Here is a 225419-nt window from a genome sequence, read left to right on the forward strand (position 1 = left end):
CTGCGGGCCAGCCGGTCGAAGGCGGCCTTCACCTCTGGGATGCGGGGATCGATGCCGTAGCCGAGGAGATGGAAGGTGACGCCGTTCCACCGGGTGGAGATCTCCACGCCGGGGACCACGGCGACCCCCAGGGCTCGGCCGGCATCGACCAGCTCGGCGTTGCCGTCCACCGAGTCGTGGTCCGTGAGCCCCACGGCCCGAAGGCCGACCCGGACGGCCTCCTCCACGATGCGGCCGGGGGGCCAGGTGCCGTCCGAGGCGGTGCTGTGGGTGTGCAGATCCACCATGGGGGTCTCTCCTGATGAGGGGGACCGGCTCATATACGCGGCCCGGGTTTCCGGGTCAAGGTTCCGAGGGGATTTCGGTAGACTTTTGAACACCTTGACTTTCAAGGGACGGGCATCTAGCATCGGCGTGCTTTCGGACACGCCCCCGTAGCTCAGTCGGATAGAGCACAGGATTCCTAATCCTGGAGTCGCAGGTTCGAGCCCTGCCGGGGGCACCACGTTCGTGCAGGGGCCCGGGGCGGCCCGAGGAATCCGCGGGTATCCCCGGGTCCGGCCCGGGGGAGACGAGGGGCCGGTTGGTGAAGGAGAGGGCGTTGGTGCGGGGACCTCGCCGGGAGGCGTTCGAGCGATGAACAAATCCGACCTGATCAAGGCACTGTCCGACCGGGGCGACATGCCCCTGAAGGAGGCCCGGGCGGCCGTGGAGGCCTTCTTCACGGCCATGGAGGAGGCGATCCTCCGGGAGGACCGGATCGAGATCCGGGGGTTCGGCAGCTTCTGCGTGAAGAAGTACGGGGCGTACGTGGGGCGCAACCCCAAGACGGGGGAACGGATCCAGGTGCCGCCGAAGCGGCTTCCCTACTTCAAGGTCGGCAAGGAGCTCAAGGAGAGGATCGATTCGTGAAGGCCTTCCGGTTCGGGGGGCGGGCATGTGCGTAGCGGTGCCGGGTGAGATCGTGCGATTGGCGGGTGACGGAACCGCCGAGGTGGACTTCGGCGGGGTCCGTAGGGTCGTCTCCACGGCCCTGCTGCCCGAGGTGGAGCTCGGCGATTTCGTGATCGTCCACGCCGGCTTCGCCCTGCACCGGGTCGACCCGGACGAGGCCCGGCAGACCCGGGAGTTGTTTCGGCAGGTACTGGATGAATCTCCTTCGTGACACGGGCCCGTCAGGGCCCGAACTTGTCTCTGGGTTCGTGGAACGGCTGCGGGCCTACCGCGGTCCCTCCGTGGCCATCATGGAGGTGTGCGGCACCCACACGGTGGCGGCGGCCCGGATGGGGCTCCGGGGCCTGCTGCCGGAGGGGGTGCGGCTGCTGTCGGGCCCGGGGTGCCCGGTGTGCGTGACCCCGGTGGACCTGTTCGACCAGGCCCTCCACCTGGTCCGGGAGGCCGGGGTGATCCTGGCCACCTACGGCGACGCCGTGCGGGTGCCAGGCACCCGCGGCTCCCTGGATCGGGCCCGGTCCCAGGGGGCGGACGTGCGGGTGGTGTACTCGGCGCTGGACGCGCTGGCCCTGGCCGAGCGGAACCCGGACCGGGAGGTGGTTCTCCTGGGCCTGGGGTTCGAGACCACGGCTCCCACCGTGGCCGCCGCCCTGCTGCGGGCCCGGCAGGAGGGGGTTCGGAACTTCTCGGTGCTCTCGGCCCACAAGGCGATCCTCCCGGCCATGGAGGCCCTGCTCCAGGATCCCGAGGTGCGGATCGGGGCCTTCCTGTGCCCGGGACACGCCAGCATGGTGCTGGGGGCTAAAGCCTACGAACCGCTTGCCGAAAGGTACGGTGTTCCTTGCTGCGTAGCGGGGTTCGAGCCCGAGGACGTGCTGGCCGGGGTGCTATGCCTGCTCGGCCAGGTGCAGCGGGGGGAGGCCCGGGTCGAGAACGCCTACCCCCGGGCGGTGTCGGCCGAGGGAAACCGCGCGGCCCAAGAGGCGTTGGAGCGGGTGTTCCAGAGGGCTCCCGCCCGGTGGCGGGGGCTGGGGGAGATCGACGGGAGCGGGTACGACCTGCGGCCCGCCTTCGCGCCCTGGGACGCCCGGAGGAGGTTCCTGCAGGGGGTGCGGTTCGAGGGCCGGGAACCCGCGGGGTGCCGGTGCGCGGAGGTGCTGCGGGGCCGGATCGAGCCGGCGGAGTGTCCCCTGTTCGCCCGGGCCTGCACGCCCCAGCAGCCGGTGGGGGCGTGCATGGTGAGCTCCGAGGGCGCCTGCGGCGCCCACTATCGCTACCGAGGGCGGGCTGATGGCTGAGCCGGTGGTGACCCGGGCCCACGGCGGCGGGGGCCGGGAGATGCGCGAGCTGATCCGGGACGTGTTCCTGGCCGGCCTGGGCGATGCGGGGGGTGGGGGCTCGGACGACGCCGCGCGGGTCGAGGTGCCGGCCGGCCGGCTGGCGGTGACCACGGACTCGTTCGTGGTGCAGCCCTGGCGGTTTCCGGGCGGGAACCTGGGAGACCTGGCGGTGTGCGGTACCGTGAACGACCTGGCCATGGTGGGCGCCCGTCCCCTGTACCTGACCGCGGGGTTCGTGCTGCCCGAGGGGTTTCCCCTGCGGGATCTCGAGGAGATCGTGGCCCGGATGGCCAGCCGGGCCCGGCAGGCCGGCGTGCGGATCGTGGCCGGCGACACCAAGGTGGTGCCGTTCGGGGACCCGGTGGTCAACACGGCCGGCATCGGGGCCCTGCCCGAGGCGCCGGTCCTCAGCGGGTCGGCGGCCCGGCCGGGCGATGCGGTCGTGCTGACCGGCGACGTCGGACGCCACGGGATCGCGGTATTGTCCCGCCGGGAGGGGATCGGGTTCGAGGCGGAGATCGAGAGCGACGTGGCCCCGTTGAACGGGCTGGTGTCGGCGCTGCTTGCCAGCGGCGTGGAGGTGCACGTGCTCAGGGATCCCACCCGGGGCGGGGTGGCCGGTGCGCTCAACGAGATCGCGTCGGCCTCGTGCGTGGAGATCGTGATCGACGAGGCGCGCGTGCCCGTGGCTCCGGCGGTCCGGACCGCCTGCGATCTGCTGGGGTACGATCCGCTGGAGGTGGCCAACGAGGGATGCGCGCTGGCGTTCGTGGCCGGCACGGACGCCCAGCGGGCCCTGGAGGCCCTCCGGGCCCACCCCCTCGGCCGCCGGGCGGCCGTGGTGGGGGAGGTGAGGGAAGGACCGGCCAGGGTGTTGGCCCGAACCGTGCTGGGGGGAACCCGGCTGGTGGACGAGCCGGCGGGGGAGCTGCTGCCGCGTATCTGCTGAACCGGGCCCGGGAGGGGGAACCCCCCTTGACGAGCCGGGCGCGGCGGCTAGGATCTCGCACTCGGAGCAGAGTATCCCGCGTGCACCGCGAAGGGCCTTTTCTCCGTGGGGGACGTCCGCCCCTGGACAGGGGCGAGGGGAGTCGGCGATGGACGATCGTCACACGGTTCTGGTGGTGGACGACGATCCGGGAATCTTGGCGTATCTGGACAGCCTGCTGTCCCTGCAGGGGTATCGGGTCGTCACCGCGGAAACCGGCGAGGCGGCCCTGGCCCGGCTGAACAACGGCCTGCGGCCCGACGTGGTCGTGCTCGACGTGATGATGCCCGGAATGGACGGCCTGGCGACCCTGCGTCACCTGAGGGACCGGGACCCCGAGCTGCCGGTGATCATGCTCTCGGGGGTGGGCCGCACCGCCACGGTGGTGGAGGCCATGCGCTCCGGCGCGTACGACTACATCGACAAGTCGTTCGAGGCCGACGAGCTGAACCTGGCCCTGGAGAAGGCGCTGGAGCGGCGGCGGCTGGTCCAGGAGATCCGGGAGCTGCGCAACCAGCTGGCCGAGCAGGAGCAGCTGGACCCGATCGTGGGGGTGAGCCAGTCCCTGCAGGGCATGAAGGACCTGCTCGACTCCATCGCCGACACCGACGTGACGGTGCTGATCGAGGGGGAGAGCGGGGTGGGCAAGGAGCTGGCCGCGCGCCGGCTCCACACCAAGTCCTCCCGCCGGCGGGGCCGCTGGGTGAAGGTGAACTGCGCGGCCCTGCCGCCGGATCTCCTGGAGAGCGAGCTGTTCGGGTACGAGAAGGGGGCGTTCACCGGGGCCCAGAAGCGCAAGGTGGGGCGGTTCGAGTACGCGGACGGCGGCACCATCTTCCTGGACGAGATCGGGGAGATGAGCCTCCCGCTCCAGGCGAAGCTGCTGCAGGTCCTTCAGGACCGGGAGTTCTGCCGGGTGGGGGGGAACGAGCCGGTGCGGGTCGACGTGCGGATCGTGTGCGCGACGAACCGGGATCTGCGCCAAGCCGTGGAGAACAAGGAGTTCCGGGAGGACCTGTACTACCGTCTCAACGTGGTCAACGTGCGGATCCCCCCCCTGCGGGAGCGCAGGGAGGACATCCCCCTGCTGACCCGGTACTTCCTGCACAAGTACGTGGAGAAGTACGGCCGGGGGCCGTCCGAGATCTCCGATCCCCTGATGGCGTACTTCCTGTCCTACGACTGGCCCGGCAACGTGCGGGAGCTGGAGAACCTGGTCAAGCGGCTGGTGATCCTCAACGACGAGCGGTTCCTGTTCAGCGACTTCCGTTCCAAGAACGTCACCCCGGCCACCCCTTCGCCCGAGCCGCTGGTACCGGAGGACCCGCTGGACCGGATCGACCTCGACGGGACCGACGAGGTGATCTCCCTCAAGGAGATCGCGCGCAAGGCCGCGATGCAGGCCGAGCGGCGCATGATCGCGGCGGTGCTGCGCCAGACCAACTGGAACCGCCGGAAGGCGGCCCAGCTGCTCGACATCAGCTACAAGACCCTTCTGTACAAGATCCGGGAGTGCGGCCTGGAGCCGGGGCAGTGAGGGGGAGGGCGGGCTTCTCGGCCTCGTACAGGGTCGCGATGCCGAACGTGAGGTCCCGATACCGGGGCCGTTCGAACCCGGCCCGGGCCATCATGGCGGCGAACCGGTGGCGGGGGGGGAACCCCTCCACGCTGCGCGGCAGGTAACGGTAGGCCTCGAAGTTGCCGGAGATCACCCCGCCCACGAACGGCAGCACCCGGTGGAAGTACACCCGGTACAGGGCCGCGAGGCCCGAGGACCGGGGAATCGAGAAGTCCAGGATCAGCAGGCGGCCGCCGGGGCGCAGCACCCGGTGGAGCTCGGCCAGGGCCCGCTCCCGGCGGACCACGTTGCGGATGCCGAACGCCATGGTGGCCGCGTCAAAGGTGTCGTCCCGGTAGGGAAGGTCCTCGGCCGAGGCGTTCTGCAGGAGGATCCGCCCGGCGCCGCGGCGCCGCAGCTTGGGGGTACCGGCCCGCAGCATCGGCAGGGCGAAGTCGGCCCCGAACACCCGGGCGGCCGGCCTCTGCCGGGCGATCTCCAGGGCCACGTCGCCGGTTCCACAGGCCAGGTCCAGCACCCGCCGGCATCCGGGGGGCAGGCGCCGGACCATCTGGCGGCGCCAGCCCACGTCCACCCCGAGGCTCAGGATCCGGTTCAGAAGATCGTAGGTGGGGGCGATGGCGGAGAACATCGCCCGGACCGCCCGGGCCCGGGACTCGGCCGTGGAACTCATCCGCCCCCCACGAACCGGACCACCTCCAGCCGGTCTCCTTCGGCCAACACGGTCCGGTCGAAGGCGTCTCGGGGCACCACCTCCCCGTTGCGCTCCACCACCACCGTGGCGGGCCGCACCCCCAGAGAGACCAAGAGGGCGCCCAGCGTGGTCCCGGCGTCTACCGGCCGGGGCTCCCCGTTGACCACCACCGTCACGGCAACACTCCTTCCATGTAACTTCCGCTAGGACGCTAGGAGGCTGGGACGCTGGGAGGCTTGAAAACCTCCCGGATTCCCACACGTTCTAGGCATTACCATGCCTCTTCGCCTCCACCTCATGGTCCGGGGGGCATGGGGTCTGCTGGAGAGCCGCGCGCGGCTCCTTGGCTCGCCGCGCAGCGCCTCCGGCGCTCGCACCGTGAAACCGTTCGGTCCCCGGCCGGACTGCCATGAAACCACCGTTGGTGCCCCGTGCCTGCGCGGCGAATCTCGATGCCCGGCTTCGCGCGCGGCCGGAAGCAGGCCCCATGCCCCCCGGCGCAAAGGCCTCGGACCGACGACAGCTTTCCTTCCCCGTTGCCCGGCCCGGCGAGGCCTGGGGGGCTCGGGTCGTCACGGGGCGGTGTCGTGCAGGGCCGCGTCCCAGTCCTTCCATACCGGCTCCACGCCGAGCTCCAGGAGCCGGGCGGCCACCTCGGCAGGGGGGCGCTGATCCTCCACCTGGAACTGCACGTCCGCTTCGCCGGGCCGCGTATACCCTCCCGGCTCGGTCCGGGATCCCGCGCTGGTGTGGGTCACGCAGATCCGGGACAGGCCGTCCCGCAGCTCCGGGCTCTCGCGGGTCGACAACACGAGCCCCACGTCCGGCAGAAGAAGCCGCAGGGCGCACATGAGCTGCACCAGTTCCCGGTCGGACACGGGGTGGGGCGGGGTGTACCCCCCCGGCGCGGGCCGGAGCCGGGGGAACGAGATGGTGACCTGCGTCTGCCAGAACCGTCGCTCGAGCCACAGGGCGTGCAGGGCCAACCCCACCGCTTCGAGCCGCCATGGCCCCAGCCCCAGGAGGGCGCCGAGCCCCACCCGGCGCATCCCGGCCCGGGCCGCACGCTCCGGAGTGGCGAGCCGCCAGGAGTAATCGGCCTTTCGGCCGGCCGGATGGACCTGCCGATACCGGTCCGGGTCGTAGGTCTCCTGGAACACGGTGACCCCGTCCACCCCTGCCCGGGCCAGCCGCCGGTATCCGTCTTCGTCCAACGGGTAGATCTCGACCGAGAGGCTCGGGAACCGGGCCCCCAGGCGCCGGGCCAGGGCCTCGAAGTAGGACACCGGCACCGCAGCCGGGTTCTCGGACGACACGATCAGCAGGTTGCGGAACCCCTGCTCCCACAGCACCCGGGCCTCGGCCTCGGCGTCGTCCAGGCTCAGGGTGGTGCGCCGGATGGGGTTGTGGCGGTTGAACCCGCAGTAGACGCAGGCGTTGACGCAGTCGTTGGAGACGTACAGCGGAGCATAGAGCTGGACGACCCGGCCGAACCGCTCTCGGGTGAGGGACTGGGCCTGACGGGCCATGGGCTCCAGGAAGGCGGCGGCCGCCGGGGAGATCAGCGCCAGAAACCCCTCCAGGTCCACGACCCGCCGGCCCAGGGCCGCCTCCACCTGCTCCGGAGTGGCCCGGTTCGCCTGGGCCACCAGACCTGCCACCTCGCTGCGGCGCCAGAACTCCTCGAAGGTCATGGCTCGTCCCGCAGGAAGCCGGTCAGAGGGCTCGACGGCCGGGCCTGCCGCGACACCGGAGCCCTGCCGGCCAGGAACGCCTCCCGGCCTGCTTCCACCCCTTTTCGGAAGGCCGCGGCCATGGCCACCGGATCCCGGGCCACGGCCACGGCCGTGTTCACGAGCACGGCGTCGGCGCCCAGCTCCATGGCCTCGGCAGCGTGGGACGGAACCCCCAGCCCGGCGTCCACCACCACCGGCACGGTGGCCTGCTCGATGATGATCCCCACGGACTCCCGGGTCAGGAGCCCGCGGCCGGATCCGATGGGGGAGCCCAAGGGCATCACCGTGGCGGTGCCCAGTTCCTCCAGGCGTTTCGCCAGGACCGGGTCCGCGCCGATGTACGGCAGCACCGTGAACCCCTCTCCGACCAGCACCTCGGCCGCCCGCAGGGTCTCCACCGGGTCGGGCAACAGGTAGCGGGGATCGGGGGTCACCTCGAGCTTCACCCAGTCCGACAGACCCGCGGCCCGGGCCAGCCGGGCCAGGCGCACGGCCTCGTCGGCGTTTCGGGCGCCCGAGGTGTTCGGCAGCAGCAGGTACCGGTCCCGGTCGATGTGGGCCAGGATGTCCTCCTGGGGTCGGCTCAGGTCCACCCGCCGGAGGGCCACGGTCACGATCTCTGCGCCCGAGGCGGCCAGGGCCTGGGCCATGGTCCGGGGGTTCGGGAACTTGCCGGTGCCCATCAGGAGTCGGGACCGAAAGGTGCGACCGGCGATGACCAGACGGTCATCGCCGGCGGTGCGGACGTCGCTCATTCGTCTGCCTTGGGATCGCTGGATTTGTAAGCGCTGGCGGCTGTCGAGTAGTATCGCAGAGCGATTTCCAGGATGCAACCGAGGGGGCGAACCGAGGCCGCAGGGAGGTATGGGCGCGATGCGACGGGTTTCCTGGGGGGTTCTGGCCCTGTTGTTCCTGATGCCGATGGCGGCGTGGGCCTTCAAACGCACGCGGGAGGGGCAGGAGGTCAAGGACTTCCGGCTGACCACCCCGGCCGGGGAGACCGTGCACCTCAGGGAGGCGCTGGGCTCCAAGGCGACGGTGGTGGTGTTCTGGGCCATGTGGAGCCCACGCAGCGAGGAGGCCCTGCGGGACTTCCAGAACCTGTACGAGCGCTACGCCGATCGGGGGCTGCAGGTGATCGCCGTGAACGTGGAGCACCAGGAGCGGGATCCCGGCGAGATGGAGGCGATCGCCCGGTGGGCCGCCGAACGGGGGCTGACCTTTTCCGTGGTGGTGGACACGGACCTGTCCGTGTTCAACCGCTACGGAGTGATCGCCGTGCCGTCCCTGCTGCTGTGCGATGCCGAGGGCACGATCCGGGCCCTGCTGGAGGGATACTCCGACATGACCCGGGACGGGTTCAAGGATCGGGTGCTGGAGCTCCTGGGCGTGCTGACCAAGCCGGAGGCGGCGCCGGCCGAGGCCCAGCCGGTCTACCGGCCCAAGGGGATGGCCGAGCGGTACACCCGCATGGGGGAGATCCTCCTCAAGCGCCGCATGGCCGCCCGGGCCGTGAAGGTGTTCCGGCAGGCCCTGGAGGAGGATCCCGACTACCCCAGGGCCCGGCAGGGGCTCGCCCGGGCCCTGGAGGTGCTGGGGAAGGAGCAGGGCCGAAGCGCTCCCGAGAAGGTCGAGGCCCGGTGGCCGACACCCGTTCGGCAGCCGGAGAAACAGGAGGGACCCGCGCCGGTCGCAACCCCGGAGAAGAGGGAGCCAGAGAAGACCGAGAGGTCCGAGGCGGTCGAGAAGCCAGAGAAGTCCGAGAATCCAGAGGAGCCGGAGGCGGCCAAAAGGACCGAGGAGCCCGCGGCAGGGTCGAACCCCCGGGCCCTGCGGTACGTGCGCATGGGCAAACTGCTGCTCGCCCGGAAGTTCTACCCCAACGCCGAGGCCGTGTTCCGGCGGGCCGTGGAGGCCGACCCCGCGTGCCGGGAGGCGTACCTGGGGCTGGCCGAGGCCCTGGAGGCCCAGGGGAAGACCGAGGAGGCGCAACAGGTCCGGGAACGGGCCGGGTCCGCCCCCGCTGCGCAACCATCTCCGGCCGACGCAGGGGCGGCGCCGAACCCGAGAGGAGGAACCGATGAAGGTGGGAAACCTGGAGGAGATCGAGGCGACCCCGGTCCGGATGGAGGGGGCCCAAGGGGTGCGGATGCGGATCGTGATCGGTGAGGGCCAGGGCGCACCCAACTTCGTGATGCGGGTGTTCGACGTGGACCCCGGCGGCCACACCCCCTACCACACCCACGACTTCGAGCACGAGGTGTTCGTGCTGGAGGGGCACGGGACCCTGCTGGAGGAGGGGCGCTCCACGCCCCTGGGGCCGGGCGACGTGGTGTACGTGCCGCCCGGCGCGCTCCACCGGTTCCTGGCCTCGGACGAGCAGGGGCTGCGGTTCATCTGCGTCGTGCCCCGGAGCTGACCGCCGCCTCCCCACCCTGATCGCTATACCCGGCGACAAAGTAGGCGCGTTGTCTCGGAGGGAGAGGGGGTGTTCCTCCTGGACGCGCGCACGCCCGGGGAGTTCCGCAGGGGCCACATGCCGGGGGCCGTGCTGATCCCCATGAACGAGGTGCCCCGCCGCCTCGCCGAGATCCCGGGCGACCGGAAGATCGTGGTCGTGTGCGCCAGCGGGGCCCGGAGCGCGGCGGTGGCGAGGTTCTTGGATTCGCGCGGGTACGCCTGGGTGGGCAACTACACCGAGGGGGTGTCCGGGTGGGTCCGGGTCGGGCTGCCCCTAGTTCGTTAGGGAGCCGGCCACCCGGTCCCACTCCTCCCGGGCCTCCTCGTCTTCCGGCAGCCGGGCGGCCGCATGGTCGAGGATCTCCCGAGCCTCGGCGGCCCAGCCCCGGGCCGCATAGGCCTCGGCGACCCGGAGCAGGTACCACCAGCCCCGGCCGGGGTCGATCCGGACACAGTGTTTGAACACCTCTGCGGCCCGCTCCGCATGGACTCCGCCCCGAGCGAGCAGGATCCGGCCGAGCGGGACGAGGGCCTCCACCAGGTCGGGCCGCCGGGCCAGCACGCCCTGGAGCTCGGTCACGGCGTCGTCGGTGCGGCCGAGGGCCTCCAGGGTGCGGGCCCGAAGCAGCCCCACCTCGGGGGGCGGCTCGGAGAAGGACTGTGCGGCCGGGTCCAGGGCCGCGAGGGCCGCCTCCGGGTCTCCGCCGTCGAGCCGCAGCGCCGCCAGCCGAACCCACGAGGGGCCGTCTTCGGGGTGGTCCTCCACCCACCGTTCGAGGAGGCGCACGGCCCGTTCGGTCTGGCCGGCCTCCCGCAGGGTGTCGGCCCAGTGATGGACGGCCGCGGCCAGGTCGGGGGCCGCGGCCAGGGCCTCCTTGAACCGGGCCTCGGCCTCTGCCCACTCGCCCCGAAGGCTGTGGAGCACGCCTAGGGCGTAGGCCGGACCCGCGGCGCCGGGGTGCTCGGCTGCCGCCTCGCCGAGCCGGCGGCCGGCTTCGTCCAGATCCCCCTGTTGCAAGGCCACGAACCCCGCCCGGAACGCCTCGCCCAGACCGGTGAGCACCGCCCGCTCGGCCGGGTCCACGGCCTCCAGGTAGAACTCGAACAGGTCGGTGTCGGCCGGGGCTGCCTCCTCCTCGGTGGGGGGCTCGGGCTCGCACGGGGCGTCGCAGCCGCACGAGGGGGCGAACACGGGCCGGGCCGGGCCCCTCGGCTGCGGCTCGGGCGGGCTCAGCTCGGCCTCGCACGCCTCGATCCGGGCCGCCAGGCCGGGGTCTCCTGCGGCGTACTTCCGGGCCAGGGCCAGGTGCTCCCGGGCCCGGCCGGGGTCCGAGGCCGCGAGGCACTCCCGGGCCTCCTCCAGGTTGATCTCGGCCAGGCGGGCGCGGCAGGCCCGGATCTCATCCCCGAGCTCCGGTGGCGCGTCGGGCCGGCCGGCCGCGTCCTCCAGATAGGCCAGGGCCTCGCCCCAGCGGCCCTGACGGGCCAGCTTCCGGCCCTTCTCCACGAGCTGTTCCAGCGAGCTGCGTCTCTTCCCGAACCATCCGAACGCCATGGAAACCTCCGGCCGTCGAACTGGGCAGCGGGGGGGCCGAGCTGTTACACTTCGTCGCGGCCGCCAAGCGTAGGGGCTGGGGGCTCACCCTGTCAAACCACCCGGAGGGACGCGTGGCCGACGAGCAGCGAATCCAGATCTATACCGACGGGGCCTGCCTGGGGAACCCGGGTCCGGGGGGATGGGCCGCGGTGCTCGTGGAGCCTGGCGGGCGGGTATGGGAGATCGGCGGGCGGGACCCGGCCACCACCAACAACCGGATGGAGCTCACCGCGGTGATCGAGGGGTTGCGCCGTACGGCCTCCGGGGCGCGGGTCCACGTGGTCACGGACTCCCGGTACGTGTACGACGGGATCTCCAGCTGGATCCACGGCTGGAAACGCCGGGGCTGGCGCAAGGCCGACGGTCAGCCCGTGCTGAACCGGGACCTGTGGGAGGAGCTGGACCGGCTGGCCTGGGGCTCGGGCCGCCGGGTCACCTGGGAGCACGTGCGGGGACACCGGGGCCATGCGTTCAACGAGCGCTGCGACGAGCTGGCCACGGCCTTCGCTCGGGGCGAGACCCCGGATCTGCGGGACGGCTCGGGGGAGTGGATCGGGGCGGCGGAGTCGGGACGCTCGTTCCCGTGCTACGTGAGCCGGGTGGACGGGGAGGTCGCGTTCCACGGCTCCTGGCCGGAGTGCGAGGCCCGGGTGCGGGGAGTGAGCGGGGCGCGGCACCGCAAGGTGAGGAGCCCGACCGAGCTGGAGCGGGTGCTGCGGGAGTGGGAGGGGGCCTGACCGATGGGACCGGCCGGCGTGGCCCAGGCGTTCCTGCTGGCCGCGGGCCTGGGCACCCGCCTGAGGCCCCTGAGCCGGGTCGTGCCCAAGCCGGTCTGGCCGCTGTTCGACGTGCCCCTGGCCGCTCGGGTGCTGGACCTCCTGGCGTCGGCAGGGGTGGGCCGGGCCGTGGTGAACCTTCACCATCTGCCCGAGATGCTGCAGGGCCGCCTGGAGCCCTGGGTGCCGCAGGGCCTGGAGCTCGCGTGGAGCCGGGAGGCGCGGATCCTGGGCACTGGCGGGGCGCTGGTGCCGTGGAAGGACGCCCTGGCCGGGGGGCCCTTCTTCTTGGCCAACGCCGACACCTACCAAGAGATCGACCTGCGGGCCCTGGCACGGTTCCACCGCCAGCGCGGGGCCCTGGCCACCCTGTCGGTGGCCCCGGTGGCCCCGGGGCGTTCGGCCCCCCTTGAGCTGGCCCCCGACGGCCGCATCGTGCGGTTCCTCGGCGCCCGTGCGCCGGGTGAGAGGGCCGGCCGGCCCTGCGAGTTCACGGGACTCCACCTGCTGGAGCCGGAGATCCTGGCCGAGGTGCCGGACGGTCCCTGCTGCATCAACGCCGACGTCCATCAACGACTCGTGGGGTGTGGGGCGCCGGTGTACGGGTTCGAGCTGGAGCAGGGGGCGTTCTGGAGCGATCTGGGCACCCCGGGCCGGTACCTGACGGCCCACCGGAGGCTGCTGGATCTGGGACGGCTGCCGGCCGCGCCGGGTGAGGTGGTCGACGGGCCGGCGGGCCCGTGGTACCGGGGCCGGGAAGCCCGGATCGCCGAGGGGGTGCGGATCGGTCCGGGGACGGTGGTGGGCGCCGGGGCCCGGATCGAGGCGGGGGCCCGGCTCCGGAGCTGCGTGGTGTGGCCGGGCGCAAGGTGCGCCGGCGCCGAGGACGCGGTGGTGCCCGACCAGGGGCCGGTGCTCGCCGCCGGGCTAGAGACTAGAAACTAGCGAGGCTCCGCCTCAGACCGTCGAGGCATGGGGAGCCGGAGCAAGGGAACTGCGCCTCCACGAAAAAACTTGACGCATTTGCAGCGAGTTTTGCCCCTCAAGGTTTCTAGAATCTTGAGGCCGCGCCCGGCTCTCCGGCAGACCCCATGCCCCCGGGGCTTTGACCGCCGGGTCGGAAGCCAGTTGGAAGAAGCCGGAGAAAGGGCAAAGACGTTGCCCCCAACGCGACGTGTTGGGGTCACGACCCGTCCACTGGACTCGGTTCTCCGGCCCTTGATCCTGGAGATCCCATGCTCCCCGGCTCCGGTGTCGGGGCGAGCTTTCGACCGTAGACCGGCGACCGACGGCCGGTGTCGCTTCGCCGGCGAGGAGAGGGGATGGAGCACGACGAGGGCGGCGCGATCCTGGTCGGCGACCAGGCCGGATACCGGGTGCGGCTCGAGGGGTTCGAGGGCCCCCTGGATCTCCTGCTGCACCTGATCCGCAAGCACCGCTACGACATCTACGACATCCCCATCGCCCGGATCCTGGAAGAGTACCTGGCGGTGCTGGACACCATGCGGGTGCTCGACCTGGACGTGGCCAGCGAGTTCCTGGTGATGGCCGCCACCCTGGCCGAGATCAAGTCCCGGATGCTCCTGCCCAAGCCCCAGGAGGACGAGGAAGAGGGGGAGGACCCCCGGGCCGAGCTGGTGCGTCGGCTGCTGGAGTACGAGCGGATGCGGGCGGCGGCCGAGCGGCTGGCGGACCGCCCCGTGCTGGGCCGGGAGGTGTTCGCCCGCTCGTTCCGGGCGCCCGACCTGGACGAGGTGGAGCACCCCGACGCGCCCATCGAGGCGGACCTGTTCCGGCTGCTCCTGGCCTTCCGGGACGTGCTGGAGGAGGCGCCCGAGACGTTCGTGGAGGACGTGGCCCGGGAGCGGATCTCGATCCAGGAGGCCATGCAGGAGATCCTGGAGCTGTTCGAGGCGGCGCCGGCCGGGGCCGGCCTTGCGTTCCAGGACCTGTTCCCGCCGCGGACCAGCCGCACCCGCCTGGTGACCACGTTCCTGGCGGTTCTGGAGCTGGTACGGCTGCGGGCCCTGCGGGTGATGCAGGTGACCCCGTTCGGGGAGATCCGGCTGTTCGCGGTGCCGATGGAGGAGTCGTGAGGATGGACCCGGAGACCCTTGCCCGGGCGGTGGAGGCGGTTCTGTTCGCCTCGCCGGAGCCGGTGCCCCTGGTCCGGCTGGTGGAGCTGTTCGGCCCGGAGGGCGCGGACCGGGAGGCCGTGCTGGGGGCCCTGGCGAGCCTGGAGCGGGCCCTGGCCGGCCGGGCCGTGGAGGTGCGGGAGGTGGCCGGCGGGTACCAGCTTCGCACCCGGCCGGAGTTCGCCCCGTTCCTGGCCCGGCTCGAGGTGCCCAGGCCGGTGCGGTTCAGCCGGGCGGCCCTGGAGACGTTGGCCATCGTGGCGTACCGCCAGCCGGTGACCCGGGCCGAGGTGGAGGAGGTGCGGGGGGTGGACTGCGGCGGGGTGCTCAAGTCGCTGGCGGAAAAAGGGCTCGTGCGGATCGTGGGCAAGAAGGACGTGCCCGGCCGGCCCCTCCTGTACGGCACCACCCGGAAGTTCCTGGAGGTGTTCGGCCTGGCCTCCCTGGCCGACCTGCCCAGTCTTCAGGAGATCGAGGAGCTCCTGGCGCAGGAGGAGGAGCCCGGCGATCCCCCGGGAGCGGCCTGAGATGCCCGGGGAGCGGCTCCAGAAGGTGTTGGCCGCCCGCGGCGTGGCGAGCCGGCGCCAGGCCGAACGGTGGATCGAGCAGGGCCGGGTGCGGGTGGACGGCCGGGTGGTGACCCGGCTCGGAACCCGGGTGGACCCCGAGGCCCAGGTGATCGAGGTGGACGGCCGACCCCTGCCGCCCCCCCCGCCCAGGGTGGTGGTGGTCCTCCGGAAACCCCCGGGCTACGTGACCACGGTGCAGGACCCCCACGCCGGGGCCACGGTCATGGACCTGTTGGCCGGCCTGTCGGAACGGGTGATGCCCGTGGGGCGGCTCGATCGGGACACCCGGGGGGTCCTCCTGTTCACCAACGACGGCGGGCTGGCCCACCGCCTTCTCCACCCCAGCCGGGGCGTGGAGAAGGTGTATCGGGTGAGCGCCCGGGGGAGGTTCGATCCCCGACGGCTGGTCTCCGGGGTTCGGCTGGACGACGGGCCTGCGGCCGCGGTGCGGGTGTGGGAGGTGGACCGGTCCGGTGGGATGGTGCGGTTCTCCCTGGCGCTCCACGGCGGACGCAAGCGCCAGGTGCGACGCATGGTCCAGGCCCTGGGGGGGCGGGTGGTGGACCTGGAGCGGGTGGCGTTCGGCCCGATCCGGGCGGGGGACCTTCCGGAGGGCCGCTGGCGCCACCTCACCCCCGACGAGATCCAGGCCCTGGAACAGGCGGCCGGCAGGGGCGGAGGCCGGCCCGAAGACCCGAGGCAGGACGCGCCATGGACGACGTGAAGCAACGGTTGGCGGAGCTGCGGGCCGCCATCGACGACCTGGACCGCCGAATCCTCGAGCTCCTGAACGAAAGGGCAGGGCTGGCCCGCCGGGTGGGCGAGATCAAACGGGAGGCCGGCGCCCGGTTCTACGCCCCCGGCCGGGAGGAGGACCTGCTGCGCCGGCTCGAGCAGGCCAACCCCGGCCCGTTCCCCAACGCGGCGGTCCGGGCCGTGTGGCGGGAGATCATCTCGGCCTCCCTGGCCCTCGAGGCGCCCATGAGCGTGGCGTACCTGGGGCCGCCGGCCACCTTCACCCACCAGGCCGCCCTGCGGAGGTTCGGGGAGTCGGCGCGGCTGGAGCCCGCCCGCACCATCGGCGAGGTGTTCGAGCGGGTGGAGAAGGGCAAGGTGGCCTACGGGGTGATCCCGGTGGAGAACACCACCGAGGGGGTGGTGAGCCACACCCTGGACATGTTCCTCCGGTCCGAGCTGAAGATCGTGGCCGAGGTGTACCTGCGGGTGACCCACCACCTGCTCAACCGCAGCGGCCGGCTGGGCGACGTGGAGCGGATCTACTCCCACCCCCATGCCGTGGCCCAGTGCCGGGGATGGCTGGAGACCCACCTGGCCGAGGTGCCGGTGTTCGACGCGGCGAGCACCGCCCAGGCGGCCAAGATCGCGTCCGAGGACCCGGGGGCGGCCGCGATCGCGGCCGAGGTGGCGGCCCAGGCCTACGGCCTGCGGGTGGTGGAGTCGCGCATCGAGGACAACCCCAACAACTTCACCCGGTTCCTGGTGATCGGCCCCGAGATTCCCGATCCCAGCGGCCGCGACAAGACCTCGGTGGTGTTCGCGGTCCGGGACGAGGTGGGGGCCCTGTACCGGATGCTCCAGCCGTTCTTCGAGCACGGCGTGAACCTGACCAAGATCGAGTCCCGTCCCATGCCCGACGAGGCCTGGCAGTACGTGTTCTTCACCGACTGCGAGGGTCACCTCACCGAGCCCGGCGTCCGGGCCGCCCTGGAGGAGCTGCGCTCCCGCTGCCGGTTCCTGCGGGTGCTGGGCTCCTACCCCCAGGGGAGCCTGCCCCGGGCCCAGTAGGCGGTTCCCGGCGTCCGGCGCGGCCAGCTTTTCGATCCCGTGCGTTCGAAATCCCGGTACCAACCCGCGGTCGGCTCTGGACGGGCGGCCGCGGGTTCGGCTATACAGGAGCCTCCCGCCGGCCCGGGCCGGCTTCCGCGATGTCCGAGGGACCTCCACACCCGTGCCACCATGACCGACCGCTTCCGCCAGCTGGTAAGTCCGTTCGTCCACGACCTATCCCCGTACGTGCCCGGCAAGCCCCTCGAGGACCTGGCCCGGGAGAAGGGGCTCGCCCACATCGTCAAGCTGGCGAGCAACGAGAACCCCCTGGGCCCCTCGCCCCGGGCCGTGGAAGCGGCCCGATCCGCGCTGGAGGCGGCCCACCGGTACCCGGACGGGTACGGCCGTGCCCTCAAGGAGGCGCTGGCCCGGCGCTGGGGCGTGGGCCCCGAGAACCTCGTGCTGGGCAACGGCAGCTCCGAGGTGATCGAGATGGTGGTGCGGCTCGTGGTGCGGCCGGGCCGGTCGGTGGTGCTGGCGAGCCCCTCGTTCAGCATCTACGAGCTGACGGTGCGGGCCCAGGGGGGGGAAGTGGTGTGGGTGCCGTTGCAGGACCACCGGGTCGACCTGGGCGCCGTGGCCGCGGCCGTCCGTCCGGACACCTCGCTGGTGATCCTGGGCAACCCGAACAACCCCACGGGCACGGCGTTCGGTGCGGGCGAGTGGGAGCGGTTCCTGGAGCGGGTGCCTTCGTCCGTGGCCGTGATTCTGGACGAGGCCTACGCCGAGTACGCGGACGCCCCTGACTTTCCGCAGGGCCCCAGGTACGTGGACCCGAGCCGCCCCCTGGTGGTGGTGCGCACGTTCTCCAAGGCCTACGGGCTGGCCCTGCTGCGGATCGGCTACGCCGTGGGCCCGCCGGGGCTGGTGGACTACCTGAACCGCCTGCGGCTGCCGTTCAACGCCAACGGGGTGGCCCAGGCCGCGGCCCTGGCCGCCCTGGCGGACGGGGAGCACCTGAGACGCAGCCGGCAGGTGAACCGGCGGGGCCGGGAGCGCCTGCACCGGCTGTTCGGCCGAATGGGCCTCGAGCACGTGCCCAGCCAGGCGAACTTCGTGGCGGTGAAGGTGGGCGACGGCGACGGCGTGTACCGCCGCCTGCTCGATCACGGGGTCATCGTGCGCTCGATCCGGGGCTTCGGCATGCCCGAATGGCTGCGGGTCACCGTGGGGCTGCCCGAGGAGTTGGACCGGTTCGAAGCCGCTTTCCAGGCCGTGATGGCCGAGGGGATCGCAAGACCATGATCATCGTTCTCAAACCCGACCACAAGGAAGAGGACCGGCGGCAGCTGGTCGAGACCCTCCGGGCCCTGGGGTTGGCCGTGCACGAGTCCCGGGGCGTGCAGCGCACCCTGGTGGGGGCCATCGGTGACGAGGCGGTGCTGCGGGACCTGCCCCTGGAGTCCATGCCGGGCGTGGAGAGGGTGATCCCGATCCTGAAACCCTACAAGCTGGTGAGCCGCGAGTTCCACCCGGCCGACTCCGAGGTGGAGGTGGGCGGGATCGCCTTCGGCCCCGGGCCCGTGCAGATCATCGCCGGGCCGTGCTCCATCGAGGACCGGCAGCTGCTGCTGGAGACCGCCCACGCCATCCAGGAGGCCGGCGCCACCTGCCTGCGGGGCGGGGCCTACAAGCCCCGCACCAGCCCCTACGCGTTCCAGGGGCTGGGCGAGAAGGGGCTGGAGATGCTGGCCGAGGCCCGGGAGGCCACGGGGTTGCCGGTGGTGACCGAGCTCATGGACCCCCGGGACACGGTGCTCGTGGCCCGGTACGCCGACGTGGTGCAGATCGGGGCGCGCAACATGCAGAACTTCCGGCTCCTCAAGGAGGTGGGAAACCTCACCAAGCCCATCCTCATCAAACGGGGCATGTCGGCCACGATCACCGAGTGGCTGATGAGCGCGGAGTACGTGGCCGCCCAGGGCAACCAGCGGATCCTGCTGTGCGAACGGGGCATCCGGACCTTCGAGACCGCCACCCGCAGCACCCTGGACCTGTCCGCCGTGCCGGTGCTGAAGAGCCAGACCCACCTCCCCGTGTTGGTGGACCCCAGCCACGCCGCCGGCAGTTGGGAGCTGGTGGAGCCGCTGAGCCGGGCGGCCGTGGCGGCCGGGGCCGACGGGCTGATGATCGAGGTCCACGCCCGGCCCGATGCGGCCCTGTGCGACGGCAACCAGAGCCTGAAGCCCGAGCGGTTCGCCCGGCTGGTGGAGGCCGTGGCCAACGTGTGCCGGGCCGTGGGCCGGGAGCTCGGGGGAGGGGAGCGATGACCGGTCCCACGGTGGGGATCGTGGGCCTCGGGCAGATCGGAGGAAGCCTGGCCGCGGCGATCAAGGCCCACGGCGTGCCCTACCGGGTGCGGGCGTGGGATCGGCGCACGGCGGCCCTGGGCATGGGCCGGGAGCGCGGGTGGGTGGACGAGGCGGTGGGCTCGGCGGCCGAGGCCGTGGCCGGGGCCGACCTGGTGGTGCTGGCGGCCCCGGTGACCGCGGTGCGCCGCCTGCTGGCCGAGATCGCCCCGGCCGTGTCCCCGGGCCAGGTCGTCACCGACGTGGGCAGCACCAAGGCCTCCATCGTGGCCGAGGCGGCCCGGGTGCTGCCGGCCGGGGTGGAGTTCGTGGGGGCACATCCGGTGGCCGGCACGGAGCGCTCGGGGGTCGAGGCGGCCGACCCGAGGCTGTTCGACGCTCGGCCGTGCGTGTTGACCCCCCTGCCCCCCACCCCGGCCGAGGCCGTGGAGCGGGTGGAGTCGCTGTGGAGAGCGCTAGGGGCCCGGGTGGTCCGGATGTCGCCGGAGGCCCACGACCGGGTGTTCGCGTGGGTGAGCCACCTGCCCCACCTGCTCGCGTACACCCTGACCTGGGCGGTGCTCGAGAAGCTCGGGGACCAGGAGCTGAACCTGGCGGGGCCGTCGCTGCGGGACTGGACCCGGGTGGTGGGGAGCCCCCCGGCCCTGTGGCGGGACATCTGCATGGAGAACCGCGAGGCCCTGGGCCGGGTCCTGGGGGAGTTCGAGGAGGAGCTGGCCGCGGTGCGAAAGCGGCTCGAGACCGGGGACGCCGAGGCCCTGGAGGCCCTGTTCCACGGGGCGAAGGAAGGGAGGAGCCGGCTTTGGACCGTGTGAGGGTGGCGGGCTCCGGCCCGTTCCGGCGGGAGCTTCGGGTGCCGGGGGACAAATCCGTCTCCCATCGGGCATTGATGTTCGCGGCCCTGGCCGAGGGAACGTCCCGGATCCGGGGCCTGCAGGCCGGGGCCGACGTGGCGTCCACCCGGGCCGCGCTGGAGCGCCTGGGCGTGGCGATGTGGGACGAGGGGGACACGGTCGTGGTGGAGGGCCGGGGTCTGGGGGGGCTCCGGGAGCCCGACGACGTGCTGGACTGCGGGAACTCCGGAACCACCATGCGGCTGCTCGCGGGCGTGCTGGCCGGCCACGGGTTCCTGTCGGTGCTCACCGGCGACGCCAGCCTGCGCCAGCGGCCCATGGCCCGGGTCCTGGACCCCCTGCGGGAGATGGGGGCCCTGGCCCTGGGCCGCCGGGAGGACCGCCTGGCGCCCCTGGTGATCCGGGGCGGGAGCCTGCGGGCCCTGACCTGGAGGCTGCCCGTGGCCAGCGCCCAGGTGAAGAGCGCCGTGCTCCTGGCCGGGCTCCACTGCCGGGGAACCACCTGGGTGGAGGAGCCGGCCCCGTCCCGGGACCACACCGAGCGGATGCTCGAGGCCATGGGCGCCGGGATCGTCCGGGAGGACGGCAGAGTGGGGGTGAGGGGACGCGTGCCGCTGGCGCCGCTCGACATGGAGGTGCCGGGCGACCCGTCGGCCGCGGCGTTTTGGGCTGCCGCGGCCTGTCTGGTGCCCGGCTCGCGGGTCACGGTGCGGGGGGTGTGCCTGAACCCGACCCGCACCGGGTTCTTCCGGATCCTCCGGAGGATGGGGGCGGCCGTGGAGCTGCGGCCCACCGGCACCTCCGGGGGCGAGCCCGTGGGGGACGTGACCGTGGAGCACCGGGCCCTGCGAGGGACCCGGGTGGACCCCGCCGAGGTGCCGGCCGCCATCGACGAGTTCCCGGTGCTGGCCGCGGTGGCGGCCGCGGCCGGGGGGGTGACCGAGGTGACCGGCGCGGGGGAGCTGCGGCACAAGGAGTCCGACCGGATCGGAACCCTGGCGGGGGAGCTTCGCAAGGCCGGGGTGGAGGTGGAGGCGTTCGAGGACGGGTTCCGGATCCGGGGGCCGGCCGCCTTGCGGCCGGCCGTGTTCGACAGCCACGGCGACCACCGGCTCGCCATGGCCCTGGGGGTGCTGTCTCTGGCCATCCCGGGCGGGGCCGAGGTGACCCGGGCCGATGCCGTGGCGGTGTCTTACTCGCGGTTCTGGGAGGATCTCGGTGGGAACCCCGACAGGCCGTGAGACGGCCTACCGGTGCCGCGTCTCAGAAATTTCGTGGTGTTCCAAGGGGTGGGGCTGGGGGCCCCTCCTTCGCTGAACGGCCTCGCAGGGGCCACCTCGGCGCGGTCCGCTGCGGCGCGTGAGAGCACGCGCCGCGGCCGCTCCCCTGGCGCCGGGCGGCCCGAGCTGCTCGGCCGTCGCGCTTCGTCGGAGCCCCCAGCCCCACCGCTGCAATCCGCATACGTTTTTGCGAAACGGTACACTAGAAATTCGAGGCCGGACCATGCCCCTGGAGACCGGGGGGTGACGCCAAAGGGGCGGCGTTATGTCTGGAACGCTTGGAGATCAAGGGGGTTTTCCAGCTTTCCAGCTTTCTAGCTTTTTAGCCTTCTAGCCGACCACGAGGGAGGAGCTGTGAGCGAGGAAATCCCGAAGAAGCGGGGGCTGTTCGGCCGGTTGTTCCGGCGGGGAGGGGGCGAGGCGGTCGAGCCCCCGGAGCCGCCGTCGGAGCCGGACGAGGAGCCGACATCCGGAGAGGAGGCCGACGCCCCCGCACCCGAGCCGCCCGCGGACCAGGAGCCGTCGCCTGAAGAGGAGCCGTTGCCCGAGCCCGAGGAGGTCGGGGAGGCGCCCCCCCCGGAGCCTGCCGACGCCCCGCCCGAGCCCGTGCCGGAAGAGGAGAGGGAGGGGGAGGCTGAGGAGGGGTCTGGTGAGGACTCCCCGGCCCGGGCCGGGTTCCTAGCCCGGCTCCGCCAGGGGCTGGCCAAGACCCGCCAGGGCCTGGCCAAGAAGGTGGACCGGGTGCTGTTCGGCAAGAAGGAGATCGACGCCGAGACCCTGGACGAGCTGGAGGAGGCCCTGGTCACCGCGGATCTGGGCGTGGCCACGGTCATGCACCTGGTGGACGAGATCCGGGAGAAGGTGAGCCGCAAGGAGTTGGTGCGGCCCGAGGCCCTGCGCGAGCACCTGAAGGCGGCCATCCGGGAGATCCTGGTGGCGGAGGAGGCCCGACCGGCGCCGGAGGGGGTGCGGCCCTGGGTGATCATGGTGGTGGGCGTGAACGGCGTGGGCAAGACCACCACCATCGGCAAGATCGGGGCCCGGTTTCGCCGGGAGGGCAAGCGGGTGATCCTGGCCGCCGGCGACACGTTTCGGGCGGCGGCCATCGAACAGCTCGAGATCTGGGGGAACCGGATCGGGGCCCAGGTGGTGCGGCACCAGCAGGGGTCCGACCCGGCCGCGGTGGCGTTCGACGCGGTGGAGGCCGGCAAGGCCCGGGATGCGGACGTGGTCATCGTGGACACGGCGGGCCGGCTCCACACCAAGCGCAACCTGATGGAGGAGCTCAAGAAGGTCCGGCGGGTGATCGGCAAGGCCCTGCCCGGCGCGCCCCACGAGGTGCTGCTGGTCCTGGACGCCACCACCGGCCAGAACGCCGTGAGCCAGGCGCGGCTGTTCCACGAGGCCGTGGGGGTGGACGCCATCGCCCTGACCAAGCTGGACGGCACGGCCCGGGGCGGCGTGATCGTGGCCATCTGCGACGACCTCAAGATCCCCATCCGGTACATCGGCATCGGCGAAGGGGTCGAGGACCTGCGCCCCTTCGACGCCCAGGCGTTCGTGGACGCGCTGTTCTGACACCAAGTTGCCATCCAACGGATACGCATCCGGGGGCGGGGCCAGGGACCCGCGGTTTCCGACGGGTCCCCGGCCCCGCCGAGCAGGGGGCGATAACGCCTGTTCCTCCGCCTGGTTGCATGCAACTTGGTATGGCCCGCGGCCCCGCAGGGCCTTCGTTCGGATCCGAAAAGGCTCAAGTTTGAGCGGCCGGGGCCGAACCGTTCCACGGCCGGCATCCCGCTTTTTCCGGGAGGAGCGAGAAATGGACAAACGCCCTCTGGGCCGCCTTCTGGCGGCGATCGCCCTGGGAACCCTGTTCGCCACCACGGCGTGGGCCTCCGGCGGAGGGGAGGGAGGGGCCGGGCTCGGGAGCGAGCTCGCCCTGTACTGGGGAATTCCGTTCGTGGGCATCCTGCTCTCCATCGCCCTGTTTCCCCTGTTGGCGCCCCGGTTCTGGCACCACCACTTCGGCAAGGTCTCGGCCTTCTGGGCCTTGGCCCTGGCGGTGCCGTTCCTGGTCGCGTACCGGGGCGAGGCGCTGCACCAGATCATCGAGATCTACCTGGCCGACTACGTGCCGTTCATCATCCTGCTGTGGTCCCTGTACACGGTGGCCGGCGGCATCCTGGTCACCGGCAGCCTCGCGGGCACCCCCCTGGTCAACCTGCTGCTGCTGGTGGTCGGAACGGCCATCGCCTCGTGGGTGGGCACCACGGGCGCGGCCATGCTCCTGATCCGGCCGTTCCTGCGGGCCAACACCTGGCGCAAGCGCCGCACCTACCAGGTGGTGTTCTTCATCTTCCTGGTGTGCAACGTGGGCGGCGCCCTGACCCCTCTGGGGGATCCACCCCTGTTCCTGGGGTTCCTCCACGGGGTGCCGTTCTTCTGGACCTTCAAGATCCTGCCGCCGATGCTGCTGGTGTCCGCGGTGCTGCTGACCGTATTCTTCCTCATGGACTGGTACTACTACCGCAAGGAGGAGGGCCGGCCCCCGGCCCCGGACGGGTCGAAGCTCCGGATCGAGGGAGGGCACAACCTGCTGTTCCTCGCCGGCGTGGTGGCGGGGGTGCTGCTGAGCGGGGTGCTCCACACCCGCCTGGGAACGGTCAATCTGTTGGGGGTGACCCTGTCCGTGGCGGGTGTGGGCCGGGACGTGCTGCTGGTGGCGATGGGGATCCTTTCCCTGCGGACCACCAGGCGGGCGATCCGGGAGCGCAACGAGTTCACCTGGTTCCCCATCGTGGAGGTGGCCTACCTGTTCGCCGGCATCTTCGTGACCATGATCCCGGTGCTCGAGATCCTGAAGGCCGGCACCCAGGGCCACATGGCCTTCCTGATCGAGGCGGTCAAGGAGCCGCTCCACTACTTCTGGGTCACCGGCGGGCTGTCCAGCTTCCTGGACAATGCGCCCACCTACCTGGTGTTCCTGAACACGGCCCTGGGCAACTTCTTCCCGGGGGTGCCGGAGCGTCAGGCCATCCTGAACCTGATCCAGCACCAGCAGGTCTACCTCGAGGCCGTGGCGGCGGGCGCCGTGTTCATGGGAGCGAACACGTACATCGGAAACGCGCCCAACTTCATGGTGCGGTCCATCGCCGAGGAGGCCGGCGTGGAGATGCCCAGTTTCTTCGGGTATATTCTCAAGTACTCCCTGGTCTTCCTGGTGCCCACCTTCGTTCTCGTGACCCTCGTCTTCTTCCGGTGAGGGGAGGTAGCCATGGACGCGATTCGCAAGGTGCTGTTCCCCACCAAGTTCGAGGATCTGTCGTTCCGGTGCCTGGAGCGGCTGCTTCCCCTCAAGGCCGCCGGCCTGGAGGAGGTGATCCTCCTGTTCGTGATCGATCGGGACGAGGTGGCCTACAACCTGTTCCGGGGCTTCGACAAGAAGCTCGCGGACCAGCTCCGGGAGGAGGCCCGGATCCGGTTCGAGGACTGGGAGAAACGCCTGGCCGAGGAGGGGATCCGGGCCCGGCACCGGATCGAGGTGGGCTCGCCCGAGGGCAAGATCCTGGAGCTGGGCTGCGAGGAGGAGGTGGACCTGGTGGTGGCCGGCCGGCAGCATGCCCATGTGGCCGACACCGTGTACCTAGGTGGCACCACCATGGCGGTCCTGCGGCGATCGGCCATGCCGGTGCTCGTGTGCAAGCACACGGGCGAGGGGGCCTGCGACCTGCCCGGTGCCAACGTGTTCGAGCGGGTGCTTCTGGCCACGGACTTCTCCGCCGACAGCGAGCGGGCCCTGGGGTTCGTGCGGGCCCTGGCCCCGGCGGCCAAGGCCGTGGACGTGGTGCACGTGATCACCGAACGGGACTTCCGGCGGAGCCCCCCCGAGGCGATCGCCGAGGCCGAGGCCGAGGCCAAGGAGCGCATGGAGGCGATCTGCCAGGACCTGCGTGGGCTGGGCCTGGAGGCCGATCCCCACCTGCTGGCCGGACATACGGCCGAGGCCGTGCTCCAGGCGGCCCAGGACTACCACAGCACCCTGATCGTGATGGGCACGAAGGGGCGCCACGGCATCCGGGAGATGTGGGTCGGGAGCGCGTCCCACCGGGTGGCCGAGCTCGCCCCCACTCCGGTGGTGCTGGTGCCCCTGGCCCGGGACGAGTGCTACGTGTGACCCGAGCGGTCACCCCAGGGGGGGCGGCCGGGTCAGCGCGGCGGCCAGGTCATCCGGGTCGGTGAGGGGGGCCTCACACGCGAAGTTCTGGCACACGTAGGCGGCCGCCCGGCCGCCTACGGTCTTCATGGAGCTGGTGAACGGCGCGATTCCAGCCAGAGAGCCGTCGGGCGCGGCGAGCAGAACCGCGGTCTCGGGGGTGTACTCGGACCGCACGGCCTCCACCAGCGCCCGGGTGTCGTCGCGGCCGGGCGGGCCCACGATCACCACCTCGCGGGTGGGCTCCAGCAGGTGGGCGGCCCCGGTCAGGTAGGCCGTGAACGCGGCAGGGTACCGGTGCACGCGGCCCGCCAGGGCCTCGGCCAGGTCCCTGGCCCGCCGGGTCCAGGCCGGATCCGCGATCAGGAGCCCCAGCCGGGCGAACGCCTCGAGCGCCGCGCTGTTGGCCGAAGGGACGGCGCCGTCGTACACCTCCTTGGGACGCCACGGCAGGGCGTCCCCGTCCGGGGGGACGTCGAACAGCCCCCCGGCGTCGGCGTCCCAGAACCGTTCCACGAGGCGCTCGGCCAGGTCCAGGGCCGCCGCGATCCACGCCGGATCGAACGTGGCCGCATAGAGGTCCAGCAGACCCCGGCACAGGAACGCGTAGTCCTCGGCCACGGCGTCCACCCCGGCCTGGCCCTGCCGGTAGCGCCGCAGCAGGCGGCCGTCCGCCCGGAGCCGGCCCATGACGAACCGGGCCGTGTCCACCGCCGCCCGGGCGTACCCCCCGTCCCCCAGCACCCAGGCCGCCCGGGCTAGGGCCGAGATCATGAGCCCGTTCCACCCGGTGAGCACCTTGTCGTCCTTGGCGGGGCGGGGCCGGAGGCTCCGGCGGGCCAGCAAGAGCTTGCGGTCCTCCCCCAGACCGGCCTCTAGCTCCGAGGCCTCCACGCCCCACTCCCGGACCCACTCCTCCACGGGCCGGCCGAGGTACAGCACGTTGGCACCGGTGCGCTCGCCCGTGGCCTCGTCCCGGAAGTTCCCCTCGGCCGTCACGCCGTACACCCGGCAGAACCGCTCCCCCCGGTCCTCGCCCAGCACCTCCATGATCTCGGCCCGGGTCCACACGTAGAACGCACCCTCCTTCCCCTGGGAGTCGGCGTCCTCGGCCGAGTGGAACCCGCCCTCAGGCCCGCGCAGGTCCCGCAGGCAGTAGGTGAGAATCTCCCGGGCCGTGCGGGCGAACCCGTGATTCCCCGTCGCCTGCCAGCCCTCCAGATAGGCCGAGACGAGCCCGGCCTGGTCGTAGAGCATCTTCTCGAAGTGGGGCAGCCTCCAGTCGGCGTCGGTGGCGTAGCGATGGAACCCGAACCCCAGGTGGTCGTAGATGCCGCCCCGCCGCATGGCCTCGAGGGTGATCTCGGCCATGCGGCGGGCGTGCTCGTCGCCGGTTCGACGGAACCTGCGCAGCAGGAACACCAGGCTGTGGGGGGTGGGGAACTTGGGGGCCGCCCCGAACCCGCCCCGGGCCGGGTCAAACTCCTGGGCGAAGATCTCGGTGGCCGCCTCCAGGAGCCGGCCGGAGAACGGGCCTGGCGGGGCCTCCCCGATCTCTCGAAGCCGCGCCACGATCTGGCGGGCCGAGGACCGCACCCGGTCCGGGTCCTGCCGCCACAGGGCCGCGGCGCGGCGCACCAGCTCGACCACCCCCACCCGGCCGTGGCGGCTCTCCTTGGGCAGGTAGGTGCCCGCGAAGAACGGCTCCCGCTCCGGGGTCAGCAGCAGGGTCAGGGGCCAGCCCCCGGTGCCGGTGAGGGCCTGGCACGCCGCCATGTACACCTGGTCCACGTCGGGACGCTCCTCCCGGTCCACCTTGACCGGCACGGTGAGGGTGTTCAGGACCGCGGCCACCCCCGGGTCCTCGAAGCTCTCCCGCTCCATCACGTGGCACCAGTGGCAGGTGGCGTACCCGATCGACAGGAACACGATGCGGTTCTCCGCCCGGGCCCGGGCGAACGCCTCCTCGCCCCAGGGGTACCAGTCCACGGGGTTGTAGGCGTGCTGCAGGAGGTAGGGGCTCTTCTCGCGAATGAGCCGGTTGGGCCGCTGGGTCATCGGCGCCTCTGGGGAAAGGGTGAGGGGGAGAGGGTACCGCAACGGGCGGTTCGCGCCAGCCCGGCCGCCGAACCGAACCGCGGCCGCCCCCCTCGAAGGGAAGCGGCCGCGGGATTCCGGTTGCAAAAAGCCCCCCTGGGCCCCGCTGGGGCGTTGTAGCAAGCCGATCAGTTCACCACCTCGGCCTCGTACACCTCGGGCTCGTCGGGTGGGCTCTCTTCGGCACCGGAGGGGTTCTCCCACCGGAGCCGGAGCTCGCCGTCCTCGGCGTCCACCGTGACGGTGGCGCCGTCGCGCACCTCGCCCGCGATGAGGGAGCGGGCGATGCGGGTCTCGAGCTGCCGCTGGAGGTAGCGCTTGAGGGGGCGCGCGCCGTAGACCGGGTCGTACCCGGCCCGGGCGATGAGCTTGCGGGCCTCCTCGGTCAGCACGAACCGGATCCTCCGGTCCTGGAGCCGCCGCACCAGGTCCTGGGTCAGCAGGTCCACGATCCGCTCGATCTCCTCCAGGGTCAGGGGCTTGAACAGCACGATCTCGTCCACCCGGTTCAGGAACTCCGGCCGGAAGTGGGCCCGGAGCTCCCGCATCACGGCCTCCCGGGCCGACTCCCGGATCTCGCCCCGGTCGGTGACCCCCTCGAGCAGGTGGTGGGAGCCGATGTTAGAGGTCATGATGATCACCGTGTTGCGGAAGTCCACCGTGCGGCCGTGGGAGTCGGTGAGCCGGCCGTCGTCCAGGATCTGGAGCAGCACGTTGAACACGTCGTGATGGGCCTTCTCGATCTCGTCGAACAGGATCACCGAGTAGGGCTTGCGTCGCACCGCCTCGGTGAGCTGTCCGCCCTCCTCGAACCCCACGTACCCCGGCGGGGCTCCGATCAGGCGGCTCACCGCGTGCTTCTCCATGTACTCGCTCATGTCGATCCGGATCAGGTTCTCCTCGGTGTCGAACAGGGCCTCGGCCAGGGTCTTGGCCAGCTCGGTCTTGCCCACGCCGGTGGGGCCGAGGAAGATGAACGACCCGATCGGCCTCCGGGGGTCCTTGATCCCGGAGCGGGCCCGGAGCACCGCGTCGGCCACGAGCTGCACGGCCTCGTCCTGGCCCACCACCCGACGGTGGAGCACCTCATCGAGCCGGAGCAGCTTCTCCCGCTCGCCCTCCATCAGCCGGGACACCGGGATCCCGGTCCAGCGGGACACGATCTCGGCGATCTCCTCCTCGGTCACCTCCTCCCGCAGGAGCCGCGTGCCGCCCAGCCGGTTGAGCTCGGCCTCCTTCTCCCGGAGCCGGCGCTCCAGCTCGGGCAGCCGACCGTGCTTGAGCTCGGCCGCCTTCTCTAGGTCGTAGTTGCGCTCGGCCACCGAGATCTCCTGGCGCACCCCCTCGATCTCCTCGCGCAGGCCCTGCACGGCCTTGATGGCCTCCTTCTCGTTGTCCCACTGGGCCCGCATGGCGTCCGCCCGGGCCCGCAGGTCGGCCAGCTCCTTCCGGAGCTGCTCTAGCCGCTCCCGGCTCGCCGCGTCCTTCTCCTTCTTCAGCGCCGCCTCCTCGATCTCCAGCTGCATGATCCGCCGGGTCACCTCGTCCAGCTCGGCCGGCATGGAGTCGATCTCCGTGCGGATCATGGCGCAGGCCTCGTCCACCAGGTCGATGGCCTTGTCGGGCAGGAACCGGTCCGTGATGTAGCGGTGGCTCAGCACGGCGGCGGCCACCAGGGCGTTGTCCTGGATGCGCACGCCGTGGTGGACCTCGTAGCGCTCCTTGAGCCCCCGGAGGATCGAGATCGAGTCCTCCACCGTGGGCTCCTCCACCAGCACCGGCTGGAACCGGCGCTCGAGCGCCGGGTCCTTCTCGATGTACTGGCGGTACTCGTCCAGGGTGGTCGCGCCGATGCAGCGCAGCTCCCCCCGGGCGAGCATGGGCTTGAGCATGTTGCCGGCGTCGATGGCGCCCTCGGCCTTGCCCGCGCCCACGATGGTGTGGAGCTCGTCGATGAACAGGATGATGCGGCCCTCGCTCTCCTTGATCTCCTGGAGCACCGCCTTCAGCCGCTCCTCGAACTCGCCCCGGTACTTGGCCCCGGCCACCAGGGCCCCCATGTCCAGGGCGTACACGGTCTTGTCCTTGAGCCCCTCGGGCACGTCGCCCCGGACGATCCGCTGGGCCAGGCCCTCCACGATGGCGGTCTTGCCCACGCCGGGCTCACCGATCAGCACCGGGTTGTTCTTGGTCTTGCGCGAGAGGATCCGGATCACCCGCCGGATCTCGGCGTCCCGGCCGATCACGGGGTCGAGCCGGCCCATCTGCGCCTCCTTGACCAGGTCCCGGCCGTAGCGCTCCAGCGCCTCGTAGGTGGCCTCGGGCGTGGGGCTGGTGACCCGCTGGTGGCCCCGCACGGCCACCAGGGCCTCCATGAACCGCTCGGCCGTGACGCCGTACTCCGCAAAGATCCGGCCGGCCTCGGTCTCGGTACCCTCGCGGATCATGGCGAGCACCAGGTGCTCCACCGACACGTACTCGTCCTTGAGCCGCTTCGCCTCCTCCTCGGCCCGAACCAGGAGCCGGTTCAGACGCTGGGTCACGTAGATCTTTCCGCCTTCGACCCCCGGGCCGGACACCTGGGGCCGCGTGTCCAGGGCCCGGATCACCTTGGCGCGGAAGTCGGCCACCACCACGTCGAGCCGCTCCAGCAGTCGGGGAATCAGGCCGTCGGCCTGGTCCACCAGGGCGAGGAGCAGGTGCTCCCCGTCCACCTCCACGTGGCCGCGCTTCATGGCGATCTTCTGGGCCTCGGCAAGGGCCTCCTGGGACTTCTGGGTCAGTCGGTTCAGGTCCATGGTCTCCTTCTCCTTCTCGGCCCCGATCGGGCCGGTTGGTCTTCTGCGAGTTCGTACGCGGCCACAAAGGTAAGGCCGAAAGGGGGGAACGCAAGTCGCCCTCGCCGGGTTTGGTGCCGAGCTGCGCCGAAACCGAGAGCCCTTGAGGGCGGGGCAAGGGGCCCTGCCGGAGAGCCGGGTGCGAAGCCGGGCCTTGGGACCCGCCGCGCAGACGGGGGAGGGGGGCCGGAAAAAACGGCGCATCCTCGGTGGATGCGCCGGGGCCTGCCGGGGGCGGGGAGGGGCTCAGCCGCGGATCCGGGCCGCGGCGTCGGACCACTCCTGCTGGCGCAGCACGTTCTTGCGGATCTTACCGGTGCTGGTCTTGGGCAGCTCGCAGAACTCGAAGTGCTTGGGGCACTTGAAGTGGGCCAGCCGCTCCCGACAGAAGGCCCGCAGCTCCTCGGCCGTGGCGGTGGCTCCGGGTTTCAGGGTTACGAACGCCTTGGGCACCTCGCCCCACTTCTCGTCGGGAACACCCACCACCGCGCACTCGGCCACGGCCGGGTGCTTGTACAGGGTGTTCTCCACCTCGATGGTGGAGATGTTCTCCCCGCCCGAAATGATGATGTCCTTCTTGCGGTCCTTGAGCTCGATGTAACCGTCGGGGTGCACCACGGCCAGGTCCCCGCTGTGGAACCACCCGCCCCGGAACGCCTGGGCCGTGGCCTCGGGCTGGCGGTAGTACCCGAGCATCACGTTGTTGCCGCGCATGACCACCTCCCCCAGGGTCTGGCCGTCCGCGGGCACGTCTTGCATGTTCTCGTCCACCACCCGCAGGAAGGCGGCGTGGGTGTAGGCCACCCCCTGCCGGGCCTTGAGCCGGGCCCGCTCCTCCAGGGGCAGGGCGTCCCATTCCGGGTGCCAGGCGCACACCGTGTGGGGGCCGTACACCTCGGTCAGGCCGTACACGTGGGTGAGCCGGGCGCCCATGTCCTCCACCTGGGCGATCAGGGTGGGGCTCGGCGGCGCGGCCGCCGTGACGATGTGCACGGGCCGGGCGAACCGATAGTCCGGGGCAGGCCGGGCGGCCAGGAACATGCGCAGCACGGTGGGGGCCCCGCACAGGTGGGTCACCCCCCAGCGCTCGATCAACCGGTACGCCTCGGCCGGGTCGAACCGGCGCAGGCACACGTGGGTCGCGCCCACGGCCGTGACCGCCCAGGGGAAGCACCACCCGTTGCAGTGGAACATGGGAAGGGTCCACAGGTACACGCTGGCCGTGGAAAGCCCGGTCTCGATGATCTCGCCCATCGCGTTCAGGGCCGCGCCGCGGTGGGAGTACACGACGCCCTTGGGGTTGCCCGTGGTGCCCGAGGTGTAGTTGATCGAGATGGGGGTGGCCTCGTCCTCGACCCGAAAGGTCACCTCGGTGCCGGACCCTCCGGCCAGAAACTCCTCGTAGCCGGGGCCCGGGGGCACCCAGCCGTCCTCGGCGGCGGGGTCGGAGACGTGCACGACCAGGCCGGGGAACGACTCCACGGCCTTTCTCACGCCGGCCGCCAGCTCCGTGTCCACCACGAGCACCTTGGCGCCGGAGTGCTCGAGGATGTACGAGACCTCGCCCGGGGAGAGGCGGGTGTTGATGGCCACGAGCAGGGCGCCGGTCATGGGCACCCCGAAGTGGGCCTCGAGCATGGCCGGCACGTTGGGCAGCAGCGCGGCCACCCGGTCCCCCGGTTCCACGCCGGCGCGGCACAGGGCGCCGGCCAGGGCCCGGCAGCGTTTGGCGAACTCCCCGTAGGTCCAGGTGTCCTCCCCGTACACCACGGCCGGCCGGTTGCGGAACACCACGCGGCTGCGGTTGAGGAAGTCCATGGGGGTCAGGGGGGCGAAGTTGGCGCTCTGAAACGGCATGGATGACCTCCTGATGTCCTGATGGGATGCCCGGGAGGAAACGTGGTCGCCGCCCGGGTCACGCCTCCGTGCCCACCCCGTTCGGCCGCCGCCACCGGCTGCGAAACCCCACCAGGCCCCACAGCCGCCGGCTCTGGTGATGGCGGAAGATCTCCTCCAGCGACAGGTGGGGATCCCGATCCGGGGTCTGGAGGTAGGCACGGATCGCGTCGATCCGGCGGACCAGCTCGTCCTCGGCCGCGGCCCTCAACTCGGCCTTGGCCTCCAGGATCTGCTGCTTCATGTCGGCCGGGGGTCGTTCGCCCCGGTACTTGCGGAGCTTGTACGCTACCCGCATGCGGATCAGGCGTTCCAGGGTCTCGTGGTAGTCGTCCCCCAGCCACAGGACCTCGGGTACCAGGTCTCCGAAGTGGGTGACCCCCAGGATGTCCTTGCCCTGCTCCCAGTAGGCCATCAGGTAGTCGATGTCGAGGTCCCTGTAGTTCTGGAGGGGCATATACATGCGTCTTAAATATTGAAGCACCTTCTCAGCTTTTTTCTTGTGGCCTCCGATGATCACGGAGCTTCCCACCTCGCCCCGCTTGACCCCCTTGGTCCAGGGCGCGCCCGTGATCCCGAAATCGTTGGCCACCGGCAGGTGCAGCAGGGCCGAGAGGGTGTTCAGGGCCAGGGCGTAGCCGGCCGAGGGCCCGCCCACCGTGTAGGAGGCGGACAGGAGCTGGTGGTGGATCGTGTAGCGGTCGAGGAACTCCCCCAGCACCCGGGGCACGTTGATCTTGGGGGTGAGGCTCTGGAGGTAGTTCTCCACCAGGGTGAACGCCTCCTTGGCCGACTGCTGGGTCATCTGCACGGCCATGTCCAGCTCGGCCGCGTTGGGGGCCGAGCTGGACACGGCCCCCGTCACCAGCACCTTCTCGGGCGCGAAGTTGTACATGAGGCTCGTGGCGATGGGCAGGAGCATGCCGGTCACGTCGTTCGCGCCCACGCCGATGATGAACCCCACCTGGGGTTCCTGGCTCAGCTCCGCCCCGAGGAACTCGTCGAGCTGAACCTTGCCCTTCTTCGTGGGGCTGCGGCCGAGCTCCTGGCGGGCGGCCTGGAGGTGGGCCCGGGTCAGGGGGTAGTCCTCCGGTCGGTCCACCGGGTCCACCAGCCGGAGGAGCTCATAGTAATGGTGGAGGAACTCCAGGGGCCGGGCCTTGATGTCGGAGCGCAGGGTCTGAGGCGCGTCCAGCGCCTCGAGGATGCCGGCCAGGGTCTTCAGGTTGAACTTGACGAAGTTCTCCTTGGCCTCGTCAGGCGCCTCCACCAGGGCCCGGAGCCGGAGGATCACCTCGTACTCGGTCTTGCGCAGGCCGGCGGCCTTTTCCACGAACGCCGCGAAGTCGGCCGGGGTCTGGGAGACCTGGGAGGCGGCCTCGAAGATCGCGGTCGTGTCGATGCCCGGCGCCAGGGGCACGCCGTCGAGCCTGCGCTCGAGGATGCCGACGATGTCGGCCTTGCGCAGGTGGCCGCTGATCTCCAGGGCCTTGAGGCGTTTGGACCGGACCAGGGCCGGGTCCAGGATGTCGAGCCGGTTCGTGGTGAGCACGGTGAACACGCGGTTCAGGGGCACCTCGCCGTCGATGATGTTTAGAAACTTGTTGGTGACCTTGTCCTGGGGGCTGCCGCCCGAGGGGCTGCGGCGGGGGGCCACGGCGTCGGCCTCGTCGAAGAACACCACGGTGGGGGCGATCATCTTGGCGATGTCGTACACCCGCTCGAGGTTCTGTACGGTGCCGTCGATGGGGTTGGACGGGTCCATCAGGTCGGTGGGGCGTACCGAGATGTCGTGCACGTCGCGGTTCTCGCTGAGCCACGCCCGCACCAGGAAGGTCTTGCCGCTGCCCGGGGGGCCGCTGAGCACCACCCCCTTCTCCTCGGCCGCCCCGTAGTAGAGGCAGTTGTTGGCCATCTCGGAGAACAGGTTCTTGATCTCGCCCACGTACTCGTCCCAGCCGACCCGGCGGTCCATGCGGTCCACGACCCGTTTGTACAGGTCCCCGTACGCGTTGCGGGCCACGGCCTCGAACGCGGTGCGCATCAGCATGGCGTCGTCCAGGTACTCGGGCCGGAAGTCCCCCTTGATCTCGATCACCGAGTGGACCAGCTTGCGCACGTACGCCGGGGTGAGCTTCAGCGCCCGTTCCGCGAACAGGGGGCCCAGCCGGTCGACCGCGGCGGCCAGGTCCGAGGGGGTGAGCTCCCGGCCGCCGGCCGCGCCCGGGGCAGGCTCCACCGGGATGTCGTTTCTCCGGAGCTCCAGTCGGATCACCTCCCGGAGGTTCTCCGGGTCCTTCCAGAACTCGGACACGTCCACGATCCGGCCCTTCTCCACGAACCGCCGGTAGATGGCCGCGTCGATTCTCTCGGGCTGGTCCGTGGTGGCCACCAGCAGGCAGTCCCGCCGGCCCTGGATGATCTCGTCCAACACGATGTTGGCCGTGTCCACCAGGGTCTGCTGCTGACTCTCCACGGCCGAGCCGCGGCCGTCGGCCCGGCCAAAGGCCGCGTGGGCCTCCTCCACGTGGCGGATCGAGGTGCGCCGGGGGTCGCCCATGGCCTTGCGGAAGAAGTTGCCGGGCTCCCCGGCCAGGGCGGTCTGGTAGTCGTTGGGCGTGACCACGCTGTAGTCCACCCAGACCCCCTGCTCTTCCAGCTCGGCCAGGTGCCGGCCGATGCGCTTCTGGAACACCCGCCGAACCACCGGCGTCCGGGCCAGGGTGCGGTAGAACCGAAGCTTGCGCCGCCGGGCGATCTCGAGGGCCAGGGTGGGGTCCACCGCCTCCAGGGTCCTCCAGAACGGCTCGTCCCGGAGCCGCTCCTCCTTCTTGAGCTTCAGGTCCACCTCGGGCCGCACCTCGTTGCGGAAGATCACCTCTTCGATGGCCTGGGTCACGGTGGCGGACTTGCCGCTGCCGCTGGGGCCCACCACCAGCACGATCGGGGCCTTGGGCACCGCGGGGTCGTTCATGTACTCCTTGCGGATGAACGCCCGGTAGAGCTTCTCGAACAGACGGCGCACCGGCTCCGGCACGAACACGTCCGACAGCTCCCGGTCCAGCAGCCACAGCAGGTACTCGTAGTCGTTGGCGCTCACCTCCTTCTCGAGGATCCGGTTCCAGGCCTGACGCGGGTTGGTCTCCCCGGACAGCTCGAACCGGCGCTGCCAGTCGGTGAGGATGGCGGGGTCCTTGAGGGTGCGGAACGTGCGGGGGGGCTGCGGAAAGAACAGGGAGAGCAGCCCTTCGATGGTCCCGTTCACCAGACCGGTGGGGGGCTTGTACTGGTGGAGCCGGGCCCGCATGAACGCTTTGGTCTCCTGGGGCCACGAGGCGACCAGGTCCTCGATCTCCCGGATCCGGGCCTCGGGGAGCCGGACCGTGCGGACCTGGCGGGTCAGGCGGCGGGCCATCTCACGGCTCCTGGGCCTGGGGCAGGGTCAGGGCGGGGGGCACCTCGGTGTTCTGGATGACCACGGTGCTGCGGCCCCCGGGGTTCTTCTCGTACGCCGTGGCCCACTTCTGCTGGGCCAGAAAGTTCAGCAAGGCCACGTCAGTGGAGCCGTCGGGCCGCCCCACGGTGCGCTGGAGCTCCCGGATGCTCTCGGTGTAGGCCCGGTAGAGCTTGCGGATCCGGCTGGCCTCCTGGTCGGCCGCGTAGTTCTCGGCCTCGGCGATCAGCTCGCGGCGCTTCTTCTCCTCGGTGGCGGCCACCAGCTTGTCGCCGAACCGGGTCTCCTTGAGCACGAAGCTCACCACCTCGATCCCGTACTTCTGCTCCAGGGTCGGGCCCCCCTCGTTCACCGGCCGGCTCTTCAGGGCCCGGTAGATCTCCTCCTTGATCCGTTCCCGGCCGCTCACCAGGCGGTCGACCTCCTGGGCCTGGAGGATGTCCTTCACGATCCCGTCGTAGTCGGCCTGGAGCAGCCGGTGGGCGTCCAGGTTCTCGATGGCCCACTGGTGGAGATCGCGGATCCGGTAGGTCATGACCCCCGAGGTCCACAGGGCCACGTTCTCCTTCGAGATGATCCGCATCGGCTCCGCCTGCCCGCCGAGGTGCATCTGCTGGTTCATCAGCGGCACCTCCTGCTCGATGCGGGTGAAGTACGGCAGCCGGAAGTGCCACCCCACCTCGGTGATCGCCTGGCGTTGCCCCCCCAGCTTCTCGAGGACCACGGCATAGTTGAGCTTGACCTTGTAGATGGTGCGGCTCGCGTACACCAACGCCACCAGGCCGTAGACGAGACCGATGAGCAGGCCGATCCCGATCGTCCGGCGAAGCGCGGTCCGGACGAACGCCCGGCGGACGAACTTTGCGCTGGGTTCCGTGGTCATCCGGGAGGCTCCTGGGTGAAAAGGGGTTTGATCCGGAAACGGGGTGACGCCACGGGCGGAAGCAGAAGAAGGATACTGGATCTTCCCCGAATTGCAAAACGAGAACCTGCTCTCCGCCGGGCCCCAAGGCCCATGCCGGCGGCAGGGTACGGGCCCCGTTCCGGCCGCAGGGGGCTCTCCAGCAGACCCGATGCCCCCCGGACCATGAGGTGGAGGCAAAGAGGCGTGCTGATGCCTGGAACGCACGGAAATCCGGGAAGTTTTCAAGCTTCCGGGTGCCCTTGCGGAAGTTCCTGGGAAAAGGGGAACCGAGGAGTGGAAAAAGATTGCCCACATCGCCCCGCAAAGGCGTCCGAAGTTCCCTTTTTCGGCCTTTTTAAGCTGGCACGAAGGATGCAGGAGTCAGGTGTGGGAAACGGGTTACCCATGCCGGAGAGGGAGGCGAGACGGAGGGTTCCAATGACACGGATGCTCATGGGAGTGGGGGCGCTCGGCGGGGTGGCGATGGTGCTGGCGGAGCAGCCGCTGGCGTTGAGCGCCAGCCAGGCCATGCTGCTCCTGGGGGCGGCCCTGGTGGTCGGCGCAGCCGCCGTTCGGAATTGGGCCGCGGATCCCGGTGGAACCGGAAGGGACGGGGAATGAGTCGGCTCCTCCTGTGCCGCCGGTGCTATGCCCTGTGGGGCTGCGACAACGGCAGGGTGCGCCGGTGCCGGGCGTGCACGAGCCACGACTGCCCCCTGTTGCCGGCACCGAGCGCGGCCCGGGGGGAATGCGACACATGCCGGGAGTGCCGAGAGGCTCACCCCCCCGCCCCCTCGCCGGAGGCGTTCCCCGCGGCCCGGCCGGGCCGGGCCTGAGGGGAGGGCGGAGAGGCCGAACGAAACGCGGGGCCCTGCAAGGGCCCCGCGTTTCGTTCGGGGATCACTCGACCTTTTGGTTGTATCTCTCCTGATAGTACTTGCGGATCGCCTCGACCCGCTTGGGGTCGAACCCCTTCACGTACCACTCGTGGCGGGGGTCGTTCTCGATGTACTTGGACAGGATCCGCTGGTACAGCTCCGGCTTCCCGGCCTTCTCACACGCCCGCTTCGCCTCGGGGAGGAACTCCGTGTAGAAGATCTTGGCCACGTCGTAGATCCCGTTCCAGAAGGCGTAGTCCGGGCCGGACATGGCTGCGCCGTGGCGCCCCCTGCGGCCCGCGTGGTGCCAGAGGGTCCAGTACATCCAGTCGATCTGGTCGTCGAAGTTGGCCTTGGTGATCACGCCCTCCTGGATCAGCAGCGAGCGGATCTCCTTGGCCGGGATCGCGAACTTGGTGTTGTACAGGTCCACGAAGTCGTCGAACTGCTTGTAGAACCCGTCCACGAACTGGGCGCCGTGGCAGGCGGTGCACACGTCCTTCATGTTGGCGAGCTTCTTTTCCCAGTCCTTGGTGCGCGTGGAGACCGGGGCCCGCAGGTTCCAGCTCAGCCGCGCCCCCACGTCGTGGGTCACCGGCTGGTTGGGGGTGGCGCTCATGTGGCAGGTGGCGCAGGTGGGGGCGTCGAAGTAGTCCTCGCCCGCCACCCACTTGGGGTTGTCCATGTTCAGCTCGTCCTCAAAGGCGCGGAACAGGATGCCGTGCTTGGACTCCTCGTAGACCTCCTTCTGTGGGTGGTCGGGGCCCAGGTGGCACTTGCCGCACACGTCCGGCTTCCGGGCCTGGGCCTTGCTGAACCGGTGGCGGGTGTGGCAGGCGCTGCAGGTGCCCTTGGAGCCGTCGGGGTTGACCCGGCCGATGCCCGTGTTGGGCCAGGTGGACTGGCTCAGGGTGCCGTCGGGGTTGGTCTGGACGATGGAGCCGTGGCACTGCCGGCATCCCACGGCCACGGCGGGCTCCCCCGCGACGGTCTGGCCCAGCAGGGCGTCCTTGGAGTTGAGGATGTTGCCGGCCTCGGCGTGGTGGCTGGCCTCCTGCTCGGCCGCCTCCTTGGAGTGGCACCGACCGCAGTCCTTGGGCGACACGATGATGGCCACGGTCCACCCGTTGTGGTCCATGGCGTCCGGTTCACCCGGCTCGGCCCGGTGACACTCGTAGCACCCCACCCCTGAGTTCCAGTGGGAGCTCGTCTCCCACTGGGTCACGAGGCCGGGCATCTGCTCCTTGTGGCACTCCACGCACTCCTTGGTCTCGGCGCTGAGCTGAGCCGCCCACGCCGTCCCCGCAAGCGCCAGGGAAACGCCAACGAGCCCCAGTAGGTACTTCCGGACCTTTCTTCCCATGGTTCCTCCTCCCGTGGGATGGGTTCGCCTCGCTGTGTGCGAGGATTCACAAGTATCGCCTACTGTACGGGTGGGAAACGTCGTGTTCCTTGACCTGGGTCAAAGAACCGCTCGGCCGGAAAGGGTGCCACGCCGGGCCGGAAGGTCAAGTGCCCGCAGACCGGACCCCCGTGGAGCCCCGGGGCCCCGCGGTGCCCCCCAGGGTCCGTTCCGTTCCCCCCGGGGGAGGGGGGCAACCACGTAACCTGCCGGTATTTGAAGTGTTTCGGAGCTGGCACCGGCCTTGCTTTCCAGGCCGGCCGAAGGAGGAGCCCGATGATCCGAGCCCTGTACACAGCGACCAGCGGCATGCTCGTGGAGAGCCGGCGCCTCGACCTGGCCGCGCGCAACCTCTACTACGGCCAGGTTCCCGGCTACAAAGGCGCCGGAGAGCTCCGGGCCGCACTGCCGGCCACAGGGGGGGACCTGCCCCTGGACGTCCAGACCGACTACGCGGGCGAGTTCGTGAACCCGGCCCCGGGCCCGGTGCGGCCCACGAACCGGCCCCTGGACCTGGCCCTGTCCGGGGAGGGGTTGTTCGTGCTCCAGGGTCCAAACGGTCTCGTGTACACCCGGGACGGTCGGTTCTACCGGGGACCCGACGGAACGGTGCGAAACGGCTCCGGCTACCCCCTTCTCGGGGAGAACGGGCCCGTGGTGATCCCCCCCGACGCGGACGTCGAGGTGGACGAAATGGGCCGAGTTTGGGCCGGCGGCAAGCAGGTGGACCGGCTGCGCCTCGAGGCGTTCCCGGGCTACCGGGGGCTCCTGCGGCTCGGGGGAAACCTGTTCGTCTCCACCGGCGCGGTGAAGGCGGTCGCTGCGGAGGCCCAGGTGATCCAGGGAGCCCTGGAGGAGTCGAACGTGCAGCAGGTCGAGCAGATGACCCGCATGATCGAGTCGGTCCGGGCGTTCGAGGCGTACCAGAAGGTGGTGCAGACCGTGATGGAAGACGTCACCGGTGAGGCGGTGCGCCGCATCGGACGGGTGGCGTAGATCCCGACAGGAGGTTGAGGCATGATCCGAGCCCTGTGGACCGCGGCAGCCGGAATGAACTGCCAGCAGATGAACGTGGACGTGATCGCCAACAACCTGGCCAACGTGAACACCACCGGCTTCAAGCGGAGCCGGGTGGACTTCCAGGACCTCTTGTACCAGACCCTCCTCACCCCGGGCTCGGTTTCGAGCGCGGGGGCCCAGTACCCGGTGGGTATGGAGGTGGGCCTGGGGGCCCGGGTGGTGACCACGGAGAAGCTGTTCTCCCAGGGCGACTTCCGGGAGACCGGCAACCCCCTGGATCTACTGATCGAGGGGGACGGGTTCTTCCAGGTGACCCTGCCCAACGGGGGCACGGCCTACACCCGCTCCGGCTCGTTCAAGCTCGACTCCCAGGGCCGGCTGTGCACCAGCGAGGGGTGGATCGTGTACCCCGAGATCACGATCCCGCCCAACGCCGTGGAGATCACGGTGGGCAGCGACGGGTCGGTGTCGATCCTCAACGGCGACACCGGCCAGGTGGAGGACCTGGGCGTGACCCTGGAGTTGGCCCGGTTCTCCAACCCCGGGGGGCTCAAATCCATGGGGCACTCGATGTACGTGGCCACCCCCGCCTCCGGGGACCCCATCACCGGCACCCCCGGCACCCTGGGCCTGGGAAGCCTCAACCAGGGGTTTCTGGAGATGAGCAACGTGAGCGTGGTGGAGGAGATGGTGAACCTGATCGCCGGCCAGCGGGCCTACGAGGTGAGCTCCAAGGCGATCCAGGCCGCCGATGAGATGCTGCAGATGTCGAACAACGTGAAGAGGTAGTGCGATGCGCGCCCTGACCCTCGGCCTCACGCTTCTTCTGCTCGCCGCGGCCCCGTCCGGAGCCGCCGTGCGGGTGCCGCCGCGGGTGGAGGTCGACACGGACACGGTCACCCTGGCGGACCTGGTGCCGGGGGCGCCCGCGGGCTGGGCCGCGGTCCGGTTGGGGCCGGCCCCGAGGCCCGGACGCACCCGGACCCTCGAGGCGGCGTGGATCCGCCAGCGGGCCCGGGCCGTGGGGGCCGCGGACCGGTTGGCTCTTCCGGACCGGGTGGTGGTGGAGCGGCCCGGAGCCCGGGTGGGGCGCGAGGCCCTGGTGGAGGCGGTGAGGGCGGCCGTGCGCTCCCGGGTGGGCCCGGACGAGGAGGTGCGGGTGCTGTCGGTGGGGCTCCCCGGGCCGGTGGCCCGGGGCGACCGGGAGCTGCGGCCGCGGCTCCCGGAAGGGGGCCTGCCCTCGACCTTCACGGTACCGGTGGACGTGTGGGTGAAGGGGACCAGGGCCGCCACCGGCTGGGTGCGGGTCGAGGTGTTCCGGGGCCGGCCGGCCGTGGTGCTCGTGCGGGACGCCCGCCGGGGCGAGGTGCTCGGCCTGGACGACGTGGAGGTACGCACCGCCCGATCCGGGGCGTCGACCCTGTCCGACCCCCAACAGGTCGTGGGGAAGCGCCTGCGGCGGAGCCTGCGGGCCGGCACGGCCCTGCGGCGGCAGGACCTGGAGGCCGTGCCGGTGGTGAGCCGGGGAGACGTGGTCCGGCTGGTGGCCCGGGTGGGAGGCGTGACCGCGAGCACCCTGGGGAAGGCCCTGGGCAGCGCCGGCATCGGCGAGGTGGTGCAGGTGGAGAACCTGGGAAGCGGCCGGACCGTGGCCGGCATCGTCCGGGGCGGGGGGCTCGTGGAAGTGGCCACGGCGCTGGGGAGGTGAGGGATGAGAGGCTTCACGCTCGTGTTGGGAGCGGTGCTGGTTGCCGCGGCCGGGTGTTCCCGCCCGTACCTGGAGGAGCCGCCGTGGCCGCCCCCCACCCCTTTGAACCGCTCGGCCTCGTCGGCGAGGCACCCCGGCCAGCCGACCAGCCTGTGGAGCGACCAGGCTCCGCTGACCCGGGTGTACCGGGACCACCGGGCGTTCGCGGTGGGGGATCTGGTCACCGTGATCGTGGTGGAAACGGCCGAGGCCAAGCGGGAGTCCTCCACCGACCTGAGCCGGAAGACCGACGTGTCGGCCGGGGTCACGAACTTTCTGGGCATGCCGCCCCACTACGGGCTGCCCGACCTGTACCGCTCCGGGGGGTTTCGGCCCAGCGTGGGGGCCACCACCGAGAACAGCTTCCAGGGCACCGGCTCCACGAAGCAGAAGGACGTGCTCCGGATGAGGGTCACCGCCCGGGTGGTGGACGTGCTCGAGGACGGCAACCTCGTGATCGAGGGGCGGCGGCAGGTGCAGGTGAACCGGGACACCCAGTATCTGTACGTGCGGGGCATCGTGCGTCCCAAGGACATCTCGGCCGAGAACACCGTGAGCTCGATCGCCCTGGCCGACGCCCAGATCCTGTACGGCGGCAAGGGCCTGCTGGCGAGCCAGCAGCGGCCGGGGTGGATGTACCGGGTCCTCGACGCCGTGTGGCCGTTCTGATGGGCCGGCCGGGAGGTTGGACGATGAGACGTGTGCTGGCGGCGATCGTGGTGGGGCTGATGGGGTTGGCCCCGGCCGGCTCGGGCGCGGCGGTGCGGGTCAAGGACATCGCCAAGGTGGACGGGGTCCGGAGGAACCAGCTGATCGGGTACGGCCTGGTGGTGGGATTGAACGGCACGGGCGACAAGACCGGCGTGGCGTTCACCACCCAGTCCACGGCGAACCTGCTGGAGCGGCTCGGCCTGTCCGTGTCCCCCGACGACATCAAGTTGAAGAACGTGGCCGCCGTGATCGTGACGGCCGACCTGCCCCCCTTCGCCCGGGCCGGGCAGCGGCTGGACGTGACGGTGTCGTCGGTGGGGGACGCCAAGAGCCTGCAGGGCGGCACGCTGCTGCTCACCCCGCTTCGGGCGCCCAACGGCGACGTGTACGCCGTGGCCCAGGGGCCCTTGTCCATCGGGGGGTTCGGGGCCAGCGCCGCGGGCGGAGGGGTCCAGCAGAACCACCCCACGGTGGGCCGGATCCCCAGCGGAGCGGTCCTGGAGCGGGACGCGCCCCTGCCCGATCTCAACCGAGGCTACGTGGACCTGGTGCTGCGCCAACCGGACTTCACCACCGCGGCCCGCCTGGCGGGGGCGGTGAACGAGGCGTTCGGGGCCGGCTCGGCCCGGGCACTGGACGCGGGGCGGATCCGCGTGGCGGTGCCGGACTCCCAGGCGGACGATCCCGTGGGGTTCCTGGCCCGGTTGGAGGCGGTGGCGGTGGAGCCCGACGCCGTGGCCCGGGTGGTGGTGGACGAGCGCACGGGCACGGTGGTGATGGGCCAGGACGTCCGGATCCGGCCGGTCGCGCTGAGCCACGGAAACCTCACGGTGCAGATCACGCCGTACCTGGAGGTCAGTCAGCCCGAAGCGCTCTCGGCGGGGCAGACCGTGGCCCGCACCGGCGCCGAGGTGACCGTGACCGAGGAGGAGGCCCGGGTGATGCTGCTCGAGCCGGGGGAGACCCTGGCCGGCCTGGTCCAGGCCCTGAACGCCCTCGGGGTGAGCCCCCGGGATCTGGTGGCCATCTTCCAGGCCCTGAAGGCGGCCGGGGCCCTGGAAGCCGAGCTGGAGATCCTGTGATGGTGGGTGCCGTGACGGGGCCGATGGGGCTGGGCACGGCCGTGGCCGCAGTGGGCAACGAGCCCCTGCCCAAGGACCTGGAGGGGGCGTGCCGGGCGCTGGAGAAGGAGTTCGCGCTGCTGGTCTTCCGGTCCATGAGGAAGGCCATGGTGCCGGAGTCGTCCGACGGGGCAACGGGTTTCGCCAAGGAGACCGCCTACGCCCTGCTCGACGAGCAGTGGGCCGAGCTGGCCACCCAGGGCGAGGGGTTGGGGCTCTGGCGGGCCATGATGCGTCAGTTGGAAGGCGTAAAGAAAAGCCGGGACGGGGTCGATCAGGAGAGCAGGGGCGCGTCCGCCCACGTGGACGCGGTGCGCGCCCGGAGTCCCAGGGCCGGCGCAGCCGGCCGGTCCGTCGAGGGGATGTGGCGCGGGCAGCGGCTCGACCGCTCGGCCTGAGCCCCGTCGGGGCCGACGCGGTCGGTCGCCGGGCGCCGCGGACCAAGGCATCCCGCAAGGAGAACCATGAAGATCCGTGGCCGTTACACCCGTGGCATCGGCGGGCTGGGGGCGCCGGCGGTGCCGGTTCGCAAACGGCAGGCCGAGGACGCGACGCCGAGCTCGGTGGACCCCTCGGACCAGGTCAGCATCTCGGACCGGGGGCGCGAGATCCAGCGGGCCCGGGGCCTGGCGCTGGCGGCCCCCGAGATCCGGCAGGAGCTGGTGGACGAGATCGTGGGCCAGATGGAGCGCGGGGAGTACCGGGTGGCCGGGTCGGACGTGGTCCCCCGGATGATCCGCGAGCACTGGATGCTGACCGCAGGGGCGGTGCGGTGAGCCAGGCTCAGGTGCGGGCGCGCGCGGACCTGGTGAGCGCGTTGGAGCGCGAGGCCGACGCGGCCCGTGCGCTGGCCGGGGTCGTGGACGAGGCCCTGGCCGCGGTGCACGACCCCCGGCGGTTGGAAGAGGCGATCCGGCGCGGGGCCGATGCCGCCCGCCGCCTGGAACGCGCGGCCCGGCTGCGCCAGGCTGCGGCGGCCCGTTGGGCGCGGTCGGCCCGCCAGACGGCGACCCCCCGGCCCGGTGGGCCCGAGGCCCACCCGGATTCCGGGGTGGCGGACGCGGCTCGGCGGGTGGCCGCCGCGATCGACGGGGTCCGCTCCGGGCTCGCGGCCCTGGGGCTCGCGGCCCGGTTCGGGCTGACCGTGACCGAGCATCTGGTGCGCACGGCCACCGGCGCCGGGTACGGGCCCGGCGGCCCGTCCGTGCCCTGCCGGACCGTGTGCCAGGCGTAACGGGGAAGGCAGCCCATGGCCAACATCTTCTACGGTCTGAACATCGGGCGCTCGGCCATGCTGGCCCACCAGACCGCCCTGGACGTCACGGGCCACAACCTGGCCAACGTGAACACCGAGGGGTACTCGCGCCAACGGGTCCAGATGGCGCCGGGAATGCCCACGATCACCTCCCAGGGGAGCATCGGCTCCGGGGTCGACGCGAGGGACGTCCAGCGGGTGCAGGTCTCGTACCTGGAGCGGCAGATCGCCCGGGCCACGGTGGGGCGCGGGCACGACCGGGTGCTGGCCCAAGGCCTCGACGAGGTCCAGTCCGTGCTGGACGAGCCTTCCGAGTCGGGGCTCAACGCGGCGCTGACGGAGCTGTGGAGCAGCTTCGACGCCCTGGCGGCCCGTCCCCAGGACCTGGCCCTGCGGGCCCAGGTGCTCGACCGGGCCCAGAACCTGGCCACCGTGTACAACCAGAAGGTGTCCGGGCTGGCGGAGCTCGGGGACCGGTTCGACGAGGCCGTGGACGAGGCGTTGGCCGACGTGAACACCGCCATCCAGGAGCTGCGGGACCTGAACGCGGCCGTGGCCAAGGCCGAGGCCTCCGGCCACCAGGCCAACGACCTCAGGGATCAGCGCGACGGGGTGATCCGGGAGATCAGCGGCAAGCTGGGGGTGGAGGTGGAGACCGACGGCTCCTACCTGAACCTTCGGGTGGCCGGAGGGGGGCCGTACCTGGTGTACGAGACCGAGGGCTTCGAGATCCAGGCTCAACGGGACGACAGCGGGCGGCTGGCGTCGTTTCACGTGGGCTCGGCGCCGATCGCGCCCGCCGGAGGCGAGATCGGCGCCTACCTGGAGCTTCGTGACCAGGTGATCCCGGGCCTCCAGGAGGAGCTGTCCCGGTGGATGGCCACGGTGACGGACCGCGTCAACGCCCTGCACCGGGGGGGAACCGACCGCGACGGCAACCCGGGCCGCAACCTGTTCGTGTGGGACGGCGGCACGACCCGGGTGGAGGCCGCGCCCAGCACGGGGGTGTCGAAGGTGACGGCGGGCACCGGCCTGGAGCCCGGCACCCACCGGATGGACGTGAGCGTGCCCACGGACCCGGCGAGCCTGTTCTCGACCGCCGACCGGGGCACCGGCACGGCGGACTCCGGGATCGCCCTTCGGCCCACCGGCGGGACCTACCAGGGCGAGGCCGTCATCGGCCTGGACTACCACGTTCGGGTCACCGCCGCGACCGACTCCACCGTGTCGGTCGCGCTGTACCGCGGCGACGAGCGGATCGGCGAGGTGGTGGAGGTGAGCACCTCGGGCGGGACGGCGTCGTGGACCGCGGACGGGGTGGACTTCGAGGCGACGGTGGAGGCCGGTATCTACTCGGTGGGGGAGCGCAGCGACGGGCTGCTGACCACGGGCAGCGTCAGCCTCGACGGAGGGCCAGCCCAGGACGTGGATCTGGCGCGGGACGCGGGCGTGACCCTGGTCGGCGGGGTGGACCTGGGGTTCCTGCCCGGGGGCACGGCCGAGGTGTTCTTCGGGGGTGCCCCGTTCTCCGGGGGCACCTTCACGGTGTATGCACCGGACGCCCGGTTGGGGCTCGACCCCAAGGTGGCGGCCGACACCGACCGGATCGCGGCGGGGTTGGGAAGCGCGGCGGGGGACGGCGAGACCGCACGCCGCATCGCGGACCTGGCCGCCCAGAACCTGTTCGAGGACGTGGGCGAGACCCCGGCGGGGTATCTGGGCCGGATCGTCCAGGACCTGGGGGCCACGGCGCGGGACGCCCGGGTGTTCGATCGGGCGAGCCAGGCCGTGCTGACCCAGCTGGAGTCCCAGCGCGAGGCGGTGTCGGGGGTGAACGTGGACGAGGAGATGGTCCAGCTCCTCCAGTACCAGCGCGGCTTCGAGGCGGCGGCGCGGTTCGTGAACGTGATGGACAGCCTGATCGACACCTTGATCAACCGTGTCGGGTTGGCCGGCCGGTAGGAGCACTGAGCCATGCGCGTAACCCACAAGAGCCTCCAGCAGACCTGGGTGCAGGACCTCCAGAGGCGTCTGGGAAACCTCGACCGGCTCAACCGCCAGATCGGGTCGGGAAAGCGCATGACCCGGCCGGCCGACGACCCGGCCGGGGCCAGCCGGCTGGTGCGGCTCCAGGAGGTGGTGGCCCGGAACCGGCAGTACGTCCGGAACATCGACGAGGCCCAGGCCGTGCACCGGTCCACCGAGTCGGCCCTGGAGCAGGCCTACAACCACCTGGTACGGGCCAAGTCCATCGCCGTGGAGGGGGCGAACATCGCGAGCGCCCCCCTTTCGGGCAGCTACGCCGCCCTGGCCGACGAGGTGGCCGGGATCCGCGAGGGGTTGCTGCAGATCGCCCAGGGCCGCCACGAGGACAAGTACCTGTTCAACGGAACGGCCGGCGAGAAGGCCCCGTTCCAGAGCGAAGGGGGAGCGGTCCGGTACCAGGGGAACTCCGAGCGGCTGCGGGTGAACATGGGCAACGGCCAGAGCGTGGCCGTGAACCTGCCGGGGGACATCGCGTTCCGGGAGACCGAGGCCCGGAGCCGGGACGACGTGTCGTACCCCCTGGACTTCGGAGGCGCACCGCTGACCTTCACGGTCTCGGACGGCACGTATGACGTGGAGGTGACCCTGGACGGGACCTACGCGAGCGCGACCGACCTGGCCGCCGCGGTGGATTCGGCCATCCGGGACTACGAGGACGCCAACGGCGTCACGGTGAACCTGGAGGCCCGGGCCAACGACGACGGCACCTGGTCGATCCGGATCGCGGACTCGGAGAAGGGCGGTGAGATCACGGTCTCCGGTGCCGAGGCCCTGGGCCTGTCGGACGGAACCCGAAACGTGTTCGGGCTCCTCAGCGACCTGGAGGCCGCGCTTCGCTCCGAAGACCCCGAGCAGGTGGCCGGGCTCCTCGACCGCATGGATCGGGGCCTGCACGACCTGGTGACCCAGCGGGGCCTGGTGGGCGCCCGGAGCCGGAACCTGGAGCTGGCCAAGAACCGCCTGGAGGCGTTCAACGCGGCGGCCGAGGAGGTTCAGGCCGCGGTGGAGGGGGTCGACGTGCCCGAGACCGTGATGCGCCTCACCAGCGAGGAGCAGGCCTACCAGACGGCGCTGGCCGCCGGCGCCCGACTGTTCAACATCTCGATTCTCGACTATCTGACCTGAGCGCGGTACAGCGCGCGAGGAGGTGACCGCCGTGGAGATCCGTACCCCCGCCTTTGGCCCCGTGGAGATCGACGAAGCCCAGATCGTGACGTTCACGCAACCCATGCTCGGGTTCCCGGACGACCTGCGGTTCGTGGTGCTGGACCCGGATCCCGAGGTTCCGTTCCAGTGGCTGCAGTCGGTGGACCATCCGGAGGTGTGCTTCCTGATCACGGACCCGCGGCCGTTTTTCCCGGACTACCGGATCGAGGCCAAGGAGGCCGAGCTTCGGGACCTCCGGATCACCGACCCGGACCAGGCCGCCGTGGCTGTGGTGGTGAACCTGTCCGAGGGCATCGAGGGGGCCACGGCCAACCTGCTGGCGCCGATCGTGTTCAACACGGAGCGCAAGTTGGCCCGCCAAGTAGTTCTCGAAGGCTCGGGCTACCCCCTGCGGGCGCCGCTGTTTCCGCCGGAGGAGCGGGCCTGCGAAGCCGGCGGATGAGCCGGCAGACCCCTGCCCCTGGGCTCCACGCCCGCCGGGTCCCGCCCCGGCGGGCGTTTTTGGTGGTGGGGCGCGTGGGCTGGACCGCGGGGGGAGGCTGCTGCTATACGGAGCGCAGGAGGGAAGATTCCTGCCGGAGGCCGCACGGTGATCCTTGTGGATGGGCACAACCTGATCGGTCGGGGGCTTCGCATGCCCCTGAGCCGCGAGGAGGAAGGGCGCCGACGCGTGATCGAGCGGCTCGCGGCGTGGGCCTCCTCCCGGCGGGAGCCCGTGACCGTGGTCTTCGACGGCGACCGGGCCGGCGGCGCGCACTCGGGCCGGGTGGGGGCGCTCGGCGTGGTCTACGCCCCGTGCGCCCGAACGGCCGACGACGAAATCCTGCGGTTGCTGCGGAAGTCCAACCCCCGCTCGGTCCTGGTGGTCACCTCGGACCGAGGACTGGCCGTGTGCGTGCGCGGCCTGGGGGGTCGGGTGGAGGCCGCGGAGGCGTTCTGGGCGCGGATCCGGCCCCCGAGGCCGGGGGGTGCCGAGCCGGAGAAGCCGGAGCCGGCGGAGGAGGAGGTGGAGGAGTGGCTCCGGATCTTCCGGGAAGGCAAGAACCCGCGGGGGAAATGAGGAAGCCGTTTGGGCCGCAGACGGGCGGACAAACGGTCTGGGAGGCCCCCGATCTGTGCCAATCTGTGTGCATCTGTGGCTCCAACCCCCGATCGCCGTCAGTGGTTCAGGGGAAACAGCCGGTTCGCCACGCACCGCTTGCCGTGGGCCAAGGTGGGATAGTCCCGGCACATCCGGGGTTTGGTGGCGTGGATGCGGCACCGGGCCCGGCCCGGTGCGATCCGCACCAGATAGGGGCACCGGGACAGGCGCGCTCCCGTGGCCGGATCGATCCACAGGCGACCCAGGGGACTGACCCGGGCCAGCAGCTCGGAGCGGCCCTCCCGGGCCCATCGGGCCACGTCCTCCGGGGTGGCCGTGAGGTTGGCCCCGAACAGCTCGCAACACCTCCCGCACGACCGGCACCCGGCTCGTTTGGAGACCCGGCGGGCCCACTGCCCGAACCGGCGGGACATCCGGACGACCGCGGAACCCTCCCACCGTTCCCACACCTCGTTGGTCGATAGGGCAGGCCGAAACAGGGCGGCCACGGCTCACCTCCCTTCCCCCGGGGCAAGGGGTCGTGGAGCCCAACCTACCAGAGGCCCGGGCAAAGACAACCCCCGGCGGCTTGACGTCTCGGCCACGGCCCCGTACCCTGCGCCGCCATGATCACCCCAAGGGATCGCCTCGTTTGGTTTTGCCGGCCCGGGTTCGAAAACGACCTGGCCGCGGAGATCGTGCGGTGGGCCGGCGCGTCCGTGCGGCCGCACGCGCCCGACGGCGCCGGCTGGGTGCTGCTCGACGTTCCCGCACCAGAAGCGGTGCGGGACCTGGCCGCTTCGATCCGTCCCTTCACCTTCGTGTTCGCCCGCCAGTGGTTCCGGGTCCTGGGGGAGGGGGCGGGCCCTCCGGAGCCCGGCGAGGTGATCGCGGCCCTCGAGGAGACGGCGCGCAGGGCCGGGGGAAGGCCCCGGGCCCGCGACCTGGTGGTGGAGGCGCCGGACTCCGAGGCCGGCCGGCGGCTGTGGCCCCGGTGCGAGACTCTGGCCCGGCGCCTTCGGCCGGAGCTGGAGGCCAGGGGATGGCTGTCGGCCCGGCACCGCCATGCCCCGCGGCTCCACGTGGCCCTCGCGCCGGAGGGGCGCTTCTGGGTCGGGGTGTCCGACCCGAGGAACTCGTCGTCGTGGCCGGGGGGCATCGCCCGTCTCATGGTGCCGCCCGGCGCGCCGAGCCGGTCGGCCCGGAAGGTGGAGGAGGCCCTTCACGTGCTCCTGACGGAGCACGAGCGGCAGAAGGCCCTGAAGCCCGGCCGCCGGGTGGTGGACCTGGGCGCGGCGCCGGGGGGGTGGTCCTGGCAGTTCGCGCGCCGGGGCCTGTTGGTCACGGCGGTGGACAACGCCCGGCTGGCCCCGCAGGTCCTGGAGACCGGGCTCGTGGACCACGTGCAGGCCGACGGGTTCCGGTTCCGACCCGACAAACCCGTGGACTGGATGGTGTGCGACATGGTCAAACCGGGCGAGCGGGTGGCCCGGCTGGTGGGGCTGTGGGCCGCCCAGGGCCGGGCCCGGTGGCTCCTGTTCAACTGGAAGCTGCCGGGCGGCCGGCGGTTCGAGGCGGTGCAGCGGTGCCGGGCCATCGTGGACCGGGAGATGGGGCGGGCGGGCAAGGGGTACACGTTGCGCCTGCGCCACCTGTACCACGACCGGGACGAGGTGACGGGCTACCTGGCCGTGGCGGAGCGAAGGAGCGCCCCGACCCGGAAATCGCGCCGGCCGGGCCGGCGGAGGTAGGGAAAGGGGGGCCTTAGCCCTCCTTGTTCAAGATGCCGTCGGCGAGGTCCGGGTAGAGCTTGTGCAGACACTCGTCGCACAGGCCGTGGCTGAACGCCACGCTCTGGCGCTCCTCGAAGTACTGCTCCACGCTGACCCACTCCTGGGGCCTGCCCTCCTCCTCCACCCGGATCTTCTTGCAACTGGCGCAGATCGGCAGAAACTGCTCCAGCGCGTGCACGGTGTGCTCGAGCTCCTGGGCCCGCCGGTGGAGGCGCCACAGCACCACCATGGCCGCTGCGAGCAGCACCGCCGTGGAGAACCCCGTCAAGAGGAACGCGCGCACGTACCCGGCGGCCACCGGCACGAAGTCCTGGTAGGCCTCGAACACGTAGTGGCGGTCCTGGTCGTCCCGTTCCTCCAGGGGGATGTAGGACTCGATGTACTCCGTGGGGGCGGGCAGGCCGTAGCGCGAACGGAACCGGGCCTGCGAGATCACCTCGGACACGGTGTGGCCCTGGCTTGCGCGGGCGACCTCCTCGTGATCAGCGATCCGGCGGCCCACCAACCGGGCGTCCGTGGCGTAGAGCACCGTGCCGTCCGGCGAGTAGATCCGGGCCCGCAGCAGGCCCAGCAGGGCCAGCTTGTCCCGGATCAGGTGGTCGAAGTATTCGTAGAGTTCCGGGTCGCCCAGGCCTTCGAGGATGGTGGGGAGGGGGAAGGTGTTCTCGAGCTCCCGCCGCAGGAACTCCGTCATGGTCTGGGCGGTCTCCTCCGCATGGCGCACCGCCTCGCGCCGGAAGAACAGCCACTCCACGGCCAACAGACCGCAGAAGAGAACGAGGAACACGGCCGCGGTCACAGCCGGAAATCGTCGTTTCAGCAGGGAGTCGGTCTGGGCCATGGGGCTCCACGGAAGCGTCAGAGGGACCCGGCTCGGGCCAAGACTCTCGTATCGTCCCCCAGGGCGCGGAGCATGAGGGCCCGCTCGGAGGCCGTGAACACCCGGCGGAGCACGGTTTCCTGGGCCGAGATCATCGTCGGGGCCTCGGTAGACTGGCCCGGGAAGCACCGGAGCATGTCCCGGTCGAACCGGCACCACCCCAGCCGGAAGAAATCCAGGTTTTTCACCGTGGTCACGACCCGGATGCCTCGGACGACCACCAGGTCCAGGGGGAACAGGGCGCAGGCGAACGGTTTCGTGTCGTGGATCCGGCATCCCTTCCCGTCGAAGTGCCGGCACCGCCGCTCCACCTTGCAGCACAGGTTCGGGCCCAGCCGGGGCCGGCACCGGGCCGGATCGCAGGACCAGGGCTCGCTCAGCATGGGATCCACGTACAGGTCGGGCCGCACCCGGACGAGCTGGTCCAGGAACGCCTGCACGTCCGGGTCCCACGGGACCTCGGTGAAGATCGGTTCAGGGTCGGACATCCGCAAGCTCCGATAGGCCACGGGGTGGCCTGTTTGCGGGGTACGGACTTTGCGCAAGTCTCGGTCCGAGCGTTGCGTGCGGGGCATGGAGTCTGCCTCCGGCCGGGCGCGAAGCCAAGCGTTGAGATTCGCCGCGCAGGCACGAAACACCGGAACTGGTTTCATCACAGCTGCATGCAATGGGTACCATTTCGCGGTCCGGACGCCGGAGGCACTGCGCGGCGAGCATAGGAGCCGCACCCGGCTCTCCGGCAGACCCCATGCCCCCCGGGGTGTGAGGTGCTGGCGCAGACACTTTAGCCTCCCAGCATCCTAGCGTCCCAGCCTCCCAGCGGGCCGGAGGCCCGAACTTACGAAGATCGGTCGTTGGTCTCTTGCCCCACAACCCACTCGACGAGGAGGTGCACCATGGAGCGGCAGATCGGGAACACGAGGCTCGTGCTCGTCCGGGGCGACATCACCCGGCAGGCGGTGGACGCCGTGGTCAACGCGGCGAACCCGTCCCTCATGGGCGGGGGCGGGGTGGACGGCGCCATCCACCGGGCCGGCGGGCCGGCCATTCTCGACGAGTGCAAGAAGATCGTCAAGAAGATCGGCCGGCTGGAGCCCGGGGGGGCGGTGGTCACCACGGCCGGGAACCTTCCGGCCCGCCACGTGATCCACACCGTCGGCCCGGTCTGGAAGGGCGGAGCCCGGGGGGAGCCGGAGGTGCTCAGCAGCGCCTACGTAGAGAGTCTGAAGAGGGCGGAGGAGCTTGGCTGCCGGAGCGTGGCGTTTCCCTCCATTTCGACGGGAGCCTACGGATACCCCCTCGAAGAGGCGGCCCGGGTGGCCCTGGAAGCGGTGATCGCCCACCTGGAGGAGGGAAGCCCGCTGGAAGAGGTGCGGTTCGTGCTGTTCAGCGACCCCGTGCTGGCGGCCTACGAAACGGCGCTGGAAAGACTCAAACCCTGACAGGGGCTCAAGCCTCACGCCTTGCGTTCCGTTGAAGAAGGAGGGCCCTCCTTGGGCCCACGGGCCACCCGGCGGGAGCCGGGCTCGGGGGTCACGAAGGGGGTACGAACGGGGCAAGGATTGGTGAGGTCCGCATGGGAAACCGCAGGCGCCGGAGGCGCCAGTTGCTCGCCGGTCTGGGGGTGGGGCTGTTGTTGTCGGGGGCCGGGGTCGGGATGTGGGGGCTCGGCGCCTTCGTTCGAGCCGAGGGGTGGACCCTGGACCTGAGAATGAGGTGGACCCGGAAGGACGCCCGCCTGCCGGAGGAGGTGGCGGTAGTCCTGGTGGACGAGGCCTCCCTCGGGTTCATGGACAGCCGGGTGGGACGTTGGCCTTGGCCTCGCCGGGTATGGGCCGACGTGACGGAGTTCCTGTTCCTGGGGGGCGCACGCAGGGTCGTCTGGGACATCCTGTTCACCGAGGCCCAGGGAGCCGCTCCGGAGGACCGGGCGGACGACCGGGCGTTGGCCGAAGCGACCGCTGCGGGGCCCGTGGTGCATGCGGCCCAGTTCGTGACCGAGACCCCTGACGAGGGAACGGGACCGGTCGAAGTCCGGGAGCCGCCTCCTGGCTTCCGGGAGCGCTTCTCCCTGGGGCCGGTGCCGGCCGGCGCACCCAAGCCGGGGGCGACCACGGCCTACCTCCCCCTGCCGCCCCTGTGGGGGGGCGCCGCCGGGGTGGGGGCGGTGGACCTCGAACCGGATGCGGACGGCGTGTACCGCCGCGTCCCCGTCTACCGGGTGTGGGGAGGATGGGCCTACCCAGGGCTGGGCACGGCCGCCGTGGGGACGGTCGAGATGATCCGGGGCGTGCCCGTGGTCGGGGATGCACCGATCCCGGTCGACATGGCGGGGCAGTGCCTGCTGCGGCCCTACGGCGTGGTGAACGCCTATTCTGTTGGGGGTATCCTGGCGTCGGTGGAGCAGCTTCGGAGGGGCGAAGAACGGCTCTTGGTGGATCCGGCCGAGTTCCAAGGCCGGATCGTCTTTATCGGGGCGAGCGCCGCAGGGTTGGAGGACCTGAAGGCCTCGCCCCTCTCTCGTCTGACCCCTGGGGTGTTCCTTCACGCCTCCCTCGCCGGCAACCTCGTGGAGGGCGAGTTCCTGCGCGAGGCTCCGTCCTGGGTCGCTCCCCTTCTCCTCGTGCTGGGGACGCTCGGCGTGTGCTCGTGGGCCCTGTGGGCCCCCAGCCCCTTCTGGGCCGCGGTGGCGCCGGGTCTGGGGGGGCTGGCCTACGGTGCGGTGGGGGCGTGGGCGTTCGGTCAGGGCCTGGTGCTGCCGGTGGCCGCTCCGCTGGGGGGAGTGTTTCTCGGTGCTCTGGGAGGGCTGGCGCACCGGGCGGTCACCGAGGACCGGCGCAGGCGGCGGGTCCGCCGGATGTTCGCCCAGTACGTCTCGCCGGCCGTCCTCGATGCGGTGGTGGACGAGTTCTCCGAACGGGCATCCCCGGGAGCCGGCCGCAAAGAAGAGCTTACCATCCTCTTCTCCGACATCCGGGGGTTCACCAGCCTGTCGGAGAGCCTGGACCCCCAGAGCGTGGTGCGACTGCTCAACCTCTATCTCGGGGCCATGGCGGACGTGATCTTCGAGCACAGGGGCACCATCGACAAGTTCATCGGGGATGCCATCATGTGCTTCTGGGGGGCTCCTCTTCGGTGTGAGGACCACGCCGAGTCGGCGGTGACGTGTGGCCTCGAGATGTTGGCGCGGCTCGAGGACCTGAACCCTAGGCTCACGGCACAGGGGCTTCCGCCGGTCCGGATCGGCGTGGGCATCCATACGGGTACGGCCGTGCTCGGGAACGTGGGTTCGGAGCGACGCCTGGACTACACGGCCATCGGGGACGCCGTGAACCTGGCGTCCCGGCTCGAGGGGCTGACCAAAGTGTACGGGTGTCCCCTTCTGTTCACCGAGGACACCCGCGCCAGGCTGGGGCTGGATCGGGTGTGTGCTGTCGTCGACCGGGTTCGGGTGAAGGGAAAACACCAGCCGGTGTTGCTCTATCGACCCCTGGTCTCGGAAGAAGCGGAGGACGCGGCCGACACCGCCCGAGTTTTCGAGGCGGCGTTCGAAGCATACTCGAACCAAGAGTGGGACAAGGCCGAGGCGCACTACCGGGCGCTCGCCGGGGACCCGGTGGCCGATCTGTTCCTGGAGCGGTGCCGCGCGTACCGGCGGTCCCCACCCGGTCCGGGCTGGGACGGCGTGTACACCCTGCTCGAAAAATAACCTTGGGCACTTGAGCAATTCCGGCCGCCGGCCGATCCGGAACCCGATACCGTGAGCTTTGGAGGTGAGGCGATGTTCAGGAAGCTGGGCTCGGTGGCGTTGGGGGTGATGGGGGTCGTGCTGGTGGCGTGGGCCGCCGGCCCGCGGTACGTGCAGAGCCGGAAGGTGAACCTCTGGGCGGCACCCCGTTTCGGATCCGAGGTGGTGGGACGGCTGGAACGGGGAGCGGCCGTGGAGGTGCTGGAAGAGGGCGGCCGCTGGGTCCGGGTGCGAGCGTCAGAGGTCAAGGGTTGGGTCCCCAGGATGGTGTTGGGTCCGCAGCCGCCCTCGGGGCGGCCGGTGGAGCCGGTCGAGGGCGGTGGGAAGTGGGTGCCCGGGGCGAGGCGGCGGGCCTCGGCCGTGGTGGGCGCGGGTGCCACGCGCGGAGTGCGGGGGGCGGGGGCCAGGGAACGGCTGGACAGCGCGGGAGCCCCGGACTACCGGGCCGTGGAGGAGTGGGAGCGCCAGATGGCAGCGCCCGAGGAGGTGGAAGCGTTCCAGCGAGAGCTCATGGAGGGTGGCGCCGAATGAGGAGCGGGCTGCTCGCCCTGGTGATCCTCCTGGCCACGGTGTGGAGCGGCGGGGCCGCCGCGGGGCCCGCCGACTGCCGGCAGAGGGCCTGCGCCCAGATCGTGGACGCCCCGACCGCAGAGGACGTGGCCGTGGAGGTTCGGGTCGGGCGTGAGGTGGTGGGCCGGATCCTGAGACGATATCCCCTCGTGGAGGACCCCGGGCTCCAACGGTACGTGGACTTGGTGGGTCAGAGCCTGGCGCTGGCAGCCCCCCGGGGGGACCTGGTGTTTCGGTTCGCGGTGATCGACGCGCGGGGGGTGAACGCCTACTCGACCCCGGGGGGGTACGTCATGGTGACCCGGGAGGCCCTCTGGGTGATGCGCGACGAAGCAGAGCTCGCGGGGGTCCTTGCACACGAGATCGGGCACGTGGTGGCCGGGCACGTCGTAAAGGACCTGAGGCTCGCCGGAAGGTCCCAGGGCCTGTGGACGAGCCTCCTGCGGCTGGTGGGAGGCGGGGCGAGCGCAGGAGAGGTGGGGCTGCGTGAGGCCACCGACACCGTGATGGAACGGCTCTTCAACCGGGGATACCGGGTAGAGGAGGAGTTGGAGGCCGATCGTTTCGCGGTGACCTTGGCGTTGGCCGCGGGGTACGAGGCGGAGGGGCTGGGGCGTTTCCTGGAACGGGTGGCGGAAACCCGGGGAGCCAAGTCCCCGACCCATCCCCCCACCGCCGAACGCCTCGCGTGGCTGAGGGGCCTGATTGAGGAGAGTGGGTGTGGTGGACACGGTCACCGCGGCAGCGGCAGGTTTGCGAGAAATGTACACGCTTCTCCGTAGGGTGCTCGGGTGCCTCGCGGCGCTCTTGGTCACAGCGCCCCTGGCCTGGGCCGATGCGAATCACTACGTGAATGTGTTGGTCGGAGAGCGGGCCGCGGGCATGGCCGGGGCATACACCGCGGTGTCGGACGACGCGTCCGGCATGTTCTATAACCCTGCCGGGATCTCTTTCGCCCGGGAAACGTCGCTGTCCGCCAGCATGAACGCCTATCGCCTGGTCCGGGACGAGTACGACGGCCGGGTGCTGGGGGGGCAGGGGTGGGAGCGGACCTCCTCCTCCCTGTTACCGAACTACTTCGGGCTGACCCACCCCCTGGGCCACGGGGTGCTGGGATTCTCCTACGCGGTTCCGGACTCGGTGAGCACGGACCAGGACCAGGTGTTCGAGAACCTGCCGTCCTCGATTCCCGGAGTGACGGTGGATCGGCACCGGATCAACTTCAACGAGCAGGATACCCTGTACCTATTCGGCCCCTCGTACGGCCTGGCGCTGGGCCCACAGGTATCGGTGGGCCTCACGCTCTATGCCCACCGACGAACCACGGAGTTCATCCTAAGCCAGATGGTGGAGCTGAGCGATGGGCGGTTCCAGCTGAGCAGCCGGTACCTGGACGTGGACGAGTGGGGGGTGAGGCCCCTGGTGGGGATCATGGTGTCGCCCACGGACCGGGTGGCGCTGGGCTTCACCGTGGCGCGCACCTGGGTCCTTCACTCCGACGCCAGGTCGCAGGTGACCCTGAAGCCCCACGACACGAATGAGGTGTTCGAGGAGGTGCTGGACGCGGGCGACCACCGACGCTACCCGTACGAGGTACGGTTCGGCGTGGCGGTGTTCCCCAACCAAAACTGGCTGGTCTCGGCGGACGCCGTGTACGACTCGGCGACCCGGGATCCGGCGTTCGGAGATCGGCGGGTGACCTGGAACGGGGCGGTCGGCGTTGAGTACTACTGGAGTCCGGCCTGGGCGGTTCGGGCCGGAGTGTTCTCGGACCGGGCCAATACCCCGGACGTACGGGACGGCGGAACGGACCAGATGGAGCACGTGGACCGGTACGGTGCGTCCCTGAGCCTGACCCGATTCCGCCGGGGAGCGTCTCTCACGTTCGGGGTGATCTATGCCAGGGGAAAAGGGGAGGCGCAGTTGGTGGGCGGCTCCACGGACATCCAAGACGTGACCGAGACGTCGATCACCGCCTTTCTGGCGGCATCGTACCGGAACTAGGGCGATGGTGGCGGACGAACACGCCCGGTTGCGGCGCCTGATCGAGGTGACGACGGCCCTGTCGGTCGAACGGGACCTGGAGGTGCTGCTCGATCGGATTCTGGCGTGCGCCCGGGAGCTGACGGGGGCCGACGCAGGCACGGTGTACACCCGGGAAGGGGATCGGCTTCATCCCCGGGTGATCCACAACGATACGCTGGGGCTGCGGCTGCGGGCCGCCCAGGCGGAGGATCGACTGGGGACGGTGGCGGTCGAGCCGGGGAACGTCTCCGGGTACGCGGCGCTCCACGGAAAGACGGTCCACGTGGCCGACGTGTACCGCTCGGACGAGTTCGACTTCCAAGGGCCGCGCCGGTACGACGCCCAGACCGGCTACCGCTCCCGGTCCATGCTGGTGGTGCCGTTGACCGAGCCGGGGGGAAGGGTCATCGGGGTGCTGCAGCTTCTCAACGCCCGACAAGCGGAAACCGGTCAGCCGGGGCCGTTCCGTGACGAGGACGTGGAGCTAGTGGAGGCCTTCGCGTCGGGTGCGGCGGCAGCCCTCCGCAACGCCCGGCTGGTGGAGGACCTGCGAGCAACCCTGGAGGGCCTGGTGCGGGCCCTTGGGGTGGCGATCGACGCCAAATCCCGGTACACGGGGAACCACGTACAGCGGGTGGCCGAGCTCAACGTGGGGCTGGCCCAGGCGATCCACCGGTGTGAGAAGGGACCCTTGGCAGGCGTTCGGTTCGGGGAGGAGGAGCTGGAGGAGATCCGTCTGGCGGGGTGGCTCCACGACATCGGAAAGGTCACCACCCCGGTGTACGTGATGGACAAGGCCAACCGTCTACAGGGGTTCTTCGACCGGATCGAGGTGATCCGCGAGAGGTTCCGGCGGGTGGAGGCCGTGTTGCTCGAACGGATCCGTTCGGGCGACGATCCAGCGGAGAACGCCCGTCGGCTGGACGCGATGCGGGAAGATTGGGCGTTCGTCGAGGCGGCGAATCGCCCCGGTCCCCCCATGGGGCCGGAGCAAGAGCGTAGACTGAAACGGATCGCCTCGGAGGCCTACGGGGTGCTGGGGCCGGAGGAACGAGTCCTCGCCCCCGAGGAGTTGGAGACCTTGGCGCGCAGCCGGGGAAGCCTGACCCCGGAAGAGATGGAGCAGATGCGCGAGCACGTGGTCTGGACCGCCCGGATGCTCGGGCAGATTCCTTTTCCGCCCCACCTCTCCCGGGTGCCGGAGATCGCCTCGGCCCACCACGAGCGATTGGACGGAACCGGATACCCGGAGGGGCGAACGGCGGAAGACCTGCCCATGGCCGCCCGGATCCTGGCGGCGGTGGACGTGTTCGAGGCGCTGACCGCGGCCGACCGGCCGTACAAACCCCCCCTTCCCCCGGAGCGAGTCGTCCGCATCCTCCGGCAGGACGCAGCTCAAAGGAAGCTCGACCCCGACGTGGTCGAGGTGCTGCTGGAGTGGCAGGGGCTGGCGGAGGAGGGTTAGCGCTCTACCAGGAGCTGGGTGGTGTCGGCCAGGCGACGTGCCAGCTCCCGGGCCATCCGCAGGGCCAGTTGGGGGGTGGTGCCGAAGAAATCCTCCAGCCTTTCCGGGGGAACCACCAGGACCCGGACCTCGGAAAGGGCTGTGACCGTGGCGCTCCTCGGTTCGCCCAAAAGCGAGGACATCTCCCCGAAGTACGCGCCCGGCTCCGAGATCTCGGCCACTTCCCAGCCGGCACGGGTCACGCGGACAGCACCGGAGAGCAGCACGTAGAGATCGCGGGAGGCGTCTCCTTCCTCGAACAGAACGGTTCCCGGCTCGAACGCCCGTTCATGGACCTTAGCCTCTTGTTCCATTCTCCACCTCCTGAAAAAGGAGGGACATGTCCGCCGCCGGCGCGGAGTGGGTGAGGGCGCCGGCCGAGATCAGGTCCACCCCGGTCTGGGCGATGGCCCGGAGCCGGTCCCGGGTCACCCCGCCCGAGGCCTCCAGCACGGCCCTTCCAGCTGCCCGCTCCACGGCCCGGCTCAGGGTGTCCAGGTCCATGTTGTCCAGGAGCACGGCGTCGGCTCCGGCGCCCAACGCCTGGTCCAGCTCGGCCAGGGTGGTGACCTCCACCTCCACCTTCAGGGTGTGGGGGGCGTTGCGCCGGGCCGCGGCCACGGCCGCGGCGACCCCGCCGGCCGCTCGGATGTGGTTGTCCTTGATCAGGATTCCGTCGAACAGCCCGAAGCGGTGATTGGCCGCGCCGCCCACCCGCACGGCGTACTTCTCCAGGGCCCGCAGACCCGGCGTGGTCTTTCGGGTGTCCACGAGCCGGGCCCCGGTGCCTTCGAGCTCCCGCACCCACTCGGAGGCCTGGGTGGCGATGCCGGAGAGCCTTTGCAGCAGGTTCAGGGCCGTGCGCTCGGCCGTGAGCAGCACGCGGGCGTCGCCGTGGGCCACGGCCACCACCGTGCCGGGGCCCACGCGGTCGCCGTCGGCCGCCCGCAGGGTCCAGGTCACCCCTCGGCCCACCAGCTCGAACGCTCGGACGAACCCGGGCAGCCCGGCCAGCACCAGCTCCTGCTTGGCCAGGAGCCGGGCCTCCACCCGGGTTCCGGGGGGCACCACCGCCCGGGTGGTCACATCGCCGGGGCCGATGTCCTCCTCGAGGGCGGCCCGAAGGACCCGATCGGCGGCCGCCGCCGGGAACCCGGTCATGCGGCGCTCCGCACCGTGGCCAGGTTCGCCCGGAGCTTGGAGAGCTTCTCGGACAGCTCGGCCGCCTTGGCCCGTTCCTTCTCCACCACCTCGGCCGGGGCCTTGCCGGTGAAGTTGGGGTTGGCGAGCTTCTTCTCCACGCGGGTCAGGTCCGCCTCCACCCGGCCGATCTCCTTCTCCAACCGCTTCGCCTCGGCCGCCAGGTCCACCACCCCGGCCAGGGGCACGTAGATCTCCAGCCCGGCCACCACGGCGGCCGCGGACTGGGCGGGCCTGGGGGCGTCGTCCGGGAGCGCGGCGAGCCTCTCGAGCCCGGCCAGGGCGGCCACGGTACGGCTCTCGGCCAGCACCACCTCTCGGGCCGCGGCCTCGCCCCGGATCCACGCCTCGACCTTGCGGGAAGGCGGGACGTTCATCTCACCCCGGATGTTGCGGATGGCCGACACCACGGCCTTGACCCGTTCCATCCGCTCTCGGGCCGCCGCGTCCTCCGGCAGGTCGTCGGGCCGGGGGAACGGCGCCACCACCACGCTGCGGGGCCGCTCGCCCAGGAACGCCGGCCACGGCAGCCGCTGCCACAGCTCCTCGGTGAGGAACGGCATGAACGGATGCAGGAGCCGCAGCACCGCGTCAAAGGCCCGGACCAGGGTCTGCTGGGTGGCGAGCCGGGCCCTGGGGGCGTCGTCGGCGTACAGGGGGCCCTTGGCCATCTCGATATACCAGTCGCACAGCTCGTGCCACAGGAACTGGTACACGCTGCCGGCGGCCTTGTCGAACTCGTAGGCGTCCAGGTGCCCGCGCACCTCGGCCACGGCCTCCCGCAGGCGGGTCAGGATCCACCGGTCCTGGGGGGGGCGATCGGCGAACGGCACCTCGGGGGCGGCCGGATCGAAGTCCCCCAGGTTCATCAGGGTGAACCGCACCGCGTTCCACACCTTGTTGGCGAACCGCTGGTACCCCTCGATCCGGTCCACGGACAGCCGGATGTCCCGACCCTGGGCCGCGAACGCCACCAGCGTGAACCGGAACGGGTCGGCCCCGAACCGGTCGATCACCTCGAGGGGATCGATCACGTTGCCCCGGGACTTGGACATCTTCTGGCCCTTCTCGTCCCGGACCAGGGCGTGGATGTACACGTCCCGGAACGGCACCTCGTCCCGGAACCACAGCCCCATCATCATCATCCGGGCCACCCAGAAAAAGAGGATGTCGAACCCGGTCACGAGCACGCTGGTGGGGTAGAACTTCTTGAGCTCCGGGGTCTCCTCGGGCCAGCCCAGGGTGGAGAACGGCCACAGGGCCGAGGAGAACCAGGTGTCCAGCACGTCCTCCTCCTGGACCAGGTCGGCGGACCCGCAGGCGGGGCACCGGTCCGGGTCGGTGCGCGCCACCGTGAGCTCGCCGCAGCCCCGGCAGGTGAACGCGGGGATACGGTGGCCCCACCAGATCTGTCGCGAGATGCACCAGTCCCGGATGTTCTCCATCCAGTGGAAGTAGGTCTTCTCCCACTGGGGCGGCACGATGCGGGTGCGGCCCTGGCGCACCGCGTCGATGGCCTTCTGGGCCAGGGGCTGGATCTTCACGAACCACTGGCGCGAGACCAGGGGCTCGATCACGGTGCGGCACCGGTAGCAGTGGCCCACGGCGTGGCGGTGCTCGTCCACCTTGACCAGGAACCCCTGGGCCTCCAGATCCTGCACCAGGCGCTTGCGGCACTCGTACCGGTCCAGGCCGGCGTAGCCCCCCGCCTGGGCGGTCATGGTGCCGTCCTCGCCGATCACCTGCACCCGGTCGAGCCCGTGGCGCTCGCCCATGGCGAAGTCGTTGGGGTCGTGGGCCGGGGTCACCTTCACGGCGCCCGTGCCGAACTCGGGGTCCACCGCCGGGTCCGCGATGACCGGGATCTCCCGCCCCACCAGGGGCAGGATCAGGGTCTCCCCGACCAGGTCGCGGTACCGGGGGTCGTCGGGGTGCACGGCCACGGCGGTGTCGCCCAGCATGGTCTCGGGCCGGGTCGTGGCCACCACCACCCCGGACGAGCCGTCCCGGGCCGGGTACCGGATGTGCCACAGACGGCCGGCCTCGTCCTCGTGCTCCACCTCCAGGTCGGACAGGGCGGTGTGGCACCGAGGGCACCAGTTGATGATGTAGTCCCCCCGGTAGATCAGGCCCTGCTCGTACAGCCGGCAGAACACCTCCCGGACGGCCCGGGAGAGGCCTTCGTCCATGGTGAACCGTTCCCGGTCCCAGTCGCACGACGCCCCCAGGCGCTTCAGCTGCCGGAGGATCGTGCCGCCCGACTCCTCCCGCCACCTCCACACCCTCTGGACGAACGCCTCGCGGCCCAGGTCCTGGCGGGTCTTGCCCTCGGCCGCCAACATCCGCTCGACCACGTTCTGGGTGGCGATGCCCGCGTGGTCGGTGCCGGGCACCCACAGGGCCTCGTACCCGTCCATCCGCTTGTACCGCACGAGCACGTCCTGCAGGGTGTTGTTGAGGGCGTGACCCATGTGGAGGCTGCCGGTCACGTTGGGCGGGGGGATCACGATGGAGAAGTGGGGCCTGGACGAGAAGGGGTCGGCGTGGAACAGTTTCTCCTGCTCCCACCACCGGTACCACTTCTCCTCGAACGAGTGGGGATCGTAGGTGCCGAGCTCGGCGCGCGGATCGGTCATGGCGTACACCCTCGAAAAAGCCCGAAAAGGGGGAAGCACGGGGGATCGCAAGAAAAACGGAAGGCCCCACAGTGTACGGGTCTCCGGCGGCCCGAGGCAAGGGCAAGGGCCGACCCCGGTTTGGGAAAAGCAAACCCCACCCTCATGGGCCGGGCCGGCCGGGCCGATAGGAGAGCCGGCTACGTGTACTCGATCCCATCAACCCAGAACGAAAGGAGAAGGTCCATGGTCGTGCGCAAATGGATGAGCCCGAGTCCCGTCACCGTGGGGAAGGACGATCCGGTGTCCGAGGCGATTCACCTGATGAAGGAGCACAAGATCCGACACCTGCCGGTGATGGACGGCGACCGGTTGGTCGGCATCGTGAGCGACCGGGACCTCAAGGAGTACATGCCCAGCCGGGCCACCACCCTGGACGTGTACGAGCTGCACTACGCCCTGAGCCGGGCCAAGGTATCCGAGGCCATGCGGCGCGACCCGCTCCGGGTGGGCCCCGACGACACCATCGAGAAGGCCGCGCTGCTGCTGCACGACAACAAGATCGGCTGCCTGCCCGTGGTGGACGACGGCGGAGCCCTGGTGGGCATTCTGGCCCACGAGGACGTGTTCGAGGCCCTGATCCAGGTCACCGGGGCCCGCACGGACACGGTGCGGCTCCAGATGACCATCCCCGACGAGCCCGGGTCGATCCGGGTGGTGGCGGACAAGGTGCGGGCCCACGGCCTGAAGATCCGTTCCATCCTGACCACCTACCAGGACGTGCCCGAGGGGCGGCGGGAGCTGATCCTGCGGGTGGAGGGGGACACCCTCCCCCTGGAGAGCGAGCTGAAGGAGGAGCACCCGGACCTGGTCGTGCACCGGGGCGTGTGAGCGACCCCCTCGCAAGAAAGGACCGTGCACCGCCCCACGCCTCGCCGTACCGGCGGGGCGTGGGGTCTGCATTTCAGGAATCAGGAGTCGGTGGACAGAAGACGGGGGAAAACCTCTTCGGCGGTTCTCCTGTCCACTGTCTTCTGAATTCTGGTCCCTGATACGGCCGCACGCGGCTCTCTAACAGATCTCATGCCCCCGGCGGGCCTGGTGGTGGCTCGGGAGCCGCCTGGCCGCCTGGCCGCCTAGCTGCCTAGCGGGCCGAAGGCCCCAGACCGGCGACCAACGACCGAAGTTGCTGGGAAGCTCTTTACTTTCGCGAAACATTCGGTATGGTGTTTGGCCGTTGACGGGAATCGTTCTTTCGGAAGGAGGACACCATGAGCGACCGGATCGTGCGGGTGAACATGCGGACCCTGGAGATCAAGGAGGAGCCGGTACCGGAGAAGTGGAAGCTGTTCGGGGGGCGGGCCATGACCTCGGCGATCGTGGCCGAGGAGGTGCCGCCCACCTGCACGGCCCTGGGGCCGGCGAACAAACTGGTGTTTGCGCCGGGGCTCCTGGGCGGGTCGGCCGCGCCGATCTCGGGCCGGCTGTCGGTGGGGGCGAAGAGCCCGCTGACCGGCACCATCAAGGAGTCGAACGCGGGGGGCCAGGCCGGGCAGATCCTGGCTCGCCTGGGCATCCGGGCGCTGGTCATCGAGGACCAGCCGGCGGACCCGGACAAGCGCTACACCCTGGAGGTGCGCAAGGACTCGGTGAGGCTGGTGGAGAGCCCGGAGCTCAAGGGGCTGGGCAACTACGACACCGTGACCAGGCTGGTGGAGAGGTACGGGGAGAAGAAGGTGGGGTTCATCACCATCGGCACGGCCGGGGAGATGGGGCTGACGGCGGCGTCGGTGGCGTGCACGGACCGGGAGCTGCGGCCGACCCGCCACGCGGGCCGGGGCGGCCTGGGCGCAGTGATGGGGTCAAAGGGGCTCAAGGCGGTGTTCCTGGACGACTCCGAGACCCAGATGCGCCAGCCCGGGGACAAGGAGGCGTTTCGGGAGGCGTCGAAGAAGTTCGCCAAAGCCCTGAAGGAGCACCCGGTCACGGGTGAGGGGCTTCCCACGTACGGGACGAACGTGCTGCAGAACATCATCAACGAGGCCGGGGGGCTTCCGACCCGCAACTTCCGGGAGGGGCGGTTCGAGGGGGCATCGAAGATCTCGGGGGAGGCCCAGCACGACGTGATCCTGGAGCGGGGTGGGAAGATCGCGCACGGGTGCCACTCGGGGTGCGTGATCCAGTGCTCTCGGATCTACATGGACAAGGACGGCAACTACAAGACCAAGGGGCCGGAGTACGAGACGATCTGGAGCTTCGGGACGGACTGCTGCATCGACGACCTGGACGCGATCGCGGAGATGGACCGTTTGTCGGACGACATCGGTCTGGACACGATCGAGATGGGGGCGACCCTGGCCGTGGCGATGGAGGCGGGGCTGGCGAAGTTCGGGGACGCGAACGCGGCGATCGAGCTGATGAAGGAGGTGGGTCGGGGCACGCCCTTGGGGCGGATCCTGGGGTGTGGGGCCAAGGTGACGGGCCAGTGCTTTGGGGTGGCGCACGTGCCGGTGGTGAAGGGTCAGGCCATGCCGGCGTACGAGCCGCGGGCGATCCAGGGGATCGGGGTGACCTACGCGACCTCCACGATGGGGGCGGACCACACGGCGGGCTACGCGATCGCGACGAACATCCTGAAGGTGGGCGGGTATGTGGACCCGCTGAAGCCGGAGGGGCAGGTGGAGCTGAGCCGGAACCTGCAGATCGCCACGGCAGCGATCGACTCCACGGGGCTGTGCCTGTTCGTGGCGTTTGCGGTGATGGACAAGCCGGAGGCGTTCGAGGCGGTCTACGAGATGATCAACGCGTTCTACGGCACGAGCCTGGGTCCGGACGACGTGACCGAGCTGGGCAAGACGGTGCTCACGATCGAGCGCAAGTGGAACCAGGCGGCGGGGTTCACCAACGCGGACGACCGGCTGCCGGACTGGATGTACCGGGAGCCGCTGCCGCCCCACAACACGGTGTTCTCGGTGCCGGACGAGGAGCTCGATCAGGTGTTCAACTTCGTCGAGTAGGCCGTCCCCAGGGACAAACCGCAAAGGGCGGAGCCTCCGGGCTCCGCCCTTTGCGGTTTTCCGAACCGGAACGGATCAGCCTTCCTTCTCCACCCAGCCGCGCAGGCCCTTGAGGGTGTTCGAGAGGAAGTAGCGCTCGCGGTTGCGCACGTCGGCCGGCAGGTCGGGGAACCGTCCGAACCGGGGGTCCTCGGCCCGCAGATCCGCCAGCACCGCATCTTCGAACTCGTCGCCGCTCGTGCGGCGGTGGCGCCGGACCGCCGCGACCCACAGGTCGAGCTGCTCCGAGGCCTGGGCCAACACCCCCTCGGCGTCGTCCACGGCGCCGTAGTGCCCCAGGCAACACAGGCCGCCCGCCCGGCCCTTCACGGCCTCCAGCGACTCCCGGAACACGTCGTGCCGAAACGGCGGGGGCGTGGCGGGCCGCCAGTAGTCCCCGGCGGGCAGGGGGTACCGCACCCCGCCGAGCTCGCCCGCGAAGAACCACGCCCCGGCCCGGAACGCCAGGTGGTGGGGGGCGTGCCCCGGCGTGGGAAAGGCCGCGACTTCGCAGCCGGCCGCCTGGAGGGTCGGGCAGAACCCCACCCGCTCCGGCGGCACCGGCGCGATCGGGCCGTAGGCCTCGGCCAGGGCCCCCAGGACCTTGCGGGACCCCTCCCACAGGGCCGAGGGGTCCACCAGATGGGCAACGGCCCGGGGATGGCACACCACCCTCGCGCAGGGGTGGCGCTCGAGGAGCAGGCCGGTGCCGCCGGCGTGGTCGATGTGGACGTGGGTGAGGAGCACGGCCTCGACCCGGGTGACCCCCAGCTCGTCGAGGCCGGCCAGGAGCGCGGACAGGGTCGCTGCCGGGCCGGGGTCCACCACCACGGCGGCCGGGCCGTCCCGGATCACCCAGGCACTCAGGAACCGCCGAAACCCCTCGGGTTCCGTCAGGTCCAGGTCCACCAGGAACAGTCCGTCGGCGATGCGATGGGTTGCCATCGGCTCCTCCGGTCCCCAGTCACGAAGACCCCGCCGGGGGCATCCCGACGGGGTCTTCGCAAACCGTTCAAACCGCCAGGGACGGCGGGGGACTTTCTGGCTCCCCGGGACGGACTCGAACCGCCAACCTAGTGGTTAACAGCCACCCGCTCTGCCGATTGAGCTACCGGGGAACGAAGGCGCCTTTTATACGGACCTCGCTCCCCGGTGTCAAGGGAAACCTTTTCAACCTCGGTCGCCGGTGGTCGGTCGTCGGTCGAAAACCGTGAGCCCGGGCTCGGTTCGAGAGTTGCCCAGCCTCCTGGCGTCCCAGCGGGCCGAAAGCCCGAGAAGGTACGGAGAAAGGAGCCCCCGGCAAGGGCTCCTCGCCCCAACACGCCCCGGCCGGTTCAAGCCAGGTCGTGGAACCCGGCGCCGTCGGCCTCGATGGCTTGCCGGAGCTTCGCCAGGGCCTCCACCTGGATCTGGCGGATCCGCTCCCGGGTGACCCCGAAGATCCTGCCGATCCGCTCCAGGGTCATGGGCTCACCTCCGTCCAGGCCGAACCGAAGCACCAGGATCTTCTTCTCCCGCTCGGTGAGCACCGAGATCTTCGACCGAACCAGCCGGGTCACCTTCTCGCGCAGCAGGTTGTCCGTGGGGTTCGGGGCGTGGGGGTCCTCCAGCTTGTCCTGGAGGGTGAAGTCGCCGTCCACGTCCAACGCCTGGTCCATGCTGAGCACCCGCCGCTGGATCTTGAGCAAACGGTCCACGTACTCGGGCTTGAACCCGGTCTCCGCGGCCAGCTCCTCCTCGGTGGGGGGCCGCCGTAGGCTTCGGGTGAGGTGCTCGGTCACCCGTCTCAAACGGTCCAGGTCGTCGGACACGTGGACCGGCAGCCGAATCGTGCGCACCTGGTTCGTCAGGGCCCGCTCGATGGACTGGCGGATCCACCAGGTGGCGTAGGTGGAGAACCGGCACCCCTTCGAGGCCTTGAACCGTTCCACCGCCTTGATCAGGCCCACGTTCCCCTCCTCGATCAGGTCCAGGAATGGCAGGCCCCGGTTGACGTAACGCTTGGCGATCTTGACGACCAGCCTCAGGTTCGACTCGATCATGCGCCGCCGGGCGGCCTCGTCCCCCTTCTCGATGCGAAGCGCCAGCTCGATCTCCTCCTGGGGGGTGAGGAGCCGGGTCTTGCGGATGTCCCGGAGGTACAGAGCCATGGGGCTCGCCGAGACCGCGGGGTCCTTCCGTGGAGACGTGGTGGCGTGCGAAACGGGCTGGGCTTGCGGACTCATCGACGCGCTCCTTTCCAGGAAAAAGCGATACGAGCGAGTCCGCAATATAGCCGCGGGCCGCGAAACGGCCCAGGGGGGAAGACGTCGTTTTACCCGGTTGGGTCCGAAAGATACCCGTTCGGTCCACAATCGGGCACCCGTTCGGGGTGGGCGGGCCCGAAGGCCTCCTCCAGGGCCCGGACCAGAAGGGCCACGGCCCGGTGGGCCGGGCAGGGCAGCCCCAGCCGCTCGCCCTCGGCCACCAGCGCCTCGTTGAGGGTTCCGATCTCGGTGGGCCTTCGGGCCTCCACGTCCTGGAGCATCGAGATCCGGTTGTCGCCGACGCCCTCCAGGGCCCAGCGGCTGAACCCGCCGGGGTCGTCCAGTTCGGAGAACCTCAGGCCCCGCGCCCGGGCCACGGCGGCGGCCTCCTCGGCCAGCAGGTCGATCAGCCGGCACAGGGATGGGCTGGCGAGCATCTGCCGGCCGGTGCGGCCCGTGAGGGCGGCCACGGGGTTGGTGGCCACGTTGGCGATGAACTTCTTCCACCGCACGGGCTCCACGTCGTCCACCGGCTCCACGTGGTATCCGCAGCCTCCCAGTGCGGCCTTCAGGGTCTGGGTGACGGTGAGCACGCAAGGCCGGGGCGGGCCAAACGGGCCCACGGCGAGCAGGGGCCCCCGGCCTCCGCGGTAGCGTACGGTTCCGTCGGGCAGCGTCTCGGCGCTGTGGGCCGTGATGCCTCCCAGCACCCGGTCGGCCCCCCACCGGGCGGCCAGGGCCTCGAGGTTGCCCAGGCCGTTCTGCACCGACAGGACCACCGAGTCCTCCCCGACCAGGGGCGCCAGGTCCTCGGCCGCCCGGGCCGTGTCGTACCCCTTGACCGAGACGTGGATCAGGTCGAACGCGCCGGGCTCTCCCAGGGGGTATCCCGTGACCTCGGGGTACGGGCGCAGGGTGCCGTCGGGAAACCGCACACCCAAGCTCGGGTCCCGGAGCCGGCGAAGCCGCTCGGGGTCCCGCTCCACCCCCACCACCCGAAACCCGGCCTCCTCGTACACCGCGGCGAACACGGACCCCAGCGCGCCCATGCCCACCACGGCCACGCGCAAGGGGGTTCCGGTCGTCACGGCCCCACCCCCATCCTCGGACACAGCGACTCCACGGGACATGCCTCGCACCTCGGTTTGCGGGCCTTGCAGATCTCGCGGCCCAGGTGGGTCAGGAGGTTCGAGAACGCCACCCGCCGCTCCGGGGGGACGAGCCGCTCCAGGTCGGCCTCGATCCGGTCGGGATCGGTGTGGCGGGTGAGACCCAGGCGGGCCGACACCCTTTTCACGTGGGTGTCCACGAACACCCCAGGAATCCCCAGGCTGTTACCCAGCACCAGGTTCGCGGTCTTCCGGCCCACGCCCGGCAGGGTGACCATCTGCTCCACGCTTTCGGGCACCCGGCCCCCGAACCGTTCCACCAGCTCCCGGCAGCAGGTCTGCAGGGTGCGGGCCTTCTGACGGTAGTACCCGGTCGGCCGGACCGCCTGCTCGATCTCCGCCAGGTCTGCCCGGGCGAACGCCTCGGGGGTGGGGAACCGGTCGAACAGGGTCTCGGTGACCCGGTTCACCCGCTCGTCGGTGCACTGGGCCGCCAGGATCGCCGCCACCAGCAGGGTGAACGGGTCGCGAAACCGCAACGCCGTGGTCTCCGGGTACCGGGCCCGGAGGATCCGATCGATCTCGGCCGCCCGCTCGCGGTCATCCATGCTTGCCTCCGGTGCCGGCGGCCGGCTCCTCGGGGGGAGGACGAGGGCCGCCGGAGTCCGACGACGGCTCGGGCCGGGCCAGGGAGACCCGGTGCCACCCGTGCTGTGGGCTCCACTTCCACTTGTGCATCCGGTTCGCCTTGCGGTGCCGAATCTTCAGGCGGTAGGCGATCACCGCCTCGTACGTGAGCCACCAGCCGAGCGCGGCCGCGGGCACCCCGAGCACCAGGCCTCCGAGCCACAGGGGCGCGAAGATGTGATGGGTCAGGTCGCTGAGGTGGGTGAAGGCCCGCCAGAACCCCTCGGGCGGCCGCAGGGGCATCCCCAGGAGCCAGGCCCCCAGGGCGTAGGTCATGGAGTAGATGGGCGGGGCCGTCAGGGGGTTCGTGATCCACGCCCCCAGGGCGGCGGCCAGCTTGTTCTGGCCGAGCACGGCGGCCAAGGCCACCGCGATGATCATCTGCACCCCCATGGTGGGGGTGAACCCCACGAACAGCCCGATGGCCATGCCCAGGGCCACCTCCCTGGGGCGGCCGTGGATCCTCACGCACCGGTAGTAGAAGTACCGGGCGGTCTTCTCCCACCCGGGGCGAACGCGCTTCCCTCGCTGCGGACGCCCCATGCCCCCGCTACCTCCCGGCCTTGCCGCCGGCCGGGTGGGACCAGGGCCGGAACCCGTTGGTGATGGGAAACCGGCGGTCCTTCCCGAAGGCCCGGGGCGTGATCTTCACGCCGGGCGGAGCCTGGCGGCGCTTGTACTCGTTGCGGTCCACCATGGCCACCACCTGCCGCACCACCTCGGGCCCGAACTCGGCCTCCAGCCCCTCCACGGGCCGGTCGTCCTCCACGTACCCCTGCAGGATCGGGTCGAGGAGGTCGTAGGGGGGCAGGGTGTCCGTGTCCTTCTGGCCGGGCCGGAGCTCGGCGCTGGGCTCCTTGACCAGGATCTCCTCGGGGATCCAGGGGCGCCGGGCCTCGGCGTTTCTCCACCGGGCCAGCCGGTACACCCAGGTCTTGGTCACGTCCTTCAGCACCGCGAACCCGCCGGCCATGTCCCCGTACAAGGTGCAGTACCCCACCGAGGTCTCGCTCTTGTTGCCGGTGCTCAGCACCAGCCACCCGAACTTGTTCGACAGCGCCATGAGCAGGGTGCCCCGGATGCGGGCCTGGATGTTCTCTTCGGCCACGTCGGGGTCCCGGCCCGCGAACGGCTCCGCCAGGGTCTCGAGGAACCCCTCGTACACCCGGCCGATCGGGATCTCGAGGAACGCGATCCCCAGGTTCTCGGCCAGGGCTCGGCTGTCCTCCACGCTGCCCCGGCTCGAGTGGGGCGAGGGCATGGTCACGCCGGTGACCCGGTCGGCGCCGAGAGCGTCCACCGCGATCGAGGCGGTCAGGGCCGAGTCGATGCCCCCGCTCAGCCCCAGCACCACCCTGGAGAACCCGTTCTTCTCCACGTAGTCCCGGCACCCCAGCACCAGGGCCCGGTACACCTCCTCCTCGGGGCCGGGGGGCTCCACGGTGCGTCGGGGCAGGGGAGGGCCGTCCCGGTGGGCCACGGGCGGCAGGTCCAGGACGCCGGCCAGGGGTACGGCCGGCGTCTCCCTGCGCACGGCCACCCGGCGGCGGGGGTCCCGGAGCCGCTGGTGGAGCACCTCGGCCGGGTCCAGGTCCACCACCAGGTAGTCCTCCTCGAAGGGGAGCCCCCGGGCGATGGGCTGGCCCCGGGGGGAGAAGACCAGGGAGTTGCCGTCGAACACCAGCTCGTCCTGGCCCCCCACCAGGTTGCAGAAGGCCAGCACGGCCGCGTTGTCCGAGGCCCGGGTCGAGAGCATGGTCTCCCGGTACTCCACCTTGCCCGCGTGGTAGGGGGAGGCCGAGATGTTCACCAGGAGCTGGGCGCCCCCGGCCAGGGCCTGGGTGCGGGCCGGGCCGGCGGGGTACCAGATGTCCTCGCAGATGGTCACCCCGAACACGCATCCGTCCAGCCGGAACACCACCGTGTGGTCGCCCCGCTGGAAGTACCGGTGCTCGTCGAACACCCCGTAGTTGGGCAGGATGCACTTCTTCACCACGGCCCGGACCTCGCCGTTGTGCAGGACGGCCGCGGCGTTGTACAGGTCGTCGTCCCGGTGGACGAACCCCACCACCGCGGTGATGCCCCGGGTGGCCTCGGCCAGGTCCTCGAGGGCCTGGAGGTTCTGGGCGACGAACGAGGGTTTGAACAGGAGGTCTTCTGCCGGGTAGCCCACCAGGGCCCCCTCGGGGAACACGGCCAGGTCGGCCCCCAGTCGCTTGGCGTGCTCGATGCCGTCGCGCACCTTCCGGGCGTTGCCGTCGATGTCCCCGACGGTGGCGTTCATCTGGCAAAGGAACAACCGCATCGGACCGACCCTTTCCGCCCCGCGTGGGGGGTGGCTCGAGGAGAACGGCTAACAGTACGAAAAACCGCCGGTCGGATGCAACAACCCCCCAGCCGAAGCCGGCCGGGTCGTCTTTTCGCGGGGCGGAGGAGTGGGGTAGGGTAGGGGGCCGTCGGAGCGAACGGCCGCGACACGAGGAACAAAGGAGCATGGCGGTGGCGACAACGGGCTGGTTCTTCCTGCGGACCCTTTCTGCCGAAGACGGATCGGATGGCTGCCCCGGTCCCCCCCGGGCCCTCCGGGGGGCCTCGGCCCTCGGAAGGGGGCGGCCCGCCCGGATCGGGGTGGTGGCGATCCTGGCCGCCGTCCTGACCCTGCTGGCCGGCGGGAACGCCGCGGCCGGCAACCCCCGCGAGACGCCGGTGGTGCGGGCGGTGCGCAAGGCCAGCCCGGCGGTGGTGAACATCTCCACCGAGATCGTGAGCCGCGAGAGCCCGTTCGTGGGCCTGAACCCCTTCTTCGAGGAGTTCTTCCGCGACTTCTTCGGCGAGCTGCCCGAGACCGCCCGCCGGGCCCGCAGCCTCGGCTCGGGGGTGATCATCCGGCCGGACGGCACCATCCTGACCAACGAGCACGTGATCGCCAACGCCACCCGCATCACCGTGACCCGGGTCAACGGCGAGACGTACGAGGCCGAGCTGGTGGGGGCCGACGGCCAGACGGACCTGGCGGTGCTGCGGGTGAAGGCCGAGGGGAAGCTGCCTTACCTGGAGATGGGCACCTCGGGCGACCTGATGATCGGCGAGACCGTGATCGCCATCGGCAACCCCTTCGGCCTGTCCCACACCGTGACCACCGGGGTGGTCAGCGCCGTGAACCGCACGATCCGGGGCGACAACGACCGGGTGTACACCGACTTCATCCAGACCGACGCCTCGATCAACCCGGGCAACTCCGGCGGCCCGCTGCTCAACATCCTGGGCGAGCTGGTGGGCATCAACACGGCCATCTACCAGAAGGCCCAGGGGATCGGGTTCGCGATCCCCATCGACAAGGCCCGGCGCATCGTGGAGAGCCTGCTGACCTACGGCACGGTGCACCGGGCGTGGCTGGGCATCCACGTCCAGGACCTGAACCCGGACCTGGCCCGGTACTTCGGCGTGAAAAAGGGCGTGGTGATCACCCGGGTGTTCGAGGACAGCCCGGCGGCCCAGGCCGGCCTGGAGCGGGGCGACGTGATCGTGGCCATGGGCGGCCGGCCGGTGGAGGACCGGGAGACGTTCTTCCAGCGCTTGGCGGGGTACACGGCGGGCAACCGGATCCGGCTCCGGGTGCTCCGGCGGGGCAAGGAAGAGGAGCACACCGTCGCCACTCGCGAGATCCCGGACGAATACGTGGAGTACCTGGCCAAGGAGTGGCTGGGCCTGGAGGTGACCCCCAACTCCCGCGCCCTGGCCAGGAAGTACGGCCTGTTCACCGATCGGGGAATGGTGATCGTGCGGGTGACGCCCCGCTCGGCTGCGGCGCGGGCCGGCATCGAGCCGGGCGATGTGCTGCGCCAGGTCAACGACCAGCGGGTGGACAGCGCGTCCTCGTTCCGGGAGGCCGTGCTGGCGGCCAGCCAGAGGGAGACCGTGGTGCTGGTCGTCCAGCGGGGCCGGGTCGCCTACTACGTGACCCTGACTCCGTGAACCGGCAAAGCCGCGGCCGGGGCAGGTGTGCGTCGCCCCGGCCGCGGGAAGTCGGGATCAGCCGACCCGGACGTCCTTGGCGCTCTCCCACAACCCGTGGATGTTGCAGTAGCTGGTGGCGATCAGCCTGCCCGAGGTTTTGAGCTTCAGGAACGCGCTCGCCTGGTGGTGGGTGTAGGCCGGGCCGGCGTTTGCGCCCTCGGCCGACTCCCCGTGGGCCGTGAACTCCAGGTTCGCCACCTCGAACGGGGCCTTCCCCCCCTCGGGCAGGAAGTAGAGCCGGATCCACCGGATATGGTGCTCGGTGGTGTTCGGGTGGGCGATCTCCTTGCCCACGCACACCTTGACCTCGAAGGCCTCGTCGGCCGCCACCGTGTCGGGGCACTCGATCACGGGCACGTGCTTCTCGGCCTTCCAGTCGGCTTGCTTGTACAGGTCTCCGATCGCGCTCATGGTCTTTCCTCCTGATCGAATGGGTGGGTGGAACAACGGGCCCCCCAAGGGGCGGCGCGGCCATAAGATATCACCCGGACCGCCGGTGTCCAGAAAAAAAGATGTAACCGGTCAGAATTGCCGTACGGGGTTTCCTCCCTTGACGGCAGTGGGGCCGGTGCTAGGGTGGCCGCCGGAGGCGGGCAGGGGAGGCCGATCACCAGGAGGAGACGAAATGTCGAGTCGCGCCCTGAGAGCGGCGGTGCTCGGCGTCGCGATTTCGCTCGCCACGGTTCCGGTGGCAGCGACCGCGGCCCAGGAGGCGGGCACCCAGCAGGCGGCGACGGAGCGCATCGATCTGAACACGGCGACCGTAGAGCAGTTCATGGGACTCAAGGGAGTGGGCGAGGTCACGGCCCGGGCCATCGTGGACTACCGGGAGCAGAACGGCCCCTTCCGATCGGTGGACGACCTGATCCGGGTCAGAGGCATCGGCGAGAAGAAGCTCGAAGCGCTGCGCCCGTTTGTCAAAGTCGAGTAGCCCCCCGAAACCACCCTCCCCGCCCCTCCCGGGCCCGGGCGATCCCCGGGCCCGTTCTCCGTCGTGGGGCCCTGAGCCCACCGGAGAGCCCGGTGCCCCACCGGAAGCCCGGCCCAGCCGAACATCCCCCTTGAAACCGGCAGAAGAACCGTGCTTCTCTTGTCACCCCGCCGCCCAAGCGTCCCAACGTCCCAACGTGCCCCTGCCATGCCCCGGTTCGTCGTCCACGAGCACCACGCCCGCCGCCTCCACTGGGACCTGCGCCTGGAGCACGAGGGGGTGCTGGTGAGCTTCGCCGTGCCCAAGGGCGTGCCCCTGCGGCCGGGCGAGCGGAGGCTCGCGGTGCGCACCCCGGATCACGCCCTCGGGTACATCGACTTCGAGGGCGAGATCCCCGAGGGGCACTACGGGGCCGGAACCGTGGCCATCTGGGACCGGGGAGCCTACGAAACGGTCGAGGGCGGGCCGGGCGGGCACTGGGCCGTTCGGCTCGGGGGGCAGCGACTCCGGGGGCGCTGGGCCCTCATCCCGTTCCCCAAGGCAGGGGAGGGCGCCCACCTCCTGGTGCGCGCCAGGGAGCCCGAAGCATGAAGCCGAAGCTTGACCCCGACGCCCCCGGGGCCCATACTGAACGCGCTTCCACCGGTTCCCGCCCCGTCGGGAACCCCCTGATCGCAACGAATCCTGGGGGCGATCTGGGTTCGACGGGGACACTGAAGCCGGATGCTGCGTGCCGAGGTCGCCGGTTGGCCTCGTAAAACAACCGGCAAACACACAACTGCCGACAACTACGAGTTGGCCCTCGCGGCCTAAGTAGGCCGCGACGCCCGCCCCGCCCCGCCTGCTGGACGGAAGCGGGTGTCAGCGAAGCAGGCTAGTTCCGGCGCTTTGCCCCTTGGCGCCGGGGCGAAACCTTAACAGGGGCTCGCGGTCCCGGAATCCTGTCCGTGGGAGCCCGTGGCCGCTAAACCCAGAACACGGACTACGCACGTAGAGGCTCCGAGCGGATGGTCTTCGGACGCGGGTTCGATTCCCGCCGCCTCCACCAGTTCCAGAAGAGGGCCCGCCCCGGCAACGACCCGGGGCGGGCCTTCGTGTTTCTCGGACCTAACGTCCCGACCCCGGACAGGATCTGACCGCTTTCCGTGGTACCCTCAGCGGGCTTCGGAGGCTCCGGCGTTGCCTCGCCAGCCCCGGGTGGGCTACCATCCCGAACCGTTGTTTCCACGGAGGGGGATCGTATGAACACGGTCGGCACCGTGACACTCGAAACGGCCACCTAGGGCGAAGAGACCGAACTTCGCCGGGGTGGCCGTTTTTGATGGGATTGGAGCAGGGAAAATGTGCGAGAGGTTCTTGATTGGCTCGCGAGGACTTCGAGGAGGGGGGCACGAGGCACGAGGAACTCCGCCACGACGCCGTTTTCAGGGGCATTTCCCGGATGTTGACGATGTTCGGTCAGGATCAAACTCGAGCCCAACGCTGACCAAAGAGCGATTCTGTTCTCCTCGTCCGGGGTCTTACGGATGCAGCACCAACTGACGATCACGCCTCACCAAGCCGCATACTTCGCTCACGATCTTACCCGTCGTGCGGCGGGTGGGCTGGACCGGCTGACCATGTCGCTTTTCGATGCCGCTGTGGATCTGAATCCCCACCAGATCGAGGCGGCTCTCTTCGCGTTGGAGTCGCCGCTGTCCAAGGGGGTGGTGCTTGCCGACGAGGTAGGGCTCGGTAAGACGATCGAGGCCGGAATCGTCCTCTGCCAACTCTGGGCCGAGCGCAAGCGGCGGTTGTTGGTGTTATGCCCGGCCTCGCTCCGCAAACAGTGGGCGCTGGAACTCGAAGAGAAACTCCACCTCCCAACGTTCGTTCTCGATGCGCGGTCGCACCGCGAAGCACTCAGGCAAGGGCGCTCGCCACTGGCGGAAAAGGCTGTCCTCATCCTCTCCTTTCACTACGCCTATCGACTGCGCGAGGAGCTGAAGTCGATCGCCTGGGATCTCGTCGTCATTGACGAGGCCCACAAGTTGCGCAACGCCTACCGGCCCAGCAACAAAGTGGGCCAAGGGATCCGCTGGGCGACGGAGAGGTGCCGAAAGCTTCTGCTCACGGCCACACCGCTGCAGAACTCGCTCCTCGAACTCTACGGACTGGCGTCGCTCATCGACGAGCATCTGTTTGGGGATGTGAGCTCGTTTCGTGCCCAGTACGCGAGCGCCGGTGCCAACCTGAACGAGCTGCGCGAGCGTCTGCGGAACTTCTGCAAACGCACCCTGCGCAATCATGTGACGGAGTACATCCGCTACACAGAGCGGAGAGCCATCACCCGCCCGTTCCGCCCCACGGACGAGGAGCACGCTCTCTACGAGGCCGTTTCTGCCTTTCTGCGGCGCCCAGAGAGCTACGCGCTGCCTGCGCGCCAGCGCCATCTGACGGCGCTCATCCTGCGAAAACTCCTGGCCTCTTCGCCGCTGGCCATAGCGGCAACGCTGGAGACGCTGGCCGCACGGCTGGAGACGCTGCGTGACGAGCGCGTGCGCGACGACCCCGAGCTGGCGCAGTCTCTGATCGAGGGCGAGGAAATAGAGGACGAGCTGCTCGACGAGATCCTCGCCGAGAACGGGAACACCACAGAGGACGCCGGGCACGGACCGGTAGGGATCGACCGGCGCCAGCTCCAGGCCGAGATCGACGAGCTCAAACGTCTCGCCGCCTGGGCGCGCAGCGTCGGCACGGATACCAAGGCCAGGGCCCTGCTCAAGGCGTTGGAGATCGGCTTCGAACAGATGAGCGCTATCGGCGCCCGGCGCAAGGCCCTGGTGTTCACCGAGTCGCGCCGCACCCAGGAATACCTCAGGACCTTTCTGGAGGAGAACGGCTACCGGGGCCAGGTAGTGCTGTTCAACGGCACCAACAGGGGGCCGGAGGCCACGGCCATCTACGAGCGCTGGCGCGAGCGCAACGCCGGCACGGGCCGCGTCACCGGATCGCGCCCGGTGGACATCCGCACGGCGCTCATCGAACACTTCCGCGACGAGGCGACGATCATGATCGCCACCGAGGCCGGCGCCGAGGGGGTAAACCTCCAGTTCTGCTCCCTGGTGGTCAACTACGACCTGCCTTGGAACCCTCAACGCATCGAGCAGCGCATCGGCCGCTGCCACCGGTACGGGCAGAAGCACGACGTGGTGGTGATCAATTTCCTGAATGAGCGTAACGAAGCCGACCGGCGGGTGCTCGAGCTCCTGGAGCAGAAGTTCCAGCTCTTCAGCGGTATTTTCGGAGCCTCGGACGAGGTGCTCGGCACCATCGAGTCGGGGGTTGACTTCGAAAAGCGCATTCTCGCCATCTACCAGGAGTGCCGCACACCCGAAGAGATCGACGTGGCCTTCGAGCAGCTACAGGCCGAGCTCGACGAGCAGATCCGCACGCGGCTCGACGAGGCGCGCCGGACCCTGTTCGAACACTTCGACGAGGACGTGCACGAGCGCCTGCGCCTCCGGCTGGCCGACGCCCAGGCCCAGCTCGACCGTGTGGGCAAGCGTTTCTGGGCGCTCACGCGGTACATGCTCGCCGACCGCGCGCGGTTCGAGGACGCGGCGCTCACCTTCGAACTCCACCGCCCGCCCCGCGAGGACATTCGCCCCGGCCGCTACCATCTGATCTCCAAGACCGCGCAGCGCGACGAGGGCGATGTGGGCGACGGGCACGATGCCTTCCTCTACAGGCTCTCGCACCCACTCGGCGAGTACGTCCTCGATGCCGCCAAGGCCCTGCCGACCCCTCCGGCGACCGTCGTCTTCGACATCACCGGCCATCCGACGCGGGTGCTGGCCGTGGAAGCGCTGCGCGGCCGAAGCGGCTACCTCACCCTCGCCCGACTTGTGATTGAATCCTACGAGCGCGAGGAGTATCTGCTGTTCTCTGGGTTCGACGACGACGGCCGGGCGCTCGACCAGGAGACCATGGAGAAGCTCTTCGGGTTGTCTGGCCGCATTGATGGCAATACCCAGATCCCTGCGGCGGTGGAACAACGGCTGGCTGCGGAGATCGAGCGCCACGCCGCCGCCACCCTCAGCCGATCGCTCGAAGAGAACAACCGCCACTTCCACGAGGCCCGTGAGAAGCTCGAACGCTGGGCCGATGATATGATCCTCGCCGCCGAAAAGGCGCTCAGGGACACGAAGGAACAGATCAAGGCGCTCCGCCGCGAGGCCCGGCAGGCGACCACGCTCGAAGAGCAGCACGCCATCCAGGAGCGGATGCGCCGGCTTGAGCGGCAACAGCGCCGCCAGCGCCAGGAGATCTTTCGGGTCGAGGACGAGATCATGGAAAAGCGCGACCGTCTCATCGACCAACTGGAGAAGCGACTGGCGCAGAAGCAGGAACTCGAACGCCTGTTCACGATCCGGTGGCGGGTTGAGTAGGAACCAAGAAGTATCCATTGACCGGGAGGAAGAGACCGGGATGAGCCAACGATTCGACAAGCTGGTGGCGCTTCTGAAGGAGCTGTTCCAGCTCGATCAGCCAGACCTCGACTTCGGCATCTACCGCATCATGCACGCCAAGAGCGCCGAGGTCTCGCGGTTCCTCGAGCGGGATCTGCTGCCGCAGGTGAAGGCGGAATTTGCCACCTACCGGCCGGCGGACAAGGCGGCGATCGAGAAGGAGCTGGCTCAGGCGATCGAGCAAGCGAAGAATCTGGGCGTCGATCCAGAAAGCACCCAGAAGGTGAAAGAGCTTCGTGCTCGTCTCGAAGAGCAGGCCGTGGACATCGATGCCCTCGAAGCCGAGGTTTACGACCACCTCTACCGCTTCTTCCGCCGCTACTACCACGAGGGCGACTTCATCTCGCGTCGCGTGTATAAGGAAGGCGTTTACGCCATCCCCTATGAGGGCGAAGAGGTCAAGCTCTACTGGGCCAACCACGACCAGTACTACATCAAGACCAGCGAGTACCTCCGTGACTACGCCTTCCGCCTACAGCCCGACGATGAGAAGAACCCCATGCGCGTCCACTTCCGGCTGGTGGACGCCGCCGAGGGCGAACACGGCAACGTCAAAGAGGCCAACAAGCGGGTCTTCGTGCTGACTGCCGAGGACTTCATGGCCGAGGAGGACGGGACGGAAGGCAAGGAACTGGTGATCCGGTTCGAGTACCGGCCCGCCACGCTCACCGACTGGCCAGAGGGGGAGCGAGAGGGCAAGAAGAAGCCCCCGGCCCAGAAGGACCTGCTCGCCTTTGCCGAGCAGCGGATCCTCGCCGTGCAGGATGCGGCGTTCGCCCCATGGATCGAGGCCCTGCGCCAGCCACACGTCAAGAGCGACGGCAGCCGGGCCGACTATTCCCGCCTGCGCGCTCACCTGAACCGCTACACCGCCCGCAACACCTTTGACTACTTCATCCACAAGGATCTGGGCGGGTTCCTGCGGCGCGAGCTCGACTTCTACATCAAGAACGAGGTCATGCACCTCGACGACATCGAGAACGAGACTGCGCCAAGGGTCGAACAGTACCTCTCCAAGATCAGGGTCATCCGCAAAATCGCCCGTAAGATCATCGACTTCCTCACCCAGATCGAGGATTTCCAGAAGAAGCTGTGGCTCAAGAAGAAGTTCGTTACCGAGACTTTCTGGTGCGTGAGTATCGGCACGATCCTCAAGATCGACGACGAGGCCGCGCGGGAAGCTCTGCTAGCAGAGATTGCCGGGAACGACGCCCAGCGCGACGAGTGGGTGCGGCTGCACGCCATCGACGAGATCGAGGGTGACCTTGTCACACCTGGGTACAGCACCCCTCTCACCACGGCGTTCTTACAAGCCTACCCGACCCTGATGGTGGACACGCGGCACTTCGACGCCGACTTCACCGCGCGGCTGCTGGAGGCCATCGGCGATGTGGATGAGCAGACCGATGGGGTGCTTTTTCATAGCGAGAATTTCCAGGCGCTGACGTTGATGCAGAAGCGGTATCGGGAAGAGGTGAAATGTGTTTATATTGATCCACCATACAACACAGGGAAGGACGGGTTTCCCTATCGGGATAATTACCAACATTCCTGTTGGCTTGAGATGCTGAGTGATCGCTTGACGGTGGCACGCAACTGCATGACTTTAGACGCAGTGCTTTTATCAAGCATCGATGATACGGAACAACCGCGCCTTAGATTGCTGATGGATGAGCAGTTTGGTTCTGCAAACCATATTGCCAACGTCGTTTGGAAGGGGGCTACAGACAACAATCCTACTCGGATCGCTACGGAACACGAATATGTCGTGTGGTATGCCAAGGAGATTGGGGCAACACCACCAGTTTGGCGCAGCTCTGTTGTCGACGCAAAACAATTGATGCTTGATGAGTGGAAGCGCCTCCGAGATACATGCAAGACGCTGAAAGAAGTTCAAATGCGTTTTAGAGAGTTCGTGAGAAACAACCGTGACGTGCTAGCTCCATTGACACATTACGATCGAGTTGACGAGGAAGGACCGTACACCGGAGGAAGAAAGGTTCACAACCCAGGCAAAGAGGGGTACCGATATGACGTCATCCATCCTAAGACTGGCAAACCATGTGTACAACCTGCTAGGGGCTACCGCTTTCCCAAGGAAACTATGGAGCGTCTACTCGCTAGCGGCAAAATTATTTTCGGCGAAGACGAAACACAAATCGTTCAAATCAAGGAATACCTTCGAGACTATACTGGTGGTCTAAAGGCTGTGGTAGAACTTGATAGTAGGGTCGCAGCAAATTCGATTGAAGCCCTTTTTGGCTCGAGAGAAATTTTCAGGAACCCGAAGCCTGTCGAGCTGCTCTCGAATTTTTTTAGCTTTATCACTGCAACTGGATCAGTAGTCCTCGACTTCTTCGCAGGCTCCGGCACCACCGGCCACGCGGTCATCAACCTGAACCGCGAGGACGGCGGGCGGCGCAAGTTCATCCTCGTCGAAATGGGGGATTACTTCGACACGGTACTGCTGCCGCGCCTGAAGAAGGTCACCTTCACCCCGGAATGGAAGAACGGCAAGCCCAAGCGGTTGGCCACTGCCGAGGAGGCCGATCGCAGCCCGCGCATCTTCAAGGTGCTGCGCCTCGAGTCCTACGAGGACACGCTCAACAACCTGGAGATCCGCCGCTCGAAGGTCCAGGAGGAGCTGTTCAGCCGGCCCGAGGTCCAGGGTGCGGACGGGTTTTACGAGCAGTACCTGCTGCGCTACATGCTCGACGTGGAGACGCGCGGCAGCGCCTCGCTCCTCAATATCCGCGCTTTCACCGACCCGACCCGGTACAAGCTCAAGGTCAAACGCCCCGGCTCGGACGAGTCGCGGGAGGTCTGCGTGGACCTCATCGAGACCTTCAACTGGCTGATCGGTCTCACCGTTCGTCACATCAGTGCGCCCCGAAGGTTTAGTGCCGCGTTCAAGCGCGACCCCGACCCCGATCTGCCCGAGGGCGCTCCGCGCCGCCTGCTGCTGGATGGGCGACTCCGGGAGGATCCGGAGGGCCCCTGGTGGTTCCGCACCGTGGAAGGGGAGACCCGCGACGGCCGCAAGACGCTCGTCATCTGGCGCAACCGGCCCGGGGGCGAGGACCCCGAGGGCGTGGAGCAGGACAACCTGGTCCTTGACGCGTGGTTCCAGAAGCAGGGCTACTCCAGCAAGGACAGCGAGTTCGACCTGATCTACGTCAACGGCACCAACAACCTGGAGAACCTCAAGGCGCCCGACGACACCTGGAAGGTCCGCCTGATCGAAGAGGACTTCCACCGTCGGATGTTCGAGATGGAGGGGGCGTGATGGCGGCGGTTCGTTACCACGAGGGCCGCTTCCCGCCCAAGAGTCTGGACTGGCCCCGGCTGATCCCGCTTCTCGGGCCGGCCGCGGCGGCGGTGGCCCGGTACGACGGCATGCTGGCAGCGATTCCCAACCCGGACGTCCTGCTTTCGCCCCTCACCACCGAGGAAGCGGTGCTTTCCTCGCGCATCGAGGGGACCCAGGCCACCATGGGCGAGGTGCTGGAGTACGAAGCCGGAAAGGAGCCGGTCTCTCCGGAGCGCCGGGAAGATATCCGCGAGATCCTCAACTATCGCGCTGCCATGCGGGAGGCCGAACGCCTTCTTCAAACACTGCCCCTTTCCCAGCGGGTGATCCGCGAGGCACATCGGGTGCTTTTGTCGGGGGTGCGGGGACAGGAGCGGTCCCCTGGCGAATACCGCCGGGTGCCCAACTGGATCGGGCCGCCGGGCTGCACCGTGGAGGAGGCCCGATTCGTCCCCATAGACGCGGCCAAGCTGCCGGAGGCCATGGGCGCCTGGGAGCGCTATGCCCACGAGGACGCGCCGGACCGGCTGGTGCAGCTCGCGATCCTTCACGCAGAGTTCGAGGCGTTGCACCCGTTCCTCGACGGAAACGGCCGGATCGGCCGCATGCTGATTCCCCTTTTCCTGTGGCAGCGGGGGCTGATCCGGAAGCCGAGGTTCTACATCAGCGCGTACTTCGAGGCGCGGCGGGATGCCTACTATGACGCCTTGCTCGCGGTCTCCCGGGACGATGACTGGACCGGATGGTGCCGCTTCTTCCTCGAAGCGGCACGGGTTCAGGCCGAGGACAACCTGGCCAAGGCCGAGGCGATCCTGCGGCTCTACGAGGAGATGAAGCGCCGGATTCCTAGGCTGACCCGGTCTCAGTATGCGATCCATGCCCTCGACTGGATCTTCGAGCGACCGATTTTCCGGAGTACGGATTTCGTGGTGGCGGCGAGGATTCCGGAGCCCACAGCCAGACGTTTTCTGGGAGTGTTGCGAAAAGAGGGTGTGATCGAAGAGATCGCCCAAGGCCGGGGCCGGCGGCCTGCGATCCTGGCCTTTCCTGCCCTGATCAACATCGCCGAGGGGAGGAGCGTGCTTTGATGATCACCGGTGATTGTCAATCTTGCTTGCCGATCACTTCGGACCTAGAAGTGATCGACAAACGGTTCGGGTGCGCGGCCGTGACCGAGAAGGCCGGGAGGCCGGCGGCATGAGCCGACCACGCCGACGCCGGAACCGCAGGCCCCAACTCCCCTTCAATCGGAAGCTGTTGCTGAACCGGTGGCTGCTCGGGCTTTTCGGCGTGGAGCGGTTCGATCAGCTCGCCGAGCACCTGCGCGATGAGAGCCTGGAGGGGCTGGACGAGAACAACATCCACCGCTTCCACCGCGCCCTCTGCCTGCACCTGCCGCAGGAGAAGCGCCCCGAGTTGTCCGACGAGGTGCTGCTCCGCTACGACCAGGCGATCGTCTCGGTGACCCAGAAGCTCAACGAGCGGCGCACTACCCGCGGCGAGCCGCCGATCGTGTGGAAGTATTTCCAGTACCTGGCCCTGCTGTTCACCGAGATCTATCTCGATAGCTATTTTCAGGATCCGGGGGAGCTGCTCGCGGCCTTGAATGCACACCTTGAGGCGTTCAACAAGGACGTGGACGAGCCGGATCGGATCGCGCCGTTCGACCCCGGCGGCGACGCCCGAGGCCAGCTCAATAAGCTCGCCTTCTGGATGGCCACCGGCAGCGGCAAAACCCTGCTCATGCACGCCCACATCCTCCAGTACCGCCGGTACCTGGAGACGCACGGCCGGGCTCGGGAGCTCAACCGCATCATCCTGCTGACGCCCAACGAGGGGCTTTCGCAACAGCATCTGCGGGAGTTCGAGAAGTCCGGCATTCAGGCCGAGATCTTCAACAAAAACGGCCGCGGACTCTTCGCCGGCCACGCAGTCGAGATCCTCGAAGTCACCAAGCTCAAGGAGGAGATGGGCGAGAAAACGGTGGCTATCGAGGCGTTCGAGGGCAACAACCTGGTGCTGGTGGATGAGGGACATCGGGGGGCCTCTTCCGGACGGGAAGGGGCGTGGATGAAGGCCCGGAACGCGCTGTGCGAGAGGGGCTTTTCCTTCGAATACTCGGCCACCTTCGGACAGGCGGTGAAGGGCAACCAGGAACTGGGGCACCTCTACGCCAAAAGTGTTCTGTTCGACTACTCCTACCGCTGGTTCTACGGCGACGGCTTCGGCAAGGACTACCAGATCCTCAACCTGGAGGACGACAGTGACAGCGAATGGATGCAGACGTATTTGACCGCCTGCCTCCTCGCCTTCTACCAGCAGCAACGGCTTTACCGGGACCAAGAGACGGCGCTTCGGCCCTTCAACATCGAGAAGCCGCTCTGGATTTTCGTGGGCGGCAGTGTCACGGCCACGCTTGCGACTCGCGACGCGTCGGACATCGTGGAGATCCTGCGGTTTCTGGATGGCTACGTTCGGGATCGAGCCGGCAGCATCCGCCGCATCGAGAAGGTGCTGAGCCAGGGGCTGGTCACGGCCTCCAGCCGTAACCTCTTCTCGGGCCACTTCACTTACCTCAACACCAGCGGACTCACGCCGCAGCAGGTGTTCGACGAGACGCTGGCCTTGCTTTTCAACGCGCCGGGCGGCGGCGCGCTGCACGTGGAAAACCTGAAAGGAGCCACCGGCGAGATCGCCCTGCGCCTCGGCGACAACGACCCGTTCGGTGTGATCAACGTCGGGGACGACAACAAGCTGATCAAGATCTGCGAGCAGAAGGGGATCAGCACCACCGAACGTGAGTTCGCCGGCTCACTCTTCCACGAGCTCGATCGGCCAGATTCGACGATCAACGTCCTGATCGGCTCGAAGAAGTTCACCGAAGGTTGGTCGAGCTGGCGTGTCTCGACCATGGGCCTCATGAACGTCGGCCGCGGCGAGGGCGCCCAGATTATCCAGCTTTTTGGCCGCGGGGTGCGCCTCAAAGGCGTTGGGATGAGCCTCAAGCGCAGTAGCCGCGCCACTCTGCCCGAAGGGCTCGAGCGCCCCAGGCACATCGAGACCCTGGAGACGCTCTCCATCTTCGGCATCCGTGCTGACTACATGGCCCAGTTCCGTGACTTCCTCAAGGAGGAAGGGGTTTCTGCCAACCAGGAGCGAATCAAAATACTGCTCCCAATCATCAAGAACCTGGGCAAGCGGCCGCTCAAGACCATTCGCCTCAAAAAAAAGATTCATGGCGTCAGCACCGAGTTTGGGGACGCCTTCCGAAAACTGGGGCCGATCCCATCGGTACGGCCGCCCGACCCTGCAGTCGATCCGGGCACCGAGTGGCTCCGCACGAATCCCGTGGTGGTCAATTGGCACCCCAAGATCCGGGCGATGAAGTCAGAGGGCGTCTCAGGCGGTGATGCCGAGGGCACGCTGCAGGAAGCGCAGCTCTCACCGCGCCACGTCGCCCTCCTGGACATTGAGCGCCTGTACTTCGAGCTGGAGCGTTTCAAAGCCGAGCGCGGCTGGTACAACCTGAACCTGACCCTGGACGGCATCCGGGCACTCTTACTGGATACGAGCTGGTACCGCCTCCTCATCCCCGAGGCCGAGCTTGCCTTCGATTCGGTGGAAACCTTCGATTTGGTGGAAAAGCTCCACCGCTGGCACGAGATCGCACTCGCCCTGCTGCGAAAATACACCGAGCGCTACTACACCTTCCGCAAGCGGGAATGGGAGTTGCCGCATCTCGAGTACCGGGATCTCACCGAAGACGACCCGAACTTCTTCGTCGTCAAGGAAGATGCGCCGGCGTACGGCTACCACATCCTGATCGAGGAATCCCAGGCAGAAATCGTGGCCAAATTGGAGGAGCTCAAGGCCGCGATTGAGGCCGGTGACCTCAGGCCATGGGAGTTCCGGGGCCTCAAGGCCATTTTCTTCGATCGGCACCTGTACCAGCCTCTCCTCTATGCCGAGGGAGGGGCCGTGGAGATCTCACCGGTGCCGCTCAATAAAGGAGAACGGCGCTTCGTCGAGGACCTGAAGGCGTTCTGCGACGGCAAACCGCCGATTTTAGAAGGCAGGGAGCTCTATCTGCTTCGTAACCTGAGCAAAGGGTGCGGCGTTGGCTTTTTTGAAGCGGGGAATTTCTACCCCGACTTCATCCTTTGGATCTTGGCTGGCTCCCGCCAGCATGTGGTCTTTGTGGACCCGAAGGGCATCCGCAATGTGCCCAAAAACGACCCAAAGATCGAATTTTACAAAACTATCAAGGAGATCGAAAGGAGAATGGGGGATCCTAGCGTAGTGTTGGAGTCCTTCATCATCTCGAACACACGGTCGCATGAGATGGAAAGGCAATGGGGTGTCGATAAACGAGCCATGACAGAGCGGCATATCCTGTTTCAGATCGACGACAGAGACGCCTACATTGAATCAATGCTTCAACAAATCATTGAGTCCTCGGGACCGGCGGACGAGAACATCCCGGGGGGGGTGACAGGTGATGCGATCGTGAGGGATCTGGAGCGGCCGGCCCCGCGGCGAGCCAGCCCCAATGCCCTGCTCGAGGCCGCGCTGGACTACCTGCGCGCCCACCCCGGCCCGCGCTCCCGCGCCGAGATCACGAACGCCTTAGGTATCACCTCCTCTCAGTGGCTACCCCTCGCCCGCCAACTGGCGGAACACGATGAAGTGGAAAGGACTGGGGAAAAAAGGGGAACACGCTACCGATGGCGCGGCGGCAATAATATGAGCGAGAGATGATAAATCGCCACGGCCAGGGGAGTGGACAACTCTCTGTAGAATTCCACCGGAGTTGAAGACGTCCGTCTAAAGCGGAGCTTTCCTGCGACCATGGACGGCGCGAGGGGATGGGAAGGGAAGCGGTGCTCCGGTGATGCGGGCACCGGCACCCATCAACAAAGCTAAGCTCATGCATCGCAGCCGGTGGTCGTGGCTGGCGCGCGGTGCGGTGGGCGACGCGAATGGTGGAAGCTGCCGCGCACTGTCTGGAGGTGATGTGATGCGAGAAGGGAATTCTCGTTCGGCAGCAGTGGGGGTGACCAAAATCGAAGCGCTCCGCTACCGGAGCCTTCGGTACATCCGCCAGGCCGTGCGGCCGTTCCAGCTTCTGGTCGGGCCCAACGCGAGCGGGAAGTCCACCTTTCTCGACGTGATCGGGTTGCTGGGGGATCTGGTCCGCACCGACCTCGACACGGCGATCCGGGGCGACAGCCGGCTCGAGATCATGATGCGCGCGCCGGATCCGCGCCATCTCACGTGGCTGCGCAGTGGCGATGCCTTCGAGTTGGCCGTCGAACTGGCGATTCCGCCCGACCTGCAGACGGCAAAGGGCGGTGCATACGGTCGGGTGCGTTACGAAATGCGCATCGAGGTGGCCGGCGAGCCCCGGATCGGCGCGGAGAACCTATGGTTGATCGCTGAAACCGGGCAGGAGGGGGCTGCGACGAACAGGGCCCCGCCCCAACCGATCCTGTTCCCCGGGTTGCGGGAGGCGCCGGAACACATCGTGCGCCTGCCCAGGAAAAGGTCGCCGAAAGGCTGGAAAAAGGTCGTGACGCGGGGCGACGCGGGCCAGGCGTACTTCATCTCCGAGACCACGGGATGGAACGCGCCGTTCGCGCTCTCCACCCAGAAGACGGCCTTGGCCAGCCTGCCCGAGGACCGAGAGCGTTTCCCGGTGGCGCTGTGGCTCCGCGACGTTCTACAGACCGGTGTTCAACGGCTGGCCCTGGCGGCCGAGGCCATGCGCCGTCCCTCGCCGCCCACGCGCCAGGCCGGGTACCTCTCCGATGGGTCCAACCTTCCGTACGTGGTAGCACGTCTGGAAAAGCGGCACCCGGACCGGTTGAAGCGGTGGGTGGCGCACCTGCGGGAAGCGCTGCCCGACATCGAATCGGTCTCCACGGCCGAGAGGGAGGAGGATCGGCACCGTTACCTCGTGGTCCGTTACCGAAACGGGCTCGATGCACCGTCATGGATCGTTTCGGACGGCACCCTGCGCACCCTCGCCCTGACGCTACTCGCATACACGCCCGACGTGGAGGGCGGCATCCTGCTGATCGAGGAGCCCGAGAACGGCATCCACCCGAGGGCGGTCGAGACGGTGTTCCAGGCGCTTTCCTCGGTCTATGGCGCCCAGGTGTTTTTGGCCACCCACTCCCCGGTCGTCCTGGGGATGGCGCGGCTCGACGATCTGCTGTGCTTCGGCCGCACGCAGGAGGGGGCCACCGACATCGTCGCGGGGCGCGACCACCCCAGGCTCACGCAGTGGAAGGGTGCGCTCGATCTCTCGAGCCTGTTCGCCGCGGGGGTGCTGGGATGAACCCGGACCTCGTTTGCGTGGTGGCCGACAAGAACATCGAGGCCGTGATCTCGACGTTGGTGGGCGAACGCAGGCGGTCCATCGGTCTCAGGGAGTTTTCGGTCGAGGTCCACGTTCACCCCTTGCGAGACCCCGGCTGCTACCGGGACGGGCCGGAGTTCTTGCGCGGACTCCTGGGGGACACTCCCTCGCGGGGCCTCTTGGTGTTCGATCAGGCGTGGGAAGGGAACCCCCACCCCAGCGCCGCGGATACCGAACGGGCCGTGCGCGAGCAGTTCGCCGCCCTGGGCATTGCCGACCGCGCCGAGGTGGTGGTGGTCGAGCCCGAGATCGAAGCGTGGGTGTGGAGCCGGTCGCCCCACGTGGAGCGGGTGTTGGGCTGGGCAGGGGCCCGGCCGCCGCTGCGTGAGTGGCTGAAGACCCGGGGTCTATGGCCTGAGGACCGCGCAAAGCCGGAGGACCCGAAGGCGACCGTGGAAGACGCATTGCGGGAAAAGCGCATCCCCCGGTCTTCGGCTCTCTACCGGGAGCTGGCCGAAAAGGTCACCCTGCGGGGCTGCCAGGACGCCGCTTTCGGGCGGCTGTGCGATGTGCTCCGGCGCTGGTTCCCGGCCTGACTGTCAAGGTGGGGGTGCCCATTCAAAACGAGGCGTCCCTGCGAGCCATGACAGACTCATGACAGGAATCGGTGTGGCCTTCTTCGTGGCCGCCTACTCGGTGCTGCGCAAAGCCTCGGCCCAGCCGGGGCTCCTGGTCCTCGGGGGCCTGAGCATCCAGGGCAACATCAAACCCGTGCGCTCGCTGATGGAGCCCCTGCAGGTGGCCATGGATAACGGCGCCAAGTGCGCCCTCATCCCCATCGAGAATAAGCGGAACTTCTTGAGCGGGGGAGGGGACGCTGACAGGTTTTAAAGTTGTTCTCACCCCTTCGCCATCAATTCGATCCTCGGGGTCTCCGGGACGTCGTGCCCGCTCAAGTGCAGGCGACGAAAACCCTGTCAGCGTTAGCCCTTACCATCCCTTACCACGTGGCGCCTATTCGCAGCGGCCGGGGTTTCACCGGACGCACTCGATCCGGATCGGCAGTTCGAGTTTTGTCCATGCCCGGTCGGCGGTGAGCACGGGTCGGCCCAGCACGAGCCCGGTGGCGAGGCACGCCCGGTCGCCCAGGGAGAGCCCGAGGCCCCGGGTTTTCAGTTTCAGGTCGGCCGCCCGCCAGGCGGTCTCGTCGCCGAAGGGAACGGTCTCAAGCCCGAGGGCCCCGACCACGTGGGAAATCTCGACCTCTGGCATGCCCACGTCGAGGAGCTTCCCGACGACCTCCGAGAGATTTACGGTGGAGATGGCGGCGCGGGGGAGCACGTCGAGCACGCGGTTGGCTCCCGGTTCCTCCTGAAGGAGGGCCAGCACGGTCGAGGCGTCGAGCACCCACGACGTTCCCGCCGCGCGAACGCTATTCACGCTCGGCCTCCCCGCGGCGCTCCCGAAGGAGTTCGTCCACCAGATTCCGGCCGCCCGCGTAGCGGCTCGCCACGTTTCGCGCGCGCTCGACCGCCGCGCGGAGCGGCTCGATCTCGATGCGGCCCTCCCGCACCCGGAGCAAGGCGTCGCCGCCGTTCGCGAGACCGATCGCCCTACGGAGCGCCGCGGGAAGGACGAGCCGTCCGTTCTTCGCGATGGTCACCCGTGCTTCTTGTCCCATGACCTACCTCCTTGGCCAGGCTCGCAGCTATGCCATTTCTGGATAATATGGCATACGAGAGGGCGTGGGCAATGGGCGCTTCCGAGGCGGGGTTCGGGGGGAGATGCACGATGACGGGGAGCCGGGTTTGGAGCGACGTTTCCGTTTCGGGCAGGCTCGGCCGGGGGAGAGACAGTCGGAGGCGTGGTATGATCGGCGCGATCGCGGGGGACATCATCGGGGCGTCGTACGAGCGGCACAACATCACGGCGGAGACTGACTGGCCCCTGTTCGACGCGGGCGCTCGCTCGCGGTTCACCGACGACACGGTGCTCACGGTGGCCACGGCCGACGCGATCCTGACGGGGGCCGACTATGGCGCGAAGTACCGGGAGTGGTACCGCCGGTATCCGGACCGGGGGTTCGGGCCCGGGTTTCGGCGGTGGGCAGGGTCGAACCGGGACGAGCCCTACGGGAGCCTGGGAAACGGGTCGGCCATGCGGGTGTCGCCGGTGGCCTGGGCATCCGACACGTTGGAGACGGTCCTGCGGGAGGCCCGCCGCAGCGCCGAGGTGACCCACAACCACCCGGAGGGGATCAAGGGGGCCCAGGCCGTGGCCGCGGCGTTCTACGGCGGGGTTCCGCCCCAAATCAGGGACGAGGCGCTCGGTCGGCTGGACGGGCCCCTGCTCCGGGTGGTTCGGGCCTTTTGCAGGGCAGTCGGGTTGCCGTTGGGGGAGGGCGGCGGCTGAGGGGAGGTCGAACCGTTCACGAACGGGGGGCGAACGCGGGAGGGACGATGCAACCGTTGTACTGGCTTGTCGCCGACCAGATCGCCGCGGGGCCGTACCCGGGTTCGCCGGAGCCGGGTACGGCCCTGGAGAAGGTGCGCTGGCTCGCGGGGAAGGGGATCGGGGCGTTCGTGGACCCGACCGAGCTCGGGGAGATCACCCGGTTCGGGTCCCTCGTGCCGTACGACGAGGCGATCGCGGCCGAGGCGCCGGAGCGGGCGCTCCGGGCGATCGTGGAGCGCCGGAGGGCCTTCGGCATGCCCTTTGCCGGCGACTCCCCCCAGAGCGAGGCCCAGTTCCGGATGGTGTGGTCGTGGGAGATCGGGCGGTGATCTCCACTGCCTCTTCGGACTGCGTTTTGCCCCAGGCGAGTTCTCGCGGGACTATTAAAGCTTAGCGCGATAAATGTTAATATCCGATCCGCCTATTCAACGTTCTTCAGCAAAGGCTGCGACCCTACGATGAAACGAGGACCCACCGGCCGCTACACGGTCACGACCGTTGGGGGCGAGCCCGTTCGGGCGTTCGTGCCGCACCCGCTGCCGCCGGACCCGCCGTTGGACTTCAGGGGGCCCCTCCAGGCGGCCCTGGAGCGGGCGAGCCTGGCCCTGGGGCGGCTCGACGGCGTTTCGACCCTGCTGCCGGATACGTCGCTGTTCCTCTACGCGTATGTCCGCAAGGAAGCCGTGCTCTCCTCGCAGATCGAGGGGACGCAGTCCTCCCTGTCGGACCTGCTCCTCTTCGAGTTGGAGGAGGCCCCCGGCGTCGCCATCGACGACGTGGTGGAGGTGTCGAACTACGTGGCCGCGCTCGACCATGGTTTGACGCGGCTGCGCGGGGGCTTTCCGCTCTCGAACCGGTTGATCCGCGAGATCCACGGGGTGCTGCTGTCGCGCGGGCGGGGGAGCACCAAGGCCCCCGGCGAGTTTCGGCGTTCCCAGAACTGGATCGGCGGCACCCGGCCGGGCAACGCCGTCTTCGTTCCGCCGCCTCCCACGGCCGTGCCCGACTGCATGGGGGCGCTCGAGCGGTTCCTCCACGCCGAGGACGACGGGCTTCCGGTGCTGGTACGGGCGGGGCTGGCGCACGTGCAGTTCGAGACCATCCACCCGTTCCTCGACGGCAACGGGCGGCTGGGGCGGTTGATCATCACCTTTCTTCTCTGCTCCAGGGGGTTGTTGCGGGAGCCCCTGCTGTACTTGAGCCTCTATCTCAAGGAGCATCGAGCCGAGTACTACGAGCTGCTGGAGCGTGCACGGCGCGACGGGGACTGGGAGGCGTGGCTCGCGTTCTTTCTGGAAGGCGTGCGCGTCACGGCGGAGGGGGCGGTGGAGACCGCCCGACGCCTGGAGGCGCTCTTCGGGGACGATCGCGCACGGATCGAAACGACCGGACGCCGGGCGGGTTCGGCGCTGCGGGTGCACGAGGCGCTCAAGGCCCGCCCCATCCTGTCGCTGCCGGCCGCCTGCGAACGGACCGGCCTGTCGTTCCCGGCCGTCTCGTCGGCCATGGATCTGCTGATGGATCTGGGCGTGGCTCGCGAGCTGACGGGCCGGCGCCGCAACCGGCTGTTCGCCTACGACCGCTATCTCGCCATCCTGAACGAGGGGACGGTGCGGGAAGGGGCATAAGTCCCCGCCCCACCCGTTCGAGACAAGGCCTGCCCCGGCAATGACCCGGGGCGGGCCTTCGCGTTTTCCGGGCACGTCGCCCCGACCCCGGACAGGATCTGACCGCCTTCGGAGGTATGATCTCCCTCTCGCGAGCCGATGTTGGCTCGTTGGCCGATTTCCGGGACCGAGACAGGGATTCTTGGGTGCGGCCTTTGGGCCGGGCTCGAAAGGAGGGAGACCATGGACGCAATCGCCAGCGCGTTGGGAGCGGTGTCTCTGGGAGGGCCGGCGGGCCACGAGAACCTCTGGGTCTTTCCCCTGATGGGCGGCAACGGGGGGCCGCCCGACTATTTGACGCTCGACGAGGCCCTTGAAGGCGGCCACGCACGGGTCACCGAGGTGTCGGAGGACGGCAGCGTGCCCGAGCTCAGGTTCGTCAACGAGAGCGAGCACCGGATCCTGCTCCTGGACGGGGAGGAGCTGGTGGGCGCGAAGCAGAACCGCACCCTGAACGTCTCCATCATGGTGGGGGCGAAACAGACCGTGGTGGTGCCCGTCACGTGCGTGGAACAGGGCAGGTGGAGCTACCGCTCGCCGGAGTTCCAAACGGCACGGCACGCGCATTTTGCCCGGGCCCGAGCCGCGAAGGCGGCCCAGGTCTCCGAGTCCCTGAGGAGCAGGGGCAGCCGCGAGGCGGACCAGGATCAGGTGTGGGAGGAGATCTCCTCCAGGGCCCGGAGAATGGGGGCGGTTTCCCCCACCCTGGCGATGGACGAGATCTACGAGAAGCACCGACGCAGGGTGGAGTCGTACCAGCGGGCGCTGCCCGCTGCAGAGGGCCAGGCGGGCGCGGTGTTCGCCATCGGCGGGCAGGTGGCGGGCCTGGACCTGTTCGACTCGGCCGTTACCCTGCGGAAGCTGTGGCCGAAGATCGTCTCGAGCTATGCGGTCGACGCGATCGACCGGTTCGAGGAGGAAGACGAGCGCACGGAAGCCCCTGCCGAAGCCGTGGGCGCGTTCCTGCAAACGGTGGCGAGGGCCCCGGTGGAGCGGTTCCCGGCGATCGGTTTGGGGGAAGACCTCCGGGTGGCGGCCCCGAGCCTGGCCGGGGGAGCGCTCCATGTGGACGGCCGGGTCGTTCACATGGCCGTCTTCAGCCGGGAGCCGGCAGGGGAAGAGGAGACCCGTGGTCCCGGAAGGGCCCGTATGGCGCGGGCGTCCCGCCGACGCAGCGGATGACGGAGACGACGGATCGGTACCCGGAGGTTGGGGGCGGCTCGAGAGCCACCCGGCCGCCTAGCGGCCTAGCAGCCCAGCCGCCCAGCGGGCCGAAGGCCCCAGACCGACGACCAACGACTGACGACCAACGACCGAAGTTACATGGAAGGTGGAGGGTGGAATGGAGACCTGTAAACGATGCGGGACCCCGATCTTCGAGGACGCCGGGCCTGAGTCTCCCCTGGATTTCCTGGAGGCGGTGGTCTCCTGCGGCGAAAGGGAGCCGGAAGGCCCGCTGTGCGAGCGTTGCGGGGAGGAGCGGAGGATGACCGGGGCCGCCCTCCTGGACGACCTGCTCTCCGGGTGACCGTGCTTCCGTTCTACTGGCTCGTGCCCGGCCAGGTGGCGGCCGGCCTGTACCCCGGGTCGCCGGACCCCGGACAGGCGCGGGAGAAGCTCCGGTGGCTGGTGGGGCAGGGGATCCGGGCGTTTGTAGATCTGACCGAGCCGGGGGAGATCACCCGGAGTTTCGGTCCGCTGGTGCCGTACGAGGGGGTGCTCCGGGAGGTGGCCGGGGAGGCCGGCGAGACCGTGGAGCGGCTGTCGTTCCCGATCCCGGACGGGGAAGCGCCGTCCCCGGAGACCATGGTGCGGATCCTGGACGCGATGGACGAACGGATGGCGGCCGGAAGCCCTTTGTACGTCCACTGCCTCGGCGGCCGGGGCCGCACCGGGGTGGTGGTGGGGTGCTTTCTGGTGCGGCACGCCCCGCGCCTTCTGGGTACCGACGACCCTGTGGAGGCGCCCAGGCGGGCCCTGGCGCAAATCGTCCAGGAGCGGGTGGCCCAGGGGATGCCGTTCGCCGGCGATTCGCCCCAGACCTGCCCCCAGTTCGAGCGGGTCGGCTCCTGGAGGATCGGGCGGTGACGCCCTCCCGTGAGGACCGGTTCGCCGGGTGTTTGCTGGGCCTGGCCGTGGGCGACGCGGTGGGCACGGCGGTGGAGTTTCGCCCGCCCGGCACGTTCCCGCCGGTGACGGACATGACCGGGGGCGGGCCGTTCGGTCTAGAGCCCGGGCAGTGGACCGACGACACCAGCATGGCCCTGTGCCTGGCCGAGAGCCTGTTGGAGACCGGCGAGTTCGAACCGGCGGACCAGATGCGCCGCTACGTGCGGTGGTGGCGGGAGGGGCACCTCTCCAGCACGGGCCGGTGCTTCGACATCGGCAACACCGTACGTGCGGCCCTGGCGCGGTTCAAAGAGACCCGGGAGCCGTTTTCGGGCTCGACCGATCCCCGGTCCGCCGGGAACGGGTCGCTCATGCGGCTGGCGCCGGTGGCGATGCGGTTCGCGGACGACCCGGCCCGGGCGGTCCGGCTGTGCGGGGAGAGCTCGCGCACCACCCACGGGGCGCGCACCTGCGTGGACGCGTGCCGTTACTTCGGCGGGCTCCTGGTGGGCGCGCTCGGCGGGGTGGGCAAGGAGACGTTGCTCTCCCCCCGGTACGCGCCGGTGGAGGGGCTTTGGGAGGCCGATCCCCTGTGCCCGGAGATCGACGCGATCGCCGCCGGATCGTTCAAGGTCAAAGACCCTCCGGAGATCCGGGGCACCGGGTACGTGGTGGCATCGTTGGAGGCGGCTTTATGGGCGTTCCACCGGTCCGGGAACTTCCGGGAGGGGTGCCTGTTGGCGGTGAACCTCGGGAACGACGCGGACACCACCGCGGCCGTGTACGGTCAGATCGCCGGGGCCTATTACGGGGCATCGGGCATCCCCGATGAATGGCTCGAGCGGCTGGCGATGGCCGATCTCATCCGGGAGACGGCGTTGCGGCTGATGCCGTGAGATCCGGGGGAATTGCCGGCCCGCAAAGGCTTCGAAGAAAAGGCCCGCCCCGGGAACCGTCCGGGGCGGGCCTTCGTGCTTCGGAGTGCCAGGAACGGGATCAGAACCAGAAGCTCACGTTCGCCGCGAACAGGTGGGCCTCGCTCTTGTACTCGCCGTCCTGGTGGTCGTTGGACACGCTGCGGTCCTTGAACAGCACGGCCATGTACGCCAGGTCGAGCGCCCCGTGCTCGTTGTGCCATCCCAGACCGAGGGTGACGTTGTGGCGGTCCGAGTCGGGGAGGTCGGGCCCCAGGGTGTCGTCCGGCACCGGGGTGTTGTCGTAGGCGTAGCCGGCCCGCAGGTCCAGGTTGTCGTTCACCGCGTACTGGGCCCCGAACCGGAAGGTCCAGGTGTTCTCCCAGTCCTTGGGCAGGGTCTCGTCGTGGAGGACGGTCTCGTCCTCGAAGTCCAGGGCCAGCTCGTCGTACGAGCTCCACCCGAACCGGTCCACGTCGAACTCGAAGGTGAGCTTCTTCGTCGGCCGCCAGGCCACCGCAAAGCTCCAGGTGTCCGGGAGGGTGATGTCCGTGGACCCGTCGGTGTTCACGTGGCTCGGGAGCCCCAGCACGTCCTGGGCCTTCTGGCTCACCATGAGGTCGGCGTCGCCGTCGTCCACCTCGATCTTGATGCGGCTGCGGTACGAAACCCCGAAGGACCAGGTCTCCGACGGCTTCCACAGCAGACCGAAGTTGAAGCCCCAGCCGTCACCCGTGCCCTCGACCTCCAGGTCGCCCACGTTCAGGTTGACGGGGTTGCCGGCGCCGTCGAACACCGTGGTGTACGGCGCGTTCTCCAGCCACAGCGTGGCGTAGGTATAGTCCACCCCGAACGCGATGCCGAGGTTCTTCCACTGGAACGCCACCGTGGGGTTCACGTTGATGGGCTTGATCGCCACCTCCTTGACGTCGTCCCGGAAGGGGCTGGTGGTGTCCCAACGTTTCGCCAAGGGGTACAAGGAGTTGATACCGATCCCGAAGGCCACCGGCGCCGACTTGAGCCGGGTGGTGGCGTAGATGTTCGGGGGGAAGAAGATGTCGGGCCGGGCGCTCTGCTTGCCCGAGAACTCCGACCCGCTCACGTTCTTTTCACCCAGCCAGGTCTTTCCCTCGAACTCGGTCTCGGGCACCTGGATGATGGTCACACCCAGGCTCATCTGGCTGCCTGTTTGGAAGGCAAGGCCGGCCGGGTTGTAGAAGATGGCCGAGGGGTCGTCGGCCTGGGCCACGAAGGCGTTGGCCATACCCATGGCTTTGGCGCCCTGCTCGCGGATGTGGAACCCCGCCGGGAAGGCGGGGGACGAAAGCCCCAGCACCGCGAGCCCGGCAACCCAAGTCGTCCAGTTGCGTCTCATCGTCTCTACCTCCTGAAAGGGATAAGGATCAGGCTTCGGTGCCTCAGTCGCCGGACGGCGCCAGGAAGAACGCCCCCTGGGCTTGGGCGCCGGAGGTGGCGTTCATCTGCAGGGCGTCGTCGTAGAGGGTGTCCGGATAGTAGGGGATCCGCTCGCCTGTTTCGGTGTCCACGGTGGCCGGGCTCAGCAGGAAGCTGTGGACGATGGGTTTGCCGGAAACGCCGTACTGGTAGGCACCGGCGACCGGCGCTGGCATGGTGGCGAAGTCCCCGCCGGCGATCGCCTCCGCGTCGATCGACGCCGGATCCACCTCGGTGATTTCGTCGATCCCGATGCCGCCGAGGAACGCGCGGCTGGCCACGTCGGTGACCACCGGGTCGTCGTAGGCGAACACGGCCAGCAGCTTGTCGGTGCCGTTGCTCTGTCCGATGCCCATGTAGGCCCCGTCCACCGGGTCCATGAGCCACTGGACGATGTTCAGGAACACGTAGTACTCGGTGGTGCCCTTGGTGAACCCAAGGCTCCCGACCAGGGCCTGGAGGTCCGGCAGGGAGCTGGAGTCCAGCACGTTGGCCAGGCCGGCTGACGGGCTGGAAAGGAGGATCTTCTCGGGGCGGTCGTCGGCGTTCAGGAACACCGAGCCGATGATCGAGCCCAGGGAGTGGGCCACGAACCGGGGCGAGGTGAGGTCGGCGTCACCGTCGCCGTCGAGGTCCACACCGTCTGGAGATTGGATCACGTCCATGGCCTCCCACAGGTCGATGGCGGCCTGGTACACGTTGGCCCGGTCGGCCAGGAGGTTTGCGCTGAAGAACTCCACCGCCTCTCCCGTGTCCTCGTCCACTACCTCACGGTCACCGTGGAACGGCGCGTCGATCGCAAAGGTGGCGAGACACGCCTTCGCCAGGGAGTTGGCCAGGGCGAAGGCGTCTTCTTTGCTCCGGCCCAGGCCGTGCTGGAACAGCACCGTGGTGTAGGGGCCGGAGCCGCAGGAAGCAGCCGAGGGAGTGAGAAGAACGAAGGGGACGTCGGTCCCGGTCGGTGTTTCCGCGGTCAGCGTGCTCAGGACCGGCGAGCTGAACTTCCCGAAGTACACGGATCCCAGCGCATCGTTGGGAACCAGCCCCGTGAGGCCTGCGCCCTCCCATACGACAGACGGCGGCAGGGCGACCGGCGTGGATCCGTAGGTCACCTCCTCCCCGGGCTGTTTCCACTGGAGGTCGTTGGCGAGGTCCGGCCAGAGGGTGCTCGCACCTTTGAACGTGGCCACGGTATCCCCGAACTGGTCGTAGGGGAGTTTCAGCGCGTCGGGTTGGCCGGCGCTCAAAGCCGCAGTGATCGAGGCCTCGTCCGCCAGTGTCAGGGTGGAGTCCGCGGTGTGGAAGGTCCAGAGCAGGAGCACGTCCCCCCGGCTCCATCTGAAGTTGCCCTCCAGGGCCGGGAACAGTTGGGCGTCGAACCCGGCCCGCAGGTCCTCGAGCCGTTCGAACGCGGTTCCAACCAGGGACTCCTGGCTCTTCAGGGCGTTCATCACCGGGCTGGGCTCCACCGGGAACCCGTTCTCGTCGAGGAGCCCGGTCTTGATCGCCACCGCGTAGTACCCGCCCGCGGAGAACGGGGTTTTCGGCACCAGCTTGAGAACGCCGTCCTCCTCCACCGCCGTGAAGTCCGCCTGGGTGCGGGGGGCTTCCTGGGCATCCAAGCGGAACACGTACAGCTGCAGGGTGGACTCGTCCACGGCCCCCGACACCGGAATGGTGAGGAACATGTTGGGCGAGAGCCCCTGGATCCCGAGGGCCTCGATCACCTGGGCCAGCTGAACCAGGGCCGGGTCGGCGTCGGCGTCGAGGCTGAGCTCCACCTCCGGGTCCCCATCGGCCAGCCAGACCAGGTCGTTCGGGAGGGGCATGATCTCTTGGGTCGGGTCGTACAGGGCGGTGACCTTCGGGGTGCCCGCCGAGGTGGTCGGAGTGGGCGCGGGCTTTGGCGCGACGTTGTCGTCGGGCGGGGAGCCGCAGGCCGCGAGCGCCAGGGCCGCGGCAACGGGCAGGGCGAGCAACCGGACCGTTCGTCTCATGGAACCCTCCTTTGTGTAAGAGTGGTGAACGGGCCTTTGTGTCTTGTAAACGATGTTTGAGGCCAGAATCCAGCAAAAAAAGGGGAGGAGCCGGATTGGGTCCGGCCCCTCCGTCGTGAGGGTTTACCAGATCACGCGCTCCATCTCCACCAGTTTGGTGGCGATGGTCTCCCGGGCGGCCACCAGGTTGGCGGGGGTGCGGCGCACCAGCCGGCGAAGGGCCGCCAGCATGGTCATCAGGGTGTCGCCTTCCTCGATGCCGGCCAGGGCCTCCCGGGCCGTGGCCTCGGCCGTGGTCACGGCCTCCTCGCACACGATCCGGGCCGCGGCGATCGGCAGGGCCAGCTTGTCCTCGCCGCGCGTGGCCGCATCCTTGAGCACCCGCAGCACGGTGGACTCGGCCGCGTAGGCCTGGATCGCCAGGTCGGCGATCCGCAGCAGCACGTTCTGCTGCTCGGCCAGCCCCTTGCCGAACTTCTGGGCCGCCACGCCGGCCACGAACAGGCAGATCTTCTTGAGGTTGGCCACGAGCCGCTTCTCGGCGTCCAGCAGGCCCAGGTCCGCGTCCATGTCCAGGCTGGGGATGCCCATCAGCTCTTCCTGCAGGGCCTGGGCCGCCTGGAACAGGGGCACCTCGCCCTTCATGGCCTTCCGCAGCAGCATGCCCGGAACCAGGAGCCGGTTGATCTCGTTGGTGCCCTCGAAGATCCGGTTGATCCGGCTGTCCCGGTAGAACCGCTCGGCCGGGTACTCGGCACAGTAGCCGTAGCCGCCGTAGGTCTGCACGGTCTGGTCCACCACGTAGTCCAGCACCTCGGAGCCGAACACCTTCACGATGGCACACTCGACGCTGTACTCCTCGATGGCCTGGAGGGCGGCCTCGTCGTGGCCCCCGCCGCTCAGGGACAGGAGCTGGTCGATCAGGCCCACGGTCCGGTACACCGTGGACTCGGCCGCGTAGGTGCGGGCGTACATCTCGGCCAGCTTCTCCCGGATGGCCCCGAACTCGGCCAGACGCCGGCCGAACTGCTTGCGCTCCAGGGCGTAGGCCAGGGCGTGCTCCAGGGACCGCTTGGAGCTGCCCACGGCGCCGGCGCCCAGCTTGAACCGCCCGATGTTCAGGATGTTGAAGGCGATCTTGTGGCCCTTGCCGATCTCGCCGATCACGTTCTCCACCGGCACCTTGGCGTCCTCGAAGATCACCGTGGTGGTGGAGGAGCCGTGGATTCCCATCTTGTGCTCTTCGGGCCCGATCTTGAGGCCCGGGGTGTCCTTGTCGAGCACGAACCCGGTGAACTGCTCGCCGTCGATCTTGGCGAACACGGTGAACACGTCGGCGAACCCGCCGTTGGTGATGAACTGCTTGGTGCCGTTCAGGATGTAGTGCTTGCCGTCCTCACTGAGCACCGCCTTGGTCCGGATGGACAGGGCGTCGGACCCGGCCGTGGGCTCGGTGAGGCAGTAGCACCCCACCAGGGACCCGTCCGCCAGGCCGGGCAGGTACTTCTTCTTGAGCTCCTCGGTTCCGTAGTACACCAGGGGCAGGGTGCCGATGCCCACATGGGCCCCGAACGCCACGGAGAACGAGCCCTGGCCCGACATGTTCTCGGTCACGAGCGCGCTGGAGGCCTTGTCGAGGCCCAGCCCGCCGTACTCCTCGGGCACGTCGGCCATCAGCAGGCCCAGCTCGCCCGCCTTGCGCAGGAGCTCGGGCACCACCCCGGGCTTCTTCTCCTCGATCTCGTCGTTGCGGGGGATCACCTCGTTGTCGATGAAATCCCGCGCCGTCTTGGCGAACTGGAGCTGCTCCGAGGTGAAGTCCTCGGGGGTGAACACCTCCTCCGGGGTGGTCTCGCGGACCAGGAAGCTGCCGCCCTTGACGTAGTTCTCGCTCATGGTCGAATCCTCCCTCTCGATCGGCTGGCTAACGCTGGAGATTCTCGAAGATGCCGGCGGCGCCCATGCCGCCTCCGATGCACATGCTCACGATGCCGTACCGGGCCTTGCGCCGCTTCATCTCGTGGAGCAGGGTGGCCGTGAGCTTCGCCCCGGTGCACCCCAGGGGGTGGCCCAGGGCGATGGCCCCGCCGTTCACGTTGACGATCTCCGGGTCGATCCCGAGCTCCCGCACCACGTACAGGCTCTGGCTGGCGAAGGCCTCGTTGAGCTCCACCAGGTCGATGTCCTTGAGCCCGAGGCCGGCCACCTTCAGGGCCTTGGGAATGGCCACCACCGGCCCGATGCCCATGACCGCCGGGTCCACGCCGCCCACGCCGAACGACACGAACCGGGCCAGGGGCTCCAGGCCCAGGGCCTGGGCCTTGTCGGCGCTCATCACCACCGAGATGGCCGCGCCGTCCGACATCTGGCTCGAGTTGCCGGCCGTGACCGACCCGCCCTGGCGGAACACCGGCTTCAGCTTGGCCAGCCCCTCCAGGGAGGTGTTGCGGCGGGGGCCCTCGTCCTTGGCGTGGACGAACGAGGTCTCCTCGGGCTTTCCGTTCCTGCCGGGCCGGTACCGGGTCACCGGCACGGGCACCAGTTCCTCGTCGAACCGACCGGCATCCTGGGCCGCCAGGGCCTTCTGGTGGCTGGCCAGGGCGAAGGCGTCCTGGTCCTCGCGGCTGATGCCGTAGCGCTCGGCCACGTTCTCGGCCGTGAGCCCCATGTTCAGGTACGAGTCGGGCACGCTCTGCACCAGGTCGGGGTTCACCATGATCTTGTTGCCGGTCATGGGGACCCGGGTCATGCTCTCCACCCCGCCGGCCAGGACCACCTCGGCCATGCCGGTCATCACGGCCTGGGCCGCCATGGCGATGGTCTGGAGGCCGGAGGAGCAGAACCGGTTCACGGTCTGCCCCGGCACGGTGTCGGGAAGCCCCGCCAACAGCAGGGCCAAGCGGGCCACGTTGAGCCCCTGCTCGGCCTCGGGGAACGCGCACCCCAGGATCACGTCGTCGATCTCGGCCGGGTCCAGGGCGGGCACCCGCTCCAGGGCCCCCTTGATGGCCACGGCCGCCAGGTCGTCGGGCCGCACGGTGGACAGGGCCCCCTTGAAGGCCTTGCCCACCGGCGTGCGCACGCTCGAAACGATCACTGCCTCACGCATGGATGATCTCCTTCTAGAAACTAGAGGCTAGAGACTAGAAACTAGATCTCTGGTTCAAACAGTCCGGAGCCTTCCAGCTTTCTAGCCTTCCAGCCTTGTTCAGTTCCGCAGGGGCTTTCCGGTCTTCAGGATGTGCTGGATCCGCTCCAGGGTCTTGCGCTGGGCGCACAGCTCCACGAAGCCGCGCCGCTCCAGCTCGAGCAGGTAGTCCTCGGTGACCTCGGTGCCGGCGTCCACCTCGCCGCCGCACAGCACCCAGCCCACCTTCTCGCCCACCACGGCGTCGTACTCGGTGATGAACCGGCCGCTCTTCATGTTGTGGAGCATGGACCGGATGTTCGCCAGGCCGTCCCGGCCGAGCACCTTCACGGTCTCGGGCCGGGTCAGGGGCTGCCACCCGGTCTCCAGCAGGTCCAGGGCGGCCCGCTTGGCGTCGTGGATCAGGTGCTCCCGGTTCAGGGTGATCCGGTCGCCCTGGCGCAGGAACCCCAGGTCAAACGCCTCCCGGGCGCTCAGGCTGACCTTAGCCATGCCGATGGCCTCGAACGCCTTGCGCACGAACGGCATGGGGTCGGCGCCGGTGCCCTCGGGGTACCGGCTCATCCAGCGCAGGAGCAGCTCCTTGGTGCCACCGCCCGCGGGCAGCAGGCCCACGCCCACCTCCACGAGCCCCATGTAGGTCTCGAGGCTGGCCTGGACCCGGTGGCTGTGGAGCACCACCTCGGCCCCGCCGCCCAGCACGCGGCCGAACGGGGCGGCCACCACGGGCACCGGCGCGTATTTGAGGGCCATGGTGGCGTTCTGGAAGGCGCGCACCATGGCGTCGATCTCGGGCAGGTTGCCCTCCAGGGCCTCGAACAGGAGCATCATCAGGTTGGCGCCCACCGAGAAGTTCTCGCCCTGGTTGCCCACCACCAGCGCGTCGAACCGGGTGCCGGCCTCGGCCATGGCCTTGTGGATCGCCTGCATGATGCCGCCGCCGATGGCGTTCATCTTGGAGTGGAACTCCAGGCAGGCCACGCCGTCGCCCAGGTCGATCAGGCTGGCCTCGGGGTTGCGATACCACTCCCGCTCGATGCGCTTGAGGTCGGCCAGAATCACCACCCGCGGCCGGGCCTCCAGGGGCACGTGGGCCTTGCGCACGGGGTCCCAGACCTTCACGTCCAGGCCCTCGCGCACGTAGAAGCTCGGGGTGTCGGACCGGGCCAGGGCCACGATGCCCTCGGGCACGTCACGGCCCTCGGCCTGCATCCGCTCCACGGTCTTCTTCACGCCCAGGGCGTCCCAGATCTCGAACGGGCCGATCTCCCAGCCGAACCCCCAGCGCATGGCCCGGTCCACGCTCGCGACGTCGTCGGCCACGTCGGGGATCCGCCGGGCCGCGTACAGGAGCGTCTCGGCCGTGACGTCCCAGGCGAACGTGCCGGCCGGGCCCTTGTCGAACACCAGCCGGGCCACCCGGGCCCCGGGCTCCTCGATGTTCTTGACCTCGGCGAGCACCGGGAAGTTCGCCTTTTCCTTGGGCCGGTACTCCAGGGTGGCGGGGTCGATGACCAGGATGGTCTTTTTGCCGTCCTCCTTGACCCGCTTGTAGAAGCCGGCCTTGGCCTTCATGCCCAGCAGGCCCTTCTCGATCATGCTGCCGAGCCAGGCCGGGATCTCGAACACCTCGCGGCGCTCGTCGTCGGGCGCGCCCTCGTACTGGGTGCGGGCCACGTGGGCGAGCACGTCGAGCCCCACCAGGTCGGCCGTGCGGAACGTGGCCGACTTGGGCCGGGCCAGGGCCGTGCCGGTCAGGGCGTCCACCTGCTCCACGGTGAGGCCGTGCTTCTCCATGGCCCGCAGGGTGTAGAGCATCGAGAAGATCCCGATGCGGTTGGCGATGAAGTTGGGGGTGTCCTTGGCGAACACCACCCCCTTGCCGAGGCGCTTCTCGGCGAAGGCCGCGAACTCCCGCAAGAGCCCCGCGTCCGTGGTCTGGGCGGGAATCAGCTCGAGCAGGTGCATGTACCGGGGGGGGTTGAAGAAATGGGTCCCGAAGAACCGCGGCCGCAGGGCCTCGGGGAGCGCCTCGGCCATGGCGTTCACCGAGAGCCCCGAGGTGTTGGTGGTGAGCAGGGCCCCCTCTTTGAGGTGGGGGGCCACCCGCTCGAACAGGGAGACCTTGATGTCGAGCCGTTCGACCACGGCCTCCACCACCCAGTCCACGTCCGCGAGCTTGTCGAGGTCGTCCTCGAAGTTGCCCGGGGTCACGAGCCGGCCGAGGGACCTGTGGGCGAACGCGGCCGGCTTGGCCTTGAGGGCGTTCTCCAGGCCCTTGCGCGCGAACCGGTTTCGCACCTCGGGGGAGTCCAGGGTCAGGCCCTTCTTCTTCTCGTCGTCGGTGAGCTCCTTGGGCACGATGTCCAGGAGCAGGGTGGGGATGCCGGCGTTGGCCAGGTGGGCCGCGATGGCGCTTCCCATCACGCCGGCACCGAGCACGGCAGCCTTACGGATTGGGGGCATGGCAACTACCTCCTTTCGACGGGGTCGTCGGAAAACAAGCCCCTCGCCCGGATGGAACGGTTCATTCGGAGCGAGAGGGTGCGCGGATGCCGTTCAGGATCAGGTCGATGATCGGATCGGCCTTGGGCTTGAGGGGCCCCCGCCGGGGGTTGAGGACCCAGGCCGACACCGTCTCGTCGATGGTGCCGAACAGGGCCCGGCGCATCACCCGGGTGGGGATGTCGGTGCGCACCAGGCCCGCCGACTTGGCCTCGTCCAGGACCTCTTCGATCTTCCGGGCGTAGGCCCGCAGGGGGCCGGCGATGGCCTGGCGGATCGACGCATCGGGCTGGCGCAGTTGGAGCTGGAGGAACGCGGCCAGCTCCGGGTCCCGCTCCATCACCTCCAGGTGACGTTCCACCAGGCAGCGGATCTTTTCGAGGGGGTCGCCGAGGGAGGCCAGGTCCTGGTCCAGCTCCTCGAGGATGCCCTGCAGGACGTGCCGGAACGCGCAGACCAGCAGGTCCTCCTTGCCCTTGAAGTACAGGTAGATCGTGCCGTCGGCCACGCCGGCCTCCCGGGCCACCTGGGCCACGGTGCACTGGTGGTACCCGTGCCGACTGAAGGCCCGGACCGCGGCCTCCAGGATCTGGCGCTCCCGTTCGGCCTTGCGCTGGTTCGCAGCGGCCACCCCCTAACCCTCCTCGTACAGGGCTTCGAGTTCCTTCTTGTAGTGTTCGGTGATGATCTTCCGGCGCATCTTCAGGGTGGGGGTCACCTCGCCCTGGTTGGCGGCGAACTCGTGGTCCAGCAGCACGAACTTCTTCACCGACTCGTACGAGGCCAGCTGGGCCTTGTGCTGGGTCTCCTGGATCAGGCGCCGGTAGAAGTCCTGGACCTGCGGATGGGCGACCAGGTCCCTGAGGGAGGAGTACGAGATACCCTTCAGCTCGGCGTAGCGCTTGAGCCACTCGAAATCGGGCACCACCAGGGCCGAGATGAACTTTTTCTTGTCTCCGTAGAGCATCACCTCCGAGATGTACTTGCTCATCTTCAGGATGTTCTCGACCTTCTGGGGCGCCACGTTCTTGCCGCCGGCCGTGACGATCAGGTCCTTCTTGCGGTCGGTGATCCGCAGGAACCCCTCTCGGTCCAGCTCGCCGATGTCGCCGGTCATGAAGAACCCGTCGGCGGTGAACACCTCGCGGGTCTTCTCCTCGTCCTGGAAGTACCCCGGGAACACGCTGGGCCCCTTCACAAGGATCTCGCCGTCGTCCGCGATCCGGACCTCCAGGTTCGAGAGCACGGGCCCCACGGTGCCGATCTTCCAACGCTTCGGGGTGTTCACGGCGATCACCGGGGAGGTCTCGGTGAGCCCGTACCCCTCGTAGATCCGGATGCCCATGGCCAGGAACGCCTTGGCCAACTCGGGGGAGAGCGGGGCGCCGCCCGAGATGAAAAACCGCATCCGCCCCCCCAGCCGGTGGCGGATCTTCCAGAACACGATCCGGTCGGCGACCACGTATTTGAGCTTGAGCCCCAGGGGAAGGGGCTGCTTCCGGGCCATGACCTCCCCGGCCTCGCGGGCCACCTTGAGGGCCCAGAAGGTGAGCAGCCGCACCGGGCCCGGGGCCTCGGCCGCCTTGGTCTGCACGCCCGCGTACACCTTCTCGAAGATGCGCGGCACGCTCACCGCCACCGTGGGCCGGACCTCGCCGAAGTTGTCGGCCACGGTCTGGATGCTCTCGGCGTAGCCGATGGTGGCGCCGGTGTAGAGCATGAGGTAGTACCCGGCCATGCGTTCCAGGATGTGGGCCAGGGGAAGGTGGGCCAGGTGCACGTCGTTGGGGCCGATGTCGAACTCGGCGAGCGAGGCCTCGACGTTGGCCGTGATGTTCCGGTGGGTGAGCATCACCCCCTTGGGCTCGCCCGTGGTGCCCGAGGTGAAGATGACGGTGGCCACGTCGTCCGGCTTCAGGGCGGCCAGGCGCTCGTCCACCACCGAGGCGTCCACGTCGTCGCCCCGGGCGGCCAGGGCCTCCAGGGACACCACGTCGGACCGGTCGATCCCCTGGATCGCTTCGGGCTCGAACACCACCAGGAGCTCCAGCCCTTCCACCTGGTCGAGGAGGGGGAGGCACTTCTCCACCTGCTCGGCGTCCGACACGAACAGCACGCGGGTGCCGCTTCGCTCGAGCAGCTTCTTGACCTCGGGCCGGGTGAGGGAGGGGTACAGGGGCACGCATACCGCCCCGGCCGTCAAGATGCCGGTGTCGGCCACGGCCCACTCGTACCGGCTGTGGCTCAGGATGGCCACCCGGTCACCGGTCTGGATGCCCCGGCCGGCCAGGGCCCGGGCGACGCGGGTGGCGAAGGTGTAGTATTCGCCCCACGTGACCTCTTGGTATGCGCCCCCCCGCTTCACCAGGAAGCAGCGGTTGTGGGTCCACCGGTCGTGGCGTTCGCGGATCATCTGGGGTAGGGTCATGGGCCTTCTCCTGAATGAACATTCATTCGGGGGCGGGATGCTAGATGAATGAGCCCTCAATGTCAACCCAAGTAAACTGGGTTTTGGGCAAAAGTCCAGGGTCGAATTTCAACTCTACGAAAACTATTTGGAATTCTTGCAGAAACCACAGAAGATATAGGGAAGGGCACCCTTCCGGCGCGGTTCGCGGCGGTGCCGGGAGGGGATACCGAGACGCCGTTCCCGCAGAGGTGGTGCGCATGGGGTCCGCAGTTCGGGTCGCGTTGATCGAGCCGTTTTTCGGGGGGAGCCATCGGGCCGTGGCCGAGGGCTGGATTCGTCACACCCGACACGAGATCCGGGCGTTCACCCTGCCGCCGCGGTTCTGGAAATGGCGGATGCGCGGGGCGGCCTTCGAGGTGGCTCGCCGCCTGTCGGCAGGGGCGGGGGAGTGGGACGTGGTGTGGGCCACGTCGCTCATGGACGTGGCCCACCTGCGGGCCCTGCTGCCCCGCAGGATCCCCACGGCCGTGTACTTCCACGAGAACCAGGTGGCGTATCCCGCCCGGCCCGGGGAGGATCCGCCGGAACGGGACCTCCAGTACGCCTTCACGAACCTGGCCAGCGCCCTGGCCGCGGATCGGGTGCTGTTCAACTCGGCGTTTCAGCGGGACGCCTTCCTGACGGGGCTGTCGGCGCTCGTGCGACGCATGCCGGACGCGGAGCCCCGGTGGGCCGTGGACGCGATCGCGCAGAAGTCCGAGGTGCTGTGGCCCGGCGTGGATCTGGCGGACGTGCCGGCTCCCTTCCCGCGGCCGCCCGGCCCGCTCACCATCCTGTGGAACCATCGGTGGGAGCACGACAAGGCCCCCGAGGTGTTCTTCGGGGTCCTGACGTCCTTAGCGGACGAGGGGGTTCCGTTCCGGGTGGCGGTGGCGGGAGAGCGGTTCGGGCGGGTCCCGGCCGTGTTCGCGCGGGCCAGGGAGCGCCTGGCCGACCGGATCGTGCACTGGGGGTACGTGGAGGACCGGCGGGAGTACACCGGGTTGTTGGCCCGGTGCCAGGTGGTGGTGAGCACCGCGCGGCAGGAGAACTTCGGCCTCAGCGTGGTCGAGGCGGCCTACGCCGGCGCCCACCCCCTGGTGCCCGCCCGCCTGGCCTATCCCGAGGTGGTGCCGGAGCCGTTGCGGGAGCGGTGTCTGTGGCAGGACCAGGCCGACCTGCACCACCGGCTGCGGGCCCTGTGTCTGGGGACGGAAAACCCATTGGATCCCCGGGTGTTACGGGAAGGGTTCTCGCGATACGCCTGGAAGGTGCGCGTAACGGCGTTTGACGAAACCGTGCTGCGCCTTTCCGGTTTGACCCGAGATGTGGTATAAATAGAAACCTTTCCGGGGAGAAGCCGTGCGACCCACCTTCTGGCTCGTAGCCCTCGTCCTGGCGCTCGCGCTCGCCATGCTCCTGACCCTGTGGGCCGGTCACACGGGCCGGATCCGGACGCTGCACGGCGCCGAGGGTACGGCTCCGGCCCCGGTCAGGAATCGAGCCTCGTGAGACGGTACCCCCGGGTCCCCAGGCCGATCCGCTCGGCGTGGGCGAGTTGGACGGACCAGTCGATCTGGGGGTACACCCCCCGGAACTTGTCCCCCCCGGGCTCGCGGTTGGACCGGAGGGCCGAGTCCTCCCGGCCGGGGCAGGCATTGACGAGATCGACCGAGGCCTGGTCGATGGCCACCGGGTCGCGGCCGGCGGTGAGCCCGACGTCGGGCACGATGGCGGCGTCGTTGTGGCCGTGGCAGTCACACGCCGGGCTGACCTGGGTCAGGAAGTTCAGGAACACGGCTCGGTCCTGTTTCCCGTGGAGCGCGGCCAATGCGTACTCGGCCATCTTCTCCTGCATGGTGAGCGGGCCCTCGGTCCACCGGATCTGGATCGCGCCCGTGGGGCAGGTGAGGATGCATTCCCCGCAGCCGACGCATCGGTCGGGATGGATCCGGGCCTTCTCGTCGACGGTGATGGCGGCGTGAGCGCACCACTTGACGCACTCTCCACAGGCGACGCACCGTTTCGCCTTGACCTTAGGCGAGACGTCCGAGTGCTGGGCCAGCTTGCCCTCGCGGGTGGCGCACCCCATGCCGAGATTCTTGATGGCCCCGCCGAACCCCGCGACGTCGTGCCCCTTGAAGTGGGTCAACACCACCAACGCGTCGGCGTGCACGATCTCGGCGGCCACCGAGGCTTCGCGGAAGTGCTTGCCCGAAACGGGGATCTTCAGGCCGGTGTTCCCCCGGAGCCCCCCCGCGATGACGACCGGGGCCACGACCGTGGCGTAGGAGAACCCGTGAAGCACGGCGGTCTCCAGGTGGCTCACCGCGTCGGTGCGGCTTCCCCGGTACAGGGTGTTGGTGTCGGTCAGGAACGGTTTGGCCCCCAGCTCCTTGAGCAGGTCCACCACGCGCCGGACGAACACCGGCCGCAGGAACGAGGCGTTGCCCCGCTCACCGAAATGGAGCTTGACGGCCACCAGGTCCCCGGTGCGCACGCACCGTTCGATGCCGGCCCGCCGCAGCAGATCCTCGATCTTGTCGAACAGGGTGCGGCGGTGGCGGGTCCGAAGGTCGGCGAAGAAGATCTCGGAGTCCATGTCCGTGTCTCCCGCGGATAGGGTTCGAGGGGGGAACCGGCTGTGAAGCGTAATATACCGGCCCCTCCGGCGTCCATCGGCACCGGAGGAGACCGGGGAGAGATACTTCCCAGGGTGCTGCGGCCTCGCGGGTCGCGGAAGGAGGCAGGGTGATGTTCCGGATCGGCGACAAGGTGGTGTACCCGGGGCACGGCGTGGGCGAGGTGGTGGCCATCGAGTCCCGAGAGATGATGGGCAACCGGATGGATGTGTACGTCCTGAGGATCCTCGACAAGGGGATGACCATCATCGTGCCGGTGGCCAAGAGCGAGGAGGTGGGGCTGCGGGAGGTCATGGGAGGGGAGGAGATCGACCGGGTGTTCCACGTGCTCCGGGAGCGCAACCGGGTGAGCGACGGCCAGACCTGGAACCGCCGGTTCCGCGCCTACAGCGAGAAGATCCGCACCGGCTCCGCGCTGGAGATCGCCAAGGTCCTGCGCGACCTGTACCTGCTGCGGGCCGGCAAGAGCCTTTCGTACGGAGAGAAGCGCATGCTCAACACGGCCATGGAGCTGCTGGCCCAGGAGATCGCCGTGGCCAGCGGCGAGCCGCCCCAGCGGGCCGAGGCCCGGATCCTCTCCGCCTTCTCGGACGTGTCGGCGAAGCCGGAGGGGTAGGGGTGGCTGGGATCTGGGTGCGGGCGATCCTGCTCGGGATCTGCCTGGCGGCCGGGGCCCTCGCGGGCCCCGCTTTCCTTCCGGGGCAGGCCGGGCGGTGGGCCGGCTTGGGAGGGGGGCTGGGGGTGTTCCTGGCCGCCTGGGGGGCCGAGCGGTGGGTGCGCCGGGCGCCGCCCGCGGTGGTGTTCGGGGGCGGCGCCGGGGTGTTCTTGGGGCTGGTGGCCCTGGCGGCCCTGCGGGCGGGCCTCGGGGTGGACGATCCGGTTTTGCTCGTGCCGCTGGGCGCGTGCCTGGCCTACCTGGGAGGGGCCGCCGGGGCCCGGGGCGTGCGGGCGTTTCGCGCGGCCCCCGGCAAGCCGGGGGTGGCGGCGAGCATCGCCCCCAAAATCCTCGACACCTCGGCCATCATCGACGGCCGGGTGGCCGACATGGTGGATCTGGGGTTCATCGGGGGGCCCCTGGTGGTGCCCCAGTTCATCCTGAACGAGGTGCAGGGGATCGCGGACTCCACAGACCCCCTGAAGCGGGCCCGGGGCCGGAGGGGTTTGAGCATCCTGGAGCGGCTGCAGGCCATGGAGGGGGTGGAGGTCCGGATCACGGACCAGGACTTCCCCAAGGTCAAGGCGGTCGACTCCAAGCTCGTGTCCCTGGCCAAGGCGAGCGGGGCCACCCTCATCACGAACGACTTCAACCTCTCGAAAGTTGCGGAGCTTCAGGGGGTTCGGGTCCTAAACATCAACGAGCTCGCGAACGCTCTGCGGCCGGTGGTCCTGCCCGGCGAGGCGGTGCAGGTCACCCTCCAGAAGGAGGGCAAGGAGCCGGGGCAGGGGGTGGGGTACCTCGAGGACGGCACCATGGTGGTGGTGGAGCAGGGGAGCGGGCTGATCGGCCAGCCGGTCAAGGCCGTGGTGACCTCGGTGCTCCAGACCTCGGCCGGCCGGATGATCTTCGCGCGGCCCGAGGGGGTGGAGCCCGAGGCCGAGGGCGGGAAGCGCCGCAGGGTGTGGAGGCGCAGGGCGTGAGCGCGTGGGGGGTGGTGGCGGCCGGGGGCAGCGGCCGCCGCATGGGTTCGGGCGTTCCCAAACAGTTCCTGGCGCTGGCCGGGGCGCCGGTGTTGGTGCACACTCTGCGTGCGCTGGGCCGGTGGCCCGGGTTCGCGGGGCTGTGCGTGGCAGCCCCGGCCGACAGCCTGGACCGGGCCCGGGATCTGGTGGACGAGGCCCACCTGTCCGTGCCGGTTCGGGTCGTGGCGGGGGGCGCCGAGCGGGCCGAGAGCGTGCTCGCGGGGGTGCGCGGGCTCGAGGCCATGGGGGCCCGGCCCGGGGACGTGGTGCTCGTGCACGACGCGGCCCGGCCGTTTCCGCCGGTGGAGCGATTCGACGAGCTGGCCTCTGCCGCCTCGCCGGACGGGGCCCTGTTGGCCGTGCCCATGGGGGACACCGTGAAGCGTGCCGACGGGAGCGGCCGGGTCGCCGCAACCGTGGACCGCGACGGGCTGTGGCGGGCCCAGACCCCCCAGGCGTTTCCCCTGGGGCTCCTGGTGGAGGCGCTGGCCCGGGCCGTGGAACGGGGCCTTCCCCCCACCGACGAGGCGGGCGCGGTCGAGGCCCTGGGCCGGAGGCCGCGGATCGTGGTGGGAGACCGCCGAAACCTGAAGATCACGGTGCCGGAGGATCTGGAGATGGCGCAGGCCCTGGCGACGAAGGGTGCGGCTCCCCTGGGGATCGGCCACGGATACGACGTGCACCGCCTGGTGGAGGGGCGGCCGCTCGTGCTGGGGGGCGTGACGATCCCGTTCGACAAGGGGCTCCTGGGCCATTCCGACGCGGACGTGCTGGCCCACGCCGTGGGGGACGCGGTGCTCGGGGCCTGCGGCCTGGGGGACCTGGGGCGGCACTTTCCCGACACCGATCCCCGGTGGAAAGGGGCGTCGAGCCTCGAGCTGCTCTCGCGCATCGCCCAGATGGCCTCGGCCCGGGGGTATGTGGTCCAGCGGGTGGACGCCACCCTGGTGGCCCAGCGACCCAAGGTGGCCGGGTACGTGGCCGAGATGGAGGCGACCCTGTCCCGGGCCCTGGGCCTTGCCGAGGGCGGGGTCACGGTGAAGGCCACCACCACCGAGGGCCTCGGGTTCGAGGGCCGCGGGGAGGGGATCTCGGCCCACGCCGTGGCGCTAGTGGGGAAAAGGCCGGAAGGCTGAGAGGTCCTAGGTCCGTTCGTCGGGGGGCGGGTCAAGGGACCTGCCTCCTGCCGGGCGCGAAGCGTCCCAACGTCCTAACGTCCCAACGTTCAAACGTCCCATCGGATCCCGTTTCCCAAGGAGGCACGAACCATGAGCGATCTCACCGTTGCCCGTACCCCCTCGGCCTACGACTACCCGTTGCTGATCAAGCACCTCTGGCACGCCCCCCTCGTGAACACCCCGGACCAGGAGATCGTGTACCGGGACGTGCGGCGGATGACCTACCGAGAGCTCCGGGAACGGGTGGGCCGGCTGGCCTCGGCGCTGGCCGGCCTGGGGGTGAAGCCGGGGGACACCGTGGCCGTGATGGACTGGGACAGCCACCGGTACCTGGAGTGCTTTTACGCGGTGCCCATGATGGGCGCGGTGCTCCACACCGTGAACGTGCGGCTGTCGCCCGAGCAGGTCCTCTACACGATCAACCACGCCGAAGACGATGTCATCCTGGTGCACACGGACTTCGTGCCGGTGATCGAGGCCGTCCGGGACCGGATCGAGCGGCCCGTGAAGCTTGTGCTGCTGACCGACGACGGATCCCGGCCCGAGAGCCCGGTGGAGTTCGCGGCCGAGTACGAGGAGATGGTGGCCGGCGCCGACCCCGGCTACGAGTTCCCGGACCTGGACGAGAACACCCGGGCCACCACGTTCTACACCACCGGCACCACGGGCCTGCCCAAGGGGGTGTACTTCAGCCACCGCCAACTGGTGCTGCACACCCTGGCGGTCACGGCGGCGCTCGCGAGCCCCCCGGTGCAGGGGCGGTTCCACCGGGACGACGTGTACATGCCCATCACCCCCATGTTCCACGTCCACGCCTGGGGCATCCCCTACGTGGCGCTGGTGCTGGGGGTCAAGCAGGTGTATCCGGGCCGGTACGCCCCGGACGTGCTGATCGGGCTCATCCAGACCGAGGGCGTGACGTTCAGCCACTGCGTGCCCACCATCCTCCACATGCTCCTTTCGAGCCCTGCGGCCGAGAAGGTGGACCTGTCGGGGTGGAAGGTGATCATCGGCGGATCCGCCCTGCCCCAGGGGCTGTGCCGGGCGGCCTTGGCCCGGGGAATCGACCTTTACACCGGCTACGGCATGAGCGAGACCTGCCCGGTGCTCACCCTGGCCCAGTTGGACCGGGACGCCCTGGAGCTGCCCCCCGAGGAGCAGGCCGCGATCCGGTGCAAGACCGGCCGGCCGATCCCGCTCGTGGACCTGAAGATCGTGGACGAGGAGATGAACGAGCTGCCCCGGGACGGGGCGAGCGCCGGCGAGATCGTGGTACGGGCCCCGTGGCTGACCCAGGGCTACCTGAAGGACCCGGCGAACTCGGAGAACCTGTGGCGGGGCGGTTATCTCCACACCGGCGACGTGGCCGTGCAGGGCCCCGACGGCTACGTGAAGATCACCGATCGCATCAAGGACGTGATCAAGTCGGGCGGGGAGTGGATCTCGTCCCTGGACATCGAGGACCTGATCTCCAAGGTCGACGGGGTGAGCGAGTGCGCCGTGATCGGGGTGCCCGACCCCAAATGGGGCGAGCGGCCCCTGGCCCTGGTGGTGCCGAAGCCCGGGTACGAGGAAAAGCTCGGGGCGGCCGAGATCCAGGAGTTCCTGAAGGGGTACGCCGACAAGGGCGTGATCTCCCGCTACGCCGTGCCCGAACGGGTCGTGTTCGTGGACGCCATCGCCAAGACCAGCGTGGGCAAGATCGACAAGAAGACCCTGCGGGCCCAGTACGGCCAGACGGGTTGAGGGCGTCGCCCCCCTTGGCACGGCGTGGGACGACGCCACGCCAAGGGGGGCTCGACAGATGCTCGTCAGCCCGCTCGGTAAAGATGCACGTCCCGCTGGGGGAACGGGATGGAGATGCCTTCGCGGTCCAGGGTCTCCTTGATCTTACGGGTGAGGTCGAAGTACGCGTCCCAGTACTCGCTCGTTTTCACCCAGGGCCGCACCACCAGGTTCACGGACGAGTCCGCCAACTCCCCGACCGCCACCATGGGGGCTGGATCCTCGAGCACCATGGGGTGCTCAGTCAGCATGGCCTCCAGTACCTCCTTGGCTTTCGCCATGTCGTCTGCGTACCCGATCGAGGCCACCAAATCCACCCTGCGCACATCGTTCGCCGTGTAGTTGACGATCGTGCCACCCATTACCTGACTGTTGGGCACAATGATTCGTTTGTTGTCCGGAGTGGTCAAGGTGGTCGTCAGAATGCCGATATGCTGGACCACCCCCGTTACCCCGCCGGTCTCCACCAGATCACCGAGGGTGAACGGACGAAACAAGAGTATCAGAACGCCGGCCGCGAAGTTCGACAGGCTTCCCTGAAGCGCCAGCCCTACGGCCAGCCCAGCGGCACCGAGCACGGTAATGAACGAGGTGGTTTGGATGCCGAATTTGGCCAGGGCCGCGATCACCGCGAACGTGAGCACTCCGTAGCGCACCAGGTTGCCAACGAATCCCACGAGCGCGGGATCCACCTTGGCCCGCCGCAACGCCCTTTGGGTGAGGTTGTCCGTGGCGCCGGCGACCACCTTCCCCACGAGGAGTATGAACACGGCCCCGATGACTTGGATCCCGTAAGTGGTGGCCAGGGGGATGAGGGACCTGAGGGCTTCCTGCAGGGCGTCCACGCTCATGATGGAATCTCTCGGCGGGTGGGGGATGAGGAATCGAAGCGAGGGTAGCAGCCCGTGGGGATGTGTCAAAAAAGCGGCCCGGGCCAAATGGTGGCCCGGGCCGCTTCGTCAAGGGAGGGGAAGGGAGGTCAGGGTCTCTACCGTGCGAAGGAGCGGGCGAACAGATCCTCGATGGCCTTGCGGCCGGCGTCGTTCAGGTTGCGAGTGCCCGTGCCGCACACGGTCTTGTGGGCGATCACCGGCTCGTCCTCGATCCAGGTGTCGTTACGCCAGGTGAACCAGTGGCCCCGCTCCTGGTCGAACACGTGGAGCGGGCGGTTCCACATCTTGGCGAGCTCGGCGGCCCACCCGGTGCCGCCCTTGACCGTGCCGTCGTTCTGGATGGTTCCGACGACGAACACCTGGTAGCCGTTGTTCACCTGGTGCCAGATGCTCTGGAGGATCTGGCGCATCCAAGGACGGGTCGAGTAGTCGCGGCCCAGGCGCTTGGCCACCTCGACCATGCTCACGTCGCCCTTGGCCAGTTCGTTCGCCGAGAGGCTCCGGGTGCTCTCGGTGCGCTGGATGTGGTGGCCTTCGAAGGTGAAGTTCACCTCGGCCACGCCGTGCTTGGCGGCGGTCTCGCCGAAGGCTGCCTCGGCGCCGCGGGCTCCGCCGCTGTACAGGGTCACGTCTTCCGGCTTCATCTTGAATCCTTCCACCCCCACTGCGTGCGGCGGGAGTGCCGAGTTCGTGGAAAAGGCCGCCGTTTATACAGACCCCGGGCGCCGGGGTCAAGGGAAAAAACACGCTCCGGAAAAATCTCACGGCCCGGAGGTCGGTCGTTTCGGCCCCAGCCACTTGCGAATCTCCGCCTCCAGCACCTCCCCCTCCACGAACCCCTCCCGGCGGCTGACCACCCGGCCGCTGCGGTCGATCACGACGGTGGTGGGCAGGGCCACGACCCGGTAGCGGCTCTTCACCTCCGCGGTTCCGCGAACCACGGGGTAAGGCACGGGGTTCTTGCGGAGAAACCGCTCCAGGGGCTCGGGCCGGGCGTCCAGGCTGACGCCGAGCACCTGGAACCCCAGGGGGCCCAGCTCCTTCTGGAGCCGGGAGAGTTCGGGGATCTCCCACCGGCACGGGGGACACCAGCTGGCCCAAAAGTCCACGAGCACGACCTTGCCCCGCAGCTCGGCCAACCGCGCCTCCAGGCACGCCAGGCCGCAGGTTTCCACGGCCGGGGCCGCGGTGCCCGCCAGCAGGCAGACCAGGCCTGTGGCCAGAAGGAACCGGCGGAAACGGCGCGGCCACTCGGACATGCTGTCTCCCAGTAACTTCCGCTAGGACGCTAGGAGGCTGGGAGGCTAGGAGGCTTGAAAACCTCTCGGATTCCCACACCTTCTAGGAATCACCATGCCTCTTCGCCTCGACTGCACGGTCCGGGGGGCATGGGGCCTGCTGGAGCGCCGGGCGCGGCTCCTTGGCTCGCCGCGCCCCCCGAACATCTGTAGTTTTGTCGAACTCCAGGGCCATCCGCTGTCTCCGCCCGGGCAGACTGCTCAGACAACGGCATGCGAAGGCGCGGCGATCGGATGCTGCACTCGCGCCCGGCCGGAAGCAGGCTCCATGCCCCGCCGCCGGCAATGGCCCCGGACCAACGAGGGTTACCCTTCCCCGTTGTCGGGCCCCGCAGGGGCCTGAGAGGCTCTCCCAAGGGCACGAGGGGCGATCCGGACGGCCGGGGCACCGGCGGGGGCTGCCCAGGGGAGCCTATCGCGGCGCAGGGGGTTGTCCAGCCTCGGGGGGCAGATCCAGCATCTCCCGAACCACGGCCGTCAGTTGATCGAGCCGGAACGGCTTTCCGAGGAATCGATCGGCCCCCGCCTGCACGGCGTGCTCCGGGACGTCCGGGTGGACCTCCACGGAGATCACCAGGATGGGAACGGTGCGGGTCTCGTGCCGGCGCCGCAGCTCCCGGATCAGGGAGAAGCCGTGCTCTTCCGGCATCACGAGGTCGGTCACCACCAGATCGAACGGGCCGGGCTGCCGCAGGGCCTCGGCGGAGTTGGAGGCCTCGACGATCTCTAGGCCGAAGGACCGGTTCAGGACCGTGCCCACGATGTCGCGGATCGTGGACGAGTCGTCGACCACCAGCGCTCTCAAGGTCGTTCCCCCTTGCGGATGTGCGTGGTGTCCGTGTCGGGCGGCTTCATCTCCCCCTCCGGATCGACCCGGGGCCGGAATTCCTTGAGCCCCGCCGTCTTTTCGGCGCCGGCGCCGGAGAGGAGATCAAGGAAACCCTCCCAGGCCTCCCAGTAAGCATCTCCCCCCACGAAGGCGGGGTCGTCGTGGCCGGCCCCGACTACCGTGCGAAAGGTCTTGGGGCCTGCGTAACGATCGTACACCCGCCACGCCATGCCGATGGGCACCACGCGGTCCTTGTCCCCGTGCAGGAACAGGGCGGGCACCGTTTGGCGGGCGGCCGCGGCCAGATTGTCCCACATGCCGGCCAGCCGGCGGCGAAACGGCCAGGACAGAACCGGGTAGTGGAGCCGGGCCAGCTCCTCGACCCGGGTGAAGGTCCCCTCCAGCACCAGCCCGTCCGGCGGATACCGCAGGGCGGCGTGGAGGGCCACGGCGGCTCCGAGGCTGCGGCCGAAGAAGACCACGGGTCCCCGCACCCGGCTGCGGGCCTCCCGGAGCGCACAGCCGGCGTCCTCCACCAGCCCGGGCTGGGAGGGGCGCCCCGAGCTGGTGCCGTACCCCCGGTACTCCAGGGAGAGCATCGGCAGCCCCAGCCGCTCGGCGAACCGCTGGATCAGGTCCACCCGGTCGGACAGGCTTCCGGCGTTTCCGTGCAGGAAGACGATGGCCGGCCCGTCGCGCTTGCCGGGGATCCACCAGGCGTGCAGACGCACGCCGTCCGCCGCCTCCAGGGTCAGGTCCTCGTAGTCCACCCCCCGGGACGCGGGCGTGGCCGCCGAGGCGGAGCGGGGCTGGTACACCCAGCTGTCCACCCATCGTCCGCACCCGTTCAGGAGCAGCGCCAGGCTCAGCACCCCCAACGAAAGGGCAAGCAGCGATCCCTGGATCATGGGCCTCCACGGGAGCCGAAGGGGAAACGCGGCGTCGGCCGCCGAGATCGCGCGGTGCGTGCGTTGTGTCGCGCCCCCGCGTCTTCTAGCATAGAGGGTTCCGCCTTTCGAGCAAACCGGTCGGCCGCGGCCGTGCAGGCGCCGAACTCGAGGGAAACGAATGGGGCACCCTGAACGATGACCGAACGTTGGATCGATCCGTCCCGGATCCTCGGGACCCTCAAGCGCAGAGCCGGGTCCGCCCGCGGCGTGGGGGGGCGGGTGGAAGGGTTCCGGGAGCACTGGGGGCCGGACGAGGCCCAGGCCAAGGGGCTGGTGACCGTGGCTGGCGACGCGCCGGTGGAGGTCGTCCTCCGGGTCACACCGACCCGGGTGGAAGGGGACTGCCCCTGCGGCTCGGGGGCGTGGCCGTGCGTGCACCTGCTCCTGCTCGCCCAGAGTTGGGCCGCCCGGCCCCGAGAGCCGGGAGCCCCCCCGGGGACCTGGCGTGACTGGATCGAGGATCTGCTCGGAACGAAACGCTCCGACGCCGTGGACCGGGCCCTGGTGCACTGGATCGAGCCGGTGCCGGGCCAGGGGGGCACCGGCCTGGCCGTGCACTGGCGTCTCCATCGGGTGAGGTTCGGGGATCTGGGACCGGGCCGGGTGGTGCGGTGGGAGCGGCTCGGCGAGGCTGCCGCAGAGGCGGGCGGCCCGGGGGACCGGGAGGTGCTGCGTCGCGTGCAGGGGTTGCTGGCGGCCGGGGCCGAGCGGGCCGGGCCGGGCGTGCGGGTGGGCGCTGCGGACGTGGACCCGCTGCTTCGCAGCCTGGCCCGGGCCGGTCGGGTGTACGACCAGAGGTCCCGGTCACCCCTGCGGATCGACGACCGGCCGGTGCGGGTTCGGCTACGAACCGAGGGGGCGGGCGCCGGCATTCGTCTGCGGGCCGGGCTGGAGGGGTGGGAGGAGGGTTCCGTGCTCGTGCTGGGGGACGGCCCGCCGTGGGTGCTGGGGGAGGGGCTACTGCGGCCCGTGGCCGGGGTGCAGGGGGGAGCCGCCCTGACCCGGTTGCTGGACGACGGGGTCGCGTTGGGTGAGGACGACATTCCGTCCCTGGTAGGTGCCGTCGCCACGGATCTGGAGGACCGGGGCATCCCCGTGGACCTCGACGGGTTGCGGTCCCGCCGCCTGGTGCTGGACGAACGGCCCAGGCCCCGGCTGTATCTCGAGGAGACGGACGGCCGCCTCTGGGGCCGGCTCGGGTTCCGGTACGGCGACGTGGAGATCGCAGCCTCGAACCCGGATCCGATGCCCCGGGTCGCCGTGGGAGCTCAGCGGGTGTTCGTCCGCAGGGACATGGACGCGGAGTTCTCCTTCACCCGCGATCTGGACCAGGCCGGCCTGCGGCCGGTGGAGCCGGGCCTGTTCAGCGCGGAGGGGGAGGCGGCCCTCGCCTTCATGACCGATGGGGTGCTCCGGCTGGGAGAGGGCTGGGAGGTGCTGGGGGCGGAGAGCCTGGTGCGTTGGCGGGTTCGGGCCAAGCCGGTGGTGCTCCGGGTGAGGGTCCGGTCCGGCGTGGACTGGCTCGAGGTGGAGGCGGACGCCGGGACCGAGGGGCACGGCGTGTCCCTGGAGCGGCTGGTGGAGGCGCTGCGAAGCGGGGCCCGGTTCGTGCGGCTGGACGACGGTTCCTACGGACGCATCGCGGAGGCCCTCCGGGAGAGGGGGCTGCGGGGCCTGGAGGACCTGCGCCTGCGAGGCGGTCGGGGCCGGCTTCCCATCCACATGGGGCCGGTGCTGGACGAGGTGGCCGAGGCGGCCGCTGACGTGGAGTGGGAGGGTCGGGGCGGTTGGGCCCGGGTGCTCCAGGCGTTGGACGCGGCGTCCAAGGCGCCACCGCCCGAGGTGCCGGGGCTCCGGGTCCGGTTGCGACCGTACCAGGCCCAGGGGGTGCGCTGGCTGGTCACCCTGGGTGAGATGGGCTGCGGTGCGGCCCTGGCGGATGACATGGGTTTGGGGAAGACCGTCCAAGCCCTGGCGGCCGTGGCAGTGGACGTGGGTCGCGGCCGCCCCGGTCCGAACCTGGTGGTGGCGCCGACCTCGGTGGTCCCCAACTGGGAGGCCGAGGCGCGCCGCTTCCTCCCGGGCTTGCGGGTGCTGCGCCACCACGGCGCCGACCGGGCCCAGACCCCGCAAGACCTGCTCGACGCGGACCTCGTGATCACGAGTTACGCGCTGCTGCGGCGGGACCGGGCCATGCTGGAGCAGGTGGAGTGGAACTGGGTGATCCTGGACGAGGCCCAGGCCGTGAAGAACCCGGACACCCAGACGGCCCGGGCTGCCCGGGCCCTGCGGGCGAAGAAGCGGGCCGCCCTCACGGGCACCCCGCTGGAGAACCATCTGGGCGAGATCTGGAGCCTGTTCCAGTTTCTGAACCCCGGCCTTCTGGGAAGCCAGCGGGCCTTTGTCCGGCGGTTCGTCCAGCCGGTGGTGGAGGGAGACCCCCGGGCCTCGGAGACGCTCCGACGCCGCATCGCGCCGTTCGTGCTCCGCCGGCTCAAAGAGCAGGTGGAACCCGAGCTGCCACCGAAGGTGGAGTCGGTGGTGTGGTGCGACATGGATCCGGTGCAGGAGGCGTTCTACCGCAGCCTGCTCGACGCGAGCCGGCGGCGCGTCCTCGACGACATCCGCCGCAGGGGGCTCGAGCAGGCCCGGTTCTCGGTGCTCGAGGCCCTCCTGCGGCTCCGCCAGGCCTGTTGCCTGCCCGAGCTCCTGCCCGGCGGGGTCGGAGAGGGGATCCCTTCCGCAAAGTTTGATCGATTCCAGGATGTTGTGACCGAAATCCTCGAGGAGGGGCACAGGGTCTTGGTGTTCAGCCAGTTCACCCAGGTCCTGTCGCGGCTGCGCGGCTGGTTTCGGGAGGCTGGGGTGGAGCACCTGTACCTCGACGGCCGGACCCGCCGGCGCGAGGAGAAGGTGCGGCGGTTCCAGGAAGACGAGTCCGTGCGGGCGTTCCTGATCAGCCTGAAGGCCGGAGGGGCCGGTTTGAACCTCACCGGCGCCGACTACGTGATCCTGTTCGACCCGTGGTGGAATCCGGCGGTGGAGGAGCAGGCCACCGATCGGGTCCACCGCATCGGCCAGACGCGCAAGGTGTTCGCCTATCGGCTGGTGGTCCGCGGAACCGTGGAGGAGAAGATCCTCGAGCTCCAGGCCCGGAAGAAGGAGCTGGTGGACGACCTGCTCCGGCCCGACAGACCGGTCGCCCTGACCGAGGACACGGTTTGGGAGCTGTTCGGAGGGGGCCCCGGGGGGGAGGGCTCCTGGATTCGGCCAGGCGGCTAGGCGCCCTGGCGGCTCCCGAGCCGCGACTCCAAGACCTCGGGGGGCATGGGTTTCAGGGGCCAGAATTCAGAAGTCGGTGGAGAGGGAGAAGGCTCTTCGGTGCCCCGAGAGGGTCCCCCCGGGAACCCAAACTGCTTTTTTTGGGGATTTCCTGTCTCCTGTCCGCTAAATTCCGGTTCCTGAACCCCATGCCCGCCGACGGCAATGGCCCCGGACCAACGCACGTTACCCTTCTCCGTTGTCGGGTCGCGCAGCGGCCGAAGGGGGCTTCCCCGTTGCTCGGCCGCGCGGGGGCCTGATGGAGCCTCCAAGAACCGGGCGCGGGGGTTTCGCCGAGTGCTCTACGGCCTGGTACACTGGGCCCATGGACCGTTCGCCCGGATCTTCCCGGTCGGGCCGCTGGCCCGTTTCGTTCCTGACCCTGGCATGGACCGGGCTGTTGCTCGTCACCATCCCGTTGGGCGTGGGCCTGGTGGGGGCGGGGTGGTGGGCGGACCACCTGGCGCGGGTGGCCGCGCGAAGCCTGGAGCAGAGCTCCGTGCAAGGCGTTTGGAGCCGGCAGCTGGCGGACAAGCTCCTGACCTTGGAGCGAAAGGCCCGCCAGCTGGTGGTGTTGGGCGACCGGGAGCTCCTGGAGGACTACCGCTCCCGACGGGAGGAGCTGGCGGACATCCTCGGCCGGCTCGAGCGAGAGCTGGGCCGCGCCGAGGATCGCCCACGGGTGGAGCGGATCCGGCGGATCGAGTCGGTGGTGTTCTCCCGCCTGGTGGCCGGTCCCCTGCTGCCGGGCGAGCTCGGAGGGGCGCTGGCGCGGTTCGGGGAGGCCCATGCCCTTGCGCGGCGGCTCGGAGAGACCCTGCACCGGATGGTCCAGGAGCGGGCGCGCCGGATGCGTCGGGAGGCGGGCCGGCTGCGGGGCCGTCTGGCGTGGCTGGCGGCGGCGGGCGTGCCGCTGACGCTGGGGATCGCCGCCTTGTTCGCCCACGTGTTGGCGCGGCCGGTCCGCTCCCTGGAGCAGGAGATCGTGCGGCTGGGCCAGGGACGGTTCGAGAACCGGGTGGAGATCCGGGGCCCCCGCGACCTCGTGGCCCTGGGGGAACGCCTGGACTGGATGCGGTGTCGCCTCCAGGAGCTGGAGTCCGAGAAGACCCGGTTCCTCGCCCACCTGTCCCACGACCTGAAGACGCCCCTGACCGCGATCCGGGAGGGCGCGGACCTTCTGTTGGGCGGGGTGGCGGGGGATTTGGCTCCCGAACAGGAGGAGGTGGCCCGGATCGTCCGGGAGAACAGCCTGCAGCTGCAGCGCCAGATCGAGAACCTGCTCGCGTTCAGCATGGGCGAGCCCCGGGACGCCCGGGAGCCCGGCGAGGCCTTGGACCTGGCGTCCCTGGTCCGCGACGTGCTCGACGACATCCAGCCGGCGAGCCTGTCCCGCGGGCTGACGGTGGACCTCAGGGGCGAGACGGTGCGGGTGCGCGGCCCCCGCCGCCGGCTGCGGTCCCTGGTGGAGAACCTGGTTTCCAATGCGGTCAAGTTCACCCCGGACGGGGGGCGGGTTCGGGTTCGGGTGCGCAGGGAGGGGGACCACGCCGTGCTGGAGGTGATGGACTCGGGTCCCGGCGTGGACCCGGGGGAGCGCGAGCGGGTGTTCGAGGCGTTTTACCAAGGACGGGCGAAGGGCAGGGGGCCGGTGAAGGGCAGCGGTCTCGGGCTGGCGATCGTGCGGGAGTACGCACAGGCCCACGGCGGCCGGGTGGAGCTGTGCGACTCGGACCTGGGGGGCGCCGGCTTTCGGGTGGTGCTGCCCGCGGACGAGGACCGGCCCACATGATCCCGGCACATCCCCGGCGAACCGGCGGGCCGGCCCGGCCCCGGGCCGGCGCCCGCATCCTGGCGTGCCTGGCCCTACTGGGGGTTTCCGCCTGCTCCTGGGCGCCGGTTCGGGGGCCGGAGAGCCGGCGGGTGCGGGTGATGAACGAACGGCCCGAGCCGTCCCGGCGGCCCGATCCCCTGTCCGCGGTGGCGGAGGTGCTGGCCCTCTCCCGCGGCGACGCGGAGAGGGCCTGGGGCGCGTCGGTGGAGGAGGCCTGGGTGACGGGCAGCCCGGAGGCGAGGATCCGGGTGCTGGCCCTGGCCGCGGTGTTGCCCCCTTCGCCGAAGCGGGCCGCGGATCTCGACCGGCTGTTCCCCCCGAGTGCCGAGCCCAGGGGGCGGCCCCCCCTGGAGGAACTCCTGCTCCGGGTGGTACGCGACAGGCCCCCGCCCCGCCCGGCTTCTCCCCCGGCGGGGCCGGACCCCGCGTGCCGCAGACGCCTGAGCCGGGCCGAGAAGGAGGCGGAGCGCGCCCGCAAGGACCTCGCTCGCACCCGGGAACGGCTGGAGCGCCAACAGGAGGAGAACCGGGCCCTGCAGCGACAGATCGAGGAGCTCAAGGTGATCGAACGCATCATGGAGTTTCGAAACCCGAGGACGCCGTGAGCCGGCCGGTTTCCGAACAGATCCTCGTGGTGGACGACGACAAGGACCTGCTGCGGCTCCTGTCCCTGCGGCTTCGATCGGCCGGGTTCCGCGTGGTGACGGCCGAGAGCGGAGAGCAGGCCCTGGCGGTCCTGGCCACCGCCCAGCCGGACCTGGTGATCACCGATCTGCGCATGGAGGGGATGGACGGGATGGGGCTGTACGAGGCCATCCGGGAGCGCCGGCCCTCCCTGCCGGTGATCATCCTGACCGCCCACGGGTCGATCCCCGAGGCGGTGGAGGCCACCCGCCGCGGCGTGTTCGGGTTCATGACCAAACCGTTCGACGGGAAGGAGCTCCTGGCGGAGGTGCGGCGGGCCCTCGCGCTGGCTCCGGGGGAGGGAACCACCAGGGACCTGCGGTGGAGGGCGGGCATCGTGACCCGAAGCCCGGCCATGGAGGAGGTTCTGCGACGGGCCCATCTGGCGGCCCAAGGGGACGCCGCGGTCTTGATCTGGGGCGAGAGCGGCACCGGCAAGGAGCTGCTCGCCCGGGCGATCCACCGGGCCAGCCCCCGGAGCAAGGGGCCGTTCGTGGCGATCAACTGCGGGGCCATCCCCGAGCCCCTCCTGGAGTCGGAGCTGTTCGGGCACATCCGGGGGGCGTTCACCGGAGCCACCGAGGAGCGCCCGGGGCTGTTTCGGTCGGCCCAAGGGGGGACGCTGCTGCTCGACGAGATCGGGGACATGCCCCTCAGCCTGCAGGTGAAGCTGCTGCGGGTGCTCCAGGACCGCGAGATCCGCCCGGTGGGAGCCTCCCGCACGGTTCCCGTGGACGTGCGGGTGATCGCGGCCACCCACCGCAACCTCGAAGAGGCGGTTCGGGAGGGGAGGTTCCGGGAGGACCTGTACTACCGGATTCACGTGGTGCGCCTGGAGATCCCCCCGCTGTCCGAGCGACGGGAGGACATCCCCCTGCTGGCCGAGCACTTCCTGGCCCGCCTGGCCGAGCGCTCCGGCCGGCGGGTGGGGGGGTTCGCTCCCGATGCCATGGAGCTGCTGCTACAGGCACCCTGGCCGGGAAACGTTCGCCAGCTCGCCAACGTGGTGGAGCACGCCTTCACCCTGACCCCGGGCTCCCTCATCCCGGCCGATCTGGTGCGCGAGGCGCTTCGGGAGCCCGGGGAGGCCGTCCCCACCCTGGCGGAGGCCCGGAGACGCTTCGAGCTGGAGTACCTGGTGCGGGTGCTCCAGATGACCGGAGGGAACGTCACCCGGGCGGCGCGGATCGCGGGCCGAAATCGGACGGAGTTCTACCGGCTGCTGCGCCGGTACCACCTGGATCCCAGCCTGTTCAAGAGCCCCCCGGCTTCCATGTAACTTCGGTCGTCGGTCTACGGTCAACGGTCGCCGGTCTGGGGCCTTCGGCCCGCTAGGCGGCCAGGCGGCTCTCGAACCACGCCAAAGCTCGGGGGCATGGATTTCAGGGGGCAGAATGAAACCCATGCCCCGCCGCAGCTACCCGGTTCAGGGAAACTTACTCTCCCCGTTGTGCCCCCCCCAGGGCCGAAGGGGGTTTCCCGGAACCCGTCGTCCTGAACCGGTCGGCACGAAACACCGGCTGCCCGTCTTGGGGGAGGGGGCCTTTTCTTCAGGCCGCGGCCGGGCCGGACTCCGCTCCCCTCAGCCGCTCGAGGATCGCGCTGAGGGTCTGCTTCTCGGCCTTGAGCCCCTCGCGAAAGTCCTTCCGGTCCGTGTCGGCGATCTCCATGCGCAGCTCGGAGAGCGCGTAGTCCAGCACCTGGACGAGGGTGCGCACCTCCTCCTCCGAGAGTTCCAGTCGGGCCATGGTTCTTCCCTCCTTGTGTGGTCTCCCATCGACCCCCGCGGCTCATACCGCGTTGCGTTCAAACCGAGAATTCTCGTGGGGCGGGGCAAGGGGCCGGTCGCTTTGAAAACAACTCGGTATCACACCCGGTTCCGGACCGCATCCGACGGGTCCGAGCCCTCGGTGGGAGGGGCCTGCGAAAGGGCCAGGGGGCAGCCCGGCGCGTGCTCGTCGTAGCGAGCCTCGTATCCGCACTCGCCACACTGGGACGCCACGTGGGCTCCGCACTCTTGGCAGCGGATGATCTCGAGCCCGTACGCGTGGTTACACATCTCGCTCCCTCCGCCTGTGGTGGATGTGGGGTTGAGGTGTTCTTTAGCCACGCGCCGTCCACCTCGGCAAGGTGGCGGGAAGGGGAAATACCGGATCGGTTCGTTCGTATATCCGGTCGTTACCGGAAATGAGCACAAAAACGGTTGTGCACCACGGCCTCCGTACGGATAAAGCAAAGACCCGATGGGATACTTCGCACCGAGGTCGGTTGAAATCCCGCTTCCCCGAACCTATAGTCCTTCTCGTTCGCAATACCTCCGGCACCGGCCGAGACCACCAAGGGAGGATGTGTGCCATGAACGCAACCTGTTTCGCCTGTGGCGCAGTCGCAAGCGGTATCGCCGCACCCCTGTCGGACCATGCGGCCGAGATCGAGGCCCGGGGACGGATGTACTTCGGGTTGCCCCGGGATGCCGTGCTGTGTTCGACCTGCACCGAGGACGTGGTGCTCGTGGGAAGGGCGATGTGGGAGGACGACAGGGCCTCCCTGTGCCCCGCCTGCCGGAAGGAGAGCCCGGTCGGGGAGGAGTGGGCGGCGATGCCGGCCACGGGGCCAGGTTACCCCGCGAGCCGGGGAGCGCGGGCCTGATGCGTCCCTCGGTTCATCTCCTCTCCTGCGGGCCGCGCGGCCCGTTTTTTTATGGCCAGGACTCGTGCCGACTTGGGCTCAGACCGAGACTCTTCCGGGGCGGGGCAAGGGGCCTGCCGCCGGCCGGGCGCGAAGCCGAGCATTGAGATTCGCCGCGCAGGCACGGGGCAGGGGATCTGGCTCCTTGGCAACCCGGTGGAGTCCGTACCATTTCGCAGTCCAGACGCCGGAGGCGCTGCACGGCGAGCCAAGGGGCCGCGCCCGGCTCTCCGCCAGGTCCCCCTCTGGGCAGGGGGTCAACCGCTTTGAACGCGACTTGGTATCAGTCCGAGGACCAGAACACGAACCCCGAGCGGTCGAGCACCGCCAGGTCGAACGGGCCGGCCACGGCGTCGTCCCGCTCGCGGATCCGGCGCATCCCCTGGATCACCGCCTCCACGAGGCGGTCCCGGGCCGGCTCCTGGAGCTCCCGGTGCAGGCGGGTCTCGAGCCCGATCCGGCGGGGCGCGGTGACAACCCCTCCGACCCGCACCCCCTGGTGGGGGCTCCCGTGGTCTTCGGACGCGTAGAACGCCAGCCGGCACAGCCCCGCCGAGTCCCGTCCTGCCAGCAGCAGGTAGGAGCGGCGGTGGGCCTCGGGGTGGTCTTGGAACCATTGCCGCCCCTGGCGCACGAACGCCTCGTACTCCCTGCGGAACACCTGTACGACGTAGGGCTCGATCTCCTCGAACTCGGCCGCGCTCCGACGTTGGAGCACCCGGGACAGGGTCCGGCTCAGGGCGATGCCCACGGCCGCGCCGGCCGTGGCGATCGCCGCCTGGGCGCCCAAGGGGTAGAGCTTTCGGAGGGAGTGGATCCGCGGCCCCTCCTCGCGCTCCATCACCACCCGTCGGTCGGCCGCCAGCACCACCCCGTCCGGCCATGCACATCCCACCAACTGAGACATCCTGTCCGCGTCTCCCGCCCCCTCTCCCCCGAGGCCGCAAGCGCCCGGCCGGTGGCACGGGCCGGTAGTCCGTGCGTCGATCCACGGGCGCGAAACCGAGCTTGCCCCCCTCGCTGGAGCCTACCCCCTGGGGGCGATGCCGGCAACGTCGCCCGGGCCCCGGTGTGACCTGGATCAATGGCGGCGGGGTGTCGATCGGGTATGATGGAGCGCGTCAGCCGGACGCAGACGCAGGAGGAAACCGTGAGCATACCCGGAAACTGCCTCACCACCGCCATGGGCATCCTGCCCCACACCGACGTGGACCGGGCCCTGGAGCTGGCCCTGAGCCTCGACATCCCGTTCTGGCCCCAGTTGCCGCGTCTGTCGTACTACGAGGACATGTACGTACAGGTCTCGGAGAACTTTCCGGGGGTGCGGATCGACGAGAAGAACCAACGGATCGACTTCTCCACCGAGCGGTTCTACGAGGAGCTGCCGGCGTTCCTGGAGCGCATGGAGGATCCGGACCTGTACCGCCTGTCCGAGAGGTACTCGGCGGTGTACCACCGCTTTCTGTCCCTGGACCTCTCGGATCGGCCGGCCATCCGGGGGCAGATGGAGGGCCCGATCTCCTTCGGTTTCAGCGTCAAGGACGAGAACGACCGGCCCCTGATCTACGACGACGAGGTCCGGGGGCTTCTGATCGACTTCCTCGCGCGGAAGGTGAACACCATGGGCGACGAGCTCCGCGCCAGGAACCCCAACGCGTTCATGTTCGTGGACGAGCCGGGGCTGGAGTTCCTGTTCTCGGCCCTGGCGGGGTACACCGACACCGCGGCACGCCAGGACCTGGACACTTTTTTCTCCTCGATCCAGGGAAAGAGGGGGGTGCATCTGTGCGGAAACCCGGACTGGGACTTCCTGCTGAACACCTCCATGGACGTCCTGAGCTTCAACGCCTTCGGCAGCGGGGATCGGTTCGTGAACTACGCCCCGAGCCTCCGGAGGTTCCTGGAGGGCGGGGGGGTGATCGGGTGGGGAATCGTGCCGGCGAACTACGACGACTACCGGGCCACCGACCTCACCGAGCTGCTGGACCACCTGGAGCGGCTGTGGGACGCCCTGGAGCCGACCGGCCTGACCCGCGAGAAGCTCCTGCCGCGAAGCCTGTTGCTCCCGGCCACCTGCGCGCTGGTGAACCCCGACCGGGAACACACGGTGGAGGCCTGTTACGATCTGCTCAGGGAGCTGAGCCACCGGGTCCGGGACCGTTACGGGCTGGGAGGGGTGGGATGAGGCCGGCCAGCCGCTTCGTCAGAGGGTTGGTCGCGGCGGTCGGGCTCTGGGTGTGGGTTTCGCCCCTGCCGTCGGGGGCCGCGCCGTGCCCGCCGGGTCTTCTGGAATCGGCGCGGGCCTACCGCGACCGCCTGAACGCCGAGGGCCAGGCCGTTCGCGCCTCGTCGGCCGACGCCCCCCTGGGGGTCGAGGAGACCGTGTTCTTCGACCTGGCCGCCCACGCGTGCCACAAGGGGCCGGGGCAGACGTACCGGGTGTACGGCGAGCCGGGGTGCGCGGACGCGGCAGGGGAGGGCCGGATCGCCGTGGACCTGCCGTACCGCCTGTTCTTCCGCCGCGCCCTGACCGTGCCGGAGCTCTACGCCCAGCCGTGGAAGCCGGGCTCCGACGGGGTGCTGCGGGTCGAGTTCGAGCGGGAGCAGGGGGGCGACCGGTGGGTGCCGGTGGGGCGGCGCGAGGTGCTGGACCTGGGCAAGAAGCGCGGCCGGGGCCGCCGGTGAGCCGCCCGCGGCCGGGGGCTCAGGTCTCCGTGGGCTTGTGGCAGAAGTAGCACTTCAGGTGGTCGGGTCGCACCGGGCCCGCCGGAGAGAGGTGGTCCTCGGGCATGGCGGTCTCGGAGTCCCGGCCGTGGCACGAGGGGCAGGCCTCGTAGGCCTTGCGGTTGGCATGGGTCGCGTCGGGCGGGAGCCGCGGCGTGGAGACCGGCGGGGCCCGGAACAACACGAACAGCACCCCCGCACACACCAGGACGAACAGCACATGCACGTAGCGGCGGTTCATGGGAAGGCCTCCCTCCAGAGAAGAGGCCGCATTGTAGCCCAAGGCGCCGCGAAAAACACCCCTCGGCCCGAGGCGAGGGGTGTCGAGGGGAGGCGCGTTGTCGGCCGGGGGGCACCTCAGCGGTTCACCGCGACCAACCCGGGCTGGATCCGTTGGAGGGTGTCGTCGTCCAGAATTCGTTGGGTCAGGACGCAGTCGGGGTACACGTAGTCCGCGAGCACCCGGGCGCAGGGGGTCCCCGTCTGCTCCCGGATCTCGATCTCGTCCCCTTTGCGCACCCACCCCCCTCCGCTCACGAGCAGCCGCCCGCCCACCACGGCCACCACCTGGCCGGGTTCGCCGGGCAACGGCGACTCCTTCCTGGCCAGGGTGGCCACGAGGGCCTCGACCGCTTCGCGATCCGGGGCAAGGGGTTCCAGGTCGAGATATCTCTCGAAGTGATGGCGGGCCAGACGAAAGGCCCGAAACCCCTTGAGGAAAGCCACCCCCAGGTTGTAGTGGGCCTCTGGGTACTCCGGCACGATCTCCAGGGCCTGCAGGTAGCAGTCGATCGCGTCCGCGTAGCGTTTGGCCGCGAGGAACTGGTTGCCCGCCTCCTTGACCAAACGGGCCGAGCGGGGAATGTCCGCCGCGGCAGCCCCCGCCGCGACCATGAGGACCGTCACCAGAGTCGCAATCCGCCGAAGCCACATGACGCCCCCTTTCTGTGGAAACGAACCGCCCGTCCCCCTCGAAGTCGGACGGGCCAACCGAACGGAATCGAAAGGCCTCCAGGTGGGAAAATCGTTTCCCAAACGTAGCAAAGGTTTTCCCCCGGTCAACCCCGAGGGTTCCCCGACGCCGGGCCGGAGCGAGGAAAGCGGATCCCGCCGAACCCGTCCTCCGGTTCTTCTTTCAAGCGGTGTGCCAGTCATCGCAGGGGCCGTGGCGAGACCGGCCCGCTCGGAGCTCGAACGGCTCTACGCCGCGCACCACCGCCCCGAGTTCCTTTGGCCCGATCCGCTCGTGTTCGCCCGCGGATGGGCGGATCCCCGGGACGGCGAGGTGGCCGCCCTGGTGGCGGCCGCGTTTGCGTACGGGCGGGTCGAGAAGATCCTGGAGGCCCTGGGGGAGATCTTCGGCCACCTGGGGGACCGGCCCAGGGAGGCCCTGGGCCGCGTTGCGCCCCGCGAGTGGCAGGAGCGGCTGGGGGGGTTCGCGTACCGGTTCCACAAGGGGGGCGACGTGGCCGTGCTGCTTCACCTGGTGGCCCAGGCCCTGGAGCGGTGGGGGACCCTCGCGGACCTGTTCGAAAGGTCGGATCCCGGCGACGATCTCAAGACGGCCCTGTCACGGTTCTCGCAGGCCGTTCTCGGCGGCGACCCCCGTCCTCTCCTTCGGGAGCCCCGGCTGCCCCCCCGCCACCCGGTGCGCCACCTGCTGGCCTCCCCGGCGACCGGGGGGGCGGCGAAGCGGATGTGCCTGTTCCTGCGGTGGGTGGTGCGGCGCGACGCCCTGGACCCCGGGTACTGGCACGGCCGGGTGGATCCGGCCCGGCTGGTGGTCCCCCTCGACGCCCACGTGGCCCGCGTGGGGCGGGCCTTGGGGTTCACGGCCCGCAAGAGCAACGACTGGAAGACCGCGGTGGAGATCACCCACAGCCTGGCCGCGTACGATCCGGCCGACCCGGTGCGGTTCGACTTCTCGTTGTTCCGGTTCGGGATGGGGCGCTACGGGCCGGGTTCCGTCTGGAACGGGTAGACGGAACCGAGCCCGAGAAGGCGGGTGAGCTCGTCCAGGGCCGTGCGGGTCTCCCGGAGCAGTTGGGGGTCGGCCAGATCCTGAAACACCAGCCGATCGCGGTAGTGGCGGTTCACCCACCCGCGCAGCGCGACCGCCCGCTCGGGGGTCAGCATCACGCCGGGGTGCACGGCCGCCCGCTCGATCGGGGTCAGTACCACCCGCAGCCGCAGGCACGCCGGTCCCCCGCCGTTTCGCATGCTCTGGCGTACGTGGACGTAGTGTACCGCGCGGATCGGGCCGGGCCGCTCCACCAGTTCGGTCAGGATCTCCCGGGCCACGGCGTCGCGGCGGCACTCCGTGGGCGCCACCACGGCCATCCCTCCTTCGGGCAGGGTGAGGACCTGGCTGTTGAACAGGTAGGTGGCCACGGCCCGGGAGAGCGGAAGGCGTTTTTCGGAGACCACCTCGAGGTGCAGGGGGGTGCCGAACGCCGCCTCGAACCGCCGGGCGAGGCGGCGCGCCGCGGCCCGGTCGGCCCAGGCCTCGGAGTGGACGAGCAGGAAGTCCTCGTTGCCCACGGCCGCCACGTCGTTGTGGAACACCCCCGCGTCCACGGCCTTCGGGTCCTGGCGGACCAGCACCACCCGCTCCGCCGGGAGTCCGTGGGACCGAATCAGGGCCTCCGAGGCCTCGCGGCTGTGACGGGCCGGAAACCGGGTGGGCTCCCGGCCCTCCACCCGCAACGCCCGGCGGCCGTACACGAACACCTCGATGCCGGGGGCGCCGTGGCCGGGGGCCAGCCGCATGTGGTTCGCGGCTCCCTCGTCCGCCATGGCCGGGTTCGGCGGAAGCGGGGGGTGAACCACGAACCGGTCGGGGTCGGAAAAGATCCGGCGCAGCAGCCGGTGGGTGAACGCCGCTTCCAACGATCGGTGGAAGTGGGAGACGAGGTTGGCCGGGGTGATGTGAACCCGGCCGTCCGCCGTGTCGGCCGACGGGCTCACCGTGGCCGCGTTGGCCGCCCACATGCTCGACGCGCTCGACACGGCCGCCAGAAGATCCGGGGCGTCCCGCAGACAGCGCGCCAGCACCTGCTCGTCGGTTCCGGTGAACCCCAGCCGACGCAGGGTCGGAACGTCCGGCCGTTCGTGGGGGGGGAGGACGGCCTGGGGCACTCCCAACCCGGCCACACGTTCCATCTTCCCGATCCCCTCCAGAGCCGCGGCCCGCGGATCGGAAGGGGCCCCCTGGTGGTCCATGGAGGCCAGGTTGCCGTACGCCAGCCCGCCGTAGTGGTGGGTGGGCCCGACCAGGCCGTCCAGTTGGAGTTCCACCGCGGCCGGGTCCGCGGCGCCCCCCGCCGGGTCCTTCCCCCGGGTGGGGCGGTCGACGCGATCCCCCCGTCCGCCCATGGAAGGTCCGCCCATCACGCGCCGGCCGGAGCCGGTCGCAACGGGGCGCAGGCCACCGGCGCGCCGGGGGGAATCCGGAGGACCCCGAACCCCTCGGGCGGAAGCAGGGCCTCGGGGGCATCCCGGGGGAAGAGGGCCAGCACCACGGGGACGCCGGAAGGGTAGGGCGCCACGAGGTGAGGCACCCCGGCCGGACCCGGATCGCCGGAGGAGGCAGGAAGCACCCGGGTTTCGCGCACGGTCCGAATCTGGTCCCGCGGGCAGCCCACCAAGGGGCCGCCGTCGAAGATGTCCACGAAGCCCAGCGGGCGAAACCCCTCCTGGCGCAGCAGGGCAAGGGCCGGTTCCGTTTCCGGATGCACCCGCCCGATGACCCGTTGGGCCTCCTCGGGAAGGAGGGGCACGTAGATCGGATGGGCGGGCATCAGTTCCGAGATAATCCGCTTGTCCCGTACGCTCAGGTAATCGGCCTTGGGGAAGTCGAGGCCGAAGAAGTGGCGGCCGATGGCCTCCCAGAACGGGCACCGTCCCCGGTCGTCCACCACGCCGCGCATCTCGGCGATCACCTCCCGTTCGAACCGATGGGGCTGGCACGCCATGTACAGGAACCGGCCCAGGGACAGGAGCCGGCCATTGCCGTGCCGGCGGTGGGAGGGCGCCAGGTACAGGCTGCCGATCTCGCAGGGGCCGCTGTGCTCCCGAACCGGGTGCAGGCACCGAATCCGGCGCCGGATGCCCAGCACCTCGGACCGCAGCTCGTGGGTCTCGATCCGGTAGGTGTAGAACGGCTCGAACCCCCCCACCTTGGCGACAATGCCCGCGGTCCCGGCCAGGGCTCCCGTCCGACGGTCCTCCAGTACGAACAGATACGACTCCCCCCCCGGCCTGCGGACCTCGCGACCGAACACCTCGGCACCCTCCCACACCCGTTCGGCCAGGAGTTCGGGGTCCTTGGGGAGGCTCGTGAGACCGTGCCCGGAGCCGACAACGAGCTCCACGACACGGTCCAGGTCTTCCTTCCGGACCGGCCGAAACACCATCACGGCGGGACCTCCCCTTCCCCGGGGGGACCTTGGGCGATCACCGCCTCCACCCGGTCGGCCACGGCGTCCAGGTCGGCGTAGGACACGACAGGGGTGGGAACGAGGAACCGCACCCGGCAAGGGGCGTGGCCGGCCGTAAACGCCACCACGCCGGCTTCGAACAGCCTCCGGACCACGGCCCTGGCCGCGGTCGCTGAGCCGTCGAACGGGGTGAAAGCCACCATGGCCCCGATTCCGTAAGGCCCCCGGATCCCCCCGGGCATCCGACACTCCATCTGCTCGAACCTCTCGGCGAGACGGAGGTGCACCCGGGCGTTGCCGCCGTCCGGGCCAAACAGGTCGGACTCCCTCAGCACCCGGAGCACGGCCAGGCCCACGCGGAACGACGCGGTGGCCCCAGTGAACGTTTGGCTGAGCAGGCCGGTGGGGGGACGGTAGGCCTCCCGGAACAGGGTGGCGCACACCAGGGTCATCTTCCCCACCGTGACCAGGTCCACCAGGTCGTCGAGCCCGTAGTGCTGAAAGGCAAACGGCGCCAAGGTCCTCCCAAAGGTCTGGACCTCGTCCACCATCACGGCCACGCCGCTGTCCCGCAGTTCCGCCATGAGGACCCGGAAGAACTCCCCGTCCCCGGGGAATCCGCCCCGTTCCCCCTGAACGAGCTCGAACACCATGGCCGCGTGCCGCCCCGGATACCGGTCCAGGTGTGCGCGGAGGGCGGCCCGGGCCCTGTCGGTGCTGCCCCGGGGGTCTGTGGGCTCGAAGAACGGAACGTAGTCCACAGCCACGGTGGGGGGCAGCCCTTCGCGGTAGGCTGGACGGTCCGTGACCCAGGCCAGAGCCAGGGTTCTCCCCGCGAACCCACCTTCGAAGGCGAGGATGCGGTCGGCCGGCCGGTGCCGGTGGAACGCGAGCTTCAAGGCGTTCTCGTTGGCCATGGCCCCGCTGGTGGTGAAGAAGACGTGGTCCAACCCGGCCCCCCGGGCGTTGGCCAGGCCGAGGAGCTCCTCCGCAAACGAGAGCGCGAGGGAGGTTTGCTGGAGGTTGCCCTGCATGGCCATGTCCTCCAGGGCAGCGTCCAAACCTGCCTGGAGCACGAGGGGATGCCCGTGGCCCAGGAAGTGGACCCCGATCCCTCCGATCATGTCGTACTTCACGCTTCCGTCCGCCAGCTCGACGAACGGCCCCCGCCCCACGCCGGAGCCGAGGTAGGGCAGGGCTAGAGGGGCGCCCCGGAGCTCTCCCCACCGTTGCACCGCTTCGGATGCCTGCACCGATAGGGCGGGGTCGGGGGCCCGGATCCCCGTGATCCGGGCCTGCACGTCGCCCACGGCCCCGGCGAGGAGCCGTCGGGCCTCCCGTACCCGCGGGTCGGTGCGCAAGATGTCGGCCGACAGCCTGCTCACGGCACGGCCCCCGCCGAACGACCACCGGGACGACGGGCGGCATCCAGGGTTCGTAAGAACTCCGTCACCAACTCGATCCGTTCCTCCAGGCTGTGCAGGTCCACCCACTCCTCCGGGGTGTGCATGCCGTCTCCACGGGGACCGAGGCCGTCGGCGCACGCAAGCCCTGCGGCCGACAGCAGGTTCGCGTCCGACACCCCCCCGCTGGGCGCCCAGCGGAGCGGCCGACCGGACCGGCCGGCGCATTCCGCCAATCGTTCGTACAGGGCCAGGGTGCGATCGTCGAGGCGTCTCGGCGGTCGGCCGAACTCCCCGTGGATTTCGAGCCGCACGCCGTAACGTGCCTCGATCCGCGCGTGAATTCGGGTGAGCCCCTCGGTGAACCGCTGCACGTCCAGCGGGTCCCGGCACCGTACGTTCCACCGGGCCACCGCGCGCTCCGGGATCACGTTGACCGCCTCCCCGCCCCGGATCTCCCCCACGTTGACGCGAACCCCGGGGGTGTCTCCGGCCCACCGTTCCAGCTCCACCACGAGAGCGGCCAGGGCGTGCACGGCATTTCGGCCCTCGTCCGGGTTGCGGCCCACGTGGGCCCGGCGGCCGTGGACCACCACCGTGAAGTTGCCCGACCCCATCCGGTCGGACACCAGCGCGCCGTCCGAGTGGGAGGGCTCGAACACCAGGGCCGCCTCATACCGGGCGGCCCGGGAGACCAGGAGTGGAGCCGAGGCAGGGGATCCGAGTTCCTCGTCGGGGGCGATCCAGACCCCCCAGCCCACGGCCGGCTCCGGAAGGTCGCCGGACTCGAACCGGCGAAGGGCTTCCCAGGCCACGGCGATGCCGCCCTTGGCGTCGAGGGCGCCGACTCCCCACAGGGCGGGGCGACCGCGGTGGATGCCGCGCTCGGGGGGGCGGGCCGGGGGGAGGGCAGTGTCGGCATGGGCCACGAGCAGGACCTGGGCAGGGGCCGTGGGCCGCTTGACGGCCCACAGGGCGGGCCCCACGGCCACCCTCACGGCCCGGCCGTCTTCGTCCCAGGTGTTCCAGGGGTCGAGGGAGACCAGATCCACGCGGGCACCGAGGGAACGGAACAGGGGGGCGAGGCCGGCGACCATCCTCCGGACCCCGGCGGGGTCCCGGCTCCAGGACGCCGCCCGCACCCACTGCTCGAGCGTTCGGAACAGGTCGTCCATGGAACCCGGGCGTACCGGCGAACCGTTCCCCTTACCGCCGTACGACCAGGTCCAGCCCGACCAGCCGGTCGTCCCTCCGGGTGTACTTGAGGCGGGCCGTGGTTCCGATCTCGACCTCGGACAGCCGAATCTCCCGGCCGTCGATTCGGGGCCTCACCGCCTCGTCCAGGGTCACCCCCACCGTGAGATCTCCCTTGGGCGTGGGGACCTCGAGCACCACGGTCCGGTACGACACGTCCACGGCGCTGACCCGGCCCTCGACGACCCGGACCTCTCCGGGTCGGATGGTGGCCGCCCAGGAGGGCGTGGTGAGGACGGCGGCGAGCAGTAGAAGCCACAAGCCCCTTCGAAGCGCGATCATGGCGACCTCCTTTCCCTGGGGAGAAAGAACCGTCGAACCGCACCACGAACCGTAGCGGATCCCAAGGGGTTGTCAACCGGGCGCGGCTCCCGCCGCGCCCGGCGATCCTACCGTCCGACCGGTCACTTGGTCAGGGGCACCACCACGTACAAGGTGCCGGCGCCCCGTTTGATCAGGAACAGCACGCTCTCCTTGCCCTTGGACTCCGCCAGGGCCTTGCGGTAGGCGTCCAGGTCGGGCACCTCCTGCTGGTTGACCTCGAGGATCACGTCGCCCCGACGGATGCCCGCCTGGGCCGCGGGGCTGCCCGGGACCACCCCCGACACCACCAGGCCCTCGTCGGTGTCCAGGCCGAGGTGTTTCTGGAGCTCCGGGGTGATCTCCTGCACCGTGAGCCCCAGGTCCTCCTGGATGCGGGCCTCGCCGGCCAGCTCCTCCTCCTTGAGCTCGCCCAGGGTCACCTCGAACGTTTTGCGCTTGCCCTTGCGCAGGACCACCACCTCCACCTTGCTACCCGGGGCGTGCTCGGCCACGATCCGGGGGAGCTGGTGCATCTTGTCGATGGCCTGTCCGTCGAACTCCACGATGATGTCGCCCCGGCGAAGCCCGGCCTTGTCCGCGGGGCCGTCCTCCACCACGTCGGAGATCAACGCGCCCCGGGGGGCCTTCAGACCGAACTGCTCGGCCAGGTCCTTCGTGACCTCCTGGATCATGACGCCAAGCCACCCGCGGGTGACCTTGCCGCGCTCTTTGAGCTGGGGCACGATCTCCTTGGCCATGTTCACGGGGATGGCGAAGCCGATCCCGGTGCCCCCCGCCACGATGGCGGTGTTGATGCCCACCACCCGGCCCTCCATGTCAAACAGGGGGCCGCCCGAGTTGCCCGGGTTGATCGCCGCGTCGGTCTGGAGGAAGTTGTCGTAGGGACCGGCACCGATCACCCGCTGTTTCGCGCTGATGATCCCGGCCGTGACGGTGTGCCCGTACCCGAAGGGGTTCCCGATGGCGATCACCCAATCCCCCACCCGGATCTTGTCGCTGTCGCCCACCCGGACCGGGTGGAGCTCGACCCCCTCGGGGTCGATCTTGATCACGGCGAGGTCCGTCTTGGGGTCGGTCCCGACGATCCGCGCCTCGAACTCGTGCTCGTCCGAGAGCCGGACGACGATCTCGTCCGCGCTCTCCACCACGTGGTTGTTGGTCAGGATGTAGCCCTCACGGTCCCAGATGAACCCCGACCCCAGGCTCTGGGTCTTGAACTCCCGGGGCTGGTCCCCAAAGAACCGGTCGAAGAAGTCGTCGCCGAAGAACCGGCGGAACGGGTCGTTGGGCCCGAACCGCGGCAGGTTGCGGAACATCCTTCGGGTCTTCACCACCTTGGTGGTGGAGATGTTGACCACGCTGGGTTTGAGCTTCTCCACGAGGGGCGCGAAGCTCTCCGGCGCCCCTCGGGCCGCAGCGGTCGGGGGGAGAGCGAGGAGGGGGCTCAGGAACAGGGCGAGCACGACCCAAACGAACGTCCGACGATTCATTTCGCATCACCTCCTTCAGGGCTCGCAAGGTCCGACGGGACGGGGAACGGCACCGGACGCGGCCGGCGCCCGCGGCCGGGGCGGCCCCAATATAAGGCCACCGGATGAGGAAGCAATGAGGCCCGGGTTAAAAGCCCGTGAGAACCCGGCGTGGATCAGGCGGTAAGGCGCTCCAGGATGCGGTGGGCCACCGCGGGCAGGTCGGTTTCCGCCCTGGGGTCGTCGGCCACCCTGCCACGCTCGTCCACGTTCTCCAGGAACAGGTTCGCCACGCCCTCGATCCCGAGGACCTCGAACCAGGCGTCCACGATCCGGTGGAGGCAGGTGAACACCGAGTGGGAGGGGCTGCCGGCCGTGGCCAGCAGGGCACCGGCACGGCGGCGCCGGGGCCGCCGGTTGAGGAGGTTCACCCGAGCCCAATGGCACTGGAACCGGTCGATCACGGCCTTCAGGGGGGCGGGCGGGCCCAGGAAGTAGACCGGGCTGCCCACCACCAACGCCGCGGCCCGGTCCACCGCCCGATACACGCCGGGCATGTCGTCGTCGCGGATCACGCACTCTCCGGTCTCGGCGCATCCTCCGCACCCGACGCACGGTCGGACCCGCAGGTCGGCGCAGCGCAACCGCGCCACCGGCGTGCCGGCGTGCTCAAAGGCGGCGGCCAGCCGGTCGAGGAGGAGGTCGGTGTTGCCGCCGCGGCGGGGGCTGCCGTAGACCAGCAGGACCTGCTCTCCCATCGTTCCAGCCTCCCAGCGGAACCCAGGGGGGGTAGTAGTGTTCCGTTTCGCAAAAACGTATACGGATTGCTTCGGTGGGGCTGGGGGCTCCGACGAAGCGCGACGGCCGAGCAGCTTGGGCCGCCCGGCGCCAGGGGAGCGGCCGCGGCGCGTGCCCTCACGCGCCGCAGCGGACCGCGCCGAGGCGGCCCCTGCGAGGCCGTTCAGCGAAGGAGGGGCCCCCAGCCCCACCCCTTGGGAACAGCACGGAATTTCCGGAGCACGACAAGTAGTACCAGAAGGGCAGGGGGGGGCAAGGGGCGGCCGGGCTACTGGAGGGTCTCGGGATCGGGAGGGGTTTCGGACTCGTCCTCCTCGGCCGGGATCCGGTAGTCCTCGCGGAGCCACCGGCCCAGATCGGTGAGCCGGCAGCGTTCGGAGCAGAAGGGGCGGTACGGGTTGTCCTTCCAGACAACCGGTGCCTTGCAGGTGGGGCAGCGCACGGTCATCTCGCACTCCGTCGGGGACGGCAAGGGGGCGTCGCCCCCCGGCCGGAGGTTGCCGGGCGCTACTGTGGCATCGACCCGGGCGACCGCGCAAGCATCGGGCCCTGCTGGGTGGCGCGCGCGTTGCTCACGCGCAGGTGGCGGCCGCCGCCTCCTCCCCGAGCGCCACGTGGTGGGCCTCCACGAACGGAGCCCGCTCCAGGTACGCCCTGAGCAGCGCCGCGTCGCACAGGGTATTGATCTCCCGGGGCAATCCTTCGGAGAGCTGGTGCACGGTGTCCAGCGCCCGGGGCCGGAACATGCACCGCCCGGCCCCGGCGCGCTTGAGCCGGGTGAGCACGTACCGGATCGTCTCCTCCCTCGAGAGGGGCCCCAGGCGCACCGGGACCCCGATCCGCTGGTCCAGCGCCGGGACCGACCGGACCCGGGCAACGAGTTCTGGCCGTCCCACCAACACGAGGGTCAGCACAAATCGGCCACCGAACCGGGGGGGCAGGAGCAGCCGGATCTCGTTCAGCGCTTCCGGCGTCTGGACCGCGTGAGCCCCGTCCATGACCAGCAGGCTCTCCACCCCCCGGCGGTGATTCTCCAGGAGATGGGAGCGGATCTGCGCGCCCAGTTCGGACCTTCCGCCCGAGCCCGGCTCCTGGCCCCACCGCCGCAACGCCTCCCGCAGGAACGTCTCCGGATCCGGGTCAAGCTCCGGCACCACGGCCACGTCGTAGGCCCCCCTCGGCAACGACGCCAGGAACCGGTGACACACGAGGGTCTTCCCGGATCCGGCCGGGCCCGTGAGGAGAACCGGCCCCTTTCTCCGGTTCACCGCGTAGCGCAGCCGCGTCAGGCACTCGTGGTGGGCCCTCGACCCGTAGAAGAAGCGCGGGTCCGGCCGGTTCTCGAACGGGGGCATCCGAAGATTCCAATATGCTTCGTACATGGGGCCCATCCCGGAAAAAGGGTTCGACGCGTCGGGATTCTGATCGGCACCCGGAAAGAAGACTTTAGATCTTTTTCCCGGTTTAACTATGCAAACTTTGCCATCCCGGCCAGCCTCAGCCGGAAGCGGGCCTCAAGACCGCAAAAAGGTTCCTGTCGTAGATCTTCTTGCGCACCATGCTGCCGTTTCCACCCGCAGCACGCCACGCTTTTCATCTCGAGCCGGGGCCAACGCCGGCTCATTCGTGCGGTTCGTCCCGAAACCGCCGGGTACGGGCACGGTGGCCCCGGCGCGTGGGGGTGCGCCGCGAGATGGCGGGCGATCGCGGCTGCAGCAACTCGACCTCGGCTTCGGCAGGCCGCCAGGCGGGCCGTCCGCACGGCGCAGGCTCTGGGTGTCTCTCGGCCCGGGTGTCGCGTGCGGGGCATGGAGGCTATCTTTTTCGGCTGCACGCGAAGCCGGGCCTGAGATTCGCCCCCCCCAAACCCGAACACGGGGCGTGGTCCCGACGCCCCCGAGAGCTTTCGGCGGCGGCTCGAGGGGCGCCAGCCGCCCAGCCCGAGAAACCCAGGGGATTCCCGGGCCCTCCGTGGCCAAACGTCCGATAAGATATATTATGTCAAGTATGAGACAGGGCTCTCCGGGGGAGCTTTTCCTGCGCGGACCGGGCTGGTAGAGTTTGGCCTCCCCTTTTCGTGAACCCACCAGAGGCTCGGGAGGTCTTGCACATGGTTCGCGTACGATGGTTGACGCTGATGGGAGTCCTGGCCGCTCTGATCGCTCCCCCCGGGGCGGCCGGGTTCATGTCGGACGGGTGCGGGTCGGGCAAATGCAGCGACTGCCACACCCTTTCGGTGGACGAGGCGCGCTCGGTGCTGGGCAAGCTGGTGGACGGCGTGCTGGCGGTTCGGGAGGCCGAGATTCCCGGGCTGTGGGAGGTGGACGTGGAGAAACGGGGCCAGAAGCTCCCGGTGTTCCTCGACTACTCCAAGCGGTTCGTGATCACGGGCGACGTGATCGACCTGGGCACCATGACCAGCCTGACCCGCGAGCGCTACATCGACCTGAACCGGATCGACCCGTCGGTCATCCCCCTGGACGACGCCGTGGTGCTCGGGGACCCCAAGGCCCCGATCCGGATCGTGGTGTTCGACGATCCGGAGTGCCCCTTCTGCAAGAAGCTGCACCCGGAGATGAAGAAGCTGGTGAAGCGCCGACCGGACGTGGCGTTCTTCATCAAGATGCTGCCCCTCAAGATCCATCCCACCGCTCGCAAGAAGGCCGAGGCGATCATCTGCTCCAAGTCGCTTCAGATGCTCGAGGACAGCTTCGCGGGGAAATCCCTTCCGGACCCCACCTGCGAGACGGACCAGATCGAGAAGAACGAGCAGCTCGCGAAAAAGATCGGGGTCCGCTCCACCCCCACCCTGGTGTTCCCGGACGGTCGGGTGGTGCCGGGGTACAAGGACGCCGACCGGATCCTGCGTTACCTGGAAAAGGGAGCCGGAGGCTCGCCCCCGGCAGGGGCCACCCGGAAGAGGTCCGATGGGGCAGCGAAGAAGAGTCCTTGATGGGCCTTCGCCCGCATGCCCCTCCGCTTAATGCGTCGTTGAGCGCCCCCCGGAACGCGGCGCGGCGGACCGGCCAGGGGGCCTGGGCGAACGGCACCGGCCCGCCCTCGCCCCGGGCCCGCACCCGATAGAGCCAGAACCCGTTTCCCACCCGCACCGGACCCGCCACCTCTCCGGGTGACGCCCGTTCGAGCAGATCCCGGCCCGGCGTGCCCGGAAACAGGTAACGGCGGCCGAGGGGGCCGCCGAACCGCGCCGATCCGCCCTGGCTCACCTGCTGCGCCACCGCCTCGAAGGGCTCCCCCGCCCTCACCCGATCCAAGGCCGCACGCACGGCCTCCTCCTGAGCCCGGACCCGCTCCGGAGGGTCGTCCGGACTGATGTACCGGAAGATGCCGTCCAGCTCGACCCACGGGGGTTCCCGGACGGATTGTTTCTCTAGTTGTTGCAGGACAGAAGGAATGATTTCCTGAGTTGCAACCTGAAGTTCAGCCCACCGCCGATCCAACCCCTGGAGGCCCCCCCGGGGGATCCTGCCCCCGGTCACCCGGTCCACCAGAGCCCACAGGATCCGGCCGCCCGGGGCCAAAAGGCCGGGGGCCGGCGCGGGCGGCCGGCTGCCCTCACCCCCTCCCCCCCTGCCGACGGTCAACGCCCTCACCCACGGCCCCGGCCCCTCCGGCCGGTCCAGGAGGGTCCCCCAGTCGAACAGACAGAACCGGTCCGCGCCGGCCGAGCGGGCCGCCGCGGCCTCCCGGACGATCTCGTCGGGGTCCTTGATGTACGCGCCGAGGCCGATCCACAGCTCGGTCCCCCAGGGGCTGGCCAGGGGCACGAGGCGGCGGACCTGAGCCGCCACCCGCTCGACCGGGCCGAAGTAGGCCATGGGGTACAGGGCGTCCACCAGGCCCTCGGCGATCCAGGTCCGCCAGTCCTGCCCCTTGTCCCGGTACGCCGGGCCCGGGTCGGGCCACACGGCAGCGGACAGCGCGATCCGGCGTTTGGGGGCCGAGGCCGCGAGCACCCGGCGGACCCGCCGCACCAGGGCCGTGACCTCCCGGGCCCGGGCCTCGGCCCACAGCAGCCCCAGGGTGGTGAGCACCCGGTCCCCCGCCGGCATGCTCCCGGAGGCCCATGCGGCCAGATCCGGTCGGTCCCGGAGTTCGGGAGGCAGCAACCGGGGGTCGAGCCCCCAGATCTCCCGAAACCGGCGGCCCAGGGGGCCGGTCTGGCCGTAGCCGGGGCCTGGGTAGCGGATGAAGTCCAGGTGCACCTCGGACACGGCGTAGGCGTCCACCAGTTCCTCCACGATCCGGGCGAACCGGTCCCGGTAGCCCTGGGAGGCGGGGTCGGCGTACACGCCCTCGATCCAGCCCAGGGCGCGGTCCAGCGGGGAGTAGGTGTCCACCCGACGGCCCCGGTCGTCCGAGAGGATCCACTCGGGGTGGGCCCGCACCGGATGGGCCGGGTCCTGGGGCGGGTCGTCGGCCCCCCACAGGTAGAACACGTTCAGCCAGGTGGCCAGGGGAACCCCTTCGCAGGATTCGAGGGCCAGGCCCAGGGGGTCGTAGCCGGGGGGCCGCCCGGCGAGGGGCTCGGCCCGGGGCGCGAGATGGCTCCGGTACCAGGCGTCCCCCCTTCCCCGGACCTGGACGAGCACCCGGTCGAGGCCCTGCTGCCGTGCGGCCTGGCACGCCCTGCGGACCTCGGAGGGATCGGCGAGCCGGTCCCGCACCACCCAGGCCGCCCTTTGGGGCGCCGGCGCCGCACAGGCCCCCACGAGCCAAAGGGCCGCCGCCGCGGCCCCGATCCGTCTCATGACCGTTTCTCCAGGGCGGCCAGGAGCCGGTCGTGGATGTCCTCGAACCCCCCGTTGGAGAGGACCACCACCACGTCGCCCGGCTCGGCCCGCTCCGCCACGTGGGCCACGATGCCGGAGGCGTCGGAGAACCACCGGGCCTCGACCCCGCGGCGGCGCAGGTCGCGGGCCAGGCGCTCCACGTCGAGCCGTTCGTCCCGGGGCACCTTTTTGGGGTCGGGAACCGACCGCAGGCACACCCGGTCGGTGGCGTGGAAGCAGCCCACGAGCGCCTCCTGGAACACCCGCCGGCGCATGGTGTTCGAGCGAGGCTCCACCACCGCCCAGATCCGCCGGTCCGGGAACCGATCCCGAAACCCCTCGAGGGTAGTCCGGATCGCCGTGGGGTGATGGGCGAAGTCGTCGTACACGCTCACCCCCTGGGCCTCGCCCCGGAGCTCGGCCCGGCGGCGCACCCCCGGAAACGTCGACACGGCCCGACAAAACACCTCGGGCGAGACGCCTGCAAGGGCCAGGCTGGCCGCGGCGGCCAGGAGGTTCCAGGGCTGGTGGGATCCCACCAGCGAGTGCTCGAGCCGCATCGCCACGCCGTCCGGCCCCTCCACCTCGACCGTGGTGCCCGGGCCGGGCCGGGCGGTCCAGTCCGCGGGGTTCCCCCCGGCCGAGTACGTGACCACCCGGCAGGGGGCAGCCGCCGCCAGGGACATGACCTCCGGATCGTCGGCGTTGGCCACCACGGCCCCGGATCGGGGTACGATCCTCACCCCCTGCTCGAAGGCTCGGCGGAGGCGATCCATGTCCGGGTAGATGTCGGCGTGGTCGTACTCCAGGTTGTTGAGCACCAGAACCCACGGCCGGTAGTGCACGAACTTGGGCCGTTTGTCGAAGAAGGCCGTGTCGTACTCATCCCCCTCCAGCACGAACCACTCCCCCTCCCCCACCCGGAACCCGCCCTCCAGGCCCCGGGGCACCCCGCCCACCAGCCACGACGGCTGCGTGCCCGCCTGCTCGAGCACCCAGGCGCACAGGGCCGAGGTGGTGGTCTTGCCGTGGGTGCCGGCCACCACCAGGCACCGGCGGCCGGGCAGGAACGCCCATTCCACGAGTTCCGGGAGGGAGCACCGGGCCAGCCCCCGGTCCAGCACGGCCTCCAGCTCGGGGTTCCCCCGGCTCACGGCGTTGCCCACCACCACCCAGTCCGGGGCCGGGTCCAGGTTGGCCGGATCAAACCGATCGGCCACGGGAATCCCCGCCCGGGCCAGCACGGTGGACATGGGAGGGTACACGCCCTGGTCCGAGCCGGAGACCTCGGCCCCCAGCCTGTGGAGCTCCACGGCCACCGAGGCCATGGCCGTCCCGCAGATGCCGAGGAAATGGAACCTCTGCCCCTTCAAAGCCCCTGGAACAACGTGTTTTATCTGGTTGAACACGCCCGACCTCTTTTGCTACACTTCGACCCGCGTTTGATTTCTGCTCGATTTGGGGAGGGAGACCATGAACCGAGACCAGGCGGTCCCCTACATCCTCGCCGACTCGTTCCTCAAATGGTGGCGGGAGATGGGCTCGCCCGAGATCGGTCCGGCGTTCCAGTACTGGGCGGACCGGGAGAACCTGAAGCCCCGCCGGCGCCACGCGGTGCGCCGGCGGGTCGAGGAGCTCCGGGCCGGCCGTCGGGCCGCATAGGGGGCCCCTGCCCCGGCTCACCCGTACAAACGAAACGGGCGAGTCTGCTCCCACCAGCCTGCGAGGTCGTCCGCCCAGGAGCGCTCCAGATCCCGGGGATCGGCACCGTCCTCCACGGCCCGGCGCACGGCGTCGTCGCCCAGGAGGAGATGGATGGGCAGACGCTCGGTCTCGTACTCGTAAGGCGGAGGCCGCCACCCAAACCCCTGGTCGGACGCCAGCCGCCATAGAGCCGACAGGACGGCCAGCCCGGTTCGGTACGGCCGAAACGCCTGGGGGTCGGTCACGTGCAGGTGGACCCCGCCGCAGGGCCGGCCCGCCCATTTCTGAAAGGTGGGCTCGAACCCCACCGGCCGGAACACGACCCCCGGCAGGTCGTACCGGGCCAGGGCCCGGGCCAGCTCGTCGCCGCGGAGCCACGGCCCGCCCACGATCTCGAACGGCCGGGTGGTGCCCCGGCCCTCGGATGCGTTGGTGCCCTCGAGGAGCACCGTTCCGGGGTACACCAGGGCCGTGTCGAACGCGGGCATGTTGGGCGAGGGCATGACCCAGCGCCGGCCGGTTGCCGGCCACAGGCCGCCGTCCCACCCCTCCAGCTCCACCACCTCCAGCTCACACGCCACGCCCCCGGGCCGGCACATCCATCGGGCCAGCTCGCCCAGGGTGAGGCCGTGGCGCATGGGAATCGGCTCCATCCCCACGAACGAGCGCCATTGGGGCCGGAGCAGGTTTCCCTCGACGGCCCGGCCCAGGGGGTTGGGCCGGTCGAGCACCACCACCTTGACCCCGGCCCGGCCGCAGACCTCCAGCGTCAGCCGAAGGGTCCAGGCGAACGTGTACACCCGGCACCCCACGTCCCACAGGTCCACCAGCATCACGTCCAGCCCCTGCAACCACGCGGGGTCCGGGGCCCGCCGGTCGGCGTACAGGGACCACACCGGGATGCCCAGCGTCGGGTCCACGCCGTGGGGGGTCTCGACCATGTTGTCCTGGACGTCGGCCCTCACCCCGTGCTGGGGGCCGAACAGGGCCTCGAGCCGGACCCCGGGGGTGCTGGCCACCCGGTCCCGGGCCCACCGGAACTCCCGGTCCACGCTGGCGGCGTTCAGAAGAAGCCCCACCCGCTGCCCGGGGCGGACCCAAGGGCGGGGATCCCGGCAGAACCGCTCCAGACCCACGGTGACCATCAGCTCCCCTTTCCCGACTCGCCCGCCCGATCGAGGGCCGCCTTGAACCCGATCGGCCCCACCAGCTCGTTCAGCGTGATGCAGGCCACGAGGAACACGGCCACGCTGGGTCCCCACTCGGGGAACCGGCGGGCAAGATCGCTGGCCAGTCCCAGGCTGACCCCGGCCTGGGTGAAAAACGCCATGCCGCTGTAGCGGCGAAACGCCCTGCCCTGTCCCGCCACCGTGGACCCGATCCACCCCGCGGCCACCAGCAGGGTCATCCGGGCCGCCACGAACACCAGGGCCAGGTGCCACACCGACCCCAGCACCGGCAGGTTCAGGTGGACCCCGGCGGTGGAGAAGAACACGATGAAGATCGGGAGCGCCACCGCCCGCAGCCCCTCGGCCAGCGCCTCGCCCTCGCGGGTGAAGTTCTGGACCGCGAACCCGGCCGCGGTGGCGATGAGCAGGGGCTCCAGGTGCACCGCGGTGCCGTACTCGGCCTCGAACCACTGGGCCAGCCAGCGCGAGAACTCCGACACCAGAAGCCCCGTCATCATCAGCACCACCGGCAGGTACCCCCGCAGCCGACGGATGTAGAGCGCCAGGGCCCCGCCCAGCACGAACCCGGCCACCACCGACGCGGCCAGCTGGCCGGCCACCGCGGCCAGGAACGCGGCGTCCATGCCGGCGCCGGTGAGCACCGAGCCCCCCACCGACGCGGCCAGGGCGAAGAGGAGGATCACCACGCTGTCCATCAGCACCGTGACCCCGAACACCGTATCGGTGAACGGGCCCGCGGCCCGGCAGTCCCGGATGATGGCGATGGCCGAGGTGGGGGACCGGGCGATGCCGATCACCCCGATCAGGGCCCCCACGACCCAGACGCCCGGGCCGCTCAGGTCCAACTGAAACGGCAGCCAAGGCCGGGCCAGGTAGGTGAGCCCGGCCAGGCCGGGAACGACGAGCAGCACCATGCCGGCCGCGATGCCGGCGATCGCCCGGAACCGGGCCCGCAGGGTGGACAGCCGCAGCTCCCCCCCGGCGGTCAGGGCGATGAAGGTCAGGGCCAGGTCGTCGATGGCCTTCATGCGGTGGGCCCAGTCGGAGTCGATGAGCCCCAGAGCGTGGGGTCCGCTCAGCACCCCGGCCATGATGTAGCCGCTGATGCGGGGCAGGCGCAGCCGGGCGAACACCTCCCCCAGGAGGTACGCCTCGAGGAGCAGGAACCCGTAGTTGGCGGACAGCAGGGCGGGCTCGAACCGGGCCTCCCCCAGGGGGATCCGGTCCACCAGGGCCATGATCCCGGCGAGGCCGGCGGCGAACGCGAGCCGCAGCCACAGGCCGGACCATCCACGGGCGGAAGCGGTCTCGGCCACGGCTCACGCCTTCCGGTACGCCCAGCCGTAGTAGGCCGAGCTCACCAGGTCGTTGACGATCACCCCGGTGAGCACGGCCGCGGCGCCATCGCTGACCCCATGGGAGGGGAACAGCAGCATCAGGTTGACCATCAGGGCCACGCTCATCTCGCTCTGGGCGAGCACGCCCCAGCCCAGGGACCGCACCCCTCCGCGGGGGTTCAGCACCCAGCCGGCGGCGGCGCCTCCTGCGATTTTGCCCGCGAACCGGGCCGCCACGTACACGGCGGTGACCAGCCACGCCCCCCCGCCCAGCAGCCCCCACCAGGCCCCGGCCACCAGGAGCATTAGAAAGTAGATCGGCTTCTCGACCCGCAGCAGGCGGTCGTGGGCCGCCCGGGCCCCAGGATGCGCGTTGGCCACGATGCACCCCGCCACCGCATTGACCAGCACCGGCGACAGCCCGGCGTAGGCCGACAGCCCGCCGGTGAACAACACCGTGCCAGCCAGCACCGGAAGCTCGGCCTCCCGGGTGCGGGCCACCCCCATGGCCCCCAGCAGGATCACGGAGGACGCCAGGGCGAACCCCAGGGTCTGGGCCAGCCGGATCCACCCGCCGGGCACGAACCAGCACAGGGCCGCCCCGAACAGCACCACCCCCCACAGGTCGTCGAAGGCCGAGCAGAACCGCAGGAACCGAAACGTGGGGTTCCGGCCCAGGGAGGTATGGCGGTCCACCAGGAACAGGAACGCGGTGGAGGTTCCCAGGCCCGAGGCGGCCAGGGCCAGGGCCAGGGGAACCGACGCGTCACCCCCGCGGGCCAGCACCCACCCCAACGAGCCGAACAGCGTGGCGAGCACCACCCCGTTGAGGGCCGCGCTGGCCGCGAACATGCGGCCCGGCAGCCGGCGCAGGTCGGCCGCCTCGAACTGCAGACCGAACACGAACCCCAGGTACCCCAGGCCCAGGCCCACGAACGGCTCGAGCCCCTGCAGCGTGGCCCGGTCGAGCACGCCGGTGATGCGGGGGCTCAACAGCAGGCCCAACACCAGGAACTCCGCTCCGGTCAGGTAGAAGAACCGCCCGAACCGCCCGGCCCGCACCCGGCCGAGCCAGCGCTGTGAGACCGCCAGCCCCAGGGCCAGGAACACGGCGATGCCCACCAGTTCCCGCAATCCCCTAGCCTCCTTCGAGCACGTGGCGATCGAGCACGAACGCCGTCAGGGTCCCCTCGAGCACCCGCCGGCCGGCCGCCTCGATCTCCACCCGGACCTTGCGCCTCTTGCCGCCGGCCTCCACCACCCGGGCACGGGCCTCCATGACCTCGCCTACCCGCACGGGCGCCGTGAACCGGACCTCGGCCGCTCCCAGGACCACGTTCGGGTGGTTCACCGCCATCATGACCGCATAGTCGGCCAGGCCGAAGGTGAACCCGCCGTGGACGAGGCCCCGGTCGTCCGCGGCCATCTCGGGCCGGGTCGCGAGCCGGGCCCGGCACTCCCCTTCCGCCAGCTCCACCACCTCGCCCACCCAATCGGGGTGGATCGCCAGGTGCGTCCTGGGTTCCATCGCTTCACCTCCTGCCATGTAACTTCGGTCGTCGGTCCACGGTCGTCGGTCTGGGGCCTTCGGCCCGCTGGGCAACCGAGCGGCCGAGCGGCTCTCGAGCCGCGCCAAAGCTCGGGGGTCTGCTGGAGAGCCGAGTGCGGGTACTTGGCTCGCCGCGCCCTCCGAACGCCCGGATCGCCTCCGGATCCCAAGGGTTCCGCTATCGGGGCCTGGATCGACGCGCAAGGGGCATGAGAAGACGCGGCGATCGGATGCCGCACTCGCGCCCGGCCGGAAGCGGGCCCCACGCCCCTGCGGCCACCTGCGCGCCTCTATAGTCGCCGGGCTAATCGTAACGGGCCGAGGCCCCCAAAACTTCTCTAGTCTCTAGCCCGCCGGAGTGTCGGCCGGTCCCGAGTATACCCTGGAATCGCCCCCGGCGCCCTGCTATAGTCCGCCCCGCCCGGGAAGGAGCCGAGCCCGGGAGCCTTGTCTCGCCCCGCTCGAGAGGTTGGGATGCCCGACGTCCGCTTGTTGTACCGTTTGGTCGAGCGCCGCGCCGTCCAGGAGGACTGGGCCGGGGTGCTCGCCCTGATCGACCGGATCCGGGAGATCCAGGGGACCTCCCCGGACCCGGAGGATCGGTTCTTCCTCGGGTTCCACCGGGGGCTGGCCCTGGTGGAGACCGGGGCCCCGTCCGAAGCGGTGCCCCTTCTGGCCGAGGTTGTGGAGATCGACCCGGACCACGTGGCCGCCCGGCTCCTCCTCGCCGACGCCCTCCTGCGGGACTCCCGTTGGGACGAGGCCCGCGCCCAGCTGGAGGCCGCGCTGGAACGGGCGCCGGACCATCCGGGCTGCCTGTGCGCCCTGGGCTGGGTGTTGTACCAGCGCGGAGAGCGCGCCCGGGGCCGGCAGCTGTTGGAGCGGGCCACGGAGCTCCACCCCCACTACCCCCCGGGCCACGTGGACCTGGGGCTGATCCTGGCCGGCGAGGCCCGGTGGGAGGAGGCCGAGTTCCACCTGGAGGCCGCCATGGCCCTGACCCCGGACGACGCGGACGTGGCCGAGGCCCTCCGGGTGGTGCGGGAGGGCCGGGCCGGCGAGGCCGTGGAGCGCCAGCAGGTGCGGGCCCTCCTGCCGGAGATCCGGGCCCAGAGGCGGGGCTTGACCCCGGAGGAGAGGCAGGTGCTGCGGCGGCTGCGCGCCTGGCTCCGGAGCCACGGGGCGACCCACCTGGAGGTCCTCCTGGTGGAAGGGGTGTGGGCCGAGGTGGCCGCGGCCGGCAGCCGGCCCCGCCGGTTGGACGACGGATGGGCCGCGGGGCTCGCCTGGGCCTGCCACCGGATGCTCGGGCATTCGGTCCGCCGCCGGGAGGTGGCCCGGCACTGGGGCGTGTCGGTCGACATCCTGGCCCGCCGGTATCGGGTGATCCGCCGGCTCCTCGACGCGGCCGACGCCTGGCCCCCCGAGGACGACCTGCCCCTGCCCTCTCCGACCGCATCGACGGTGCCGGCCGCCCTGATCCCGGTGGACTTCCAGAGCCGCCGGAGGCTGCCCGCCACCACGCCCTGCCCGTGCGGCAGCGGTCTGCCCGTGGAGACCTGCCGGCACACCGAGCCCGCCAACAAGGGGTGACTTCCGCTAGGACGCTGGGAGGCTGGGACGCTAGGACGCCTAAAAACCTCCCTGATTTCAGATCGTTTCAAGCACGGCCCCGCATCCTTGGCGTCACCTCACCGTCTCGGTGGGGCATGGGGTCTGCTGGAGAGCCCGCCCGCCTAACAGGCCGAGCCCCCCAAGATTTTCTCTAGTTTCCAGTCTCCAGTTTCTAGTCTCTAGATGGTCCCGCACAGGGCCTGACGAGGTTTCCTAGCCGGAGCCGGCCCGAAATCGCTGGGACACCTCTACCAGCAGATCCAGAATCGCCTCGGCCAAGCCTTCGTCCAGGCCGCCCATGCCGCACGACGGGGTGAGGAGACATCCCCTCCGCAGCAGGGACGGATCCACCCCGGCGCGGGCGAACCGTTCCATGGCTCCCACGAGCCGCCGGACCAGGTCCGGCGCCCCCACCCACCGGGCCTCCTCCGAGGTGGGCACGATTCCCCACGCGATCACCCCGCCCCGCTCCAAAAACCCCTGGGCCTCCCGGGGGTACAGGAGCATCTTGTCCAGGTAGTGGTAGGCGTCGAAGTTGACGATGTGGACTCCGCTTTCGAACAGCAGGCCCCAGTCGGTGTTTCCGCAACAGTGCACCCCCACCCACGCCGGTTCCCCGGCCAGGGCCTCGAGGGTGGGCCGCCACAGGTCCAGCACCATCTCGCGGGTCAGGCTCGAGTAGGCCGATCCGAACACCTCCATGACCGGCTCGTCGAGGAACACGATCACCGGCGCCCCGACCCCCTTGAGCCGCCGCACCTGCCACAGCGCCTTCAGCGAGACGAGCTGGGCCACGGCCTCCCGAAACCCCTCGTCGTGGATCACCTCGCGCCCCTCAGGGTCCTTGAGCGAGGTGGCCATGGTGACCGGGCCGGTGACGTGGGCCTTCACGCACCGCAGATCGGTCGGCCGCTCCTGGACGAGGAGCCGCTCCAGGGCATAGAATCCCGGTGCCCGGTCGGCACCCAGAGCGAACGCCTCCAGGTCTCCCCCGAGGACCTTCTCGTAGAACCGCTCCAGGGCCGCGGCCGCCCGGTCGGGGCCCGGGATCCGCAGGTGGGCGTCCGCGGGGAACCCCTCGACGTACTGGGGCACCATGCCCTCCTGGGGGCTCCGGCGGGGCAACTGGGGCCAGAAGGGCAGCTCCCGAAGCCGACGCCACACCGCTGCCACGGCGACGTCCGGATCGGTGTGGGGCAAGCTGCCGATGCCGGTGGCCAGCCCACCGGGGGACAGAACGTTCCACAGTTCCGTCGCAGAGTTCCGAAGGGAAACCGCAGCCATGGGGAAAACCGTCCTTTCCGTGGGGTTCTGGATCGTAGGGGCCCTGGTGTTGATCGGGAGTTGGCGCGCGGGGGGATGGGGCCTCGGGGTGCCGGTGTGCACGGGACTGGCCCTGGGCGTGGCCGGCCTGGACGTGTTCCGTCACCGGGAGACGCTGACCTGGGACTGGGCCCTGGTCCGAACCCTGCTCCACCTGGCCGCGGCCGTGGCCCTGGCCTCGGCGGTGTTGTTCGCCCTGGCCCACCTGCTGGTCACCGGCCGGTTCGGGTTCAACTGATCCGCGCGGGCGCCCTCAGGATCTCTGCCGAGACAGACCCTCGGCCTTCAGGATCGAGCGGGTGCGCATGCGCTCCTCGCGGCGGTGGAGGGCCGCCTCCCAGCGCCGGCGGTCCTCGTCGGTCTCCAGCACCAGGGGGGGCACGGGCCGGGGTTTGCCGTGCTCGTCCAGGGCGACGAAGGTGAGATAGGCCGAAGCCGTGTGGCGAACCACCCCGGTCTTGGGGTCCTCGGCCTCCACCCGCACCCCCACCTCCATGCTGGTCCGCCCCACGTAGTTCATGGAAGCCTTCAGCACCACCAGGTTGCCCACGTACACGGGCGCGTGGAAGTCGAGCCGGTCGATGGAGGCGGTGACCGCGTTGCCCCGGCAGTGGCGGAACGCCACCACGCCGGCCGCGTCGTCGATCATCTTCATGATCATGCCGCCGTGCACGTTGCCGGCCAGGTTCGCGTGTTGGGGCAGCATCATCTCGGCCACCTCCACGCGGGTCTCGGAAACCCTCCGGCCTTCCTCACCCATCCGGTTCCTCCTCCGTCGGCTTGGCTCCGCCGTCCCGGGCCGTGTCGGCCCGCAACCCGTCGGCCTCGGCCACCAGGGTGCGCACGATGTCGTGGAACCCCAGCAGGCTGTCGGACGCGCTCTCCCCGGACTCGGCCACCGCGTTCAGGTGCCCTTCCAGGGCGGCCGCGGCCCGACGCTGATCCTCGAGCAGGCTGCCGATCTCCTCCACCTCGCGGGCGAAGCTCGCCATGAGCTCCGCGGTCTCCCGCCCGGTGTCCCGGTGGCTGTCGGCCGCGGCCCGCAGGGACTGGCTCAACGCCGCCAGGGTCTGGTTCAGGGCCTGGACCCGGTCCATCTCCTGCATCCCCTGGTCCAGGTTCTCGGCCACCTTATGGAGGCTTGCGTTCACCTCGTCCGCCGCGCTCACCATGGCCCGGGCCTGCTCGTCCTGGGTCTGGGCCGCACCGGCGATCCCCCGGGCCTCCTCCACGGCTGCGGTGACCGCCCGCTCGATCTGCTCGATCTCCTCCCCCGCCTTGGCGCCGAGCCCCCTGCCCTCCTCCACCGCCTCGAGGCTCTCGGCCAGACCCCGGTTGGCCTCGGAGATGTTGGCCTGCACCCCCCGGATCAGCTCCCCGATCTGGGCCGCGTTCTCCCGGGTCCGGCGGGCCAGGCTGCGGATCTGGTCCGCCACCACCGCGAAGGCGGCCCCTTTCTCCCCGGCCTGGGCCGCCAGGATCGCCGCGTTCAGCGACAGCAGGCCGGTCTCCTCGGCCACCTCGGTGATCACGGCCAGGATGCCCTCGATCTCCCGGCTCTGCTCGCCCAGGGCCTGCACCGCCCGGCCCAGGTTCTCTGAGGCCCCCCGGATCCGATCGATCCCTTCGCCCACCCGCCGAACGGCGTCCTTTCCTCCCCGGGCCGAGCTCTCCACGTCCTGGAACAGGGCCAGGCTGCGGTCGATCCGCCGCCGGATCTCACCCATGGCCCGCCCCACCTGGGCCACGAACGCGGTGGTCCGGTCGCTGGCCTCGCTCACCCGGTCCACGTTGCCGTGGATCTCCCGGAGCGCCCCGTAGATCTGGGCGATGGAGGCCGTGGCCTCCTCCACCGACCGGTTCAGGGTCTCGGCGCCGGAGAAGAGCTCCTCCGTGCTCTGGGACAGGGTGTCCATGAACGCCAGGCCCTGGCTGCTGGCCTCGCGCACCCGCTCGGCCCGCTCCCAGACCCGCTCCCCGGCCTCGCCCATGGTGCGAAGCCCGTCCCGGGACCCTCGCACCGACTCGCCGAGGGTGTCGATGACCCACCCCAGGAGGGTCGCGTGCTCCTGGAGCTTGCGCACCACGTCCCGGATCGCGTCCCCGTGGGTGTCCAGCCGCCGGAACCGCTCCTGCAGCTCGTCCGCCAAGGGGGCCGACGGACCCTCCGGGTCGGCCTCCGCCAGATCCAGCAGCTCCGCCAGGCTGCCGGGTGGGGTCGCCCCCCGCCCGGGAATCAGCCCCGCCGCGAGGCCGGCCACCGCCAACCCGACCCCCGCCGGGCCGAACCCAGCCCACGCCAACCCGGCCCCCGCCACCCCGAGTCCGCCCGCCACCCACGCCGCGACGGGCCACCGGCTACGCCCCATGGCCGCACTCCCTTCGTCAACCGTGCCCACTTCGGTTTCGGTTCGGCCGTTTGGGGCTTGGGCTTGAGACGAGGGAAGGCTCGGGCCTCCAGAACCGCTCCTCCAACCGGTCCAGAAGCGGCGCAAGGGTGTCGGGCCGACGGGCGCTGACCGCCACCCCCTCCCAATGGGCCGCCAGCCGCTCGGCCACCCCAGGGGCCAGGAGGTCGGCCTTGTTGAATACCCGCAGCACGGGCTTGTCGCCCAGGCCCAGGTCGCGCAGCAACCGCTCCACCGCCCGGATCTGCTCCTCGAACCCCGGGTTGGCGGCATCGACCACGTGCAGCAGCAGGTCCGCGTCCTCCAGCTCTTCCAGGGTCGCCCGGAAGGCCCCCACCAACCCCTCGGGCAGGTCCCGCAGGAACCCCACGGTGTCGGTGATGATCACCTCGCGCTCCCGGGGGAACCGGAGCCGGCGGGTCGCGGTGTCGAGGGTGGCAAACAACAGGTCCTCGGTCAACACCCGGGAACGGGTCAGGGCGTTGAGCAGGGTGCTCTTGCCCGCGTTGGTGTACCCCACGATGCTCACGATGGGCACGCCCGCCCGCACCCTTTTGCGCCTGCGCTGGGTCCGGCCGCGGGCCAGGGCCTCGAGGCGCCTCTCCAGATGCGCGATCCGGTCGCGCACCCGGCGGCGGTCCACCTCCAGCTTTGTCTCGCCGGGGCCCCTGCCGCCGATCCCGCCGGTGAGCCGGCTCATGGCCAGCCCCTTGCCCCGGAGCCGCGGCAGGATGTACCGCAGTTGGGCCAGCTCCACCTGCACCTTGCCGTCGGGGGTGTGGGCCCGCCGGGCAAAGATGTCGAGGATGAGCTGGGTGCGGTCGATCACCCGGATGTCGGCCAACTCCGCGATGGCCTGGGCCTGGGCCGGCGACAGCTCCTGATCGAACACGAGGAGGTCCGCCCCCTTCTGCAGGGCCGACGCCACCACGTCCCGCAGCCGCCCCTCGCCCAGGAGGTACCGGGGGTTGATCCGGCGGGGCCGCTGGACCACGGTCTCCAGGGGCTCGACCCCGGCGGTCCGGCACAGGTCCGTGAGCTCCCTCATCCGGTCCTCCACCTCGTGCCGGGGCAGGGTGGAGACGTGGATCAGGATGGCCCGGTCCGTGGCCCTGCGCAGGTCCACCCCCCGGGTCTGCTGGCTGGCGATCTCCTCCTCGAGGGCGCGGATGAACTCCCCGAACCGCAGGGACAGGGCGTAGAAATCCACCGGCGGCAAGACGCGGTGGGTGTCTCCCCGAGGGTTGGGGGGCAGGAGGTGGGCCAGGCGCACCGCGCCGGGCCGGCCCTCCGCCGTGACCTCGACCGCGGCCATGACGTCGAGCCTCAGCAGCGTCAGGTCGGCCAGGTCGTCGTCGTTCAGGGGCTCCCCGCGCAGGTGGGTGTGAACGCACCGGACCCCCCGGAGCTTTCCCCTGCCCAGGCCGTGGCGGGACAGGTCCGGAATCAGGATGCCCGCCTCGTCCCCCACGACCACGTGGAGCACAGTGCCCTTACGGTCCACCAGCACCCCCACCTGCCGGCCGGTCTCCCGGCTCAGGTGGGTCATCCGGGCGACCAGCTCGGCGGTGATCAGATCCTCGTCGGGGATCCGTCGCCGGTACAACCTCTCCAGCGCCCGGATCTGACTGGGTTTGAGACCGGTGAGGTTTCCTTGGACCTGCGGGATGGAGGACCTCCTCCCTGCGGGTGGCTGCGCTAGGACCCGGCCGGTGCCCTCTCATGCCGGCCGATCTCGTCTCACGGATCCGAGTCTAGCACCCTTCCCCGTCTTCCAGGAAGCGGACCCACTCGTCCATCCCCTGCCCGGTTCGGGCCGACACCACGAACACCCGAAGCCGGGGGTTCACGGACCTGGCGTTGCGAACCAGCAGGTCCAGGTCGAACTCCAGGTGGGGCAGCAGGTCGGCCTTGGTGACCACCACCACCGAGGCCGCGTGGAACAGGGCCGGGTACTTGACCGGCTTGTCCTCGCCCTCGGTCACGCTGACCAGGGCCACCTTGTCGTCCTCGCCCAGGTCGTAGGAGGCCGGGCACACCAGGTTCCCCACGTTCTCGATCACCAGCAGATCCAAGGGATCCGGGTGGCGCTGCCGAAGGGCGGCGAACGCCCGGCGCACCATGGCCGCGTCCAGGTGGCAGGCCCCGCCCGTGACCACGGCCTCCACGGGCACCCCCGTGGCGGCCACCCGCACCGCATCGTTCTCGGTCTGCACGTCCCCCTCGATCACCCCAACCCGGATCCGGCCGGCCAGCCGGGTCAGGGTGGCCACGAGCAGGGTGGTCTTGCCGGTGCCCGGGCTCGAGATCAGATTGATCGCCCGCCGGACCCCCGCGTCGCGGAACATCTGTCGATTCGCCATGGCGAGCGCATCATTACGGGCCAAAACCTTCTGTTCCACCTGAAGTTCGGTCATGGGTCCTCCACGTCCAACTCCGCCAACAGGAGTTCGTCCCCGGCCACCAGCTCGGCCCCTTCCTGCCCGCACCGGGGGCAGGGGTCGAAGTACCCGCACGCGCCGAACCGGGTTCCGCAGCCGCTGCACTCGAACTCGGCCTCCCGCACCTCGATCTCGACGGCGGCGGCACCCAGCATCTCGCCCTCCCGCAGGGTCTCGAGGGCGAACCGAAGCGTCTCGGGCTCCACGCCCGACCACCGGCCCACGACCACCTTCAGCCGGACGATCCGTCGGGCCCCTTCCCTCTCCGCGGTCTCCCGGGCCAGGCGAAGCACTTCCATGGCGATGCCGGTCTCGTGCATGGGCAAAACCTTGGGCTTTCGGCCCGATGGAGGGCTGGGAAGCCCCTTTCGGCCGCTGCGCGACCCTACAGACGGAGAAGGGTAACTTGCGCTGGCCCGGGGCCATTGCCGGAGGCGGGCATGGGGTCTGCTTCCGGCCGCGCGCGGCTCTCCAGCAGACCCCATGCCCCCCGGACCATCCAACGTCCTAACGTCCCAACGTCCTAGCGTCCAATCAACTTCGGTCGTCGGTCGGGACGGCTCCCGTGCCGCCCCAAGGCTTCGGGGACATGGGTGCGACAGGGAGGCCCTTATAGGGGCGGAGCGCTCCGGGTGTCAAACGCTCCTCGGGTTTTCCGCCCGCCGCGGCTTGTGGTACTAATCGCAGCGAGCGCCGGGCCGGGCTCGGCGACGCAAACGGTTCCAGCTTTCCAGCCTTCTAGCCTTTTGGCCTTCCAGCCCAGCGGGCCGAAGGCCCGTCCTTCGGAGGAATCCCATGGCCGACATCAAGAAGATCTACCGCACCGTGATGGACGACCACTTCCCGGACCGGTTGACCATCACCTTCGGCGACCAGACCCTGGTGTACCGGAAGCGCTCCTGGAAGCTCCCCGACGCCTCCGGCCAGGTGGTGGAGAAGGGCCTCCGGTACGGCGAGAACCCCGGGCAAGAAGCGGCGCTGTACGAGCTGGTGGGGGGGAACCTCGCCCTCGGGGAGTGCCGGCTCATCGAGCCGGGGTGGGGGCTGGTGTCGGCCCTGGCCGAGGAGCACATGATCCAGGCCGGCAAGCACCCCGGGAAGATCAACCTCACCGACGTGGACAACGGCCTGAACATCCTGCGCTACCTGATGGGCCGGCCCACCGCGGTGATCCTCAAGCACAACAACCCCTGCGGGGCGGCCGAGGCCGACGACCTGGAGACCGCCTTCCGCCGGGCGTTCCGGGCCGACCGGATCGCCGCCTTCGGCGGCGCGGTGGTGCTGAACCGCCCGTTGGACCGGGCCACGGCCGAGGCCGTGGTGGAGCAGTACCTGGAGGTGGTGGCCGCGCCCGACTATGAAGAGGGGGCGGTCGAGGTGCTGCGGCGCCGCAAGGATCTGCGGATCCTCGCGGTGCCCCGCATGGACCGCCTGGCCGAGTACCGGGACCGCCGGTTCGTGGACTTCAAGAGCCTGATCGACGGCGGCCTGATCGTGCAGCAGTCCCCCTTGAACGCGGTGCAGAGCCCCTCGGACTTCCAGCCCGCCGTGGCCCAACGGGACGGCCGCGAGGTTCGGGTCGTCCGGGTCCCCACGGCCGAGGAGCTCGATGACCTGTTCTTCGGGTGGTGCGTGGAGCAGGGGGTCACCTCCAACTCGGTGCTGTACGTGAAGGACCGGTGCACGGTGGGCATCGGCACGGGCGAGCAGGACCGGGTCGGGGTGGCCGAGATCGCCGTGTTCAAGGCCTACACCAAGTATGCGGACGCCCTGTGCTACGACCGCCACGGTCTGCCCCTGAAGGAGCTGGAGCTCCGGGTGGAGCGGGGGCAGGCCGACCCCGCGGCCCTGGAGGAGATCCGGGCAGAGACCCGGAAGGCCAAGGGAGGGCTCATCGGGTCCGCCATGATCAGCGACGCGTTCTTCCCGTTTCGCGACGGGGTGGACGTGGGGCTCCGGGAGGGGGTCACCGCCGTGTGTCAGCCGGGCGGGGCCAACCGGGACTGGGAGGTGATCGAGGCGGTGAACGAGGCCGGCGCCACGATGGTGTTCACCGGCCAGAGGTGCTTCAAACACTGAGATGCGCAGATGCGGACGCCAGGACGCTAGCCCGCATTATTCATGAGCGTTCGTCGCGAAACCGTCGAGTGTGCGTCAGATCGGGGCAAGCGCAGCGCCGAGGGGCGCAGGCGTACTGGACGGTACGTCGAGCCCCGAGGCGCGAGCACGCCCCGAGATGGCGTGCAATCGGCGGTTGCAGCAGAAGGCTTCATGAATAATGCGGGCTAGAACCCGCAGACGTTGGGATGTTTCGCTCTTCCCGTCCGAACGTCCCAGCGTCCCAACGTCCGCACGGCCTAACGTTCCCACGGAGACAGGGATGCCTCTTTCCGAAAAGGCCCGGTCGTTCACCGAGTCGGTGATCCGGGAGATGACGCGCCACGCCATGGCCCACGGGGCCGTAAACCTGGCCCAGGGGTTCCCCGACTTCCCCTGCCCCCAAGAGCTCAAAGACGCGGCCTGCCGGGCCCTGCAGGCCGACGTGAACCAGTACGCGATCACGTGGGGGGCCAAGGGGTTCCGGGACGCCCTGGCCGAGAAGACCCGTCGGTTCCTGGGGATCGAGGTGGATCCCGAGACCGAGATCACGGTGACCTGCGGATCCACCGAGGCCATGATCGCGAGCCTGCTTGCGGTGGTGGATCCGGGGGACGAGGTGATCGTGTTCGAGCCGTTCTACGAGAACTACGGCCCGGATGCGGTGCTGTGCGGGGCGGTTCCGCGGTACGTGCCGCTGCGGCCCCTCGAGGAGGGCAGGCAGAGGCGGTGGGGGTTTGACCCGGACGAGCTGGCCCGGGCGTTCACCCCCAGGACCCGCGCCCTGGTGCTCAACACCCCCCAGAACCCCACGGGCAAGGTGTTCACCCGGGAGGAGCTCGAGGCGATCGCCGAGCTGTGCGTCCGCCACGACGTGGTGGCCGTGACCGACGAGATCTACGAGCACATCGTGTTCGACGGCCGCACTCACACGGCCATGGCCACCCTTCCCGGCATGCGGCAGCGCACGATCACGATCAGCGGGCTGAGCAAGACCTACTCCGTGACCGGATGGCGGGTCGGGTACGCCATCGCTCCGGCCCACCTCACGGCCGGCATCCGCAAGGTCCACGACTTCCTCACGGTGGGTGCGGCCGCTCCCCTCCAAGAGGCCGGGGCGGTGGCCCTGGCTCTTCCCCCCTCGTACTACGAGCGCCTCAGCGCGTCGTACCAGGCCAAGAGGGACCGGTTCGTCCCCCGGCTCGAGGCGCTGGGGTTCCGGTGCTACCCGCCCGAGGGAGCCTACTACGTCATGGCCGACATTCGGGGGTTCGGCGCCGGGGACGACACGGCGTTCGCCCTGGAGCTGGTGAGGGAGGCCGGGGTGGCGGTGGTGCCGGGGTCGAGCTTCTTCTCCGACCCCGCCCTCGGCCGCCATCTCGTCCGTTTCTGTTTTTGCAAGCGCGACGACACGCTGGACGAGGCCCTGGACCGGTTGGAGGCGTGGGCCGGGCGGAAAGGAGGGTCGATCCGGGGCGCCGGGTGAACGCATTACGAGGAGGTGCGGCAATGGACGGAACTCGCGCGTGGGTTCGGGACCGGTTCGGGGAGGTTCTGGAGCTGGTGGCCCGCCGGGCACCGGAGGTGGACCGGACGGCCGAGTTCCCCGAGGACGTGCTCAGGGCCTATCAGGAGGCGGGCCTCATGGCGGCCCAGGTGCCCCCCGATCTGGGGGGGCTGGGCCTCACCCACCTTCAGTTCGCAGCGGTCGTGGAGGAGGTGGCCCGCCACTCGGGGGCGCTGTCGTTGCTCCTCATCGTGCAGGCGGTGGGCCTCCTTCCCATCCTGCTGCGGCCCGAGTTCCCGCGGCGCGACGAGGTGCTCACCCGGGTCACCCGGTCGGGCGCCCTGGTGGGGTTCGCGCTCACCGAGCCGCCGTCCGGCTCCGACGCCTACAACATGCGCACCGAGGTGGTCCAGCGGGACGGCGCCCACCGGCTCACCGGCGTCAAGTACCTGATCACCAACGCCGGAAGGGCCCACGCCTACGTCGTGTTCACCAACTTCCGGGAGCCTGGGCTCAAGCACGTGGCCGCCTACCTGGTCGACGCCGACCGGGAAGGGGTGCGGGTGGGCCCCGCAAACCGCCTGCTGGGGATGCGGGGGATCCCCACGGCCTCGATCCACTTCGACGACGTGGCCGTGGACGAGGCCGACCGGATCGGCGGTAAGAACGAGGGTTACGTGCTGGCCATGGACACCCTGAACATCTCCCGGCCCTGGATCGGGGCCCAGGCCGTGGGGCTGGCCAGGGGGGCCCTGGACACCGCCATGCAGTTCGCCTGCCAGCGCAAGGTCATGGGCGAGCCCCTGATCGACAAGCAGGCGTTCCGGTTCACCCTGGCGGAGGTGGCGGCGCGGATCGAGGCGGCCAGCGCCCTGGTGGAGCGGACCTCCCGCATGATCGACGCCGGCCGCGAGGACTACACGGCCCAGTCGGCCATGTGCAAGCTGGTGGCCACCGACACGGCCATGTGGGCGTGCGAGCGGGCCCTGCAGATGCTCGGCGGACCCGGGTGCATCGCGGGAAACCGGGCGGAACGGGCGTTCCGGGACGTAAAGATCACCCAGATCTATGAAGGCACCAACGAGGTCCAGAAGATACTGGTGGCCCGGGAGCTGGTGCAGGCCGCCCGGGCCCGCCGGCCGGCGGCGGCCGGAACCGCGCCCGAGCTGCTGACCTGAGCCCGCTCCGTTTTCTGCGGCTACCCTTCCCCGCCGGGGTCCTGCAACGCCACGGCCAGGAACCCGGCCGCCCGGCGGGCCACCTCGTCCTCGCGGCCCCACAGGAAGTGGTCGGCCCCTTCCAGGACCGCTCGCTCCTTGGGGGCAGGGAGCCCCTGGAACCAGGACTCCAGAAGATCCAGAGGGCAGTACTCGTCCCGGTCGCCCACGACGATCAGCTTGGGCCGCCGAATGTTGCGCCACGCATCCAAGGCCATCCTCGCCAGCGGCGGCGCCACAGCCACCACCGCCTGGATCGCCGGGATCTGTGCGGCGGCCCGCCCTCCCACCCACGCCCCGAACGAGTACCCCACCAGGGCCATCCGGTCCGGGTCCACTCCGCGCCGGGAGGCCAGGAAGGCGACGGCTGCCGCCACGTCGTCCACCTCGGCGTCGCCTCCGCCGTGGGCCCCGGTGCTGTCGCCCACCCCCCGGAAATTGAACCGCAGGGTGGCGAACCCCCGCTCCCCGGCGGCCCGGGCCAGGGCCGCGATCACGGGCACGTCCATGGACCCGCCGTAGAGGGGATGGGGGTGGCACAGCACCAGGCCTGGCACGCGGCCGGCGGCCGGCAGGAACAGCCGGCCTTCCAGCTCCACGCCCCGGCCGGGAAACCGGACCGGCCGTTCCCTCACCCCAGGTCGCCCAGTCGCAGGTGTCCGCGCAGGCTCACCACCGCGTGTCCGCCCACCACCACCCGCTCGGGGCGGCCCGGGGTGCCCTGGACCACCACCCGCACCTCCCCGGGCCGGGCGCAGGCCTCGCCCTGGACCACCCGCAGGGGCGTTGCGGGAGCCGCCGCACGATGGCGCACCAGGTACGCGCCCAGCGCGCCCGAAGCGGTACCGGTCACCGGATCCTCGTCGATGCCGGCCGCGGGGCTGAAGTCCCGGCAGTGGTACCCGTTTTCCCCTTCCACGAACACGTGCACCGTCAGTACCCCCAGCTCCTCGCTCAGGGCCGCCAGCGCCCGGAAGTCCGGGAGCAGCCCGTCCAGGGCCTCGGTGGTCGTCAGGGGCACCATCAGGTGCCACAGCCCGGTGTACGCGAGCTCCAACGGCAGGTCGGTGCGCAGGTCATCCTCGTCCGCGCCCAAGGCCTCCAGCACCCGATCCTCGGCCACCGTGCAGGGCCGGAACGCCGGGGCGTCCTGGGTCAGGTCCACCCGGATCCCCTCGGGGGTCCGCACCAGGTCTGCCGGCAGCACCCCCACGCCGGTCTCGATCTGGACCCGAGCAAACTCCCCCGTGACCCGAATCTCGCCCAGGTCCTCGAGCACCGTCAGGGCGGCCACGAGGGCGTGCCCGCACGAGGGCACCTCCTGGGCCGGGGTGAAGAACCGGATCCGGAAGTCCGCCTCCCGGCTCGGCAGGACGAACGCGGTCTCCGAGGCGTTCACCTCCCGGGCGATCGCCAGCATCTGCTCCTCGTCCAGGCCCCGGGCGTGGGGCATCACGCCGGCCGGGTTCCCCCGGAGGGCCACCCGCGTGAACGCATCCACCAGGTAGATCGGTCGGGTCTGCATGGGTGGTCTCCTTCCCACTAACTTCGGTCGACGGTCCACGGTCTAAGGTCGTCGGTCAGGGGGCCCACCAATGGCACGCCGGTACTCCGCGGTCATGGGTTTCAGGGACCAAGAGCCGCAGGCCCCATGCCCCCGGCGGCCCGCGTCAGGCCTCCTGCTCCATGAAGCGGCAGATCGCCTCGGCGAACTCGGAGCACTTCAGGCAGGTGGCCCCTTCCATCTGCCGCTCCAGATCGTAGGTGACCTGCTTGTGGGCCACGGCCCTCTCGATGCCGGACCGGATCAGCGCGCCCACCCGGTGCCATCCCAGGTGGTCGAACATCATCACGCCCGACAGGATCACCGAGCTCGGGTTCACCTTGTCCTGGCCTGCGTACTTGGGCGCGGTGCCGTGGGTGGCCTCGAACACGGCGTACTCGTCGCCGATGTTGGCCCCGGGCGCCATGCCCAGCCCCCCGACCTGGGCGGCGGCCGCGTCGGACATGTAGTCGCCGTTCAGGTTCGGCATGGCCAGCACCGAGTACTCGTCGGGCCGCAGGAGCAGCTGCTGGAACATGGCGTCGGCGATCCGGTCCTTCATCACGATCTTGCCCGTGGGATGGACCCCTTCGTACTTCTGCCAGAGGTCCTCCTCGGTGATCGTGACGTCGCCGAACTCCTCCCGGGCCACCTCGTACCCCCACTCCTTGAAGGCGCCCTCGGTGAACTTCATGATGTTGCCCTTGTGGACCAGGGTCACCGAGTCGTGGTTGTTCGCCAGGGCGTACCGGATGGCCATGCGCACCAGCCGCCGGGTCCGCTCCCGGCTAATCGGCTTGATGCCGACGCCGGCATCGTCCGGGATGCGGCGGTTCCACTTGATCATCAGAAACTCGATGAGCTCCCGGGCCTCGGGGCTGCCGGCCGGCGCCTCGATGCCGGCGTAGACGTCCTCGGTGTTCTCCCGGAAGATGACCACGTCCACCTTCTCGGGCTCGCGCATGGGCGACGGCACCCCGTGGATGTAGCGCACCGGCCTCACGCAGGCGTACAGGTCGAGCTCCTGGCGCAGGGCCACGTTCAGGCTGCGGATCCCCCCGCCCACCGGCGTGGTCAGGGGGCCCTTGATGGCCACCCGGTAGCGCTTGATCGCCTCGAGCGTGGCCTCGGGAAGCCACTCGCCGAACCGGTCGAAGGCCTTCTCGCCGGCGAACACCTCGTACCAGTGCACCCGGCGGTCGCCGCCGTACGCCAGCTCCACGGCCCGGTCAAACACCCGGCGGGCGGCCCGCCAGATGTCCGGGCCGGTTCCGTCTCCCTCGATGAACGGGATGATCGGATCGTGGGGCACCCTGAGCCGCCCATCGGAACCCTTCTCGATGGGCGAACCCGAGGCCGGCGGATCGATCTGGATCACCTGAGACACAGCGGTTCTCCTTTCAGGCTGGAAAGCTAGGAGGCTAGGAGGCTAAGAGGCTTGAACCCCCCCGAATTCCCACACGTTCTAGGAATCACCGTATCTCTTCGCCTCCACCTCACGGTCCGGGGGCATGGGGTCTGCTGGAGCGCCCGCCCGCCCAACCGGCCGGGATACCCGGAATTTCTCTAGTCTCTAGTTTCTAGCCTCTGCCTCTCTACGTCCCCATCTCCCAGGAGCTCAGGTACTTCTCCTGCTCCTCGGTCAGGGTGTCGATGGCCACGCCCATGGTCTCGAGCTTCAGCCGGGCCACCCACGCGTCGATCTCCTGCGGCACCCCGTACACCTTCGCCTCCAGCTTGCCCGCGTTCCGGATCGCCCACTCCGTGGTGAGCGCCTGCACCGCGAAGCTCATGTCCATCACGCTCGCCGGGTGCCCCTCCGCCGCCGCCAGGTTGATCAGCCGCCCCTCACCCAGCACGAAGATCCGCCGGCCGTCCGCCAGCACGTACCCGTCCACGTTCGGCCGCACCCCCTTCTCCACCCGCTCCGCCAGCCCCTCCAACGCCGGAATGTCGATCTCCACGTTGAAGTGACCCGAGTTCGCCACCAGCGCCCCGTCCTTCATCACCTCGAAGTGCTCGCGCCGCAGCACGTGGATGTCGCCGGTGAGCGTGCAGAACAGGTCCCCCACCTTCGCCGCCTCGGCCATCGGCATCACCTCGAACCCGTCCATCACCGCCTCGAGCGCCCGCAGCGGCTCCACCTCGGTCACCACCACCCGCGCCCCCAGGCCCCGGGCCCGGTTCGCCACCCCCCGGCCGCACCACCCGTACCCCGCCACCACGAACACCTTGCCCGCCAACAGCACGTTCGTCGCCCGCAGGATCCCGTCGATCGTCGACTGCCCCGTGCCGTAGCGGTTGTCGAACAGGTGCTTGCAGTCCGCGTCGTTCACCGCCACCACCGGGAACTTCAAGGCCCCGTCCTTCTCCATCGCCCGCAGCCGGATCACCCCCGTGGTGGTCTCCTCCATGCTCGCCACCACCTGGTCGTGCAGCTCCGGGTAGTCGCTGTGGATCACGCTCACCAGGTCCGCCCCGTCGTCCATGGTCACGTCCGGCCGGTGCTCCACCGCCGCCCGGATGTGCGCGTAGTACGTGTCCCGGTCCTCGCCGCGGACCGCGTAGGTCGGTATCCCAAACTCCAGCGTCAGGGCCGCCGCCACGTCGTCCTGGGTCGACAGCGGGTTCGACGCGCACAGCACCAGGTCCGCCCCCCCCGCCTTCAGCGTCCGGGCCAGGTTCGCCGTCTCGGTGGTCACGTGCAGACACGCGCTCATCCGCCGGCCCTCGAGCGGCCGCTCCTTCTCGAACCGCTCCCGGATCTTCCGGAGCACCGGCATCTGCCGGTCCGCCCACAAGATCCTCTTGACCCCCAACTCCCTCAGATTCGGATCCTTGATGTCACCTTTCAACGAAAGCTCCTTTGTGTGGATAGGCTAGAAAGCGGAAAACCCGTTCGTCGTAGGTCGCCGGTCGTGGGTCGTTGAAGTTCAACGACGAACGACCCACGACCAACGATTCACGATTCACCATTCACCATTCACGGCCCCTAAATTCCCGCCGCCCGGCGCAGCTCGTCCGCCTTGTCCGTGCGCTCCCAGGTGAACTCCGGCTCGTTGCGGCCGAAATGGCCGTAGGCCGCCGTCTTCTTGTAGATCGGCCGCAGCAGGTCCAGGTGCTCGATGATCTGCTTCGGCTTCAACGGAAACACCTCCCGCACCAGCCGCGCGATCCGATCCGGCTCCACCTTCCACGTCCCGAACGTGTCCACCATGATCGACACCGGCTCCGCCACCCCGATCGCGTACGAGATCTGCACCTCGCACTTGTCCGCCAGCCCCGCCGCCACCACGTTCTTCGCGATGTAGCGCGCCATGTACGACGCCGACCGGTCCACCTTCGACGGGTCCTTCCCCGAAAACGCCCCACCCCCGTGGCTCCCCTGCCCCCCGTAGGTGTCCACGATGATCTTCCGGCCCGTCAGCCCGCAGTCCCCCATCGGACCCCCGATCACGAACCGGCCCGTCGGGTTGATGTAGTAGCGCGTGTTCTGCGTGAGCAGGTGCTCCGGGATCACCGGCTTCACCACCTCCTCCAGCACCGCTTCGCGTACCTGCGCCTGCGTCACCTCCGGCGAGTGCTGCGTGCTCACCACGATCGCGTCCACGCTCACCGGCTTCGAGTCCACGTACCGGACCGTCACCTGGCTCTTCCCGTCCGGCCGAAGGAAGTCCACCACCCCCTTCTTTCGCACCTCCGCCAGCCGCCGCGTCAGCCGGTGCGCGAACACGATCGGCATCGGCATCAGCTCCTGGGTCTCGTTCGTCGCGTACCCGAACATCAGCCCCTGGTCCCCCGCGCCCTGCTCCCGGTCCTCCTTCTCGTCCACCCCCATCGCGATGTCCGGGCTCTGCTTGTCGATCGAGGTCAGCACCGCGCAGGTCTCCCAGTCGAACCCCAGGGCCGGGTCCGTGTACCCGATCTCCTTGATCGTGCGGCGCACGATGTCCGGCATGTGCGCGTACGCCTCGGTGGTGATCTCGCCCGCGATGATCGCCATGCCCGTGGTCACCAGCGTCTCGCACGCCACCCGGCTGCGCGGATCCTCCGCGATCAGCGCGTCCAGCACCGCGTCGGAGATCTGGTCCGCCACCTTGTCCGGGTGGCCCTCGGTCACGCTCTCGGATGTGAACAGATAGTCGGTCATGCCCATGGGATTACTCCTTTTTCGTGGCGTGACGGCCGGACGCACCGGCCGAGGTCCGTTCTCGCTTCTATTTCGGGGCCTTCGGCCCGCTAGGCGGCCGGGCGGCTTAGAAACCTCCGTGATCTCCCAGCGTTCTGAGCACGGCCACGCCCCTTTGGCGCCACCTCACCGCCCCCGGAGGGCTAGGGGCCTGGTGGAGCGCCGGGCGTGGCTCGAAAATCTAGTTTCTAGTCTCTAGTTTCTAGTCTCTAGGGGGCCCGCTCAGGCGTCCCCGGCCCACTCCAGGGGATCCACCAACCACGGGTAGTGGGACCGCATGTACTCCTCCACGAACTCGTGCACCTCGCTCGCGGTCCGCAGCTCCAGTGCCTTGGCGGCCAGGTCCCGGGCCTCGGCCAGGGTGGTGTGGTGGATGATCCGTTTCACCCGGGGGATCGACAGGGTGTGCATGGACAGCTCCTGCACGCCGAGCCCCAGGAGAACCAGGGTGTAGATCTCGTCACCCGCCATCTCGCCGCACACGGCCACCGGGATCCCCTCGTTGGCGCCGGCCTCGCAGGTGGCCCGGATCATCCGCAGCACCGCCGGGTGCAGGGGCTCGTACAGGTAGGCCACGTGCTCGTTCACCCGGTCGATGGCCAGGGCGTACTGGATCAGGTCGTTCGTGCCGATGGAGAAGAAGTCCACCAGGGGGGCCATCAGGTCCGCGGTGACCGCGGCCGAGGGCACCTCGATCATCGCGCCCACGGCCACGTTGGGGTCGTAGGGCTGGCCTCGGGCGTCCAGCTCCTTCCGGGCCTCCTCGAGCACCGCCAGCGCGGCCTGCAGCTCCCCCACGCCGGAGATCATGGGGAACATGATCCGGATCGTGCCGTGGGCGCTGGCCCGGAGGATCGCCCGCAGCTGGGTGCGGAACAGGTCCTTCTCCTTCAGGCACAGCCGGATGGATCGCAGGCCCAGGGCGGGGTTGCCCTCCTCCTCGATGGGCACCGCCTGGACCATCTTGTCCCCCCCGATGTCCAGCGTCCGGATCGTCACCGAAAACGGCCTGACCGCCTCGACCACCCGGCGGTAGGTCTCGTACTGCTCCTCCTCGTCCGGCGGGGCGGGCCGGTTCATGTAGAGGAACTCGGTGCGGTACAGGCCGATCCCCTCGGCCCCGTACCGCCGCAGGGAGCGCATCTCCTCCAGCAGCTCGATGTTGGCCCCCACCTTCACCTTGTGGCCGTCGCGGGTGACCGCCGGCAGCACGGCCAGCGACTCCAGTTCCCGCTGCAGGGCCTCGTACCGGGCCTTCTTCCGGCGATAGGCCTCCAGCTCCTCGGGGGTGGGGTTCAGGACCACGTCGCCGGTGAGGCCGTCCACGACGATGGTGTCGCCGCCGTTGGCCACGTCGGTCACGGTCTCCAGCCCCACCACCGCGGGGATGTTCAGGCTGCGGGCCAGGATCGCGGTGTGGGACGTGCGGCCGCCCAGGTCCGTCACGAACCCCCGGATCCGGGAGACGTCCATCTGGGCGGTGTCCATGGGCGACAGGTCGTGGGCCACCACCACCACGTCGCCCTGGATGTCGGAGATCCGCTCGTGCCGCCGGCCCGACAGGGTTCGCAGCACCCGGTCGCCCAGGTGCTCCAGATCGGTGCGGCGGTCCCGGAAGTACTCGTCGTCCATCCCATCGAACGACGCCTTGATGCCTTCGAGCACCTGCCACAGGGCCCAGTCCGCGCTCTCCAGGTTCTCGCGGATCCGGCGCTCGGTCTCGCCGGCGATCATCCGATCCTGGAGCATCAGCAGGTGCACGTCCACCAGGTAGGAGTGCTCCCCCAGGCCACCGGACTCGTAGTGGGCCTTGATCTCCTGCAGCTGGGCCTTCGTGTCCTCGAGGGCCCGACGGAACCGGGCCACCTCCGCTTCCACCTCGGAGGGATCGATGAGCTTCTCGGGGGGGTGGACCTTGCGGCGGTCCACCAAGTAGGCCTTCCCGATCACGATGCCGGGGCTCACAGCGATGCCCCGGAGCCGAGCCTTCTGCCGAATGATCTTCACCCAGATCCCTCGCCTTCCCAGAACCCGTTGCGGATCAGCTCGCCCAGTTCGTCCACGGCCTCGGCCGCGTCGTCGCCCTGGGCGCGCACCACGATGTGGCTGCCCCGCGCCGCGGCCAGCATGAGGAGGCCCATGATGCTCTTGCCGTTCACCACGGTGCCGTCCTTCTCCACCTCGATGTGTGAGCGGAACTTCTGCGCGGTCTGCACCAGGGCCGCGGCCGCACGGGCGTGCAGGCCCAGGGTGTTGACGATCTCGAACCTCCGCTCCACCACGTCGTCCTCTCTCACCACCACATCCCCAGCCCGAGACAAGCGGTCCCGAGGACCACGGCCGCCCACTCCGGCCGCAGCCCCCGGCGAACCCCCTCGGCAAGAACCATGGACACCGACACCGCCGCGGCGATCCACAACCACCGCGCCGCCCCTTGCGCCCCCAGGGCCCGCCCCACGGCCGCGGCCAGGACCAAGCCGGTCAGGGCGGCCGTGGCGTCCTTGAGCCGCTGGGCCTTGCCCAGGAACCCGGCCTGGGCCAGGGCCTCGGCCACGGCCGGGCCCAGCCGGTACCCCCGCACCAGCCACACGGCCCGCGTGACCAGCCCCAGGGTTGCGAACGCAACCAGGAACGCCCAGGGCGCCCACCCCGCCCCGATCCAGGCCAGCGCCGCGGCCGCGGCCACCAGGGCCGGTTTCGCCCCGGCCCAGAAGAAGCTGTCACCCAGGGCCCCGCAGGGGCCCATCAGGGCGTTCTTGAACCGCCGAATGTCCTCGGCGGGAACCCCTTCCTCCTCCATCCGCACCACGGCGCCGACCACGGCCGATGCCAGGAACGGGTGGGTGTTGAAGAACTCCAGGTGCCGCTCGAGGGCCCGGCGCAAGGGGACGCCGGTGCCGTGGATCCGCCGCAGGGCCGGTTCCAACACGAAGGCGAACCCCACGGACTGCATGGCGTCGAAACTCCACGCGGCCTGCAGGGCCAGGGAGCGCACGTAGCATCGGGCCAGGGCGCCCCGGCCTACCCCCGCCACGGCCAGGCCCCTTTCCCCGCCCCCGCCCCGACCAGCGCCCCCGCCAGGAACCACCCCTTGGCCCTGCGGGTGGCCAGCCGCCCCAGGCACACCGACGCGGCCAGCACCACCAACGTCATGCCCAGGAGCCCCAGCCCGCGGAACGTCGGCTCCGGCACCCGGGGGCCCAGCCACAGCCCGGCCCCCACGAGGGCCAGCCCCGAAGCGGTGCCCGCGGCCCAGAACCTGGCTCCCCCCACGAGCACCAGCCTGCCCAGGCCGGGCTCCTTGCCGGCCGCCAGGGCCTCCCGAGCCCGCGCCGCCAGGTCGCGGTTCCAGCGCCGCACCGCCACGTCCACCCGGCCGCCCACGTGGCCGGCCGCCAGACCGGCCATCCCGCCGGCCCCCAGCCGGGCCCACAGGTCCGCGGCGTCGGGCATCGAGGCGGCCACCACCGCGGCCGCCAGGCCGGCCCCGGCCTCGTCCGGCGGCACGGCCGCGCCCACCGGCAACTCGTACAGCCAGAAGAACTCCAGCAGGGCGCCCACCAGCAGGCCCGCCTCGGGTCTTCCCAGGATCCACCCGGCCACCGCCCCCGTGACCAGGGGGCGCGACACCATGGACTGGACCGCGGCCGTGCGGTCCAGGAACGCCACCCCCCCCACCAGGGCCAGGAGCAGCCAGTCCTGGATCACCGGCCGCAGCCTCCCGGGCCGAGGAACGCGTCCGGGTCGGGGCTCGCATCCGTGGGCAGCGCCCGCACCTCGAGCCGCACCCCACGGGCCCGCAGGTCCCGCAGCTCTTCCTCGTCCTCGGTGGTCAGGTACACCGTCCGGCTGACCCGGTGCCCGCCCTGCCGGGGGTGGACGTTGCCCAGGTTCAGCCGCTCGAACCGAAGCCCCGCTCGGAACGCCTTCCAGGCGGCGTCCACGTCCGGAAACAGCAGAAGGATCCGGTGGGCCCCCTCCCGCTCCACCAGAGTCGGTGCCTCCTCCGGAGCCACCACCTCCACCTTCACCTGGGGGGTGCTCAGCGCCTGGAACAGGCTTCGTCGAAACGGGTCCCGGCTCTCCTCACCGCCCACCACCACGATCAGGTCGGCTTCCAGGTACGGCACCCAGGCCTCGAGCACCTGGCCGTGCACCAGGCGGTTGTCCACCCGGGCGAGCAGCACGCTCATCGCGCCCCCTCTCCGGGGCGCGCGTTCCACAGCTCGCTGGCCAGCACAAAGCTGCGCAGGCCGTATTCGCGAAGCTGCCGGGCCAGGCCGGCCACGTCGGTGTCGGCCCGGGCCGAGTGGGCCTTCAGGAGCACCGGCAGGTTGACGCCGGTGAGCACCTCGACCCGGCCGGGCTCCAGGAACGGAAGGCTCAGGTTGGTGGGAGTTCCGCCGAACATGTCCGTGAGCACCAGAACGCCCTCGCCCGTGTCCGCCCGGCGCACGACCTTCTCGAGCCGCCGCCGGGCGGCGTCGGCCGGGTCCTGGTAGCTCAACGCCACCGGATACACCCCGGGCAGCGGGCCGGCGATTCCCTCCGCCGCCCTCACCAGGGCCTCGGCCAGATCCTGATGGGCCACCACCACGATCCCGATCATCTTCTCTGTGTCATCGGTCGTTGGTCGTTAGTCGTTGGTCGTCGGTTTGGGGCCTTCGGCCCGCTAGGCAGCTGGGCGGCCGGGCGGCTCCGGAGCCACCGCCAAAGCTCGGGCGGCATGGGGCCTGCTGGAGCGCCGGACGCGGCCCCTATCCGGGACTCACCATGTGAGCGAAGGGCTCTCGGTTTCCAGTCTCTAGTCTCTAGTCTCTAGTTTCTAGAAGCTCCTCAACGCTCCACGTCCCGGTGGAGGACCCGCACGGCCCGGCCCTCTGCCCGGAGCCGCCGGCCGATCTCCTCCACCAGGCTCACCGATCGGTGCTTGCCCCCCGTGCACCCGATGGCCACGGTCAGCGAGGTCTTCCCCTCCTGCTCGTACAGGGGCACCAGGTACCCCAGCAGGTCCAGGAACCGCCGGAGGAACTCCTGGGCCTGCTCCGAGGAGAGCACGTGATCCTGCACGGCCGCCTCCCGGCCCGTGCGGCCCTTCAGGGCCGGCACGAAGTAGGGGTTCGGCAGGAACCGCACGTCCAGCAGGATGTCCGCCTCGTGGGGGATGCCGTACCGGTACCCGAAGCTCAGGAGGTTCACCTGGAGGGTGCGGTCCTCCGGGCCGGCCCGGAAGTAGCTCCACACCGCCCGCTTCAGGTCGTGCACGTTCATGCCCGAGGTGTCGATCACCCGGTCGGCCGCGCCCTTGATCTCCTCGAACAGGTGGCGCTCCTGCGCGATGCCCTCGGCCAGCGACCCGTCCCGGGCCAGGGGGTGGCGCCGCCGGGTCTCGCTGAACCGGCGCACCAACACCTCGTCGGTCGCCTCCAGGTAGAGCACCTCGGTGCGGATCCCCAGACGCTCGGCCTCCTGGAACGCCTGGCGGTAGTCCTCCAGGAAGTGGGGCTCCCGCAGGTCCATGCCGACGGCCACCTTGTGGATCTCGCCCCCGGCCAGGACGCTGAGCTCCAGGAACCGCACCAAAAGCCGCGCAGGCAGGTTGTCCACGCAGAAAAAGCCCAGGTCCTCCAGGGCCCGGAGGGCCGAGGACTTGCCGGAACCCGACAGCCCCGTGACCACGACCAGGCGCACCCGGTTCACGGCTCCTCCCGAAGGGCCGCGTCCAGGCGCTCGGCCAGCCGAATGGCGGAATGCTGCCCCATGCGCCGGAGCAGATGATTCCGGGCGGCCACCTCCACCACCGAGGCGATGCTCCGGCCCGGCGCCACCGGGATCCGCAGGTACGGCACGTCCACTCCCAGGATCGGCTGGGTCCGCTCCTCCAGCCCGAGCCGCTCGTAGACCTCGCCTTCGCGCCACGGCACGAGCTCGACCACCAGCTCCACATCCTTCTCGTCGCGCACCGAGGTGATGCCGAACAGCTCGCGGATGTCCAGGATGCCGATGCCCCGGATCTCGATGTGGTACCGGATCAGATCGAGCCCGGTGCCGACCAGCCGGAAGGGGGCGTACCTGCGGATCTCCACCACGTCGTCCGCCACCAGCCGGTGACCTCGCCGCACCAGGTCCAGGGCGCACTCGCTCTTGCCGATGCCGCTCTCGCCCTTGAGCAGGATCCCCACCTCCATGACGTCGATCAGGACGCCGTGGATCCGGACGCGGGGCGCCAGCCGGTCGGCCAGGAACCGGTCGATCCGGTCGATGAACACCGAGCTGCGCAGGCCGGTGCGGAGCAAGGGGGTGCGGGTCCGGTCGGCGTGGCCGGCCACGTACTCCGGCGGCTCCAGGCCCTTGGTGACCACGAAGCACGCCGCCCCGGCCTCGAACACCTGGGCCACGTTGGCCCGGGCCGTGGCCGGGTCGAGGGTGGCCAGGTACGCCAGTTCGGTCTCCCCGAGGATCTGCACGCGGTGGGACCGGATCTGCGCCACGTAGCCGGCAAGCGCAAGGCCCGGTTTTTGGATCCGGGGCACGCGGATCTCCCGCTCCACGCCCCCGGCCCCGGCCAGAAGCTCCAGGTCGAGCCGGTAGCCCGCGGCGTCGGCCAGAAGGTCGGACACCGTGAGGGAGGGCTGGATCCCCTCAGTACTTCTCGTCCTCACGGGCGATGATCTCGTAGAGCTCCTCCTGGGAATCCGCCTGGAGGAGCTCTTCGCGGAAGGACCGGTCCTTGAGGAGCCGGGAGATGCGGGCGAGGGCCTTCAGGTGGGTGCTGGCCGAGTTCTCCGGGGCCATCAGCAGGAAGAACAGGTGGACCGGGGCTCCGTCCATGCTGTCGAACTCAACCCCCTCGGGGCTGCGGCCGAACACCGCCACCAGCTCGTCCAGGTCCCGCAGCTTGCCGTGGGGGATGGCGATGCCCTCGCCGATCCCGGTGCTGCCCAGCCTCTCCCGGTCCAGCAGCACCTGGACGGCCTGGCGCCCGTCGCGCACCTTGTGCTCCGCCACCAGCACCTCCACCAGCTCGGCCAGCACGCCTTCCTTGTCCCGCGCCTTCAGGTGGGGGAGGATGCGCTCCCTGGGCAGAAACTCGAGCAAATTCATTCGAACCGCCTCCCGACTGGGCCCCCCGTGTCCACCCGTCTCCGGCCCGGATCAGGCCGGCTCGATCAGGCCGTAGTTGCCGTCGTCTCGCCGGTAGAGCACCTTGACTTGGCCGTCCTCGTCCGTGAACACGAGGAACGCGCGGTCCGTGAGGTCCATCTCCATGACCGCGTCCTCCACGCTCAGGGGCTGGCTGGTGTAGTGCTCCGTCTGGATCACCCGCGGGCTGGTCGGCTCCTCCCCCTCCTCTTCCCCTTCGGCCGGCACGAACGCGAGCACCTGCTCCTGGATGGCCCGCGCCTCCCGGGCCCGGATCGGCTTGTGCCTCTTGAGCTTCTCTTTGTAGCGCTTGAGCTGGCGCTCCAGCTTGTCCACCACGTTGTCCACGGCGCTGTAGAAGTCGGTGCTCTCCTCCTTGGCGTGGATGCGGGTGCCGTTGGCGTGGAGCGTCACCTCGGCCAGGTGCCGGATCTTCTCGGCCGTGAGGACCACGTGGCCGTCCACGATGCCGTCGAAGTACTTGTGGAGCCGCTGGACCTTCTCGGTGGCGTACTGCTTCAGCGCGTCGGACGGTTCCGCATGGCGAAACGTGATATTGAGGTTCATTCGGATCCTCCTACAGGGGTCGCGAAAGGCAAGCGCGGGAGCCTAACAAAGGCCCCCGAAGGTGTCAATTTCGGCCAAGCCCGAGGCCCATACCAAGTTGCACTCGAAGCGATTGGCACCCTGCCCAGCCGCGGGATGCGTATCCGATGGATGGCGACGGGGTATCAGAAGTACCTCTTTCTCGACGACGACGGCAGGATGCCCATGCTCTCCCGGTACTTGCTCACCGTCCGGCGGGCGATCTTCAGGCCCCACCGCTGGGCCAGCTGCCGCGCGATCTCCAGGTCGCTCAGGGGCTTTTGGGGGTCCTCCTTGCTGATCAGCTCGCGGATCCGCGCCTTCACGCTCCGGCTGGCCAGGTCCTCGCCGTCGCGGCTCTGGATGCCGCTCGAGAAGAAGAACTTCAGCTCGAAGGTGCCCTGGGGGGTGTGCATGTACTTCTGGGTCGTGATCCGGCTCACGGTCGACTCGTGCATGCCGATGTCGTCGGCCACGTCCCGCAGGATCAACGGCCGCAGGTAGTTCACCCCCTTGTCCAGGAACTCCCGCTGGAACTTCACGATGGACGAGGCCACCTTGTACAGGGTCTGTTGGCGCTGGTGGATGCTCTTGATCAGCCACACCGCGGCCTGCATCCGCTCCTGGATATACCCCCGGGCCTCCTGGCTCTCCGGCCGGTCGTCCTTCAGGAGCCGCTGGTAGTAGCGGGAGATCCGGAGCCGCGGCACCCCCTCGTCGTTGAGGCGCACCACGTACTCGTCTCCCTCCTTCACCACGTACACGTCGGGCACCACGTAGTCCACGCCGGTGGAGGCGAAGTTCCGGCCGGGCCGGGGCTCGAGCTGAGAGATCTGCCGGGCCGCGTCCACCACGTCCTCGAACTCGACCCCCAGGCGGGCGGCCAGCCTCTTGTAGTTCTTGTTCTCGAGCTCCTTCATTCCCTCCTGGACCACCCGCTCCACCAGGGGGTCCAGTTCGAGCTCCCGCACCTGCCGCAGCAGGCACTCCTCCAGGCTGCGGGAGGCCACCCCCAGGGGATCGAACTCCTGCACCGCCGCCAGCACCCGCTCCACGTGCTCCGGGGTCGTGTCCGCCACCTCGGCGATCTCCTCCACCGTGGCCCGGAGGTACCCGTCCTCGTCCACGTTGCCGATGATCAGCTCGGCCACGGTGCGATCGTCCCGTTCGATGGGGCTCAGGCGCAGCTGCCACAAGAGGTGGTCCTGCAGGGTGGTCTCGGGGGTGAGGTAGTTCTCGTAGGACGGCCGGTCTTCGGGGAAGTCGATGGGCGCGTCGGGGGTTGGGTTGACGTCGTAGTGGGCGATGAACTGTTCCCAGTCGATCTCCGGCTCCGCCGGGGCCGCCTCCTCCGGTTCCGGATCCTCCCCCCCGTCGGCCGGCTCGGGGGTCGGGGTCTCGGCCTCGGGCTGGGCCGTCTCCTCGGAGGCCCCGTCCTCCCGGACCTCCTCCAGGAGCGGGTTCTCCTCGATCTCCTCGCGGACCCGCTCCATCAACTCGAGCCGGGAGAGCTGAAGAAGCTTGATCGCCTGCTGGAGCTGGGGGGTCATCACCAGCTCCTGGGTCAGGCGCAACTGCTGGTTCAGGTTCTGCCGTAACTCGAGGGCCATATCACCTTCTTGCGCGGATGGGCTGGGCGGCGAGGCCAGACCGTTTCCGGAGAGAGGACCGTGGAGACCGCACCGAGGCGTCGCCCGCTCACTCGTTGCCCACCGGCGGTTCCTCCGGGCGTCGGCCCCCGGCCCCCAGCTCGAAGTCCTCCCCCAGATAAACGGATCGGGCCCGGGGGTCCCGGGCCACCTCGTCGGGCGTCCCGTGCACCAGGAGCTCTCCGCGGTTCACCACGTACGCCCGGTCGCACACGCCCAGGGTTTCGCGGACGTTGTGGTCCGTGAGTATGACACCGATGCCCCAGGCTTTCAATTGCAATATCCGGTCCCGGATCTCGGCGATGGCAATGGGATCGATGCCGGCGAACGGCTCGTCCAGCAACATGAACGCCGGGTTCGTGGCCAGGGCCCGGGCGATCTCCACCCTGCGGCGCTCGCCCCCCGACAGCAGGTGGGCCTTGCGGTCCTCCAGGTGCCGGATCGACAGGGCCTCGAGCACCGCCTCGGTGCGCTCCTCGGCCTCGGCCCGGGGCACCCCCCGGGCCTCCAGCACCCCGAACACGTTGTCGCGCACCGTCAGGCCCCGGAACACGCTGGCCTCCTGGGGCAGGTAGCCGACCCCCAGCCGGGCCCGACGGTACATGGGAAGGGCGGTGATCTCCCGGTCGTCGAGCCACACCGTGCCCTCGTCGGGCCGCACCAGGCCCACGATCATGTAGAACGTGGTGGTCTTGCCGGCGCCGTTGGGACCCAGCAGCCCCACCACCTCGCCCCGCTCCACGGCCAGCTGGATGCCCCGGACCACCTCGTGGCCCCGGTAGCGCTTCACGAGGCCCCGGGCCTCCAGGCGGCGGGGGCCGGTCAACGCTCCTCCCCCTGGGGGTAGATCACCGCCCGGGCCCCCTCCACCACGGACCGGTCCTCGGCGAGGAACAGGGTGATCCGGTCGCCCGCCACCAGGTTCTTGCCCCGCCACACCTTGGGGTCGCCCTCCAGCACCACCACGCCCCGGGCGGCGTCGTACCGGGCCGTGCGGCCCGTGGCCAGCACGTCCCCCCGCCGGATCCGGACGTTGCCCTCGGCGTAGGCGCTTCGGAGCTCCCGGGTCTCCGGGTCCAGGGTCACCTCCAGGCGATCCGCCTCCAGGGTCAGGTCGCCCTGCCGGGCCCGAACCTGGCCCGAGAACACCACCCGGGCCTCCTCGCCGCGCACCTCCAGGGACTGGGCGTCCACCTGGAGGGGCTCCTTGCCCTGGGCCCAGGTTCCCAGCGGCGCCTGGGCCGCTCCGGCGGCCGCGGCCAGCACCGTCATGAACCCGGCGACAAGATGGGCGCGCCACCTCAAGGGGCGGGGCAAGGGACTTGCCTCCGGCCGGGCGCGAAGCCGGGCATTGGGATTCGCCGCGCAGGCACGAAGCCGAAGAGCTGGTTTCCTGACAACCCCGTGGAGTCCGAACCATTTCGCGGTCCGAGCGTCAGAGGCGCTGCGCGGCGAGCTAAGGGGCCGCGCCCGGCTCTCCGGCAGGTCCCTTGCCCTCCCGGGCAGGGGGCGACAGTGCCCGTCCATCCGCCGGGTCAATGGGATGAGCGCCGTTGCGACACGAAGGATCACGGTCCTCGTCCTCCCACCCGGGCCCTCACCCCTCCGGAGAGACGCGCGACCCGGGGTTCCAGCTCCACGATGAGCCCCTGCCCCTCCACCCGGAGCCCCGGCCCCGTCCAGACCACCCGGCCCGGCGACACCACCCGACCCCGGTCCCGCTCGTACCGGCCCGAGGCGCCCCGCACCTCGTAGCCCGCCCACCGGATCACCACCCCGCCGGTGAAGGTCACGGTCCGGCCCTCTTCCACCCGGGCCCGGCCGCTCTCGATCCGCACCGGGCCCTGGCCCGGATCCCGGATCTCGGCGGTCACCCCCATGAGCTCGCCCGAGGCCTCCTCCTCCACACCCTGGGCCCGGTCGGCCCGGAGGGTCCACACCCGGCCGCCGGGCTCCTGTCCGACCACCTCGATCCCCTCCCCCTCGGACACGGTGCGCGGGTCCCTCGCGGGCTCGGGCGGCGGAGCGGCCGGCCGCTGCAGGAGCATCCAACCCGCCACCGCCCCCACCACGAGCGCGGCCGTGACCCAGCCGGCCTTCACGGCACCAGGGGCTCGGGGTGGAAGTACTTGCGGGTGACCTCGGCCCAGGCGCCCCGGGCCCGCAGGATGGCCTCGCACACCTCCCGCACCGCCCCGCGGCCGCCCGGCCGCGAGGTCACCCAGAGGGCCCGCTCCCGCACGTACTCCGGCGCGTCGGCCACGGTGATCCCCACCCCCACCTGGGTGATCACCGGAAGGTCCACCAGGTCGTCGCCCACGTAGGCCACCCGGTCGGGCGCGAGGCACCGGCGGCCCAGGATCTCGCGGACCACCTCGAGCTTGTTGCGCACCCGCTGGTGCACCTCGGTCACCCCCAACTCCCGGGCCCGGTGCTCCACCACCCGGCTGCGGCGGCCGGTCACGAACCCCACCTCCACCCCGGCCCGCTGCAGCAGCTTCAGCCCGTGGCCGTCGGTCACGTCGAAGGCCTTGGTCTCCACCCCCTGGTCGTCGATCACCACCCGGCCGTCGGTGAGCACCCCATCCACGTCGAGGAGCAGCAGCTCCACCCGGGCCAGCCGTTCCGTCAGCGTCATCGCAGCCCTGCCTTCACCAGGTCGTGGATGTGCACCACCCCGCACACCCGATCGGGGTCGTCCGGCTCCGTGACGAACAGGGCCGTGATCGCGAACCGCTCCATGGTGCGCAGGGCCTCCACGGCCAGGGTCCCCCGGGCCACCCGCTTGGGGTCGGGGGTCATCACCTCCCCGGCCCGCTTCTCCAGGAACTCGGGGCCCTGCTCCAGGCCCCGGCGCAGGTCTCCGTCGGTGATCACCCCCACCAGCCGCCCCTCCGGGTCGAACACCCCGGCCAGGCCCAGGCGCTTCGAGGTCATCTCCAGGAGCACCTCGGGCATGGCCTCGGCCGCGGCCACCCGGGGCACGGCCTCGCCGTCGTGCATCAGGTCGTCCACCTGCAAAACCAGCTGCCTTCCCAGGGACCCGGCCGGATGGAACCGGGCGAAGTCCTCGGCCGTAAACCCCTTTCGCTCCATCAGGGCCGCGGCCAGGGCGTCGCCCAGGGCCAGGGTGGCCGTGGTGGAGGCCATGGGCGCCAGGTTCAGGGGGCAGGCCTCCTCCTCCACCGGCACGTGGAGCACCACGTCGGCCCGCCGGGCCAGGGTGGATCGGCGGTTGCCGGTGATGGCCACCAGCCCCAGCTCCAGGCGCCGGATCACCGGCAGGATCTCCACCAGCTCCTCGGTCTCGCCCGAGTTGGACACGGCCACCACCACGTCGCCCCGGGCCAGGATGCCCAGGTCGCCGTGCACCCCCTCGGCCGGATGCAGGAAGAACGCCGGCGTGCCCGTGGAGGCCAGGGTGGCCGCGATCTTGCGGCACACGATGCCGCTCTTGCCCATGCCGGTCAGGACCACCTTGCCGCGGCACCCCTCCAGCAGTTCCACGGCCGCGTCGAACTCGGCCCCCAGGTCCCGGGCCAGCCGGGCGATCGCGCCGGCCTCGATCTCCAGAACCCTGCGGGCGGTGGCCAGCAGGCTCACGGCGTCCCTCCCCTTCGCACCCGGTCCAGGGCCAGCACCGTGCCCATCAGGGCCTCCAGGTCCGCCAGGGCCACCGAGTTGGGCCCGTCGCACAAGGCGTGGTCCGGGTCGGGGTGGACCTCCAGGAACAGGGCGTCCACCCCCACGGCCGCGGCCGCCCGGGCCAGGGCGGGCACGGCCGCCCGGTCGCCTCCCGAGCACCCGCCCAGGGCGCCGGGCTGCTGCACGCTGTGGGTGGCGTCGAACACCACCGGCCACCCGATGGCCCGCATCCGCCCCAGCCCCTGGAAGTCCACCACCAGGTACCGGTACCCGAACGAGGTGCCCCGCTCCGTCAGCAGCACCCCCGCAGCCCCGGCCGACAGGGCCTTCTCAGCGGCCGGGGCCATGTCCTCGGGGGCCAGGAACTGGCCCTTCTTGATGTTCACGGGCCGGCCGGTGGCCCCGGCCGCCACGAGCAGGTCGGTCTGGCGGCACAGGAAGGCCGGGATCTGCAGGCAGTCCAGCACCTCCCCGGCGGCCCGGGCCTCGGCCGGGGCGTGCACGTCCGACAGCACCGGCAGGCCGGTCTCGGCGCGGACCCGCTCGAGGATCCGCAGCCCTTCGTCCAGCCCCGGCCCCCGGAACGACTCCAGGCTCGTGCGGTTGGCCTTGTCGTAGGAGCTCTTGAACACCACGGCCAGGCCCAGACGTTCGGCCAGCCGGGCCAGGTGCTCGGCCACCGACAGGGCCAGGTCCTCGGACTCGATCACACAGGGGCCTGCGATCAGGGCCAGGGGCGCCCCGCCCCCCACCCGGACCGGGCCGATTCGCACCTCGTGGGTCACGCCTCGCCCCTCCGGCCGTGCTTGAACTCCAGCGCGGCCCGCACGAACTCCCGGAACAGGGGGTGGGGGTCCATGGGCCGGGACTTGAACTCCGGGTGGAACTGGCACCCCACGAACCACGGGTGATCGGGCAGCTCCACCATCTCCACGAGCCGTCCGTCCGGCGACAGGCCCGACAGCACCATGCCGTGCTCCTGGAGGGTGTCGCGGTAGGCGTTGTTCACCTCGTAGCGGTGGCGGTGCCGCTCGCTGATCTCCTTGACCCCGTAGGCCGCGAAGGACCGGGTGCCCTCCTGCAGGCGGCAGGGGTAGGCCCCCAGCCGCATGGTGCCCCCCTTCTCCACCACGCCTCGCTGGTCGGGCATCAGGTCGATGACCGGGTCGGTGCAGCGCTCGTCGAACTCCGACGAGCCGGCCCCGGCGATGCCGCACCGGTCGCGGGCGAACTCCACCACGGCCAGCTGCATGCCCAGGCAGATGCCGAAGAACGGGATCCCGTTCTCCCGGGCGTACCGGATGGCCGCGATCTTGCCCTCGGTGCCCCGCTGGCCGAACCCGCCCGGCACCAGGATGCCGTCCACCTGGCCAAGCACCTCGGGGATGCCGTCGGTCTCGATGGCCTCGGAGTCCACGTACTCCAGCTCCACCCGGCACTCGTTGCCGAGCCCGCCGTGGACCAGGGCCTCGGACAGGCTCTTGTAGCTCTCCTTCAGGTCCACGTACTTGCCCACGATGGCGATCCTCACGTGGTCCTTGGGGAACCGAAGGGTCTCCACGATGCGCTGCCAGCCGTCGAGCTTGGGCCGGCCGGTCCAGATGTTCAGCAGCTCCACCACCTTGTCGTCGAGGCCCTCCTCGTGGAAGTTCAGGGGCACCTCGTAGATGTTCTCCACGTCCTTGGCCGTGATCACCGCGTCCCGGTCCACGTTGCAGAACAGGGCGATCTTGTTCTTGAGCTCGGCCGGCAGCAGGCGGTCCGTGCGGCAGATCAGCACCTCGGGCTGGATACCGATGCGCCTGAGCTCGTTGACGCTGTGCTGGGTGGGCTTGGTCTTGAGTTCGCCGGCGGCCGCGATGTAGGGCACCAGGGTCAGGTGCACATAGATCACGTTGCGGCTGCCCGCCTCGGCCCGGAACTGCCGGATCGCCTCGAGGAACGGCAGGCTCTCGATGTCGCCCACCGTGCCCCCCACCTCCACGATGGCGATGTCCGCGCCCTGGGCCGCGTCGCGGATGCGCTGCTTGATCTCGTCGGTGATGTGGGGGATCACCTGCACCGTGCCGCCCAGGTAGTCGCCCCGGCGCTCCTTGCTGATGACCGTGTCGTACACCTGGCCCGTGGTGAAGTTGTTGCGGACGCTGAGCCGCGCCCGGGTGAACCGCTCGTAGTGGCCCAGGTCCAGGTCGGTCTCGGCCCCGTCGTCCGTGACGAACACCTCGCCGTGCTGGAACGGGTTCATGGTGCCCGGGTCCACGTTGATGTAGGGGTCCATCTTGACCAGGGTGATCGTGAGCCCCCGGGCCTCCAGAAGGGCTCCCAGGCTCGCCGAGGCGATTCCCTTGCCCAGGCTCGACAAAACCCCGCCCGTGACGAAGATGAACTTGGTGCGCATCCGATGCTCCTGAGTAGGCTGGAAAGCGGGAAGGCTAGGAGGCTAGAAAGCTGGGAGGCTGGGAAGCGAAATGCCGTGACAGGTGACCCGTGACGAGTGACGGCGCGTCCCCCGGCCAACCACGAACGACCAACGACCAACCATTCACGATTTACGATTCACGATTTACGGCCCCATCCGTCTCAACGTCCTCCCCTCAACATCTCCTCCACCCGAGCCACGTCCTCGGGCCGGTCCACCCCCACCGAGTCGGACCGGGCGGCTACCACCCGGATTCGCCAGCCGGCCTCCAGGGCCCGCAGCTGCTCCAGGCGCTCGGCCTGCTCCAGCCGGCCCTCGGGCAGGGCCGTGAACGCGAACAGGGCCTCGCGCCGGAACGCGTACACCCCCAGGTGCTTGCAGGCCCGGACCGGGGGCCGGTCGGGCAGCCGAGGCCCGGCGGAGGCCTCGGCCTCGTCCCGAAAGTGCGGGATCGGGGCCCGCGAGAAGTACAGGGCGTTCCCCCGCCCGTCACACACCACCTTGACCACATCGGGCCGCAGCCACTCGGCCGTGTCCGCGAGCGGCCGGGCCAACGTGGCCATGGCCGGCGGATCCTCGCCGGCCATGGCAGCCACCAACCCGGCCAGGTCGTCCGGGTCCACCAGGGGCTCGTCACCCTGCACGTTCACGACCACGTCCGCCTCCACGGACCGGGCCGCCTCGGCCACCCGGTCCGTGCCCGAGCGGCAGGCCGGCGAGGTCATCACGGCCCGGGCCCCGGCCGCCCGGGCCGCCTCGGCAATGCCCGGGTGGTCGGTGGCCACGATCACCTCGGCGAACGCGGGGCACGCCCCGGCCCGTTCCACCACCCAGACGATCAGGGGCTTCTCGAGCAGGGGGACCAGGGGCTTGCCGGGAAACCGGGAGGAACCGTACCGGGCAGGGATGACGGCGACGGCGCGCACGGGGCCTCCTTGGGAAGGCTTTCGGGCCTTCGGCCCGCTGGAAAGCTTGGAGGCTGGGAGGCTGTGAGGCCAAAAACCTCTTTCATCTCCTAGCGCTGCGCCAGCACCTCGCGCCCTGGGGGCCAGGTGGGGCGCCGGGGGGCTACCGGGCTTATGGGGGCGGTACCTTACCCGCCCGGACCAAAAGGTGTCAATCCGGTGGATCTGTCGTCTTGGCCCGCTAGGCGGCTGGGCAGCCGGGCAACCGGCCGGCTCCCGGTCGCGGCCCGGACCAGGCCCACCAGGTCCTCGACCACCAGGTACAGCGAGGGCACCAGCAGCAAAGTGACCGTGGTCGACACCGCCACGCCGAACGCCAGGCTCACGGCCATGGGGATCAGGAACTGGGCCTGCACGCTCTTCTCCACGATCATGGGGATCAGGCCGAAGAAGGTGGTCAGGGTGGTCAGGAGCACCGGCCGGAACCGCCGGACCCCAGCCTCCACCGCGGCCCGGGCGGCCGGCGCGCCCGCGCGGCGGCTGCGGTTGGCGAAGTCGATGAGGACCAGGGCGTCGTTCACCACCACGCCGGATACGGCCACCACCCCGAACAGGGACAGGATCGTCAGGGGCAGCCCCAGGAGCACATGGCCCCAGATCGCGCCCACCACGCCGAACGGGATCGCGGTCATCACGATCAGGGGCTGCACGTACGACCGGAACGGGATGGCCAGCAGGGTGAAGATGGCCAGCAGGGCCACGCCGAACCCCCGGCCCAGGCTCTCGAGCGACTCCCGGCGACCCTTCTCCTGGCCCTCGAACGTGTAGGACAGCCCCGGGAAGTCCGACAGGATCCCGGGCAGGTGCCGCGCGGCCAGGTCGGTGAGCACCTCCCGGGCGTTGGCCACGTCCTCGTCCACGTCGGCGGTCACATCCACCACCCGCTTGCGGTCCTCTCGGGAGATGGTGGCGTAGCCGCGGGTCAGCACCACGTCGGCCACCTCGGAGAACGGCACCTCGGCCCCCTGGGGCGTGCGCACCCACATGGCCTCCACGTCCCCCAGGCTGCGTCGCTGGGCCTCGGGGTAGCGCACCATCACCTTGACCTCGTCCCGGCCCCGCTGCACCCGCAGGGCCTCCTCGCCGTACAGGGCCGCCCGAACCTGGCGGGCCAGGTCGCTCAGGGTGAGCCCCAACCCCCGCGCGGCGGGTTTGAGCCGAAGCCGCATCTCCAGCTTGCCCTCCTGGAACGAGTCGCGGATGTCGGTGACGCCCGGGTACGTGGCCAGGGCCTCCTTCACCCGGGCCGCGGCCGCCTCCAGGGTGTCGAACCGGTCCCCGGCCAGCCGCACCACGATGGGCTCGCCCGTGGAGAACAGGCTCGAGACGAAGGTGAGGGACTCGGCCCCGGCCACCGGCCCCACCAGCTCCCGCCACCGGGCCGCCACCCGGGACGACGGCACCGACCGCTCCTCGGACGGCAAGAGCTGGAGCCGCACCGCGGCCAGGTGAGACCCGCCGGCTCCACCGGCCTGGGGCCCGGCCCCGCCGGCCGACTGGCCCACCAGGGTGTACACGTGGGTCACCAGGGGCCGGCCGCCGTCCGCCATCTCCCTCTGGAGCCGGCGGGCCGCGGCCTCGATCCGAGCCACGGCGGCCGCGGTCTCGGCCAGGGAGGTGCCCTCGGGCATGACCAGGCTGGCCGTGACCCGGTCCGACTCCACCTTGGGGAAGAACACGAACTGGATCCGGCCGCCCGCCACCCACCCCACGGTCACCAGAAACACGGCCGTGAACCCGGCCACCGTGAGGTAGCGCCAGGCCACGGCCCGCTCGAGCACCCAGGCGTAGGGCCCCCGAACGAACCAGCTGAGCCCCCGGCCGAACCCCCGGCGGAACCGCTCCAGGGGGCCGGCCCGGTCCGTGGGCGGCGGCACCGAGGCTAGGTGAGCCGGCAGGACGAACAGGGCCTCCAGCAGCGACAGGGCGAACGCCGAGATCACCACGATGGGGATCACCCGCATGAACTTGCCCATGGTGCCCTCCACGAACAGCAGGGGCACGAACGCCGCGATCGTGGTGAGCACCGAGAAGGTGACCGGCCCGGCCATCTCCCGGGCCCCCAGCACGGCCGCCACCGGGCCGGGCCGGCCCTGCTCCAGGTGCTGGTACACCCCCTCCCCCACCACGATGGCGTCGTCCACCACGATGCCCAGGGCCAGGATGAACGCGAACAGGGAGATCATGTTGATGGTCACGTCCAGGTGGGGCAGCAGGGCCAGGGCGCCCAGGAACGCCACCGGGATCCCCATGGTCACCCAGAACGCCAGCCGGGGCGCCAGGAACAGGAGCAGGCTTCCGAACACCAGCACCAGGCCCAGCCGCGCGTTGCGAAGCAGCAGGTCCCGCCGGGCCTTCAGGATGTCGGTGCGGTCCCGCCACAGGGTCAGCCGCACGCCCTCGGGCAGGTCGGCCGCGTGCTCGGCGATGTACCCCCTGACCGCCTCGGCCACCTCGATGGCGTCCTGGGCCCCGGTGCGGTAGATCTCCAGGAGCACGGCCGGCTTGCCGTCGAACCGGGTGATCCGCTCGGCGTCCTCGGCAAACCCGTCGCGCACCGTGGCGATGTCGCCCAGGAGCACCCGGCTGCCGTCCGGCCGCGCCAGCACCACCACCCGCTCGAACTCCCGGCCGGTGTAGCGTTGGCCCTTGGTCCGCACCAGGATCTCTCCGCCCCGGGTGCGCAGGGTTCCGGCCGGCAGGTCCAGGCTGGAGCGCCGCACCGCCTCGGCCACCTGGGAGAGGGTGAGGCCGTGCTTGCGCAGGTTGGCCTCGGGCACCTCGATGGAGATCTCGTAGTCCCGGGTGCCCAACACCTCCACCTGGGACAGCTCGGGCAGGGCCGTGAGGTCGTCGCGGACGCGGTCGGCCAGCACCTTGAGGGTGCGCTCGGTCGCATCGCCGTAGATCACCAGGTCCACCACCTGCCGGCGGCGGGTCAATCGGGTGACCACGGGCTCCTCGGCATCGTCCGGGAAGGTGGTGATCCGGTCCACCTCGCTCTCCACGTCCCGGATCACCCGGCCCGCGTCCACGCCCCGCTCCAGCTCCAGCAGCACCGTGCCCACCCCCTCGGCCGCCCGGGAGGCCACGCTCTTGACCCCGTCCACCGCGGCCACCCGCTCCTCGATCCGGGTGCAGATGGCCTCCTCCACCTCCTCGGGGCTCGCGCCCGGGTAGGCCACCGTGATCGAGATCACGTCCAGGTCGATGTCGGGGAACACCTCCTGCCGGATCGTGCCCAGGGTCAGCGCGCCGGCGGCGAGCACGAACACCATCAGCAGGTTCGCGGCCACGTGGTTGTCCACGAACCAGGCGATGGGGCCCTTCTTCACCCCGCGGATCACCGCCGGTCCTCCGCCACCCGCACCGCCATGCCGTCGGTGGCCGCGCCCACCCGGCTCACCACCACCCGGTCCCCGGCCGACAGGCCCCGGGACACCAGGACCCGGTCCCCCTCCACGCGCACCACCTCCACCGGCCGGAACCGTAACCGCCCGGCGTCGTCCACCACCCACACCACGCCCCCCTCCCGCAGGGCCTCCCGCGGCAGGGGGAACACCCCCCGCAGGACCCGGCCCCGGATCCGGCCGGTCACGAACAGCCCCACCGGAAGCGGCACCCGGCCGGGCCGGAACGGGTCCGGCACCCGGACCACCAGCCCCACGGTGCGGGACGCCTCGTCCACCACCGCCTCGGTGCGCACCACCCGGCCCTGCCACCGGCCCGGCCGGCCGAAGGTCCCCTCCAGCCGGGCCAGGGGCCCGGTCTTCGGGTCGGGCCGACCGATCCAGCCCAGGTCCTCCGTGGCCACGGGGAACACCACCTCCACCGCGTCAGTGGCGTACAGCCGGGCCACGGCCTTGCCCGGGCTCACGTACTGGCCCAGGTCCACGGCCTCGGAGCGCACCCGCGCCGCAAACGGGGCCCGCAGCACGGTCCGCGCCAGGGCCAGCTCGGCCGTGGCCACCCGGGCCCGGGCAGCCTCCAGCTCGGCCCGGGCCTGGCGTAGCTGGGGCCCCCGAAACAGCAGACTGTCGTCGTCCGGGGGCGGGTCCTCGCCGTACACCTGCCGCCACTCCTCCCGGGCCGACTCGGCCTCGGCCCGGATCCGCTCCAGCTGGTAGGTGGCCCGCTCCACCTCGGCCCGGGCCGCCCGGAGCTGGAGCTCGTAGTCGGCCCGGTCGATCCGCACCAGCACCTCGCCCTCGGCCACGAACCCGCCGGTCACCAGGTTGGGGGAGACCTCCACCACCTCGCCGGCCACCTGGGGCACCAGGTCGATCTCCGCTGCGGGCCGCACGGTGCCGTGGGCCGTCACCTCCACCCGCACGTCCTCGGGCTGGGCCTTCCAGACCCGCACCAGGGGGCCCTGCCTCACCCGCTCCTGCCGTGCCGGGGGCTTGCGGGTCTCCACCAGCGCCTTGAACCCCGCCACCCCCGCGGCCAGGGCCAGGAGGGGAAGCACGACCTTGAGAACGATGACGCCGATCCGACGTCGTTTTGGTTGGTTTGCCATGAAAACCTCGTGTGGATTATTGGATAGCTGGGACGTTGGGACGTTGGGACGCCTCCTAGCTTCCCAGCTTCCTAGCCTCCGCCGGCCACGTCGTCCTCGTGGCCCCAATCGCCGCCCAGGGCCAGGTACAGGGACACCCTCGCGGTGAGCAGGGCGTGCCGGGCCTCCACCACCCCCAGCTCGGCCGCCAGCAGGGTGTCCCGGGCCACCAGGGTGCGGGTGATCTCCTCCAGCCCCCGGCGGTACCGGATCTCGGCCGTGCCCACGGCCTGTCGGGCGTGGGTCAGGCTCTCCTCCAGGGCCGCGAGGCGGCGGCGCTGGGCCTGCTCCACGGTCAGCGCGTCCTCCACCTCCCGCAGGGCCGTGAGCACGGCCTGGCCCCAGGCCAGCCGGGCCTGCTCGGCCCGGGCCTCGGCCTCGGCCAGGTTCGCCTCGCGCAGCCCGGCGTCGAAGAGCGGCTGGGTCAGGTTGCCGATCAGGTTCCAGAACGTGTTCGTGCCTAGCGTCAGGTCCCGCAGCACGGCGCTGGTGCGGCCCCCGGAGGCGGTCAGGGCAAGCCGGGGGAACCGGTCCGCGTCGGCCGCGGCCGCCCGCAGCCGGGCGCCCAGGTATCGGCGCTCCGCCGCTCGCAGGTCGGGCCGGCGCCACAGCAGGTCCGAGGGCAGCCCCGCCGGAACCGGGTCGGGAACCCCCGGCAGCCTGGGCTCGAGGTCGTCCCCCCCCCCGGGGTACTCGCCCAGCAGCACCCGGAGCCGGTGCCGGGCGAGCTCGGCCTGCTGCTCCAGGGCGGCCACCCGGGCCCGGGCCTGGGCCACCCGCTGCTGGGCCTGGTGCACGTCGGGAGCCGGCGCCAGCCCCCGCCGGAACCGAATCTCTGCCACCTTCTGCCGCTGCCGGTCGGCCTCCAGCACCCGCCGGGCCACCTCGGCCTGCTCCAGAGCCGCGCCCAGGTCCAGCCAGGCCCGCACCACCTCGGCCACCATCAGGTGGTAGGCCCGCACCGCGTCCTCCCGGGCCGCGGCCAGGTCCTGGCGGGCCGCCTCCTGCAGGTTTGCGATCCGGCCCCAAAGGTCCACCTCGTAGCTCACGCCCAGGTCCACTCCGTAGCGGTCGTTGATCCGGTCGCCGAACCACACCTCCCCGGCCGAGCGGCTACGCTGGGCCGAGGCCGAGGCGGTCACCGCGGGCAGCCGGGCCGCCCCGGCCCGGGCGGCCGCGGCGCGGGCCTCGGCCACCCGGGCGGCCATGCGCCGCAGGTCCAGGTTGCCGCGGACCGCCCGCTCCACGAGACGGTCCAGCTCGGGGTCGCCGAAGGCGCGCCACCACCGGGCCGCGAGCACCCGCTCTCCGGCCTGGGCCGGCAGGTCGCCGAAGCTCTGCTCGGCCAGGGCCACCGGCGGCTCGGGCGGACGGATGCGGGCCGGGCCGGCGCACCCGGCCGCCCCCAAGAGCACGACGATCGCCAGCGCCGTCGGCCTCACGGCGTCACCCCCACCCCGCCCAGGGTGAACGACACCACGTGCTCGCAGATCCGCTCCGCCATGGCCTCGTCGCACTCCCGGCCCAGCAGGGTCTCCAGCACCCGCCGGGCCCGGACGAAGTGGATCACCTGGCCGAGCAGGCTGGCCGCGCACAGGGTGGCCCGGTCGGGCCCCAGGTCGGGGTGGGCCCGGAGGATCAGCCCCTGGAACATCTCGTGGGTCGGCCGGATCAACCGATCGAGCAGGACCGGATAGGCCGGCCCGGGGTCCCCGATCTCGCGCATCACCAGCGTGGGGAACCGACCCCGGCCTTCCCGTTCCTCCCCCAGCATCAGGCCGAACCACGACCGCACGAACGCGGCCGTGACCCTCCGAAGGTCCTCGACCGGGTCCCCGCCCCGGGCCTGGGCCCGGGCCGCCTGCCGGATCGCGGCCATGCTCTCGATCCGGTCGCGGAACAGCTCCAGGTACAGGTCGTGCTTCCCCCCGAAGTGGTAGTTCACGGCGGCCACGTTGGCCCCGGCCGCCTCGGTGATCTCCCGCACCGTGGCGGCCCGGTACCCCTTGTCCGCGAACACCCGCTCCGCGGCCCGCAGGAGCCGCTCGCGGGTGCCCTCCCCCCGGACGCACCGTGCGGAGTGATCGGTCATGACGACGCTCCTTGTGTTGGGCCTTCGGCCCGCTGGGCGGCGGGGCGGCGAGGTGGCTGGGCGGCTGCCGAGTCGCCGCCGCCAACGGCGGGGCTCAAGTGAAACGCCAGTTTCAAGCAGTTGTTTCACGCTGTCAAGGCCGGGCCGTTGCGGCCGCTTCTTGCCTCTTGGGCCGCGGCCGGGGCACCATAGCCGCCCGGCCGCCTGGCTGCCCAGCCGCCTGGCGGGCCGAAGGCCCCCAACCGAAGACCAACGACCGAAGTTACATGGAAGGAATCATGGATTCGGGATATCTTCTGCAGTGTGCCGCGTGCGGGCACGAGCACCGGGTGGCCCACGGCCGCACCGGGCAGGCGGTGCGGTGCGGCGCGTGCGGCGCGCCGCTGATCCGGGGCAACTGCCTGCCCGACGACGTGACCGATGCGGACTGGGAACGGGAGGTTCTGGGGTCCCGGGCGCCGGTGATCGTGGTGGTGTGGGGTCCGGAGTGCCCGGTGTGCGCGGACTACGAGGTGAGCGTGGGGCAGATGGCCATCCGCCTGTACGGCGAGGCCCGGGTGCTACGGCTCAACATCGAGGAGAACCCCGAGACGGCCCGGCGTTACGGGATCGAGGGGGTTCCCATGGTGCTTCTGTTCCGGGACGGCCGGCTCCTGGCCCAGCTCCCCGGCCCCCGGGGCGAGCAGGGGCTGCGCGAGGCGCTGGGGTTGGGGGAGGGGCATTAGGGCGCTAGGACGTTGGGACGGTGGGACGTGTTCAGGACCGGCCGATCCAACGTTCCAGCCGTTCCTTGCCGGCCCGCAGGGCGTCCTCGGGGGAGCCGGGGTGCACCTCCAGCACCCGGGGGGCCCCGTCGGGCACCAGGGCCAGCAGGGCCTCGAACGCCAGCTCCCCCTCCCCCGGCGACCGGTGGTCGTCGAGGCCCACGGCGTCGTGGAGGTGGGTTCCCACCAGACGGTCCTGGAACCGCTCCAAAGGGCCCGTGACCTCGGGCTCGAACCCCAGGCACCACTGGGCCGCCGCGTGGCCGGTGTCGTGCCAGTAGCCCAGGGGCGCGCCGTCCAACTCCCGGAAGAACAGGTCGAACTCGTCGGAGCTCGGGATCTCGGCCGGGTGGTATCGGTTCTCCAGGGCCAGGGTGAGCCCCCGCCGCAGGGCCTCGCCCGCGAGCCGGTCCAGGCTCGACAGGGCCGCGTCCCGGAACCGGGGGGCGAACCGCTCCCGGGCCTGGGCCACGGCCCGCCGGAGCTCCTCGTACTCCGGCTCGTCCCGCCTCCCCTGCCGGAGCCTCCTTTCGAGTTCCAGGGGGTCGGGCTCCCCGGACCACTCCACCGTGCCCACGTGCAGAACCACCACCGGCGCCCCCAGGTCCTCGGCCCAGGCCAGGGACTCCACCGCCCGGCGCACGGCGGCCCGGCGCTCGTCCCGGTCCGGGGCGGTGAGCCGGGGGCCCTCCACGTGGGCGCGGCCGGGATCGGCCCAGGGATCCCGGGGGAACGGGCTGTGCACCGAGACCACCCCGATCCCCTCCCGCTCCAGGGCGGGCCGCAGGGTGCGCATCTGCTCCGCCGTGACCCGGTAGTCTACCTCCACCGCCCGAAATCCGAGCGCCATCAGGCCCTCGGCGATCTCTGAGCCGCGGGGCTCGGGAGTACGGAGGGTGAAGTAAGCCGTGGACAACGCGATCATGGTTTCACACCGGTGACAGGGGCTGCCGCAGGCCCCGTGGAGACCTGTTTGCGGAACACAAGCTCCCGCACGAGATCTGAAATCAAACGTTCCCAAGCGGGTCATGGGGTTCAGGAACCGGAATTCAGCGGACAGGAGACAGGAAATCCTGAAAAGCAGTTTGGGTTCCCGGGGGGACCCTCTCGGGGCACCGAAGAGCCTTCTCCCTGTCCACCGACTTCTGAATTCTGGCCCCTGAAACCCATGCCCCCCGAGGCCTTGGCGTCAGGGCTCAGGAGCCGCCCGGCCGCCCAGCGGGCCGAAGGCCCCAGACCGACGACCGTAGACCGACGACCGTAGACTGGCGACCGTAGACTGACGACCGTAGACCGAAGTTCCTGGGAAGGGTACGGGACCCACGGGGGTTTGGCAACGGGCCGGACGAACAGAAGTGACCGGAGCCTCTGGTTCTGCTAGACTTTTGGGTTTCGGCCGACCAAACCTTCCGGCGGAGGTGCGCGGGTGTTCGACCGTCTGATCGACCTCTGGAACCAGATCGACTGGGGCCCCTTCCTCGAGCACGTGACGAACGAGCGCATCATGGCCGCCCTGACCCACCCTTACGGCCTGGCCGCGATCGGGGTGCTCATGCTGCTGTCCCTGTTCATGAAGTGGCGGATCACCTTCGCCGTGCTGGCCGGGGGCACGGCCGTGGCGTTCCTGGGCCGGTACGTGACCGCTGGCGAGGGAGGGCCCAACCGCCAGCTGTTCCTGTTCGCCGGCGGGGCGGTGGCGGTCGGCGCGTTTCTGATCTACTACCTGTTCATCCGCGAGGACTAGGACCGTGGGCCGGATCGGGATCACCACCACGGTGCCGGTGGAGGTCATCTTTGCCGCCGGCCACGAGCCGGTGGATCTGAACAACGCCTTCATCACCCACCCGGACCGGGCCCGGTTCCTGGAGGAGGCCGAGGCGGCCGGGTTCCCCACCACCACCTGCTCGTGGATCAAGGGGCTGTACACCGCGGCCCGCCGTCTCGGGGTGGACGCCGTGGTGGGGGTGATGTCGGGGGACTGCTCCAACACCCAGGCGCTCGTTGAGATCTGGCAGTACGAGGGGGTCGAGACAATCCCGTTCGCCTTCCCCTACGACCGGGACCCCGAGGCCCTTTCCGAGCAGATCGACCGGCTGTGCCGCCGGCTGGGCACCACCCGGGAGGCGGCCGAGGCACAGAAGGTCCGGCTCGACCGGGTGCGGGCCCTGGCCGCGGAGGTGGACCGGCTCACCTGGGCCGAGCACCGGGTCACCGGAGGGGAGAACCACCTGCTGCTGGTGGGGTGCAGCGACTTCGAGGGGCAGCCCGAGCGTTACGCCGAGCGGCTCGAGCGGTTCCTGGCCGAGGCCCGGGGCCGACCCCCCTCCCCGCCGGAGGTGCGGCTGGGCTACATCGGGGTGCCCCCGATCCTCGACGGGCTGTACGAGCTGCTCGAGTCCTTTGGCGCCCGGGTCGTGTTCAACGAGACCCAGCGCCAGTTCTCGCTCCCCTATCCGGGCGCCCCCCTGGCCGAGGCCTACCTCAGGTACACCTACCCCTACGACGTGTTCAGCCGCCTGACCGACATCCGCGCCGAGGTGGAGCGGCGGGGCATCCAGGGGATCATCCACTACGTGCAGTCGTTTTGCTTCCGCCAGATGGAGGACGTGATCCTTCGCAAGGAGCTCGGGGTGCCCGTGCTCACCTTGGAGGGAGACCGCCCCGGCCCCGTGGACGCGCGCACCCGCACCCGGCTCGAGAGCTTCGTCGAGATGATCGAGGGCCTGGGGCTGTGAGGGAGGTCACCCATCGTGCGCATCGACCTGCTGGAGAAGAAGATCCTGCGCAAGGCCGGCCAGGCCATCGCCGAGTTCGGCATGATCGCCGACGGCGACCGCGTCCTGGTGGCCCTGTCCGGGGGCAAGGACTCCTGGACCCTGCTCCACTGCCTGGAGATCCTGCGCCGCCGGGCGCCGGTCGCGTTCGAGCTCCACGCGGTCACGGTCCACCCGGGATTCCCCGGGTTCCGCACCGAGCCGCTGGAGGAATACTGCGCGGCCCACGGGTACCGCCACTTCGTGGAGCACTCCCACATCTACGAGATCGTGGAGGCCAAGCGCCACCCGGGCACCAGCTACTGCGCCTTCTGCTCCCGGCTGCGACGGGGCGTGCTCTACGGCATCGCCCGGCGCGAGGGGTTCACCAAGATCGCCCTGGGCCACCATGCCGACGACCTGATCGAGACCCTGCTCCTCAGCCAGTTCTACACGGGCGAGATCAAGAGTATGCCGCCGGTGCTCCGGGCCGAGGACGGGGTGAACGTGGTGATCCGGCCCCTGTGCCGGGTGTTCGAGGAGGACATCCGGGCCTATGCCGCGGCCATGGGGTTCCCCGTGGTGTGCTGCGGGTGCCCGGTGTGCGGGGTGGAGGACCAGAAACGTAAGCGGGTCAAGGCCCTGCTGCGGCAGCTCGAGACCGAGCACCCCGGCATCAAGGCCAGCATGCTCTCCAGCCTCGGCCGGGTGCGGCGGGGCTATCTGATGGAACCGGCGGCGCCGTGATCGACCCCACCTTGTTCCTGGTCCTCCACTGCCTGTTCGCGTTCCCGTGCGCCGCCCACCTGGTGCTTCGGCAGCGGGACCCGGTGGCCACCCTGGCCTGGCTGCAGACCGTGCTGTTCCTGCCCGGGCTCGGGCCGCTGCTCTACCTGCTGTTCGGGGCCGACCGGATCGAGCGCCGGTGGAGGCGCCGCAGGCGGCGGGCCGGCGAGCTGCTGCCCGACGACTCTCCCGTGGCCCCCCACCTGGTCACCTCGCCGCCCAGCAACCTGCCCCTGAGCGCCTCCGACACCCTGCGGGTAGCCATCGCCTCGTCCCGCACCCTGCCCACCCGGGGCAACCGGGTGCACGTGTTCGACCGGGTGGCCGACCTGTACGACGACATGCTGCAAGCCCTGGACCGGGCCGAGCGCTGCATCCACCTGGAGTACTACATTTTTGAACCCGACGACACGGGCCGGGCCTTCTTGGACCTGCTGGCCGCCAAGGCGGCCCAGGGCGTGGAGGTGCGCCTCCTGCTCGACGCCGTGGGCTCGCGCAAGCTCACCCCGGCCCACCTGGCCTCCCTGACCGAGAACGGGGGCCGGGTGGCCTGGTTCCTGCCCCTGCGGGGGCTGATGAAGACCCGATCCCTGCACCTCAGGAACCACCGGAAGATCGCGGTGGTGGACGGCCGGGTGGCCTACACCGGGGGGGTGAACATCGGCGACGAGTACCGCGGCCGCTGGGCCCGCCAGCCTCCGTGGCGAGACACCCACATGAAGGTGTTGGGGCCGGCCGTGCACCAGCTGCACCACGTGTTCGCCGAGGACTGGCACTTCGCCACCGGCGAGGACGTGGTCACGCCAGACCGGTTCCCGGTCCAGGAACCGGCGGGGCCGGCCACGGTTCACGTGGTGGCGAGCGGGCCCGACGACCCGGCCCGGGCGATCCACGCCACCCTGTTCCACGCCATCGTGTCCGCCCGGCGGCGGGTCTGGATCGAGACCCCCTACTTCGTGCCCGACGCCCCCATCCTCACGGCCCTGTCCACGGCGGCCCGCCGCGGGGTGGACGTGGAGATCCTGCTTCCCCAGCGCACGGACCACCCGCTGGTGGACCGGGCCGGCGAGAGCTTCCTGGCCGACCTGCTGGAGGCCGGGGTGCGGGTGTTCCGGTACGAGCCGGGCATGCTCCACACCAAGCTGGTGGTGGTGGACGGCCGCTGGGGCATGTTGGGGTCGGCCAACATGGACATCCGCTCGTTCCGGCTCAACTTCGAGGTGAACCTGCTGGTGCTCTCCCCCGACCTGGCCGCCCGGATCGAGGGCGTCTACGAGGCCGACCGCTCCCTGGCCCGGCCGTTCACCCGCAGCCACGTGGACTCGGCCTCCCTGCTCCACCGGGTGGTGACCTCCACCTGCCGCCTGCTCTCGCCGGTGCTGTAGGGTTCCGCCGGGCCAAGGCCCACCGTCTCGGCCCGGAGCTTTGCGTGGAGGCGGGCCAAAGGGGTATAGAGGGGGCGCGCGAAGAATTCCACCTGAGAGCGATCAATTTTCACCTATGGGGCAGGGACTAGAAACTGGAAACTAGAAACTAGAGACGAGGGAAATTCCGGGTATCTCGGCCCGTCAGGCGGCCGTCCTACCAGCCCCCATGCCCCCCGAGCTTCGGCGGGGTTCGAGAGCCGCCCGGCCCCTAACCGCCCAACTGCCCAGCGGGCCGAAGGCCCCAGACCGGCGACCGAAGACCGAGGATCGACGTTCCGGTAAAGAACTTGCATGAAAGCCTCAATCGGCCGCTGCGCGGCCCTACAACGCAGAAGGGTAACGTGCGTTGGTCCGGGGGGCATGAGGTGGGGGCGAAGAGGCATGACAATGCCTAGAACGTGTGGGAATCCGGGAGATTTTCAAGCCTCGAAGCCAAAGTCACGCCGTCCGATGGTTCACGTTCCAAAACGGGAGGAAACGATGAGGCCGTACTTCGAGAAGATGCCCGAGTTTGGTCAGCCGCTCTCCGAGCGTCAGCTCAAGACCTCGGAGGAGAGCGTCCAGGAGATCCGCAAGGTGGAGGCCGAGCTGGCCAAGGAGGTGGAGCGGGTCCGGAACGCCGGGATTCCCCAGAAAAAAGTGAACGACCGGGGTCAACTGACCGTGTGGCAGCGCATCGAGTACCTGGTGGACCCCGGCACCTGGTGCCCCCTGCACACCCTGTACAACCCCAAGGAGAACCAGGAGGGCACCACCGGCGTGGTGGACGGCCTGGCCAAGATCTCGGGCCGCTGGGCCGTGGTGATCGGGTTCGACAACAAGGTGCTCGCCGGCGCCTGGATCGCCGGCCAGTCCGAGAACATCCTCCGGGTCACCGACCTGGCCAAGCGGCTCAACGTGCCGCTGGTGTGGCTGGTGAACTGCAGCGGGGTGAAGCTCAACGAGCAGCACCTGGTGTACCCCGACCGCCGGGGCGGCGGCACCACCTTCTTCCGCCACGCCGAGCTCCAGAAGATGGGCGTGCCGGTGCTGGCGGCCGTGTACGGCACCAACCCGGCCGGCGGCGGGTACCAGGCGATCAGCCCCACCCTGATCGTGGCCCACAAGGACGCCAACATGGCCGTGGGCGGGGGCGGCATCGTGAGCGGCATGAGCCCCAAGGGCCAGTTCGACGAGGAGGGGTGTGAGGCCCTGATCGAGGCGACCCGCAAGTTCAAGGCCGTGCCCCCCGGCCGGGTCGAGATCCACCACGACGCCACCGGGTTCTTCCGGTACGTGGCCGACACCGAGTACGCCGTGCTCGACATCATCAAGGAGCACATGCGCGAGATGCCGGCCTACGCCCCCCGGTTCTTCCGGGTGGCCGAGCCCAAGCCGCCCAAATTCTCCCCCGACGAGATCGAGCGGATCATCCCGTTCAACCAGAAGCGCACCTACAGCTTCGACGACGTGCTCGCCCGGTTGGTGGACGGCAGCGAGCACCTGGAGTTCCGGCCCGACTACGGCCCCGAGATCTACTGCGGGCTGGTGAAGGTGGACGGGTTCCTGTGCGGGGTCATCGGCAACCGCCAGGGGTTCCTGCCGCCGGGCTACCCCGAGTACGCCGACTACCCGGGCATCGGCGGCAAGCTCTACCGCCAGGGCCTGATCAAGATGAACGAGTTCGTGACCCTGTGCGGCCGCGACCGCATCCCGCTGATCTGGTTCCAGGACACCACGGGCATCGACGTGGGCGACATCGCCGAGAAGGCCGAGCTGCTGGGCCTGGGGCAGTCGTTGATCTACTCCATCGAGCAGACCGACGTACCCATGATGCTGGTGGTGCTCCGGAAGGGCACGGCCGCGGCCCACTACGTGATGGGCGGCCCCACCGCCAACAACCACAACGCCTTCACCCTGGGCACCCCCACCACCGAGATCTACGTGATGCACGGCGAGACCGCTGCCGCGGCCACCTACGCCCGCCGCCTGGTCAAGGAGAAGGACGCGGGCAAGCCGATCCAGCCGGTCATCGACAAGATGAACCAGCTCGTCCAGGACTATTACGACAAGTCCCGGCCGGCCTACTGCGCCAAGATGGGGTTCGTGGACGAGGTGGTGCGGTTCGCGGACATCCGGCGGTACATGACGGCGTTCGCGGGAGCGGCCTATCAGAACCCCAAGTCCATCTGCGCCCATCACCAGATGATCACCCCGCGGATCATCAAGGGGTAGGGGACTGCAGCAGCCCCATCGGGGAACGCAAACGGGGCGGCCCACGAAGGGCCGCCCCGTTTGCGTTTGGCGCCGGATTGGAGGCTACAGGCGCAGGGCCTCCAGGTAGGACCGCTCGGAGATGTCGGTCCAGGCCTCGATCTTCTTGCGGAACGCCTTGTAGTGCTCGTAGACCTTCTTGCTCATCGGGTCCGAGGCGGCCAGCTCCTCCACCACCTCGTTCGCCAGCTTGTGCAGGCCCCGGAGCACGTCGTCCGGGAACCGCCGCAGCTGCACCCCGTGCTTCTCCACCAGCTCCTTGAGGGAGTCGTTGTTCTTGGCGTCGAACTCGGAGAGCATCCAGATGTTCGAACGCCAGCAGGCGGTCTCCACGATGGCCTGCAGGTCCTTGGGCAGCTTCTCCCAGGCCCTCTTGTTCACCAGGACCTCGAGCACGGTGCCCGGCTCGTGCCAGCCCGGGTAGTAGTAGTACTTGGCCGCCTTGTAGAAGCCCATCTTCAGGTCGTGGTACGGCCCCACCCACTCGGTGGCGTCGATCACGCCCCGGTCCAGGTTGGTGTAGATCTCGCCCCCGGCCACCAGCACCGCGTTCCCGCCGGCCTTGGCCACCACCTTGCCGCCCAGGCCCGGGATCCGCATCTTCAGCCCCTTGTAGTCGTCCAGGGACTTGATCTCCTTGTTGAACCATCCGCCCATCTGCACGCCGGTGTTCCCGGCCGGGAACGGCACCACGTTGAACGGGGCGTAGAGCTCCTTCCACAGGTCCCAAGCCCCGCCGCCGTACAGCCACGCGTTCATCTGCTGGGCGTTGAACCCGAACGGAACCGCCGCGAAGAACTGGGACGCCGGCATCTTGCCCGCCCAGTAGTAGGCGGCGCCGTGGCCCATCTCCACCGTGCCCTGGCTCACCGCGTCGAAGGTCTGCAGGGGGGGCACCAGCTCGCCGCCGCCGTACACGTGGATCTTGAGGCGGCCGTCGCTCATCTCCTCAATCCACTTGGCCAGCAGGTCGGCCCCCTCGCCCAGCACCGGGAAGTGGGGCGGCCACGTGGTCACCATCTTCCACTTGTACTTCTTGGCGGCCAGGACGGCGGGAGCCTTCCCGAAGGTGACCGCCCCGGCAGCGGCGGCCGCGACACCAGCCTTCTTCAGAAAACTTCGGCGTTCCATGGAGACCTCCTTATCGATGGGGGGGACAAGAAACGACGTTTTGGAGATACCCGAACGGCCGGTTCGTGTCAAGACAATGTTTCACGAAGCCAAACCCTCGGCCGTCACTTCAAACGCCCGGCCCAGGCCCTCGACCCGGTCGCCCGGCCGGAGCTTGCGGCCCCGCCGGGTCTCGACCCGGCCGTTCACCCGGATCTCGCCGGCCTGGATCCGGACCTTGGCCTCCCCGCCGCTCTGGACCCAGTCGGCCGCCTTCAGGGCCTGGTCCAGCCGGATCCAGGGGGTGGAGATCACAAGCTTGGGAAGGTCGGTCACGCCCCGGCTCCTTTCTCGGCCAGGATCCGGCGGTGGAGTTCGGCGAACCGCAGGGGCACCCCGCTCCGGTCGTCCCGCAGCCGAACCGCGATCGCCTCGGTGGGGCAGACCGTGGCGCACACCCCGCACCCGATGCACCAGTCCAGGTCCACCTCCGGCCCCTCGGAGCCCATCTCCACGGCGTCCACCGGGCAGATCTCGGCGCAGGCCCCGCACCCGGTGCACGCGTCGGCGTCGGTGTGGCGCAGGAAGTACACGGCCATCAGCACGTCCCGGGGGATCTTGCGGCGGCGGATGCTACCCACGTTCCAGCAGGCGCACCCGCAGCAGTTGCAGTTGTGCTGGACGCCCTCGCGGGCGTTGTCCACGAAGTGCACGAGCCCGGCCTCGGCCGCCCGCCGCACCAGATCCCGGGCCTCGTCCCGGGAGATCTCCCGCCCCAGGCCCCGGTCCACCAGGTACTCGGCGAGGGCGTCGAACTTGAGGCACACCTCCTCCGGGTGGGGGCACGGCCGCCCCCGGAGCCGGGCCGTGACCCGGCAGGGGCAGTGGGCCACGGCGAACCGGCTGGCCCCCTCGATCACGGCGTCCATGGCGTGATGGGGCAGCACGGCCTGGATGTCCTTGTGGATCGAGGCGGCCACCGGCACGTACCGGTAGGGCTTGGTGGCCGCCGCGGCGTAGGCCTCGCGGGTCACGTGGCGGTTGAAGTACTTCACCACCAGCTCGGCCATGCGGCGGGCGTGGGGGGTGTCGGCGCCGGCCCAGAAGAACGACTGGGGGAACCCGAACCCCACCTGGTGCAGCGCGTACCGCGGGCCCCCTCCACCCCCCACCCTCCGGTAGATCACGTTCCGCGCGGCCAGCCCCTCGAGAACCTCCCCCACCCGGGCCGGGTCCATGCCGGCCTCCCGGGCCACCTCCTCGGCCGGCACGGGGGTCAACGGCGGCACCCCCGTGGGCAGGCACGCGGCCACCCGGGCCTCCTCCTCGGTGAAGTTCTCCTCGAGGATCTCCAGCAGGACGTCCCGGGGGGGATACCCCATGGCCAGGGTGGCGAGCCGGGCTGCGAGGGCTTCGTAAGGGCTCATGGCGTCTCCGTGCACGAAGGAAGGAACGGGGGGCCGGCAGAGTCAAACAGGGCGGGAAGATTCCGAGGATGCCCCACCCGGAGATGTGTCGACGGGGTCCCTCGGGGAGCCACCCTCACGGTCACCATACCCAACGCCCGGCCGGTGTCCAGGTTCTCCTCCAGGTCGTCCACCAGGACGCACCGGTCGGCCGGCACCGCCAGGGCCTCCAGCAGCTTCCGGTAGCCGTGGGGCCGGGGCTTGGGCACGTAGTCCATGAACGCGATGTCGAAGACGGCCTCGAACAGCGAGCCGACCCCGAGGCGGCCGAGCACCCGCAGGGTGTGCTCCACGCTGCCGTTGGTGAAAACCACCTTGGGTCCTTGCAGGGCTTCCAACGCGCCCCGCAGCCTCGGGTCGGGCCCCAGGTGCCCGTCCAGGGGCACGTCGTGCACGTAGCGCAGGTACTCCCGGGGGTCCACCCCGTGGTGGGCCATCAGGCCCCCCAGGGTCACCCCGTACGCCCGCTTGTACCGGGCCCGCAGGCCGGGGATCTCGTCGGGCGCGAGGCCGAGGCGCTCGGCCATGAACCGGTGGATCCGCCGGTCCACCTCCTGGAACAGGCCGGATGCGGCCGGGTACAGGGTGTTGTCCAGATCGAACACCCACACCGGCGGGCTCACCCGCGACCCTCCGCCGCCAGATCGGCCCAGGTCCGGCCCGCGAACCGGGCCTCCAAGGACTCCCGCACGGCCCCGCCCTCTAGCCGCAGGACCCCGGTGACCAGCTCCCCGGCCGGGGTGTGCTCGGGGCACCGGCCGGGCACCAGCCGGGGCGGGTCGTCCTGGGTCTGCACGATCCAGCCGTCCGCCTGGAGCCGGGCCAACACCCGGGCGGCATCCGGCGGGTCGAACCCAGTGGCGGCCACGGCCTCGCCCTCGGTGGGGCCGGGCTCCCCAGCCAGGTGGCGCGCGGCCACCGGGATCAGGAACGCCAGGGCCGCCTCGAGCCGCGGCACCCACAGCTCGTGGCGGCTCTTGAGGTAGCGCCCCCGGCCGGGCAGGTGGTGGACGAACGCGAGTTCCGCCCCCCAAAGCACGATGCACCAGCTCAGGTACAGCCACACGAACAGGAGCGGCAGCTGGGCCATGGCCCCGTAGATGGCGTTGTACCGGGTGACCCCGATCTGGAACTCGATGTACCCCCACTCCGCGAACTGCCACAGGGACCCGGCCACCACGCCCCCCAGCAGGGCCGAGCGCAGGGGCACCCTCCGGTTGGGAAGGATCACGTACAGGGCCGTGAACGCGACCCACACCGCCACGAACGGCAGCAGCCGCACCATCAGCCGCAGCAGGGGACCCAGCAGCCGCAGCCGCTCGATCACCGCCGGGCTCTGCAGGCTGGTGGTCAGGCTGATCGAGGCCAGCAGTAGGATCGGGCCCACCACCAGCATGGACAGGTAGTCGGCCACCTTGCGCACCGGCGACCGTCCCCGGCGCACCTGCCAGATGTCGTTCAGGCTCAGCTCCACGTTCCCAATCACGGCCACCGCGGTGAGCACCAGCGCCACCAGCCCCACCGCGCCCAGCGACGCGAAGTTGGTGCGCTCCACGTACTCGATGAGCCGGGCGGCCACCTCGGGGTTGCCGGCGGCCAGGTGCTTGAGGATCAGGGGCTCCAGCCGCTTCTGCACGCCCAGCCCCTTGAGCACCGAGAACGCCAGGGCCAGCAGGGGAACCAGGCTGAGCAGGGTGGAGTACGTGAGGGCCGAGGCCCGCAGGAACCCCCGGTCGGCCCGAAACTTCCAGCCGGTGATCAGCACCGTGCGCGCCACCCCGGCCCAGCGGCCCGAGCCCACCGAGTCCCACAGGAACCCCTCGATCCGGTCGGTCAGGCTCCGGCGCCCGCCTCTCTCCGGCCGATCGGCCATCGCCCTACCCCTTGGCCCCCCGGCCCAGCCGCTCGAGCACGGCCCGGCGCCGGGCCTTGGCCTCGTCGCCGGTCCACCACCGCAGGAACCGCTCGCCCGCGTCCCGGTCGGCCCGCTCCATGCGCTGGGCCAGGGGCCGGCGCAGCGCGGCCCGCAGCTCGGCCGCCGCCCGGGGCGGCTTTCGGGCCAGATCCCGGGCCTCCTCCAGAGCGGCCTCCACGACCTCGCCCGCGGGCACCAGCCGGTGGGCCAGGCCCCGGTCGAACGCCTCGGCCGGCCGAAGCACCCGCCCCAGCACCGCGATCTCGTAGGCGGTGGCTGCGTCGCACCCCTCGCGCAGCAGCTCGATCACCCCGCCGGGCAGGGGCAGGCCCAGGTCCACCTCGGTCAGGCCGAAGCCCCAGTCCCCCGTGCCGAACACCCGGCGCTCGCAGGCCAGGGCCAGGATCGCGCCGCCGGCCAAGGCGTGGCCGGCCACCGCCGCCACCACCGGGGCGGGGCCCCAGGCGACGCGGCGGTACAGCCGGGCGAACGCGCCGAAGAACCCGGCGAACTCGGCGGGCTCCAGCCGGTCGAGCTCCTTCAGGTCGAACCCGGCCGAGAACGCCCTCTCCTGGGCGCTCGCCAGCACCACGGCCCGGGTGCCGGGGGCGTCCCAGGCCTCGGCCAGGCCCTGGTCCAAGGCCTCCAGGAACGCCGGGGACAGGGCGTTGACCTTGGGGCGGTCCATCACCACCACGGCCACGGCCTGCTCTCGCTCGACTCGGATCATGGGGATCTCCTGGAAACTTCGGTCGTTGGTCGGAACTTCCGTGAATCGTAAATCGTGAATGGTAAATCGGACTTCCCGGTAACTTCGGTCTACGGTCGTTGGTCTGGGGCCTTCGGCCCGCTGAAAAGCAGATCGCCGTCATCCCGAAGCGGTTTTGAGCAGCTCCAGGAACTCCGGCTCGGTCAGGATGGGCACCCCGAGGGTGCGGGCCTTCTCCGCCTTGGACCCTGGGTCCGCGCCCACCACCACGTAGTCGGTCCTGCGCGACACCGACGAGGTGACCTTGCCGCCCAGGGCCTCCACCCGGGCTTTGGCCTCGTCGCGGGTCATGGACTCCAGGGCGCCGGTGAACACGAAGGTCTTGCCGGCCAGGGGGGCCTCCGCGGCTTCGGGCCGGGTCGGCGGCGCCGGCCGGACTCCGGCCTCCAGCATCCTTCGGATCGACTCCCGGTTCGCGGGCTCCGCGAAGAACGCGCGCACGCTCGAAGCCACCTCGGGCCCCACGTCGGGCACCGCCAGCAGATCCTCCTCCGACGCGTCCATGAGCGCCTCGAGGCTCCCGAACCGCTCGGCCAGGGCCCGGGCCGTGGCCTCGCCCACGTGCCGGATGCCCAGGGCGTACACGAACCGGGCCAGGTCCCGTGTCCGGGCCCGGTCGATGGCCTCCACCAGGTTGCGGGCACTCTTCTCGGCCATGCGCTCCAGGGGAACCAGGTCCGCCTCGGACAGGCGGAACAGGTCGGCCACGTCCCTCACCAAGCCCTTCTCCACCAGCTGGTCCACCAGCTTCGTGCCCAGCCCGTCGATGTCCATGGCCCGGCGCGACGCGAAGTGGCGGATCCGGGCCTTGAGCTGGGCCGGGCAGCTGAGCCCGGTGCACCGGGGGATGGCCTCTCCCTCGGGCCGCTCGATCCGGGCCCCGCACACCGGGCAGCGCTCGGGCATCACGAACGGCCTCTCGTCGCCGGTGCGGCGCTCCGGCAGGGCCCGCACCACCTCGGGGATCACGTCGCCGGCCCGCTGGATCACCACCCAGTCGCCGATCCGGATGTCCTTGCGGGCCACCTCGTCCGGGTTGTGGAGCGTGGCACGGCTCACGGTCACCCCGCCCACGGACACCGGCTCCAGCACCGCCACCGGGGTCACCGCGCCGGTGCGCCCCACGCTGGCCTCGATGTCCACCACCCGGGTCACGGCCTGGCGGGGGGCGAACTTGTACGCGATGGCCCACCGGGGGGCCCGGGCCTTGGCCCCCAGCCGCTCCTGGAGCTCCAGATCGTCCACCTTGATCACGCAGCCGTCGATCTCGTAGGGGAACTCGTCGCGGCGGGCCTCGGTCTCGCGGCAGTACTCCACGGCTCCGTCGATCCCCCGGGTGCGCCGCCGGTGCTCGGACACCCGGAACCCCCAGCCATGCAGCCGCTCCATCAGTTCCCAGTGGGTCTTCACCTCCATGCCCTCGAGCCGGCCGACCCCGTACGCGAAAAACTCCAGCGGCCGGCGGGCCGTGATCGAGCTGTCCAGCTGCCGCACCGAGCCCGCGGCCGCGTTCCTTGGATTGGCGAACGGGGTGAGCCCGGCCTGCTCCTGCTCCCGGTTCAGTCGGTGGAACGCCTCCACCGGCATCACCACCTCGCCTCGCACGTCCACGAGCCGGGGCACCTCGGTCCCCAAGAGCCCCAGCGGCACGGTGCGCACGGTGCGCAGGTTGACCGTGACGTCCTCGCCCACCGTTCCGTCGCCCCGGGTGGCCCCCCGCACCAGCACCCCGTCCCGGTAGGTCAGCTCCACGGCCAGGCCGTCGAACTTGGGCTCGCACGAGTACACGACGGGCTCGTCCGTGCCCAGGAACCGGCGCACCCGGGCGTCGAACTCCCGCAGCTCGGCCTCGTCCATGGCGTTCTCGAGGCTGAGCATGGGCACGGCGTGGGGCGCGGGCTCGAACGCCTCCAGGGGCGGGGCCCCCACCCGCTGGGTGGGGGAGTCGGGGGAGCGCAGCTCGGGGTACCGCTCCTCCAGCTCCACCAGCTCCCGGAACAGCCGGTCGTACTCCTCGTCCGGGATCTCGGGCCGGTCGAGCACGTAGTAGCGGTAGTTGTGGTAGTGGATGAGTTGCCGAAGGTCCTCGGCGCGGCGGCGCAACGAATCCGGCACCATCGGGGATCGCCTTTCGCAAAAGGGGTCCGCGGGGAGGGCCGACGCGGCCCGGCAGACGGCGGAATGGGTTCGGAGGACGCGTACCCGGAGGGATTCTATCGGCGGGAAGGAGGGCTTGCCAAGCAGGAGGGGTCAGTTCTCCGGCTCGGCCGGGATGGCCGTCTCGGCGGCCTCCTCGGAGAACAGCTCCCGGATCGCGGCCCGGTGCTCCTCGGGGACCCGCAGGAACTCCACCCCCACCTCGTAACGGCCGGGCTCCAGGGGGCGTTCGTACACGATCCGGCCCAGGGCCCGTACGGTGTGGCGCTCGAGCCGGAGCACCAGCTCCACGAACCGGCCCACCCCCAGCGGCTCGTCGCTCTCGAACCCGCACCCGCCCAGCCCCACGACCCGGGTTCTGGTGAACCCTTCGGCCACCGGCACCCGGTCGCACCGCACCAACGCCGCGCCGCAAAGCGGCTTTCGGGGATAACGCCGTTGAACGGGATATGCGCCGGGCACGAACCCCTCTCCTCGCGCGCGGAAACGTCAGGCTTCCGCGCCGTCGTCCCCCGTGGGCTCTTTCTTCTCCTCTTCTTGTTCCCCGCAGCCCTCCCCCCCGGACTTGGGCCACAGCTCCCGGACCCGCTGGGCCAGCTCGGTCGGCTCCAGGGGCTTCACGAAGAACCCCTCCACGCCCACCCGGGCCGTCTCCACCACGTGCTGCCGGGTGCCCGCCCCGCTCACCACCACCACCGGGGTGTGGCCCCCGGTCCGGCGGTCGTGCTGTCGGATGATCCGCAGCAAGGTGACCCCGTCCACCTCGGGCAGCCCGATGTCCAGGAGCACCACCGCAGGGTGCTTCGTGAAGAACAGCTCCAGGGCCTGGGCCGCGTCCTCGGCCTCCACGATGGGGATCGGCGCCAGCCCCTTGGCGATCATCAGCCGGTTCACCCGTACGTCGTCCACCACCAGGACGAAGGACATCTTACCCCCCCTCCCCCACCCCGGCCAGCAAAGCGGCGATCTCGTCCCGATCGAACGGCTTGTGCACCGGGGCCTGGGCGCCGGCGCCCAGGCCCTCGGCGAGGTTCTCCTCCCCGTCCCGGGGGCAGGCGAACCAGATCGGCCGGTCGAACCCGGAGTCCCGCAGGGCCCGGATCAGCTCCCCTCCGCCCATATCCGGCATCACCCAGTCGGTGACGACGAGGTCCGGAGGGTCCAGCATGGCCTTCTCCAGGCCTTCGAGCCCGCCGGAGGCCACGTCCACCTCGCAGCCCAGGTCTCCGAGGATCTTCGCCAGCAGCTTCCGGGACACGGCATCGTCGTCCACCACCAGCACCTTCACGGTTCCCTCTCTGTTTGGATGGGAGGCTAGGAAGCTCGGAAGCCAGGTGGCTTGGAGGCTTGAAAACCTCCTTGATTCCCACGCGTTCTAGGCATCACCATGCCTCTTCGACGCCACCCCTATGGTCCGGGGGCATGGGGCCTGCAATGGCCCCGGACCCCGCCCGTTACCCTGCCTGGTTGCCCGGCCCCGCGGGGGATCGGGGGGACTTCCAGTGGGCCACGAGACGTCGGGCCTCCCTCTCCACCGCGGCCACGGCCTGCTCCTCCCCCGACTCCTCGGCCCGCCGGCAGGCCTCCGCCAGGGCCAACGCCCCCAGGTTCCGGGCCGCCCCCTTGATCCGGTGGGCCGCCGCCCGCCGACTCTCCGGGTCCGGGGCCTCCCGCAGGTCCGCCAGGTATCCCTCCAGGTCCACTAGAAAGCACCCCACCAGCTCCCCCAGGAACTCCCGGTCGCCCCCCACCCGCTCCAACGCCTGCTCCCAAGCCAGGATCACATCGCCGTCGCCCACATCCATCCTCCACGCCGTCTCGTCGGGGTCTCCCGCTTCCCCCACGGATCGGACCGGCTCCCCTCAAACTTGACCGGGGGCGGCGGGCAGATTCCAGCTCTGCCCGCTCTGAACCGCGGCCACAATCAGCAATCCGTAGAACAGCAGCGCTACTCTCGGTGCATCAATCGGACTGGAAGTCAGACCGAGTAAAAGAAAACCACAAATTGACACAAACCCAAGAAGGCATCCCCAAGAATCTCTCATGCCACGCGCGCAAGTGAAAAGTGCGACTAGGGCAAGAAGTGCAAACCCTGCCAACCCGACCAGACCGAGATCGAAAAACACATTCAGATAAAGATTTTTGACATGCCAGGGCAGGTGATCGTGATCGCTGTACAAGAACCATCCTTCGAGTCCGCGGTCAAACGACCCATTCCGTAGCACATTCCTCCCATCGGGGCCGATCAAAGCCACGTCGTCCACTTCGATCCATGCCCCTCGCCTGTGGAACCCCAGCTCGAACATGGGCGGCCACTGGGCCCACCATTTCCAGCCGCCGAAATTGCCCGTATCGATTGTGGACTCGACCCACACCCACGTTCCCGACGTGGTCTCGGCGACCACGTTTCGAGTCCGGTGCGGGTTGTACTCGTCGAGCAATAGATTTCGGCGCTCGATCTTTACGGGGAGCGTCGCCTTCTTGGCACCGGCGCGAACGCGGGCTCGGAACCGGTACTCCGTGTCGGGAAGAAAACGAACGCGCTGGCCAAGCAACAGGTACTGGGTGCCCCGCATCCGCAAAAACCGATTGCCTTCCTCCTCACGAATCACGTACGGCGCCGGTTGGGGTTCTTTCTGCACCACCGTTCGGTAGCGAGAAGGGAACGTGCCGAGCCCTCGGCCCCAGAGACGAGCTCCAGCATCCGGCTCCATGGCGGCGAGCACGTCCTCCCAATGCCCGATGCGTGTACGGAAGTCTTCCTTGGCCGCCGAAAAACGTGAGCTCATCAAATAGCCGCCCAGCATCGCCGATGCCAAAGCCAGAGCGACTGCGAGCCCAGCCCCGCCGAGGACGGTCGCCGGCTTCCAGGCTCGCCGAGGGCTCACGCGTACGAAGGCCGCCCCGAGGGTGACAAGCACCAAAGCCCCCCCCGAGGCGACAGCCAAGGAAAAAAGCAGGGAGTTCTCGACCCATCGGCTCGTCCAGGCTCCGTGGAAAACGACGTAACCGGAGAACAAGAGCAGAAGGATTCCAGCGCCTTGCCGCACCCGCGGGGAAAACCGATCCCCGCCGGCGACCAAGACCTCGCCCCCCACGAACGCGAATGTCCCTCCGGCCAGCGCCAGGTATCCACCCTTGCGAAAGAGAAACGAGTAGGTGATGCCCTGGAGAATCGCCATGAGAGCCCAGCCTGTCAGGGCCCCACCCCCCGCACGGAACCGACCCGACCAAACAGAAGCCAGCACGAACGCGACAGACATGAAGGCCACGACCGCATACGTCGTTCGAGTGAAACTGACCGCCACGGCGTATAGCAGCCCCAGCGCAGCCCCACCCGCTGCCGCCCGCCAAGCCCGTTTCCCGTCGGGACCAAATGCCTCCCCCAGCACGAACGGCCAGGAGAGCACGAGGTAGCCGTCGAACGCCGTGCCTCCGAGGTGCATCTCGGAGAACCATGCGGTGGCCCGGTACCGGTGCGTCACATCCAGCAGTCCGGAAAACGCCTCCCAGTAGGTGCTGGCCGCGGTCAAGTCGCCAAACACCCCCCGTTCCCATAACACGGCCACGGACACGACCGCGGCGCCGAGGACGAACCCCCGCGAGAGGGCCGCCCACACCCCGTCCCCCTCTGCCCGGACCGCGACCAGCCATCCGAGGCTGAACGCATACAGAGCAGCCTTGCCGACCCTCACCGCGTTCCACGCAGTTCCGTACCCGCCCAGGGCGTTTGCGTCCAGCGGAGGAAGGTCCGCCAGCGGTCGGGCGATTCCGAGCAACCAGATGAGGGCGACGAGCGAGGCCACGACGATGCCCAATCTTCCCCGCCTCGTACGCAACGGGTCCGACCATAGAACCCCGCCGAGGACGCACAGGGCGGCTACGTCGAACTCGTCCGCCAGTACCCATCCCGACCAGGGTCCCAGATTCACCAGCGGCGCCACCGCAGCCAGAACCCCGAAAGACGAAGCTGGGAACCGTGCCGCCATCCCGGCGATACCCGCGCCCACAGCGACGAGCCACACGCCCCCCGCTGGATATCTCCACGCCAAGAGCAGGGCCGCCCCAACAACCGCCACCGCACCTATGCGCCTAGCCGTACGTAAAATCACGCACCTTCCTCCGCCCCGCAGGAAGACGCTCGCGCCTTGCCACCGCCCCCCCATATCCGCTTCCACACCCCCTCGTACCCCGCCACCATGGCGGGGATGGAGAACCGCGCCTCCACGAGTTTCCTTCCGGCCCGGCCGTGGGCCCGGGCCCGGTCCGGGTGGAGGGCGTATCCCGCCAGTCCCTGGCCCAGGGCCTCGGCGTTGCCCGGGGGCATCAGGGTGCCGGTCTGCCCGTCCTTCACCAGCTCGGGGTTCCCCCCGACGCGGGTGGCCACCACGGGCAGTCCGGTGGCCATGGCCTCGAGGATGGTGTTCGAGATGCCCTCGTTCCGGGAGCACAGCACGAACACGTCCAGCGCCCGCAGGATCTCGGGCACGTCCGCCCGGTCGCCCAGGAAGATCACCCCCTCACCTGCGACGGATTCGAGCCGCCCCCTCTCCGGGCCGTCCCCCACCACCACGAGCCGGGCGTCGGGCACCTTGTCCCGCAGCCGGGCGAAGGCCTGGAACAGGGTGGGGTGGTCCTTGATGGGGTCCAACCGGCCCACGATCCCGGCCACGAACGCCTCGCCAGGAATGCCGAGCTCCGCCCGGACGCGCTCGCCGGAGCCCGGACGAAACACGTCGGTGTCCACCCCGTTGTAGATCTGGGTCACGGGCCGGCCCACCCGGATCTCCTCCACGAGCCAGCCCTCGATGGCCCGGGAGACGCAGGTGTATTCCCGCACCCAGCGGGCCAGCAGGCGCCGGATGCGCACCCGCTTGGGGCTTCGGCCGTCGGGGTCGTCCATGCCCCACCCGTGCTCGCCGTGCACCACGTTGCGGATGCCGGCCAACCGCGCCGCGATGATCCCGTCCATGCCGGGCCAGTTGCGGGTGTGGACCACGTCGGGCCGGAGCTCCTTCAGAATCCGCCTCAACTTGATGATGCTACGGATGGAATTTCCTGGGGGTTTTCTCAGCTCCACCACGTCGGTTCCCGGGGGCAGCAATCGCTCCGACGCCCCGGACACGGTGAGGCACACGATGGAGTGACGAAACCCCTCCGACCCGTGCCGCACCACCGTGGCGATCCCCTTCTCAAGGCCACCGGTACCGAAAGAGTAGAGCACGTGCACTACTTTTATATTGGCCACAGATTCACACAGATGAACACAGATAAGCTTTGAGTGTTTTGGTCTTCATACGAAACGATGCGAGCAAAACGCCGGTCTCTACAATCACTGCAGTCAAAGACCACTACAAACACAGAAGAACAGATTTCTTTTCAAACCAACACACAATCTGTGTCGATCTGTGCAAACCTGTGGCTAAAACACGATTCTTATATCAGCCACAGATCCCCACAGATGGACACAGATCTTCCCCATTGGACAGTCTAGACTGAGCGCACAAATACCAGTAACGGCAAAAATAACCGCAAAAACACCTTGCCGTTCTCCCAGAACAACGACCCTGCCATTAACATTCAAACTCTTTCAAACACCAAAATCTGTGGGCATCTGTGGAAATCTGTGGCTAAAACACCAACCTCTTGATCTGCGGCCTCGGGCCGAAGTTGAGTATCAAGCCCACGCGTATCCCCGTCGCCTTCAGGTAGTTCAACAGTTGCGCCTCGTGCTCCGGGGCGATCGTCTTGACGGCCTTGACCTCCACGATCACGCTGCCATTCACCACAAGGTCTGCGAAGTACTGCCCGACACACGTCCCCTTGTACTCCACCTCTAGAGCCGGTTGTTGCTCGGCGCTCACCCCTCGTTCCAGCAGTTCTGCCATCAGGGCGTTCTCGTAGACCTTCTCGAGAAAACCGTACCCCAAAGTGTTGTACACTTCATAGAATGCGGCAATAACCTTATCAGTAAGGTCCACATACATGTACTGCATGGGCATCTTCCACTCTGGCCACAGACCACACAGATAAACACAGATATTTCAGTTGGCTGCTTCACTCCGCACAGACAAATTATCAGCAACAGCAAGAACGATAACAAGAACTCCCTTGCCGCCTTTCCACAAACAACGGCTCAACCACTCATCTTCACAGACACCCATACAAGCTAAACAAAAAAATCTATGGAGAACCGTGCAAACTTGCGACCAAAACACGATCCTTGCATTAGCCACAGATCCACCTAAATAGCACAGAAACTGCGTTACGAACCCAAGCACAGATCGGCCGTCGATTGTTGTATACGACAATACAATCGTTCACGACACAATAGGAACAAATACCAGAAACACAAATCTGTGTTCATCTGTGTCCATCTGTGGCCAAGCAACAAAACATGACCATCAATATTAGCCACAGATCCACACAGATTTGCACTGGTACAACTCCGCATTTCGCCCCCGCCAGAAACTTGATCTTAATAGTTTACCGAACTTACCAGAAAACAGACCGCCAAACCTAATCTGTGGCCGTCTGTGTTTATCTGTGGCTAAACCTCCCCGCCCACAAGTTGAGCATCATCACGATCCACAGTTCGGTGGCGTAGTTGCGCAGGCCGTTTTGGTGCTCCTTCCAGATCCGCTCCAGCCGGTCCTGGCGGAAGTACAGGCGGCTCGCCTCGCCGTCCAGGATCAGACCCCGGGCGTAGTCCTTGAGCTCGCCCCGCAGCCACTCCAGGATCGGCACCCCGAACCCCATCTTCCTCCGGTACAGGATGTCGTCGGGCAGGTGGCGCTTAAGGGCCTTTTTGAAGATGTGCTTTCCGTCGAGCCCCACGAGCTTCAGGCGCGAAGGGATCCGGGCCACGTACTCCATGAACTCGTGGTCCAGGATCGGGCAGCGCACCTCCAGCGACACCGCCATGCTGGCCCGGTCCACCTTGGTGAGGATGTCGCCGCACAGGTAGGTCTGGATGTCCAGGTACTGGATCCTGGATAGGTGGTCCTCGGCCGGGGCCCGGCGGTAGATCTCGTAGAACAGGTCCCGGGTTTCGTAGCCACCCAGGGCCTCCAGCACCTCCGGCTTGAGCAGCGCCCGTTTCGCGTCCTCGTAAAAGGCGCTCACCGAAAAGAAGTACGCGTCCTCCGGGTCGCGGGCCACATTCGAAATGAAGGCCTTGCCCCGGAAGATCTGGGGCAGGTAGTCCGCCTTGGGGTAGAGCCTCCCCAGGCCGCCGAACACGGGTCTTCGCAGGGGCCGGGGCACCAGGTTGCGCACCAGGTTCTCCCGGGCGTCCATGTAGTAGCGCCGGTACCCGGCGAAGTTCTCATCCCCGCCGTCGCCGGAGAGGGAGACCGTGACGTTCTGCCGGGCGGTGCGCGACACGTAGTACGTGGGCACGGCCGACGAGTCCGCGAACGGCTCGTCGTAGTGCCAGGCCAGCTCCTCGATGACCGGGATGGCTTCGGGGGTCACGTGGAACTCGTGGTGGTCGGTGCGAAACAGCTCCGCCACCCGCCGCGCGTACTCGGCCTCGTTGTACTGGGCCACGCTGAACGAGATGGAGTTCGTGAGCACCGGGCGGCCGTCGGAGGCCCGGGCCATCAGGGCCACCACGGCCGAGGAGTCCACGCCTCCCGACAGGAACGCCCCGAGCGGCACGTCACTGATCATCCGAAGCCGGGTGGCCTCGTCCAGGATGCCCAGGAGCTCCTCCATCATCCGCTCCTCGGGCAGGTCGTGGCACGGGGTGAACGCGAGGTCCCAGTACCGGCGGACCTCGAACGCGTCGGCCGTGACCAGGGCGTAGTGGGCCGGGGGGAGCTTTCGGATCGACCGGAAGATGCTTTTGGGCGAGGGCACGTACAGGAGCGACAGGTAGTCCGACAGCGCGGTCAGGTCCACGTCCCGGTCCACCCCCGGAGCCTCCAAGATCGCCTTGATTTCCGAGCCGAACACCAGCCGCTCGTCGTCCACCAAGTAATAGAGCGGCTTTTTGCCCACCCGGTCCCGGACGAGCCACAGCACCTGCTTTCGCTCGTCCCACAGGGCGATCGCAAACATCCCCCGGAACCGCTGCACCGCGCCCTCGCCCCACTCCTCCCAGGCGTGCACGATGGTCTCGGTGTCGGAGTGGGTGCGGAACCGGTGGCCCTTGGCCTCCAGCTCCTTCTTCAAGGACTGGAAGTTGTAGACCTCGCCGTTGAACGCCACCCAAACCGTGCCGTCCTCGTTGGCGAGGGGCTGCTGGCCGGTGGAAAGGTCGATGATGGACAGCCGCCGGTGGCCGAGGCCCACGTGGCCCGGTCCGGCCGTTGATCGTAAATCGTGAATCGTGAATCGTGAATCGTTGGGACGTTGGTAGGACGCCGGGCTTCCCAGCTTCCCAGCCTCCCAGCCTCCCAGCGCGTCAACGGGCGGACGCCCGTTGACGAAGTACCCCTCCTCGTCGGGCCCCCGGTGGGTCAGGGTCCGGGTCATCCGGACCAGCACCTCGGGGTCGACGGGCGAGCCGTTGCGATGGAACAGACCTGCAATGCCGCACATGGAAACTCCGCTTTTAGGCTGGGAAGCTAGAAAGCTAGAAGGCTGGGAGGCGGAACGGCTTTTGGCCTCCTCGCCTCCCAGCCTTCCAACGTCCTAGCCGACTCACCCTCCGCGATACACCTCTCGGCGGGGACCGATACGGACCACCAGCACGACGAGCCTCTCGTCCTCGATCCTTGCGACGATCCGGTAGGGCCCCACACGGTACCGCCACAGCTCGTGAAGCTTCCCCGTCAGCGGGGCACCCAACGAGCGGGGGTCGTCCAGGGTCGACAGGCGTTCGAGGTACTTCCGAATCCGGTTCCGGGAGGGCGGATCCAGCCCCCTGACATCCTTCCGGGCGGACGCCAGGTACTCAATCGTCCAGCCCATCCCAGAAGTCCTCGTGCGAGACGATCAAGTCCTTGCCCGCTCGGAGGTCCTCCAGGCGCTTCTCTGCAAGGTACACGTCTTCCAGATCGTCCAGATACCGCTTCAGGGCCTCGCGCACGTAATACCCCTTGGGACGGGCGGTCATCTCGGCCAGGCGGTTGAGGCGGGCCTGAAGATCCTCGGGCAGCCGGAGCGAGAGCATTCCCATGGTTCTCCTCCCAGTCGGTTTTCGGGGGTACCCAGGGAGAATACATGTATTACACCCGCTCGGCAATCAGCCGTCGAACGGAAGGCCGTGCGGACGCTGGGACGCTCGGACGGGGCAAAGGCCGTGAATCGTGAAGCCGGGAATGGGTCCAACTGCCGCCGGTCGTCGGTCGTCGATCGTGAGCGGCCGGAGCTCAACGACCAACGACCAACGGCCTTTGGCCTTCCAGCTTTTCAGCCACAGATATACACGGATCGGCACGGATGGACACCCAAGCTCACCGCTCCAGCGCCACCAGCACCTCCGGGCTCAGGGCTTTTCGCCAGGCGAGGTCGTTCGACAAGAACAGCTCCGCCCCGGCCGCGAGTCCGGCGGCCACGATCAGCGCATCCGTCGCCCGCAGCCTTTCCCACCGGACCGACGGGTCCTCCCCAAGGTGGGCGAGAACCCGCTCGTCCACTAGGCGGCACTCCAGGTTCGGGAAAGCGCCCAGCCAGTCGCGCAGGTTTCTTGCCGTATCCCTCCTACCGGCCCATAACGGGCCCATCATGAGCTCGCCCAGGGTGATCGCTGAGACGACCCCCTCGAATCCGCCGGCCTCCAGGCTACGGAACACGTGTTGCGCGAGGTTTCCGTACCCCGGAACGTCCTCCACGAGGTAGATGATCACGTTTGTGTCGATCAGTACCTTCCGCCCGTCCAGGCGCCGCAGCAGGGATCCGGCGGACGCAAGCCTCGTCACGGGTCCTCGCGCTCCCGGTCCAGCCACTCCCGGACCTCTGCCGCAGTGCTTCCGAAGCATCCCTTTGCCGAACCCGCCAAGGCCTCGGTCAAAGACGGAACCGGCATGAGGACCAACCGGTCGCCCTCCTCCCGCAGGATCAGACGGGTGTCCTTCCGGATCCCCCACCGGCGCCGGATCTCGGCCGGAACGACAATCGTCCCCCTCTGCCCAACCCGCACGATCGTTTCCGTAGCCATGCTCCTCTCCAAATCCCCCCACGGTCCCGCGTGACCATCATCCGGCACCGCCCTCATCCGCCAATTCATTAGCATCTGAGGCTGGGTGCACGTCTGACATTATCCCACAGATCAGACATGGCACAATCGTCTCACGCCACGACGCAACGACGCCACGGGGGGGATTGAACCGGGGAACGGTGGGACGCCAGGACGTTGGGACGTTGGGACGCTAGGACGCCGGAATGCCTTCCAGCCTCCTAGCCTCCTAGCGTTCCAGCCTCCCAGCCGGCGCGAAGCGTCGACACTTGTCACCGATCACCCGTCACCGGTCACCGCCCTTGCCGGTTCTCCCCCGTTTCCCGTATCATTCCGCCTCCGTCGTTCCGGGACGACCGGCCCGGTGTCGTGCGACTCTTGCGATCCAGAAGGAGGGGGAGCTCCCTGATGACCGAGGCCGGAGACACCCTGCCGCTCGCCACGCGCTGCCGCCCCTGGGAACGGCCGCGCCCGGGCGCCGGCGCCTCCGTACCCGCCTCCCCCCTCCCCGCCGGCCCCGGGGACCGCCGTGTCGGCTGACGCCGTGCTCACCCTGGTGGTCGTGGCCGCCATGGTGGTGTGCCTGGCCCTCGACCTGCTTCCGCCCGACGTGGTCACGTTCTCGGCCCTGGGCACCCTGCTCCTGGCCGGGGTGCTCGACCCCTCCGAGGCCCTGTCCGGATTCTCCAACAGCGCCATGATCACCGTGGCGGTGCTGTTCATCGTGGCCTATGCGGCCCAGTCGGCCGGCGTGCTGGAGTACGTGGCCGCCAAGGTCATGGGCGACGGCAGGGGCATGCGCCGCGCGCTGGCGCGCATGATCCTGTCGGTCACCTCGTTCTCCGCCTTCCTGAACAACACCCCGATCGTGGCGATGTTCCTGCCGGCGGTGCGCGACTGGACCCACCGCAAGGGGTTTCCCCCATCGAAGTTCCTGATCCCCCTGTCCTACGCATCGATCCTCGGAGGCCTGTGCACCCTGATCGGCACCTCCACCAACCTCCTGATCAACGGCATGTACCAGGAGGCCGCGGGCCGTTCCCTCTCGATGTTCGAGCTGGCGTGGGTCGGGGTGCCCTGCGCCCTGCTCGCCATCGCGTATCTCCTGACCCTGGGGCCGCGGCTCCTGCCCGACCGCAGCGACCCGGAGGAGTCTCTGTTCGGGCCCGGCCGGGAGTACCTGTTCGAGATGCGGCTCACGCCGGGAAGCCCCCTGCGGGGAAAGACGGTCGAGGCCGCGGGCCTGCGGCGGCTGGGCAGCGTGTTCCTGGCCGAGATCCTGCGCGGCCCGGTCTCGATCGCGCCGGTCAAGCCCACCGACGTGCTGGAGGACGGGGACCGGCTGATCTTCGCCGGCGCGGCCGAGGGCGCCGTGATCCTCCACCGGATCCCCGGCCTCGTGCCGTCGGGGGGCCACGACCTCTACCACGAGATCCGCCGCCGCGGCGAGGGCAAGGTGCTCGAGGCGGTGGTGTCCCGGTCCTCGCCGCTGCTCGGAAAGACCATCAAACAGGGCAACTTCCGCGGCCGCTACGACGCCGTGGTGCTGGCCGTACACCGACACGGCGAGCGCGTACGCGGGAAGCTGGGCGCGCTCAAGCTCCGACCCGGCGACACCCTGCTCCTCCTGAGCGGTCCCGATTTCCTGAAGCGCTGGGGCCGGTCCCGCGAGTTCTACCTGGTCTCCACGGTCTCCGAGATGCCCCGCCTCGACCGCCGCAAGACCTGGCTCGCCGCGGTCGCCCTGGGCGGCATGGTGCTCCTGTCCGCGTCCGGGATCCTGAGCGTGCTCAAGGCCGCCGTGCTCGCGGCCGTATTTCTCATCGTGACCCGCTGCGTCACCGCGGTGGAGGCCCGCCGCTCCCTCGAGATCAACGTGCTGGTCGTCATCGCCAGCTCCCTCGGCATCGGCTACGCCCTTGAGAAGACCGGCGCGGCCGCCTCCATCGCCTCGATCGTGCTGCAGGCGGTCCAGGGCCTGGGGCCCCGGGCCCTCCTGGCCGCCGTGTTCGTGTTCGCGTCGGGGCTCACGGGGTTCATCACGAACAACGCCGCCGCGGCCCTGGCGTTCCCGGTGGCCCTGTCGGCCGCGAAGGGCGCGGGGCTCGACCCCCACCCGTTCGTCATCGCCGTGGCCGTGGCGGCCTCGGCGAGCTTCGCGAGCCCGGTGGCGTACCAGACCAACATGATGGTGTACGGCCCGGGCGGGTACCGGTTCACCGACTTCGTGCGGGTGGGGCTGCCCTTGCACCTGCTCTACCTGGTAGGATCCGTGCTCCTCATTCCCATGATCTGGAGTTTTTGATGCCAGCGAAACCGACCCACATCCGGTGGCACGAGCGGCTCGTGTCGCGGCAGGACTACCAGCGGAGGAACCGGCACCCCTCCATGGTGCTCTGGTTCACCGGGCTGTCCGGCTCGGGCAAGTCCACCATCTCCCACGCCGTCGAGCGGCAGCTGTTCGACCGGGGGTGGTACACGTACCTGCTCGACGGGGACAACGTCCGCCACGGCCTGAACCGGGACCTGGGCTTCTCCGCCGAGGACCGCAAGGAGAACATCCGGCGGATCGGCGAGGTGGCCAAGCTGTTCGTGGACGCCGGGCTGCTGGTGCTCACCGCCTTCATCTCGCCGTTCCGGGACGATCGGGAGCGGGTGCGAGCCCTGTTCCAGCCGGGGGAGTTCGTCGAGATCCACGTGAAGTGCGACCTGGCCACGTGTGAGCGGCGCGACCCCAAGGGGCTGTACCGCAAGGCCCGGGCCGGAGAGATCCCCGACTTCACGGGCATCTCCAGCCCCTACGAGGAGCCCGACGACCCCGAGCTCGTCCTGGACACGGCCCGATGGAGCGTGGACGAGTGCGTCTCGCACGTGGTGCGGTACGTCGAGACTCGCAAAGAGGCCTGGTTTCAGCCCTTCACGGAGAAACGGGAGGCACGATGACGGAGATCCTGGTCAACCGATACGCCCACCTTCGCAAACTGGAGAACACCTCCGTGCACATCCTGCGGGAGGCGTACGCCAACTTCAAGAACCTGTGCATGCTGTGGTCCATCGGCAAGGACAGCACGGTGCTGCTGTGGCTGGCCCGCAAGGCGTTCTACGGCCACGTGCCGTTCCCGCTGGTGCACATCGACACCCACTACAAGATCCCCGAGATGATCGAGTACCGGGACCGGCTCACCCGGGAGTGGCACCTCACCATGATCTACGGGGAGAACCGGGAGGCCCTCGAGGCCAAGCAGACCTTCCCCGACGGCAACGTGGACCGGATCACCTGCTGCCGGAACCTCAAGACCCTGGCGCTCCGGAACACCCTGGCCGGCACCTGGCCCCGGTACCGGTTCAACCACGAGACCGGCCGGTACGAGAAGGACAGGAACACCGAGCCGTTCACCGGGGTGATCGTAGGGGTGCGTGCCGACGAGGAGGGCTCGCGGTCCAAGGAGCGGTACTTCTCCCCCCGCGACCGGGCCTCGAGCTGGGACATCGGCGACCAGCCCCCCGAGTTCTGGAACTACTACAAGGTGGACTTCGCGCCGGGCACCCACGTGCGCATCCATCCGCTGCTCGACTGGACCGAGCTCAACATCTGGGAGTACATCAAGCTCGAGAACATCCCCACCGTGTCCCTCTACTACGACCAGGGCGAGGGGAAACGCTACCGCTCCCTGGGGTGCTGGCCGTGCACGTTCCCCATCGAGTCCGACGCCGGCACCGTGGACGAGATCATCGACGAGCTGCGCAGCGGCCGCCTCAAGAACGTGGCCGAGCGCGCCGGCCGGGCCCAGGACAAGGACGACGGCGGCGGCCTCGAGACCCTGCGGCGGGAAGGGTATATGTAGGAACTGCGGTGACGGGGGGAACTTCGGTGATGCGTGACGGGTGACGAGTGACGCGGTGAGGGCCCGGCGGCCCCTCGCCCCAACGTCCTGTCGTCCCAACGTTCCAACGGTCCTCGACCAACGATTCACGATTTACGGCAGTTCCTACGACCAACGACCCGCGGCCTTTCCCAACGATTCACGATTCACGATTTACGATTCACGATTCACGGCCGTTTCCGATTCACGGCATTCCCGACGACGAAACAGGTGACGAACAAGATGACCCAGACGGAGCAGATGAACATCGTGATCGTGGGCCACGTGGACCACGGCAAGTCCACCATCATCGGCCGGCTGCTGGCCGACACCGGCAGCCTGCCCGAGGGCAAGCTGGAGCAGATCCGCGACCTGTGCGAACGGACCTCCAGGCCGTTCGAGTACGCCTTCCTCCTCGACGCCCTCAAGGACGAGCAGTCCCAGGGCATCACCATCGACGCGGCCCGGGTGTTCTTCAAGACGACCAAGCGCCACTACATCATCATCGACGCCCCGGGCCACATCGAGTTCCTGAAGAATATGATCACCGGCGCGTCCCGGGCCGAGGCCGCGCTCCTGGTGATCGACGCGAACGAGGGCGTGCAGGAGAACTCCCGGCGCCACGGCTACATGCTCTCGATGCTCGGCATCCAGCAGGTGGCCGTGTTGGTGAACAAGATGGACCTGGTCGAGTACAGCCAGGAGGCCTTCGAGCGGATCCGCGAGGAGTACCGGGCGTTCCTGGGGAGCATCGGCATGGAGGCCAGCGCCTACATCCCGGTCAGCGGGTTCGCTGGCGACAACGTGGCCGACCGGGGGCAGAGGATGGGCTGGTACCGGGGCCCCACCGTGCTCGACGCCCTCGACGCCTTCCAGGCCCGGGCCGACCACGACCACCTGCCCTTCCGGATGCCGGTGCAGGACGTGTACAAGTTCACCCGATTCGGCGACAACCGCCGGATCATCGCCGGCACGGTGGCCTCGGGAACCCTGCGGGTCGGCGACCGGGTGGTGTTCTACCCCTCGGGCAAGAGCACCGTGGTCAAGTCGTTCGAGCAGTTCCCCGCGCCCGAGTCCGCCGAAGGGGCACTGCGCAGCGCGGCCCAGGGGGAGCCGGCCGGGTTCACCATGACCGAGCAGATCTACGTGACCCGGGGCGACCTGGCAGTCCGGGCCGACGAGCCGCCGCCCCACGTGTCCACCCGGTTCCGGGCGAGCCTGTTCTGGCTCGGCCGCCAGCCCATGGAGCCGGGCAGGGACTACGTGCTGCGGCTCGGCACCGCAAAGGTGCCGGCCCGGCTCGAATCGGTCCACCGGCTGATCGACGCCTCCACCCTCGAGGCCACCGAGGACGCCAAGGCCGTGGGTCGCCACGACGTGGCCGAGTGCGTGATCGTCTGCGACCAGCCGCTGGCCTTCGACCTGAGCCGCGACCTGCCGGACACCGGCCGGTTCGTCATCATCGACAACTACGAGATCAGCGGGGGCGGCATCATCCAGGAGGCCCTGCCGGACGACCAGTCCTGGGTCCGCGACAAAGTGGTGGTCCGCAACATCAAGTGGGCCCGCAGCGCCATCCCGAGGGAGGACCGGGCCGCCCGCTACAGCCAGGAGCCCGCCCTGGTTCTCGTGACCGGCGCCCGCGAGTCCCACAAGAAGGACCTCGCCAAGGCCCTGGAGGCCGAGCTGTTCGCCCGGGGCCGCTTCGTGTACTACCTGGGGCTCGGAAGCCTCGTCTACGGCCTGGACGCCGACATCAAGGCCCCCGGCATCAACAGCCTGGCCGACCACCGGGAGGAGCACCTCCGCCGGTTCGCCGAGGTGGCCCACCTGTTCCTCGACGCGGGCACCATCCTGGTGGCCAGCGCCATCGACCTGACCCACACCGATCTCGACCTGATCCAGACCGTGGTACAGCAGCACCGCACCCTCGTGGTGTGGGCCGGCGACGAGGTCCGCACCGACATCCCGTTCGACATCAAGGCGGACCCTGCCGAGCCCCTGGACCACGCGGTACGCCGCATCACGGCGGCGCTCCAGGAGCGGGGGGTGATTTTCAGGGGGTGAGGATCGGGGCCAAACTGCCGTGAATCGTAAATCGTGAATCGTTGGTCGAGGATCGTTGGGACGGTGGGACGGTGGGACGGTAGGACGCCGAAATGCCTCCTAGCCTCCCAACGTTCCAGCCTTCCAGCCGACGCGAAGCGTCGACACTTGTCACCGATCACCCGTCACGCGTCACCGCCTTTCCCACTCGTCACGGCCTTTCGGAGGCATTTCATGGACAACCCGAACCCCACCATCCGACTCCTGCTCGAACTCGCCGAAGCCGCGGCCGCCGAGATCCTCCGGATCTACGAAGGCGACATCCAGGTGGAGGAGAAGGGCGACCGATCCCCCCTCACCGAGGCGGACCGGGCGGCCCACCGGGTGATCGCCGAGGGCCTCGCCCGCGCCTTCCCGGACGTGCCGGTGCTGTCCGAGGAGGGCCGGGAGATCCCCTACGCGACCCGCCGGGCCTGGTCCAGGTTCTGGCTCGTCGACCCCCTGGACGGCACCAAGGAGTTCATCAAGCGAAACGGCGAGTTCACCGTGAACATCGCCCTGGTGGAGGGGGGCCGGCCCGTGCTCGGCGTCATCCACGTGCCGGTGCAGGGGCGCGTGTACTGGGGCGACGTCGCAAGCGGCGCCTGGACCCGCCAGGCCGGCGGCGAACCCCGGCCCATCCGGGTGCGCCGACCCGACCCGGCCCGGGGGCTGGTGGTGGTCCAAAGCCGCTCCCACCCCTCCCCCGAGACCGAGGCGTACCTGAAGGGTCTGCCGGTGGCCGAGAGCATCGCGGCGGGCAGCTCGCTCAAGCTCTGCGCCGTGGCCGAGGGCCGGGCCGACCTCTACCCCCGGCTGGGCCCCACCATGGAGTGGGACACCGCGGCTGGCCAGGCCATCGTGGAGGCGGCCGGCGGCCGGGTCGAGACCCTGGACGGCGAGCCCCTGCGCTACAACAAGCCCGACCTGCGAAACCCCTACTTCGTGGCGAAGGGGGCCGGGGCCGTGAATGGGAAACTGCCGTGAATCGTGAATCGTAAATCGTTGGTCGGGGACCGTTGGGACGGTAGGACGCCGAAATGCCTTCCAGCCTCCTAGCGTTCCAGCCTCCCAGCCGACGCGAAGCGTCGACACCCGTCACCGCCAAACTGCCGTGAATCGTAAATCGTGAATCGTAGCGAGGTGGCTGGGCGGCCGGAGCCCCTGCCCCGTCAGAACGTCCGCACGTCCCACCGTCCGCGCGTCTTCCCGTCACCTGTCACGGCCGTTCCCTCCCCTCACCGATCACCTACCAGGACCCAGGCGCGCCTCTAAAACTCAAAACTTGCGTACGTCCCCTCCCCCCACGCAAGGCTCCTCCTTGACAGGGGGCCACGCGCCCACCACACTCCTGCCGTATCGTATCCAAGAATCCCCCTCTAGTCGGTGCGTCGCCGGGGAGGAAACCATGAAACGCTGGGATCGAATCACGGTGGATCCGCACATCCTCAACGGTCAGCCTTGCATTCGCGGTATGCGCCTTACGGTACGAAGGGTTTTGGAAGCTCTCGCGGTCTCCGCCAACGTCGCGACGGTTTTCGAGGAATATCCGGAACTCGAAGAAGAAGACAT

The 225419-nt window shown here is 69.9% G+C and carries 207 protein-coding genes, 2 tRNA genes, 1 other RNA gene and 1 pseudogene (2 of these 211 only partly in view); 96 read left to right on the forward strand and 115 right to left on the reverse strand.

Annotation, left to right across the window (positions count from 1 at the left end; translation table 11 throughout):
* Positions 1 to 287: the 5' portion of a PHP domain-containing protein gene (locus DEFCA_RS0103905; protein WP_025321729.1), read on the reverse strand. The gene continues 595 nt to the left of window position 1, outside the view; 287 of the gene's 882 nt are visible here — the first part of the coding sequence; the start codon lies at positions 285 to 287; its stop codon lies beyond the left edge, outside the window.
* Between the two features lie 141 nt (positions 288 to 428).
* Here DEFCA_RS0103905 and DEFCA_RS0103910 point away from each other — a divergent pair.
* The 6 genes from DEFCA_RS0103910 to DEFCA_RS0103935 all read left to right on the forward strand — a co-directional run bounded on the left by DEFCA_RS0103910 (position 429) and on the right by DEFCA_RS0103935 (position 4819).
* Positions 429 to 505 (forward strand) — tRNA-Arg (locus DEFCA_RS0103910).
* 131 nt (positions 506 to 636) lie between these two features.
* Positions 637 to 912, forward strand: coding sequence for an HU family DNA-binding protein (locus DEFCA_RS0103915; protein WP_025321730.1), 276 nt, complete (start codon positions 637 to 639; stop codon positions 910 to 912).
* 25 nt (positions 913 to 937) lie between these two features.
* Positions 938 to 1165: a HypC/HybG/HupF family hydrogenase formation chaperone gene (locus DEFCA_RS0103920; protein ID WP_025321731.1), complete on the forward strand. Its 228-nt coding sequence runs from the start codon at positions 938 to 940 to the stop codon at positions 1163 to 1165.
* The gene (hypD, locus tag DEFCA_RS0103925) at positions 1149 to 2252 is read left to right on the forward strand and encodes a hydrogenase formation protein HypD (protein ID WP_029733522.1); all 1104 of its coding nucleotides are present in this window, start codon (positions 1149 to 1151) and stop codon (positions 2250 to 2252) included. The genes DEFCA_RS0103920 and hypD overlap by 17 nt, the downstream gene beginning before the upstream one ends.
* Positions 2245 to 3243 carry a hydrogenase expression/formation protein HypE gene (gene hypE, locus DEFCA_RS0103930; RefSeq protein WP_169709434.1) on the forward strand — a complete coding sequence of 333 codons (999 nt, stop codon included), beginning with the start codon at positions 2245 to 2247 and terminating at the stop codon, positions 3241 to 3243. The genes hypD and hypE overlap by 8 nt, the downstream gene beginning before the upstream one ends.
* Before the next feature lie 148 nt (positions 3244 to 3391).
* A complete protein-coding gene (locus DEFCA_RS0103935) occupies positions 3392 to 4819 on the forward strand; it encodes a sigma-54-dependent transcriptional regulator (RefSeq protein ID WP_025321734.1) in 1428 nt (475 codons plus the stop codon).
* Here DEFCA_RS0103935 and ubiE read toward each other — a convergent pair.
* The 4 genes from ubiE to DEFCA_RS0103955 all read right to left on the reverse strand — a co-directional run bounded on the left by ubiE (position 4761) and on the right by DEFCA_RS0103955 (position 8046).
* Positions 4761 to 5534 carry a bifunctional demethylmenaquinone methyltransferase/2-methoxy-6-polyprenyl-1,4-benzoquinol methylase UbiE gene (ubiE, locus tag DEFCA_RS0103940; protein WP_051463190.1) on the reverse strand — a complete coding sequence of 258 codons (774 nt, stop codon included), beginning with the start codon at positions 5532 to 5534 and terminating at the stop codon, positions 4761 to 4763. The genes DEFCA_RS0103935 and ubiE overlap by 59 nt on opposite strands.
* Positions 5531 to 5731, reverse strand: a complete 201-nt coding sequence (gene thiS / locus DEFCA_RS0103945; protein WP_025321736.1) for a sulfur carrier protein ThiS — start codon at positions 5729 to 5731, stop codon at positions 5531 to 5533. The genes ubiE and thiS overlap by 4 nt, the downstream gene beginning before the upstream one ends.
* Positions 5732 to 6127: 396 nt before the next feature.
* Positions 6128 to 7249 (reverse strand): 2-iminoacetate synthase ThiH, encoded by a 1122-nt coding sequence (gene thiH, locus DEFCA_RS0103950; protein WP_025321737.1) that lies wholly within the window; start codon positions 7247 to 7249, stop codon positions 6128 to 6130.
* On the reverse strand, positions 7246 to 8046 hold the full coding sequence (locus tag DEFCA_RS0103955) for a thiazole synthase (RefSeq protein ID WP_025321738.1): 801 nt from the start codon (positions 8044 to 8046) through the stop codon (positions 7246 to 7248). Before DEFCA_RS0103955 ends, thiH begins: the two co-directional genes overlap by 4 nt.
* Positions 8047 to 8164: 118 nt before the next feature.
* On the opposite strand from DEFCA_RS0103955, the gene DEFCA_RS0103960 reads away from it, so the two are divergent.
* From DEFCA_RS0103960 to DEFCA_RS0103970, 3 genes are all read left to right on the forward strand, one after another.
* Positions 8165 to 9460: a TlpA disulfide reductase family protein gene (locus DEFCA_RS0103960; RefSeq protein ID WP_025321739.1), complete on the forward strand. Its 1296-nt coding sequence runs from the start codon at positions 8165 to 8167 to the stop codon at positions 9458 to 9460.
* A complete protein-coding gene (locus tag DEFCA_RS0103965; protein ID WP_025321740.1) occupies positions 9372 to 9710 on the forward strand; it encodes a cupin domain-containing protein in 339 nt (112 codons plus the stop codon). Before DEFCA_RS0103960 ends, DEFCA_RS0103965 begins: the two co-directional genes overlap by 89 nt.
* A 69-nt stretch (positions 9711 to 9779) precedes the next feature.
* On the forward strand, positions 9780 to 10037 hold the full coding sequence (locus DEFCA_RS0103970; protein ID WP_025321741.1) for a rhodanese-like domain-containing protein: 258 nt from the start codon (positions 9780 to 9782) through the stop codon (positions 10035 to 10037).
* Here the strand turns inward: DEFCA_RS0103970 and DEFCA_RS0103975 are convergent.
* Positions 10026 to 11306: a tetratricopeptide repeat protein gene (locus DEFCA_RS0103975; RefSeq protein ID WP_025321742.1), complete on the reverse strand. Its 1281-nt coding sequence runs from the start codon at positions 11304 to 11306 to the stop codon at positions 10026 to 10028. The two genes, DEFCA_RS0103970 and DEFCA_RS0103975, sit on opposite strands and share 12 nt — an antisense overlap.
* Before the next feature lie 113 nt (positions 11307 to 11419).
* Between DEFCA_RS0103975 and rnhA the strand changes: the two genes are divergently transcribed.
* The 13 genes from rnhA to DEFCA_RS0104040 all read left to right on the forward strand — a co-directional run bounded on the left by rnhA (position 11420) and on the right by DEFCA_RS0104040 (position 25296).
* Positions 11420 to 12085, forward strand: coding sequence for a ribonuclease HI (rnhA, locus tag DEFCA_RS21995; protein WP_169709435.1), 666 nt, complete (start codon positions 11420 to 11422; stop codon positions 12083 to 12085).
* 3 nt (positions 12086 to 12088) lie between these two features.
* Complete coding sequence (locus DEFCA_RS0103985; protein WP_025321744.1) at positions 12089 to 13069, forward strand: nucleotidyltransferase family protein; 981 nt, start codon at positions 12089 to 12091, stop codon at positions 13067 to 13069.
* A gap of 377 nt (positions 13070 to 13446) precedes the next feature.
* The gene (locus DEFCA_RS0103990; RefSeq protein ID WP_025321745.1) at positions 13447 to 14220 is read left to right on the forward strand and encodes a segregation and condensation protein A; all 774 of its coding nucleotides are present in this window, start codon (positions 13447 to 13449) and stop codon (positions 14218 to 14220) included.
* Between the two features lie 2 nt (positions 14221 to 14222).
* Positions 14223 to 14786: an SMC-Scp complex subunit ScpB gene (scpB, locus tag DEFCA_RS0103995; protein ID WP_025321746.1), complete on the forward strand. Its 564-nt coding sequence runs from the start codon at positions 14223 to 14225 to the stop codon at positions 14784 to 14786.
* Position 14787: 1 nt separating this feature from the next.
* Complete coding sequence (locus DEFCA_RS0104000) at positions 14788 to 15552, forward strand: pseudouridine synthase (RefSeq protein ID WP_025321747.1); 765 nt, start codon at positions 14788 to 14790, stop codon at positions 15550 to 15552.
* Positions 15540 to 16634 (forward strand): prephenate dehydratase, encoded by a 1095-nt coding sequence (pheA, locus tag DEFCA_RS0104005; RefSeq protein WP_025321748.1) that lies wholly within the window; start codon positions 15540 to 15542, stop codon positions 16632 to 16634. Before DEFCA_RS0104000 ends, pheA begins: the two co-directional genes overlap by 13 nt.
* A gap of 171 nt (positions 16635 to 16805) precedes the next feature.
* Entirely contained in the window at positions 16806 to 17921 is a 1116-nt protein-coding gene (gene hisC / locus DEFCA_RS0104010; RefSeq protein ID WP_025321749.1) for a histidinol-phosphate transaminase, read from the forward strand.
* Positions 17918 to 18946 (forward strand): 3-deoxy-7-phosphoheptulonate synthase, encoded by a 1029-nt coding sequence (gene aroF, locus DEFCA_RS0104015; protein ID WP_025321750.1) that lies wholly within the window; start codon positions 17918 to 17920, stop codon positions 18944 to 18946. The genes hisC and aroF overlap by 4 nt, the downstream gene beginning before the upstream one ends.
* Positions 18943 to 19800, forward strand: coding sequence for a prephenate dehydrogenase (locus tag DEFCA_RS0104020; RefSeq protein ID WP_025321751.1), 858 nt, complete (start codon positions 18943 to 18945; stop codon positions 19798 to 19800). Before aroF ends, DEFCA_RS0104020 begins: the two co-directional genes overlap by 4 nt.
* On the forward strand, positions 19797 to 21080 hold the full coding sequence (aroA, locus tag DEFCA_RS0104025) for a 3-phosphoshikimate 1-carboxyvinyltransferase (RefSeq protein ID WP_169709667.1): 1284 nt from the start codon (positions 19797 to 19799) through the stop codon (positions 21078 to 21080). Before DEFCA_RS0104020 ends, aroA begins: the two co-directional genes overlap by 4 nt.
* 393 nt (positions 21081 to 21473) lie before the next feature.
* Positions 21474 to 22697: a signal recognition particle-docking protein FtsY gene (gene ftsY, locus DEFCA_RS0104030; RefSeq protein ID WP_025321753.1), complete on the forward strand. Its 1224-nt coding sequence runs from the start codon at positions 21474 to 21476 to the stop codon at positions 22695 to 22697.
* Positions 22698 to 22941: 244 nt separating this feature from the next.
* Positions 22942 to 24384, forward strand: coding sequence for a sodium:proton antiporter (locus DEFCA_RS0104035; protein ID WP_025321754.1), 1443 nt, complete (start codon positions 22942 to 22944; stop codon positions 24382 to 24384).
* A gap of 12 nt (positions 24385 to 24396) precedes the next feature.
* Entirely contained in the window at positions 24397 to 25296 is a 900-nt protein-coding gene (locus DEFCA_RS0104040; RefSeq protein WP_025321755.1) for a universal stress protein, read from the forward strand.
* A gap of 9 nt (positions 25297 to 25305) precedes the next feature.
* Here DEFCA_RS0104040 and DEFCA_RS0104045 read toward each other — a convergent pair whose 3' ends face one another.
* From DEFCA_RS0104045 to DEFCA_RS0104065, 5 genes are all read right to left on the reverse strand, one after another.
* Positions 25306 to 27393 carry a thioredoxin domain-containing protein gene (locus tag DEFCA_RS0104045; protein ID WP_025321756.1) on the reverse strand — a complete coding sequence of 696 codons (2088 nt, stop codon included), beginning with the start codon at positions 27391 to 27393 and terminating at the stop codon, positions 25306 to 25308.
* A gap of 167 nt (positions 27394 to 27560) precedes the next feature.
* Positions 27561 to 30230: an ATP-dependent chaperone ClpB gene (gene clpB, locus DEFCA_RS0104050; protein ID WP_025321757.1), complete on the reverse strand. Its 2670-nt coding sequence runs from the start codon at positions 30228 to 30230 to the stop codon at positions 27561 to 27563.
* Positions 30231 to 30515: 285 nt separating this feature from the next.
* Positions 30516 to 32126, reverse strand: a complete 1611-nt coding sequence (locus tag DEFCA_RS0104055; RefSeq protein ID WP_025321758.1) for a long-chain-fatty-acid--CoA ligase — start codon at positions 32124 to 32126, stop codon at positions 30516 to 30518.
* Between the two features lie 58 nt (positions 32127 to 32184).
* Positions 32185 to 35580, reverse strand: a complete 3396-nt coding sequence (locus DEFCA_RS0104060; protein WP_025321759.1) for an AAA family ATPase — start codon at positions 35578 to 35580, stop codon at positions 32185 to 32187.
* A gap of 1 nt (position 35581) precedes the next feature.
* Positions 35582 to 36502, reverse strand: coding sequence for an SPFH domain-containing protein (locus tag DEFCA_RS0104065; protein ID WP_025321760.1), 921 nt, complete (start codon positions 36500 to 36502; stop codon positions 35582 to 35584).
* A gap of 459 nt (positions 36503 to 36961) precedes the next feature.
* Here DEFCA_RS0104065 and DEFCA_RS0104070 point away from each other — a divergent pair, with 459 nt between their 5' ends.
* Both DEFCA_RS0104070 and DEFCA_RS22000 read left to right on the forward strand, forming a co-directional pair.
* Entirely contained in the window at positions 36962 to 37144 is a 183-nt protein-coding gene (locus tag DEFCA_RS0104070) for a hypothetical protein (RefSeq protein ID WP_025321761.1), read from the forward strand.
* Positions 37141 to 37359, forward strand: coding sequence for a hypothetical protein (locus DEFCA_RS22000; RefSeq protein WP_169709436.1), 219 nt, complete (start codon positions 37141 to 37143; stop codon positions 37357 to 37359). The genes DEFCA_RS0104070 and DEFCA_RS22000 overlap by 4 nt, the downstream gene beginning before the upstream one ends.
* Before the next feature lie 64 nt (positions 37360 to 37423).
* On the opposite strand, the gene DEFCA_RS0104075 is transcribed toward DEFCA_RS22000, so the two are convergent.
* On the reverse strand, positions 37424 to 38764 hold the full coding sequence (locus DEFCA_RS0104075; protein WP_025321762.1) for a multiheme c-type cytochrome: 1341 nt from the start codon (positions 38762 to 38764) through the stop codon (positions 37424 to 37426).
* Between the two features lie 315 nt (positions 38765 to 39079).
* On the opposite strand from DEFCA_RS0104075, the gene DEFCA_RS0104080 reads away from it, so the two are divergent.
* The 12 genes from DEFCA_RS0104080 (at position 39080) to DEFCA_RS20250 (ending at position 48930) form a co-directional block, all read left to right on the forward strand.
* Positions 39080 to 39799: a flagellar hook-basal body protein gene (locus DEFCA_RS0104080; RefSeq protein ID WP_025321763.1), complete on the forward strand. Its 720-nt coding sequence runs from the start codon at positions 39080 to 39082 to the stop codon at positions 39797 to 39799.
* A 21-nt stretch (positions 39800 to 39820) separates the two neighbouring features.
* A complete protein-coding gene (gene flgG / locus DEFCA_RS0104085; protein WP_025321764.1) occupies positions 39821 to 40612 on the forward strand; it encodes a flagellar basal-body rod protein FlgG in 792 nt (263 codons plus the stop codon).
* 4 nt (positions 40613 to 40616) lie between these two features.
* Positions 40617 to 41531, forward strand: coding sequence for a flagellar basal body P-ring formation chaperone FlgA (gene flgA, locus DEFCA_RS20245; RefSeq protein ID WP_025321765.1), 915 nt, complete (start codon positions 40617 to 40619; stop codon positions 41529 to 41531).
* Positions 41532 to 41534: 3 nt separating this feature from the next.
* A complete protein-coding gene (locus tag DEFCA_RS0104095) occupies positions 41535 to 42239 on the forward strand; it encodes a flagellar basal body L-ring protein FlgH (RefSeq protein ID WP_025321766.1) in 705 nt (234 codons plus the stop codon).
* Between the two features lie 23 nt (positions 42240 to 42262).
* On the forward strand, positions 42263 to 43363 hold the full coding sequence (locus DEFCA_RS0104100; protein ID WP_025321767.1) for a flagellar basal body P-ring protein FlgI: 1101 nt from the start codon (positions 42263 to 42265) through the stop codon (positions 43361 to 43363).
* Positions 43363 to 43800: a rod-binding protein gene (locus DEFCA_RS0104105; RefSeq protein ID WP_025321768.1), complete on the forward strand. Its 438-nt coding sequence runs from the start codon at positions 43363 to 43365 to the stop codon at positions 43798 to 43800. Before DEFCA_RS0104100 ends, DEFCA_RS0104105 begins: the two co-directional genes overlap by 1 nt.
* Before the next feature lie 66 nt (positions 43801 to 43866).
* Positions 43867 to 44178 (forward strand): flagellar biosynthesis anti-sigma factor FlgM, encoded by a 312-nt coding sequence (locus DEFCA_RS0104110; protein WP_025321769.1) that lies wholly within the window; start codon positions 43867 to 43869, stop codon positions 44176 to 44178.
* Positions 44175 to 44636 carry a hypothetical protein gene (locus DEFCA_RS24015; RefSeq protein WP_025321770.1) on the forward strand — a complete coding sequence of 154 codons (462 nt, stop codon included), beginning with the start codon at positions 44175 to 44177 and terminating at the stop codon, positions 44634 to 44636. Before DEFCA_RS0104110 ends, DEFCA_RS24015 begins: the two co-directional genes overlap by 4 nt.
* Before the next feature lie 15 nt (positions 44637 to 44651).
* A complete protein-coding gene (gene flgK, locus DEFCA_RS0104120) occupies positions 44652 to 46619 on the forward strand; it encodes a flagellar hook-associated protein FlgK (protein ID WP_025321771.1) in 1968 nt (655 codons plus the stop codon).
* Positions 46620 to 46631: 12 nt separating this feature from the next.
* Positions 46632 to 47828 carry a flagellar hook-associated protein FlgL gene (gene flgL / locus DEFCA_RS0104125; protein ID WP_025321772.1) on the forward strand — a complete coding sequence of 399 codons (1197 nt, stop codon included), beginning with the start codon at positions 46632 to 46634 and terminating at the stop codon, positions 47826 to 47828.
* A 31-nt stretch (positions 47829 to 47859) separates the two neighbouring features.
* A complete protein-coding gene (gene fliW / locus DEFCA_RS0104130; RefSeq protein WP_025321773.1) occupies positions 47860 to 48312 on the forward strand; it encodes a flagellar assembly protein FliW in 453 nt (150 codons plus the stop codon).
* Between the two features lie 147 nt (positions 48313 to 48459).
* Positions 48460 to 48930 carry an NYN domain-containing protein gene (locus DEFCA_RS20250; protein ID WP_025321774.1) on the forward strand — a complete coding sequence of 157 codons (471 nt, stop codon included), beginning with the start codon at positions 48460 to 48462 and terminating at the stop codon, positions 48928 to 48930.
* A 98-nt stretch (positions 48931 to 49028) separates the two neighbouring features.
* Here DEFCA_RS20250 and DEFCA_RS0104140 read toward each other — a convergent pair whose 3' ends face one another.
* On the reverse strand, positions 49029 to 49460 hold the full coding sequence (locus DEFCA_RS0104140) for a YkgJ family cysteine cluster protein (RefSeq protein WP_025321775.1): 432 nt from the start codon (positions 49458 to 49460) through the stop codon (positions 49029 to 49031).
* A 117-nt stretch (positions 49461 to 49577) separates the two neighbouring features.
* On the opposite strand from DEFCA_RS0104140, the gene rlmM reads away from it, so the two are divergent.
* Positions 49578 to 50702, forward strand: a complete 1125-nt coding sequence (rlmM, locus tag DEFCA_RS0104145) for a 23S rRNA (cytidine(2498)-2'-O)-methyltransferase RlmM (protein WP_025321776.1) — start codon at positions 49578 to 49580, stop codon at positions 50700 to 50702.
* A gap of 13 nt (positions 50703 to 50715) precedes the next feature.
* Here the strand turns inward: rlmM and DEFCA_RS22005 are convergent, their stop codons facing one another.
* Together DEFCA_RS22005 and DEFCA_RS22010 are read right to left on the reverse strand one after the other, a co-directional pair.
* Entirely contained in the window at positions 50716 to 51585 is an 870-nt protein-coding gene (locus DEFCA_RS22005) for a hypothetical protein (RefSeq protein WP_025321777.1), read from the reverse strand.
* 17 nt (positions 51586 to 51602) lie between these two features.
* Positions 51603 to 52112 carry a hypothetical protein gene (locus tag DEFCA_RS22010; protein WP_025321778.1) on the reverse strand — a complete coding sequence of 170 codons (510 nt, stop codon included), beginning with the start codon at positions 52110 to 52112 and terminating at the stop codon, positions 51603 to 51605.
* A 408-nt stretch (positions 52113 to 52520) separates the two neighbouring features.
* On the opposite strand from DEFCA_RS22010, the gene DEFCA_RS0104160 reads away from it, so the two are divergent.
* From DEFCA_RS0104160 to DEFCA_RS0104190, 6 genes are all read left to right on the forward strand, one after another.
* Positions 52521 to 53066 carry an O-acetyl-ADP-ribose deacetylase gene (locus tag DEFCA_RS0104160; protein ID WP_025321779.1) on the forward strand — a complete coding sequence of 182 codons (546 nt, stop codon included), beginning with the start codon at positions 52521 to 52523 and terminating at the stop codon, positions 53064 to 53066.
* 164 nt (positions 53067 to 53230) lie between these two features.
* Positions 53231 to 55333 (forward strand): CHASE2 domain-containing protein, encoded by a 2103-nt coding sequence (locus DEFCA_RS0104165; protein WP_025321780.1) that lies wholly within the window; start codon positions 53231 to 53233, stop codon positions 55331 to 55333.
* A 72-nt stretch (positions 55334 to 55405) separates the two neighbouring features.
* Positions 55406 to 55903 (forward strand): SH3 domain-containing protein, encoded by a 498-nt coding sequence (locus DEFCA_RS0104170; protein ID WP_025321781.1) that lies wholly within the window; start codon positions 55406 to 55408, stop codon positions 55901 to 55903.
* Complete coding sequence (locus DEFCA_RS20255; RefSeq protein WP_025321782.1) at positions 55900 to 56724, forward strand: M48 family metalloprotease; 825 nt, start codon at positions 55900 to 55902, stop codon at positions 56722 to 56724. The genes DEFCA_RS0104170 and DEFCA_RS20255 overlap by 4 nt, the downstream gene beginning before the upstream one ends.
* On the forward strand, positions 56705 to 57946 hold the full coding sequence (locus DEFCA_RS0104185; RefSeq protein ID WP_169709437.1) for an OmpP1/FadL family transporter: 1242 nt from the start codon (positions 56705 to 56707) through the stop codon (positions 57944 to 57946). The genes DEFCA_RS20255 and DEFCA_RS0104185 overlap by 20 nt, the downstream gene beginning before the upstream one ends.
* Before the next feature lie 4 nt (positions 57947 to 57950).
* A complete protein-coding gene (locus DEFCA_RS0104190) occupies positions 57951 to 59432 on the forward strand; it encodes an HD domain-containing phosphohydrolase (protein WP_025321784.1) in 1482 nt (493 codons plus the stop codon).
* Here the strand turns inward: DEFCA_RS0104190 and DEFCA_RS0104195 are convergent.
* The 3 genes from DEFCA_RS0104195 to DEFCA_RS0104205 are packed head-to-tail and all read right to left on the reverse strand — an operon-like array spanning position 59429 to position 63307.
* Positions 59429 to 59785 carry a Crp/Fnr family transcriptional regulator gene (locus DEFCA_RS0104195; RefSeq protein WP_025321785.1) on the reverse strand — a complete coding sequence of 119 codons (357 nt, stop codon included), beginning with the start codon at positions 59783 to 59785 and terminating at the stop codon, positions 59429 to 59431. The two genes, DEFCA_RS0104190 and DEFCA_RS0104195, sit on opposite strands and share 4 nt — an antisense overlap.
* Complete coding sequence (nadC, locus tag DEFCA_RS0104200; RefSeq protein WP_025321786.1) at positions 59769 to 60632, reverse strand: carboxylating nicotinate-nucleotide diphosphorylase; 864 nt, start codon at positions 60630 to 60632, stop codon at positions 59769 to 59771. Before nadC ends, DEFCA_RS0104195 begins: the two co-directional genes overlap by 17 nt.
* Entirely contained in the window at positions 60629 to 63307 is a 2679-nt protein-coding gene (locus tag DEFCA_RS0104205; RefSeq protein ID WP_025321787.1) for a valine--tRNA ligase, read from the reverse strand. Before DEFCA_RS0104205 ends, nadC begins: the two co-directional genes overlap by 4 nt.
* Before the next feature lie 225 nt (positions 63308 to 63532).
* Between DEFCA_RS0104205 and DEFCA_RS0104210 the strand changes: the two genes are divergently transcribed.
* On the forward strand, positions 63533 to 64177 hold the full coding sequence (locus DEFCA_RS0104210) for a CBS and ACT domain-containing protein (protein WP_025321788.1): 645 nt from the start codon (positions 63533 to 63535) through the stop codon (positions 64175 to 64177).
* Between the two features lie 380 nt (positions 64178 to 64557).
* Positions 64558 to 66303, forward strand: coding sequence for an aldehyde ferredoxin oxidoreductase family protein (locus DEFCA_RS0104215; RefSeq protein WP_025321789.1), 1746 nt, complete (start codon positions 64558 to 64560; stop codon positions 66301 to 66303).
* Between the two features lie 75 nt (positions 66304 to 66378).
* On the opposite strand, the gene DEFCA_RS0104220 is transcribed toward DEFCA_RS0104215, so the two are convergent.
* The 7 genes from DEFCA_RS0104220 to DEFCA_RS0104250 all read right to left on the reverse strand — a co-directional run bounded on the left by DEFCA_RS0104220 (position 66379) and on the right by DEFCA_RS0104250 (position 72689).
* Positions 66379 to 67287 carry an MBL fold metallo-hydrolase gene (locus DEFCA_RS0104220; protein ID WP_029733541.1) on the reverse strand — a complete coding sequence of 303 codons (909 nt, stop codon included), beginning with the start codon at positions 67285 to 67287 and terminating at the stop codon, positions 66379 to 66381.
* Between the two features lie 97 nt (positions 67288 to 67384).
* A tRNA-Asn gene (locus DEFCA_RS0104225) sits at positions 67385 to 67460 on the reverse strand.
* A 216-nt stretch (positions 67461 to 67676) separates the two neighbouring features.
* Entirely contained in the window at positions 67677 to 68492 is an 816-nt protein-coding gene (locus DEFCA_RS0104230; RefSeq protein WP_025321790.1) for a sigma-70 family RNA polymerase sigma factor, read from the reverse strand.
* Positions 68493 to 68656: 164 nt separating this feature from the next.
* Positions 68657 to 69676, reverse strand: a complete 1020-nt coding sequence (locus tag DEFCA_RS0104235; RefSeq protein ID WP_169709438.1) for a ketopantoate reductase family protein — start codon at positions 69674 to 69676, stop codon at positions 68657 to 68659.
* A complete protein-coding gene (gene nth / locus DEFCA_RS0104240; protein ID WP_025321792.1) occupies positions 69673 to 70305 on the reverse strand; it encodes an endonuclease III in 633 nt (210 codons plus the stop codon). The genes DEFCA_RS0104235 and nth overlap by 4 nt, the downstream gene beginning before the upstream one ends.
* The gene (locus DEFCA_RS20260; RefSeq protein ID WP_025321793.1) at positions 70298 to 70927 is read right to left on the reverse strand and encodes a DUF2062 domain-containing protein; all 630 of its coding nucleotides are present in this window, start codon (positions 70925 to 70927) and stop codon (positions 70298 to 70300) included. The genes nth and DEFCA_RS20260 overlap by 8 nt, the downstream gene beginning before the upstream one ends.
* 7 nt (positions 70928 to 70934) lie before the next feature.
* A complete protein-coding gene (locus DEFCA_RS0104250) occupies positions 70935 to 72689 on the reverse strand; it encodes an NAD+ synthase (protein WP_025321794.1) in 1755 nt (584 codons plus the stop codon).
* A gap of 188 nt (positions 72690 to 72877) precedes the next feature.
* Here DEFCA_RS0104250 and DEFCA_RS0104255 point away from each other — a divergent pair, with 188 nt between their 5' ends.
* Complete coding sequence (locus DEFCA_RS0104255) at positions 72878 to 74359, forward strand: Do family serine endopeptidase (RefSeq protein ID WP_025321795.1); 1482 nt, start codon at positions 72878 to 72880, stop codon at positions 74357 to 74359.
* A 57-nt stretch (positions 74360 to 74416) separates the two neighbouring features.
* Here DEFCA_RS0104255 and DEFCA_RS0104260 read toward each other — a convergent pair whose 3' ends face one another.
* On the reverse strand, positions 74417 to 74812 hold the full coding sequence (locus DEFCA_RS0104260) for a class II SORL domain-containing protein (protein ID WP_025321796.1): 396 nt from the start codon (positions 74810 to 74812) through the stop codon (positions 74417 to 74419).
* 214 nt (positions 74813 to 75026) lie between these two features.
* On the opposite strand from DEFCA_RS0104260, the gene DEFCA_RS22925 reads away from it, so the two are divergent.
* The 10 genes from DEFCA_RS22925 (at position 75027) to DEFCA_RS0104310 (ending at position 90405) form a co-directional block, all read left to right on the forward strand.
* Positions 75027 to 75332: a ComEA family DNA-binding protein gene (locus DEFCA_RS22925; protein ID WP_025321797.1), complete on the forward strand. Its 306-nt coding sequence runs from the start codon at positions 75027 to 75029 to the stop codon at positions 75330 to 75332.
* 207 nt (positions 75333 to 75539) lie between these two features.
* Positions 75540 to 75923, forward strand: coding sequence for a DNA polymerase ligase N-terminal domain-containing protein (locus tag DEFCA_RS0104270; protein WP_025321798.1), 384 nt, complete (start codon positions 75540 to 75542; stop codon positions 75921 to 75923).
* 95 nt (positions 75924 to 76018) lie between these two features.
* Positions 76019 to 76380: a transfer-messenger RNA gene (ssrA, locus tag DEFCA_RS21305) on the forward strand.
* 478 nt (positions 76381 to 76858) lie between these two features.
* Positions 76859 to 79762 (forward strand): SNF2-related protein, encoded by a 2904-nt coding sequence (locus DEFCA_RS0104280; protein WP_035802874.1) that lies wholly within the window; start codon positions 76859 to 76861, stop codon positions 79760 to 79762.
* A 40-nt stretch (positions 79763 to 79802) separates the two neighbouring features.
* On the forward strand, positions 79803 to 83129 hold the full coding sequence (locus DEFCA_RS0104285) for a site-specific DNA-methyltransferase (RefSeq protein WP_025321800.1): 3327 nt from the start codon (positions 79803 to 79805) through the stop codon (positions 83127 to 83129).
* Positions 83129 to 84241, forward strand: a complete 1113-nt coding sequence (locus DEFCA_RS0104290; protein WP_029733546.1) for a Fic family protein — start codon at positions 83129 to 83131, stop codon at positions 84239 to 84241. The genes DEFCA_RS0104285 and DEFCA_RS0104290 overlap by 1 nt, the downstream gene beginning before the upstream one ends.
* A gap of 109 nt (positions 84242 to 84350) precedes the next feature.
* Positions 84351 to 87911: a DEAD/DEAH box helicase family protein gene (locus tag DEFCA_RS0104295; protein ID WP_025321802.1), complete on the forward strand. Its 3561-nt coding sequence runs from the start codon at positions 84351 to 84353 to the stop codon at positions 87909 to 87911.
* Positions 87912 to 88206: 295 nt separating this feature from the next.
* Complete coding sequence (gene mads3, locus DEFCA_RS0104300) at positions 88207 to 89493, forward strand: methylation-associated defense system AAA family ATPase MAD3 (protein ID WP_025321803.1); 1287 nt, start codon at positions 88207 to 88209, stop codon at positions 89491 to 89493.
* A complete protein-coding gene (gene mads4 / locus DEFCA_RS0104305; protein ID WP_025321804.1) occupies positions 89490 to 90110 on the forward strand; it encodes a methylation-associated defense system protein MAD4 in 621 nt (206 codons plus the stop codon). The genes mads3 and mads4 overlap by 4 nt, the downstream gene beginning before the upstream one ends.
* Positions 90111 to 90168: 58 nt before the next feature.
* Positions 90169 to 90405, forward strand: coding sequence for a S16 family serine protease (locus DEFCA_RS0104310; RefSeq protein WP_281173734.1), 237 nt, complete (start codon positions 90169 to 90171; stop codon positions 90403 to 90405).
* Between the two features lie 144 nt (positions 90406 to 90549).
* Here DEFCA_RS0104310 and DEFCA_RS0104315 read toward each other — a convergent pair whose 3' ends face one another.
* Positions 90550 to 90954, reverse strand: coding sequence for a type II toxin-antitoxin system VapC family toxin (locus tag DEFCA_RS0104315; RefSeq protein ID WP_029733548.1), 405 nt, complete (start codon positions 90952 to 90954; stop codon positions 90550 to 90552).
* Positions 90947 to 91195 carry an AbrB/MazE/SpoVT family DNA-binding domain-containing protein gene (locus DEFCA_RS0104320; RefSeq protein WP_025321807.1) on the reverse strand — a complete coding sequence of 83 codons (249 nt, stop codon included), beginning with the start codon at positions 91193 to 91195 and terminating at the stop codon, positions 90947 to 90949. The genes DEFCA_RS0104315 and DEFCA_RS0104320 overlap by 8 nt, the downstream gene beginning before the upstream one ends.
* 188 nt (positions 91196 to 91383) lie before the next feature.
* Between DEFCA_RS0104320 and DEFCA_RS0104325 the strand changes: the two genes are divergently transcribed.
* The 7 genes from DEFCA_RS0104325 (at position 91384) to DEFCA_RS0104355 (ending at position 96640) form a co-directional block, all read left to right on the forward strand.
* Positions 91384 to 91926: an ADP-ribosylglycohydrolase family protein gene (locus DEFCA_RS0104325; protein ID WP_025321808.1), complete on the forward strand. Its 543-nt coding sequence runs from the start codon at positions 91384 to 91386 to the stop codon at positions 91924 to 91926.
* Positions 91927 to 91973: 47 nt separating this feature from the next.
* Positions 91974 to 92297 carry a hypothetical protein gene (locus DEFCA_RS0104330; protein WP_025321809.1) on the forward strand — a complete coding sequence of 108 codons (324 nt, stop codon included), beginning with the start codon at positions 91974 to 91976 and terminating at the stop codon, positions 92295 to 92297.
* A gap of 129 nt (positions 92298 to 92426) precedes the next feature.
* Positions 92427 to 93596, forward strand: coding sequence for a Fic family protein (locus DEFCA_RS0104335; protein WP_025321810.1), 1170 nt, complete (start codon positions 92427 to 92429; stop codon positions 93594 to 93596).
* Between the two features lie 222 nt (positions 93597 to 93818).
* Positions 93819 to 94817: an ARPP-1 family domain-containing protein gene (locus DEFCA_RS0104340; protein ID WP_025321811.1), complete on the forward strand. Its 999-nt coding sequence runs from the start codon at positions 93819 to 93821 to the stop codon at positions 94815 to 94817.
* 160 nt (positions 94818 to 94977) lie between these two features.
* Entirely contained in the window at positions 94978 to 95163 is a 186-nt protein-coding gene (locus tag DEFCA_RS0104345) for a hypothetical protein (RefSeq protein ID WP_025321812.1), read from the forward strand.
* On the forward strand, positions 95160 to 95723 hold the full coding sequence (locus DEFCA_RS20265) for a protein-tyrosine phosphatase family protein (protein WP_025321813.1): 564 nt from the start codon (positions 95160 to 95162) through the stop codon (positions 95721 to 95723). The genes DEFCA_RS0104345 and DEFCA_RS20265 overlap by 4 nt, the downstream gene beginning before the upstream one ends.
* Entirely contained in the window at positions 95720 to 96640 is a 921-nt protein-coding gene (locus DEFCA_RS0104355) for an ADP-ribosylglycohydrolase family protein (RefSeq protein ID WP_025321814.1), read from the forward strand. Before DEFCA_RS20265 ends, DEFCA_RS0104355 begins: the two co-directional genes overlap by 4 nt.
* A gap of 100 nt (positions 96641 to 96740) precedes the next feature.
* Here the strand turns inward: DEFCA_RS0104355 and DEFCA_RS0104360 are convergent, their stop codons facing one another.
* The 7 genes from DEFCA_RS0104360 to DEFCA_RS0104390 form a co-directional block, all read right to left on the reverse strand.
* Positions 96741 to 98033, reverse strand: coding sequence for an OmpP1/FadL family transporter (locus tag DEFCA_RS0104360; RefSeq protein WP_025321815.1), 1293 nt, complete (start codon positions 98031 to 98033; stop codon positions 96741 to 96743).
* A gap of 43 nt (positions 98034 to 98076) precedes the next feature.
* Positions 98077 to 100110 (reverse strand): alpha/beta hydrolase, encoded by a 2034-nt coding sequence (locus tag DEFCA_RS0104365; RefSeq protein ID WP_025321816.1) that lies wholly within the window; start codon positions 100108 to 100110, stop codon positions 98077 to 98079.
* A 123-nt stretch (positions 100111 to 100233) separates the two neighbouring features.
* Positions 100234 to 102006 (reverse strand): acyl-CoA dehydrogenase family protein, encoded by a 1773-nt coding sequence (locus tag DEFCA_RS0104370; protein ID WP_025321817.1) that lies wholly within the window; start codon positions 102004 to 102006, stop codon positions 100234 to 100236.
* Positions 102007 to 102034: 28 nt separating this feature from the next.
* The gene (locus DEFCA_RS0104375; RefSeq protein WP_025321818.1) at positions 102035 to 103219 is read right to left on the reverse strand and encodes a thiolase family protein; all 1185 of its coding nucleotides are present in this window, start codon (positions 103217 to 103219) and stop codon (positions 102035 to 102037) included.
* A gap of 99 nt (positions 103220 to 103318) precedes the next feature.
* Positions 103319 to 105724, reverse strand: coding sequence for a 3-hydroxyacyl-CoA dehydrogenase/enoyl-CoA hydratase family protein (locus DEFCA_RS0104380; protein WP_025321819.1), 2406 nt, complete (start codon positions 105722 to 105724; stop codon positions 103319 to 103321).
* Between the two features lie 61 nt (positions 105725 to 105785).
* Complete coding sequence (locus DEFCA_RS0104385) at positions 105786 to 106394, reverse strand: TetR/AcrR family transcriptional regulator (protein ID WP_025321820.1); 609 nt, start codon at positions 106392 to 106394, stop codon at positions 105786 to 105788.
* Between the two features lie 3 nt (positions 106395 to 106397).
* Positions 106398 to 108191 carry an AMP-dependent synthetase/ligase gene (locus tag DEFCA_RS0104390; protein WP_025321821.1) on the reverse strand — a complete coding sequence of 598 codons (1794 nt, stop codon included), beginning with the start codon at positions 108189 to 108191 and terminating at the stop codon, positions 106398 to 106400.
* 239 nt (positions 108192 to 108430) lie between these two features.
* On the opposite strand from DEFCA_RS0104390, the gene DEFCA_RS0104395 reads away from it, so the two are divergent.
* Together DEFCA_RS0104395 and DEFCA_RS22020 are read left to right on the forward strand one after the other, a co-directional pair.
* The gene (locus tag DEFCA_RS0104395) at positions 108431 to 109549 is read left to right on the forward strand and encodes a tRNA-queuosine alpha-mannosyltransferase domain-containing protein (RefSeq protein ID WP_025321822.1); all 1119 of its coding nucleotides are present in this window, start codon (positions 108431 to 108433) and stop codon (positions 109547 to 109549) included.
* Between the two features lie 25 nt (positions 109550 to 109574).
* Complete coding sequence (locus tag DEFCA_RS22020; protein WP_169709440.1) at positions 109575 to 109724, forward strand: hypothetical protein; 150 nt, start codon at positions 109575 to 109577, stop codon at positions 109722 to 109724.
* Here the strand turns inward: DEFCA_RS22020 and DEFCA_RS0104400 are convergent.
* A complete protein-coding gene (locus DEFCA_RS0104400) occupies positions 109705 to 110814 on the reverse strand; it encodes a DUF362 domain-containing protein (protein ID WP_025321823.1) in 1110 nt (369 codons plus the stop codon). The genes DEFCA_RS22020 and DEFCA_RS0104400 overlap by 20 nt on opposite strands.
* A gap of 152 nt (positions 110815 to 110966) precedes the next feature.
* On the opposite strand from DEFCA_RS0104400, the gene DEFCA_RS0104405 reads away from it, so the two are divergent.
* The 4 genes from DEFCA_RS0104405 to DEFCA_RS0104420 all read left to right on the forward strand — a co-directional run bounded on the left by DEFCA_RS0104405 (position 110967) and on the right by DEFCA_RS0104420 (position 115458).
* On the forward strand, positions 110967 to 111470 hold the full coding sequence (locus DEFCA_RS0104405) for a CarD family transcriptional regulator (protein WP_035802875.1): 504 nt from the start codon (positions 110967 to 110969) through the stop codon (positions 111468 to 111470).
* A gap of 2 nt (positions 111471 to 111472) precedes the next feature.
* Entirely contained in the window at positions 111473 to 112492 is a 1020-nt protein-coding gene (locus DEFCA_RS22930) for a PIN/TRAM domain-containing protein (RefSeq protein ID WP_025321825.1), read from the forward strand.
* The gene (locus DEFCA_RS0104415; RefSeq protein ID WP_035803244.1) at positions 112489 to 113670 is read left to right on the forward strand and encodes a bifunctional 2-C-methyl-D-erythritol 4-phosphate cytidylyltransferase/2-C-methyl-D-erythritol 2,4-cyclodiphosphate synthase; all 1182 of its coding nucleotides are present in this window, start codon (positions 112489 to 112491) and stop codon (positions 113668 to 113670) included. The genes DEFCA_RS22930 and DEFCA_RS0104415 overlap by 4 nt, the downstream gene beginning before the upstream one ends.
* A 132-nt stretch (positions 113671 to 113802) precedes the next feature.
* Complete coding sequence (locus DEFCA_RS0104420; RefSeq protein WP_025321827.1) at positions 113803 to 115458, forward strand: fatty acid--CoA ligase; 1656 nt, start codon at positions 113803 to 113805, stop codon at positions 115456 to 115458.
* Positions 115459 to 115523: 65 nt separating this feature from the next.
* On the opposite strand, the gene DEFCA_RS0104425 is transcribed toward DEFCA_RS0104420, so the two are convergent.
* The 5 genes from DEFCA_RS0104425 to DEFCA_RS22030 form a co-directional block, all read right to left on the reverse strand.
* Positions 115524 to 116348 carry a mechanosensitive ion channel family protein gene (locus DEFCA_RS0104425; RefSeq protein ID WP_025321828.1) on the reverse strand — a complete coding sequence of 275 codons (825 nt, stop codon included), beginning with the start codon at positions 116346 to 116348 and terminating at the stop codon, positions 115524 to 115526.
* 137 nt (positions 116349 to 116485) lie between these two features.
* Positions 116486 to 117034 (reverse strand): hypothetical protein, encoded by a 549-nt coding sequence (locus tag DEFCA_RS0104430; RefSeq protein WP_025321829.1) that lies wholly within the window; start codon positions 117032 to 117034, stop codon positions 116486 to 116488.
* A 117-nt stretch (positions 117035 to 117151) separates the two neighbouring features.
* Positions 117152 to 117649: a TlpA family protein disulfide reductase gene (locus DEFCA_RS0104435; protein ID WP_025321830.1), complete on the reverse strand. Its 498-nt coding sequence runs from the start codon at positions 117647 to 117649 to the stop codon at positions 117152 to 117154.
* Positions 117650 to 118100: 451 nt separating this feature from the next.
* Positions 118101 to 118493, reverse strand: coding sequence for a response regulator (locus DEFCA_RS0104440; protein ID WP_025321831.1), 393 nt, complete (start codon positions 118491 to 118493; stop codon positions 118101 to 118103).
* The gene (locus DEFCA_RS22030; RefSeq protein WP_025321832.1) at positions 118490 to 119425 is read right to left on the reverse strand and encodes an alpha/beta hydrolase; all 936 of its coding nucleotides are present in this window, start codon (positions 119423 to 119425) and stop codon (positions 118490 to 118492) included. Before DEFCA_RS22030 ends, DEFCA_RS0104440 begins: the two co-directional genes overlap by 4 nt.
* Positions 119426 to 119602: 177 nt before the next feature.
* Between DEFCA_RS22030 and DEFCA_RS19115 the strand changes: the two genes are divergently transcribed.
* The 4 genes from DEFCA_RS19115 to DEFCA_RS0104465 all read left to right on the forward strand — a co-directional run bounded on the left by DEFCA_RS19115 (position 119603) and on the right by DEFCA_RS0104465 (position 126585).
* Positions 119603 to 122749: a DEAD/DEAH box helicase gene (locus DEFCA_RS19115; RefSeq protein ID WP_025321833.1), complete on the forward strand. Its 3147-nt coding sequence runs from the start codon at positions 119603 to 119605 to the stop codon at positions 122747 to 122749.
* Positions 122750 to 123113: 364 nt separating this feature from the next.
* On the forward strand, positions 123114 to 124580 hold the full coding sequence (locus DEFCA_RS0104455) for a sensor histidine kinase (RefSeq protein ID WP_025321834.1): 1467 nt from the start codon (positions 123114 to 123116) through the stop codon (positions 124578 to 124580).
* Positions 124577 to 125227, forward strand: coding sequence for a hypothetical protein (locus DEFCA_RS0104460; protein WP_025321835.1), 651 nt, complete (start codon positions 124577 to 124579; stop codon positions 125225 to 125227). Before DEFCA_RS0104455 ends, DEFCA_RS0104460 begins: the two co-directional genes overlap by 4 nt.
* Positions 125224 to 126585: a sigma 54-interacting transcriptional regulator gene (locus DEFCA_RS0104465; protein ID WP_025321836.1), complete on the forward strand. Its 1362-nt coding sequence runs from the start codon at positions 125224 to 125226 to the stop codon at positions 126583 to 126585. The genes DEFCA_RS0104460 and DEFCA_RS0104465 overlap by 4 nt, the downstream gene beginning before the upstream one ends.
* Positions 126586 to 126856: 271 nt before the next feature.
* Here the strand turns inward: DEFCA_RS0104465 and DEFCA_RS0104470 are convergent, their stop codons facing one another.
* Positions 126857 to 127054, reverse strand: coding sequence for a hypothetical protein (locus tag DEFCA_RS0104470; RefSeq protein WP_025321837.1), 198 nt, complete (start codon positions 127052 to 127054; stop codon positions 126857 to 126859).
* A 119-nt stretch (positions 127055 to 127173) separates the two neighbouring features.
* On the reverse strand, positions 127174 to 127365 hold the full coding sequence (locus tag DEFCA_RS0104475) for a hypothetical protein (RefSeq protein ID WP_025321838.1): 192 nt from the start codon (positions 127363 to 127365) through the stop codon (positions 127174 to 127176).
* Positions 127366 to 127661: 296 nt separating this feature from the next.
* Here DEFCA_RS0104475 and DEFCA_RS0104480 point away from each other — a divergent pair, with 296 nt between their 5' ends.
* Positions 127662 to 127955, forward strand: a complete 294-nt coding sequence (locus tag DEFCA_RS0104480; RefSeq protein WP_169709441.1) for a hypothetical protein — start codon at positions 127662 to 127664, stop codon at positions 127953 to 127955.
* Positions 127956 to 128277: 322 nt separating this feature from the next.
* Here DEFCA_RS0104480 and DEFCA_RS0104485 read toward each other — a convergent pair whose 3' ends face one another.
* Positions 128278 to 128901 (reverse strand): hypothetical protein, encoded by a 624-nt coding sequence (locus DEFCA_RS0104485; RefSeq protein ID WP_169709442.1) that lies wholly within the window; start codon positions 128899 to 128901, stop codon positions 128278 to 128280.
* Between the two features lie 243 nt (positions 128902 to 129144).
* Between DEFCA_RS0104485 and DEFCA_RS0104490 the strand changes: the two genes are divergently transcribed.
* Both DEFCA_RS0104490 and DEFCA_RS0104495 read left to right on the forward strand, forming a co-directional pair.
* Positions 129145 to 130179, forward strand: a complete 1035-nt coding sequence (locus DEFCA_RS0104490; protein ID WP_025321841.1) for a uroporphyrinogen decarboxylase/cobalamine-independent methonine synthase family protein — start codon at positions 129145 to 129147, stop codon at positions 130177 to 130179.
* On the forward strand, positions 130176 to 130679 hold the full coding sequence (locus DEFCA_RS0104495; RefSeq protein WP_025321842.1) for a hypothetical protein: 504 nt from the start codon (positions 130176 to 130178) through the stop codon (positions 130677 to 130679). The genes DEFCA_RS0104490 and DEFCA_RS0104495 overlap by 4 nt, the downstream gene beginning before the upstream one ends.
* A 19-nt stretch (positions 130680 to 130698) precedes the next feature.
* Here DEFCA_RS0104495 and DEFCA_RS22035 read toward each other — a convergent pair whose 3' ends face one another.
* Positions 130699 to 130959 (reverse strand): hypothetical protein, encoded by a 261-nt coding sequence (locus tag DEFCA_RS22035; protein ID WP_025321843.1) that lies wholly within the window; start codon positions 130957 to 130959, stop codon positions 130699 to 130701.
* 116 nt (positions 130960 to 131075) lie between these two features.
* Positions 131076 to 131651 (reverse strand): tetratricopeptide repeat protein, encoded by a 576-nt coding sequence (locus DEFCA_RS0104505; RefSeq protein WP_025321844.1) that lies wholly within the window; start codon positions 131649 to 131651, stop codon positions 131076 to 131078.
* A 232-nt stretch (positions 131652 to 131883) separates the two neighbouring features.
* Here DEFCA_RS0104505 and DEFCA_RS0104510 point away from each other — a divergent pair, with 232 nt between their 5' ends.
* A complete protein-coding gene (locus tag DEFCA_RS0104510) occupies positions 131884 to 132699 on the forward strand; it encodes a TIGR02757 family protein (protein ID WP_025321845.1) in 816 nt (271 codons plus the stop codon).
* Here DEFCA_RS0104510 and astB read toward each other — a convergent pair.
* The 9 genes from astB to DEFCA_RS0104555 form a co-directional block, all read right to left on the reverse strand.
* Positions 132669 to 134093, reverse strand: coding sequence for an N-succinylarginine dihydrolase (astB, locus tag DEFCA_RS0104515; protein ID WP_025321846.1), 1425 nt, complete (start codon positions 134091 to 134093; stop codon positions 132669 to 132671). The two genes, DEFCA_RS0104510 and astB, sit on opposite strands and share 31 nt — an antisense overlap.
* A gap of 14 nt (positions 134094 to 134107) precedes the next feature.
* Positions 134108 to 135133: an arginine N-succinyltransferase gene (locus DEFCA_RS0104520; protein WP_245693534.1), complete on the reverse strand. Its 1026-nt coding sequence runs from the start codon at positions 135131 to 135133 to the stop codon at positions 134108 to 134110.
* Positions 135133 to 136542 carry an aminotransferase class III-fold pyridoxal phosphate-dependent enzyme gene (locus DEFCA_RS0104525; protein WP_029733558.1) on the reverse strand — a complete coding sequence of 470 codons (1410 nt, stop codon included), beginning with the start codon at positions 136540 to 136542 and terminating at the stop codon, positions 135133 to 135135. Before DEFCA_RS0104525 ends, DEFCA_RS0104520 begins: the two co-directional genes overlap by 1 nt.
* Complete coding sequence (locus tag DEFCA_RS0104530) at positions 136539 to 137735, reverse strand: M20/M25/M40 family metallo-hydrolase (protein ID WP_025321849.1); 1197 nt, start codon at positions 137733 to 137735, stop codon at positions 136539 to 136541. The genes DEFCA_RS0104525 and DEFCA_RS0104530 overlap by 4 nt, the downstream gene beginning before the upstream one ends.
* A 31-nt stretch (positions 137736 to 137766) precedes the next feature.
* On the reverse strand, positions 137767 to 138096 hold the full coding sequence (locus DEFCA_RS0104535; RefSeq protein WP_025321850.1) for a hypothetical protein: 330 nt from the start codon (positions 138094 to 138096) through the stop codon (positions 137767 to 137769).
* 122 nt (positions 138097 to 138218) lie between these two features.
* Positions 138219 to 139628: a DegQ family serine endoprotease gene (locus DEFCA_RS0104540; protein ID WP_025321851.1), complete on the reverse strand. Its 1410-nt coding sequence runs from the start codon at positions 139626 to 139628 to the stop codon at positions 138219 to 138221.
* Positions 139629 to 139783: 155 nt separating this feature from the next.
* Positions 139784 to 140365, reverse strand: coding sequence for a flavodoxin family protein (locus DEFCA_RS20270; RefSeq protein ID WP_025321852.1), 582 nt, complete (start codon positions 140363 to 140365; stop codon positions 139784 to 139786).
* Between the two features lie 308 nt (positions 140366 to 140673).
* Complete coding sequence (locus DEFCA_RS0104550; protein WP_025321853.1) at positions 140674 to 140853, reverse strand: DNA gyrase inhibitor YacG; 180 nt, start codon at positions 140851 to 140853, stop codon at positions 140674 to 140676.
* 124 nt (positions 140854 to 140977) lie between these two features.
* On the reverse strand, positions 140978 to 141787 hold the full coding sequence (locus DEFCA_RS0104555; RefSeq protein WP_169709443.1) for an ExeA family protein: 810 nt from the start codon (positions 141785 to 141787) through the stop codon (positions 140978 to 140980).
* A 728-nt stretch (positions 141788 to 142515) separates the two neighbouring features.
* On the opposite strand from DEFCA_RS0104555, the gene DEFCA_RS0104560 reads away from it, so the two are divergent.
* A complete protein-coding gene (locus DEFCA_RS0104560) occupies positions 142516 to 143358 on the forward strand; it encodes a DsbC family protein (RefSeq protein WP_025321855.1) in 843 nt (280 codons plus the stop codon).
* A gap of 133 nt (positions 143359 to 143491) precedes the next feature.
* On the opposite strand, the pseudogene DEFCA_RS24500 reads toward DEFCA_RS0104560, so the two are convergent.
* Positions 143492 to 145177: pseudogene (locus tag DEFCA_RS24500) on the reverse strand (family 10 glycosylhydrolase); the annotation flags it as partial.
* Positions 145174 to 146607, reverse strand: a complete 1434-nt coding sequence (gene mpl / locus DEFCA_RS0104570; protein ID WP_281173735.1) for a UDP-N-acetylmuramate:L-alanyl-gamma-D-glutamyl-meso-diaminopimelate ligase — start codon at positions 146605 to 146607, stop codon at positions 145174 to 145176. The gene mpl and the pseudogene DEFCA_RS24500, both read right to left, overlap by 4 nt.
* A gap of 64 nt (positions 146608 to 146671) precedes the next feature.
* Here mpl and DEFCA_RS0104575 point away from each other — a divergent pair, with 64 nt between their 5' ends.
* Complete coding sequence (locus tag DEFCA_RS0104575) at positions 146672 to 146860, forward strand: hypothetical protein (RefSeq protein ID WP_025321858.1); 189 nt, start codon at positions 146672 to 146674, stop codon at positions 146858 to 146860.
* 17 nt (positions 146861 to 146877) lie between these two features.
* On the opposite strand, the gene DEFCA_RS0104580 is transcribed toward DEFCA_RS0104575, so the two are convergent.
* From DEFCA_RS0104580 to DEFCA_RS0104595, 4 genes are read right to left on the reverse strand one after another with little or no spacing between them, the layout of a single operon-like run.
* Entirely contained in the window at positions 146878 to 148047 is a 1170-nt protein-coding gene (locus DEFCA_RS0104580) for an exo-beta-N-acetylmuramidase NamZ family protein (RefSeq protein WP_025321859.1), read from the reverse strand.
* Positions 148047 to 149408 carry a cation:proton antiporter gene (locus tag DEFCA_RS0104585; RefSeq protein WP_025321860.1) on the reverse strand — a complete coding sequence of 454 codons (1362 nt, stop codon included), beginning with the start codon at positions 149406 to 149408 and terminating at the stop codon, positions 148047 to 148049. Before DEFCA_RS0104585 ends, DEFCA_RS0104580 begins: the two co-directional genes overlap by 1 nt.
* A gap of 3 nt (positions 149409 to 149411) precedes the next feature.
* The gene (locus tag DEFCA_RS0104590) at positions 149412 to 150563 is read right to left on the reverse strand and encodes a cation:proton antiporter (RefSeq protein ID WP_025321861.1); all 1152 of its coding nucleotides are present in this window, start codon (positions 150561 to 150563) and stop codon (positions 149412 to 149414) included.
* Between the two features lie 4 nt (positions 150564 to 150567).
* Positions 150568 to 150957, reverse strand: coding sequence for a PaaI family thioesterase (locus DEFCA_RS0104595; protein WP_025321862.1), 390 nt, complete (start codon positions 150955 to 150957; stop codon positions 150568 to 150570).
* Between the two features lie 495 nt (positions 150958 to 151452).
* Here DEFCA_RS0104595 and DEFCA_RS0104600 point away from each other — a divergent pair, with 495 nt between their 5' ends.
* The gene (locus DEFCA_RS0104600; protein ID WP_025321863.1) at positions 151453 to 152571 is read left to right on the forward strand and encodes a tetratricopeptide repeat protein; all 1119 of its coding nucleotides are present in this window, start codon (positions 151453 to 151455) and stop codon (positions 152569 to 152571) included.
* 234 nt (positions 152572 to 152805) lie between these two features.
* On the opposite strand, the gene DEFCA_RS0104605 is transcribed toward DEFCA_RS0104600, so the two are convergent.
* Positions 152806 to 153876 (reverse strand): uroporphyrinogen decarboxylase/cobalamine-independent methonine synthase family protein, encoded by a 1071-nt coding sequence (locus DEFCA_RS0104605; RefSeq protein ID WP_025321864.1) that lies wholly within the window; start codon positions 153874 to 153876, stop codon positions 152806 to 152808.
* On the opposite strand from DEFCA_RS0104605, the gene DEFCA_RS0104610 reads away from it, so the two are divergent.
* Positions 153875 to 154153, forward strand: coding sequence for a hypothetical protein (locus DEFCA_RS0104610; protein WP_025321865.1), 279 nt, complete (start codon positions 153875 to 153877; stop codon positions 154151 to 154153). The two genes, DEFCA_RS0104605 and DEFCA_RS0104610, sit on opposite strands and share 2 nt — an antisense overlap.
* 15 nt (positions 154154 to 154168) lie before the next feature.
* Here the strand turns inward: DEFCA_RS0104610 and DEFCA_RS0104615 are convergent, their stop codons facing one another.
* The 5 genes from DEFCA_RS0104615 to DEFCA_RS24640 form a co-directional block, all read right to left on the reverse strand.
* A complete protein-coding gene (locus tag DEFCA_RS0104615) occupies positions 154169 to 154675 on the reverse strand; it encodes an acyl-CoA thioesterase (RefSeq protein ID WP_025321866.1) in 507 nt (168 codons plus the stop codon).
* Complete coding sequence (locus tag DEFCA_RS0104620) at positions 154668 to 156284, reverse strand: methyl-accepting chemotaxis protein (protein ID WP_025321867.1); 1617 nt, start codon at positions 156282 to 156284, stop codon at positions 154668 to 154670. Before DEFCA_RS0104620 ends, DEFCA_RS0104615 begins: the two co-directional genes overlap by 8 nt.
* A 16-nt stretch (positions 156285 to 156300) precedes the next feature.
* Positions 156301 to 157929 (reverse strand): GTPase HflX, encoded by a 1629-nt coding sequence (gene hflX / locus DEFCA_RS0104625; protein ID WP_245693429.1) that lies wholly within the window; start codon positions 157927 to 157929, stop codon positions 156301 to 156303.
* A 148-nt stretch (positions 157930 to 158077) separates the two neighbouring features.
* Positions 158078 to 158740, reverse strand: coding sequence for a hydrogenase nickel incorporation protein HypB (gene hypB, locus DEFCA_RS0104630; RefSeq protein ID WP_025321869.1), 663 nt, complete (start codon positions 158738 to 158740; stop codon positions 158078 to 158080).
* Positions 158737 to 159063 carry a hydrogenase maturation nickel metallochaperone HypA/HybF gene (locus DEFCA_RS24640; protein ID WP_169709444.1) on the reverse strand — a complete coding sequence of 109 codons (327 nt, stop codon included), beginning with the start codon at positions 159061 to 159063 and terminating at the stop codon, positions 158737 to 158739. Before DEFCA_RS24640 ends, hypB begins: the two co-directional genes overlap by 4 nt.
* A 496-nt stretch (positions 159064 to 159559) precedes the next feature.
* On the opposite strand from DEFCA_RS24640, the gene DEFCA_RS0104640 reads away from it, so the two are divergent.
* The 3 genes from DEFCA_RS0104640 to DEFCA_RS0104650 all read left to right on the forward strand — a co-directional run bounded on the left by DEFCA_RS0104640 (position 159560) and on the right by DEFCA_RS0104650 (position 163546).
* Positions 159560 to 160843, forward strand: a complete 1284-nt coding sequence (locus DEFCA_RS0104640; RefSeq protein WP_025321871.1) for an IMP cyclohydrolase — start codon at positions 159560 to 159562, stop codon at positions 160841 to 160843.
* Between the two features lie 301 nt (positions 160844 to 161144).
* Positions 161145 to 162347, forward strand: coding sequence for a pyridoxal phosphate-dependent aminotransferase (locus DEFCA_RS0104645; protein ID WP_025321872.1), 1203 nt, complete (start codon positions 161145 to 161147; stop codon positions 162345 to 162347).
* 23 nt (positions 162348 to 162370) lie between these two features.
* On the forward strand, positions 162371 to 163546 hold the full coding sequence (locus DEFCA_RS0104650; RefSeq protein ID WP_025321873.1) for an acyl-CoA dehydrogenase family protein: 1176 nt from the start codon (positions 162371 to 162373) through the stop codon (positions 163544 to 163546).
* Positions 163547 to 163566: 20 nt separating this feature from the next.
* On the opposite strand, the gene DEFCA_RS20275 is transcribed toward DEFCA_RS0104650, so the two are convergent.
* The 28 genes from DEFCA_RS20275 to DEFCA_RS0104790 all read right to left on the reverse strand — a co-directional run bounded on the left by DEFCA_RS20275 (position 163567) and on the right by DEFCA_RS0104790 (position 192373).
* Positions 163567 to 164220 (reverse strand): alpha/beta hydrolase, encoded by a 654-nt coding sequence (locus DEFCA_RS20275; RefSeq protein WP_025321874.1) that lies wholly within the window; start codon positions 164218 to 164220, stop codon positions 163567 to 163569.
* Complete coding sequence (locus DEFCA_RS0104660) at positions 164217 to 165110, reverse strand: PhzF family phenazine biosynthesis protein (RefSeq protein ID WP_025321875.1); 894 nt, start codon at positions 165108 to 165110, stop codon at positions 164217 to 164219. The genes DEFCA_RS20275 and DEFCA_RS0104660 overlap by 4 nt, the downstream gene beginning before the upstream one ends.
* A gap of 145 nt (positions 165111 to 165255) precedes the next feature.
* Positions 165256 to 166506, reverse strand: a complete 1251-nt coding sequence (gene icd, locus DEFCA_RS0104665) for an isocitrate dehydrogenase (NADP(+)) (protein ID WP_169709670.1) — start codon at positions 166504 to 166506, stop codon at positions 165256 to 165258.
* 217 nt (positions 166507 to 166723) lie between these two features.
* Entirely contained in the window at positions 166724 to 167983 is a 1260-nt protein-coding gene (gene ahcY, locus DEFCA_RS0104670) for an adenosylhomocysteinase (protein ID WP_025321877.1), read from the reverse strand.
* A gap of 137 nt (positions 167984 to 168120) precedes the next feature.
* Positions 168121 to 169284 (reverse strand): methionine adenosyltransferase, encoded by a 1164-nt coding sequence (gene metK / locus DEFCA_RS0104675; RefSeq protein WP_025321878.1) that lies wholly within the window; start codon positions 169282 to 169284, stop codon positions 168121 to 168123.
* A 255-nt stretch (positions 169285 to 169539) separates the two neighbouring features.
* Complete coding sequence (gene ptsP, locus DEFCA_RS0104680; RefSeq protein ID WP_025321879.1) at positions 169540 to 171324, reverse strand: phosphoenolpyruvate--protein phosphotransferase; 1785 nt, start codon at positions 171322 to 171324, stop codon at positions 169540 to 169542.
* A complete protein-coding gene (locus DEFCA_RS0104685) occupies positions 171321 to 171599 on the reverse strand; it encodes an HPr family phosphocarrier protein (protein ID WP_025321880.1) in 279 nt (92 codons plus the stop codon). Before DEFCA_RS0104685 ends, ptsP begins: the two co-directional genes overlap by 4 nt.
* Before the next feature lie 11 nt (positions 171600 to 171610).
* Entirely contained in the window at positions 171611 to 172351 is a 741-nt protein-coding gene (locus DEFCA_RS22045; protein ID WP_025321881.1) for a PTS system mannose/fructose/sorbose family transporter subunit IID, read from the reverse strand.
* Positions 172339 to 173025: a PTS sugar transporter subunit IIC gene (locus DEFCA_RS22050; protein WP_025321882.1), complete on the reverse strand. Its 687-nt coding sequence runs from the start codon at positions 173023 to 173025 to the stop codon at positions 172339 to 172341. The genes DEFCA_RS22045 and DEFCA_RS22050 overlap by 13 nt, the downstream gene beginning before the upstream one ends.
* The gene (locus DEFCA_RS0104700; RefSeq protein WP_025321883.1) at positions 173022 to 173510 is read right to left on the reverse strand and encodes a PTS sugar transporter subunit IIB; all 489 of its coding nucleotides are present in this window, start codon (positions 173508 to 173510) and stop codon (positions 173022 to 173024) included. Before DEFCA_RS0104700 ends, DEFCA_RS22050 begins: the two co-directional genes overlap by 4 nt.
* A complete protein-coding gene (locus DEFCA_RS0104705; RefSeq protein WP_025321884.1) occupies positions 173507 to 173926 on the reverse strand; it encodes a PTS sugar transporter subunit IIA in 420 nt (139 codons plus the stop codon). The genes DEFCA_RS0104700 and DEFCA_RS0104705 overlap by 4 nt, the downstream gene beginning before the upstream one ends.
* A 227-nt stretch (positions 173927 to 174153) precedes the next feature.
* On the reverse strand, positions 174154 to 175008 hold the full coding sequence (gene rapZ, locus DEFCA_RS0104710) for an RNase adapter RapZ (protein WP_035803269.1): 855 nt from the start codon (positions 175006 to 175008) through the stop codon (positions 174154 to 174156).
* 5 nt (positions 175009 to 175013) lie between these two features.
* On the reverse strand, positions 175014 to 175979 hold the full coding sequence (hprK, locus tag DEFCA_RS0104715) for an HPr(Ser) kinase/phosphatase (RefSeq protein ID WP_025321886.1): 966 nt from the start codon (positions 175977 to 175979) through the stop codon (positions 175014 to 175016).
* Entirely contained in the window at positions 175960 to 176421 is a 462-nt protein-coding gene (locus tag DEFCA_RS0104720) for a PTS sugar transporter subunit IIA (RefSeq protein ID WP_025321887.1), read from the reverse strand. Before DEFCA_RS0104720 ends, hprK begins: the two co-directional genes overlap by 20 nt.
* Before the next feature lie 51 nt (positions 176422 to 176472).
* Positions 176473 to 177027 (reverse strand): ribosome hibernation-promoting factor, HPF/YfiA family, encoded by a 555-nt coding sequence (gene hpf / locus DEFCA_RS0104725; RefSeq protein ID WP_025321888.1) that lies wholly within the window; start codon positions 177025 to 177027, stop codon positions 176473 to 176475.
* Positions 177028 to 177191: 164 nt separating this feature from the next.
* Positions 177192 to 178655, reverse strand: a complete 1464-nt coding sequence (gene rpoN, locus DEFCA_RS0104730; RefSeq protein ID WP_025321889.1) for an RNA polymerase factor sigma-54 — start codon at positions 178653 to 178655, stop codon at positions 177192 to 177194.
* An 88-nt stretch (positions 178656 to 178743) separates the two neighbouring features.
* Positions 178744 to 179520, reverse strand: coding sequence for an LPS export ABC transporter ATP-binding protein (gene lptB / locus DEFCA_RS22055; RefSeq protein WP_025321890.1), 777 nt, complete (start codon positions 179518 to 179520; stop codon positions 178744 to 178746).
* The gene (gene lptA / locus DEFCA_RS22060) at positions 179517 to 180011 is read right to left on the reverse strand and encodes a lipopolysaccharide transport periplasmic protein LptA (RefSeq protein ID WP_169709445.1); all 495 of its coding nucleotides are present in this window, start codon (positions 180009 to 180011) and stop codon (positions 179517 to 179519) included. Before lptA ends, lptB begins: the two co-directional genes overlap by 4 nt.
* Positions 180012 to 180262: 251 nt before the next feature.
* A complete protein-coding gene (gene lptC / locus DEFCA_RS0104745; protein ID WP_025321892.1) occupies positions 180263 to 180796 on the reverse strand; it encodes an LPS export ABC transporter periplasmic protein LptC in 534 nt (177 codons plus the stop codon).
* Positions 180793 to 181332 (reverse strand): KdsC family phosphatase, encoded by a 540-nt coding sequence (locus tag DEFCA_RS0104750; RefSeq protein WP_051463193.1) that lies wholly within the window; start codon positions 181330 to 181332, stop codon positions 180793 to 180795. The genes lptC and DEFCA_RS0104750 overlap by 4 nt, the downstream gene beginning before the upstream one ends.
* A complete protein-coding gene (locus tag DEFCA_RS0104755) occupies positions 181329 to 182297 on the reverse strand; it encodes a KpsF/GutQ family sugar-phosphate isomerase (RefSeq protein ID WP_025321894.1) in 969 nt (322 codons plus the stop codon). Before DEFCA_RS0104755 ends, DEFCA_RS0104750 begins: the two co-directional genes overlap by 4 nt.
* Positions 182294 to 183124, reverse strand: a complete 831-nt coding sequence (gene kdsA / locus DEFCA_RS0104760) for a 3-deoxy-8-phosphooctulonate synthase (protein ID WP_025321895.1) — start codon at positions 183122 to 183124, stop codon at positions 182294 to 182296. The genes DEFCA_RS0104755 and kdsA overlap by 4 nt, the downstream gene beginning before the upstream one ends.
* Positions 183121 to 184737 (reverse strand): CTP synthase, encoded by a 1617-nt coding sequence (locus DEFCA_RS0104765; protein WP_025321896.1) that lies wholly within the window; start codon positions 184735 to 184737, stop codon positions 183121 to 183123. Before DEFCA_RS0104765 ends, kdsA begins: the two co-directional genes overlap by 4 nt.
* Positions 184738 to 184919: 182 nt before the next feature.
* A complete protein-coding gene (gene kdsB / locus DEFCA_RS0104770; RefSeq protein ID WP_025321897.1) occupies positions 184920 to 185684 on the reverse strand; it encodes a 3-deoxy-manno-octulosonate cytidylyltransferase in 765 nt (254 codons plus the stop codon).
* A gap of 167 nt (positions 185685 to 185851) precedes the next feature.
* A complete protein-coding gene (locus DEFCA_RS0104775) occupies positions 185852 to 189070 on the reverse strand; it encodes an efflux RND transporter permease subunit (RefSeq protein WP_025321898.1) in 3219 nt (1072 codons plus the stop codon).
* Positions 189067 to 190242 (reverse strand): efflux RND transporter periplasmic adaptor subunit, encoded by a 1176-nt coding sequence (locus DEFCA_RS0104780; RefSeq protein WP_025321899.1) that lies wholly within the window; start codon positions 190240 to 190242, stop codon positions 189067 to 189069. Before DEFCA_RS0104780 ends, DEFCA_RS0104775 begins: the two co-directional genes overlap by 4 nt.
* Positions 190243 to 190313: 71 nt before the next feature.
* Positions 190314 to 191723 carry an efflux transporter outer membrane subunit gene (locus tag DEFCA_RS0104785; protein WP_025321900.1) on the reverse strand — a complete coding sequence of 470 codons (1410 nt, stop codon included), beginning with the start codon at positions 191721 to 191723 and terminating at the stop codon, positions 190314 to 190316.
* Entirely contained in the window at positions 191720 to 192373 is a 654-nt protein-coding gene (locus tag DEFCA_RS0104790) for a CerR family C-terminal domain-containing protein (RefSeq protein WP_025321901.1), read from the reverse strand. Before DEFCA_RS0104790 ends, DEFCA_RS0104785 begins: the two co-directional genes overlap by 4 nt.
* 278 nt (positions 192374 to 192651) lie before the next feature.
* Here DEFCA_RS0104790 and DEFCA_RS0104795 point away from each other — a divergent pair, with 278 nt between their 5' ends.
* Positions 192652 to 193098 carry a thioredoxin family protein gene (locus DEFCA_RS0104795; protein ID WP_025321902.1) on the forward strand — a complete coding sequence of 149 codons (447 nt, stop codon included), beginning with the start codon at positions 192652 to 192654 and terminating at the stop codon, positions 193096 to 193098.
* A gap of 31 nt (positions 193099 to 193129) precedes the next feature.
* Here the strand turns inward: DEFCA_RS0104795 and DEFCA_RS0104800 are convergent, their stop codons facing one another.
* Complete coding sequence (locus tag DEFCA_RS0104800; RefSeq protein ID WP_169709446.1) at positions 193130 to 193987, reverse strand: sugar phosphate isomerase/epimerase family protein; 858 nt, start codon at positions 193985 to 193987, stop codon at positions 193130 to 193132.
* 576 nt (positions 193988 to 194563) lie between these two features.
* Here DEFCA_RS0104800 and DEFCA_RS0104805 point away from each other — a divergent pair.
* From DEFCA_RS0104805 to DEFCA_RS0104825, 5 genes are all read left to right on the forward strand, one after another.
* Complete coding sequence (locus DEFCA_RS0104805; protein WP_025321904.1) at positions 194564 to 194881, forward strand: hypothetical protein; 318 nt, start codon at positions 194564 to 194566, stop codon at positions 194879 to 194881.
* A gap of 4 nt (positions 194882 to 194885) precedes the next feature.
* The gene (locus DEFCA_RS0104810) at positions 194886 to 195872 is read left to right on the forward strand and encodes a 2-hydroxyacyl-CoA dehydratase family protein (RefSeq protein WP_025321905.1); all 987 of its coding nucleotides are present in this window, start codon (positions 194886 to 194888) and stop codon (positions 195870 to 195872) included.
* Positions 195873 to 195887: 15 nt separating this feature from the next.
* Positions 195888 to 196637: a tRNA 2-thiocytidine(32) synthetase TtcA gene (gene ttcA / locus DEFCA_RS0104815; protein ID WP_245693431.1), complete on the forward strand. Its 750-nt coding sequence runs from the start codon at positions 195888 to 195890 to the stop codon at positions 196635 to 196637.
* On the forward strand, positions 196634 to 198061 hold the full coding sequence (gene cls / locus DEFCA_RS0104820; RefSeq protein WP_025321907.1) for a cardiolipin synthase: 1428 nt from the start codon (positions 196634 to 196636) through the stop codon (positions 198059 to 198061). Before ttcA ends, cls begins: the two co-directional genes overlap by 4 nt.
* A gap of 522 nt (positions 198062 to 198583) precedes the next feature.
* A complete protein-coding gene (locus DEFCA_RS0104825) occupies positions 198584 to 200317 on the forward strand; it encodes an acyl-CoA carboxylase subunit beta (RefSeq protein ID WP_025321908.1) in 1734 nt (577 codons plus the stop codon).
* Between the two features lie 84 nt (positions 200318 to 200401).
* Here DEFCA_RS0104825 and DEFCA_RS0104830 read toward each other — a convergent pair whose 3' ends face one another.
* The 19 genes from DEFCA_RS0104830 to DEFCA_RS0104920 form a co-directional block, all read right to left on the reverse strand.
* Positions 200402 to 201487: a TRAP transporter substrate-binding protein gene (locus tag DEFCA_RS0104830; RefSeq protein WP_029733577.1), complete on the reverse strand. Its 1086-nt coding sequence runs from the start codon at positions 201485 to 201487 to the stop codon at positions 200402 to 200404.
* 81 nt (positions 201488 to 201568) lie between these two features.
* Entirely contained in the window at positions 201569 to 201802 is a 234-nt protein-coding gene (locus DEFCA_RS0104835; RefSeq protein WP_025321910.1) for an RNA-binding S4 domain-containing protein, read from the reverse strand.
* The gene (locus DEFCA_RS0104840) at positions 201799 to 202893 is read right to left on the reverse strand and encodes a 4Fe-4S binding protein (protein WP_025321911.1); all 1095 of its coding nucleotides are present in this window, start codon (positions 202891 to 202893) and stop codon (positions 201799 to 201801) included. The genes DEFCA_RS0104835 and DEFCA_RS0104840 overlap by 4 nt, the downstream gene beginning before the upstream one ends.
* Entirely contained in the window at positions 202890 to 203555 is a 666-nt protein-coding gene (locus DEFCA_RS22065) for a pyrimidine 5'-nucleotidase (RefSeq protein ID WP_025321912.1), read from the reverse strand. Before DEFCA_RS22065 ends, DEFCA_RS0104840 begins: the two co-directional genes overlap by 4 nt.
* Positions 203552 to 204805 carry a YihY/virulence factor BrkB family protein gene (locus DEFCA_RS24020; protein WP_025321913.1) on the reverse strand — a complete coding sequence of 418 codons (1254 nt, stop codon included), beginning with the start codon at positions 204803 to 204805 and terminating at the stop codon, positions 203552 to 203554. The genes DEFCA_RS22065 and DEFCA_RS24020 overlap by 4 nt, the downstream gene beginning before the upstream one ends.
* A gap of 4 nt (positions 204806 to 204809) precedes the next feature.
* Entirely contained in the window at positions 204810 to 205577 is a 768-nt protein-coding gene (locus tag DEFCA_RS19135) for an enoyl-CoA hydratase/isomerase family protein (RefSeq protein ID WP_025321914.1), read from the reverse strand.
* A 138-nt stretch (positions 205578 to 205715) separates the two neighbouring features.
* The gene (ligA, locus tag DEFCA_RS0104860) at positions 205716 to 207734 is read right to left on the reverse strand and encodes an NAD-dependent DNA ligase LigA (protein ID WP_025321915.1); all 2019 of its coding nucleotides are present in this window, start codon (positions 207732 to 207734) and stop codon (positions 205716 to 205718) included.
* A 132-nt stretch (positions 207735 to 207866) separates the two neighbouring features.
* On the reverse strand, positions 207867 to 208235 hold the full coding sequence (locus tag DEFCA_RS0104865; protein ID WP_025321916.1) for a PilZ domain-containing protein: 369 nt from the start codon (positions 208233 to 208235) through the stop codon (positions 207867 to 207869).
* 27 nt (positions 208236 to 208262) lie between these two features.
* Positions 208263 to 208700: a response regulator gene (locus tag DEFCA_RS20285; RefSeq protein ID WP_025321917.1), complete on the reverse strand. Its 438-nt coding sequence runs from the start codon at positions 208698 to 208700 to the stop codon at positions 208263 to 208265.
* A gap of 1 nt (position 208701) precedes the next feature.
* Complete coding sequence (locus DEFCA_RS0104875; protein WP_025321918.1) at positions 208702 to 209061, reverse strand: response regulator; 360 nt, start codon at positions 209059 to 209061, stop codon at positions 208702 to 208704.
* 166 nt (positions 209062 to 209227) lie between these two features.
* Entirely contained in the window at positions 209228 to 209572 is a 345-nt protein-coding gene (locus DEFCA_RS20290; protein ID WP_169709447.1) for an Hpt domain-containing protein, read from the reverse strand.
* A 63-nt stretch (positions 209573 to 209635) separates the two neighbouring features.
* Positions 209636 to 211591 (reverse strand): O-antigen ligase family protein, encoded by a 1956-nt coding sequence (locus DEFCA_RS0104885; RefSeq protein WP_169709448.1) that lies wholly within the window; start codon positions 211589 to 211591, stop codon positions 209636 to 209638.
* 290 nt (positions 211592 to 211881) lie between these two features.
* A complete protein-coding gene (locus DEFCA_RS0104890) occupies positions 211882 to 212997 on the reverse strand; it encodes a glycosyltransferase (RefSeq protein ID WP_051463194.1) in 1116 nt (371 codons plus the stop codon).
* 406 nt (positions 212998 to 213403) lie between these two features.
* Positions 213404 to 213769, reverse strand: coding sequence for a GxxExxY protein (locus DEFCA_RS0104895; protein WP_281173737.1), 366 nt, complete (start codon positions 213767 to 213769; stop codon positions 213404 to 213406).
* Positions 213770 to 214313: 544 nt separating this feature from the next.
* Positions 214314 to 216320 carry an asparagine synthase (glutamine-hydrolyzing) gene (asnB, locus tag DEFCA_RS0104900; protein ID WP_025321923.1) on the reverse strand — a complete coding sequence of 669 codons (2007 nt, stop codon included), beginning with the start codon at positions 216318 to 216320 and terminating at the stop codon, positions 214314 to 214316.
* A 102-nt stretch (positions 216321 to 216422) separates the two neighbouring features.
* A complete protein-coding gene (locus tag DEFCA_RS0104905; protein ID WP_025321924.1) occupies positions 216423 to 216692 on the reverse strand; it encodes a type II toxin-antitoxin system RelE family toxin in 270 nt (89 codons plus the stop codon).
* On the reverse strand, positions 216676 to 216900 hold the full coding sequence (gene relB, locus DEFCA_RS0104910) for a type II toxin-antitoxin system RelB family antitoxin (RefSeq protein ID WP_281173738.1): 225 nt from the start codon (positions 216898 to 216900) through the stop codon (positions 216676 to 216678). Before relB ends, DEFCA_RS0104905 begins: the two co-directional genes overlap by 17 nt.
* A 277-nt stretch (positions 216901 to 217177) precedes the next feature.
* Positions 217178 to 217642 (reverse strand): type II toxin-antitoxin system VapC family toxin, encoded by a 465-nt coding sequence (locus tag DEFCA_RS0104915; protein ID WP_025321926.1) that lies wholly within the window; start codon positions 217640 to 217642, stop codon positions 217178 to 217180.
* On the reverse strand, positions 217639 to 217881 hold the full coding sequence (locus DEFCA_RS0104920) for an AbrB/MazE/SpoVT family DNA-binding domain-containing protein (RefSeq protein WP_025321927.1): 243 nt from the start codon (positions 217879 to 217881) through the stop codon (positions 217639 to 217641). The genes DEFCA_RS0104915 and DEFCA_RS0104920 overlap by 4 nt, the downstream gene beginning before the upstream one ends.
* 547 nt (positions 217882 to 218428) lie before the next feature.
* On the opposite strand from DEFCA_RS0104920, the gene DEFCA_RS0104925 reads away from it, so the two are divergent.
* The 6 genes from DEFCA_RS0104925 to DEFCA_RS0104950 all read left to right on the forward strand — a co-directional run.
* Entirely contained in the window at positions 218429 to 220204 is a 1776-nt protein-coding gene (locus DEFCA_RS0104925; RefSeq protein ID WP_025321928.1) for an SLC13 family permease, read from the forward strand.
* Entirely contained in the window at positions 220204 to 220842 is a 639-nt protein-coding gene (gene cysC / locus DEFCA_RS0104930) for an adenylyl-sulfate kinase (protein ID WP_025321929.1), read from the forward strand. The genes DEFCA_RS0104925 and cysC overlap by 1 nt, the downstream gene beginning before the upstream one ends.
* Positions 220839 to 221744 (forward strand): sulfate adenylyltransferase subunit CysD, encoded by a 906-nt coding sequence (gene cysD, locus DEFCA_RS0104935; RefSeq protein WP_025321930.1) that lies wholly within the window; start codon positions 220839 to 220841, stop codon positions 221742 to 221744. Before cysC ends, cysD begins: the two co-directional genes overlap by 4 nt.
* A gap of 261 nt (positions 221745 to 222005) precedes the next feature.
* Positions 222006 to 223829: a GTP-binding protein gene (locus DEFCA_RS0104940; protein WP_025321931.1), complete on the forward strand. Its 1824-nt coding sequence runs from the start codon at positions 222006 to 222008 to the stop codon at positions 223827 to 223829.
* Positions 223830 to 224042: 213 nt separating this feature from the next.
* Complete coding sequence (cysQ, locus tag DEFCA_RS0104945) at positions 224043 to 224834, forward strand: 3'(2'),5'-bisphosphate nucleotidase CysQ (RefSeq protein ID WP_025321932.1); 792 nt, start codon at positions 224043 to 224045, stop codon at positions 224832 to 224834.
* Between the two features lie 421 nt (positions 224835 to 225255).
* A protein-coding gene (locus DEFCA_RS0104950; protein WP_025321933.1) for a DUF433 domain-containing protein crosses the window boundary here: on the forward strand, positions 225256 to 225419 show its 5' portion. Its footprint extends 67 nt past the window's final position; the window shows 164 of its 231 coding nt (coding positions 1-164); it begins with the start codon at positions 225256 to 225258; the stop codon falls past the right edge of the window.

Source organism: Deferrisoma camini S3R1, from assembly GCF_000526155.1.
GTDB classification, from domain to species: domain Bacteria; phylum Desulfobacterota; class Deferrisomatia; order Deferrisomatales; family Deferrisomataceae; genus Deferrisoma; species Deferrisoma camini.

Excerpts from the sequence above, each read along its gene's own strand:
- DEFCA_RS0104110 (WP_025321769.1), top strand. The coding sequence starts at position 43,867 with ATGAAGATCCGTGGCCGTTACACCCGTGGCATCGGCGGGCTGGGGGCG.
- aroF (WP_025321750.1), top strand. The coding sequence starts at position 17,918 with ATGATCATCGTTCTCAAACCCGACCACAAGGAAGAGGACCGGCGGCAG.
- DEFCA_RS0104505 (WP_025321844.1), bottom strand. The coding sequence starts at position 131,651 with ATGTGGCTTCGGCGGATTGCGACTCTGGTGACGGTCCTCATGGTCGCG.
- clpB (WP_025321757.1), bottom strand. The coding sequence starts at position 30,230 with ATGGACCTGAACCGACTGACCCAGAAGTCCCAGGAGGCCCTTGCCGAG.
- nadC (WP_025321786.1), bottom strand. The coding sequence starts at position 60,632 with ATGACCGGGTTCCCGGCGGCGGCCGCCGATCGGGTCCTTCGGGCCGCC.
- DEFCA_RS0104190 (WP_025321784.1), top strand. The coding sequence starts at position 57,951 with ATGGTGGCGGACGAACACGCCCGGTTGCGGCGCCTGATCGAGGTGACG.
- DEFCA_RS20285 (WP_025321917.1), bottom strand. The coding sequence starts at position 208,700 with ATGTCCTTCGTCCTGGTGGTGGACGACGTACGGGTGAACCGGCTGATG.
- DEFCA_RS22010 (WP_025321778.1), bottom strand. The coding sequence starts at position 52,112 with ATGTCCGACCCTGAACCGATCTTCACCGAGGTCCCGTGGGACCCGGAC.
- DEFCA_RS0103965 (WP_025321740.1), top strand. The coding sequence starts at position 9,372 with ATGAAGGTGGGAAACCTGGAGGAGATCGAGGCGACCCCGGTCCGGATG.
- DEFCA_RS0104750 (WP_051463193.1), bottom strand. The coding sequence starts at position 181,332 with ATGACGCTGACGGAACGGCTGGCCCGGGTGGAGCTGCTGCTCCTCGAC.
- DEFCA_RS0104800 (WP_169709446.1), bottom strand. The coding sequence starts at position 193,987 with ATGGCGCTCGGATTTCGGGCGGTGGAGGTAGACTACCGGGTCACGGCG.
- DEFCA_RS22035 (WP_025321843.1), bottom strand. The coding sequence starts at position 130,959 with ATGAACCGCCGCTACGTGCATGTGCTGTTCGTCCTGGTGTGTGCGGGG.
- DEFCA_RS0104700 (WP_025321883.1), bottom strand. The coding sequence starts at position 173,510 with ATGAGCGTGCTGCTCGCCCGGGTGGACAACCGCCTGGTGCACGGCCAG.
- ligA (WP_025321915.1), bottom strand. The coding sequence starts at position 207,734 with ATGGTGCCGGATTCGTTGCGCCGCCGCGCCGAGGACCTTCGGCAACTC.
- DEFCA_RS0104280 (WP_035802874.1), top strand. The coding sequence starts at position 76,859 with ATGCAGCACCAACTGACGATCACGCCTCACCAAGCCGCATACTTCGCT.
- DEFCA_RS24020 (WP_025321913.1), bottom strand. The coding sequence starts at position 204,805 with ATGGCCGATCGGCCGGAGAGAGGCGGGCGCCGGAGCCTGACCGACCGG.
- DEFCA_RS0104705 (WP_025321884.1), bottom strand. The coding sequence starts at position 173,926 with ATGATCGGGATCGTGGTGGTGGCCCATCAGGATCTGGCCGAGGCCCTG.
- DEFCA_RS0104475 (WP_025321838.1), bottom strand. The coding sequence starts at position 127,365 with ATGTGTAACCACGCGTACGGGCTCGAGATCATCCGCTGCCAAGAGTGC.
- DEFCA_RS0104610 (WP_025321865.1), top strand. The coding sequence starts at position 153,875 with ATGGGGAAAACCGTCCTTTCCGTGGGGTTCTGGATCGTAGGGGCCCTG.
- DEFCA_RS0104230 (WP_025321790.1), bottom strand. The coding sequence starts at position 68,492 with ATGGCTCTGTACCTCCGGGACATCCGCAAGACCCGGCTCCTCACCCCC.
- thiH (WP_025321737.1), bottom strand. The coding sequence starts at position 7,249 with ATGACCTTCGAGGAGTTCTGGCGCCGCAGCGAGGTGGCAGGTCTGGTG.
- DEFCA_RS0104420 (WP_025321827.1), top strand. The coding sequence starts at position 113,803 with ATGAGCGATCTCACCGTTGCCCGTACCCCCTCGGCCTACGACTACCCG.
- DEFCA_RS24640 (WP_169709444.1), bottom strand. The coding sequence starts at position 159,063 with ATGGAAGTGCTTCGCCTGGCCCGGGAGACCGCGGAGAGGGAAGGGGCC.
- DEFCA_RS0104210 (WP_025321788.1), top strand. The coding sequence starts at position 63,533 with ATGGTCGTGCGCAAATGGATGAGCCCGAGTCCCGTCACCGTGGGGAAG.
- hpf (WP_025321888.1), bottom strand. The coding sequence starts at position 177,027 with ATGAACCTCAATATCACGTTTCGCCATGCGGAACCGTCCGACGCGCTG.
- DEFCA_RS0104325 (WP_025321808.1), top strand. The coding sequence starts at position 91,384 with ATGATCGGCGCGATCGCGGGGGACATCATCGGGGCGTCGTACGAGCGG.
- hypB (WP_025321869.1), bottom strand. The coding sequence starts at position 158,740 with ATGACCGAACTTCAGGTGGAACAGAAGGTTTTGGCCCGTAATGATGCG.
- DEFCA_RS0104840 (WP_025321911.1), bottom strand. The coding sequence starts at position 202,893 with ATGAGCCCTTACGAAGCCCTCGCAGCCCGGCTCGCCACCCTGGCCATG.
- DEFCA_RS0104795 (WP_025321902.1), top strand. The coding sequence starts at position 192,652 with ATGGATTCGGGATATCTTCTGCAGTGTGCCGCGTGCGGGCACGAGCAC.
- hypD (WP_029733522.1), top strand. The coding sequence starts at position 1,149 with ATGAATCTCCTTCGTGACACGGGCCCGTCAGGGCCCGAACTTGTCTCT.
- DEFCA_RS0104400 (WP_025321823.1), bottom strand. The coding sequence starts at position 110,814 with ATGGACTCCGAGATCTTCTTCGCCGACCTTCGGACCCGCCACCGCCGC.
- DEFCA_RS0103955 (WP_025321738.1), bottom strand. The coding sequence starts at position 8,046 with ATGAGCGACGTCCGCACCGCCGGCGATGACCGTCTGGTCATCGCCGGT.
- DEFCA_RS20270 (WP_025321852.1), bottom strand. The coding sequence starts at position 140,365 with ATGGGAGAGCAGGTCCTGCTGGTCTACGGCAGCCCCCGCCGCGGCGGC.
- DEFCA_RS0104905 (WP_025321924.1), bottom strand. The coding sequence starts at position 216,692 with ATGGGCTGGACGATTGAGTACCTGGCGTCCGCCCGGAAGGATGTCAGG.
- DEFCA_RS0103990 (WP_025321745.1), top strand. The coding sequence starts at position 13,447 with ATGGAGCACGACGAGGGCGGCGCGATCCTGGTCGGCGACCAGGCCGGA.
- DEFCA_RS0104080 (WP_025321763.1), top strand. The coding sequence starts at position 39,080 with ATGATCCGAGCCCTGTACACAGCGACCAGCGGCATGCTCGTGGAGAGC.
- DEFCA_RS0104650 (WP_025321873.1), top strand. The coding sequence starts at position 162,371 with ATGGACGGAACTCGCGCGTGGGTTCGGGACCGGTTCGGGGAGGTTCTG.
- DEFCA_RS0104070 (WP_025321761.1), top strand. The coding sequence starts at position 36,962 with ATGACACGGATGCTCATGGGAGTGGGGGCGCTCGGCGGGGTGGCGATG.
- cysC (WP_025321929.1), top strand. The coding sequence starts at position 220,204 with ATGCCAGCGAAACCGACCCACATCCGGTGGCACGAGCGGCTCGTGTCG.
- DEFCA_RS0104595 (WP_025321862.1), bottom strand. The coding sequence starts at position 150,957 with ATGGAACCCAGGACGCACCTGGCGATCCACCCCGATTGGGTGGGCGAG.
- DEFCA_RS0104580 (WP_025321859.1), bottom strand. The coding sequence starts at position 148,047 with ATGGTCACCGTGGGTCTGGAGCGGTTCTGCCGGGATCCCCGCCCTTGG.
- DEFCA_RS0104000 (WP_025321747.1), top strand. The coding sequence starts at position 14,788 with ATGCCCGGGGAGCGGCTCCAGAAGGTGTTGGCCGCCCGCGGCGTGGCG.
- DEFCA_RS0104605 (WP_025321864.1), bottom strand. The coding sequence starts at position 153,876 with ATGGCTGCGGTTTCCCTTCGGAACTCTGCGACGGAACTGTGGAACGTT.
- DEFCA_RS0104205 (WP_025321787.1), bottom strand. The coding sequence starts at position 63,307 with ATGACCGATCCGCGCGCCGAGCTCGGCACCTACGATCCCCACTCGTTC.
- flgK (WP_025321771.1), top strand. The coding sequence starts at position 44,652 with ATGGCCAACATCTTCTACGGTCTGAACATCGGGCGCTCGGCCATGCTG.
- DEFCA_RS0104370 (WP_025321817.1), bottom strand. The coding sequence starts at position 102,006 with ATGAGCGAGAACTACGTCAAGGGCGGCAGCTTCCTGGTCCGCGAGACC.
- DEFCA_RS0104520 (WP_245693534.1), bottom strand. The coding sequence starts at position 135,133 with ATGGTGTTTCGGCCGGTCCGGAAGGAAGACCTGGACCGTGTCGTGGAG.
- flgG (WP_025321764.1), top strand. The coding sequence starts at position 39,821 with ATGATCCGAGCCCTGTGGACCGCGGCAGCCGGAATGAACTGCCAGCAG.
- DEFCA_RS0104555 (WP_169709443.1), bottom strand. The coding sequence starts at position 141,787 with ATGTACGAAGCATATTGGAATCTTCGGATGCCCCCGTTCGAGAACCGG.
- DEFCA_RS0103915 (WP_025321730.1), top strand. The coding sequence starts at position 637 with ATGAACAAATCCGACCTGATCAAGGCACTGTCCGACCGGGGCGACATG.
- DEFCA_RS0103935 (WP_025321734.1), top strand. The coding sequence starts at position 3,392 with ATGGACGATCGTCACACGGTTCTGGTGGTGGACGACGATCCGGGAATC.
- DEFCA_RS0104460 (WP_025321835.1), top strand. The coding sequence starts at position 124,577 with ATGATCCCGGCACATCCCCGGCGAACCGGCGGGCCGGCCCGGCCCCGG.
- DEFCA_RS0104035 (WP_025321754.1), top strand. The coding sequence starts at position 22,942 with ATGGACAAACGCCCTCTGGGCCGCCTTCTGGCGGCGATCGCCCTGGGA.
- DEFCA_RS0104335 (WP_025321810.1), top strand. The coding sequence starts at position 92,427 with ATGAAACGAGGACCCACCGGCCGCTACACGGTCACGACCGTTGGGGGC.
- DEFCA_RS0104160 (WP_025321779.1), top strand. The coding sequence starts at position 52,521 with ATGGAGCGGCAGATCGGGAACACGAGGCTCGTGCTCGTCCGGGGCGAC.
- DEFCA_RS0104320 (WP_025321807.1), bottom strand. The coding sequence starts at position 91,195 with ATGGGACAAGAAGCACGGGTGACCATCGCGAAGAACGGACGGCTCGTC.
- DEFCA_RS0104425 (WP_025321828.1), bottom strand. The coding sequence starts at position 116,348 with ATGAGCGTGGACGCCCTGCAGGAAGCCCTCAGGTCCCTCATCCCCCTG.
- metK (WP_025321878.1), bottom strand. The coding sequence starts at position 169,284 with ATGGGCATGACCGACTATCTGTTCACATCCGAGAGCGTGACCGAGGGC.
- DEFCA_RS0104260 (WP_025321796.1), bottom strand. The coding sequence starts at position 74,812 with ATGAGCGCGATCGGAGACCTGTACAAGCAAGCCGACTGGAAGGCCGAG.
- DEFCA_RS20255 (WP_025321782.1), top strand. The coding sequence starts at position 55,900 with ATGAGGAGCGGGCTGCTCGCCCTGGTGATCCTCCTGGCCACGGTGTGG.
- cysQ (WP_025321932.1), top strand. The coding sequence starts at position 224,043 with ATGGACAACCCGAACCCCACCATCCGACTCCTGCTCGAACTCGCCGAA.
- DEFCA_RS0104395 (WP_025321822.1), top strand. The coding sequence starts at position 108,431 with ATGGGGTCCGCAGTTCGGGTCGCGTTGATCGAGCCGTTTTTCGGGGGG.
- DEFCA_RS0103985 (WP_025321744.1), top strand. The coding sequence starts at position 12,089 with ATGGGACCGGCCGGCGTGGCCCAGGCGTTCCTGCTGGCCGCGGGCCTG.
- rlmM (WP_025321776.1), top strand. The coding sequence starts at position 49,578 with ATGATCACCCCAAGGGATCGCCTCGTTTGGTTTTGCCGGCCCGGGTTC.
- DEFCA_RS0104380 (WP_025321819.1), bottom strand. The coding sequence starts at position 105,724 with ATGCCCCCAATCCGTAAGGCTGCCGTGCTCGGTGCCGGCGTGATGGGA.
- DEFCA_RS0104340 (WP_025321811.1), top strand. The coding sequence starts at position 93,819 with ATGGACGCAATCGCCAGCGCGTTGGGAGCGGTGTCTCTGGGAGGGCCG.
- hypE (WP_169709434.1), top strand. The coding sequence starts at position 2,245 with ATGGCTGAGCCGGTGGTGACCCGGGCCCACGGCGGCGGGGGCCGGGAG.
- DEFCA_RS0104375 (WP_025321818.1), bottom strand. The coding sequence starts at position 103,219 with ATGCGTGAGGCAGTGATCGTTTCGAGCGTGCGCACGCCGGTGGGCAAG.
- DEFCA_RS0104495 (WP_025321842.1), top strand. The coding sequence starts at position 130,176 with ATGAGGCCGGCCAGCCGCTTCGTCAGAGGGTTGGTCGCGGCGGTCGGG.
- DEFCA_RS0104620 (WP_025321867.1), bottom strand. The coding sequence starts at position 156,284 with ATGGGGCGTAGCCGGTGGCCCGTCGCGGCGTGGGTGGCGGGCGGACTC.
- DEFCA_RS0104920 (WP_025321927.1), bottom strand. The coding sequence starts at position 217,881 with ATGGCTACGGAAACGATCGTGCGGGTTGGGCAGAGGGGGACGATTGTC.
- DEFCA_RS0104390 (WP_025321821.1), bottom strand. The coding sequence starts at position 108,191 with ATGACCCTACCCCAGATGATCCGCGAACGCCACGACCGGTGGACCCAC.
- hisC (WP_025321749.1), top strand. The coding sequence starts at position 16,806 with ATGACCGACCGCTTCCGCCAGCTGGTAAGTCCGTTCGTCCACGACCTA.
- flgL (WP_025321772.1), top strand. The coding sequence starts at position 46,632 with ATGCGCGTAACCCACAAGAGCCTCCAGCAGACCTGGGTGCAGGACCTC.
- DEFCA_RS0103975 (WP_025321742.1), bottom strand. The coding sequence starts at position 11,306 with ATGGCGTTCGGATGGTTCGGGAAGAGACGCAGCTCGCTGGAACAGCTC.
- DEFCA_RS0104600 (WP_025321863.1), top strand. The coding sequence starts at position 151,453 with ATGCCCGACGTCCGCTTGTTGTACCGTTTGGTCGAGCGCCGCGCCGTC.
- DEFCA_RS0104195 (WP_025321785.1), bottom strand. The coding sequence starts at position 59,785 with ATGGAACAAGAGGCTAAGGTCCATGAACGGGCGTTCGAGCCGGGAACC.
- DEFCA_RS0104535 (WP_025321850.1), bottom strand. The coding sequence starts at position 138,096 with ATGATCGCGCTTCGAAGGGGCTTGTGGCTTCTACTGCTCGCCGCCGTC.
- DEFCA_RS0104040 (WP_025321755.1), top strand. The coding sequence starts at position 24,397 with ATGGACGCGATTCGCAAGGTGCTGTTCCCCACCAAGTTCGAGGATCTG.
- DEFCA_RS0104615 (WP_025321866.1), bottom strand. The coding sequence starts at position 154,675 with ATGGGTGAGGAAGGCCGGAGGGTTTCCGAGACCCGCGTGGAGGTGGCC.
- DEFCA_RS0104185 (WP_169709437.1), top strand. The coding sequence starts at position 56,705 with ATGTACACGCTTCTCCGTAGGGTGCTCGGGTGCCTCGCGGCGCTCTTG.
- DEFCA_RS0104765 (WP_025321896.1), bottom strand. The coding sequence starts at position 184,737 with ATGCGCACCAAGTTCATCTTCGTCACGGGCGGGGTTTTGTCGAGCCTG.
- nth (WP_025321792.1), bottom strand. The coding sequence starts at position 70,305 with ATGGATGACCGCGAGCGGGCGGCCGAGATCGATCGGATCCTCCGGGCC.
- DEFCA_RS0104075 (WP_025321762.1), bottom strand. The coding sequence starts at position 38,764 with ATGGGAAGAAAGGTCCGGAAGTACCTACTGGGGCTCGTTGGCGTTTCC.
- ubiE (WP_051463190.1), bottom strand. The coding sequence starts at position 5,534 with ATGAGTTCCACGGCCGAGTCCCGGGCCCGGGCGGTCCGGGCGATGTTC.
- scpB (WP_025321746.1), top strand. The coding sequence starts at position 14,223 with ATGGACCCGGAGACCCTTGCCCGGGCGGTGGAGGCGGTTCTGTTCGCC.
- DEFCA_RS0104830 (WP_029733577.1), bottom strand. The coding sequence starts at position 201,487 with ATGGAACGCCGAAGTTTTCTGAAGAAGGCTGGTGTCGCGGCCGCCGCT.
- asnB (WP_025321923.1), bottom strand. The coding sequence starts at position 216,320 with ATGTGCGGCATTGCAGGTCTGTTCCATCGCAACGGCTCGCCCGTCGAC.
- DEFCA_RS0104215 (WP_025321789.1), top strand. The coding sequence starts at position 64,558 with ATGAGCGACCGGATCGTGCGGGTGAACATGCGGACCCTGGAGATCAAG.
- relB (WP_281173738.1), bottom strand. The coding sequence starts at position 216,900 with ATGGGAATGCTCTCGCTCCGGCTGCCCGAGGATCTTCAGGCCCGCCTC.
- mads4 (WP_025321804.1), top strand. The coding sequence starts at position 89,490 with ATGAACCCGGACCTCGTTTGCGTGGTGGCCGACAAGAACATCGAGGCC.
- DEFCA_RS0104550 (WP_025321853.1), bottom strand. The coding sequence starts at position 140,853 with ATGACCGTGCGCTGCCCCACCTGCAAGGCACCGGTTGTCTGGAAGGAC.
- DEFCA_RS0104285 (WP_025321800.1), top strand. The coding sequence starts at position 79,803 with ATGAGCCAACGATTCGACAAGCTGGTGGCGCTTCTGAAGGAGCTGTTC.
- DEFCA_RS0104045 (WP_025321756.1), bottom strand. The coding sequence starts at position 27,393 with ATGACCCAGCGGCCCAACCGGCTCATTCGCGAGAAGAGCCCCTACCTC.
- DEFCA_RS0104060 (WP_025321759.1), bottom strand. The coding sequence starts at position 35,580 with ATGGCCCGCCGCCTGACCCGCCAGGTCCGCACGGTCCGGCTCCCCGAG.
- DEFCA_RS19115 (WP_025321833.1), top strand. The coding sequence starts at position 119,603 with ATGACCGAACGTTGGATCGATCCGTCCCGGATCCTCGGGACCCTCAAG.
- DEFCA_RS22000 (WP_169709436.1), top strand. The coding sequence starts at position 37,141 with ATGAGTCGGCTCCTCCTGTGCCGCCGGTGCTATGCCCTGTGGGGCTGC.
- DEFCA_RS0104825 (WP_025321908.1), top strand. The coding sequence starts at position 198,584 with ATGAGGCCGTACTTCGAGAAGATGCCCGAGTTTGGTCAGCCGCTCTCC.
- DEFCA_RS0104220 (WP_029733541.1), bottom strand. The coding sequence starts at position 67,287 with ATGGCAACCCATCGCATCGCCGACGGACTGTTCCTGGTGGACCTGGAC.
- rpoN (WP_025321889.1), bottom strand. The coding sequence starts at position 178,655 with ATGGCCCTCGAGTTACGGCAGAACCTGAACCAGCAGTTGCGCCTGACC.
- DEFCA_RS0104455 (WP_025321834.1), top strand. The coding sequence starts at position 123,114 with ATGGACCGTTCGCCCGGATCTTCCCGGTCGGGCCGCTGGCCCGTTTCG.
- DEFCA_RS0104895 (WP_281173737.1), bottom strand. The coding sequence starts at position 213,769 with ATGCAGTACATGTATGTGGACCTTACTGATAAGGTTATTGCCGCATTC.
- DEFCA_RS0104575 (WP_025321858.1), top strand. The coding sequence starts at position 146,672 with ATGAACCGAGACCAGGCGGTCCCCTACATCCTCGCCGACTCGTTCCTC.
- cysD (WP_025321930.1), top strand. The coding sequence starts at position 220,839 with ATGACGGAGATCCTGGTCAACCGATACGCCCACCTTCGCAAACTGGAG.
- DEFCA_RS0104100 (WP_025321767.1), top strand. The coding sequence starts at position 42,263 with ATGAGACGTGTGCTGGCGGCGATCGTGGTGGGGCTGATGGGGTTGGCC.
- DEFCA_RS22005 (WP_025321777.1), bottom strand. The coding sequence starts at position 51,585 with ATGGCCCAGACCGACTCCCTGCTGAAACGACGATTTCCGGCTGTGACC.
- DEFCA_RS0104290 (WP_029733546.1), top strand. The coding sequence starts at position 83,129 with ATGGCGGCGGTTCGTTACCACGAGGGCCGCTTCCCGCCCAAGAGTCTG.
- DEFCA_RS0104365 (WP_025321816.1), bottom strand. The coding sequence starts at position 100,110 with ATGAGACGAACGGTCCGGTTGCTCGCCCTGCCCGTTGCCGCGGCCCTG.
- DEFCA_RS0104940 (WP_025321931.1), top strand. The coding sequence starts at position 222,006 with ATGACCCAGACGGAGCAGATGAACATCGTGATCGTGGGCCACGTGGAC.
- DEFCA_RS0104250 (WP_025321794.1), bottom strand. The coding sequence starts at position 72,689 with ATGCGGTTGTTCCTTTGCCAGATGAACGCCACCGTCGGGGACATCGAC.
- DEFCA_RS0104105 (WP_025321768.1), top strand. The coding sequence starts at position 43,363 with ATGGTGGGTGCCGTGACGGGGCCGATGGGGCTGGGCACGGCCGTGGCC.
- DEFCA_RS0104640 (WP_025321871.1), top strand. The coding sequence starts at position 159,560 with ATGGCCGACATCAAGAAGATCTACCGCACCGTGATGGACGACCACTTC.
- DEFCA_RS0104560 (WP_025321855.1), top strand. The coding sequence starts at position 142,516 with ATGGTTCGCGTACGATGGTTGACGCTGATGGGAGTCCTGGCCGCTCTG.
- DEFCA_RS0104345 (WP_025321812.1), top strand. The coding sequence starts at position 94,978 with ATGGAGACCTGTAAACGATGCGGGACCCCGATCTTCGAGGACGCCGGG.
- DEFCA_RS0104310 (WP_281173734.1), top strand. The coding sequence starts at position 90,169 with ATGACAGGAATCGGTGTGGCCTTCTTCGTGGCCGCCTACTCGGTGCTG.
- DEFCA_RS0104430 (WP_025321829.1), bottom strand. The coding sequence starts at position 117,034 with ATGAAGCCGGAAGACGTGACCCTGTACAGCGGCGGAGCCCGCGGCGCC.
- DEFCA_RS0103920 (WP_025321731.1), top strand. The coding sequence starts at position 938 with ATGTGCGTAGCGGTGCCGGGTGAGATCGTGCGATTGGCGGGTGACGGA.
- DEFCA_RS0104485 (WP_169709442.1), bottom strand. The coding sequence starts at position 128,901 with ATGTCTCAGTTGGTGGGATGTGCATGGCCGGACGGGGTGGTGCTGGCG.
- DEFCA_RS0104480 (WP_169709441.1), top strand. The coding sequence starts at position 127,662 with ATGAACGCAACCTGTTTCGCCTGTGGCGCAGTCGCAAGCGGTATCGCC.
- DEFCA_RS0104020 (WP_025321751.1), top strand. The coding sequence starts at position 18,943 with ATGACCGGTCCCACGGTGGGGATCGTGGGCCTCGGGCAGATCGGAGGA.
- DEFCA_RS22030 (WP_025321832.1), bottom strand. The coding sequence starts at position 119,425 with ATGATCCAGGGATCGCTGCTTGCCCTTTCGTTGGGGGTGCTGAGCCTG.
- DEFCA_RS0104095 (WP_025321766.1), top strand. The coding sequence starts at position 41,535 with ATGAGAGGCTTCACGCTCGTGTTGGGAGCGGTGCTGGTTGCCGCGGCC.
- DEFCA_RS0104405 (WP_035802875.1), top strand. The coding sequence starts at position 110,967 with ATGTTCCGGATCGGCGACAAGGTGGTGTACCCGGGGCACGGCGTGGGC.
- DEFCA_RS0104540 (WP_025321851.1), bottom strand. The coding sequence starts at position 139,628 with ATGAATCGTCGGACGTTCGTTTGGGTCGTGCTCGCCCTGTTCCTGAGC.
- DEFCA_RS0104270 (WP_025321798.1), top strand. The coding sequence starts at position 75,540 with ATGCCCCGGTTCGTCGTCCACGAGCACCACGCCCGCCGCCTCCACTGG.
- DEFCA_RS0104255 (WP_025321795.1), top strand. The coding sequence starts at position 72,878 with ATGGCGGTGGCGACAACGGGCTGGTTCTTCCTGCGGACCCTTTCTGCC.
- DEFCA_RS0104780 (WP_025321899.1), bottom strand. The coding sequence starts at position 190,242 with ATGGCAAACCAACCAAAACGACGTCGGATCGGCGTCATCGTTCTCAAG.
- DEFCA_RS0104720 (WP_025321887.1), bottom strand. The coding sequence starts at position 176,421 with ATGAATTTGCTCGAGTTTCTGCCCAGGGAGCGCATCCTCCCCCACCTG.
- astB (WP_025321846.1), bottom strand. The coding sequence starts at position 134,093 with ATGGGCGGACGGGGGGATCGCGTCGACCGCCCCACCCGGGGGAAGGAC.
- DEFCA_RS0104360 (WP_025321815.1), bottom strand. The coding sequence starts at position 98,033 with ATGAGACGCAACTGGACGACTTGGGTTGCCGGGCTCGCGGTGCTGGGG.
- DEFCA_RS0104790 (WP_025321901.1), bottom strand. The coding sequence starts at position 192,373 with ATGACCGATCACTCCGCACGGTGCGTCCGGGGGGAGGGCACCCGCGAG.
- DEFCA_RS0104645 (WP_025321872.1), top strand. The coding sequence starts at position 161,145 with ATGCCTCTTTCCGAAAAGGCCCGGTCGTTCACCGAGTCGGTGATCCGG.
- DEFCA_RS22925 (WP_025321797.1), top strand. The coding sequence starts at position 75,027 with ATGTCGAGTCGCGCCCTGAGAGCGGCGGTGCTCGGCGTCGCGATTTCG.
- DEFCA_RS19135 (WP_025321914.1), bottom strand. The coding sequence starts at position 205,577 with ATGATCCGAGTCGAGCGAGAGCAGGCCGTGGCCGTGGTGGTGATGGAC.
- DEFCA_RS20260 (WP_025321793.1), bottom strand. The coding sequence starts at position 70,927 with ATGGGGCGTCCGCAGCGAGGGAAGCGCGTTCGCCCCGGGTGGGAGAAG.
- DEFCA_RS0104330 (WP_025321809.1), top strand. The coding sequence starts at position 91,974 with ATGCAACCGTTGTACTGGCTTGTCGCCGACCAGATCGCCGCGGGGCCG.
- DEFCA_RS0104055 (WP_025321758.1), bottom strand. The coding sequence starts at position 32,126 with ATGCCGTTTCAGAGCGCCAACTTCGCCCCCCTGACCCCCATGGACTTC.
- DEFCA_RS0104530 (WP_025321849.1), bottom strand. The coding sequence starts at position 137,735 with ATGGACGACCTGTTCCGAACGCTCGAGCAGTGGGTGCGGGCGGCGTCC.
- pheA (WP_025321748.1), top strand. The coding sequence starts at position 15,540 with ATGGACGACGTGAAGCAACGGTTGGCGGAGCTGCGGGCCGCCATCGAC.
- DEFCA_RS0104660 (WP_025321875.1), bottom strand. The coding sequence starts at position 165,110 with ATGCAGACCCGACCGATCTACCTGGTGGATGCGTTCACGCGGGTGGCC.
- DEFCA_RS0104470 (WP_025321837.1), bottom strand. The coding sequence starts at position 127,054 with ATGGCCCGACTGGAACTCTCGGAGGAGGAGGTGCGCACCCTCGTCCAG.
- DEFCA_RS0104065 (WP_025321760.1), bottom strand. The coding sequence starts at position 36,502 with ATGACCACGGAACCCAGCGCAAAGTTCGTCCGCCGGGCGTTCGTCCGG.
- DEFCA_RS0104170 (WP_025321781.1), top strand. The coding sequence starts at position 55,406 with ATGTTCAGGAAGCTGGGCTCGGTGGCGTTGGGGGTGATGGGGGTCGTG.
- DEFCA_RS0104295 (WP_025321802.1), top strand. The coding sequence starts at position 84,351 with ATGAGCCGACCACGCCGACGCCGGAACCGCAGGCCCCAACTCCCCTTC.
- DEFCA_RS0103960 (WP_025321739.1), top strand. The coding sequence starts at position 8,165 with ATGCGACGGGTTTCCTGGGGGGTTCTGGCCCTGTTGTTCCTGATGCCG.
- DEFCA_RS0104435 (WP_025321830.1), bottom strand. The coding sequence starts at position 117,649 with ATGTCCGAGTGGCCGCGCCGTTTCCGCCGGTTCCTTCTGGCCACAGGC.
- flgA (WP_025321765.1), top strand. The coding sequence starts at position 40,617 with ATGCGCGCCCTGACCCTCGGCCTCACGCTTCTTCTGCTCGCCGCGGCC.